The sequence below is a fragment of the Haloferax marinisediminis genome, assembly GCF_009674585.1.
GTDB lineage: Archaea > Halobacteriota > Halobacteria > Halobacteriales > Haloferacaceae > Haloferax > Haloferax marinisediminis.
In genome coordinates, this window is record NZ_WKJP01000001.1 from 782237 (window position 1) to 1005960 (window position 223724).

At 62.4% G+C, this 223724-nt stretch carries 229 protein-coding genes, 6 tRNA genes and 1 other RNA gene (2 of these 236 running past the window's edge); 106 read left to right on the forward strand and 130 right to left on the reverse strand.

Translation table 11 applies throughout. The features are described 5' to 3' along the window. Together GJR98_RS04035 and GJR98_RS04040 are read left to right on the forward strand one after the other, a co-directional pair. Window positions 1-301, forward strand: partial view of an FAD-binding oxidoreductase gene (locus GJR98_RS04035; RefSeq protein ID WP_151135699.1) — the end only. 1118 nt of this gene lie to the left of the window's left edge; 301 of the gene's 1419 nt are visible here — the last part of the coding sequence; its start codon lies off the left edge, out of view; the stop codon is at window positions 299-301. A 195-nt stretch (window positions 302-496) separates the two neighbouring features. Beyond that, window positions 497-1480, forward strand: a complete 984-nt coding sequence (locus GJR98_RS04040) for an alpha/beta fold hydrolase (RefSeq protein ID WP_191965413.1) — start codon at window positions 497-499, stop codon at window positions 1478-1480. A gap of 53 nt (window positions 1481-1533) precedes the next feature. Here GJR98_RS04040 and GJR98_RS04045 read toward each other — a convergent pair whose 3' ends face one another. The 14 genes from GJR98_RS04045 to gnd all read right to left on the reverse strand — a co-directional run bounded on the left by GJR98_RS04045 (window position 1534) and on the right by gnd (window position 14478). Next, entirely contained in the window at window positions 1534-2172 is a 639-nt protein-coding gene (locus GJR98_RS04045) for a molybdenum cofactor guanylyltransferase (protein WP_151135703.1), read from the reverse strand. Beyond that, complete coding sequence (locus GJR98_RS04050; RefSeq protein WP_151135705.1) at window positions 2169-2654, reverse strand: molybdopterin-dependent oxidoreductase; 486 nt, start codon at window positions 2652-2654, stop codon at window positions 2169-2171. Before GJR98_RS04050 ends, GJR98_RS04045 begins: the two co-directional genes overlap by 4 nt. A gap of 202 nt (window positions 2655-2856) precedes the next feature. Beyond that, window positions 2857-3897, reverse strand: coding sequence for an Mrp/NBP35 family ATP-binding protein (locus GJR98_RS04055; RefSeq protein ID WP_151135707.1), 1041 nt, complete (start codon window positions 3895-3897; stop codon window positions 2857-2859). Continuing rightward, the gene (locus GJR98_RS04060) at window positions 3894-4262 is read right to left on the reverse strand and encodes a hypothetical protein (protein WP_195759374.1); all 369 of its coding nucleotides are present in this window, start codon (window positions 4260-4262) and stop codon (window positions 3894-3896) included. Before GJR98_RS04060 ends, GJR98_RS04055 begins: the two co-directional genes overlap by 4 nt. A gap of 55 nt (window positions 4263-4317) precedes the next feature. Beyond that, a complete protein-coding gene (locus GJR98_RS04065; protein ID WP_151135711.1) occupies window positions 4318-4902 on the reverse strand; it encodes a TorD/DmsD family molecular chaperone in 585 nt (194 codons plus the stop codon). Then, the gene (gene nrfD, locus GJR98_RS04070; protein ID WP_151135713.1) at window positions 4899-6206 is read right to left on the reverse strand and encodes an NrfD/PsrC family molybdoenzyme membrane anchor subunit; all 1308 of its coding nucleotides are present in this window, start codon (window positions 6204-6206) and stop codon (window positions 4899-4901) included. Before nrfD ends, GJR98_RS04065 begins: the two co-directional genes overlap by 4 nt. After that, on the reverse strand, window positions 6206-7051 hold the full coding sequence (gene dsrO / locus GJR98_RS04075; protein WP_151135715.1) for a sulfate reduction electron transfer complex DsrMKJOP subunit DsrO: 846 nt from the start codon (window positions 7049-7051) through the stop codon (window positions 6206-6208). Before dsrO ends, nrfD begins: the two co-directional genes overlap by 1 nt. 2 nt (window positions 7052-7053) lie before the next feature. Beyond that, window positions 7054-9543, reverse strand: a complete 2490-nt coding sequence (locus GJR98_RS04080; protein WP_151135717.1) for a molybdopterin-dependent oxidoreductase — start codon at window positions 9541-9543, stop codon at window positions 7054-7056. Beyond that, the gene (locus GJR98_RS04085) at window positions 9536-9778 is read right to left on the reverse strand and encodes a 4Fe-4S ferredoxin N-terminal domain-containing protein (RefSeq protein WP_151135719.1); all 243 of its coding nucleotides are present in this window, start codon (window positions 9776-9778) and stop codon (window positions 9536-9538) included. The genes GJR98_RS04080 and GJR98_RS04085 overlap by 8 nt, the downstream gene beginning before the upstream one ends. A gap of 293 nt (window positions 9779-10071) precedes the next feature. Next, entirely contained in the window at window positions 10072-10713 is a 642-nt protein-coding gene (locus GJR98_RS04090; RefSeq protein ID WP_151135721.1) for a helix-turn-helix domain-containing protein, read from the reverse strand. Between the two features lie 232 nt (window positions 10714-10945). Continuing rightward, a tRNA-Arg gene (locus GJR98_RS04095) sits at window positions 10946-11018 on the reverse strand. 66 nt (window positions 11019-11084) lie between these two features. Next, a complete protein-coding gene (locus GJR98_RS04100) occupies window positions 11085-12551 on the reverse strand; it encodes an MATE family efflux transporter (RefSeq protein WP_305037622.1) in 1467 nt (488 codons plus the stop codon). 238 nt (window positions 12552-12789) lie between these two features. Further along, complete coding sequence (locus tag GJR98_RS04105; protein ID WP_151135725.1) at window positions 12790-13377, reverse strand: 2Fe-2S iron-sulfur cluster-binding protein; 588 nt, start codon at window positions 13375-13377, stop codon at window positions 12790-12792. Window positions 13378-13524: 147 nt separating this feature from the next. After that, a complete protein-coding gene (gene gnd / locus GJR98_RS04110) occupies window positions 13525-14478 on the reverse strand; it encodes a phosphogluconate dehydrogenase (NAD(+)-dependent, decarboxylating) (RefSeq protein WP_323849380.1) in 954 nt (317 codons plus the stop codon). A 140-nt stretch (window positions 14479-14618) separates the two neighbouring features. On the opposite strand from gnd, the gene GJR98_RS04115 reads away from it, so the two are divergent. After that, the gene (locus GJR98_RS04115) at window positions 14619-15713 is read left to right on the forward strand and encodes an aminopeptidase (protein WP_151135729.1); all 1095 of its coding nucleotides are present in this window, start codon (window positions 14619-14621) and stop codon (window positions 15711-15713) included. Between the two features lie 221 nt (window positions 15714-15934). Further along, window positions 15935-16765: a hypothetical protein gene (locus GJR98_RS18045; protein ID WP_394349864.1), complete on the forward strand. Its 831-nt coding sequence runs from the start codon at window positions 15935-15937 to the stop codon at window positions 16763-16765. 9 nt (window positions 16766-16774) lie between these two features. Here the strand turns inward: GJR98_RS18045 and GJR98_RS04125 are convergent, their stop codons facing one another. Further along, window positions 16775-17029: a rubrerythrin-like domain-containing protein gene (locus GJR98_RS04125; protein ID WP_151135731.1), complete on the reverse strand. Its 255-nt coding sequence runs from the start codon at window positions 17027-17029 to the stop codon at window positions 16775-16777. 153 nt (window positions 17030-17182) lie between these two features. Between GJR98_RS04125 and GJR98_RS04130 the strand changes: the two genes are divergently transcribed. The 3 genes from GJR98_RS04130 to GJR98_RS04140 all read left to right on the forward strand — a co-directional run bounded on the left by GJR98_RS04130 (window position 17183) and on the right by GJR98_RS04140 (window position 18621). Then, entirely contained in the window at window positions 17183-17584 is a 402-nt protein-coding gene (locus GJR98_RS04130) for a 30S ribosomal protein S6e (RefSeq protein WP_151135733.1), read from the forward strand. Between the two features lie 23 nt (window positions 17585-17607). Next, complete coding sequence (locus GJR98_RS04135) at window positions 17608-18045, forward strand: DUF7112 family protein (RefSeq protein WP_151135735.1); 438 nt, start codon at window positions 17608-17610, stop codon at window positions 18043-18045. Between the two features lie 147 nt (window positions 18046-18192). Further along, entirely contained in the window at window positions 18193-18621 is a 429-nt protein-coding gene (locus GJR98_RS04140; protein WP_151135737.1) for a DUF5807 family protein, read from the forward strand. Window positions 18622-18660: 39 nt separating this feature from the next. Here the strand turns inward: GJR98_RS04140 and GJR98_RS04145 are convergent, their stop codons facing one another. Together GJR98_RS04145 and GJR98_RS04150 are read right to left on the reverse strand one after the other, a co-directional pair. Further along, window positions 18661-19881 carry a DHH family phosphoesterase gene (locus tag GJR98_RS04145; protein WP_151135739.1) on the reverse strand — a complete coding sequence of 407 codons (1221 nt, stop codon included), beginning with the start codon at window positions 19879-19881 and terminating at the stop codon, window positions 18661-18663. Between the two features lie 130 nt (window positions 19882-20011). Next, window positions 20012-20473: a universal stress protein gene (locus GJR98_RS04150; protein ID WP_151135741.1), complete on the reverse strand. Its 462-nt coding sequence runs from the start codon at window positions 20471-20473 to the stop codon at window positions 20012-20014. Between the two features lie 100 nt (window positions 20474-20573). Here GJR98_RS04150 and GJR98_RS04155 point away from each other — a divergent pair, with 100 nt between their 5' ends. After that, entirely contained in the window at window positions 20574-21029 is a 456-nt protein-coding gene (locus tag GJR98_RS04155) for a universal stress protein (RefSeq protein ID WP_151135743.1), read from the forward strand. A 9-nt stretch (window positions 21030-21038) separates the two neighbouring features. Here the strand turns inward: GJR98_RS04155 and GJR98_RS04160 are convergent, their stop codons facing one another. Together GJR98_RS04160 and GJR98_RS04165 are read right to left on the reverse strand one after the other, a co-directional pair. Next, complete coding sequence (locus tag GJR98_RS04160) at window positions 21039-21581, reverse strand: GNAT family N-acetyltransferase (protein WP_151135745.1); 543 nt, start codon at window positions 21579-21581, stop codon at window positions 21039-21041. Continuing rightward, window positions 21578-21946, reverse strand: a complete 369-nt coding sequence (locus GJR98_RS04165) for a universal stress protein (protein ID WP_151135747.1) — start codon at window positions 21944-21946, stop codon at window positions 21578-21580. The genes GJR98_RS04160 and GJR98_RS04165 overlap by 4 nt, the downstream gene beginning before the upstream one ends. Window positions 21947-22067: 121 nt before the next feature. Between GJR98_RS04165 and GJR98_RS04170 the strand changes: the two genes are divergently transcribed. Continuing rightward, window positions 22068-22889, forward strand: coding sequence for a DUF5806 family protein (locus GJR98_RS04170; protein WP_151135749.1), 822 nt, complete (start codon window positions 22068-22070; stop codon window positions 22887-22889). A gap of 20 nt (window positions 22890-22909) precedes the next feature. Here GJR98_RS04170 and GJR98_RS04175 read toward each other — a convergent pair whose 3' ends face one another. The 3 genes from GJR98_RS04175 to GJR98_RS04185 form a co-directional block, all read right to left on the reverse strand. After that, the gene (locus GJR98_RS04175) at window positions 22910-23431 is read right to left on the reverse strand and encodes a DUF7529 family protein (RefSeq protein ID WP_151135751.1); all 522 of its coding nucleotides are present in this window, start codon (window positions 23429-23431) and stop codon (window positions 22910-22912) included. A 120-nt stretch (window positions 23432-23551) separates the two neighbouring features. Then, window positions 23552-24841: a dihydroorotase gene (locus GJR98_RS04180; protein WP_151135753.1), complete on the reverse strand. Its 1290-nt coding sequence runs from the start codon at window positions 24839-24841 to the stop codon at window positions 23552-23554. 60 nt (window positions 24842-24901) lie between these two features. After that, on the reverse strand, window positions 24902-25591 hold the full coding sequence (locus GJR98_RS04185) for a lipoate--protein ligase family protein (RefSeq protein ID WP_151135755.1): 690 nt from the start codon (window positions 25589-25591) through the stop codon (window positions 24902-24904). A 54-nt stretch (window positions 25592-25645) separates the two neighbouring features. Between GJR98_RS04185 and GJR98_RS04190 the strand changes: the two genes are divergently transcribed. Further along, the gene (locus GJR98_RS04190; protein WP_151135757.1) at window positions 25646-26554 is read left to right on the forward strand and encodes a hypothetical protein; all 909 of its coding nucleotides are present in this window, start codon (window positions 25646-25648) and stop codon (window positions 26552-26554) included. Between the two features lie 220 nt (window positions 26555-26774). Beyond that, the gene (locus tag GJR98_RS04195; protein WP_151135759.1) at window positions 26775-27464 is read left to right on the forward strand and encodes a helix-turn-helix domain-containing protein; all 690 of its coding nucleotides are present in this window, start codon (window positions 26775-26777) and stop codon (window positions 27462-27464) included. Window positions 27465-27757: 293 nt separating this feature from the next. On the opposite strand, the gene GJR98_RS04200 is transcribed toward GJR98_RS04195, so the two are convergent. Both GJR98_RS04200 and GJR98_RS04205 read right to left on the reverse strand, forming a co-directional pair. Then, a complete protein-coding gene (locus tag GJR98_RS04200; protein WP_151135761.1) occupies window positions 27758-28882 on the reverse strand; it encodes a hypothetical protein in 1125 nt (374 codons plus the stop codon). 60 nt (window positions 28883-28942) lie between these two features. Continuing rightward, window positions 28943-31543, reverse strand: coding sequence for a PAS domain S-box protein (locus GJR98_RS04205; protein ID WP_151135763.1), 2601 nt, complete (start codon window positions 31541-31543; stop codon window positions 28943-28945). Between the two features lie 113 nt (window positions 31544-31656). Here GJR98_RS04205 and GJR98_RS04210 point away from each other — a divergent pair, with 113 nt between their 5' ends. Next, window positions 31657-32142: a PaaI family thioesterase gene (locus GJR98_RS04210; RefSeq protein ID WP_151135765.1), complete on the forward strand. Its 486-nt coding sequence runs from the start codon at window positions 31657-31659 to the stop codon at window positions 32140-32142. 18 nt (window positions 32143-32160) lie between these two features. On the opposite strand, the gene GJR98_RS04215 is transcribed toward GJR98_RS04210, so the two are convergent. Then, window positions 32161-32733 (reverse strand): cysteine hydrolase family protein, encoded by a 573-nt coding sequence (locus GJR98_RS04215; protein WP_151135767.1) that lies wholly within the window; start codon window positions 32731-32733, stop codon window positions 32161-32163. A 151-nt stretch (window positions 32734-32884) separates the two neighbouring features. Here GJR98_RS04215 and GJR98_RS04220 point away from each other — a divergent pair, with 151 nt between their 5' ends. From GJR98_RS04220 to GJR98_RS04230, 3 genes are all read left to right on the forward strand, one after another. After that, window positions 32885-34345 carry an Hvo_1808 family surface protein gene (locus GJR98_RS04220; protein WP_151135769.1) on the forward strand — a complete coding sequence of 487 codons (1461 nt, stop codon included), beginning with the start codon at window positions 32885-32887 and terminating at the stop codon, window positions 34343-34345. Between the two features lie 73 nt (window positions 34346-34418). After that, window positions 34419-35849 carry an Hvo_1808 family surface protein gene (locus tag GJR98_RS04225; protein ID WP_151135770.1) on the forward strand — a complete coding sequence of 477 codons (1431 nt, stop codon included), beginning with the start codon at window positions 34419-34421 and terminating at the stop codon, window positions 35847-35849. Between the two features lie 75 nt (window positions 35850-35924). Further along, a complete protein-coding gene (locus tag GJR98_RS04230) occupies window positions 35925-37076 on the forward strand; it encodes a nicotinate phosphoribosyltransferase (RefSeq protein ID WP_151135772.1) in 1152 nt (383 codons plus the stop codon). A 129-nt stretch (window positions 37077-37205) separates the two neighbouring features. On the opposite strand, the gene GJR98_RS04235 is transcribed toward GJR98_RS04230, so the two are convergent. After that, window positions 37206-37808 (reverse strand): TIGR00296 family protein, encoded by a 603-nt coding sequence (locus tag GJR98_RS04235; protein ID WP_151135774.1) that lies wholly within the window; start codon window positions 37806-37808, stop codon window positions 37206-37208. Between the two features lie 149 nt (window positions 37809-37957). Between GJR98_RS04235 and rnpB the strand changes: the two genes are divergently transcribed. The 4 genes from rnpB to GJR98_RS04255 all read left to right on the forward strand — a co-directional run bounded on the left by rnpB (window position 37958) and on the right by GJR98_RS04255 (window position 41478). Next, window positions 37958-38372: RNase P RNA component (gene rnpB / locus GJR98_RS04240), an RNA gene on the forward strand. A 77-nt stretch (window positions 38373-38449) separates the two neighbouring features. Further along, on the forward strand, window positions 38450-39604 hold the full coding sequence (locus tag GJR98_RS04245) for a matrixin (protein WP_151135776.1): 1155 nt from the start codon (window positions 38450-38452) through the stop codon (window positions 39602-39604). Between the two features lie 122 nt (window positions 39605-39726). Further along, window positions 39727-40038: a hypothetical protein gene (locus GJR98_RS04250; RefSeq protein WP_151135778.1), complete on the forward strand. Its 312-nt coding sequence runs from the start codon at window positions 39727-39729 to the stop codon at window positions 40036-40038. 207 nt (window positions 40039-40245) lie between these two features. Next, the gene (locus GJR98_RS04255) at window positions 40246-41478 is read left to right on the forward strand and encodes a digeranylgeranylglycerophospholipid reductase (RefSeq protein ID WP_151135780.1); all 1233 of its coding nucleotides are present in this window, start codon (window positions 40246-40248) and stop codon (window positions 41476-41478) included. Between the two features lie 54 nt (window positions 41479-41532). Here GJR98_RS04255 and GJR98_RS04260 read toward each other — a convergent pair whose 3' ends face one another. Further along, a complete protein-coding gene (locus GJR98_RS04260) occupies window positions 41533-41829 on the reverse strand; it encodes a hypothetical protein (protein WP_151135782.1) in 297 nt (98 codons plus the stop codon). A gap of 96 nt (window positions 41830-41925) precedes the next feature. Between GJR98_RS04260 and GJR98_RS04265 the strand changes: the two genes are divergently transcribed. Both GJR98_RS04265 and GJR98_RS04270 read left to right on the forward strand, forming a co-directional pair. Beyond that, window positions 41926-43158 carry an MBL fold metallo-hydrolase gene (locus tag GJR98_RS04265; protein ID WP_151135784.1) on the forward strand — a complete coding sequence of 411 codons (1233 nt, stop codon included), beginning with the start codon at window positions 41926-41928 and terminating at the stop codon, window positions 43156-43158. Between the two features lie 576 nt (window positions 43159-43734). Next, complete coding sequence (locus GJR98_RS04270; RefSeq protein ID WP_151135786.1) at window positions 43735-45066, forward strand: hypothetical protein; 1332 nt, start codon at window positions 43735-43737, stop codon at window positions 45064-45066. Between the two features lie 43 nt (window positions 45067-45109). On the opposite strand, the gene GJR98_RS04275 is transcribed toward GJR98_RS04270, so the two are convergent. After that, complete coding sequence (locus GJR98_RS04275; RefSeq protein ID WP_151135788.1) at window positions 45110-45499, reverse strand: SHOCT domain-containing protein; 390 nt, start codon at window positions 45497-45499, stop codon at window positions 45110-45112. A 244-nt stretch (window positions 45500-45743) separates the two neighbouring features. Between GJR98_RS04275 and GJR98_RS04280 the strand changes: the two genes are divergently transcribed. Beyond that, window positions 45744-47852, forward strand: coding sequence for a sensor histidine kinase (locus GJR98_RS04280; protein WP_151135790.1), 2109 nt, complete (start codon window positions 45744-45746; stop codon window positions 47850-47852). A 15-nt stretch (window positions 47853-47867) separates the two neighbouring features. Here the strand turns inward: GJR98_RS04280 and GJR98_RS04285 are convergent, their stop codons facing one another. Continuing rightward, window positions 47868-48143: a hypothetical protein gene (locus tag GJR98_RS04285; protein WP_151135792.1), complete on the reverse strand. Its 276-nt coding sequence runs from the start codon at window positions 48141-48143 to the stop codon at window positions 47868-47870. A 48-nt stretch (window positions 48144-48191) separates the two neighbouring features. Beyond that, window positions 48192-48680, reverse strand: a complete 489-nt coding sequence (locus tag GJR98_RS04290) for an Lrp/AsnC family transcriptional regulator (protein ID WP_151135794.1) — start codon at window positions 48678-48680, stop codon at window positions 48192-48194. A 204-nt stretch (window positions 48681-48884) separates the two neighbouring features. Between GJR98_RS04290 and GJR98_RS04295 the strand changes: the two genes are divergently transcribed. Continuing rightward, window positions 48885-49823 carry a DMT family transporter gene (locus GJR98_RS04295; protein WP_151135796.1) on the forward strand — a complete coding sequence of 313 codons (939 nt, stop codon included), beginning with the start codon at window positions 48885-48887 and terminating at the stop codon, window positions 49821-49823. A 15-nt stretch (window positions 49824-49838) separates the two neighbouring features. Here the strand turns inward: GJR98_RS04295 and GJR98_RS04300 are convergent, their stop codons facing one another. Beyond that, on the reverse strand, window positions 49839-50759 hold the full coding sequence (locus GJR98_RS04300; protein WP_151139382.1) for a DMT family transporter: 921 nt from the start codon (window positions 50757-50759) through the stop codon (window positions 49839-49841). A gap of 315 nt (window positions 50760-51074) precedes the next feature. Further along, complete coding sequence (locus tag GJR98_RS04305; RefSeq protein WP_151135798.1) at window positions 51075-51359, reverse strand: DUF6360 family protein; 285 nt, start codon at window positions 51357-51359, stop codon at window positions 51075-51077. 124 nt (window positions 51360-51483) lie between these two features. Here GJR98_RS04305 and GJR98_RS04310 point away from each other — a divergent pair, with 124 nt between their 5' ends. Beyond that, window positions 51484-51876 (forward strand): MaoC/PaaZ C-terminal domain-containing protein, encoded by a 393-nt coding sequence (locus GJR98_RS04310; RefSeq protein WP_151135800.1) that lies wholly within the window; start codon window positions 51484-51486, stop codon window positions 51874-51876. 10 nt (window positions 51877-51886) lie between these two features. Here GJR98_RS04310 and GJR98_RS04315 read toward each other — a convergent pair whose 3' ends face one another. Beyond that, complete coding sequence (locus tag GJR98_RS04315) at window positions 51887-53665, reverse strand: nitrite/sulfite reductase (RefSeq protein WP_151139383.1); 1779 nt, start codon at window positions 53663-53665, stop codon at window positions 51887-51889. Window positions 53666-53755: 90 nt separating this feature from the next. Further along, complete coding sequence (locus GJR98_RS04320; protein WP_151135802.1) at window positions 53756-54076, reverse strand: hypothetical protein; 321 nt, start codon at window positions 54074-54076, stop codon at window positions 53756-53758. Between the two features lie 302 nt (window positions 54077-54378). Here GJR98_RS04320 and GJR98_RS17425 point away from each other — a divergent pair, with 302 nt between their 5' ends. Both GJR98_RS17425 and GJR98_RS04325 read left to right on the forward strand, forming a co-directional pair. After that, complete coding sequence (locus GJR98_RS17425) at window positions 54379-54525, forward strand: hypothetical protein (RefSeq protein ID WP_191965415.1); 147 nt, start codon at window positions 54379-54381, stop codon at window positions 54523-54525. A gap of 67 nt (window positions 54526-54592) precedes the next feature. Further along, a complete protein-coding gene (locus tag GJR98_RS04325) occupies window positions 54593-55264 on the forward strand; it encodes a DUF7119 family protein (protein ID WP_151135804.1) in 672 nt (223 codons plus the stop codon). Here GJR98_RS04325 and GJR98_RS04330 read toward each other — a convergent pair. Then, window positions 55252-56496 (reverse strand): M20/M25/M40 family metallo-hydrolase, encoded by a 1245-nt coding sequence (locus GJR98_RS04330; RefSeq protein WP_151135806.1) that lies wholly within the window; start codon window positions 56494-56496, stop codon window positions 55252-55254. The genes GJR98_RS04325 and GJR98_RS04330 overlap by 13 nt on opposite strands. A gap of 84 nt (window positions 56497-56580) precedes the next feature. Between GJR98_RS04330 and GJR98_RS04335 the strand changes: the two genes are divergently transcribed. Together GJR98_RS04335 and GJR98_RS04340 are read left to right on the forward strand one after the other, a co-directional pair. Then, window positions 56581-56654: transfer RNA gene (locus GJR98_RS04335), tRNA-Lys, on the forward strand. 121 nt (window positions 56655-56775) lie between these two features. Further along, window positions 56776-56863, forward strand: a tRNA-Gln gene (locus tag GJR98_RS04340). Window positions 56864-57155: 292 nt separating this feature from the next. Here GJR98_RS04340 and GJR98_RS04345 read toward each other — a convergent pair. From GJR98_RS04345 to GJR98_RS04365, 5 genes are all read right to left on the reverse strand, one after another. Further along, the gene (locus GJR98_RS04345) at window positions 57156-57296 is read right to left on the reverse strand and encodes a hypothetical protein (RefSeq protein ID WP_154269698.1); all 141 of its coding nucleotides are present in this window, start codon (window positions 57294-57296) and stop codon (window positions 57156-57158) included. A 145-nt stretch (window positions 57297-57441) separates the two neighbouring features. After that, window positions 57442-57753 carry a ferredoxin family protein gene (locus tag GJR98_RS04350; RefSeq protein WP_151135808.1) on the reverse strand — a complete coding sequence of 104 codons (312 nt, stop codon included), beginning with the start codon at window positions 57751-57753 and terminating at the stop codon, window positions 57442-57444. Next, window positions 57750-59123 carry an FAD-dependent oxidoreductase gene (locus GJR98_RS04355; protein WP_151135810.1) on the reverse strand — a complete coding sequence of 458 codons (1374 nt, stop codon included), beginning with the start codon at window positions 59121-59123 and terminating at the stop codon, window positions 57750-57752. Before GJR98_RS04355 ends, GJR98_RS04350 begins: the two co-directional genes overlap by 4 nt. Next, window positions 59120-60133 carry an electron transfer flavoprotein subunit alpha/FixB family protein gene (locus tag GJR98_RS04360; RefSeq protein WP_151135812.1) on the reverse strand — a complete coding sequence of 338 codons (1014 nt, stop codon included), beginning with the start codon at window positions 60131-60133 and terminating at the stop codon, window positions 59120-59122. Before GJR98_RS04360 ends, GJR98_RS04355 begins: the two co-directional genes overlap by 4 nt. Beyond that, window positions 60134-60913 (reverse strand): electron transfer flavoprotein subunit beta/FixA family protein, encoded by a 780-nt coding sequence (locus GJR98_RS04365; RefSeq protein WP_151135814.1) that lies wholly within the window; start codon window positions 60911-60913, stop codon window positions 60134-60136. It abuts the gene before it with no gap. Between the two features lie 143 nt (window positions 60914-61056). Between GJR98_RS04365 and GJR98_RS04370 the strand changes: the two genes are divergently transcribed. After that, on the forward strand, window positions 61057-61668 hold the full coding sequence (locus GJR98_RS04370) for a universal stress protein (RefSeq protein ID WP_151135816.1): 612 nt from the start codon (window positions 61057-61059) through the stop codon (window positions 61666-61668). A gap of 13 nt (window positions 61669-61681) precedes the next feature. On the opposite strand, the gene pepF is transcribed toward GJR98_RS04370, so the two are convergent. Next, window positions 61682-63481: an oligoendopeptidase F gene (gene pepF, locus GJR98_RS04375; protein ID WP_151135818.1), complete on the reverse strand. Its 1800-nt coding sequence runs from the start codon at window positions 63479-63481 to the stop codon at window positions 61682-61684. Between the two features lie 82 nt (window positions 63482-63563). Next, window positions 63564-63719 (reverse strand): DUF7563 family protein, encoded by a 156-nt coding sequence (locus tag GJR98_RS18125; protein WP_449271629.1) that lies wholly within the window; start codon window positions 63717-63719, stop codon window positions 63564-63566. Between the two features lie 111 nt (window positions 63720-63830). On the opposite strand from GJR98_RS18125, the gene GJR98_RS04380 reads away from it, so the two are divergent. Then, on the forward strand, window positions 63831-65168 hold the full coding sequence (locus GJR98_RS04380; protein WP_151135820.1) for a M28 family metallopeptidase: 1338 nt from the start codon (window positions 63831-63833) through the stop codon (window positions 65166-65168). 22 nt (window positions 65169-65190) lie between these two features. Here the strand turns inward: GJR98_RS04380 and truA are convergent, their stop codons facing one another. From truA to GJR98_RS04420, 8 genes are all read right to left on the reverse strand, one after another. Next, window positions 65191-66000, reverse strand: coding sequence for a tRNA pseudouridine(38-40) synthase TruA (gene truA / locus GJR98_RS04385; protein ID WP_151135822.1), 810 nt, complete (start codon window positions 65998-66000; stop codon window positions 65191-65193). Between the two features lie 79 nt (window positions 66001-66079). Next, window positions 66080-66526 (reverse strand): universal stress protein, encoded by a 447-nt coding sequence (locus GJR98_RS04390; protein ID WP_151135824.1) that lies wholly within the window; start codon window positions 66524-66526, stop codon window positions 66080-66082. A gap of 120 nt (window positions 66527-66646) precedes the next feature. Further along, window positions 66647-67942: a histidine--tRNA ligase gene (gene hisS, locus GJR98_RS04395; protein WP_151135826.1), complete on the reverse strand. Its 1296-nt coding sequence runs from the start codon at window positions 67940-67942 to the stop codon at window positions 66647-66649. Between the two features lie 77 nt (window positions 67943-68019). Further along, the gene (locus GJR98_RS04400; protein WP_151135828.1) at window positions 68020-68922 is read right to left on the reverse strand and encodes an EamA family transporter; all 903 of its coding nucleotides are present in this window, start codon (window positions 68920-68922) and stop codon (window positions 68020-68022) included. A gap of 79 nt (window positions 68923-69001) precedes the next feature. Further along, window positions 69002-69592: a DUF7411 family protein gene (locus GJR98_RS04405; protein ID WP_151135830.1), complete on the reverse strand. Its 591-nt coding sequence runs from the start codon at window positions 69590-69592 to the stop codon at window positions 69002-69004. 4 nt (window positions 69593-69596) lie between these two features. Continuing rightward, window positions 69597-69959, reverse strand: coding sequence for a DNA-binding protein (locus GJR98_RS04410; protein WP_151135832.1), 363 nt, complete (start codon window positions 69957-69959; stop codon window positions 69597-69599). A gap of 106 nt (window positions 69960-70065) precedes the next feature. Next, window positions 70066-70521 carry a 30S ribosomal protein S19e gene (locus GJR98_RS04415; RefSeq protein ID WP_151135834.1) on the reverse strand — a complete coding sequence of 152 codons (456 nt, stop codon included), beginning with the start codon at window positions 70519-70521 and terminating at the stop codon, window positions 70066-70068. Window positions 70522-70637: 116 nt separating this feature from the next. After that, window positions 70638-71666 carry a lysylphosphatidylglycerol synthase transmembrane domain-containing protein gene (locus GJR98_RS04420; protein WP_151135837.1) on the reverse strand — a complete coding sequence of 343 codons (1029 nt, stop codon included), beginning with the start codon at window positions 71664-71666 and terminating at the stop codon, window positions 70638-70640. Window positions 71667-71801: 135 nt separating this feature from the next. Between GJR98_RS04420 and thiL the strand changes: the two genes are divergently transcribed. Beyond that, window positions 71802-72683 carry a thiamine-phosphate kinase gene (thiL, locus tag GJR98_RS04425; protein ID WP_151135839.1) on the forward strand — a complete coding sequence of 294 codons (882 nt, stop codon included), beginning with the start codon at window positions 71802-71804 and terminating at the stop codon, window positions 72681-72683. An 81-nt stretch (window positions 72684-72764) separates the two neighbouring features. Further along, window positions 72765-73610 (forward strand): type II CAAX prenyl endopeptidase Rce1 family protein, encoded by an 846-nt coding sequence (locus tag GJR98_RS04430; protein WP_151135841.1) that lies wholly within the window; start codon window positions 72765-72767, stop codon window positions 73608-73610. Between the two features lie 59 nt (window positions 73611-73669). Here the strand turns inward: GJR98_RS04430 and GJR98_RS04435 are convergent, their stop codons facing one another. From GJR98_RS04435 to GJR98_RS04450, 4 genes are all read right to left on the reverse strand, one after another. Continuing rightward, window positions 73670-74809: a site-2 protease family protein gene (locus tag GJR98_RS04435; protein WP_151135843.1), complete on the reverse strand. Its 1140-nt coding sequence runs from the start codon at window positions 74807-74809 to the stop codon at window positions 73670-73672. A 348-nt stretch (window positions 74810-75157) separates the two neighbouring features. Further along, a complete protein-coding gene (locus GJR98_RS04440) occupies window positions 75158-75403 on the reverse strand; it encodes a DUF7123 family protein (protein ID WP_151135845.1) in 246 nt (81 codons plus the stop codon). Between the two features lie 306 nt (window positions 75404-75709). Then, window positions 75710-76495, reverse strand: coding sequence for a molybdopterin synthase (locus tag GJR98_RS04445; RefSeq protein WP_151135847.1), 786 nt, complete (start codon window positions 76493-76495; stop codon window positions 75710-75712). 25 nt (window positions 76496-76520) lie between these two features. Beyond that, complete coding sequence (locus tag GJR98_RS04450) at window positions 76521-76850, reverse strand: hypothetical protein (protein WP_151135849.1); 330 nt, start codon at window positions 76848-76850, stop codon at window positions 76521-76523. Between the two features lie 93 nt (window positions 76851-76943). On the opposite strand from GJR98_RS04450, the gene pyrH reads away from it, so the two are divergent. Then, entirely contained in the window at window positions 76944-77657 is a 714-nt protein-coding gene (pyrH, locus tag GJR98_RS04455) for a UMP kinase (protein WP_151135851.1), read from the forward strand. Window position 77658: 1 nt separating this feature from the next. Then, complete coding sequence (lysS, locus tag GJR98_RS04460; protein WP_151135853.1) at window positions 77659-79317, forward strand: lysine--tRNA ligase; 1659 nt, start codon at window positions 77659-77661, stop codon at window positions 79315-79317. Window positions 79318-79384: 67 nt separating this feature from the next. Here lysS and GJR98_RS04465 read toward each other — a convergent pair whose 3' ends face one another. Next, window positions 79385-79924, reverse strand: a complete 540-nt coding sequence (locus tag GJR98_RS04465; RefSeq protein ID WP_151135855.1) for a hypothetical protein — start codon at window positions 79922-79924, stop codon at window positions 79385-79387. A gap of 126 nt (window positions 79925-80050) precedes the next feature. Here GJR98_RS04465 and GJR98_RS04470 point away from each other — a divergent pair, with 126 nt between their 5' ends. The 3 genes from GJR98_RS04470 (at window position 80051) to GJR98_RS04480 (ending at window position 83929) form a co-directional block, all read left to right on the forward strand. Next, entirely contained in the window at window positions 80051-80446 is a 396-nt protein-coding gene (locus GJR98_RS04470; protein ID WP_151135857.1) for a hypothetical protein, read from the forward strand. A 93-nt stretch (window positions 80447-80539) separates the two neighbouring features. Next, complete coding sequence (locus tag GJR98_RS04475; RefSeq protein ID WP_151135859.1) at window positions 80540-82333, forward strand: site-2 protease family protein; 1794 nt, start codon at window positions 80540-80542, stop codon at window positions 82331-82333. Window positions 82334-82429: 96 nt separating this feature from the next. Beyond that, entirely contained in the window at window positions 82430-83929 is a 1500-nt protein-coding gene (locus tag GJR98_RS04480) for a heme-binding protein (RefSeq protein WP_151135861.1), read from the forward strand. Between the two features lie 187 nt (window positions 83930-84116). Here GJR98_RS04480 and GJR98_RS04485 read toward each other — a convergent pair whose 3' ends face one another. From GJR98_RS04485 to GJR98_RS04490, 3 genes are all read right to left on the reverse strand, one after another. Beyond that, on the reverse strand, window positions 84117-84365 hold the full coding sequence (locus GJR98_RS04485) for a hypothetical protein (RefSeq protein WP_151135863.1): 249 nt from the start codon (window positions 84363-84365) through the stop codon (window positions 84117-84119). Window positions 84366-84464: 99 nt separating this feature from the next. Then, complete coding sequence (locus tag GJR98_RS17430; protein WP_191965416.1) at window positions 84465-84635, reverse strand: hypothetical protein; 171 nt, start codon at window positions 84633-84635, stop codon at window positions 84465-84467. Next, window positions 84636-85709, reverse strand: coding sequence for an aldo/keto reductase (locus tag GJR98_RS04490; protein WP_151135865.1), 1074 nt, complete (start codon window positions 85707-85709; stop codon window positions 84636-84638). Window positions 85710-85856: 147 nt separating this feature from the next. On the opposite strand from GJR98_RS04490, the gene GJR98_RS04495 reads away from it, so the two are divergent. Further along, a complete protein-coding gene (locus GJR98_RS04495; protein WP_151135867.1) occupies window positions 85857-88046 on the forward strand; it encodes a GH32 C-terminal domain-containing protein in 2190 nt (729 codons plus the stop codon). Between the two features lie 58 nt (window positions 88047-88104). Here GJR98_RS04495 and GJR98_RS04500 read toward each other — a convergent pair whose 3' ends face one another. After that, the gene (locus tag GJR98_RS04500) at window positions 88105-89397 is read right to left on the reverse strand and encodes a glycoside hydrolase family 68 protein (RefSeq protein WP_151135869.1); all 1293 of its coding nucleotides are present in this window, start codon (window positions 89395-89397) and stop codon (window positions 88105-88107) included. 184 nt (window positions 89398-89581) lie between these two features. Here GJR98_RS04500 and GJR98_RS04505 point away from each other — a divergent pair, with 184 nt between their 5' ends. The 3 genes from GJR98_RS04505 (at window position 89582) to GJR98_RS04515 (ending at window position 91161) form a co-directional block, all read left to right on the forward strand. After that, window positions 89582-90499, forward strand: a complete 918-nt coding sequence (locus tag GJR98_RS04505; RefSeq protein WP_151135872.1) for an acyltransferase — start codon at window positions 89582-89584, stop codon at window positions 90497-90499. Window positions 90500-90633: 134 nt separating this feature from the next. Then, window positions 90634-90930, forward strand: a complete 297-nt coding sequence (locus GJR98_RS04510) for a DUF7577 domain-containing protein (protein ID WP_151135874.1) — start codon at window positions 90634-90636, stop codon at window positions 90928-90930. 51 nt (window positions 90931-90981) lie between these two features. Continuing rightward, window positions 90982-91161 (forward strand): hypothetical protein, encoded by a 180-nt coding sequence (locus GJR98_RS04515; RefSeq protein WP_151135876.1) that lies wholly within the window; start codon window positions 90982-90984, stop codon window positions 91159-91161. A gap of 207 nt (window positions 91162-91368) precedes the next feature. Here GJR98_RS04515 and GJR98_RS04520 read toward each other — a convergent pair. Continuing rightward, window positions 91369-91439 (reverse strand) — tRNA-Gly (locus GJR98_RS04520). Between the two features lie 201 nt (window positions 91440-91640). On the opposite strand from GJR98_RS04520, the gene GJR98_RS04525 reads away from it, so the two are divergent. After that, window positions 91641-92471 (forward strand): NAD+ synthase, encoded by an 831-nt coding sequence (locus tag GJR98_RS04525; RefSeq protein WP_151135878.1) that lies wholly within the window; start codon window positions 91641-91643, stop codon window positions 92469-92471. A gap of 45 nt (window positions 92472-92516) precedes the next feature. Here GJR98_RS04525 and GJR98_RS04530 read toward each other — a convergent pair whose 3' ends face one another. Next, window positions 92517-93212: an enoyl-CoA hydratase/isomerase family protein gene (locus tag GJR98_RS04530; RefSeq protein WP_151135880.1), complete on the reverse strand. Its 696-nt coding sequence runs from the start codon at window positions 93210-93212 to the stop codon at window positions 92517-92519. A 60-nt stretch (window positions 93213-93272) separates the two neighbouring features. Between GJR98_RS04530 and GJR98_RS04535 the strand changes: the two genes are divergently transcribed. The 4 genes from GJR98_RS04535 to GJR98_RS04550 all read left to right on the forward strand — a co-directional run bounded on the left by GJR98_RS04535 (window position 93273) and on the right by GJR98_RS04550 (window position 95690). Further along, window positions 93273-93950 (forward strand): DUF7114 family protein, encoded by a 678-nt coding sequence (locus GJR98_RS04535; RefSeq protein ID WP_151135882.1) that lies wholly within the window; start codon window positions 93273-93275, stop codon window positions 93948-93950. A gap of 78 nt (window positions 93951-94028) precedes the next feature. Continuing rightward, window positions 94029-94100 (forward strand) — tRNA-Thr (locus tag GJR98_RS04540). A 215-nt stretch (window positions 94101-94315) separates the two neighbouring features. Then, window positions 94316-94954 carry a cysteine hydrolase gene (locus GJR98_RS04545; protein ID WP_151135884.1) on the forward strand — a complete coding sequence of 213 codons (639 nt, stop codon included), beginning with the start codon at window positions 94316-94318 and terminating at the stop codon, window positions 94952-94954. A gap of 166 nt (window positions 94955-95120) precedes the next feature. Further along, window positions 95121-95690, forward strand: coding sequence for a hypothetical protein (locus GJR98_RS04550; protein ID WP_151135886.1), 570 nt, complete (start codon window positions 95121-95123; stop codon window positions 95688-95690). Between the two features lie 18 nt (window positions 95691-95708). Here GJR98_RS04550 and GJR98_RS04555 read toward each other — a convergent pair whose 3' ends face one another. Next, a complete protein-coding gene (locus GJR98_RS04555) occupies window positions 95709-96749 on the reverse strand; it encodes an NAD(P)-dependent alcohol dehydrogenase (RefSeq protein WP_151135888.1) in 1041 nt (346 codons plus the stop codon). Window positions 96750-97099: 350 nt separating this feature from the next. On the opposite strand from GJR98_RS04555, the gene GJR98_RS04560 reads away from it, so the two are divergent. Further along, a complete protein-coding gene (locus GJR98_RS04560; protein WP_151135891.1) occupies window positions 97100-98425 on the forward strand; it encodes an MFS transporter in 1326 nt (441 codons plus the stop codon). Between the two features lie 30 nt (window positions 98426-98455). On the opposite strand, the gene GJR98_RS04565 is transcribed toward GJR98_RS04560, so the two are convergent. Together GJR98_RS04565 and GJR98_RS04570 are read right to left on the reverse strand one after the other, a co-directional pair. Then, window positions 98456-101578 (reverse strand): Eco57I restriction-modification methylase domain-containing protein, encoded by a 3123-nt coding sequence (locus GJR98_RS04565; protein WP_151135893.1) that lies wholly within the window; start codon window positions 101576-101578, stop codon window positions 98456-98458. A gap of 357 nt (window positions 101579-101935) precedes the next feature. Next, window positions 101936-102547, reverse strand: a complete 612-nt coding sequence (locus tag GJR98_RS04570) for a metal-dependent hydrolase (protein WP_191965417.1) — start codon at window positions 102545-102547, stop codon at window positions 101936-101938. A 99-nt stretch (window positions 102548-102646) separates the two neighbouring features. On the opposite strand from GJR98_RS04570, the gene GJR98_RS04575 reads away from it, so the two are divergent. Together GJR98_RS04575 and GJR98_RS04580 are read left to right on the forward strand one after the other, a co-directional pair. Further along, the gene (locus GJR98_RS04575; RefSeq protein WP_151135895.1) at window positions 102647-103264 is read left to right on the forward strand and encodes a hypothetical protein; all 618 of its coding nucleotides are present in this window, start codon (window positions 102647-102649) and stop codon (window positions 103262-103264) included. 41 nt (window positions 103265-103305) lie between these two features. After that, window positions 103306-103959 carry a potassium channel family protein gene (locus GJR98_RS04580; protein WP_151135897.1) on the forward strand — a complete coding sequence of 218 codons (654 nt, stop codon included), beginning with the start codon at window positions 103306-103308 and terminating at the stop codon, window positions 103957-103959. Between the two features lie 346 nt (window positions 103960-104305). On the opposite strand, the gene GJR98_RS04585 is transcribed toward GJR98_RS04580, so the two are convergent. Genes GJR98_RS04585 through GJR98_RS04595 form a run of 3 tightly spaced genes read right to left on the reverse strand, consistent with a single transcriptional unit; the run spans window position 104306 to window position 106869 of the window. After that, a complete protein-coding gene (locus GJR98_RS04585) occupies window positions 104306-105133 on the reverse strand; it encodes an ABC transporter ATP-binding protein (RefSeq protein ID WP_151135899.1) in 828 nt (275 codons plus the stop codon). Next, on the reverse strand, window positions 105130-105822 hold the full coding sequence (locus GJR98_RS04590) for an ABC transporter permease (protein WP_151135901.1): 693 nt from the start codon (window positions 105820-105822) through the stop codon (window positions 105130-105132). Before GJR98_RS04590 ends, GJR98_RS04585 begins: the two co-directional genes overlap by 4 nt. A 24-nt stretch (window positions 105823-105846) precedes the next feature. After that, window positions 105847-106869: a substrate-binding domain-containing protein gene (locus GJR98_RS04595; protein ID WP_151135903.1), complete on the reverse strand. Its 1023-nt coding sequence runs from the start codon at window positions 106867-106869 to the stop codon at window positions 105847-105849. Window positions 106870-107127: 258 nt separating this feature from the next. On the opposite strand from GJR98_RS04595, the gene GJR98_RS04600 reads away from it, so the two are divergent. Beyond that, entirely contained in the window at window positions 107128-107604 is a 477-nt protein-coding gene (locus GJR98_RS04600; RefSeq protein ID WP_151135905.1) for a PIN domain-containing protein, read from the forward strand. A 12-nt stretch (window positions 107605-107616) separates the two neighbouring features. Here the strand turns inward: GJR98_RS04600 and GJR98_RS17435 are convergent, their stop codons facing one another. Then, on the reverse strand, window positions 107617-107793 hold the full coding sequence (locus GJR98_RS17435; protein WP_191965418.1) for a hypothetical protein: 177 nt from the start codon (window positions 107791-107793) through the stop codon (window positions 107617-107619). Window positions 107794-107872: 79 nt separating this feature from the next. After that, window positions 107873-108256: an ACT domain-containing protein gene (locus GJR98_RS04605; protein WP_151135907.1), complete on the reverse strand. Its 384-nt coding sequence runs from the start codon at window positions 108254-108256 to the stop codon at window positions 107873-107875. Window positions 108257-108543: 287 nt separating this feature from the next. Here GJR98_RS04605 and GJR98_RS04610 point away from each other — a divergent pair, with 287 nt between their 5' ends. Continuing rightward, the gene (locus tag GJR98_RS04610) at window positions 108544-109359 is read left to right on the forward strand and encodes a CPBP family intramembrane glutamic endopeptidase (RefSeq protein WP_191965419.1); all 816 of its coding nucleotides are present in this window, start codon (window positions 108544-108546) and stop codon (window positions 109357-109359) included. Between the two features lie 97 nt (window positions 109360-109456). Here GJR98_RS04610 and GJR98_RS04615 read toward each other — a convergent pair whose 3' ends face one another. From GJR98_RS04615 to GJR98_RS04660, 10 genes are all read right to left on the reverse strand, one after another. Continuing rightward, window positions 109457-110089, reverse strand: coding sequence for a non-canonical purine NTP pyrophosphatase (locus tag GJR98_RS04615; RefSeq protein ID WP_151135911.1), 633 nt, complete (start codon window positions 110087-110089; stop codon window positions 109457-109459). A gap of 51 nt (window positions 110090-110140) precedes the next feature. Beyond that, on the reverse strand, window positions 110141-110419 hold the full coding sequence (locus GJR98_RS04620; protein WP_151135913.1) for a DUF5808 domain-containing protein: 279 nt from the start codon (window positions 110417-110419) through the stop codon (window positions 110141-110143). A gap of 89 nt (window positions 110420-110508) precedes the next feature. Beyond that, on the reverse strand, window positions 110509-112167 hold the full coding sequence (locus GJR98_RS04625; RefSeq protein WP_151135915.1) for a bifunctional N(6)-L-threonylcarbamoyladenine synthase/serine/threonine protein kinase: 1659 nt from the start codon (window positions 112165-112167) through the stop codon (window positions 110509-110511). Window positions 112168-112203: 36 nt separating this feature from the next. Then, window positions 112204-112509, reverse strand: coding sequence for a 30S ribosomal protein S24e (locus GJR98_RS04630; protein WP_151135917.1), 306 nt, complete (start codon window positions 112507-112509; stop codon window positions 112204-112206). A gap of 67 nt (window positions 112510-112576) precedes the next feature. After that, window positions 112577-113116, reverse strand: coding sequence for a GTP-dependent dephospho-CoA kinase family protein (locus GJR98_RS04635; protein WP_151135920.1), 540 nt, complete (start codon window positions 113114-113116; stop codon window positions 112577-112579). Between the two features lie 2 nt (window positions 113117-113118). After that, complete coding sequence (spt4, locus tag GJR98_RS04640) at window positions 113119-113316, reverse strand: transcription elongation factor subunit Spt4 (RefSeq protein ID WP_151112059.1); 198 nt, start codon at window positions 113314-113316, stop codon at window positions 113119-113121. Continuing rightward, window positions 113316-113888 (reverse strand): DNA-directed RNA polymerase, encoded by a 573-nt coding sequence (locus GJR98_RS04645; RefSeq protein ID WP_151135922.1) that lies wholly within the window; start codon window positions 113886-113888, stop codon window positions 113316-113318. Before GJR98_RS04645 ends, spt4 begins: the two co-directional genes overlap by 1 nt. Before the next feature lie 7 nt (window positions 113889-113895). Then, window positions 113896-114264, reverse strand: coding sequence for a DUF188 domain-containing protein (locus GJR98_RS04650; protein ID WP_151135924.1), 369 nt, complete (start codon window positions 114262-114264; stop codon window positions 113896-113898). A gap of 22 nt (window positions 114265-114286) precedes the next feature. Next, window positions 114287-115519 carry a translation initiation factor IF-2 subunit gamma gene (locus GJR98_RS04655; RefSeq protein ID WP_151135926.1) on the reverse strand — a complete coding sequence of 411 codons (1233 nt, stop codon included), beginning with the start codon at window positions 115517-115519 and terminating at the stop codon, window positions 114287-114289. Between the two features lie 192 nt (window positions 115520-115711). After that, entirely contained in the window at window positions 115712-116521 is an 810-nt protein-coding gene (locus tag GJR98_RS04660; protein WP_151135928.1) for a DUF6517 family protein, read from the reverse strand. Between the two features lie 116 nt (window positions 116522-116637). Between GJR98_RS04660 and GJR98_RS04665 the strand changes: the two genes are divergently transcribed. Continuing rightward, entirely contained in the window at window positions 116638-117621 is a 984-nt protein-coding gene (locus GJR98_RS04665) for a DUF5787 family protein (RefSeq protein ID WP_151135930.1), read from the forward strand. A 12-nt stretch (window positions 117622-117633) separates the two neighbouring features. Here the strand turns inward: GJR98_RS04665 and GJR98_RS04670 are convergent, their stop codons facing one another. From GJR98_RS04670 to GJR98_RS04680, 3 genes are all read right to left on the reverse strand, one after another. Beyond that, window positions 117634-117846, reverse strand: coding sequence for a hypothetical protein (locus tag GJR98_RS04670; RefSeq protein ID WP_151135933.1), 213 nt, complete (start codon window positions 117844-117846; stop codon window positions 117634-117636). 183 nt (window positions 117847-118029) lie between these two features. Beyond that, window positions 118030-118854 (reverse strand): MBL fold metallo-hydrolase, encoded by an 825-nt coding sequence (locus GJR98_RS04675; RefSeq protein ID WP_151135935.1) that lies wholly within the window; start codon window positions 118852-118854, stop codon window positions 118030-118032. Between the two features lie 152 nt (window positions 118855-119006). Next, window positions 119007-120425, reverse strand: coding sequence for an ATP-binding protein (locus GJR98_RS04680; RefSeq protein ID WP_151135937.1), 1419 nt, complete (start codon window positions 120423-120425; stop codon window positions 119007-119009). Between the two features lie 188 nt (window positions 120426-120613). Between GJR98_RS04680 and nasA the strand changes: the two genes are divergently transcribed. Then, on the forward strand, window positions 120614-122680 hold the full coding sequence (nasA, locus tag GJR98_RS04685; protein WP_255518395.1) for an assimilatory nitrate reductase NasA: 2067 nt from the start codon (window positions 120614-120616) through the stop codon (window positions 122678-122680). A gap of 86 nt (window positions 122681-122766) precedes the next feature. Further along, complete coding sequence (locus tag GJR98_RS04690; RefSeq protein ID WP_151135941.1) at window positions 122767-123900, forward strand: thiolase family protein; 1134 nt, start codon at window positions 122767-122769, stop codon at window positions 123898-123900. 349 nt (window positions 123901-124249) lie between these two features. Here GJR98_RS04690 and GJR98_RS04695 read toward each other — a convergent pair whose 3' ends face one another. Together GJR98_RS04695 and GJR98_RS04700 are read right to left on the reverse strand one after the other, a co-directional pair. Next, window positions 124250-124909, reverse strand: coding sequence for a hypothetical protein (locus GJR98_RS04695; RefSeq protein ID WP_151135943.1), 660 nt, complete (start codon window positions 124907-124909; stop codon window positions 124250-124252). A 60-nt stretch (window positions 124910-124969) separates the two neighbouring features. Continuing rightward, on the reverse strand, window positions 124970-126664 hold the full coding sequence (locus GJR98_RS04700; RefSeq protein WP_151135945.1) for an aldehyde ferredoxin oxidoreductase family protein: 1695 nt from the start codon (window positions 126662-126664) through the stop codon (window positions 124970-124972). A gap of 162 nt (window positions 126665-126826) precedes the next feature. Here GJR98_RS04700 and GJR98_RS17915 point away from each other — a divergent pair, with 162 nt between their 5' ends. Then, on the forward strand, window positions 126827-127006 hold the full coding sequence (locus tag GJR98_RS17915) for a hypothetical protein (protein ID WP_151135947.1): 180 nt from the start codon (window positions 126827-126829) through the stop codon (window positions 127004-127006). Window positions 127007-127027: 21 nt separating this feature from the next. Here GJR98_RS17915 and GJR98_RS04705 read toward each other — a convergent pair whose 3' ends face one another. The 3 genes from GJR98_RS04705 to GJR98_RS04715 form a co-directional block, all read right to left on the reverse strand. Then, window positions 127028-128935: a cation:proton antiporter domain-containing protein gene (locus tag GJR98_RS04705; protein WP_151135949.1), complete on the reverse strand. Its 1908-nt coding sequence runs from the start codon at window positions 128933-128935 to the stop codon at window positions 127028-127030. Between the two features lie 129 nt (window positions 128936-129064). Beyond that, window positions 129065-131068, reverse strand: a complete 2004-nt coding sequence (locus tag GJR98_RS04710; protein ID WP_151135951.1) for an AMP-dependent synthetase/ligase — start codon at window positions 131066-131068, stop codon at window positions 129065-129067. A gap of 94 nt (window positions 131069-131162) precedes the next feature. Further along, window positions 131163-132071, reverse strand: a complete 909-nt coding sequence (locus GJR98_RS04715) for an MBL fold metallo-hydrolase (RefSeq protein ID WP_151135953.1) — start codon at window positions 132069-132071, stop codon at window positions 131163-131165. A gap of 112 nt (window positions 132072-132183) precedes the next feature. Between GJR98_RS04715 and serS the strand changes: the two genes are divergently transcribed. Beyond that, window positions 132184-133569: a serine--tRNA ligase gene (serS, locus tag GJR98_RS04720; RefSeq protein WP_151135955.1), complete on the forward strand. Its 1386-nt coding sequence runs from the start codon at window positions 132184-132186 to the stop codon at window positions 133567-133569. A gap of 93 nt (window positions 133570-133662) precedes the next feature. On the opposite strand, the gene GJR98_RS04725 is transcribed toward serS, so the two are convergent. Then, window positions 133663-134010, reverse strand: a complete 348-nt coding sequence (locus GJR98_RS04725) for a nuclear transport factor 2 family protein (protein WP_151135957.1) — start codon at window positions 134008-134010, stop codon at window positions 133663-133665. Window positions 134011-134118: 108 nt separating this feature from the next. Between GJR98_RS04725 and GJR98_RS04730 the strand changes: the two genes are divergently transcribed. Next, window positions 134119-134616, forward strand: coding sequence for a DUF367 family protein (locus GJR98_RS04730; protein WP_151135959.1), 498 nt, complete (start codon window positions 134119-134121; stop codon window positions 134614-134616). Window positions 134617-134643: 27 nt separating this feature from the next. Here GJR98_RS04730 and GJR98_RS04735 read toward each other — a convergent pair whose 3' ends face one another. Next, window positions 134644-135006 (reverse strand): DUF5518 domain-containing protein, encoded by a 363-nt coding sequence (locus GJR98_RS04735; RefSeq protein WP_151135961.1) that lies wholly within the window; start codon window positions 135004-135006, stop codon window positions 134644-134646. 144 nt (window positions 135007-135150) lie between these two features. Here GJR98_RS04735 and GJR98_RS04740 point away from each other — a divergent pair, with 144 nt between their 5' ends. Continuing rightward, window positions 135151-136176 carry an NOG1 family protein gene (locus GJR98_RS04740; protein WP_151135963.1) on the forward strand — a complete coding sequence of 342 codons (1026 nt, stop codon included), beginning with the start codon at window positions 135151-135153 and terminating at the stop codon, window positions 136174-136176. A 174-nt stretch (window positions 136177-136350) separates the two neighbouring features. Then, a complete protein-coding gene (locus tag GJR98_RS04745) occupies window positions 136351-138114 on the forward strand; it encodes a PAS domain S-box protein (protein WP_151135965.1) in 1764 nt (587 codons plus the stop codon). Window positions 138115-138138: 24 nt separating this feature from the next. Here the strand turns inward: GJR98_RS04745 and GJR98_RS04750 are convergent, their stop codons facing one another. The 3 genes from GJR98_RS04750 to GJR98_RS04760 form a co-directional block, all read right to left on the reverse strand. Continuing rightward, window positions 138139-138876: an SIMPL domain-containing protein gene (locus GJR98_RS04750; RefSeq protein WP_151135967.1), complete on the reverse strand. Its 738-nt coding sequence runs from the start codon at window positions 138874-138876 to the stop codon at window positions 138139-138141. A gap of 109 nt (window positions 138877-138985) precedes the next feature. After that, window positions 138986-140290, reverse strand: coding sequence for a TIGR00341 family protein (locus GJR98_RS04755; RefSeq protein WP_151135969.1), 1305 nt, complete (start codon window positions 140288-140290; stop codon window positions 138986-138988). 87 nt (window positions 140291-140377) lie between these two features. Continuing rightward, window positions 140378-141091, reverse strand: a complete 714-nt coding sequence (locus GJR98_RS04760; protein WP_151135971.1) for a 5-formyltetrahydrofolate cyclo-ligase — start codon at window positions 141089-141091, stop codon at window positions 140378-140380. 138 nt (window positions 141092-141229) lie between these two features. Between GJR98_RS04760 and GJR98_RS04765 the strand changes: the two genes are divergently transcribed. After that, the gene (locus tag GJR98_RS04765; RefSeq protein WP_151135973.1) at window positions 141230-141715 is read left to right on the forward strand and encodes a GNAT family N-acetyltransferase; all 486 of its coding nucleotides are present in this window, start codon (window positions 141230-141232) and stop codon (window positions 141713-141715) included. Window positions 141716-141731: 16 nt separating this feature from the next. On the opposite strand, the gene GJR98_RS04770 is transcribed toward GJR98_RS04765, so the two are convergent. Then, a complete protein-coding gene (locus tag GJR98_RS04770) occupies window positions 141732-142394 on the reverse strand; it encodes a helix-turn-helix domain-containing protein (RefSeq protein WP_151135975.1) in 663 nt (220 codons plus the stop codon). 357 nt (window positions 142395-142751) lie between these two features. Between GJR98_RS04770 and GJR98_RS04775 the strand changes: the two genes are divergently transcribed. Both GJR98_RS04775 and engB read left to right on the forward strand, forming a co-directional pair. Beyond that, window positions 142752-143081 carry a DUF7344 domain-containing protein gene (locus GJR98_RS04775; protein WP_151135977.1) on the forward strand — a complete coding sequence of 110 codons (330 nt, stop codon included), beginning with the start codon at window positions 142752-142754 and terminating at the stop codon, window positions 143079-143081. 208 nt (window positions 143082-143289) lie between these two features. Then, window positions 143290-143907, forward strand: a complete 618-nt coding sequence (gene engB, locus GJR98_RS04780; RefSeq protein ID WP_151135979.1) for a GTP-binding protein EngB — start codon at window positions 143290-143292, stop codon at window positions 143905-143907. 103 nt (window positions 143908-144010) lie between these two features. Here the strand turns inward: engB and ddh are convergent, their stop codons facing one another. From ddh to GJR98_RS04815, 7 genes are all read right to left on the reverse strand, one after another. Continuing rightward, entirely contained in the window at window positions 144011-144937 is a 927-nt protein-coding gene (gene ddh / locus GJR98_RS04785; protein ID WP_151135981.1) for a D-2-hydroxyacid dehydrogenase, read from the reverse strand. Window positions 144938-145029: 92 nt separating this feature from the next. Next, entirely contained in the window at window positions 145030-145800 is a 771-nt protein-coding gene (locus GJR98_RS04790; RefSeq protein WP_151135983.1) for a DUF3179 domain-containing (seleno)protein, read from the reverse strand. Beyond that, the gene (locus tag GJR98_RS04795; RefSeq protein ID WP_154269699.1) at window positions 145797-145943 is read right to left on the reverse strand and encodes a hypothetical protein; all 147 of its coding nucleotides are present in this window, start codon (window positions 145941-145943) and stop codon (window positions 145797-145799) included. The genes GJR98_RS04790 and GJR98_RS04795 overlap by 4 nt, the downstream gene beginning before the upstream one ends. A gap of 387 nt (window positions 145944-146330) precedes the next feature. Then, on the reverse strand, window positions 146331-147071 hold the full coding sequence (locus GJR98_RS04800) for a cupredoxin domain-containing protein (RefSeq protein ID WP_151135985.1): 741 nt from the start codon (window positions 147069-147071) through the stop codon (window positions 146331-146333). Between the two features lie 96 nt (window positions 147072-147167). Further along, a complete protein-coding gene (locus GJR98_RS04805) occupies window positions 147168-147530 on the reverse strand; it encodes a hypothetical protein (RefSeq protein ID WP_151135987.1) in 363 nt (120 codons plus the stop codon). A gap of 171 nt (window positions 147531-147701) precedes the next feature. After that, window positions 147702-148292: a helix-turn-helix transcriptional regulator gene (locus GJR98_RS04810; protein WP_151135989.1), complete on the reverse strand. Its 591-nt coding sequence runs from the start codon at window positions 148290-148292 to the stop codon at window positions 147702-147704. Between the two features lie 118 nt (window positions 148293-148410). Further along, on the reverse strand, window positions 148411-149652 hold the full coding sequence (locus tag GJR98_RS04815; RefSeq protein WP_151135991.1) for an NUDIX domain-containing protein: 1242 nt from the start codon (window positions 149650-149652) through the stop codon (window positions 148411-148413). Window positions 149653-149712: 60 nt separating this feature from the next. Here GJR98_RS04815 and GJR98_RS04820 point away from each other — a divergent pair, with 60 nt between their 5' ends. From GJR98_RS04820 to GJR98_RS04830, 3 genes are all read left to right on the forward strand, one after another. Further along, the gene (locus GJR98_RS04820; protein WP_151135993.1) at window positions 149713-150210 is read left to right on the forward strand and encodes a metallophosphoesterase family protein; all 498 of its coding nucleotides are present in this window, start codon (window positions 149713-149715) and stop codon (window positions 150208-150210) included. A 195-nt stretch (window positions 150211-150405) separates the two neighbouring features. Further along, window positions 150406-151161 (forward strand): coenzyme F420-0:L-glutamate ligase, encoded by a 756-nt coding sequence (locus GJR98_RS04825; protein WP_151135995.1) that lies wholly within the window; start codon window positions 150406-150408, stop codon window positions 151159-151161. A 30-nt stretch (window positions 151162-151191) separates the two neighbouring features. Next, on the forward strand, window positions 151192-152172 hold the full coding sequence (locus GJR98_RS04830; RefSeq protein ID WP_151135997.1) for a 5,10-methylenetetrahydromethanopterin reductase: 981 nt from the start codon (window positions 151192-151194) through the stop codon (window positions 152170-152172). On the opposite strand, the gene GJR98_RS04835 is transcribed toward GJR98_RS04830, so the two are convergent. Further along, entirely contained in the window at window positions 152132-152368 is a 237-nt protein-coding gene (locus GJR98_RS04835) for a hypothetical protein (RefSeq protein ID WP_151135999.1), read from the reverse strand. The two genes, GJR98_RS04830 and GJR98_RS04835, sit on opposite strands and share 41 nt — an antisense overlap. A 93-nt stretch (window positions 152369-152461) precedes the next feature. On the opposite strand from GJR98_RS04835, the gene GJR98_RS04840 reads away from it, so the two are divergent. Further along, on the forward strand, window positions 152462-152722 hold the full coding sequence (locus GJR98_RS04840; RefSeq protein ID WP_151136001.1) for a DUF7573 domain-containing protein: 261 nt from the start codon (window positions 152462-152464) through the stop codon (window positions 152720-152722). A 46-nt stretch (window positions 152723-152768) separates the two neighbouring features. Further along, the gene (locus GJR98_RS04845; protein ID WP_151136003.1) at window positions 152769-153011 is read left to right on the forward strand and encodes a zinc-ribbon domain-containing protein; all 243 of its coding nucleotides are present in this window, start codon (window positions 152769-152771) and stop codon (window positions 153009-153011) included. A 17-nt stretch (window positions 153012-153028) separates the two neighbouring features. Here the strand turns inward: GJR98_RS04845 and mutL are convergent, their stop codons facing one another. After that, the gene (mutL, locus tag GJR98_RS04850) at window positions 153029-154681 is read right to left on the reverse strand and encodes a DNA mismatch repair endonuclease MutL (protein ID WP_151136005.1); all 1653 of its coding nucleotides are present in this window, start codon (window positions 154679-154681) and stop codon (window positions 153029-153031) included. Next, complete coding sequence (gene mutS, locus GJR98_RS04855; protein WP_151136007.1) at window positions 154678-157422, reverse strand: DNA mismatch repair protein MutS; 2745 nt, start codon at window positions 157420-157422, stop codon at window positions 154678-154680. The genes mutL and mutS overlap by 4 nt, the downstream gene beginning before the upstream one ends. A gap of 213 nt (window positions 157423-157635) precedes the next feature. Here mutS and GJR98_RS04860 point away from each other — a divergent pair, with 213 nt between their 5' ends. The 6 genes from GJR98_RS04860 to yciH all read left to right on the forward strand — a co-directional run bounded on the left by GJR98_RS04860 (window position 157636) and on the right by yciH (window position 164656). Continuing rightward, window positions 157636-158592: an AAA family ATPase gene (locus tag GJR98_RS04860; RefSeq protein ID WP_151136009.1), complete on the forward strand. Its 957-nt coding sequence runs from the start codon at window positions 157636-157638 to the stop codon at window positions 158590-158592. Continuing rightward, window positions 158589-159698, forward strand: a complete 1110-nt coding sequence (locus tag GJR98_RS04865) for a DUF58 domain-containing protein (protein ID WP_151136011.1) — start codon at window positions 158589-158591, stop codon at window positions 159696-159698. The genes GJR98_RS04860 and GJR98_RS04865 overlap by 4 nt, the downstream gene beginning before the upstream one ends. Beyond that, on the forward strand, window positions 159695-161950 hold the full coding sequence (locus GJR98_RS04870) for a transglutaminase TgpA family protein (protein ID WP_151136013.1): 2256 nt from the start codon (window positions 159695-159697) through the stop codon (window positions 161948-161950). The genes GJR98_RS04865 and GJR98_RS04870 overlap by 4 nt, the downstream gene beginning before the upstream one ends. Before the next feature lie 40 nt (window positions 161951-161990). Next, the gene (locus tag GJR98_RS04875) at window positions 161991-163208 is read left to right on the forward strand and encodes a helix-turn-helix transcriptional regulator (protein WP_151136015.1); all 1218 of its coding nucleotides are present in this window, start codon (window positions 161991-161993) and stop codon (window positions 163206-163208) included. A gap of 147 nt (window positions 163209-163355) precedes the next feature. Beyond that, window positions 163356-164231: a hypothetical protein gene (locus GJR98_RS04880; RefSeq protein WP_225316364.1), complete on the forward strand. Its 876-nt coding sequence runs from the start codon at window positions 163356-163358 to the stop codon at window positions 164229-164231. 131 nt (window positions 164232-164362) lie between these two features. Continuing rightward, the gene (gene yciH / locus GJR98_RS04885) at window positions 164363-164656 is read left to right on the forward strand and encodes a stress response translation initiation inhibitor YciH (RefSeq protein ID WP_151136017.1); all 294 of its coding nucleotides are present in this window, start codon (window positions 164363-164365) and stop codon (window positions 164654-164656) included. Window positions 164657-164728: 72 nt separating this feature from the next. On the opposite strand, the gene GJR98_RS04890 is transcribed toward yciH, so the two are convergent. The 8 genes from GJR98_RS04890 to GJR98_RS04925 all read right to left on the reverse strand — a co-directional run bounded on the left by GJR98_RS04890 (window position 164729) and on the right by GJR98_RS04925 (window position 173217). Then, window positions 164729-165055 (reverse strand): rhodanese-like domain-containing protein, encoded by a 327-nt coding sequence (locus tag GJR98_RS04890; RefSeq protein ID WP_151136019.1) that lies wholly within the window; start codon window positions 165053-165055, stop codon window positions 164729-164731. 3 nt (window positions 165056-165058) lie between these two features. Further along, window positions 165059-165622 (reverse strand): NUDIX hydrolase, encoded by a 564-nt coding sequence (locus GJR98_RS04895; protein WP_151136021.1) that lies wholly within the window; start codon window positions 165620-165622, stop codon window positions 165059-165061. Then, window positions 165622-166170 (reverse strand): DUF5809 family protein, encoded by a 549-nt coding sequence (locus GJR98_RS04900; RefSeq protein ID WP_151136023.1) that lies wholly within the window; start codon window positions 166168-166170, stop codon window positions 165622-165624. Before GJR98_RS04900 ends, GJR98_RS04895 begins: the two co-directional genes overlap by 1 nt. 24 nt (window positions 166171-166194) lie before the next feature. Further along, entirely contained in the window at window positions 166195-166632 is a 438-nt protein-coding gene (locus tag GJR98_RS04905) for a DUF5810 domain-containing protein (protein ID WP_151136025.1), read from the reverse strand. A 186-nt stretch (window positions 166633-166818) separates the two neighbouring features. Beyond that, window positions 166819-167169, reverse strand: coding sequence for a HalOD1 output domain-containing protein (locus GJR98_RS04910; RefSeq protein ID WP_151136027.1), 351 nt, complete (start codon window positions 167167-167169; stop codon window positions 166819-166821). A 147-nt stretch (window positions 167170-167316) separates the two neighbouring features. Further along, window positions 167317-170529, reverse strand: coding sequence for a bacterio-opsin activator domain-containing protein (locus GJR98_RS04915; RefSeq protein ID WP_151136029.1), 3213 nt, complete (start codon window positions 170527-170529; stop codon window positions 167317-167319). A 106-nt stretch (window positions 170530-170635) separates the two neighbouring features. Continuing rightward, complete coding sequence (gene rimI, locus GJR98_RS04920; protein WP_151136031.1) at window positions 170636-171130, reverse strand: ribosomal protein S18-alanine N-acetyltransferase; 495 nt, start codon at window positions 171128-171130, stop codon at window positions 170636-170638. 119 nt (window positions 171131-171249) lie between these two features. Next, a complete protein-coding gene (locus GJR98_RS04925) occupies window positions 171250-173217 on the reverse strand; it encodes an aconitate hydratase (protein WP_151136033.1) in 1968 nt (655 codons plus the stop codon). A gap of 202 nt (window positions 173218-173419) precedes the next feature. Between GJR98_RS04925 and GJR98_RS04930 the strand changes: the two genes are divergently transcribed. The 6 genes from GJR98_RS04930 (at window position 173420) to GJR98_RS17440 (ending at window position 177917) form a co-directional block, all read left to right on the forward strand. Next, on the forward strand, window positions 173420-173893 hold the full coding sequence (locus GJR98_RS04930; RefSeq protein ID WP_151136035.1) for a deoxyuridine 5'-triphosphate nucleotidohydrolase: 474 nt from the start codon (window positions 173420-173422) through the stop codon (window positions 173891-173893). 433 nt (window positions 173894-174326) lie between these two features. Beyond that, complete coding sequence (gene pan2, locus GJR98_RS04935) at window positions 174327-175565, forward strand: proteasome-activating nucleotidase Pan2 (RefSeq protein WP_151136037.1); 1239 nt, start codon at window positions 174327-174329, stop codon at window positions 175563-175565. Between the two features lie 105 nt (window positions 175566-175670). Then, entirely contained in the window at window positions 175671-176144 is a 474-nt protein-coding gene (locus GJR98_RS04940; RefSeq protein WP_151136039.1) for a pyruvoyl-dependent arginine decarboxylase, read from the forward strand. A gap of 144 nt (window positions 176145-176288) precedes the next feature. Further along, a complete protein-coding gene (locus GJR98_RS04945) occupies window positions 176289-177137 on the forward strand; it encodes a sensor histidine kinase (protein WP_151139385.1) in 849 nt (282 codons plus the stop codon). An 88-nt stretch (window positions 177138-177225) separates the two neighbouring features. Then, window positions 177226-177609 (forward strand): DUF5811 family protein, encoded by a 384-nt coding sequence (locus tag GJR98_RS04950; RefSeq protein WP_151136041.1) that lies wholly within the window; start codon window positions 177226-177228, stop codon window positions 177607-177609. Between the two features lie 137 nt (window positions 177610-177746). Next, the gene (locus GJR98_RS17440) at window positions 177747-177917 is read left to right on the forward strand and encodes a hypothetical protein (RefSeq protein WP_191965420.1); all 171 of its coding nucleotides are present in this window, start codon (window positions 177747-177749) and stop codon (window positions 177915-177917) included. Between the two features lie 16 nt (window positions 177918-177933). On the opposite strand, the gene GJR98_RS04955 is transcribed toward GJR98_RS17440, so the two are convergent. The 3 genes from GJR98_RS04955 to GJR98_RS04965 all read right to left on the reverse strand — a co-directional run bounded on the left by GJR98_RS04955 (window position 177934) and on the right by GJR98_RS04965 (window position 182280). Then, window positions 177934-178278 (reverse strand): hypothetical protein, encoded by a 345-nt coding sequence (locus GJR98_RS04955; RefSeq protein WP_191965421.1) that lies wholly within the window; start codon window positions 178276-178278, stop codon window positions 177934-177936. Between the two features lie 91 nt (window positions 178279-178369). After that, a complete protein-coding gene (gene infB / locus GJR98_RS04960; protein WP_151136043.1) occupies window positions 178370-180172 on the reverse strand; it encodes a translation initiation factor IF-2 in 1803 nt (600 codons plus the stop codon). 191 nt (window positions 180173-180363) lie between these two features. Further along, entirely contained in the window at window positions 180364-182280 is a 1917-nt protein-coding gene (locus GJR98_RS04965) for a multicopper oxidase family protein (RefSeq protein WP_151136045.1), read from the reverse strand. 489 nt (window positions 182281-182769) lie between these two features. Here GJR98_RS04965 and GJR98_RS04970 point away from each other — a divergent pair, with 489 nt between their 5' ends. Further along, window positions 182770-183015, forward strand: coding sequence for a PRC-barrel domain-containing protein (locus tag GJR98_RS04970; protein WP_151136047.1), 246 nt, complete (start codon window positions 182770-182772; stop codon window positions 183013-183015). Window positions 183016-183022: 7 nt separating this feature from the next. Beyond that, window positions 183023-183481 (forward strand): NOB1 family endonuclease, encoded by a 459-nt coding sequence (locus GJR98_RS04975; RefSeq protein WP_151136049.1) that lies wholly within the window; start codon window positions 183023-183025, stop codon window positions 183479-183481. Between the two features lie 17 nt (window positions 183482-183498). Here the strand turns inward: GJR98_RS04975 and GJR98_RS04980 are convergent, their stop codons facing one another. After that, window positions 183499-184236, reverse strand: coding sequence for a CPBP family intramembrane glutamic endopeptidase (locus GJR98_RS04980; protein ID WP_151136051.1), 738 nt, complete (start codon window positions 184234-184236; stop codon window positions 183499-183501). A gap of 144 nt (window positions 184237-184380) precedes the next feature. On the opposite strand from GJR98_RS04980, the gene GJR98_RS04985 reads away from it, so the two are divergent. Both GJR98_RS04985 and GJR98_RS04990 read left to right on the forward strand, forming a co-directional pair. Then, window positions 184381-185400 (forward strand): DHH family phosphoesterase, encoded by a 1020-nt coding sequence (locus GJR98_RS04985; RefSeq protein ID WP_151136053.1) that lies wholly within the window; start codon window positions 184381-184383, stop codon window positions 185398-185400. A gap of 123 nt (window positions 185401-185523) precedes the next feature. Further along, window positions 185524-186864: a TIGR00341 family protein gene (locus GJR98_RS04990; protein ID WP_151136055.1), complete on the forward strand. Its 1341-nt coding sequence runs from the start codon at window positions 185524-185526 to the stop codon at window positions 186862-186864. Here GJR98_RS04990 and GJR98_RS04995 read toward each other — a convergent pair whose 3' ends face one another. Next, window positions 186865-188157 carry a glucose-6-phosphate isomerase gene (locus tag GJR98_RS04995; protein WP_151136057.1) on the reverse strand — a complete coding sequence of 431 codons (1293 nt, stop codon included), beginning with the start codon at window positions 188155-188157 and terminating at the stop codon, window positions 186865-186867. Between the two features lie 73 nt (window positions 188158-188230). On the opposite strand from GJR98_RS04995, the gene GJR98_RS05000 reads away from it, so the two are divergent. Both GJR98_RS05000 and GJR98_RS05005 read left to right on the forward strand, forming a co-directional pair. Then, window positions 188231-188764: a hypothetical protein gene (locus GJR98_RS05000; RefSeq protein WP_151136059.1), complete on the forward strand. Its 534-nt coding sequence runs from the start codon at window positions 188231-188233 to the stop codon at window positions 188762-188764. Window positions 188765-188925: 161 nt separating this feature from the next. Continuing rightward, window positions 188926-189399: a DUF5812 family protein gene (locus GJR98_RS05005; protein WP_151136061.1), complete on the forward strand. Its 474-nt coding sequence runs from the start codon at window positions 188926-188928 to the stop codon at window positions 189397-189399. Between the two features lie 18 nt (window positions 189400-189417). On the opposite strand, the gene GJR98_RS05010 is transcribed toward GJR98_RS05005, so the two are convergent. Then, window positions 189418-189786, reverse strand: coding sequence for a hypothetical protein (locus GJR98_RS05010; RefSeq protein WP_151136063.1), 369 nt, complete (start codon window positions 189784-189786; stop codon window positions 189418-189420). A gap of 131 nt (window positions 189787-189917) precedes the next feature. Here GJR98_RS05010 and secF point away from each other — a divergent pair, with 131 nt between their 5' ends. From secF to GJR98_RS05025, 3 genes are all read left to right on the forward strand, one after another. Further along, entirely contained in the window at window positions 189918-190781 is an 864-nt protein-coding gene (gene secF, locus GJR98_RS05015) for a protein translocase subunit SecF (protein ID WP_151136065.1), read from the forward strand. Continuing rightward, entirely contained in the window at window positions 190778-192343 is a 1566-nt protein-coding gene (secD, locus tag GJR98_RS05020; RefSeq protein ID WP_151136067.1) for a preprotein translocase subunit SecD, read from the forward strand. The genes secF and secD overlap by 4 nt, the downstream gene beginning before the upstream one ends. 237 nt (window positions 192344-192580) lie before the next feature. Beyond that, window positions 192581-192820, forward strand: coding sequence for a DUF7511 domain-containing protein (locus GJR98_RS05025; RefSeq protein WP_151139386.1), 240 nt, complete (start codon window positions 192581-192583; stop codon window positions 192818-192820). A 59-nt stretch (window positions 192821-192879) separates the two neighbouring features. Here the strand turns inward: GJR98_RS05025 and rnhB are convergent, their stop codons facing one another. From rnhB to GJR98_RS05040, 3 genes are all read right to left on the reverse strand, one after another. Further along, window positions 192880-193527 (reverse strand): ribonuclease HII, encoded by a 648-nt coding sequence (rnhB, locus tag GJR98_RS05030; RefSeq protein ID WP_151136069.1) that lies wholly within the window; start codon window positions 193525-193527, stop codon window positions 192880-192882. A gap of 71 nt (window positions 193528-193598) precedes the next feature. Further along, a complete protein-coding gene (locus tag GJR98_RS05035) occupies window positions 193599-194618 on the reverse strand; it encodes an alpha/beta fold hydrolase (protein ID WP_151136071.1) in 1020 nt (339 codons plus the stop codon). A gap of 104 nt (window positions 194619-194722) precedes the next feature. Continuing rightward, window positions 194723-196006 carry a tRNA pseudouridine(54/55) synthase Pus10 gene (locus GJR98_RS05040; protein ID WP_151136073.1) on the reverse strand — a complete coding sequence of 428 codons (1284 nt, stop codon included), beginning with the start codon at window positions 196004-196006 and terminating at the stop codon, window positions 194723-194725. Between the two features lie 180 nt (window positions 196007-196186). Here GJR98_RS05040 and GJR98_RS05045 point away from each other — a divergent pair, with 180 nt between their 5' ends. Next, window positions 196187-197182, forward strand: a complete 996-nt coding sequence (locus tag GJR98_RS05045; protein WP_151136075.1) for a DMT family transporter — start codon at window positions 196187-196189, stop codon at window positions 197180-197182. Between the two features lie 246 nt (window positions 197183-197428). Here the strand turns inward: GJR98_RS05045 and GJR98_RS05050 are convergent, their stop codons facing one another. The 4 genes from GJR98_RS05050 to GJR98_RS17920 all read right to left on the reverse strand — a co-directional run bounded on the left by GJR98_RS05050 (window position 197429) and on the right by GJR98_RS17920 (window position 200849). Then, complete coding sequence (locus GJR98_RS05050) at window positions 197429-197971, reverse strand: DUF4112 domain-containing protein (RefSeq protein ID WP_191965422.1); 543 nt, start codon at window positions 197969-197971, stop codon at window positions 197429-197431. 234 nt (window positions 197972-198205) lie between these two features. Further along, window positions 198206-199507, reverse strand: a complete 1302-nt coding sequence (gene aceB, locus GJR98_RS05055; protein WP_151136079.1) for a malate synthase AceB — start codon at window positions 199505-199507, stop codon at window positions 198206-198208. 62 nt (window positions 199508-199569) lie between these two features. Then, a complete protein-coding gene (gene aceA, locus GJR98_RS05060; RefSeq protein WP_151136081.1) occupies window positions 199570-200604 on the reverse strand; it encodes an isocitrate lyase in 1035 nt (344 codons plus the stop codon). Further along, window positions 200601-200849: a hypothetical protein gene (locus tag GJR98_RS17920; protein ID WP_151136083.1), complete on the reverse strand. Its 249-nt coding sequence runs from the start codon at window positions 200847-200849 to the stop codon at window positions 200601-200603. The genes aceA and GJR98_RS17920 overlap by 4 nt, the downstream gene beginning before the upstream one ends. A gap of 317 nt (window positions 200850-201166) precedes the next feature. Here GJR98_RS17920 and GJR98_RS05070 point away from each other — a divergent pair, with 317 nt between their 5' ends. From GJR98_RS05070 to GJR98_RS05100, 7 genes are all read left to right on the forward strand, one after another. Then, a complete protein-coding gene (locus tag GJR98_RS05070) occupies window positions 201167-202120 on the forward strand; it encodes an ABC transporter ATP-binding protein (RefSeq protein ID WP_151136085.1) in 954 nt (317 codons plus the stop codon). Further along, window positions 202117-202884, forward strand: a complete 768-nt coding sequence (locus GJR98_RS05075) for an ABC transporter permease (protein WP_151136087.1) — start codon at window positions 202117-202119, stop codon at window positions 202882-202884. Before GJR98_RS05070 ends, GJR98_RS05075 begins: the two co-directional genes overlap by 4 nt. 326 nt (window positions 202885-203210) lie before the next feature. After that, on the forward strand, window positions 203211-203918 hold the full coding sequence (locus GJR98_RS05080; RefSeq protein ID WP_151136089.1) for a universal stress protein: 708 nt from the start codon (window positions 203211-203213) through the stop codon (window positions 203916-203918). 31 nt (window positions 203919-203949) lie between these two features. Continuing rightward, window positions 203950-206133, forward strand: a complete 2184-nt coding sequence (locus GJR98_RS05085) for an amino acid permease (RefSeq protein WP_228717154.1) — start codon at window positions 203950-203952, stop codon at window positions 206131-206133. Between the two features lie 589 nt (window positions 206134-206722). Continuing rightward, entirely contained in the window at window positions 206723-206899 is a 177-nt protein-coding gene (locus tag GJR98_RS05090; RefSeq protein WP_154269703.1) for a hypothetical protein, read from the forward strand. A gap of 146 nt (window positions 206900-207045) precedes the next feature. Beyond that, the gene (gene ggt / locus GJR98_RS05095) at window positions 207046-208674 is read left to right on the forward strand and encodes a gamma-glutamyltransferase (RefSeq protein WP_151136093.1); all 1629 of its coding nucleotides are present in this window, start codon (window positions 207046-207048) and stop codon (window positions 208672-208674) included. 76 nt (window positions 208675-208750) lie between these two features. Next, the gene (locus GJR98_RS05100; protein WP_151136095.1) at window positions 208751-210100 is read left to right on the forward strand and encodes a hypothetical protein; all 1350 of its coding nucleotides are present in this window, start codon (window positions 208751-208753) and stop codon (window positions 210098-210100) included. A gap of 21 nt (window positions 210101-210121) precedes the next feature. Here the strand turns inward: GJR98_RS05100 and GJR98_RS05105 are convergent, their stop codons facing one another. Continuing rightward, entirely contained in the window at window positions 210122-212005 is a 1884-nt protein-coding gene (locus GJR98_RS05105; RefSeq protein ID WP_151139387.1) for an ABC transporter ATP-binding protein, read from the reverse strand. A 170-nt stretch (window positions 212006-212175) separates the two neighbouring features. Here GJR98_RS05105 and GJR98_RS05110 point away from each other — a divergent pair, with 170 nt between their 5' ends. The 5 genes from GJR98_RS05110 to GJR98_RS05130 all read left to right on the forward strand — a co-directional run bounded on the left by GJR98_RS05110 (window position 212176) and on the right by GJR98_RS05130 (window position 216530). Then, the gene (locus tag GJR98_RS05110; RefSeq protein WP_151136097.1) at window positions 212176-212628 is read left to right on the forward strand and encodes an SRPBCC family protein; all 453 of its coding nucleotides are present in this window, start codon (window positions 212176-212178) and stop codon (window positions 212626-212628) included. A gap of 101 nt (window positions 212629-212729) precedes the next feature. Then, on the forward strand, window positions 212730-213326 hold the full coding sequence (gene trmY / locus GJR98_RS05115) for a tRNA (pseudouridine(54)-N(1))-methyltransferase TrmY (RefSeq protein WP_151136099.1): 597 nt from the start codon (window positions 212730-212732) through the stop codon (window positions 213324-213326). Window positions 213327-213410: 84 nt separating this feature from the next. Further along, a tRNA-Pro gene (locus GJR98_RS05120) sits at window positions 213411-213483 on the forward strand. Window positions 213484-213673: 190 nt separating this feature from the next. Continuing rightward, complete coding sequence (locus tag GJR98_RS05125; protein WP_151136101.1) at window positions 213674-214228, forward strand: DUF1643 domain-containing protein; 555 nt, start codon at window positions 213674-213676, stop codon at window positions 214226-214228. A gap of 151 nt (window positions 214229-214379) precedes the next feature. Continuing rightward, window positions 214380-216530 (forward strand): hypothetical protein, encoded by a 2151-nt coding sequence (locus tag GJR98_RS05130; protein WP_151136103.1) that lies wholly within the window; start codon window positions 214380-214382, stop codon window positions 216528-216530. A gap of 83 nt (window positions 216531-216613) precedes the next feature. On the opposite strand, the gene GJR98_RS05135 is transcribed toward GJR98_RS05130, so the two are convergent. Continuing rightward, window positions 216614-216808, reverse strand: coding sequence for a cold-shock protein (locus tag GJR98_RS05135; RefSeq protein WP_004041873.1), 195 nt, complete (start codon window positions 216806-216808; stop codon window positions 216614-216616). Between the two features lie 254 nt (window positions 216809-217062). Between GJR98_RS05135 and GJR98_RS05140 the strand changes: the two genes are divergently transcribed. Then, complete coding sequence (locus GJR98_RS05140) at window positions 217063-217683, forward strand: class I SAM-dependent methyltransferase (protein ID WP_151136105.1); 621 nt, start codon at window positions 217063-217065, stop codon at window positions 217681-217683. A 6-nt stretch (window positions 217684-217689) separates the two neighbouring features. On the opposite strand, the gene GJR98_RS05145 is transcribed toward GJR98_RS05140, so the two are convergent. After that, window positions 217690-218247: an SRPBCC domain-containing protein gene (locus tag GJR98_RS05145; protein ID WP_151136107.1), complete on the reverse strand. Its 558-nt coding sequence runs from the start codon at window positions 218245-218247 to the stop codon at window positions 217690-217692. Here GJR98_RS05145 and GJR98_RS05150 point away from each other — a divergent pair. Beyond that, entirely contained in the window at window positions 218246-218965 is a 720-nt protein-coding gene (locus GJR98_RS05150; protein WP_151136109.1) for a hypothetical protein, read from the forward strand. The genes GJR98_RS05145 and GJR98_RS05150 overlap by 2 nt on opposite strands. 16 nt (window positions 218966-218981) lie before the next feature. Here GJR98_RS05150 and GJR98_RS05155 read toward each other — a convergent pair whose 3' ends face one another. Next, window positions 218982-220205, reverse strand: coding sequence for an RNA-guided endonuclease InsQ/TnpB family protein (locus tag GJR98_RS05155; RefSeq protein WP_151136111.1), 1224 nt, complete (start codon window positions 220203-220205; stop codon window positions 218982-218984). Continuing rightward, window positions 220206-220328: a hypothetical protein gene (locus tag GJR98_RS17800; protein ID WP_255471267.1), complete on the reverse strand. Its 123-nt coding sequence runs from the start codon at window positions 220326-220328 to the stop codon at window positions 220206-220208. 232 nt (window positions 220329-220560) lie between these two features. Here GJR98_RS17800 and GJR98_RS05160 point away from each other — a divergent pair, with 232 nt between their 5' ends. From GJR98_RS05160 to GJR98_RS05170, 3 genes are all read left to right on the forward strand, one after another. Beyond that, window positions 220561-221844, forward strand: coding sequence for an arylsulfotransferase family protein (locus GJR98_RS05160; RefSeq protein ID WP_151136113.1), 1284 nt, complete (start codon window positions 220561-220563; stop codon window positions 221842-221844). A 55-nt stretch (window positions 221845-221899) separates the two neighbouring features. Continuing rightward, window positions 221900-222448: an NUDIX hydrolase gene (locus GJR98_RS05165; protein WP_151136115.1), complete on the forward strand. Its 549-nt coding sequence runs from the start codon at window positions 221900-221902 to the stop codon at window positions 222446-222448. A 103-nt stretch (window positions 222449-222551) separates the two neighbouring features. Next, the gene (locus GJR98_RS05170) at window positions 222552-223325 is read left to right on the forward strand and encodes a CPBP family intramembrane glutamic endopeptidase (RefSeq protein WP_151136117.1); all 774 of its coding nucleotides are present in this window, start codon (window positions 222552-222554) and stop codon (window positions 223323-223325) included. Between the two features lie 39 nt (window positions 223326-223364). Here the strand turns inward: GJR98_RS05170 and GJR98_RS05175 are convergent, their stop codons facing one another. Next, window positions 223365-223724, reverse strand: partial view of a cupin domain-containing protein gene (locus tag GJR98_RS05175; protein ID WP_151136119.1) — the 3' portion only. It continues 99 nt past the right edge of the window; only the last 360 of its 459 coding nucleotides appear in the window; its start codon lies beyond the right edge, outside the window; it ends in the stop codon at window positions 223365-223367.

Below are 223724 nucleotides of genomic sequence, written 5' to 3' on the forward strand. Positions count from 1 at the left end.
TTCGGACGCGACTGCATACCCACACCGTGATGCGGAGTACATGATTACGGTGGAGGCGAACTGGGACGAAGGCGACGACGACGCCAACATCGAGTGGACTCGTGCGGGTGACGACCTGTTCCGAACCCTCGGTGGGTACGGTGCGTACGGCGGCTTCACGGGTGTCAGTGAGCGAGATGGAGAAGACGCCGCTGAACGCGTGTACGGCGAGAACTTCGAGCGACTCGCCGAAATCAAAGCACGGTACGACGAGTCGAACGACCTCGACAAGAACGTGAACGTCGCTCCGGCCGACGACTAACCGGCGGTACCGTCGTTCACGCGTACTCTCCTGTCGGACCACCCCACGCGGCCGAGGTTTCAGGAGGATGAGGAACTGTACGGTTTCTCTTCGAGGTGGCTAGTCGACCCTATGTTGGCTTCGTTTCGTTCGCACAGAACGGATAATCTTCACGAAAGAAGATTACAATATGGTTCCCGCCCTACTCTCAGTAGAATGGCTGAAACGAAATCGTCGGGTGGGGAGCTTGCGGAGACTCATCTCGAAGGAGAGGTCGCTCAGACCGAAGCCGCATATCGTCGGGCAGAACTGCAGTTCTGGAACCAGTACGGAATCGACCCCGAAGAACACTTCGTCGAACTCGACACCGTGGGTACCACCATCCGAGTTCAAGCGGTCGGGAGCGGTGACCCCGTCCTTCTTCTCCACGGGTCACCGACCAGCGGCACAATCTTCGCGCCGCTGGTGGCCTCCCTCGACGGATTCAGATGTTTGATACCGGACCTGCCTCCCGGTGGGCTCTCGGCACCGTTCGAGATTACGAAGGACAACGTCACCACCTGGCTTGAGCATCTGGTGACGGACACTCTCGATGCGATGGGAGTCGAGCGTGCCCACCTCGTCGCATCGTCTTCAGGGAGTGCGCTGGCGATGAAAGCAGCGCTGCGTGCACCTGAGCGAGTGCAGGGAATCGTCCATCTCGGTGCACCGTGGTTAGTCGAGGATATTCCCGTTCCCTTCGGTGAGAAGCTGATGCTCGTGCCAGGTGTGAGTCGGGTGTTGACGGCGATGACACCGGGACGGAGGATGCAAGTCTCGATGCTGAAGTCGATTGGCCATGGCAAGAGCATCGAAGCCGGCCGGATTCCAGACGCGTACTGGGCCTGGTCCGACGCACTGTTCGCCGAGACCGGAACGTATGCAGACCAGATGCGCACCCTCCCAGCCTTCAGGGGCAGCGGGCTGGACTACGACCCAGCGTTGAAGCTCAGAGACGATGCTCTCTCTCGACAGGGTCCCACTCTCGTAATCTGGGGGACGGACGAGGGGTTGGCGTCGAAAGACGACGCCCAGTCGCTGGTGGACCGCATCCCGGGAGCACGGCTGGAACTGGTAGCCGACGCCGGCCATCTTCCATGGCTCGACTTCCCTGAAGAGGTGGCAGCGTCTGTGCGGCGGTTCCTGAGCGACGTCGAGTGACAGAACCCGAGGCTTTGGCTGTCCTGCTGACTACAGTTCTCTGGATTCAGTAGCTACTCTACGTCTGCTGCGACTCGTTCGAGCTCCGCGACCGTGTTCACGTTCGTCACCGATGCCTGTCCGACCTGTGGAAGCTCGTCGATATCGACGTAGTCGACGTCGCCGAGTTCGGTGAGCAACGCACCGAACCCGTCATCTACTGACAGTCTGTCCCGACAGTCGATGACTGACTCACGTCGGTACACTGCGTGAAGTGGTTCGTACTGGCCGCGAGAGACCGGAACAACTGCGCAAGGGTGGCACGCAGCGGTTCGCGTGGCTCGTTCGAACGTTCCTGTGACTGTGCTGGCATCGACCAGTGGCATGTCACACCCGACTGTGAACAGCCACCGCGTCGACGCGGTTTCACACGCGGACAGCAATCCTGCGAGTGGTCCCGTAAGTTCGTCGTCGTCCATCACGAACCGCACGTCCCACGCTGACGGGAGGGTTCTGGAGAAGCGGTCCCGTTGCGCCTCGGTTCGAACTGCGACGAGAGGGGGCTGTTTTGTCGCGGACGAAAGCGCTCTGACGACGCGTTCGACGAGCGTCTCGCCGTCGAGCGTGGCGAGTGCTTTATTGCCGTCTTCGAACCGGCTGCTGCTCCCACCGGCGAGAACCACACCAGTCACGTCGGCTGCGGACTCACTCATGCGGAGTACTCTTCGGTTCCAGCCATCGTTTCGAGCGTGTGCGGGTCGGTTCCCGGAGTGAGGTGCCGTGCGTCGAGGACAGCGACGGCTTTCACGGTTCGGGCGCCGTCGATATCTGGTGCGATGAATCGTGTCTCGTACGGCTCGTGGGCTGCAATCGGCGTTCCGTCACGGAAGAACGCGAGGAGCCCGTCGAGTGCTGTATAGATGTCGACGCAGATCTGATATCCGTCTGCACTCTCGACGAGCAGGTGGGTCGTCTCGTCCGAGACGTTGGCTTCCGAGAGCAACGCTGTCACCGGAACTCCACGCCACGTGGCCGTGTGTCGAACTCCCGACGCACAGGCAACGGTGACCGTTCGCTCCTCGGTCGGGAGTGCCGCGAGTCGTTCGCGGTCCAGCGACACACGCTCGTCTCCAAGAACTGCAATCGGGTCGGTGAGGGAAATTCTCCCTTCTGTGGTGTCTGCTGACAGCTCCATTGGCGTTCACTATCGGCTGGTTTGTCGGCGACGACGCTCTCTGTACCTTCGAATAATTAAGCTGTTTAACTATGCGCGAGGAGTGACGGTTCGCGCTCGCCCAGCAGTCGAACACCCGCCTGAAGACCGAGTGAATCGAGGGACACCCACACACTCACACACTCACTCATTCACTCATTCACTCACTCACTCACTCACTCACTCACTCACCAGCCTGTGTTCGTCGGTGGACGAGACTGACGTTGTCCATGACGGCTCCGGCGAGCGCGTGGAATGCACGGCTCGTCTCCGTCGTGTCGTCTAGTGCGACCGGTCGTCCGTCGTCTCCTCGCGTTCGTATCTCGGAGGTCAGCGGAATCGACCCGAGGAACGGCAGTTCGAATCGTTCAGCCAACGCTCGGCCACCGCCGCTGTTGAAAATGTCGTGTTCGGACCCACAGTCGGGGCAAACGAACCCGCTCATGTTTTCGACGATGCCGAGGACGGTCGTGTCGTACTCGGTGAACATCCGCATCCCTCTGTCTGCGTCGTCTACGGCGACCGCTTGTGGCGTCGTGACGACGACCGCACCTGCCACAGGGACGCGTTGCAGGAGCGTCAGCTGCGTGTCACCGGTCCCTGGCGGCAAGTCGACGACGAGGTAATCGAGGTCACCCCACGCGACGTCGTCGAGCAGTTGTGTGAGGACTTTATCGACCATCGGGCCGCGCCAGATGACCGGTCCGCCCCCTTCTGTGAGGAACTCCATGCTCATGACGGACATCCCGTGTCGGTCGACCGGGACGAGCTGCTCGTCGTCAGTCACTGCTGGTCGCTCCCGCGCGTTCATCATTCGTGGGATGTTCGGGCCGTACACGTCTGCGTCGAGAATCCCAACGCGTGCACCGCGCCGGGACATGCTGGCGGCCAAGTTCACCGCGACGGTGCTTTTTCCGACTCCCCCCTTGCCCGAAGCGACGGCGATGACGTTCTCGACACCCGGTAGCGGCTGCCCGCTCACTCCATCGGCGTCGTCGTGCTGTGTCGAGAACCGAACGTCGATGCCGTGTTCTTCGAAGGCACCTTCGATGCGACTGCGGAGTTCTGCTACGACTGGTGCGTGCGGCGCGCCGTGCGCGAGCGACACCTCGGCGGTGTCGTCTTCCACAGTGACGTCCGAAACCACCCCGAGTGAGACGACGTCCGTCCCGAGCTCGGGGTCCTCGACCGTTCGCAAGATCTCGTCGACGTCGACGTCGGTCATTCGTCACCCCAGCAGCCGTCGGCAGTCAGTTGTGTCCCGTCGTTTGCAGGCGAGTGCAGCGAGATCGTCGTCGGTTCCCAGAGATGTGTCGTGAGGTGCTCGGTCATGGGCTGTAGCTGTTCGAGGCAGTCTCGATACGCGTCGGACTCGACGAACGCCGTCCACTGAGCGAACGTTTCGAATGTGAGACGGAGTCGGACTTCCGGACTCTCGCCCAGTACGTTTTGCTCGCTCTCGAAGCCGTCGAGCTTCGCGGTGGTAATCCACTGTTCTGTCGTTTTTGGGAGCCACGTCTCGTGCGCTTCGCTGAACTGGTCGGCGACGCTGTACGTGACCTCGTACACGTATTGTTCGTGAGAGTTCATGGGAAATTGTACCATGGTCGCCTCCGTTGGTCCCGACGAACCACCCGGAGACGGGCTACTTGTGGAGCACCTCCCGAGTCACCGTCGCGAGCGACGTGTAGAACTCGTCGCGTGCCTCGTTCTCGACCTGAGACAGGAACTCGTCCGTCCAGACTGTGAGGTGTTCGTCGAGGAACTGGTCGAGTCGCTCGTCGAGTCCCTCCTCCGCAAGGTAGGCGACGAACTCTAGTTCAGTCGCGATGTGGTCCGGCAGGTCCGGGTGGTCTGGCGCTGGTTGGACTCCGAACTCCTGGTACCACCGTACGACTGCTGTCGTCGCCGGCCCGTTGACTGGGCCGAGTTCGTCTGGGTCGTCGCCGTCGCGGTAGACGCTCTCGTACGGTGGACACGGCGGTCCCGCTGGGCCGACGAACAGTCTGGTGTATTCGGTGCGGAGGTCGTGGAAGTCAACCGACTCGAGTTCCCCGAGCACCGTCCGCAACGCACCAGTCTCGACGGCGTCGACTAACTGCTCGGACGGTTCCCGCCAACACTCGGCCAACACTGCGTAGGTCGCCGCAGCGGCTGACTGGAGTGTGTCGTTCTCGACGTCGAGCTTGGATGAGTCGCTCGCTGGGTCGAGTTCTCTCTGGTCGGTCATCGTTCCTCCCCGTTGCCGCCGTCAGTCACGTACGCACGCTGTCCGTCGATTCGCTGGATTGGCACGTATTTCAGGCCGAGCGTGACGATGAGTGCGCCGAATGCGACGATACCGAGCGTAATCGCAATCTCGACGAGGGTTGGGGTGTACGCCCCTGCCGTCGCCCAGATGTCGGTCGTGATACCTGAGTACGCACCACCGAGCGAGATGCCCGGTCCAGCGTCGATGTTGGCGACTTCGTAGCCGGTGAACACCAGACGGATGCCCTCGAACATCGTCCCGAAGACTGCCAGCAGACTCGCGGTGAAGATGACCGGGACACGCTCACGTAGCGACGGAATCATCAGCAGGCCGAGCGGGATGGCACCGCCGACGATGGTCCAGAGCCAGAAGTACGGCGTCTCACCGATGAGGAAACTGCTGGTGATTGCCCAGAACCCGAAGTGGTCGGCCCACGCGTGCGGAAGCCGCTCTGCTGCGAGCAGGTAGACCACGTGGAACGCGAGGAAGATTCCGAGAATCTTCCCGAGACTCGTGAGTTCCTCCCGGTCGACTTCGTAGTTGGTAAAGCGGTCTGCGAGCACGCCCACGACGAGGAGTAACCCGAGCCCAGAGACGAGCGCCTTCGCGATGAAGACCGGTGCGACAAGCGGGCTGAACCAGCTGCCACGACCGATTTGCGTCGCGAAAATCCATCCCGTCACCGAGTGGAGTGCGACTGCCGTGGGCAGCGCAAACGCCGCCGTCCAGAACATGAGCGTGCGGTCACGCTCACGACCCTCCTTGGAGTCTTCGACACCGAACGCCAGTGCCGAACCGCGGGCGGCCAAGTCGCGGCGGGTCAGGAGCCAGAGGTACCAGACGTTCAGCATGCCGTACAGGAGGACGATACCGAAGTCCCACACCATCGGCGACCGGAAGTCCGGCGAGGTGAAGAACTGGTAGAGTCGCTCCGGGCGACCGATGTCTGGCAGGATGAGGAGTCCTGCGACGGTGATACACGCGAGACTCACGAGGACACCCAGTCTGGCGAACCCCTCGTAGCGGTGTGAGTGGAAGAACTTCGGCGCACTCGAGATGATGAGTCCGCCCGCCGACAACCCGACGAACAGGACGAACATCATGATGTACAGCCCCCACGAGAACACGTTGCGCATTCCCGTCGCGATGAGGCCCGTACTGAGCTGGTACCCCCACGCGGCCACGCCGATGACCATGAGGACACCGAGGAAGCCGAGCCACGCCTTCCCCTTCGTGTTGAACGACGGAATCGCGATTCGTGCAGTCCGGTCTTTGACCGTCATCAGTCGTCACCTCCTGCGTCCACGGCGGGGACGTGTGGAACCGCATCACCGACTGCGTCGTCGTCGACCGAGTGGATACCGCCGGTCGACGACCCGGCACTGCCCCCACTACCCGAGTCGGCAGGTACGTCGTCGGTGCCATCAGACCATACCTGAACGTCGTCGAGTTCGCTCTCGAGTTTGTCCGACGTCTGCGGCCGGCCGGGGCTCATCTCGCCACTGATGTAGTACGTCTTCGGCTTCGTGCCCCGGTCTTCGAGCAGTTGGTGCGTCTCGTACTGGTTGATGTACTTCGAGACGGTGCTGGCCTCGTCGTCGAGGTCACCGAAGATACGGGCGTCTGCCGGACAGTTCACGACACAGGCCGGGTCGAGTCCCTCGTCGACGCGGTGGCTACAGAACGTACACTTCTCGACGACACCCTGCGGACGGGCAGGCACGTCGCCAGTCCCTTCTTCGGGCATGTGTTCGGGTTCGTCCCAGTTGAACACCCGCGCGTTGTACGGGCATGCCGCCATACAGTAGCGACATCCGATACACTTCTCGTAGTCGATTTCGACGATGCCGTCGTCGCGGGTGTACGTCGCGTTGACCGGACAGACTTTCACACAGGGTGCGTTCTCACAGTGCTGACACGCCGTCGGCTGGTACTGCATGTCCAGCGACCCGTTGCCGCCGTCGGTCGGGTAGCCCCCAGATGGCGTGTCCATCTTGTCGCCGCCCTCCGTCAGGACGCGGTTCCAGAACTGTCCCATCGGGACGTTGTTCTCTTGCTTACAGGAGATGGCGCAGGCGTGGCAGCCAATACACCGCTCCTGGTCGATTACTAATCCGTAGTTCGTCATTATCAGTCACCTCCTGCGTGCGGAGCCTCAGCACTGGCACCGCGTGGGTTGTTTCCTTCGTACATCTCGGTATCCACGTCCGGGGCGGGTTCGACCTCGACGCGGACGTCGTAGAACGCCATCGTCTGGCCGACTTCGCTGACCTCGTTGTGGGTGAGGTCGTTGTGGTGCCCCTCGAGGTAGTCACGAGACCACCATCCCTGGTCGGTGTTGACCAGCCCAGGCTGGAACGCCTCGTTGTACTTCGCCTTGACGACCATCTCACCGCGTTCGTTGTACACGCGGACGTAGTCGCCGTCCTCGATACCGCGGGCTTTCGCGTCCCGCGGGTGGATGTCCAACTGCGGTTCGGGGTTGACCTCCCGCACCCAGTTGACCATCTCGTACTGGGAGTGGATGCGGAACCTGCTGTGTTTCTGCATGAACATCAGCGGGTACTGGTCTGCCTTCTCGTAGTCGTCGGCCGTCCGGTCTTCGACCGGACGCGGAAGGTCGAACGAGACGCCCTTTTCGCTCGGTGGGTCCTCGTTGTACAACTCGATACGGCCAGTCTCCGTCGGGAACGCGTCGGTGTACTTGATCACCGGGACGCTCTGTTTCCGCTGGGTTCCCTGTTCGAAGAGCGTCTCGAAGTCGATGTCGTCGTCTCTGCTGACGAGTTCGCGAAGCATCTCGCGCTTCGTCTCGGGGAATCGGTCTCCGTATCCGAGGCGCTCTGCGAGTCCGCGAATCGCGTAGTAGTCGTCTCTGGACTCCCAGAGCGGTTCTTGGACCTTGTGTCGGTAGCCGAGGTGCGGGTGTGAACCCCACCCTGAGGCGATGTCCTCCTGTTCGAACCAGTGTGGCACGGGGAGGATGATGTCGGCGTGTTGGACCGTATCCGTGTGGTGCATGTCCGCGACCACGTACATCTCGAGGCTCTCGATGGCCTTCTTGAACTTCTGGCGGTCGGGGAACTGGTTCCCCATCATGTTCGACTCGATGGAGTAGACGGCTCTGACCTTGTGTGGGTCGCCGTCTAACATCGAGGCGGGGTAGTCGGGGAAGTACATCTTCGGCCCGGGGTTCGAGCCTTCGGGTGCAGACCAGTCGCCGGCGCTGAGCACCGTCCCACCGGAGTGGTGGGCGTGGATGTTCCCGCTGCGACCGTAGTCGCCCGTCAGTGCCATCAAGATGGCGTACGCCTGCCCGAAGATGTGGCCGTGGGTGTACCGACCGAGTGCGTAACTCGGCGCGATGCCACCGGGGCCACGGGTCGCGAGCCAGCGTGCCGCAGTCCGGATGTTGTCGGCATCGACACCGGTCTTCTCGGCAATCTTCTCGGGTGCGTACTCCGCTGCGTGTTCTTTGAGCGTCGTCAGCGCAGTCACGTACTCGACACCGTCGATGGTGTACTCGCCGAAGAGGGCGTACGGACCACCAGTTTCGGGTTCGAGTGCGACCGGTTCTTCCGTCCCCTGTTCGATGGCGACGACCTGGTCTTCGCTTCCGTCTTCGAAGACTTCGTTCGCGCGGAGCAGTTCACCAGAGTCCTTGTGAATCAGTGCGGGCGCAGTCGTCCGGCTCCGGATGAAGTCTTCGTCGTAGGTCTCCTCTTCGAAGACCGTGTGCATCATCGCGAGCGCGAGATACACGTCTTTCCCGGGCTTGACGGGAAGCCACAGGTCGGCTTTCGCCGCCGTCGTCGTGTACACCGGGTCGACGACGACGAGTTTCGCCCCGTTTTCGACTGCGTCGAGAATCTTCGAGGCGTCCATCTGGAACTGACTCGAGAAGATATCAGACCCCCAGACGATGATGGTGTTCGCGTTCTCCCAGTCTTCGGCCTCGTTGGTCGGAGGGAGGAAGAATCCGACGCCGGTGACGCGGTTGAACCCGCGTCCGACGTTTGCGTCGATTCCCCACCCCGACTGGGTCGCACCGAACAGCGAGGCCAGTCGGTTGAACGACTTGCCCGTCTGTCCGTAGTTCCCCGACCCTTCGTGGAAGAGAACGCTCTCTGCACCGTGCTCCGATTTCAGCGACTCCATCTTCTGTGCGACGAGGTCGAGTGCCTCGTCCCACTCGATGCGCTCGAACTCGGCGTCCGGCCCCCGTCCGGCCCCGTTGGGGTCGTCCGGCGACCAGTCTGCGCGCTTCATCGGGTACTTCAGTCGCGTCGGGTCGTAGACGCGCTGCGTGTGCGACAACCCGAGTACACACGCACGCTTGTACCGTTCGTCCTCGGGCGGGTGTGGTTCGATTTTCTTTACCTGCCCGTCGCGGACGTGAACGTCGATGGGACACTTCCCACGACAGTTGGGCGAACAGACGGTCTGGACGACTTTGTTCTGCCCGACGAAGCTGGCGATGCCCGGCTCTTCCTTCGACGCCTGACCGTCCTCGCTTTCGACCAGTGTCTGGAAGAATCCACCCCCACCGAGACCGAGGGCGGCAGCCGCTCCGCCGGCTTTCAGTACGTCACGTCGATGAACTCCGTCGTCGTCAGTCATCGTCGAACCCCTCTGGTTTGGTCGGCCGCTCGTCTTTGCCGAACTCCTCCATCACCTGCTCGTGATACTTCTCGTGGAATTCGGCGTCAGTCAGTTCGCCGTTTGAGACACGAATTGCGTCGCGAGCCATTCGTACTCCCAAATCGGTGTCGTATTCGACACCGTCCAGCATCGCTTCTGCTTCTTCTTCCCACTCGGGAAGCGGCGTCAACCGTGGTTGCTGTGGGTTGCTCATGGCTACAACCACAAGATTAGACCCAGTCTCGGTGGGTTGAACGCTGAATAATGAAGCAGTTTATTACCCCTCCCGAGACCGGTAAACTCGGTTACAGGAGCTCGACTCCGACTTCGGTGTGCCTGTTCGCCTCAGTCCTCACCAACCCCAGACCGAATTATCGCCGAACGGGACGACAGAGAAACCGAGTGGGGCCCCGCGCGTGGTGTGGTCTACCTGTCGATGACGCGTTTTGCTGAGAAGGGCGTTCAACGAAGTTTCCGATGACCCCCGATGACGATGCCAGTGACTGATTACGGGTCGAATACTGCTGTTGCCAACTTGGATTCGACGGCACTCAATCGTTGTGAGAGTGCTGACTTCGAGATGTCGAGCGACGCTGCAAGATCCTCCAGACTGACCTGTCGAGGGGTCTGATAGTAGCCTCTGCTCACCGCCATCGTCGCTGCTTCCCGCTGTTTCGCAGTGAGATGAGAGAGGTCGACCGACGTCGGACTCGACTCGGTGGCACCTTCTTTTCTCCTCGTCAACCGTCGCAGATTCACGCGCTCGGCCACGGATTTCAATTCTTCGACTAACTCACTGATGACGGCCCGGTCTGAGACGTAGGTCTCGATGAGCATGACGCCGTCGTCTACTCGCTTGATTCGTGGGACACACTCGACGTTGCTGAACGCGAGGCAGAGACACGAGCCTTCGATTCGGTTCGTCGTATGGAGGACCTGCCCGGTATCACAGTCGCGGTTCGTGACTGTTACTTCCGCGTAGCATACTCCGTCGTCGATTTGGTTGTGAACGTTCTCCACTTGCGAACACGGATTCGAAAGCGGACACGGACAGTTGTCAGAAAGTTCGACTTCGAATACTACCTGAAGAGTTCGTTCTGTTGAAACGTCCGGTAGTGGACTAGTTCGTCCGCCCTCGGAGTGAGCCATACCAGGTGAAGACAGTGCCTATCGGTGTAAAAACTAAATCGACCGTTCCAACAGAGTGGTAATGACCGAAGTTGCTAGCAGAGATTCGTTGTCAGTCGAGGAGAACGGGCCCGACGGGATTCCCACGAGCAGCGTGAGACGGCACTGCCGTCTCACTGGCCATGCGGGCGACTTGTGGGTCGCCCGCAGACGACAGCGAGTGGGAAGTCGTCGGGGGAGTGAGCGAAGCGAACGGACCCAACGGGATTTGAACCCGCGACATCTTGGTCCGGAACCAAGCACTCTGTCCACTGAGCTATGGGCCCTCTCAGCGAACAGAGGTACACGACACCGACGTAAAACCGTTGTGGAACCCCCAAGCCGGCAGTCGATTATCCGGTCGTTGCGTCCGTGTCGATGACGCTTTCTTTCCAGGTGCCACGGGTGAACCACGCCGTCGCTGCAATCGCCCCGAGAATCTGCCCGACTGCCATTCCAAGCCAGATTCCCGTCTCGCCGAACCCGAACTGGAACGCCAACAGGTAGACGGTGGGAACCCGGCCCAACCAGAGTGCGAGCAGTGAGAAACTGAGTGCAGTCTTCGTGTTTCCGGCACCACGGTATGCACCGAGGACGACCTGCAAGACGCCGATGAAGCCGAATTCGAAGGCACGAACACGGATGTACTGGACCCCGAGGTCGATGGTCTGTGCCGCCGACTCGGTCCCCGTCGAGATGAAGAACCCGACGATTGGTTCGGCGAAGATGTAGGCGATGACGCCGATGACGACCATGACGCTCGCGCCGACTTTCGCTGCCAACCAGACGGCGCTCTCGGCGCGGTCGGGTTTCTGTGCACCGAGGTTCTGGCCGACGATGGTGTTCGTCGCACGGCCGAGACCGAGAGCGGGGAGAAACACGAGCGACGTGAGGCGGTTTCCGAGGCCGAACGCGGCGACGACTTCCGGTGCGAAGGTGACGACCATCGCGGTGAGCGTGATGAAGCCGAGTGCGGTCGCCGACTGTTCGATGGCGCTCGGAACGCCGATGTCGACAATCTTCTTGATGTACTCGAACTGTGGGCGGAAGTCAGCCAGTTGGACGTCGGGGCCGGCCGACGTTCCGAAGATGACGTAGATACCGATGACGGTTGCGACCCCTCGTGAGAGGACCGTCGCGTACGCCGCACCAGCCACTTCGAGTCCCTCGAAGCCAGTTGCAGCGAAGAGGGCGGCTTCGAGTCCCTGCAGACCCACCATCTCGAACAGCGGATTCGACTCGAAGCCGAAGATGAAGATAGGGTCGATGAGGACGTTGATGACGACGCTGATGAACATCACGACCATCGGGGCGCGTGTGTTCCCGTACCCGCGCATGAGCGCGGAGAAGACGAAGAAGCCGAAGAGGAACGGCAAGCCGAGGAAGAACACCCGCATGTAGTCACCGGCGAGTGGGACGACCTGTCCGGCAGTCGCCGGTGAACTGGGGAGAACGCCGAGCATCGCGTCGGTAGCGAAGAAGCCGATGATACCAACGGTGATGGCGATGATGGTGATGAACGTGAGCGTCTGTCCGGCGACGGTCCCTGCGGAGCCTTCACTCTTCGCGCCGGTGTACTGGGCGACGAGTGTGCTCCCCGCGACGGTGAACCCGCCGCCGACGGAGATGAGGAGGAAGATGAGAGGAAACGCGAGGCTGATAGCGGCGACGGCGTCGGTCGAGAGGCGGCCAAGCCACACCGTGTCGGCGAGGTTGTACGCCACCTGGAGGAGTTCGGTGACGATAATCGGCCACGCCAGTTCGAACATTGGACGTTTGAGGTCTCCTTCGGTGAGTGAGCCTCCTTCGGGGACAGACACTGAACCTGTGAGACACGCGGTGGGCGTTTCAAAGCGTCGATAAGCGTCGTAGAATACCGTACTCCGCACGTGAGTCACGTCTCGTCAGCGACTCACTGCTCGTCCGTGAGTCACGACTCGGGGGCGAGATGCAGCGTCGATTTAGAGGGCAGAAGAGGTCGGTGAGAGAGCGTGTCGAGTGACGAGTGTGACACTCGGGTAGCGAGAGTGAGAAAACTGAATGGTGGGTTCCGAGTCGTTACGGTGCTTCGCCAGTCTCGATGGAGAAGTCGGCCTTCGGGTAGGCGACACACGTGAGCGTGTACCCGTTGTCCATCTCGCCTTCGGAGAGGGTCTCTTGTTTGAAGTGAGTCACGTACTCTTCGGCGGGACCGTCGGTAATCTTCGCGGCACAGGAGACACACGACCCCTGGCGACACGCGTACGGAAGGTCCATCCCAGCGTCTTCACCTTGGTCGAGGATGGTCTCGTTGCTCGCCAGTTCGATGGTCTCGCCCTGTTTGACGAACTCGACTTCGAAGTATTCGACTTCGTCTTCGGGCATGTCGGCGGGACTCTGTTCTTCCTCTTCGGCGGCTGCTTCGCCTTCGAGTTCGGCACCTTCTTCGCCACCGGCGATTGCACCAGCGACCGCGCCACCGCCGATGGAACGGTTCATTGGTTCGGGGAAGTCCGTCTCCGGGACGGTCGCCGCACGGCGCTCGAGGACCTCTTGCGTGATGTCGGCGGTTGGTTCCCAACCGGTGCCCTTCGAGAAGTGCAGGGCGACGGCGACGAGTACCAGGACTAATCCGGCCCCGACACCCACCAGACTGATGACTGCCATGAGGGCGGATATGGAGGGAGGGGTTAAGGAAATTGTGATTGTGCCGCCGTCTCCTGACTGTCATATTCGCCACGCAGACAGTGCTGTCGGGTATATTCCCCCAATATTGCGGGTGGGCGTGGCGTGTTCGGGTTCGCGGTGGACTGCTTACTCGTCTTTCCGCGCGACTTCGTGGCGGCCGAAGCCGTACCGAAGTCGGTTGGCGAGACGGCGCGAGAAGCGGTCGTCGGCGCGCGACCCGAAGCGCTCTGCGAGTGACTGGTAGATGAGTGGCACGGGAACTTCCTGTTCGAGGGCTTCCTGAACCGTCCACGTCCCCGTCGAGCCACCGGAGATGTGGTCGTCGACGTCGCCGAGGTCCGTTCCTTCCTCGCGGAACGCCTCTTCACAGAGTTCGAGGAGCCACGAGCGGATGACAGCGCCGTTGTTCCACGTGCGTGCGACCGCTTCGAGGTCGAGGTCGTAGCGCCCCTCGGCGAGCAGTTCGAAGCCCTCACCGTACGCCTGCATCAGTGCGTACTCGACGCCGTTGTGGACCATCTTCACGTAGTGGCCCGACCCAGACGGCCCCATCCGGTCGTGACCGGCCGGTCCGGTCGCGACGGCGTCGAAGACAGGTGTCATCTCGTCGTACGCCCACTGTGGGCCGCCAATCATGAGCGAGAAGCCGAGTTCGGCACCGGCAGGGCCGCCGGAGGTCCCACAGTCGAGATACGCCGCGGAACATGCTTCGGCGCGGCGAACCGACGCTTCGAAGTGCGAGTTACCGCCGTCGACGACGACGTCGTTCTCGTCGAGGTGCGGGTCGAGGTCGTTCAGCGTCGCGTCCACCGCGTCGCCCGCGGGAACCATGAGCCAGATACGCTTGTCGTCTCCGAGTCGGTCGGCGAGGTCAGCGACGCTCTCGGCGGGTTCGGCACCCGCGTCGGCGGCTGCTGCGACTGCCTCTTCGGAGAGGTCGAAGGCAACGACCTCGTGCCCGGCATCGAGCACTCGGTCGACTACGATGCGCCCCATCCGGCCGAGGCCGATGACGCCTAGTTGCATACGACGGAGTCGTCTGCGGGGGGAGGTAGTGGTTGTGGTTTGGCTTCTGGCGATTCCTGCTGGCTCGTCCCCGGTGAACGCGTGTCAGTTCTTCGCGAGTACTTGCTCGGTGAGTCTGGCCATCACCGAGCGATAAGCGTTCTGTCACTATCGCCAGACGCGGACGTTTTTACTGCGCCACGCGAGGGGCGCGTATGGACGAACGCATCTACGAGCACGCCGAGGTGCTCGTCGACTGGAGCGCACGAATCGAGGCCGGTGACGACGTCGTTGTCTCCGTGGGCGAGGGTGCTCACGACCTCGCAGTCGCAGTCGCCGGCGCACTCGGTGAACGCGGCGCCAACGTCGTCACGACCTACGCCTCCGAAGAGGTTCAGCGGGCGTATCTCCGTGCCCACGACGGTGAGTTCGAACTCCCTGAACACGAACTCGCACTCTACGAGGCCGCCGACTCGGTCCTCTTCCTCGGCGGGACGCGAAACACGGCCGCGACAGCCGACGTGCCCACTGAGACGCGGCAGGCCTACGGCCGCGCGACGGAAGCAGTCCGTGAGGCCCGCATGAACACTGACTGGGTCTCGACGGTCCACCCGACGCGCGCGATGGCCCAACAGGCCGGTATGTCGTACGAGGAGTACGCCGACTTCGTCTACGACGCAATCCTCCGCGACTGGGAGGAACTCGCCGACGAGATGGCGAACATGAAGGAGGTTCTCGACGAGGGGTCGGAGGTCCGACTCGTCAAGGAAGACACCGACCTCACGATGTCCATCGAGGGCCGGACGGCGGTCAACTCCGGCGCATCGGTCGTCTACGACTCACACAACCTCCCGTCGGGTGAGGTGTTCACTGCACCTGTCGAAGACGCCGTTGAGGGCGAGGTGTTCTTCGACGTGCCGATGACGCTCGAAGGCCAGCGCGTCGAAAACGTTCACCTCACCTTCGAAGGCGGCGAAGTCGTCGACTTCAGCGCAGAACAGGGTGAAGACGCACTCGCCGGCATCCTCGACACCGACGAGGGCGCACGGCGTCTCGGTGAACTCGGCATCGGCATGAACCGCGGCATCGACCGCTTTACCAACAGTATCCTCTTCGACGAGAAGATGGGCGATACGGTCCACCTCGCAGTCGGGCGTGCGTACGATGCATGTCTCCCGGAAGGAGTCGAAGGGAACCAGTCTGCGGTCCACGTGGACATGATTACCGATATGAGCGAAGATTCTGTCATCGAAGTCGACGGTGAGGTAATCCAGCGTAACGGAACGTTCCGGTGGGAGGACGGGTTCTAACGAAAGGAACAGAGACGTTCAGTTTCTCGCGTTTGTTTCGCGCGAGTAGGACACGTAAAGGGCGCAGAAAATGGGGCACTGAGGCGTGATGGTGTGACAGTAGTGCGGAGCGAGCGTGCTCGATAGCGGCCCATGTCTTGACAATATAATATAACGATATCTCTGCTTGTGGTGTGGTAACGTAGCTCCTACTAAAACCTGTTGCAAGGGTAGATGCAGGTATGGCACAATCTAGCCGGACAAGGAGACGGTTCCTTCAACTGGCGGGGAGTGGCACGGTTCTGAGTCTCGCTGGCTGTCTTGGTGGCGGGGGGACCCAAGAGACAGAGACGACCACTGCTGAGACGACCACCACCGAGGAGATGGAAGAAGAACACGAAGAGGAACTTCCAGAAGGTGTCACTGAAGAGGTGTTCGAGCGGGGGCCAGTCCCCGAAGAGTACCAGACTGCACTCTCACAAGCGAACGAAGAGAGAGACCCATCCCGGTTAGTTTCTAAGGAAGATGTCCAGTTCCAAGAGGCAGACGACGCCTTCGACGCAGGACTCGCCATCGAAGGGACGAACTGTGGGAACTGCGCGGAGTACATCCCGGACAAGAATGGCGACGGTTTCGGGGCCTGCGCGAAGGTCGAAGGGTACATCGACCCCGAAGACTGGTGTGTCCTCTGGGAATCCATCGAAGAGGCAGAAGCAGAACAAACCGCGACGGAGGAACACGAAGAGGAACTTCCGGAAGGTGTCACCGAAGAGGTGTTCGAACGAGGGCCCGTTCCGGAAGAGTACCAGACTGCACTCTCACAAGCGAACGAAGAGAGAGACCCAAACCAGTTACTCACTAAGGAGGACGTTCAGTTCCAAGAGGCAGACGACGCTTTCGACGCGGGGCTCGCCGTCGAAGGGACGAACTGTGGGAACTGCGCGGAGTACATCCCGGACAAGAACGGTGACGGCTTCGGCGCCTGCGCGAAGGTCGAAGGGTACATCGACCCCGAAGACTGGTGTGTCCTCTGGGAGTCTATCGAAGAAGCAGAGGCAGAACAGGGGAGCTAACCCGTCGTCTCACTCTTGTGCGACGCCGATGTTCTTTAGCATTCCACCGCAGCGTGGGCAGAGCTGTTCGTGAATGCCGAGTCCAGAGCGATAGCCGCACGACGTGCATTCGTACCACGAGCGAGTGACGAGTACCGCTGTGGGGCGCTTTACGAGTTCTTCTGGTCGGCGCTCGGCCAGTTCGGTCGGTTCCGGCTCGACGAGTTCTCTCGATTCCGCTTCGACGAGGTCTGTCGGCTCACGTTTGATGATATCGTCAGTCATGGAGACCAGTACGCCATGCTAGGAGTTAACTGTTGACACACGTGTTTTCCACCGAAATAGTCCGGAATTCGGGCATCTCGACCCGATTCGACGCGAGTCGTCCCGAGACACGCTTTCGACGTACTTTTTATCCGCGACCGTTTTCATCCGCGCATGGCAGAATTCATGGTCGTCGTCGCCGACCCCGACTCCGGCGAGACCTACCAGTTCGACGTCGAAGGACAGGATGCAAACCGATTCCTTGGCCGCGACCTCGGTGACGAGGTCGACGGCGGTGCTGTCGGCCTCGACGGCTTCACGCTCGAGCTGACGGGTGGCTCGGACAAGGCCGGTCGTCCGATGCACCCCGAAGTCCCCGGCGCAAACCTCAAAGAAATCCTCACCGAGGGTGGCATCGGCTACGCTCCCTCCCGTGAAGGCGAGCGCAAGCGCGTCACCGTCCGCGGTCGCCAGGTCTCCGAAGAGACCGTCCAGATCAACGTGAAGGTCGTCGAAGGCGGTTCCGTCGCTGACGCACTCAGCGAAGACGACGACGAAGAAGAAGCAGACGAATAACACCTTCTCGCTTCTCTCTCCCCGTGCCAGAGCAACTGCCGTCCGACCATCCGTCGGTCCAGACGTTCCGCGCGAAAATCGCCCGCAGCGGTGGCACTCGTCGTCCCTGCCTGCGTGTCCCAGACGACGTCCCCGCCGCCGAAGGCGACTTCATTCGCCTCCACCTCGACGGGACGGCCTATCACGCTCGTCTCGCTGGCGACGCTTCGGGACTCGTGGTTCGTGGCGCGTACGACAACAAGCGCCTCGCGCGCACACCCGGAGAGGGTGAGAATCGACTCGTCGAGTGGTGCCGCGAACACGACCGCGGCCCGGACGACGCCGTCGAACTCGACGAACTCGACGGTGGCTACCAGTTCGGTCTCCGGGTCCCCGGTGTCCGAACCGTCTACCGCGTCACCGAGCGCCCGAACGACTCGCTTTCGAGTATCGCCGAGAAGTTCGGATTGTCCGACGAGTAGGTCGCTCGCCCGGTCCGAAACAACCGGACGAGTAAATCTCTCACCCGGTCCATTTCTCTCGACGAGTAAGTCGCTCGCCCGCCCGACGAACGTCGCTCCCGACACAGATACACGCCGCTTTTAGGGCGTGATGCCTCTAGACGGGATATGAGCAAGGTAGCGGAGTACCTCTCGGGCGAGCGTCTCGACGACGTGGCGCTCTATCTCACGCACGAGTATCTCGACAGCCAAGGCAAACTCCCCAACATGGGCGAAGAAGTCGAAAACGGCTACATCCTCATCGTACCCGGTGACGATGGCCGCCGTGCGTTCGCTGCCGGAACGGGAATGGACGCGATGGAGTTCGCCCAGACCGCGATGGGCAACGACGGCGACATCGACCGTGACCTGAGCGGCGGTGTCTGCCCCGACGCAACGTCCGACGAGAACCACGAAGCGAAGTTCATCTTCTCGTTCGCCGAAGCACAGAACGAGGAAGTCGGCGGCATCTACGAGGAGGGCGACGTCATCCACGCCTACGCGAAGTGTACCTGCGGAACGACGTACTCCGACCGCTGGGTCGTCGACGACGAGTAACGCGAGTCTCACGCGTTTCTGTCGTGTTCAGTACGTTCGTTACCGTTCGGTCTCGAGGTCTTCGTCTTCTTCCGGCATCTCGGCCACCCGCTCGAACGCGTTGAGGATGACGCGCTTCGTGGTCGCCCCCTGCGTCGTCCAGTGGTGGGCGTAGTCGAGCATGTCGTCGTAGATGTCTGGTTTACACCCTGCGGCTTTGGGGTGGCCACCGCCGTTGACGAGACCTGCAACCTCGTGACAGCGCTCGAAGTCGTCCGACCCGCGGATGCTCGCGCTCCCAGCGGGCTTGACGACGACTGCGGCGTCGGCACCCTTCTCACGGAGCGCGTCTGCAACTTCGTTCTGCGAGCAGCGACCGTAGGTGATGCCGACGGTCCAGTCGCCGACTGTCTTCATGTCCGCGCGGTCGACGGCGGCCTCGATGAGGTTCTCCTTCTCGATGCGGCGGTGGGCGATGTACTCCTCGACGACCGGTGGGAGGTCTGCGCCGTAGGCACCGACGATTGCCACGTACTCCTCTTTCGAGGTCCAGTAGGCGTAGTCGGCGAGGTCCTGACTTCGCTCGTCTTCGTTCAGCCAGAGGTCGTGGTCGCGGGTGACTGCGGCGAGTTCGACGAACCGCTCGTCGAAGTCGTAGTCGAGTTCGCGGAGCGCCACGTCGGTCGAACACTCCTCGTCGGATTCGCCGACGACGAGGTCGACGCCCGCCTCGCGGACCTTCGATTCGACCTCGGGTTTCCACTGGTGGTGGTCGTACCAGTGAATCTCGCCTGCGACCTCGGTGAGCGCTTCGAGTTCTTCTTCGACGTACTCGTACTTGTCCGGACAGAGGTCACAGACGTACACGTCGATACCTTCGGGTGCATATTCAGCGACGCGAAGGAGGTCGTCTTCCAGCGAGTACGGACTCGACCCGACGAGTGCGACCGACGACTTGGGTCGCTCTTCTTCTTCGTCGGCGTCCACAGCCGCTTCGTCTTCTTCCTCGTCTTCGTCGTCACTCAGTCGTTCTTTGATGCGCTCTTCGAAGTCGTCGACGTCGAGGGCGGCGTCGTACATCTCGCGGATGAGCGCGACACACCCGAGACCGTCGGCGTCGGTGTCGGTGACGACTGCCACCGAGGCGTCTTCGAGTTTCTCTTTTGCGCGTTCTTCGGCGCGAGATTCGTCGAGCGAGTCGGGATAGAAAAATCCTGCTCCCGGGAGGACAGACTTGCGGGGGAGCGAGAGTCGAGAACTGTCGATGAGCTCGTCTTCCATACAACCGCGTCGGACGCGACGGGGAAAACTCCTGCCGATTGCATCGACTCGTGTTCGTCCGGGTCGGCTTCGGGGCGGGTTCCAGTCGTACTCGGGTCGTTCGCGTGTCTGTTCGCAGACCGTCGTCTCTTCAGGCCGCTTCTTCGCCGAGGAGTGTGTCGACTGACCCCTCTTCGAGTTGCCGAACCGTCAACACCGGCACCGGACAGGTTCGGACGACGCGTTCGGCGACGCTCCCGATGAGGAAGCGGTTCTCACCGTGGCGGCCGCGAGTTCCCATCGCGACCAAGTCTGCGTCCGCTTCGCGGGCGTAGTTCGAAATTTCGGCTGCCGGCCGCCCCTCACGGACCGCGAACGTCACGTCTCGCTCCGTCTCCGCCTGCACGTCGGCCAACGCTTCCTCGCCGCGCTCGCGGAGCGCCTCGCGCATCTCTTCACGGAGTCGCTCTGGCGCCGTCTCCACGTCGCCGGCGTCGACGACGTACAGCGCGTGAACGTCGGCATCGAAGCGCTCAGCGAGGTCGACGGCGACACGGATCCCGCGTCTTACGCTCGCCGACCCGTCGGTGGCGATGACGATGGTGTCGAACATGTCCTCGGATTCAGCGTGCGACGTGATAAAACCCGTCCGGTCAGCGAGCCGCCGGCGACGGTGGGTGAGTTTTTTGTCGTCCCCCAACGGAGGTGGGGACATGTCATCGCGCCCGCTCTCTATCGACCTCGTCCTCGTGCCGGTCGACCAAAGCGAGGAGGCGACGCGTGCGGCCCGCTACGCCGTCGAAATCGCGGCCAAGTACGACGCCGCGGTCCACGCTGTCCACGTCCTCGGCGAGGACGTCGTCCGTGCAATCGAGCAGGGCGTCGTCGACCAGGACGCCGTTGCCGAAGACAGTAAGGCAGTGACGGATACGGTCTCCAAGATTGCTCACGACGCAGGTGTCCCAATCACCACGTCTGTCGCGTACGGGTTCTCACCGACGAGCAAACTCCGTCACCCCGGTAGTGTCGTCCTCGACACCGCAGAAGAACTGGAGGTTGATTTCGTCGTCGTCCCGCGCGAACCCGTCTCGGGCGACCCGGGCGAGGTGCTCGCGAAGGCCGCCGAGTACGTCCTGTTGTACGCCAGCCAACCCGTTCTCTCGGCGTGACGACGCGGGTTACTCCGACGGTTCGGTGAGGCGAATGGTCATCTCTAACTCGAAACTCTCGGCGTCGCTCGTCTCGAACCCGACATTCTGGTAGAGGCCGACTGCGGCGCGGTTCCATCGCTCGACGGTGAGCCACACCTTTTCGACGCCGGACACGCGCCCGTGTCCGAGGAGCGCTTTGATGAGTCGCGTCCCGATACCGGCGCGCTGGTACGTCTGGTGGACGAAGATTGCGAGTTCGTAGGCGTCGCCGTCGGGGACGAGCGTCGCGTGTCCGGCAACCTCGTCGCCGTCCCACGCGATGACGTTCAGACAGTCGCCGTCGAGGATGTTGTCCAGCCAATCACGGATACGGTCTTCTCGCCCCGGTGGGATACCTTGTGCCCGGTCTGAGGGGTCGAACGAATCGTACATCTCGACGAGGGCTTCGAGTTCCTCGTCGGTGCCGTCGTAGGTACGAACCTCGATAGTCCGGTCGTCTTTGTCGCTGAACGACAGCGGTGGCGGGTCGTACGGGTCTGCGACGACGTCGGAGTACGTTCGAGTGCTCATCGTACTAGGGTCACGGTTACGTGGGAGTTGAGGAGGACGAACTCCGCGATGCTCCCAATCTGAATCTTCCCCATCGGACTCGTCTCTCCGCCGCCCAACACGAGTTGGTCGAACCCTTCGTTCTCGGCGAAGTCGACGAGCGCGCTCCCGGGGTCACCCTCGAGGTGGCGGACCGTCGCCTCGATTCCGAGGTCGGAGACAACTTCTGAGACCTTCGATTCGATATCGTCGCGCGAACGCTCCACAGACGGGTTATCGACGATTGCGATGGTGAGGTCGTCGTCGACGTGCGCTGTTCGTTCGACCGTCTTTTCGAGCGCTCGGATGGAATCGTCACTGCCACCGATTCCGAGCAGTACCTTCATGATTCCCACTCTCGCGGGGATGATAGAAAACCCTTGCCCGGACTTGGGGTTCGAGTCGGTCCACAGCGTCACCCCCTGTCGTCGCGGAACCCTTTTCGGCCATGGCACGGTACCCCGCGGTATGACAGACGAGTTTGGCGAGTCCGACGAGGACTTGGCCGGTTCCGAGACGGAGCCAGACCCGACCGAATCGGTCGAAGACGCACCCGAAACGACGGAATCTCGGGAGTCCGAGTCAGCAGGGGCGACCGTCGAAACCGGAACCGGTGTCGATGCGGACGCCGATGCAGCGTCCGAGTCTGCCACTGAGTCGGTTGACGAGGAAGCCGATGCCGGCGCTGACGAGGAATCGGGTTCTGACGGCGACACCGACGTCGAATCCGCTGACGCCGACGCTGACGCCGGAGACGACGCCGACACCGATGCCGACGCTGAACCCGACGTTCCGAAAGACGTGCAAAAGTACGCCCGCTTCAAGAAGGTCGACGGCGCGCAGTACGACCGCGTCAACGACTTCCTCCGCGACCGGACCTACGTGACGGCGCGCGAGTGGGCCATCGCACGTCTCTGTGCGGACTTCCGAACCGAGACGGGTGTCGAGATGACGAAGATTGGCGAGAACCTCCCCGAACTCGTCCCGTTCATGACCGACACGTACTCGCCGCAGGCGGTCAATCAGGCACGCTCTGCGTTCCGTGACAAGGTTCGAAAGTCGGGTGCGACGTTCCTCTACGGTGCGATGTCGGGGTTCTTCACGGCCGAAGAACTCGACGAGATGATGTACGAAGTGACCGAGATTGCGAAGTTCCTCCTCGAAGTCGAGGGTGTCGACCTCTCGGTCGAAGAAGAACTCGAAGCCGAAGAGCGCATCTCGAGCGTCATGCGCGAGGTCCGTGAGGCGAGTACGGAACTCCGGAACGAAGAACTCTCGAACGACGACTGAAGAGAACGCTCGAACGAGCGTTACGGAAACAGTGGGTCCGGGTCGGACTGGAGGAGTTCGACACGCTGGTCGGCTTCGACCGGCCTGACGTAGAGCCGTAATTCGCCCTGCTCGCGGGCTTTCTTCGCCATTACGTCCACCTTGTCCAGCGCGTAGTAGAGCGGAACGACGACTGCTTTCTCCGCCGCCGGTGCTTGCACGACGGAGACGGCGAACACCGTCCCACTCTCGCGGGCACGGTAGACGTCGTATCTGTCGAACGCTGCGTGGTCGACCCACTCCGAGAGCGTCTCGAACTCACGGCCCGGCACGAGGATGTCGAATCCGACGCGCTCGGTCGCGTCGGGGAGATTCGCCGGGGGAAGCACCGTCACGTCACCGGGGTGGAGGACGAGCGTCTCCCAGCCTTCTGCCTCGTACTCTTCGGCAGTCGCTTCGGCGTCTTCGACGACAGTCTCCCAGAACGACAACACTCCTTCGAGTGGATGGGGGTCTCCTGCGTTCGGTCCACGAGTCCGCGGCGGCGTCTGCTCTTCGGTCATGTGTGTCGTTGTCTCGGTGAGTCCGACGGGAAAAGGATTCGCTTGCCGAATCAGAACGTGGCGGCGAAACAAGCAGTCATCTCGTCGAAAGTCACGGCGCGGTACTGGGTGGCGTGTCGGTTACGCCCGAACGTTCTCGCCCGACACGTCGCCGAACGACTCGCCGTCCCAGACCAACTCGCCACGGAGCATCGTCCACTCGGGGAAGACGCCGGTGAATCCCTCGAACGGCGTCCAGCCACACTTCGAGTGGAGGTCGTCACCGCGAATCTCGCGGGCTGCGTCGAGGTCGTAGAGGGCGATATCGGCATCGGCGCCTTCCTCGATGCGACCTTTCTGCGGCAGGTCGAAGATGTCTGCTGGGTTCGTCGCGACCACGTCGCGGACGGTTTCGAGCGACAGGTCGCCGTCGACGGCCGCACCGAGGAGGAGCGGAACCATCGTCTCGACGCCGGGAACACCACTCGGCGCGTCGAGGAGTGACTGGTCTTTCTCGTCGACCGTGTGCGGCGCGTGGTCGGTCGCGACCACGTCGATACGGCCGTCTGCGAGGCGCTCGAACATGGCTTCGCGGCGTTCTTCGGAGCGGAGTGGCGGGTTCATCCGACCGTAGGTTCCGAGGTCGGCGAGGTCGTCGCGCGAGAGGAACAGGTGGTGGGGCGTCACCTCACAGGTCGCACCGCCGTCGCGGGCGGCGTCGACGCCCTCCGGCGTGCTCGTGTGGGCGATGTGAATCTGCGCGCCCGTCTCGCCACCGACGCGAACGGCGCGTTCGACGGCGACCGCTTCGGCCTCAGCGCTGCGGTAGGCACTCCACGCGTCGGCGTCGGCGTCGCGGCCGATGCCACCGAGGTCACCCTCGATAGCCGACTCGTCGAACAGGTCGGCGTCTTCGGCGTGGACGGTCACCGGGACGCCGGCCTCACCGGCGCGCTCGGCGGCCGCCGAAAACAAGTCGGCGTCGATGCCCATGTCACCGGTCGAGTCGGCGAGGAACACTTCGCCGAGGGCGAACAGCGGTCGGTCGAACAGGCTCTCGGGGTCCCAGTCGGGTGTCACGCCGCCGTTGATACCGTAGTCGATACACGAGTTCGCGGCCCGGTCGGCCTTGGCGTCGAATCCAGCACCCGTGGTCGTCGTGGGGTCGGTGTTCGGTTGGTCGGCGACCGTCGTCACGCCGCCCGCGGCGGCGCTCTGCGACCCGGTCTCCCACGTCTCTTTGTGTTCGAATCCCGGTTCGCGGAAGTGGACGTGGACGTCGATTGCGCCCGGTAGAAGGAGGTTCTCGTCGGCGTCGATGGTCTCTTCGTCGGCGACTGGGTCGAGGTCACCGACGGCGGCGATGCGTCCGTCTTCGACGCGGACGTCAACCACGCGCCCGTCGGCCAGCGTCGCGTTCGCAATTCGCATAGGTGGGGGTGCCACGCGCCGCGTCCTAAGTCCGGCGGTTCGGGTGACGGACCTTTACACTCACAACTCGACGTCGCTCGCGGCTTCGATTCGAGTCACCGCGTCGCCGACGAACACGTCTTCGAGCGCCTGGCAGACCGCGTCTGGGTCACCCGGTCCGCCTGCGGTGTCGACGCTCCCGACCGACTCGGGGTCGAACGGCACGTCGATTGCCTCGTAGATAGGGACGAGTACGTCGGCGATTTCGTCGCGGTCGGTGACGATGACGACGCCGGAGACGAGCGCAGACGACTTTCGCACTCGCTGGGCGATGCCGCAGAGTTTCCCACCGGCCTGAACTGAGTGGTCGCCCGGACAGTACGAGTTCGGCGGTTCGCCCCGTCGAGCGGGCACACCGAGGGTTCGAAGTGCACGGATGACGGCCGTGGCTCCCGCCTCGTACCGTTCGTCGAGACCGGCGCGGGCGTCGTCGAGCGGAATCGCGTGGGCGAACGCGACGGTCGTGCCGGTGTAGGCGACCGCCCGTCCGCCGACTGAGCGTTCGAGTGCGGGGAATCCGCTGGACTCGGCGGCAGCAACGGCGTCGTCGTATCGACTCGCTCGCGTGTCGCGCCGGCCGAACGCAATCTGTCGGTGCGGTGTCCACGCACGGAACGCGGGTTCGCCAGTCTCGCCAGTCTCGCTGAGCATGGCCGCGGTGACCGCCCGGTCGGCCTTCCTGTCGGATTTTCGGCCGCGGATGACGCGCATATCTGTTCGAAGCACCCCGACGTACCTAAGAACATCCGTCCCGTCCCCACGACCATGCTGCGTCTGCCGCGGTCGGTCCTCACTCACTTCGAGCGGTTTTCGCTCTATAACTCACCGTATCCCGCGCACGATAGTGGATGCGCAATCGACCTCTACGTCGACGCCGACGACACACGCGCTCGCTCGCCCGTCGCGGGCGTCGTCCGCGAGACGAGAACCGTCCGTGCGCCCGATAAGCCGTACGCCCACGACGACGAATACCTCATCTTGGTCGACGTGGACGCCGACGCGACCGGGTTGTCGTGGACCGGTCGTCCCGCTGACGACCCACGTGAGGGTCTCGTGGCTCGAATGCTCCACGTCGACCCCGACGTGACTGCCGGTGACGAAGTCGCCGTCGGCGACTCACTTGGCCGACTCGTCCGGTCTGGGTTCTTCGCGCCGTGGGTCACGAATCACGTCCACCTCGGCTTTCGACCCGAGTCCGCGAATCACCACCGCGCTCGGGGGTCGCTCCCGCTCAGTGTCGACGTGACCGTCTCGCCACTCGACTGGGACGGGCGAGGAACCGTCGTCGAGGTGGGGGAGACGTACGTCGTCCTCGACCGACCGACGCGTGCCGGACAGGCAGAACCGGGGGCGTTCGTCGGCCTCGCAAGTGACGAGGGCGTCGTCTTAGACGGGGGACTCGCGCACTACGCGTTCGGAGGAACACTCTCCCCGGTCGACGACGACCGGTCACTCTCGCTCCTCGGCGCAGAACTCGGCCGAACGACCGGACGCGACGTTCCGTGGACTGACTTCGACGTGTTCGCGAACGGTGAGCGAGCGACTGGATTGTCACTGTTTGCATCGCGGGGCGACTTCGGGACGAAAGTCGTCTACCCAGACCACGACTTCGCCGTCGGCGACGAAGTGAACGTGAGTATTCGTCCGAGTACGGACCCGATTCGACTCGGCTGACGGCGCCCTCAGCAGTCGACGTGTGTGGACTCTCTGTGTAATCCATCTCTCTGACAGGTGGCGCGATTGCAGTATTGCCTATAAAAGCATTTACTATGAAAGGTAGGAAGTCCGGAAATAATATGTCGATATTTCCCTTACGCTTGTGCGCTCGTGAGACACAGTGTACTTCCCTCCGGAGAGTCGTGGAGATTCTCCGAAATCCTCCATCACCAACATGATGCGTGACGACGACATCATCGCTGGATACGAAGTCGAACTCGGGTACCCCCTCGGTGATTCCTACCTCGGCTCTGCGCTCAAAAACTCGGACCTCGAAATCGTATTCGTCCCGGGCGTTCCCGTCTCGAGTGGCCCGGTTCCCTACTTCACTGTCCATGGCTCAGATGCCGACGTCGTCGAGGACGTTCTGCAGTCACACAGCGACGTCGAGGAGTTCGAACTCGTCTCCAGCGGGTCGGATGGCCGACTGTACCGTTGCCAGTGGAAACTCCAAGACGGAGGCATCGTCTCGACGATTCAGGCGCACGACGGTATCGTCCGAGAGATGGTCGGAACGAACGAAGGCTGGGTCGTCTCGGTGTTCTTCCCGACGAACGAACACGCCGCCAAGTTCCACGATGCGTGCCTCGACCGACGTCTCGAAATCGACATTCGCCGTGTCGAACCATCCCGTATCGACGGTCATCCACCAGTCAACGACGGACTCTCGGAGAAGCAACTGACGGCACTCGAACTCGCATTCTCGCGGGGGTACTTCGAGACGCCAAAAGAGGCGTCGTTGACCGAAATTGCGGACGACCTCGGTATCTCTGAACAGGCACTGTCGCAGCGACTCCGTCGCGCACTCAATCGGCTCGTTGCATCGTCAGTCGACGATGCGGTACGAGGCCGTTCGCGTTCCAAGTAGACTCGTCGAAACCGCAGTGCCCGAGGCGCAGTCGGACACCGACGGTGGCGTGTGTCAGTTATCGTACTGCCACCGATGACGGTTTACAGTCCGACATTCGCTGGCATCACGAGTGTCTGTGGGTGCCACTGACACATTCTCGTTCTCATATCGAATGGATATGCGTATCCCTTTCTCAGACAAGGGGTTTTTAAACATTGCCGGTGGTTTTAGCCGGTTTTACCGCTGTGTCAACCGACAATCTGTCGGTGGGTAGAAGAGAAGAGAAGAGAATAGCACAGAACAGAACGCGATTACGCGTCGAAGTAGTCGAGGTACTCGTCGACGAATGCGCAGGTCTGTTCGTAGGTCGGGGGTGTTCCGTTGCGGACGAAGTGGCCAGCGACGGCGTTTCCGACGACGAGCGATTCTGCGCGGCCGAGACCGAGCACGTGAGCGAGTGCGAGACCGGCGTTGAAGTGGTCGCCAGAACTCGTCGTGAGGACTGGGTTCTCGGTTCGTGGGACACCGACGCTCGTAGTTCCCTCGTCGTCGACGAGGTGTGCAGCGTCGATTCCGTGTCCGACGAACCGCGTGACGCCGAGGTGGTCGAACGCGGCGCGCGACTCCGTTTCGAAGTCACCTTCGTCGACCCCACCGAGTTGTGCGATGTACCGTGTTTCGTACCGGTTCGCCGAGACGAGTACGTCTACCACCTCGTCCAGTGCGGAGACCTCGGAGACGCCTTCGGCGACGACGTCGGGTTCGCGCTTTCGGAGGTCACCGGGGTCCAAGAGAAGCGTCTTCGGTGGGTTCGAGAGCGTCGGCCACAAGTCTTCGCGAATCCCTCGCGCAACGTCGGGCAGTTCGGGCATCTCTGACCAGTAGCCCATGCCGAACAGTTCGGCCCCGTCGACGAGTTCGGCCAGTCGGTCCAGTCCGACACGCGATACGATGGTTTCCCAGTCGAGCGTCATCAGTGCACCAATCTCGGTGAGCATCAGTTTCCCGTCGCCAAACTCGACTGCGTCGGTGTATCCCGGCGACCCGAGCGTTTCGAGCGGGAAGTCACCGAACTCCTCGACGAACGGCGCTTCCAGGGGGTCGCCGAGGCACCCAACGATTGCGGGGTCGAACCCCATCTCGCCGAAGGCACGGGCGAGGTGGCTCACGTGTCCACCGGTACGGACGCCGTCTTGTATCCACTCGAATGAGAGCGAACTCTCGGCCTCCACGGAGGCGTTCACGCGGTCTGAGAACGCGGCCAACGTCGACACGCGCTCGTACTCCTCAGCAGACTGCCGCTCGGAGACGACCTCGCGGACTCGGTCGATGTAGCCGTCGAACCCGAACACGACGCGTCCCCCGTCGACTGCCGGTGGCACGGCGTCACGACAAGAATCGACCGCCTGTGCCGTTGCTTCGTCTGGTCGGTCCATACCCCCGACTTCGAAAGGGCCTGAATTAGGTGTTTACGCTGACGGCGACCTTCGCGGTCGTCAGGATTCCTCTTCGGTCGTGATTTCGAACCGCGCGCCTCCGTCTCGGCTCTCGGAGAACCAGATGCTCCACCCGTGGGCGTTGACGACGCTCTGGACGACGTTGAGCCCGAACCCGGTTCCGCTCGAACTCGTCGTGAACCCCGCTTCGAAGATACGGGGGCGGTCAGACATCGCGATTCCGGGCCCATCGTCTTCGACGTAGAAGCCAGAGCGGTCTTGCAGTGGCCCGATTCGGACGGTCACGTCGTCACCACCGTGTCGAATCGCGTTCGAGATGAGGTTCTCAAGGAGTTGCCGAAGACGGCCCCGATGCGCGAGGACGTCTCTGTCTCGTTCGAGTTCAAGTGTCGCATTCGGGGCGTCCGACGCGGCGATGTCCCACGCCTCTGTCGCGACTGCTTCGAGCGACAACAGTTCGACTTCGTCGATCGTCTGGCCGTTTCGGGCGAGTGCGAGAACGTCCTTGATGATTGCACCCATCCGGTCGTGGGCGTTTGCGACGCGTTCGAGTTCCTCAGAATCGTGTTTCTCGCGGGCGAGTTCGAGATAGCCTGTCGCGACGTTGAGGGGGTTCTGTAAGTCGTGTGAGACGGCCGACGCGAACGACTCCAGTTGTTCGTTCTGCCGCGCGAGTTCCTCCTCACGCTGTCGGAGGAGTTGCTCGCGTTCGACCCGATCGAGTGCTGCACGAGTGTTCGACGCCAGCACTTTCGCCAGTGTGATGCGCTGGTCGGCCAACTCCCCTGCATCGTGGGACCCCACCAGGAACACGCCGTGGTCGGTTATCGGCACGATCAACTCCTCTGTGATGTCGGTGTCCGGGTTGTACCGCCGCGGATTCGACTCGACGTCGCTGTAGAGGCGGGGTTCGTTGGACTCGAAGACTTCCCACGAGAGACTCGCTCCCCGCGGAAACGGTGGTATCTCTCCAAACTCCTGTTTGGCCCGTTCCGAGAGCGCCGTCGGGACGAGGGCGTCGATTGATTCGTCGTACAGAAAGACGCCGCTGAGGTCGTAGTCGAGCACTTCGACGGCAGCGTCACAGACGACGTCCGCAACCGCTTCTTTGCTGGTTGCCGCGCTCAGGCGCCGTGTCGAGACGTGGAGTGCGTTGAGTCGCTCCTGGTAGCGTTTTCGCCCGGTGATGTCGGCCGAGAGGCCCACTGCACCTGAAACCTCGCCTTCGTCGTCGACGATTGGCGTGATAGTGAACTCAATGACGAACTCGTCGTTGCCAATCGACAGTTCCACTTCGAACCGCTCGCCGGTACTCTCGCCGACGAGGACGTCTTCGAGTACAGTCTCGATTTGGTCGTACTGTTGCTCGTCGAGCAGGCCGAGTTCGTGTGCGACCGAGATGTGTTGGCCAACGAGGGACTCGCGTGGAATCGAGATGCGCTCTGCTGCCGCCTCGTTGATGTACTGAAGAACGCCGTCGGCGTCGGCGACGTAGGCTCCCTGATGGATACTCTCGACGATGGTCTCGTACCGCTGGAGTTGGTTCTCGTAGGTTCGTTGCTCGGTCACGTCGCGCGAGGTCACGACGAAGCCATCGACTGTCGTGTCGATGTGGTTCGCCCCGACGGATTCGAGCCATCGCCACGACCCGTCTGCAGTCCGGTGACGATACCGAACCGGTTCGTCGGTTCCGTCGCCCGTCTCGAATGATTCCTCGTACGCGGACATGACCGTCTCCCTGTCGTCGGGGTGGACGAGGTCTTTGATGTGCGTCCCGACCAATTCGCCTTGGTCGTATCCGAGGACAGATTCGATAGACGGGCTCTGGTAGCGGATGTGGCCGTCGGCCCCGACGAGCGTCACGACGTCGCGTGCGAGTTCGATGAGGCTTCGGAACTGCGCTTCGGTCGCGCGCTGTTCTGTCACGTCGCGCATCGTGACGAGGACGCCGTACTCCCCGTGGTACCCGATGTCCTGCACGTTCACCGAGCACTCGCGGACGTCACCGTCAGTGTCGACGATACAGATGTCGTAACTCTCCGGTGCCGCTTCACCACGTCGTCTGCGTTTGGATATCTCGGCGACCTTTTCTCTGTCGTCGGGGTGGACGATGTCCAAGACGGCGGTCCCAGCGAGTTCGTCATCGTCGAGGCCGGTCAGTTCTGTGAGTCGGCGATTCCAGAACTGGAAGGTCGTGTCCTGTGCGATGAAGATGGCGTCGTTGCTCTGTTCGACGATGAGTCGATACAACGAGTCGCCGTCTCGGGACGTTGTCGCCCACTGGGAGAACTCGATTGCGCGCTCGATACGGGCGGCGAGTGCGTCTGTGTCCTCGACTGCTGTCGACCGCTCGATACCGATTCCGCCACCGAGGACGACAGTGGCAGAGACCTGTGTGGGGTCGTCTATGAGGACGTAGACGGGGACCGGTCCGACTGTCTCACGGACCCGTGAGACGAACTCGGCGTCAGTGTCGGTGTCGGAGGAGCCGTCCAGGACGACGCCGTCGACCGTCTCGTCGAGTGTGTCGAAGACGTCCTGTCGCCCGTCGACTGTCTCGACAGCGAACCCGCGCCGTTCGATACCCTCTGCGAGGATAGCGGCATCCTCACCAACGAGGAAGACACGGGAGTCGTTCATACATCTACGATTTTCGGGGGCGATAAATATCCTCTGCCCATCTATCCTGACATTTCTCTGACAGTGGGGCGCGGACCGTCGGTTACATGCGCTCTCACATACTCGGTCGTGACATGACCGACGAGTTCCCTGCCGAGGCCGCGGCCATCGTCCAGCGGCACATCGAGGAGGAACACGGCTACCTCTCGTGGCTCAACACCCAGGTCGATGCCATCGACCGTGGTCGTATCGTGATGACCATCCCGTACGACGAGAAACTCACGAACACGGTCTCGCCACCCACCATCCACGGTGGTATCGCAGCGACGCTCATCGATACTGCGGGTGGCATCGCCCTTCGGACGATGCTCGACGACCCACTCTCCGGTGGTGTCGCCACGATCAACCTCAACGTGAACTACCTCCGCCGCGCGTCCGGCGACTTGACCGCCGTCGCCGAAGTCGTTCGGGCGGGCGGAAGCGTTGGCGTCAGCACCATCACCGTCGTCAGTACCGATCCGAAAGAAGACGAAGACGTCGCGCGACGGCAGTCGCCGTCGGCCGACTGGGACGACGCCGTGGCCACTGGGCAGGGCGCCTACCGACTCTTCAGAGAGTAAGCCTTCGCTGCCGGCGACTCACTCGAATTCGACGTCGTCGAGCGTCGTCGTCTCGCCGAACAACCAGTCGGCGTGTTCGACGGCGTACTCCTTGTGTGCGTCTTCGATGTAGCCGAGAGCGTCCGTGACGAGGATTGGACGATAGTCGCGGAGGCCGGCGCTCCCAGCGGTGTGGAGCACACAGACGTTCGCGAGCGTCCCGCAGATGAGCAGGTCGTCGACGCCGTGGGCGTCGAGCCATCCGTCTAACTGTGTCTGGTAGAAGGCGTCGTAGGTGTGTTTCTCCACCACGAGGTCGTCGTCTCGAACGTCGAGGTCGCCGAGTAACTCGGCGTCCCACGTGCCCTCGACGACGTGTTCGCCCCATCGCTCGAACTCGTCGTAGTAGTGGGCGTCGTCGAACTGCTCCGGTGGGTGTACGTCTCGCGTGTAAACCACCCGTGCGCCTTCCTCGCGGGCCAGCGAGACGAGAGTTGTGACGGCCTCGACGGCCGCATCGCTCGCCGGCGAAAAGAGACTCCCGTCCGGGTGACAGAACCCGTTTTGCATGTCGACGACGACCACTGCGGTCCGTGTCGGGTCGAGTGCCATAGGGAGTGGTTGTCTCGGGACGACCAAAACAGTACGCGCCGTGAGGGGCCGTCCCTCCAGCGACGCTCGCTTGCCACGGTTGCGACGGATTCTGTCGGTTTCGGCGAACGTATCAGAAAAGGTACTTCCCTGCGGAGGCTAACTGTATGGTATGCGATTGACTGGCTTACGTGCCCTCTTCGTCGCTGCTCTCTTGGTTCTCGCTGGGTGCGCTGCCCCCACCGCGACACCCGGTGCAGCAAGTGGCGACACGTCTCCCCCCGCGACGCCGGACCCCGACAGAGAAGGATTCTCCGACCCAGAAACCGACGTTCTCGGGTGGGAGAACGGTTACTGGTACGACGAACCGATTGCAGTCGACCAGTCTGATGGTCTCAACGAGTCCGAACTCGACGCGTACGTCAGTCGCGGCATGGCACGGGTCGAACACATACGGGAACTCGAATTCCAGCAGACGGTCCCCGTGAACGTCATCTCTCGGGACGAGTACCGAACGCAGAACGCCAACCGGTCTGGGTCGCCAGACTCCGAGTTCAACCGCTGGAACGACCAGGTGTGGGAAGCACTCTTCATCACCGGTGAGTCCCAAGGCAGTGCAGACGCCATCTCGGAGACGACCGGAAGTGCCGTCCTCGGATTCTACTCGCCGACCGACGACGAAATCAAAATCGTCACCGACTCGACGGGCGCGCCGACCATCGACAACGCCACGCTGATTCACGAACTCCAGCACGCCCTCCAAGACCAGAACTTCGACCTGACCGACTCGCGCTTCCGTGGTGAGACGCAGGACGGTGACCTCGCAATCGACGGCGTCGTCGAAGGCGACGCGAAACTCGTCGAACTCATGTACACCGAAAAGTGCAACTCGGGTGCGTGGGACTGTGTGGAGACGCCCGCTGCGAACAGTTCTGGTGGGTCGTCCGATGGAGGAAGCGGACCGAATCTCGGAATCCTCCTCACGATCTTCCAACCGTACTCTGACGGTCCCGTCTACCTGAACACGCTCTACCAAGACGGTGGCTGGGAAGCCGTCAACGACGCGCTTCGCTCTCCACCCGTCTCGTCCGAGCAGGTCATCCACGTCACCAACGACACACCGACGCCCATCACGTTCGAAGACGAGGCCACGAACGGATGGACGACGTTCTCTGAGCAGGGCGTCGATGGGTCCGATACCGTCGGTGAGGCGTCTATCTACGCCATGTTCTGGTATCAGGCGCGCACGACCGGTGCCGAGACCATCCGCCTGCAGACCATCGTCGAGACGGACGCCCAGTACGACACGTACAACTACGACGCTGCACCCTCGGAGGGATGGGGGAACGACCGCGTGTTCCCGTACCAAAACGAGGCCGGCGCTGAGACCGAATACGGCTACGTCTGGGTGACGCAGTGGGACTCCGACGGTGACGCCCGCGAGTTCGAGGATGCGTATCTCAACATCCTCGAAGCCAACGGCGCGACCCAACAGGCTGACGGTATCTACGTCATCGAGCAAGGGGCGTTCAACGATGCTTTCCGTGTCGTCAGAACTGGTGACCGGGTCGTCATCGTCAACGGTCCGACGCCAGCAGACGTGAACGAGATTCGGCCGAGCCTCGCGTCCTGAGCGCGAACGGGCATCCATTCGCACGGCACCACCGCCGGGACGCTTTTTTTCGTCGGGGACCCAGTGGTCTTGCATGAACCGGCGTCGACTCGCTGCGATTCTCTCGGCACTCCTCCTCGTCGTCTCAGGGTGTGCTGCACCCGTGATGAACCCCAACGCGGCGAGTGACGACGACGTCGACACCACAACCGAGTGGTCGTGGCCGGACGACCCACCGACGGACCGACTCGGATGGGAAAACGGCTACTGGTACAACGAGACGATAGAGGTGAACCAGTCCGACGGCCTCAACGCCACAGAACGTGAGGCGTTCGTCGCCCGGACGATGGCCCGCGTCGAGGTCATCCGCGAACTCGAATTTACTGAACCGGTCCCTGTGGAAGTCATCTCGCGTGCCGAGTACCGCAACGAGTCTGCCATCGGTACTGCCCCCGAAAACGAGTCTGAAGCACTCCACGCCGACTGGAACGACCAGGTGTGGGAATCGCTCCTGTTGGTCGGCGAAGACCGGACGATCGACGAGGTGTTCGGCGAACTCTACGGCGGTGCCGTCCTCGGCTACTACTCCCCGTCGGACGACGAAATCGTCCTCATCAGTTCCGATGGCGACCCGGTCATCGACCGACGAACGCTCGCCCACGAACTCCACCACGCCCTGCAGGACCAGCACTTCGGTCTCGACCAATCGCCATCGACCCAAGACGAGCAACTCGCCGAGAACGGCCTCGTCGAAGGCGACGCTCGATACGTCGACCGACTGTACGAAGAGCGCTGTGCAGCGGAGTGGGAGTGCGTTGCTCGTCCATCCGGAAGTGGCTCGTCCGGCGGCCCGTTCGACTACCCCGTCTTCTTGACCATCTACGCCCCGTACAGCGAGGGTCCTGAGTTCGTCTCCGCCCTCCACGAACGCGGCGGATGGGCGGCCGTCGACGCCGCCTACGCGAACCGACCAGTCTCCACAGAACAGATTTTCGACCCCTCGGCGTACCCCGACGAGCGACCAGTCGACGTGCGTATCGAAGACCGGTCGTCGGACGCGTGGACTCGATACGACCACGACCCAGTCGGTGACACCGTCGGTGAGGCGTCCATCTTCGCGATGTTCTGGAAACACGGCGCTATCGACCGAGACAACCTCCAGCGAAACACCGGTGCGTACTCGGCGTACAACTACTCTGCCGGTCCCTCTTCGGGGTGGGCCGGTGACCTCGTCGTGCCGTACCGCCCCACGTCGGACGAGACAGCGTCGGCAAACCCACACCAGCGGGCCTACGTCTGGAGGACGGTCTGGGACACCGAAGAAGACGCACGGCAGTTCGAGACGACGTACGTGAAGACGACGCTTCAACTCCGTCTGGGTGCGAAACGAGTCGCTCCGAACACCTACGTCGTAGAGGATGGTCCGTTCGCTGACGCCTACCGAGTGACGCGAACCGGCGACACCGTCACCATCGTCAACGCGCCGACCGCCGCGGAGTTGGATGCGGTGCATCGGCCGGCGTGAATTGAAGAAAATTCCTCTTCGACCGCTCGCACCGATTATGTACCTTTTTCATCGGGCGCGCGGAATCGACGACCAATGACTGAGTTCGACATCGTCGGTCCCGAGGCCATCCGCGAAGGCGTCGCGACTGACGCCTACTTCGAGCGGACTGAGGCCACTCTCCGACACGCGGGAAAGAACCCCCGCGTCGTCGCCGAGGTGACGGCGGACCAGTTCCCCGACGGGGAGTTCGAGGTGTTCGCCGGTGTGAAAGACGCCGCGGCACTCCTCGAAGGCCACGACGTCGACGTCGACGCCATGCACGAGGGCCAACTGTTCGACGGCGGCCCAGTGATGCGAATCGAGGGAGACTATCTCGAATTCGCTCGCCTCGAAACCTCTCTTCTCGGATTCCTCTCGCACGCGTCGGGGTGCGCGACGGCCGCACTCGACGCGCGAGTCGCCGCCCCCGACTCCACCGTGCTCTCGTTCGGTGCCCGCCACGTCCATCCGTCTATCGCCGCGATGGTCGAGCGAAGCGCGCTCGTCGCCGGACTCGACGGCTTCTCACACGTCGCCGCCGGCGACATTCTCGGCCGCGAAGCGAGCGGCACCATGCCGCACGCGTTGATAATCGCCTTCGGCCGCGACAAGCAGGAAGACGCCTTCCGGGCCTTCGACGAAGCAGTGCCCGAAGGTGTCCCACGAGTCGCACTCTGTGACACCTACGGCGACGAAGTCGGCGAAGTCCTCTCCGCAGTCGATGCGCTCGGGGACCACCTCGACAGCGTTCGCCTCGACACCACGTCGTCGCGCCGCGGGAACTTCCGCCACATCGTCCGCGAGGTTCGCTGGGAACTCGACGCACGTGGCCACGAAGACGTCGGTATCTTCGTCAGCGGCGGTCTCGGACCCACAGAACTGCGCGAACTGCGAGACGTCGTCGCCGGATTCGGCGTCGGAGGCTACATCTCCAACGCGAACCCGGTGGACTTCGCGCTCGATATCGTCGAAGTCGAAGGCGAACTCGCGGCCAAGCGCGGCAAGCTCTCGGGCGTCAAGGAGGTCTATCGCACGGCGGACGGCGGCCACCACGTTGGCCTGCGTGGCCGACCCGGCCCGACGGACAGCGAGTCGCTCCTCAAACCACTCATTCGCGACGGCGAACTCGTCCGCGAGTTCGACCTCGACGCGGCGACGCGGCGAACCCGTGAAGACGCGCAGAAGGTCGGATTCGGCGAGGAGTAGCGGAGACACGTCTCTCGACACGTCGGGTACACCCTATCTGCAAGAGAGAACGCTGCGTCGACAGCGGCACTGTGGCCGTCGTCGGTGTGCGAACTGTACCGCCCGTATTTCGTCTGTTGTCGGCCGGACTTACAGCGCTTCGACGCTGCCGCCGTCTTCGCGCTCACGGAAGACCTGCCCTTCGAAGAGCGTAATCATCGTGTCGTCGTCCTGCCACGCGAGTGGGGAGAGACCGGATTTTCGGCACGCGTTCGTGAGGAACTCTTCTTTGGACCATCCAAGCTCGAGTGGGAGCGTCGGATACATCCATCCGTGGGTGCCGCCGGCGTCGATGGCGATGCCGTGTTTCCCGAGTTCGATGTCTGCAACAGGGTCGTTAGTCAGTGTGTAACTGTTAACGATGCAGACGGAGATGTTGAGGTTTGGTAGCTCTGGTGCTTCGATTTCCGTCTGACACGAGTCGCCGGACGCTGCCTTGATGGCGGCGTCGACGATGGCGTGCCCAAGTTGGTCTTTTCCACGATAGGCACCTGCACAGCCTCGAAGTCGTCCTCGCCCACGGGTCGACTTGATGCGCACGAACGCCCCAGTTCGTGCGTAAAAGGCATCTCGCATACTGCCCGGTTGTTCTCGTTGCCCGTGAAGAACGTACGATTCGACCGATTCCCGCGCCAGTTCGACCGCCCGCGCCCCATCCTCGTAGGTGAGGTGTACGGTCTGCGCCTCGGACATACTACTATTCAAGGCCTGTATTGACTTCAACGCTTCCCTCGACTGTTAACCAGTTGTTAGGTTGATTAATGCCCACATAAGTTGGCTAAATGGGTCGTCCAACCGTCCCAATCGAACCGCTTATCCGAGGGACGAGACTACAGTACGTCGGCAGAGAGAGCCCAGTTCCCGTGCCCGAAACGGGCATGAGGAAAGTCCCCCCACCGTCTGGACAGGTGACCGGGCGCAAGCCCGGAGTCGGAGACGGCTGGCTCTGGAACAGAAACGACACCCCTCGACCCGACCGATGACGCGCGGTCGTGGCCGCATGGCCGCTACCGACGTACCGGGATTCCTCTCGTGTACGTGCGAACCGACCCGTAAGGGAAGGGAGATAACCCGCAGAGGGAAGACGGTCGAGAATGGATGGAACGGTGAATCCTCACCGGTGCAAGTCCGCGCCGTGAAGGTAGTCCGGACGGCGCGTCGGGTTCGCCCGGCGTGCCCCTGGGTTTCGACCCGGGAAGGACGCGGACGCTTAGCCGAATGCTGGGACGAACAGAAGGGGGCTTACTCCTCTCAGCCGATTTCGAACTCGTGAGCGACTGCTCTCGCAAGCTGGAGGACAAACCTTCTTGCCGATTCGCCACCCCTGTTCGTGTATGCGAGGTCTCCCGATTCTGCTCGCCTTCCTCATCACGCTCGCAGGGTGTACGGCACCTGTTTCGCTCGATGACGAGGGGCCAACAGTCGAGACCTCGACCGAGATTGCGGCGCCGCCGACCACGACGCCACCCACGGAGTCGACGGCGACCACGAGCACGCCCTCGACCGGTGTGACCGAAACGGCGACGCCACCACCGGAGACAGCGTCGACAGCAGCCCAGACGACGACGGAGCAGGCGACGGAAACGACGACGTACCCGCCTGCGTCGGGATACGGGCCGTGGGGTGCAGACCCAGTTCTCGTCGACGTGGAGGCGCCGAACGACGGGCGAGACTACGAGTCACTGGTTCGTGAGGCGACGGTGTTCTGGGAGCGGAACGACGCGCGATATCTCGGCTACGAAATCGAGTACGCGGTGACCACCGACGCGCGGAACCCCGACATCGTCGTTCGGTTCTCGGAGACGATTCCAGAGTGCAGTGGGCAGGTCGACGCCGTCGGGTGCGCGCCGTACATCACCGACGCCCGCCAAATCGACCGTCCCGAGACGGTGTACGTTATGACTGGGTTCGGAGACGACTCCACCGTCGAAATCATCGAACACGAGTTAGGGCACACGCTCGGACTCACCCACGGTGACGAACCGGCCGAGTTGATGAACGCGACGGGTATCCTCTACACGCTCCCGCGCACGAACGCCACCGACAGAGTGTTCCCGTGGGACGACCCCGACTTCACGGTGTACGTCGACGACTCCGGTGCGGCGGACTCCGATGGCGCGCGCGACCAGATTCGACACGCCTTCGACTACTACGCTGCGGGTGCGCCGGGGATGCCCGACAACCTCACGTTCACCTACGTCAACGACCCCGGAGACGCGGATATCCACATCTCGTTTTCAGACACGTCGCCGTGTGGGACCGGGAGTGCCTCGTGTGCCGCCGTCACTGGATACGACCCCGACGGCGACAGAGCACTGGAGACGTACGACAGTTTCCGTGTCGTCCTCGTCGACCTCGACACCGACGCTGTCGGGTGGCACGTCGGCTACTGGACGGCGCACTATCTGGGCGCAGAAGACGACGCCGACAAACCCGAACCCTTCCAGAACGCCACGTACACTGAACGACGAAGTGAGTGGTGGGAGTGACTCAAGTCGCCGGCCGACCTCGTCAGTGAGTCTTTCGTCGAGTTCGTCGGTGACCAGCCACCGGCCTGAGTGGCGACTCATCTGGCCGAGCCATTCTTTGTCACAGAACGCATAGGTTGGGTGTGATTCCCACCGATAGGCACGACAACCAACGCTCCTCGTTCGACGAGGAGACGTTCCGCGAGGCACTCGTCGAGTTCGGCGGTACCGAGGCGGAACGCCGGGTCGTCGCACGACAGGCCCGTGACCTCGCCGACTCGGGACAGGCCGAAGCAGACCGTGGCGCAGTGCTCACGGCCGACGAAATCATTCGTAACCTTCGGGATGCACCCGACGGTGGACCAGCAACACGCTGGAACTGGTGGCTTGGGGCGCTCGAAGCGGCCTACGGAAGCTATCGAGAGTTCCAAGTTCGACGCATTCCGGAAGTCTGACCGACGCTGCTGCCAGCAACGATTTTTCGACAATCTTCGTTCGTACCCTGAACACGTGCCCACTCGTCAATTCTGTCGGCGAACAGGCGACGATACACCAACCTATTCATAACAGCGCGAGCGTTCAAAACCAAAGCAGATTACACGCTCGTTTCAGAATGAGTGTGTAGCGCGTACGAACAACTTACCGGTGATGCCTACTCTACAATGACAGACAACTATGATGTGATTATCGCAGGTGCTGGCCCTGCGGGTGGACAGGCGGCACGAGACCTCGCGTCCCGCGGGTACGACGTGTGCGTCCTCGAGACCGAGTCCAGAGACGAATTCCCCTCGCGGAGTAACAAGTCGACTGCCGGGACGTTCCCCTCTACGATGTCCTCGTTCAACATTCCGGACGAGGTTGTGATGAACTTCACCGACGACGTCGTCTTGGAGTCTCCAAACTACCACTACCGACGACACCAACCCGGTGCAGTCCTCGAGTTCGCCGATTTCAAGAACTGGCTCGTCGAGGAGTCCGAGGCCGACGGTGCAGAGTACCGATTCGACGCTCGCGTCTCGAAACCAGTGATGGAAGACGGGAAAATCGTGGGTGTGCGGTACAACGGCGACCAGGAGGTGTACGGTGACATCGTCATCGACGCGACCGGCCCGAGCGCGCCACTGGCGAAGGCGCTCGACGTCTGCAACCTGCGACGCGAGAAACAAGCGATCGGAATCGAATACGAGTTCGAGGGGATGAACCTCGACCCCGACGGCTACGCCGACCTCACGGACACGATGATGCTTCGACTCGACCACGACATGGCTCCGGGTGGCTACTCGTGGATTTTCCATACTGGTGAAGACGAGGCGAAAGTCGGCGTCTGTTACATCCAAAACGAAGGGCACCGACACAACGCCAAGTCTGGATACACGATCGACGACTACCTCCAGCACTGGGTCGACACCGACCCCCGCTTCGAGAACGCCGAGCGTATCGCGGGCAAACAGCACCGCGGGTCCGCACACATCCAGCTCCCCGACCGGATGAGCACGGACAACTTCATGGCGATCGGCGACACCGTCCCGACCGTAGACCCACTCTGGGGTGAGGGCATCGACAAGTGCATGCGTTCTGGCCGTGCCGCCGCCGTGACTGCCGACCGCGCACTCACCCACACCGACCAAGACACGTCTGCGTCGGAACTCGCGATCTACGACCAACTGTGGCACGAGCGCGTCGCACCCAAGGTGAAAAACCGGCTGTTCATGACCGAGATGCTCTACCGCGCCTCCAACGAACGCTACGACGCACTCCTGAAGGACATCCACCGCTTCTCCGAAGACCAGTTAGACGACGCGAACGGTGGCAACCCCCTCGCGATGCTCCGAATGATGAGATTCGAAGACCTCTCGATTCTCGCCTCGACGGCGAAAGAGTGGTTCTCGAACTGAGCTGACTGATTCACACACCCGCGTCTGCAGCGTTTACGTCCTCTTCGACTTCTCTCACGCCCGCTCGTCGAGCACTGCGAGTGCATCGTCGAGAGCGGCACGTGCCACGTCGACGTGTTCGTCAGCCTCGTCGTCTTCTGTGTCCTCGACGTTCGAGAGGAGGTGTTCGACGTGACCGAGGCGGGTCCGAACCACGTCGTCTGGCGGGAGTGGTCCAGCGGCGAGGTCGGCGGTGACGGCCTCTGCTTCACCCAGCCATCTACTGGCGTCTTCGCGGACTGGCCGTGTCGCCGTCGCAGCGAGGTTGTCGTGGAGGGCCGACACCAGTGAGTCGAGGGAACTGTCGGACATGGTCTACGAGAGGCCGCCTACAGACAAAAACGTCCAGCGTCCACGCTGCCGCCCGGACCGACGGGCAAAAGCCCCTCCAGTCGGTACGGACCACCAATGCAACTCCAGTTCCTCGGCGGGGCCGGGGAAGTCGGGCGCAGTGCGATTCTCGTCAACGAGTCGCTGCTCCTCGACTACGGGATGATGACCGGGAACCCTCCACAGTTCCCCGTCGGGTCGGTCGACCCCGACGCCGTCGTCGTCTCGCACGGCCACCTCGACCACGTCGGGACGGTCCCCTCGCTCCTCTCGGGTTCCGACTGGCCGGCAGTCCATTGGACACCGCCGACCTACGAACTCGCGCTCACACTCGCACGAGACACGCTCAAACTCCACGGCGGCACCTACGACTGCCCGTTCACCGAGACACACATCCGCCGGATGACTCAGCAGTCCGAACCGCACGACTACGGCGAGACATTCGAGGCTGCTGGCCACGAGGTCACGTTCTACAACGCCGGACACATACCCGGGAGCGCACACGTCCTCGTCGACGACGGCGAGACGCGCCTCCTCTACACCGCCGACTTCCACACGGACGACCAGCGGTTGGTCGCCGGAACCACCAACCGCCCAGACGCGGACGTCGTCATCTGCGAGTCCACGTACTCTGACGTCGAACACGAAGACCGGGCGACAGTCGAAGAGCGGTTCGTCGAGTCCGTTCGGACGACCATCTGGCAAGGCGGTACCGTCGTCGTCCCCGCGTTCGCCATCGGTCGCACACAGGAGATTCTCATGGTCCTCGATGCCCACGACATCGACTGCTACGTCGACGGGATGGGAACGCAGGTGCTCGAGATGCTCCGTAACTACCCCGGGTACGTCCGCGACCCGACGGCGCTCAAACGGGCCAAGTCGAACGCACGACTCGTCTCGGGACGCGACGGCCAGCGTCGCCGTATCGCGCGACAGAACTCCGTCATCGTCACGACGAGTGGGATGCTCTCGGGGGGCCCGGCGATGACGTACATCCCCGAGATTCGCCAAGACCCGACGAACAAAATCTGTCTCACTGGGTATCAGGTCGAAGGAACACCGGGTCGTGAACTCGTCGAACGAGGGCGATGTGAACTCAACGGCGGCGTCGTTCCCGTCGCCGCACGCGCCGAGATGTACGACTTCTCCGCCCACGCGGACAAACACGGGCTACGGGAGTTCCTCGCCGACTATCGTGAGACGCCGGTCTTCGTCAACCACGGCGACCGCTGTGAAGCGTTTGCCGAGGAGCTCAGGACTGACGGCTTCGAGGCGACGGCCCCCGAAGTCGGCGCTGTCGTCGATATCTGACTCGGGCCACACGCCGAAAAGGGAGTCTTGATTACGCTGTCTCGTCGTCCGACGACGCTTTCAGTGACCGGCTTGCCGCGACGCACGCCGAGACACGGAGGCGCGTTCGTTGTGGACGGAAGCGTTTGAGCACCTCGAGTGGACCACCTGTAGACGAGTCCGAAGCCATAGTTTTAGGCCGGCCTAAAGAAACAAAGCCGTTACGAAAAAATCGATATGTACCCCGCTTCGTTCAGTGCGGGGAGACTGTTACCGGCGGTATCGTCGCAGACTCTCTCGGTCGTGCCTTCCTCGGGTCACCGACTGGCCGCGTCGAACGGCTGGTGTGGCTGGCTTCGACCCTTCCGTCTCGGCTGTGAGTGAACCCATCGAAACCGACTGTTTTCCATCGGAACGTGGACTAATTAACACAACTAATCGAAGCGTTCCTCGTCGACTAGGCTATGTCTAATCTTGTCATGCGTTCTATAACTATGGCTGTCACACGCGTCTATTCTGCCGACTGTCCGAGAGCTGCTGAGAGACCTGTGTTGCCCACGACCGACTGCTCCGACTGCCCCGCTGCCCGCTTACCTGATGGTACCGATACGCCTCATCGTCGTCATTTCGCTCCTCGTCGTTCCAGTGACGGCCAGTGCCGCAGTCTCCTTTTCACCCGCTGATGTTGTCACCTCGTTCGACGCCGATACCGACCGACCCTCCAGTGTGACTGACGTCCCCGCTGACACAGATGTGGTCCCCATCGACGCGAGCGACGATGTCGATTCGTATTCGATGACACCGACTGAGGACTCGTCGTTCGTCGGGACACCGACCGCGGTGTCAGAACCATCGTGGATAGATTCGGACGCTGATGGTCTCGACGACCGGTTGGAGGCGTCGCTCGGAACCGACCCGACTGTCGCCGACACAGACGACGACGGCCTCGACGATTGGGCCGAGGTACTCCGACACGAGACCGATCCGCTCGACCCCGATTCGGACGGTGACTCTTTCTTCGACGGAACCGAGTTCCGACTCGGTCTGGACCCGACTGTCCCAGAGGGTGACGCTTCGCTCGACACCGACGGTGACGGCCTCACCGACGAGGTCGAACAGCGAATCGGGACTCGCATCGACCTCGCGGACACCGATGGTGACGGGCTCGCCGACGGGGTCGAAGTGTACGGCGCACCCCGGCAGTTCCCCGGCGCTGACCCACGCCACAAAGACCTCTACTTCGAGGTCGACGCCTATCACACAGTCACGGTAAACCAAACTGCACTGGACCGCACTGCTCGTTTCTTCGCTTCTGCCCCGGTTGAAAACCCTGATGGAACGACCGGCTTTGCAGTCCACTTCATCATCGACGACACGAACCTCACAGCGCTCCCTGCGGCGAACGTGAGCGACAACAGCGCAGTCACCACGAACTTCGACCGGGCGGGGAGCGGCTACCTGTACATCTACCTCGCGGAGACGGTCTCCATCGATGACCGGCGCGTCCGCGCGTCTGCCAACTATGGCCGAGTCGCGATGGCCGGCGACGACCAAACAGACCGACTGTACGTCCACGAGATTGGGCACCTACTCGGTGTCCACGGAAGTGACGGCCCGGGCGTAGACTCCTACGAAGCCTCGGTCGACGAGTACCCCAGCATCATGTCCTACGAGTACCTCAACTCGAACCGAGAACTCCGGATGGCAGTCGGCGATGAGTCACCGAAGTCGAACGACGATTGGGACGATATCAGACGACGGTTCACCCGATGGGTCGATACGAGTGCCATCGACGGAACTGCGACTGAACCGCAGCAGGCGACTCCGAGAGAGAACAGGGCACCAGTGGAGAATCAGTCGGCGGCGGACACCCAGCACTCAGCGGCCACCGACCGCGCAACTCGCGAGAAACACGCCCGTCTTCGATAATTCTCGCAGGGGGTCCACCCGTTTCACCCGACTGCGAGAGACGTCAGTTTTGGCTCCCGCTCTGTTCGAGGCGTGCCCGCCGACGGTCGAACTCGTCGTCGTCGATGTCGCCGCGAGCGTACGCACGGCGGAGTTCGTCGAGGGCGTCGTCACCACGGTTCCCAGTCAGTGTGCGGAACAGTATGACCCCACCTCCGACTAACACCGTGAGGACGAGCAGTTGCCCAAAGAGGCCCATTCCCCACATCCACCACGGAACAGACCCACTGGTTCCGCCGTGCATCCACGTGTCGTGCATCCATCCACCACCCCAGCCCATTGGGCCGGTTCCGAAGAGGCCGGACATCCCGACGAGTGCGGGGAAGATGAACAGTGCCGCGAGCGCGAGCAGTACGATGCCGATGAGCCGTGTCGAAGAACGTGTTGTCGTCATGCGTTGTCACCTGGACAGTCACTGCTGTCCCTACACCAACATACGTGCTCCTGGTTTACGTCGCTTCTTGCTCTGTTTTCGCATTTACCACTGCCTTTCGACTTTCGAATCCAAGAGAGTCGAGTGCCGTTACTTTAGAAAGAGGCTGAACCGGTATCCTCCCATACCACCTTATACCATGCGGTCGCTCTCGACCCGTTGTCCTGTCCGGTTCATACTTGACCTTGTATTGCATCCTCTCGGTATGCCCGGTAGAGTGAACGTTCTCGTCGTCGTCGAGAACGAAACAGTCCGTGACCGTCTCTCCGGGTCTCTTCCCGGTGTCGTCGGTGACGCGGCGACGACTGTCCAGGTCGAAACTGCTGTCAGCGCCGAAACTGCGCAGGCGGTACTCGAACGGTCGCGTGTGGACTGTCTCGTCGTCTCGACGGAACTGACGAACGGCGAGGGAGAACTCCTCGTCTCGGAGCTACGCACTACGAACGTTCCCCTCGTCTCGTTCGAGTGTGCTGAGCTGTCTGACTTGGATATCGAGAGCCTCGGTCACGTCGTCTACGATGCGGCCCGAAACACGGTCGGTTCACTGGACCACCGCGCACTCTTCGAGGCGGTGAACGTCGGCCTCGCGGTTCGGGACGTCGACACGCTCGAACTGGTCGATATCAATCAGCACTACCTCGATATCCTCGGAACGAACCGTGAGGACGTCATCTCGACAGAGCCCGTCGAACTCACTGCTGACTTTCCCGGGTTCACAGAAGCGCGTGCTCGGGACGAGGTAAAACACGCCATCGAGACTGGCAGTAACGTGTTCTTCTGGCCGCTCGAACGAACGGACGGAGAACTCGTTTGGATTCAGGTGAGCCTCTCGATTGCACACTTTTCGGACCGTGACTACCTCATCTCGACCGTCGAAGACGTGACTGCAGACCGCGAGCGTGAGCGCGAACTCGAAGCGTTCAAGAGTGCGGTCGATGCTGTCGATGCCGGTATCGCACTGACTGAAGACGGGAGACACACCTACATCAACGAGACTGGCGCACACATCTGCGGCTACCCGGATGCCGCATCGATGGAGGGTACCTCGTGGACCGAACTCCACGACGAAGCGGAAGTCGAGCGACTGCACCGAGAACTCCGCCCCGCGCTCGACGCGACGGGCAGGTGGCAAGGTGAGGCGACGATTCGACGACCTGACGGCGTGTCTGTCCCCGTCCGTCTCTCGATTACGTCGCTTCCCGAGAACCGAAATGTCGTCGTGTTTCAGGACCTCTCCGAACAGAAGTCCCGGGAGCGCGAACTCGAACGGAGCCGTGACTTTCTCGAACGAACGCAGCGTATCTCGAAGGTCGGTGGGTGGGAGCTCAACCTCGTCGACGAGACGCTGGAGTGGACAGACCAGACGAAACGAATCCACGACGTTCCGCTGGACTACGAACCGTCGCTCGACGACGCCATCGACTTCTACGCCGCCGACGAACGTGAGTGGGTCCACGAACTTGTCGACCGCTGCCGCAACGAGGGTATCTCGTGGGAGGACGACTTCCGCATCGTGACGGCCAACGGGGCAGAGCGCTGGGTTCGAACCCGAGGAGAACCGGTCATCCGAGACGGTCGTGTGACCGCACTCCGCGGGACGATTCAAGACGTCACGACGCGTCGTTCCCGCGAACGGGAGTTAGAACGGACGAACGCCGAGTTGGAGGCACTCAACCGAATCATCCGCCACGACATCAGAAACGACATGGCGGTCATCGTGGGGTGGTCGGAGTTGCTCGAAGACCACGTCGACGACGCGGGTCGCGACATCCTCTCACGAGTGCTCTCGACCGGTCGACACACCATCGAGATAACCGAGGTCGCTCGTGACCTCATCGAGACGATGAGTGGCGGCGCAGTCGATACGCGTCCACTCTCACTGTCGGACACGCTCGACCGCGAACTCACGGTCCGTCGAGAAGCGTTCCCGACTGCCAACATCGTCGTCGACAGTGAGATACCGGACGTGGCCGTTCGTGCGAACCCACTGCTCACCTCGGTCTTCGGGAACGTCCTCAACAACGCGATTCAGCACAACGGCGACGGCACGACCGTCACGGTATCGTCGTCCATCGACGAGGAGAGAGAGCAGGCTATCGTTCGAATCAGTGACGACGGGGTCGGGATTCCAGACAACAGGAAACCAGTCGTGTTCGGGAAAGGTGAAAAAGGACTGGAGAGCACCGGAACCGGACTGGGGCTCTACCTCGTCAACAAACTCGTCGAGTCGTTCGGGGGGTCGGTCCACATAGAAGACAACGAGCCAACGGGGACGATCGTCGTCATCGAACTGCCACTCGCGTCGCCGTCGTAGTTGCTGCTGTGCAGTTCACACCACGTCGGTCGGGTCGTGTTCTTCGGCCATCTTCGTCGCGGAGGCAGCGTACGCTGCCTGTGTCTCTTCGTCGGTGACGCGGCCTAACTCGTCTTCGGAAATTTCGAGTGCGGCGTAGGTGTCGCGGATGTCGGATTCGAAACTCGTCAGCGACCGCTCCTTCCTGTGATACCGTGTCCCGTCCGTGGTCGCGTACACGAGGATGATGATGTTCTGTTCGTCGTCCGAGTACGTCCGCTCGACGAGCCACGTGGTGACCGGTTCCGACATACCTGACAGTACGCGGCGAACCTGTGTAAGTAGTGAGGTGTTCGAGGTTCAGTCGTCGATTCCTAACTCGTCTAAGAGCGTCTCCAGGGTGTAACTCTGGAGGGCACGGTGACTGTCCCGCATCGTCGAGATGACGAACGTCGAGTTCGTCCGTTCGACTTCGGGGATGGCCTCGAAGTTGCTGATGAGCCGTTCCACGCGGTCGGAGTCGGCGAGGTGGGCGACGACGATGAAGTCCGTCTCGCCCATGGTGAAGTACAGTTGCGTGACGCCTTCGATCTCCAGCAGCTGGTTGCCCACCTCTTCGTACGGACCGCTGTAGTCGGCCAACACCTCGACGACGACGGTGACGCCGAGACCGAACGACTCGAGGTCGATGTCGTAGAGGTCGTTCTCGATGACGCCGTCGTCTTTCAGGTTGTTCAGTCGGTAGTGGATGGTCGACACTGGGATGCCGGTCGCTTCGTGTAACTTCTCGGGGCTACCCGTTCCGAGGTCCGCGATGGCCTTCAACAGGCGCACGTCGCGTTCGTCCATACGTACACTGGGCAGGTGATGGGACGTAAGTCCTTATGCTATCAGCCACAGTCGACCGCGCCCTCTCTCTAACAGACATTCACGATTTATTCAAAATTTAGAACAGCCAAAGTCGGATTACTCAATGAAAAATACAACTATTGAGAAATCTATTGTAGAAGGATTTAACAACGGGCATCCCTGACGGTTGAAGCAGATTCGACCATGACGCACACTGCTTGGAGAAACCTCCCGACGACCCCGCTGATGTTCGTCGTCCTCGCACTGATGTGGGGGACGTCGTTCGTCGCCATCGAGGTCGGACTGGAGTTCTTCCCGACCCTGACGTTCGCGGCGATACGCTACGAGGCCGCTGGCCTCCTGATGCTCGCGTACGCCGTCTACTCGACCGACCGCTGGCGCCCCCAGACCAGAGACGAACTACTCGCGACGGCTATCGGCGCGGTGTTCATCATCGCTGCCTATCACGGACTCCTCTACCTCGGGCAGAACTACGTCCCCGGTGCCATCGCCTCGATTATCATCAGCCTCTCGCCCATCCTGACGGCTGTCTTCGCGGGCGTCATCCTCTCGGAAGATTCGCTCGGGAAAGTGGGTGTACTCGGCTTGCTCGCCGGATTCGCCGGTGTCGTCCTCGTGGCCGACCCCGGTGCGGGTATCCTCGGGTCGGCACAGGGACTCGGCATCGTCCTCATCTTCCTCGGCGCCGTCTCGTTCGCCCTCGGGTCGGTCCTCACCCGTCCGCTCCGAACAGCGTTACCGGTCCAGTCGATGCAGGCGTGGACCATGTTCGGTGGCGGCGTCATCCTCCACGTCTGGGGATTGGTTCGCGGTGAGTCGCTGGCTGCCATCGAGTGGGCACCCGTCGGTATCGCGTCGTTCCTCTACCTGACGCTCGTCTCGGGTGCCGTGGCGTTCTTGCTCTACTTCGAACTCCTCGACCGCCTCGGCCCGACAGAACTCAACCTCATCGGCTACGTCGAACCCGTCGTGGCGGCGGTGATGAGTTTCGTGCTCCTCGGGCACGCAATCGAGACGACGGCGTTCGTCGGCTTCGGCGCCATCTTCGTCGGGTTCGCGGCGATGAAAAAAGACACAGTCGTCGACGCGGTCATCGCGGTCCGGCGACGCGTCACGGTCTAAGCGCGGATTTCCGTTCTACTCTGTTTCTGCGGGTCGTTTGATCGACGTTCCGACGATTCTGGCCACGCTCTCGCGCTGGACCAACAGGAATCCGGAGACGATGACGCCGAACCCGAGAACCGTCCCCGAGGAGATGGACTCACCGAGGAACGCCCATCCCGAGAGCGTCGCGACGATTGGCATCGCGTAGGCGACGAGGTTCCCGCGGACTGGACCGGCCTCTGCGAGCAGGGCGAAGTACACCGGGTAGGCGGCCGCCGTCGCCGGCATCCCGACGTAGAGGATGGCCGCAACGACAGTCGGTGACCAGACGACCTGCGTTGGGGATTCACCGATTCCGAGACTCACGGCGTGGATTCCGACGGCAGCCACCGCCATCGCCCACGCAGTCATCGGAATCGTGCCCATCGTCGCACCGACGCGCTTGAGCAAGACCGACCCGAACGCGACCGAGAGCGCAGCGCCAACGACGAGCGCTTGTCCGACGCTCCCGCCGCCGAGGACACTCTCGGGGCCGACGATGACGACGACGCCCGCGAGTCCGAAGAGGATACCCACGGCGTCGACGGCCGAGATGCGCTCGTCGTCCAGAAGGAAGAACGCGAACATCGGTGAGGCGATGGGCAGGATGCTGTACATGACTGCCGCAGCGCCGGAAGTTGCGTTCTGCTGGCCGAGGAACAACAGGACGTTGTTCGCACCGAGGACGAACGCAGCGCTCGCGAGGACACCGAGGACGTCGGCACGAGAGCGAGGGCGCCAGTAGCCACCGCGGACGGCGACGAGCGTCAGCAGGACGACAGCGGCGACGTCGACACGGAAGGCCGCGAAGAGAACCGGTGGGACCGAGCCGATGGCGGCTTTGATACCGACGAACGAGGTACCGAACAGCACCGCGGCCGCGACGAAGAGGACGAGGGTCCGGTGACGACTCACGCCACCACCCCCCGTGCTGTGGCCGGCGTTCGATTCGCCGGGTAGGCACGGGAGGTAGTGGGCGGTCGACGAGCAATGCGTGGACAGCGTGAGGGCCTCGTCTGTAGCACAAGCCATCATTCTCGTCGCCTCACCATATGTCTAACGATGGGTCATATGGGTGGATGAATCATTAACAAGGTGCGATTCTTTCGGTGGAATTTGAACCAAATCGAGAGAAAACTACCCATGGTGGATGTTGTCACTGTTCGCGCCACGTGTCGAGACTGCGCACTACGCGGCCGTCGAATCAAGAGAAAAAATCGAGAACTGCGGTCAGTCGTCGGTCGCTGCCTCGACGCGGTCGGCGTGTTTTTCGAGGTCGGCCGCCAGCGTTCGCGCTTCGTCGGGCGAGAGCGTCACCCGGTCTGCGTGCGGTGAGAGCGTTTCGAGTTGCGTCCCGTCGAGTTCGAGTTCGAGCGTGATGGCGTCGGGATTCTTTCGGGGCGAGGTGACGTTGAGCACCGCGAACGCCGACTCTTCGAAGTCGTGACCAGTCGCCGTTCCGTCGACGAGGTCCAACGTCGTGTAGGCGTTTACTTTCAGGATTCGGTCTGGCATGGGTGGTAGTGGTGTTGGAGTGGTATCAGTGGTTGGTGTCTCGGTGGGCATCGCCGTGGTCGACAGTCGGGTGCTGAGCGAACACGGGTGAAGAACTACCTCGTCGCCGGCCGTCGGACGGGATGTGTCCGCGAACGACGTCCCGACGGAGGGTGAAACCCTCGTCAGAGAGCGAACGTTCACGACGGCGGAGGTCGAGGCATTTGCGGCCCTCTCCGGCGACGAGCAACCGATTCACACCACCCCCGACGACGATGGTCGACTCGTCGTCCACGGGTTGTTGACTGCCACACTGCCGACGGAGATTGGTGGTGAACTGGAAGTCCTCGCCCGGTCGATGGAGTTCGAATTCCTCGCCCCGGTGTACACCGGTGAGACGATTCGGTGCGAGGTGACGACGACCGCTGTCGACCCCCGCGAGGACCGCTACGACATCGTAACCGACATCGTCTGTCGGAGGGTGACCGACGGGTCGGTCGTCCTCAGGGGTGGGTTCGACGGCCTCATCTGGAAGTGAGACGAGGGGCTCAGTCGTCGCTCGGTATCTGCGTCCCGTCGGCGCGATTCGGCGCAGGACTCGCGTCGAGGCTGTCGTCTTCGGCGTACGGGTACCACGTGCGCTTCGTGTTGTGCATCATCGGGTCCTCGTAGCTGGTCTCTTCGGGTTCGACGAGGTCGGCGAGGTCTTCTCCGTCCGTCCGTTCGACGAACTCTCGGAACGTCTCGTCGCCGTCACGTCGCTCCTCGAAGTTCGCGAGCAGGTTCTTGATTGCGCCGGGAACTTCGTCCACTGGAATGCGCTGGGCGACCCACTCGGCGAAGTTCGGGTTCTCGCCGAGACCGCCGCCGAGACCGATGTCGAGCGCTTCGACGGGTTCGCCGTCTTTGCGGGTCTTCATTCCTCGGAGGCTCACGTCGGCAATCTGGGGCTGGGCACAGGAAGCCGTACACCCCGAGAGGTGGATGTGGAAGTCTTCGACGCCGTCGGGCAGGTCGACGTTCTCCTTCAGCCAGCGTGCGTAGCGAACCTGTCGGTTCTTCGTCTCCACGATGGAGAGCGAACAGAACTCGGTGCCCGTACAGGCGACAGACCCACGCATGAACGGGTGTGGGTCGGGCGAGTAGTGTTCGAGGAGGTCCTCGTCCTGCAGCGCGTCGAGTTTCTCTTCGGGTACGTCGGTGATGATGACGTTCTGGCGCTGGGTGACGCGAACTTCGCCTGACCCGTACTCGTCGGCGACGCGGGCGAGTTCCTTCGTGTCGTCGACACCCATGCGGCCGACGAGCACGTCGAGACCGACGTAGTAGTTGCCGTCGGCCTGTTCGTGGATGCCGACGTGGTCGGCGTGACCGCCGTTGGCGTAGCCGGCGTTGTAGGAGTACTCCGAACGGAGGTCTTCGCCGGCGGTCTCCAGTTCGAAGTCGACGTACTCTTCCTGCAAGACGCTGCGGAACTTCTCTGGCCCCCACTCGTCGAGCAGGAACTTGATGCGGGCGTTGTAGCGGTTCTCGCGGTCACCGTTGTCGCGGAAGAGCGCGGAGATAGCACCCGAGACCTCTGCGGCCTGTTCGGGCGTCACGAAGACGTCGATGTCGCGGGCGAATCGAGGCTCGTTACGGGAGAGGCCGCCGCCGACACGGATGTTGAAGCCCTTCGTCTCTTCGCCGTCGAGTTCCTTGGTCGCGGGTTCGAGCGCGAGGTCGTTGATGTCGCCTTGGCCACAGCCTTCGCGGCAGCCAGTGATAGAGACCTTCCACTTCCGAGGGAGGTTCGAGTGGTCGTCGTTGCCCTTGAACGTCTCGTTGAGTTCCATCGCGACGGGCAGTGCGTCCACGTGTTCGTGTTTGTCCTTCCCGGCGACGGGACAGCCGACGATGTTCCGCCACGAGTCACCACAGGCCTGTTGGGTGGAGAGGCCGACCGACTCGAGTCTGTCGAAGATGTCGGGGATGTCCTCCAGTTTTATCCAGTGCAGTTGGATGGACTGGCGGGTCGTCCAGTCGACGTAGCCGTTTCCAAAAATCGGATTCTCGGCCGGCCCGCGGGCGTACTCGTCGGCGATTTCGGCGACGACTTCGGTCTGGCCGGGCGTCAGCACGCCGTTCGGCGTCCCGATGCGCATCATGAAATACGACTCCTGCCCGTTCCGCTGGTGGTACAGCCCCCACCATTTGAAGCGCTCGAACCACGCGTCTCGTTCGTCTTCGGGGATGGACTCCCATCCATCTTCGGCGAATTGGAACAGATGCTCTCGTATCTCGTTACCGTAGACCTCTGATTTCCAGCGTTCGACGTCCGTGGGCATTCGTACGAATCCCATGTATTTGCCCACGTAAGGCCCCGAGCGTACCGTCAACCCTTCCCGGTGCTGCCGAAAATAAGCAGAAGTTGCCGGTTAGTTACTGTCGTCGGTGTGAACCGGGAGTACAGCGTGTTCTCGGTCGATATCGACGAACTCACCGTCGGAGAGCCGACCCACAGGAACCCACCCGGGGACGCCAGTCTCACCACAGGCGATACACTGGCCGTACACTTTCGCGGCGACAGTTCGGCCGTCAGCACCGACCGAGAGGACGTTTTCGACGACGAAGTCTGGCAGGTCACACCCACAGAATGACGGGTCGTCGAGGCGCCAGAGCTCACTGACGCTCACTTCTCTCGCATCGTTCACGGAGACCCACGCCCCGTCGTCGAGGACGCGCAGCGAGACACTCATACTCCCTACTCAGACCCCCGCGTACCTATGCAAGACGGCGGCCGCAATCTCCGCAGGGGTGCGCGACGTCCCAGTGTCCGTCAATCGCACCCGAGTCTGTCGATTTCGAGTACATCTCCCCGTCTGAGATAGTGGCAACCTGTTCCGATACCCGGGAGTACGGGTACACGTTACAGGTGCGGATTCCCTTATGGGAGTGGCCTTTCTACGGAGGGAGTGATGAGTGACCGCCCCACCGTTACCCGAGAACACGCCTCGGCTGATGCCGCACCCGAACTGTTCGAACTGACGGAGGACGACGAATGACGACCGAAGTCGAACTCGAACCCGAACAGGAGCGCTCCGACGAGGACGACGAAGTCGACCCCACCGCCCACCTCGACGACCTCGAAGACGGTGCCGGATGTACCGAAATCTGGTCGCATCTCTCGGAATCCCGCGACGAGTGAACGCTCGCGCGCGAACCTCGCCACTCAGGGAGATGTTTTTAAGTGAGAACGCGGAATCGGGTTGTAGATGACGAACGACGAACGCCGACGCACCCGTCGGGTACCAGCCGACCGCCGAGAACCGGTCGGTCAGCCTGTCGTCCGTGGCGACCCCGCCGTCACTGGTGACCGTGCCCGCGAGGCAGTTGGGTTCGACCCCGACGACCCCGCCAGTGTCGAGGAGGCTGCCCGTACAGTTCGGTCGTTCGCCGAGTCCTCGGCGGGCGACGACCACGTCTTCATGCTCCGCGGCGCTGCCGCATGTGCTGCCCTCGTCCGTGGGGTCGGGTCGTACAAACAGGCCGCAGAGATGGCCGGTGGCGACGTCTCTGTCTCGTTTATCCGCAAGTGGGCCCGCGTCCACGACCTGCCGCAGTCGGTCCGCCGGCACGTCGCTCGCGGAAATATCGCTCCGACAGCGGCCAAACACATCGCTCGCGTCTCTGGAGACGCACGACTCCACCTCGCGTGGGCGACACTGGACGGCGACCTCACGGTTCGAGAGGTTCGTCGCCTCGCGAGCGAGGTCAACAACGGAACGCCAGTGACCGAGGCGCTCGACGACCACGGTGTCGCAGTCGGAACGTTAGACGTGTCGCTGCCGCCCGAACTCTACCTCGAACTTCGTCGGCGCGCGTCGCTGAACGACACCGAACCGGGAACCGTCGTGGCCGAGGCGCTGGACACCTACTTCGACTGAAGGAACTGCGCTGTAGTCTCCCGAATCACGTCACGGGCCGTCTCGACTTCTGCCCACTCGATGGTCTCGTCCGGGAAGTGTGCCTGGTCGATGTTCCCCGGTCCAAAGACGACCGTCGGGATCCCCGCTTCCACGTAGAGGCGTGAGTCCGCACCGTAGGTCGCACCGACCGGTTCGTCGTCGAGCGAGTGCGCTCGGAGCGTCGTTCGAAGTGCCTCGACAACCGGTTCGTCCACGTCTATCTCGGCGGGTTCGAACTGGATGGAGAATCGCTCGAACGTTGGCGGGTGCTCCGAAAGCCACTCGTCGTCGTCGACCACGGCCGCCAGTCGGTCTTCGAACGCCTGTTCGACCTCGGCGACGGTCTCGCCGGGAGCGACGCCCAGTCGCCACTCTGCAGTGAGTGTCCCGGCGACGCTCGACGCCCACGACCCCGCTTCCACTTTGCCGACGCAGATGGGCCACGGAATCGGATAGTCGTACAGTGGGTGCGAGACGTGTTCGGAACGCTCGGTTTCGAGGTCGAAGAACGCCTGTCTGATGGTCTCGAACTTCGGAAGCACATCGACACCGCGCCACCGTGATGCTGCGTGTGCGGTCCGGCCAGTCAGGTGGAGTCGTTTCATCACCGTCCCTTCGGTGGCGACCACCGGCTTGAGTCGCGTCGGTTCGGCCACCAGCGCGGCGTCTCGCTCGAAGGGGTACGGATTGTCCAGCGCGGCGGCGGCCGCGCCGATGCCACCTTCTTCTTCGCCGACGACGCACTCGACGACGACTCGCCCATCGATGTCGAGGTCACCGGATTCGACCGCCGCTTTCAGGTCGAGTGCTGCGAAGACACAGGCAGCGAGACCCGACTTCATGTCGGCCGCGCCGCGGGCGGTGACCGTTCCGGCCTCGTCGTCCCACTGGGGGAGGAACGGTTGATTCGACCACAGCTCTGCATCGGCGGGAACCACGTCTACGTGGCCGTTGAGGACGATAGTCCGCCCCGCATCGGGGTCCCCGAACTCGAAGACTCCGGCGACGTTCGGCCGGTTGATGGTCTCGATGTCGTCTGGGTCGTCCGGAAACGACGGATGGTCGGCGAGTCGGCGGGGGTTCGCGCTCCACTCGTACGTCTCGAAGCCGAAGTCGTGCAGACGGTTCTTGAACCACGTCTGCGCAGGTGCTTCGGCACGGCCGACGCTCTCGAATCGGAGGAACGTGTCGACGAAGTCGCGTAGGTCCATACATGGTAGACGGGAACGGGGTACAAAGCAAGTTGGGGAACGAAAATAAACGCTTATCAGTATCCCCACTTAAAGAAAGTTCGAGGGCTGGTAGCTCAGTTAGGCAGAGCGTCTGGCTTTTAACCAGACGGTCGGGGGTTCAAGTCCCTCCCAGCCCGTTTCTACATCCGTGAGCGACAGCGAGCGGTGCTGGGGAGATAACGTGTTCTTACCCGATGATAGCCACTGTATACTCAATACGGTAGCAGCGAATGTGTGTATCAGCGGTCGACTCCACACGAAAGGGTCGCTCAGCCTGGTAGAGCATCCACCCCTGCGGTGGGTGGCCTGAAAAATGGCCTCGATGGTTCGAATCCATCCCCTTTCGCTCACACTGTTTTTCTGTCCAGTCTACGTTCGCTGCACGGCGACGAATCATCTCTCGTTGGAAAGTGACGAGTCTATCGAGACCACGCCGTTCCACGGTCGCGGGGCAATGTAGCGGCGTGGTCAGTCCTGACTACCCGAATATCGGAGAGTCGCTACTATTCAGTCTGGATTGGTTGTTTCAGAACGCTGTCTCACTGTGTTCGTGACCTGCTGGCGTGGTCGTGTGTGCCGAAAGAGGAAATTCGAGTACCACCATACTCAGCACCCTAACCCGGCACACTGTGGCACCATCACCGTTCTCGGAGTATCGCTTCGACTGGAGGTGAGACCGAGACGAGTTCGTGGAACTCACCGTTCAACCGGAAGCCGAGGACGACTTCTTCGACATCGGTTGGTTCGTCCAACAACAACTTGAAGTGGTCTTCAGTCACGGCTGTCTCCCCTCGTAACTTGTTAATCATCCAACCATATGTGGTTTGCGGCTACTTCCGTCCTCTCTACATGCCTGTCGTCGTCTCACTCGACCCTCGCAGCCTGAAAAAAGTCGTTTAGGGCGCGACTGCCCCGGGTGTTACGTCACCCCTGTTTGAACACGACCCCACCACCGGTTTTCGGGTACTCCCACTCGACGTTGTCGTAGGGGCAGCCGAACCGGCATGTCCCGCATTCGAGGCAGTTCTCGTAGGCGATGGATGGAACGCCGTCACTGTCTTCTTCGACCGTCCAGACGGCGGCCGGACAGACTTGCATGCACTCGTTGGTCGTGCAGTCGACGCAGACGTCTGGGTTCTTGACGCCGAGGTGTGACTCGCCGGCGTCGCGGTACTTGACCGTGTAGAGACGGTCTTCGATGCTCACGTCTGGGACGTGTGGTTGTGCTGTGCTCATGATAACATCCTCCGGAAGCGCCACGCACGCTTCGCCGCGCCAAACCACCCACCGGCGGCGTCGAGGAGGCGGTCACGTGCTGCGTCAGTGTGTTCGTCTTTCGAAGAGCGGTCCATCTTGAAGTACTCAGTCTCGGCGTCGGCCAGCGCTCGCGGGAGGTCCTCGAAGAGGAACTGCCGGTCGTCTGCGATGGTTCGCTGGAACCAGTCGTAGTGCCGCAGGTTCTGGACGACGAACGAGTCTTCCAAGTCGCGCGGATAGGCGGCGAGTGCTGCCTCGTCACTGCGGTCGTCTGCGAGTGCGGCCACAATCGCCTTGCCGGCGTGGTAGCCACTCTCGACGGCCATGTTGGTCCCTTCGAGGTGGACACCGTTGTTCAACACCAACCCGGCGGCGTCGCCGACGACGACGGCCCCATCGTGGACGAGGTCCGGCATCGCCTTGGCTCCCCCTTCGGGGATGACGTGCGCGGAGTACTCGATGCGACGCCCGCCACGGATGAGCGGGGCAACCGCCGGGTGTGACTCGAAGGCGTTGAGCGTCGCTTCGGGCGTCTGCCCATGAGCGGCGTCTTCGATGCGATAGGCGACACCGACGCTGACAGAGCGTTTGTTCGTGTAGACGAACCCACCGCCGACTGCCTCGCCGACGGCCCCGTCACCGAAGTAGTGGTAGGCCGCACCGGCGTCACCGTCGAGGTGGAACCGGTCGTCGATGGTCTCGCGGTCGAGTTTGAACACCTCTTTGACCGAGACGGCGACCTCTTCGCGCTCTGGGCGGTCTTTGAGGTCCGCCCCTTCGCTCACGAGAGAGTTCGCACCCTCGGCGAGGACGACGACCGGTGCACGAATCTCGCCGTCCGGGCGGTCGGTTTCGACCCCGACGATTTTGTGGCCGTCGCGGATGAGCCCCGTCACCGTCGTCTCGGTGATGAGCGTCGCACCGGCTTCGACGGCCTGTTTCGCGAACCACTCGTCGAACCGCCGTCTGAGGACGGTGTACGAGTCGTTGTGGGGTTCGTCGCGCCACGCGCCGGGTCGCATCGAGACGGCCGTCTCGTCGCCGTTCGACGTGAGCATCGAGAAGCGCTTCTCGGCGATGTAGCGCTCCATCGGTGCGCTGTCGATGTCGACCAACTCGCGGATGGTCGGCGTGTAGAGCACCCCACCGAAGACGTTCTTCGTCCCCGGTGCGGGGCCACGTTCGAGCATCAGCACGTCGAGTCCCTCGCGGGCCATCGTCAACGCTGCGGCAGTCCCTGCGAGGCCGGCACCCACGATGATCGCGTCGTAGGTGTCGTTGTAGTTCGGCGTCTCAGACTGCAGCTTCGGGAGTTGCAGGGCGCCGCTCTCTGTTCCGTTGGCGCTCATGCGACGACCTCCTGTTTTTCGCGAATCATGGCAGTGAGCTTCGGCAGCACCTCGTGGAGGTCACCGACGATGCCGTAGTCGGCGTGTTCGAAGATTGCCGCGTTCGGGTCGGAGTTGACGGCGACGACGTACTCGCTGTCGTTCATCCCTTCGAGGTGCTGGACGGCACCCGAGATGCCGGCGGCGATGTACAGGTGCGGGCGAACGGTTTTCCCCGTCTGGCCGACCTGTCGGGCGGGTTCGACCCACCCTTCGTCGACGGCGGCGCGACTGGCGGCGACCTCGCCACCGAGTGCGTCGGCGAGGTCGACGATGGGTTGGAAGTTGCCTTCACATCCTGCGCCACCGGCGACGACCACGTCGGCGTCGGTGATGTCCACCACGTCGCTGACGACGCGTTCGATGACTGTCGAGAGCGTGTCTGCTTCGGTGACGACGACGTCGACCTCTTCGACTGCTGTTGTCGTGTCTACGTCCTCGTCGAGCGGTTCACTGGCGTCGAAGACGCCGGCGCGGACGGTGGCCATCTGTGGCCGGTGTGACGGACACTTGATGGTCGCCATGGCGTCACCGCCGAAGGTCGGCCGACTCGCGAGGAGGAGGCCTTCGTCGTCGACGGCGAGTTCGGTACAGTCGGCGGTGAGGCCGGCGTGTGCCGGGACGGCGACACGGCCAGCGAAGTCGCGGCCGGTGTGGGTCCCGCCGATGAGGACGATACTTGGTTTGCGTTCCTCGACGAGAGCGCGGAACTGTTCACCGTAGGGGTCAGCCCGGTAGGGTTCGAACACCGGGTCGTCGGCGAGGAGTGCGTGGTCCGCCCCTCGCGCAACTGCCTCTTCGGCGAGGTGAGACACGCCGTCGCCCATGACGAGTGCGACGAGTGGTTCGTCCGTCTCGTCGGCGAGTTCGCGTCCTTTCGAGAGCAGTTCCCACGAGACGGGTACCGCTTCACCCTCGTGTTGTTCGACGAACACCCAGACGCCTCGATACTCGCTGATGTCGACTGTCATTCAGAGCACCTCCATGATGTGGTCGTACAGTTCGTCGACGTCGTCGACACGTACGCGTTCGCGCTCGACTGGTGTCGCCGTGTCCATGCCACCGACTTTCGTCGGCGAGTTTGCGAGGCCGACTCGGTCTACGATACCGAGGTCGGCAGCAGTCCACTCGACCGGTTCGAACTCCGTCTCGGCGAATATTTTTCGGTGGAGTCCTGCGGGTCGCGGTCTGTTCGCGCCGAACTCCATCGCCACGACGACGGGGAGTTTTGCTGCGACGCGCTCGTAGCCTCCCTCCACGTCTCGCTTTCCGACGAGGACACCCTCGTCGGGTCGCGGTTCGAGTGATTCGACGTAGGTGAGTTGTGACCACCCGTTGTGGGCGGCGATGCCGGGAGGCACCTGCCCAGTCGAGGAGTCTGTACTCTCTTCACCGCAGATGACGACGTCCGCGTCGAGTTCTTCGGCTGCCCGCGCGAGTGCGAGGCTGGTCGGCCACGTGTCGCTGCCACCGAAGGCTCGGTCGGTCAGCAAGACGCCACCGTCGGCACCGGCTCCGACTGCTGTCTGGAGGACGGCCTTCGCCGGGGGTGGTCCCATCGTAATCGCGGTTACTGTCCCGCCGACCTCCTCGCGGAGTGCGAGCGCCGACTCGACGGCGTTCTGGTCGGGCCTGTTCAGGACCGCGGGCGCGTCGGATCGGTTCAACGTCCCTGTATCGGGGTCAATCGTGACGTCGTCCGCGTCGGGTACTTGTTTGACGCAGACGACGATGTTCCATCCGTCATTCATGATTGGACGGCGCCGTCGTATGCGGCGCTCAGCCCGAACTACGCGCGTTGGGACTACATAGCGGGAACATCATTCTCGAAAATTAGGAACGGAATGTGTGCTATTACACCTCCTCCGACGTACACAGTTTCAGGAGGGTTACAATGTACACTCACATCCTCGTTCCCGTCGATGGCAGTCCAGAAGCCGAGAATGCGGTGGGTCACGCGGTCCATCTCGCCGACGCAGTCGACGCCGCGATTCACGCGCTGTACGTCGCGGGGGCACCATCTGGCGACGAATCGAAAGACCGAGCAGTCGCCGAGCGCGGGCGGCGCGCACTCGAAGACGTCCGTGAGCGTGCCGAAGAACACGGCCTCACCGTCGATACGACCGTCGCCGACGGAGAACCGGCCGCGACCATCGCCGAGTACGCCGACACGACCAACGCGGACCTCATCGTGATGGGGACCCACGGCCGCGATGGCGTCGACCGACTGCTCAACGGCAGTGTTGCAGAACGCGTCGGCCGCCACGTCTCGATTCCCGTGATGACGATTCGACTGGGCGACGGCGAACAGTCGGTGAAGTCGCCACTCCAGGCGCAGCGAATCGCTCGCGAGAAACTCGAACTCGCCGGTCACGACGACGCCGTCATCGAGTCGCCGTCACACCAGCGGACCGCGTGGGTCGTCCACGCGACGGACGAACGAGGCGAGTACAACGTCCACATCAACAGCGCCTCTGGACGGGCGAAAATCGTCCAACTCGGGTGACGAGACCCGAGTTTTATTCTAAGTCGAGGAGCGTCGCCGCTTCGTCGAGGAACGACTCGTACACCGACATCGCGTCCTCGATTGGGTCGGGTTCGGTCATGTCCACGCCGGCCGTCTTCAGCACGTCGAGTGGGTACTCACTGCCGCCGAGTGCGAGCGCCTCGCGGTAGTCTGCGGCCGCAGAATCGCCTTCTTCGCGGATACGTTCGACGATGGCGGCGGCCGCCGAGATGCCCGTCGCGTACTGGTAGACGTAGTAGTTGTAGTAGAAGTGGGGAATCCGCATCCACTCGCGGGCGATGTGGTCGTCCGTCTCGGCGGGTGCGTAGTACTCGGCTTTCAGGTCGCCGTAGAGTTGGTCGAAGCGGTCCGGGGTGAGTGCGCCGTCTTCTTCGACGATTTCGTGAATCTGGAGTTCGAAGTCCGCGAACATCGTCTGGCGGAACAGCGTCGAGCGGAACCGTTCGAGGTACTCGTCGAGGACGTGCATCCGGAGTTCGTCGTCGTCGACGTTCTCTAAGAGGTACTCGGTGAGGAGCGTCTCGTTGACCGTCGAGGCGACTTCGGCCGTGAAGATGTCGTAACTCGCGTCGTGCCACGGTTGCTCGTCGTTGGCGAGTTCGGAGTGCATCGAGTGGCCCAGCTCGTGGGCGAGCGTGAACATACTCGCGGCGTCGTCCTGATAGTTCATCATGATGAACGGCTGGGTGTCGTAGGTCCCGGACGAGAACGCTCCGGCGCGCTTTCCGCGGTTTTCGTACACGTCCACCCATCGGTTTTCGAGGCCCTCGGCCATGCGCTCTTGGTACTCCTCGCCGAGGGGAGCGACGGCTTCGATGATGTACTCTTTCGCTTGCTCGTACGGAATCTCCGGCCCGTGGCCACCCGTCAGTGAGACGTAGAGGTCCCACATCTGCAACTCGTCTGCACCGATGGCCTCTCGCTTCAGTTCGGCGTGGCGGTGGAGGTGTTCGAGGTTGTCGCGGACGGATTCCAGCAGGTTGTCGTACACTTCGACGGGCACGTTCGGGCCGTCGAGTGCGGCTTCCCGGGCAGTCTCGTAGTTACGAATACGGGCCTTTTTCACGTCGGCTTTGACGCTGTTTTTCAGCGACGACCCGACGGTGTTTCGCACGTCTGCCCAGCGGTCGTAGAACTCCTCGTGGACTGCTCGGCGGAACGCGCGGTCGGGGTGCTTCTGCAGTTTGGTGAAGTTCCCTTGCGTAATCTCGACAGACGTTCCGTCGGGCTTTTCGACCGTCGGGAACTCGAGGTCTGCGTTCGCGAGCATGGAGTAGATGTCGCTCGGCGACCCGGTCACGTCCGAGAGGTCAGCGAGGACCGCTTCGACTTCGGTCGAGCGCGTGTGTTCTTTCGTCCGAAGGACGTCGTCGAAGTAGTGTTCGTACGCTTCGAGCGCCGGTTCCTCGTCGATGAACGCCTGCATCTCGTCGCGGTCGAGTTCCTGCAGTTCGGGGTCGAGGTAGCTGACCGCGCTCCGTGCCTTCGACGCCAGTGCTTCGGCACGGCCGGCCTGTGCTTGGTACTCCTGGTTTCGCGTATCCTCGCTGCTCCGAAGGTTGGCGTACGAGACGACCATCGACACCTCGCGAAGCACCGACTCCATCGTCTCGAGGAGTTCGAGAAGCGTTTCGGGGTCGTCCGTCGCTCGCCCCTCGTACGCTTCGAGTTCGGGGATTCGTTCGGCAACCTCCTCGTACGCGCTCTCCCACTCCTCGTCGGTGGTGTAGATGCTGTCGAGGTCCCATTTGTACTCCTCGTCGATGTCGCTCCGCTCGGGAACCGAACTCATGACTCACCCGTCGCACGCGCGAATGGTAAGCCTTGTCAATCGACTGCCGGCGAAGAGAAGAGTGGACGAACTGGTGTCGAGATTAGTGCCGCGTCGCTCTCGCTTGGCGGACCTGCGCACCGTCACGAACCATGTCTTCACAGTGAGGACAAACTCGTGGCTCCTCCATGCCTTCTGGGGCGAACACCCTGACGTAACCTTCCGTAACGAAAGAACCGCAGTTCTGACATTGTGGCATGGTAATCGTCGCTACCACGTCAAATTAGTTAGAAGTTGGGGATAAATTTTTTATCCGAGTTGTCAGCACCCACGACGGAAGCCACTTGGAGTGGCGGTGAGTGGTGAGGCCATGGACGATCTGCCACCTGCGGCCCGTGAGGCGTTTGCCCGAACGTGGACCGATGGCCGGCCGTGGAACTTTCTCACCCGATTGACTGCACTCGGTGACCGGATGGCCGGTGGGCCGGGTGACGCCCGTGCAGGTGACCTCGTCGCCGACGCCTTCGCAGACGCCGGTGTCGAACGCGTCGAATTTGACCCCTTCGAGATGGCTCACTGGACGCGTGGCGAGACGACGCTCGAACTCACCGCCCCTGACGAACGTTCGTTCGAAGCCATCGCGCTCCCGTACGCTCCCGCCGCTGACGTGTCGGGTCCACTCGTGGACGTTGGCTACGGGACGCCCGCCGAAATCGATGACCACGACGTCGAGGGAGCCATCGTCGTCGCCAGTACGACGACCCCCGCGGGTGGCCGATTCGTCCACCGGATGGAGAAGTTCAACTACGCTATCGACTCGGGAGCGGCGGGGTTCGTCTTCGTCAACCACGACCCCGGACAACTGCCACCGACGGGTGCGCTCCGCTACGACGAAGAAGCAATCGCCCCCGCGGCCGGAGTGAGCAAAGAGACCGGGGCGTGGTTGACCGACTACGCGAAGCGAGGGGGACGCGCCCACCTCACGGTCGATGCCGCCACGGAACCCGGCGAGAGCAGAAACGTCGTCGGTCACCTCGGCCCGGAGACGGACCGAGAACTCGTCTTCTGTGCGCACTACGACGCGCACGACACTGCCGAAGGCGCACTCGACAATGGGTGTGGCATCGCAACTGTCGTCACCGCGGCCAGAATCCTCGCTGAGATGGACCTCGACGTCGGCGTCCGTGTCGTCGGCGTCGGTGCCGAAGAACTCGGTCTGACCGGCGCAGAACACCTCGTCGAGACGCTCGACCTCGACCGGGTCGCCGCCGTGGTGAACGTCGATGGCGCGGGGCGGTTCCGTGACCTCGTGGCGATGACGCACGCCTCGGAACAGATGGGCGATGTCGCGTCCCGCGTCGCCGACGACGCTCGGCACCCGATTCGCGTCGAATCCGAACCACATCCGTTCAGCGACCAGTGGCCGTTCGTTCGTTCTGGTGTTCCGGCCGTCCAACTCCACAGTGACAGCGGCGAACGCGGCCGCGGATGGGGCCACACCCACGCGGACACGCGAGACAAAGTAGACGACAGAAACATCCGCGAACACGGGATGTTGGCGGCGCTTCTCGTCCGCGAACTCGCGACAGAAGTGGCGGACGGAGAACTCCCGCGACTCGACGACGACGAACTCGCCGCGGAGTTCAGACGGGCGAACTTCGAGACGGGCATGAAAGCAGCGAGTATCTGGCCGACAGACTGGGAGTAGCCCGGTTCGAGTCTCGCGCGGACTACTCGTCGACTCCGTCGCGGATGCGTGACCCAACGCGCCACCCAATTCGGTCTTCGAGTGCTTGTTCGTCGAAGGCGCGGATGGTACTCTCGGCCGCATCGGGGTCGAGACGGAACTCGACGTCGGGATAGTCGACCCCAGTGAGGACCAGGGGTGTCGGCGGTGCGGGAGGGACGCCAGCAGGTCCCTTCAGATGTTCCGGTCCGAGTACGTCGTCTACTTTCGACATCGGGGCTGCTTCCGTCGCGACGGAACGAACCAGCGAGACGAGACGGCGGACGAGTTCGCGAGCGAACCCGCCTGCTTCGACGCGACAGACGAGGAAGTCACCATCTCTGGTCAGGTCGCCGTCGATGGTTCGAACAGTGCCCCAGTCGTCGGGCGTGAGGTTGTGGAAGTCGTGTTCGCCGCGAAGGGCGTCGAAAACGGCACGAGCGCGTTCGTCGTCGAACGTCCCTGTCGGCGCGTAGAGTTCGTAGACGTACTCTCGCCGAGTCGGGAGGTGTCTCGCGTGAAAGTCGTCGGGAACGTCGGCGGCGGCCCACGCTCTGACCGTCCCCGGCAGTTCGGAGTTCAACGCTCGCGGCGTACACCAGCCGGGACACTCGAACGCGACGGTCTGTGCGAGCGCCGAGACGCCGGCGTCTGTCCGCCCCGCGGCGGCGTATCCTTCCGGGACCGCTTCCGACTCACAGACACCGAGGTCACGACAGGCATCGAGAATCGCGTCTTCGACGGTGGGGACGTCCGGTTGTCGCTGGAATCCGTAGTACGGACGGCCATCGTACGCGATACGGAAGGCGCGCATGCCACGGAGTTTACCGTGACCGTACTTAATCGACCCCACTCTGACGGCGGCGAAAAAAACAGGTCCTACGCGAAACTACTTACTCGTCTTCCATCGGCGACTCTTCGCCACGGATGGTGAGAATCGGCACGTCCGTTATCCGAAGGACGCGCTCTGTGACGCTTCCAATGAGGTAGCGTTCCAGTCCACGGCGGCCGTGGGTTCCCATCACGATGAGGTCGACGTCGTGTTCGTCGGCGTACCGAAGGATTGTGCGGTGCGGCGACCCGTTTTCGACGGCCGTCACGACCTCGACACCTGCTTCGTCACCAGCCTCGACGGCCTTCGAGACGATTCGCTCGCCCTCTTTTTCGTAGGCACGAACGAGACCACCGGCATCGAGTTGTGTCGCGTGGAGGACGCGTTCGTCGACGACGTAGAGCGCGTGAACCGTCGCGTCCATGGCCTTTGCGAGGCCCATCGCCTCGTCGAGTGCCGAGTCGCTGGGGCCGCTTCCGTCGAGAGGGACGAGAATCGTGTTGTACATGTCAGTCAACGATACGGCGGGAAGAGAGAAAAGGACGTTCGCCACTACCACTCGGCGAGAATCGCGGGTGTGAGGCGAGTTCAGTGCCGCAGAGCGTGACTCCGCGGCGACGTACGAAGATTACTCGTAGTCTTCGTAGGTGGGTTCGTCTCGGTCACCCGGGAAGTCGTCGACGGGTGCGGTCGTCTGGTCGCCAGACGCCATGTCCTTGATGGTCACTTCGCCGTTTTCGAGGTCGCGCTCACCGACGATGACGACGCTGCTGGCGTTTATCGAGTCGGCGTAGGACATCTGTGCGCCGAAACTCCGGTCGGACACGTCGACTTCGACGACGTTGCCTGCTGCACGGAGTTCTCGGGCGATGCGAGACGCCACGTCACGGGTGTCGCCGACGGTGAGGAGGTAGTAATCCGTCGAGAGTTCTTCGTCGGGCCAGACGCCGGCGCGCTGGCAGAGCAGTTGTAGCGGTGCGGCACCGATGCCGACACCGACCGCAGGGGTGGGTTGGCCACCGAAGGATTCGATGAGGTCGTCGTATCGACCGCCACCGAACGCGGCACGGGAGACCTCACCCGTCGAGTCGAAGCACTCGAAGACGACGCCGGTGTAGTAGTCGAGGCCGCGAGCAGTCGTCAGCGACACGTGACAGACGTCTCCGGCACCGAAGTCTTCGACTGCAGCGAGGACGTTCTGGAGGTTTTCGACCGCCGCTTCGACGTTCTCGCCACCGAATTCGGCGATTTCGTCGAGGTCGCCGCGTTCGATGAGGGAGGCGAACTCGTCGGCCTGATCGTACGAGAGGCCCGCATCGGAGAGCAGTCCGAGGTACTCCTCGCGTTCGACTTTCTCGGACTTGTCGACGGCTCGGATGGCGTCTCGAACGTCGACGTCAGCGTCGAACGACCGGAGCAGGCCACCGAGAATGTCGCGGTGGGAGACACGGAACTCGAAATCGTCGGCCGTGAGGCCGAGGTCGAAGAGGGCGTCGGCACAGAACGCCAGAATCTCGGCGTCGGCCTCCGGTTCAGACGACCCGAAGATGTCGGCGTTCGTCTGGTAGAACTCGCGGAAGCGAGCCTGTTGGACCTGTTCGTAGCGCCAGAACGGGCGGGTCGAGACCCACTTGATGGGCTTCGACAGTTCCTGCTGTTTCGCGACGACCATGCGGGCGACGGTCGGCGTCAGTTCCGGTGCGAGAGAGATGTTACGGCCACCTTTGTCCTCGAAGGCGTACAACTCGTCGACGATTTCCTCGCCGGACTTGTCGACGTACATCTGCGTCCGCTCGAGGTACGGCGTCCCGATCTCACGGAACCCGTACTGAGCGGCAGCGGTCTCGACAGTGTCGATGACCGCTCGCCGTGCCGACATCTCGCCGGGATAGAAATCACGAAATCCCTTGAGTCGCTCGTACATGGGCAGTGGTTGGCGAAGGCCGCGCTTGAAACCTGTTGTTCGGGCGCGCGGCCGACCACTCGTCCGTCAGATGAGTATCAGACGACCGAGACGAGTGTTCCCACGTCGCCGACGGCGATGAGCGCGACGCCGGCGACGGCGAGCAACGCCGCGACGAGGCGGGTTCCGAACTGAGACTCGCGGAGGATGACGCCACCGAGAATAACCGCGACGATTGCCTGCGTGTTGATGATGGGCGACCCGATACTCGCCGGGACGAGTGAGAACGCGACTGAGGTGACGTGCTCGCTTCCCGCCACGAGGAGGCCCGCAGCCGCGAACCTCGGCAGGTGGCCTCGAACCGGTCGCCAGTCGCGAACGGCGAGCGGAAGCAGAACGAGTGTGCCACCGACGAAGAGAATCGGTACCCACAGTGACGTCGGGATGGCGAGTTCCTGCAGGGCGACGCGCTTTCCCACGTCGCTGACGGCGTAACAGGCGGCACTGGCGAGGGCCAACTGTGCCGGACGGGAGTTCGCGGCCCGGCGAAGTGGTTCGAACAGGCTTCCGCCCTGGTAGTTGGCGACGTAGACGGCGAGCGTGGCGACGCCCACACCCGCGACTTGGAGCGGCGAGAGATGGGCCGACAGCAGGACGATTTCGATGGGGAGGACGAACACGGGGACGAGTTTGTTTATCGGTGTGACGTACGACACGTCGCCGTCGTCGAGGGCTTCGACGAAGAGGACGAAGCCGAGGCCGATGAACACAATCGTCGTGAGGACGACACCGACGCCGAGGGCGCCGAGTTCGGCGAGCGTGGGAACTGACGCCGAGTCGAGTCTCGTCGCCGTCACTGGTGCGTACCACGTGATGGAAAAGAGGTTGATGACGACTGCAATCTGCGCCGCGGCGTACCCCTCGAAGAACCGCTTGAGGGCGAAAATGTAGACACCCCACCCGAGTGCGGCGAGGATAGCAAAGAGGATACCGGGGTCCATGATTCACTTCCCTCTCGGTGCGGTGAAAAGCGACGCGATACGCTCGGCGGGTGAGCCCAAACACCCACTGCAGCGACGATTACCGGCGGCCGTGGACGTAGCTCTGGACGTGGTCGGGGAACACTTCGTCTACGGCTTCGGGGCCGTGTTCTGCCGCGATGAGGTTTCTGAGTTCGCCTTCGTAGTCCGCCTTGGGAATCTCTTCGGACGGTCCCGTCTCCACTTCGAGGTGTGATTCGACGAGGCGGTCGACTGCACCGCGCCCAAAGCCAGAGAGTGGAGAGAGGTAGTCGACACCGTGTCGGTCTTCGAGGCTCTGTGCCTGTGCTCGGGAGATAGACGGAACCCGGTCGTCACGACGCGTGCCGTCGGCGACGGCGTCGAATCCCATCTCGCACACCGATTCGAGGGCGTGTTCGTGGACCTGCTGGATGCCGTTTCGCGGGTAGCCGTCGTTGACCATCCGGGCGGCGGCGGCTTCGGCGACGTCGCGGTCCAGTTCGAGCGTCTCGAACTGGTAGTCGAGTTCGAGCGCCGCGTCTTTGGCGTACTTCCAGTCGTCGGTGACTCCGAAGTGCGCGGTTACGAGCGTCACGTCGTAAAACGTATCGAGAAGCAGTGCGGCGAGCGAAGAGTCTTTGCCGCCGCTGTAGAGGAGCGCGAGTTCCACGTGCTTACCGGCGGCGGATGTTGAAGCTCTTCGACTCCGGTTGGAGTTCTTTCAGGAGCGCCTTCATCTTCGCGTCGTCGATGCGGCCCTGGATACGACCGCTCTGTGCGAGCGCGACGATTTGGCGCTCGACCTGCTCGGCGAAGTCGGGCTTGGACATCTGCACCGCGTTGAGACGCTGGCGTGCTTCGTCGGTCAGGAACTGCTTGAGGAGTGCCTGCTTCTGCTGTTCGGCGCGCTGCTGAGCTGCCTCTTCGGCCTGCTGCTGCTCTGCGGAGCCCTGCTGTCCAGCCTGCTGTTCTTGGAGCTCTTGCATCTTCTTCCGTCGAAGCTCCTCCAGTCGCTCATCGTCTGGGCTGCCACTCATACGCTAGGGCACGGTCTGATGTCTGAAAACCATTACGGACCCGCGTACTGACCGCTCTCGGGGATTCACGGTCGAAGAAGAACTCTCGGGGTGGTGTCGGCGTCAGTTACGCGTAGCGCTCGAGTTCCGGACGGTCGAGGTCCGTGAGAACGTCGGAGGCAGCGTTGTCGAGGAAGCTGGTACCCTCGGCCGTGATGCGGCGGCCTTCGCCCTTCGCGGTCTCGATGAGACCTTCGTCTTCGAGCTGCTGGAGGAGCTTGCGGATGATCTTCTTGCTTCCAGTGTCGCTGTGTGCGCCGCCGACACTGTATCGGTTCGAGCCACGCTTGAGGCCGCCGTACTCGGTCGAGAGTCGGTCGACACCGACCGGGCCGTTCATGGCGACTTTCCGGAGCAGGCTGGCGCCGCGGATGAACCAGAAGTTGTCCTGCTGTGGGGGCAGTTCACGGGTCTGGCCGGTCTTAGCGAAGGCCATCCAGTCGGGTTGCTCGATACGGTCCTCGAGTCGTCCGGCGACCTCTTCGATGAGGGCGTCCGCCGGGACGTCATAGATGGTTACCATGGCTATTCGTTCATAATCGCGGCGTTTAAAGGCATCGTATTCGCCTGATACGGGCAGTTGGAGGCTCCTGCGCCCCGACCGGCGTGTGCCGGCGACTCACCCTGAGACGCGGGGATTTAGCTTCGCCACCCACGGGCGCTCTCGAGCCCCATCACGATACCCCCGAGGAGTGTGGGAACCCAGTAGACGAACCCTCGGAAGAGGACGACGCCGGCAGTCGCCACGTCGAATCCGACGGCCGGACTGGCCGCGGCGACGAGGATGGCGAGTGTCCACTCGATACCGCCTGCACCGCCCGGAAGTGGTGTCACGCCGGCGATCGCTCCGATGGGGACGACGAACAACGCGATGGAGAACGCGATGGGCGCCCCAATCGCGTGGAACGCCGTCCAGAGACCGACCATCTGGCAGAGCCACCCGAACCCGGACAGGCCCAGTGCAATCGCCAACCCGCGTGGATTCCGCCCGACGCGTTCGATCGAGCGGAAGAAGCCGTTGATTCGGCGTTGGACGCCATCTGTCGAGGGGACAGAGACACGTGGGATGTACTGGGCGACGGTCTGGATGACCGGCGTCAACGCTCGAATGAGTTTTCGTTCGAGTTCGTAGCGGCGTTCCCAGACGATGTAGACGGCGGTCGGGACGCCGATTGCGAGTCCGACGACGGCGACGAGCGCGATTTCGAGATTCCGGCCGAGGGTGACTTCGGTGGCGTAGTAGCCCACACCGATGAGCGCGATCGTGATGGACGGAACGAAGTTGATCGTGTCCACGCTGGCGATTGCAGCGAGTCCCGTCTCGTACTCGGTGTCGGCGCTCCGCGAGATGAGAAGTGCCGTCACAGGCTCGCCGCCGGCCTGTCCGAACGGGGTGATGTTGTTCGAGAACATCGCACCCGTGAAGACGAGGAACGACCGCAGGACGGAGATATCGACGCCGAGGACACCGAGCACTGTCTTCAGGGACGTCCCCCAGGCGACGAGCCAGACGAGCGTGATGGCGAAGAGGGCCGCCAGAAGGGCAGGGCTCGCCATCGTCAATCGGTCGACGAGTTCGTCGACGCCCGCGAAGTAGAAGAGGACAGCAAAGACGACGAACGCGGCGGCGAATCCGAGAAGCGTCGCACGAATATTCTCGCGGGCCATCTGCCAAAAGTGGGTCCACAAAGGGCATTAAGCCACCGGATTCGGTGGACTGAACATCGGTCACGTCCCGCACTGTGGTCTGTTCGCTTGCACCGGATAGATGGAAATTTCCGCTCCGGGCAACACGACGGATGTATGGACGAGCGCACCGCCCTCCGACTGCTCGCCGCGGACCTCCCCGGCGCGGGTGACGACGCTGCAATCGTAGATGGTCTCGTCGTCACGACAGACATGCTTCACGAGACCACTGACTTCCCCCCCGGGACGACGCGATACACTGCGGGGTGGCGGTCGGTTGGCGCGTCGCTCTCGGACGTGGCTGCGATGGGGGCGACAGCAACCTGTGCGGTCGCCGTCTACGCCGCCGCTGAACTCGACGAGACGGAACTCGGTGACTTCGTGCAGGGTGCCCGTGACGTGTGTGAGGCAGTCTCGGCGGAGTACGTCGGTGGCGACCTCGACACGCATCGTGAGTTCACGGCGGTCAGTACGGCGATTGGCCGCACAGACGACCCGGTTCTTCGCTCCGGCGCACGGCCGGGTGACTGTCTCTGTGTAACTGGCGAACTGGGGCGGTCGGCCGCTGCCGTGCGATTGTTCGAGGCGGGCGAGACTGACCGCGCCAACGACCTGTTCCGATTCACGCCGCGTGTCGCTGCGGGTGTCAGACTTCGAGAGTCGGCGACTGCGATGATGGACTCCAGTGACGGGTTGGCCCGCTCGGTCCACCAACTCGCCGAAGCGAGCGACTGCGGGTTCGAACTCGACTGGGACGCCCTTCCAGTTCACGAGGCGGTCGAGGACGTCGCTACCGACGACACCGAGAGACGAGAACTCGCTGCGTACTTCGGAGAGGATTTCGAACTCGTGTTCACCATCCCAGAAACCGAACTCGATGCTGTCCGCGACGACGTCGACGTTCCGCTCACCGTGGTGGGACAGGTGACGGCCGAGTCCGACATCGTCGCCGACGGGGAACCGCTCCCGGACCGTGGATACACCCACGGCGGCGACTGATACCTGTGCCGAATTTTGACAAGTTCTCACTGGTGTAGAACCAGTGTCGTGTGCTATCACGCCAGAATACAATCATCTAGTATGGCTTCCGAATCGACACTCCAGCGGCAAGTATCGCGGTTCGCGACGGGAACTGCGTGGACACCACGAGACACCCTGTTCGTCGCGTTGGGTGTCTATGTGCTCTGGGTCGTCGCGACGTTCGTCTTCGAAGGGCGAATCCAGACGCTCCTCCGACCAGACGCGACGCTCGACAGGTTGGTGTACGCCGTCGTGGCGAACCTCGTCGTCGGCACAGTCCTCGCGCTGTGGGTTGTTCGGCGAATCGTCGGAGCAGGCGTCGTCGACCCAACACGGGCAGGGTTCCGGTCAGTCCTGCGAACTGCCAGCGCTGTCGTCCTCACCGGTATCCTCGGCGGGGTACTGTACGTCGTGGGGAACCCACCGTCGACGGACCCGATGGTCGTCGCGAACGTCTTTGCTCAGGTGTTCCCGACCTCTATCGCGGAGGTCGTCGTCTGTTGGGTGCTCGTTGGAGCAACCGTCGAAGCACTTCTCCGCGCTCGTGGGTCGAACAAGTACGTGGCAATCGCGGCCGCGCTCGTGACCGCGAGTGTCCTCTTCGGCGTCTACCACGTCGCGCACAGTCCACCGTTCAATACGCTCCCACAGGTTGCGTTACTCACCGTCGTCGGCGTCGTCACGAGTCTCGTGTACTTCGCCGTCCGAGACGTGTACGCGACAATCGTCTTCCACACACTGTTAGCCCTGGCCGGTGTCACGCAATCGCTCGCTGACGCTGGTCGCCTCGGGACGTTCACCGAACCAATCGTTCCGCTGTTCGCCGTAGCGCTCGTGGCACTCGCGGTGCTCGTCGCTTCCGACAGTGGTCTGGTCCGACGTGCGTCGGTCGAACCGCAGGTGTGACACACTGTCCATTGCAGACGTGCCATCCCTGTACCGGGTGCCGACACGACTCTCGCTTCTTACCCCGGAATCACTTGAATCGGAACGAGCAGGAAGCACGCCGCACCGAGGGCGAACGTAAACAACCCGACAGCGATTCGTCCCGTCCCGAGTGGTGTCTCGTCGACCGGGTCTGCAGGGCCGTTGTAGGCGATGAACGTCGAGAGGAGACCCCAGAAGAACCAGAGGCCGACTGACTCGTTGATACCGAGGCCGCGGACGTAGTGGAGGTAGCCGGCGATACCGAACAAGACGAGGGGGACGGCCGCAGCGAGTGACTCCTGACGCTCACCGAGCATCGCGCGGACCATGTGTCCACCGTCGAGTTGGCCGACTGGGAGCAAGTTGAGGACGGTGAAGAACATCCCCACCCATCCACCGATGACGACGGGGTGGACGACAGTTCGTGGGTCGGGGTACTCCGTCGGGCGACCGAGTATCGTCGCGATAGCGTCCAACAGCGGTGGGTTGTTGAAGATGATGACGTCGCTCGAACTGGAGAACGCCCACGCTGGAACCGTCATCGGTTCGAGCGAGAGGCCGATGACGGTGACGACGATGGTCGCCGCGAGTCCGGCGAGAGGCCCCGCGACGCCGATGTCGAACAGGGCCTTCCGGTCTGGCATCTGCCCGCGCATGCGAATGATAGCACCCAGCGTCCCGAACGGGAAGATGAACGGGATGAGGTAGGGAAGCGAGACGTTGACGCCGTGGTACTTCCCCATCAGATAGTGGCCGAGTTCGTGAACCGAGAGGACACCGAGGACCGCAGCCGTGAAGGGCCACGCCTGGAGCGCGAGAAGCGGGTTGGCGGTGAGGTCTGACAGCGGAACGTAGTACCATCCCACCGCACCGACGAACAGCGTCGAGACGATCGTCGCGACGAAGAGGGCGACGTTCTTCCACGGAATGCCGTCGACACCGGTCGAGATGGGTTCGGCGACGACGACGTCTGTCCCGCCGAACCCAGTCGTCTGTGCTTGGACTTCGTATCCGGCCTGACGGAACGCCGGCCACACCTCACGGACTAACATCTGTTCCGGAACGAGCGACTCACCGTAGTAGACCAGTCGCTCACCGTCGGTCCGTGTCTCGTGGACGTCGAAGACAGCACGGAGGGCCTCGACCGGCGGTCCGTCCGCCGATTCGAACTGTTCCATTACCCGACGATAGGTGTGCAACGTGCATAAATCCCGTGACCCTCAGAACGGACTGATACGCCGCTCTCGGCGGAGTATACACGGTGGTCGGGAAAACAGAAATCCACGGGGGAGACGTTTGGAGGGCGTGTCGCAGGCGGGGTGCCACAGGCGGGGGTGTGTTACAGGTGAGAGTGTGCTGTGGGTGAGGGGGAACGTTGGTGATGTACGTTCGGGTGGTGGTCGGTTCGTGTGGTGGTGGTCAGCGGTGCGGTGGTGGTGTGTGGTGGTCTCTGGCCCGAGGTGGTGTCTACCAGGGCCGTGTGGGGGCTATTCGGGGGCTTTCAGGGTTGTCTCCACGGGACGACGTCAGGCAGACTCGACACGCCACGTGGTCGCACTCGTGTACGACCACTTCTCGATGGTCAGCTCGGTGGCGGAGTCACGGAGTTTGACCATCAGCGCGCCGATCTCTTTGGGGGACAGACCGACGTCGTCGGCGATGAATTTGCTCTTGAAGTACATCTCTCCGTCTTTTGCACGGTCGATCAGATACTGCTTGAGACGGTCTTCCTTCGAGCTACCATCGGTGGAGGGGGATACTGTAACGCTCATCTGGTACACCTCACCCACTTCTTACCCCCAGAAGGTGTTATAAAGGAAGGACCGTTGAGATTAGTTCGACCGCTTTCAGCCTGAATCCACGAAAAGGGTTCGTTTTACAATTCTTCTAGAAACGCTTAGATATTTTATAACGCGTTCTAAGAGATTTATTCGTCACTTGTATTCTAAACATAATGTGGTGGAAATATACCCCAAATACACGCTGAGATGCGTCATTTTGCGGTAATATATTCCTCAATTTCGGCCAAATGGGCCAAGTATTCCGTCGAACGCCCCGATTTGGTGTCGCGTGGCGGCTCAGCGGTCGTGCACCCAGAACTCCTCGTCGACGGTCGTCTCCTTCTTGAATATCGGCACTTCGTCTTTCAATCGGTTGATGCCGTCTTCGACGGTTCTGAACGCTTCTGTCCTGTGTCCTGCGAGCACGACGACGAACACGATATCTTCGCCGTCTCCGATGACGCCGACTCGGTGGTACATGAGGACCCGGTAGACGCCCTCTCGGTCTTCGAGTTCTTCGGAGATGGTCGCCATCTTGGCTTCGGCGACGCCGTCGTACTTCTCGAATTCGAGGCTCGTCGTCGGTGAATCGTCTTCGGAATCCTTCGCGCGGACGCGTCCAGTGAACGTCGCAATCGCACCGGAGTACTCCGCTTGTGGGTCGGATTTCACTTGCTCGACGAGCGAGCCGAGTGTTATGTGGGGCTCGAAGGAGTCGATGTCGACCGCGAGTTTGTCGAGGTCGACCTCGTTCGTGGCTTCTGCCTCCACGACGACGTTCGCTGCTTCAACGTCACCGAGAGAGAGTGTCGGGACGTGCGCGTCGGGGAATCCAGAGAGAAGCGCGTAGTCGTAGCGAGACGACAGTTCGTCGAGCAGGCTGTCGAGGTCACGGTTCTCACCTGCACCGACCCAGTTTCCTTCGGGTGCGAGTCCGTACGCACCGTCGACTGAGTCGGGTGCGTCTGACTCTGCCGCGTTGCGCGGGAGCGATTCGACGGTCGCGACGCGCCCATCCAGATGGGGGGCGAGTCGTTCACAGAGGACGGTCGCGCCCGGACCGACCACGCCAAGTACGTGCATACAGAGTCTCTCGCCCCGCGACGGATTAAGATTGCTCCGAGGGAGGTGTGTCGTCGGCCGTGTCGTCGCCCCTGTTGGGCCGCGTCCGATAGAGGTAGAACGTGATGGCAAACCCGAGGAGACCGAACAGTGTGGAAATCCACGGTGCGACCGTCCCGACGACGGTTTCGGCGGTCTCGGGGAGTGTGTTGTACTGTCTGAGTGCCCACCCGATAGAAAAGCACGCCACAACCGCCCAGTAGAGGCCGGTTCGGCGGCCGAACTCACCTCGGTAGTAGCGGACGTAGAGTGCACCGAGGGCGAGCACCCATCCGACGACGATGAACGATATCGTCTCCACGGTGACCAGTCGCATACCCGTACTCGCCGCGAGACTGGTTTAAACCCCCCGACACGGGTGTCTCGCACTTGATAACCCTTAAGATGCGCTCACGGATACCCGTGTGCAATGAGAGTCGTCATCTCCATCGGCGGAAGCGTACTCGCGCCGGACCTCGACCCACAGCGTGTAGAAGCCCACGCGTCTGTCGTTGAGTCTCTTGCACGAGAGGGGTGTGAAATCGGTGCAGTCGTCGGCGGCGGCGGTGTCGCGCGTGACTACATCGGTGCGGCCCGTGAACTCGGTGCGAACGAGGTTCAACTCGACCAAATCGGCATCGACGTGACCCGAATCAACGCCCGTCTGCTCATCGCAGCGCTCGGGTCGCAGGTCGACCCGAAGGTCGCCCACGACTACGAAGACGCGGGCGACGCCATCCGCCGCGGCGACATCTCCGTGATGGGCGGCGTCATGCCCGGCCAGACGACGGACGCTGTCGCGGCCGCCTTCGCAGAGTACGTCGACGCCGACTTGCTCATCTACGCAACCAGCGTCGACGGCGTGTTCAGCGCCGACCCGAAGAGCGACCCCGACGCGACGAAGTTCGAGGAGATGACTGCGGGAGAACTCGTCGACGTCATCGGTGACATCGAGATGAACGCCGGGTCGTCCGCGCCGGTCGACCTCCTCGCCGCGAAACTCATCGAACGGGCGAAGATGCGCACCATCGTCCTCGACGGAACCGACCCGTCTCGCGTCGAACCTGCAGTCCTTCGTGGCGAGCACTCTGGGACGGACATCATCCCCGAAGGCGGCGACGAACCGACGTACTGGGCCCAGTGAGATGACGGCAGACGAAGCTCCTTCCACCGACGCCTTCGACAGCGCGGGCGAGTCGAGTGACGGCCACCGCGACTTCTGGGCGGACGACGTCGCAGACGAAATCGAAGCACGAGACCCCGAGGAACCAATCGTCATCAAAGGCGGCGTCTCGCCGTCTGGTGTCGCCCACCTCGGCAACTTCAACGAGATTATCCGTGGCTACTTCGTCGCCGAAGTGCTCCGCGAACGCGGCCACGAAGTTCGGCAGGTCTTCACGAGTGACGACAAAGACCCACTCCGCAAACTCCCCCGAAAACTCGCCGACGAAGACGGCAACATCGTCGGTCTCGGTGAGGTCGACGCCGGCGCTCTCGGGCGAAATCTCGGCAAGCCGTACACGTCGATTCCGGACCCGTTCGGTGAAGAGGAGTCGTACGCGGCCCACTTCGCCGCCCTGCTGAAGGCCGACGCCGACCGCCTCGACATCCCCGTCGAGATGATTTCGAACACCGAGATGTACGCCGACGGCGACTTCGACCCTGTCGTCGAACACGTCCTCGACAACATCGACACCGCGCGCGAGGTCCTCTCGAAGTACCAGTCGAAGGTCGACGAGGACTACGTCCCGTTCAACCCGGTCTGTGAGGAGTGCGGGAAGATTACCGAGACCATCTCCTCGGTCGACGTGGACGCCGGTACCGTCGACTACGTCTGTACCGACATGACCGTCGGCGACAACACCATCGACGGGTGTGGCCACGAGGGAACCGCGACGTTCCGCGAGGGCAAGCTCCCGTGGCGCTTCGAGTGGCCCGGTCAGTGGCAGGTCCTCGGTGTCGACTTCGAGCCGTTCGGCAAGGACCACGCCGAAGGGTCGTGGCCCTCTGGTGACGACATCGCACGCAACGTCCTCGGAATCGAACCGCCGGTTCCGATGGTCTACGAGTGGTTCACGCTCAACGGGAAGGCACTGTCGTCCTCGGCAGGAAACATCGTCACCGTCTCGGAGATGCTCGAACTGCTCGAACCCGAGGTCCTGCGGTACTTCTTCGCGCTCAACCCGCGGAAGGCCCGCGACCTCGACCTCACCCGTCTCGACCAGTTGGTCGACGACTTCGACCGCTTCGAACGCGCGTACTTCGGCGAGGTCGACGACGAGAACCTGACGCGGTTCGCCAAGCGAGCGTACCCGTTCGTCGTCGACGAAGTGCGCGAAGACTGCATCCGTCTTCCCTACACGTTCGCGGCCGTCCTCGGGATGACCGACGACGAGGAACTCCGCGAGCAGATGGCCAAAAACGAGGGCTTCTTCGACGACGACACGCCGGAAGACGTGGTCGAAGAGGCGCTCGCGCGGGTCGAACGCGCCCGCAACTGGGCGGAGAAGATGGACAACCAGTACAACTACCGTCTGCAGGTCGACCTCCCCGAGTTCGACTTCGACCCCGCAGTCGAGGCGGCACTCGACGAACTGGCCGACTTCGTCGAGGAGAACCACGACGGCGAGGCGATTCAGGGCGAAATCTACGAGACCGCCCGCCGCAACGACATCGAGATGGGCGACTTCTTCGCCGCTGGCTACCGCCTGTTCTTCGACGCGACGCAAGGCCCGCGTCTCGGCGAGTTCCTCGGCGAGCTCGAACAGGACTTCGTCGTCACGCGCCTCCGCCGCGAGGCGTGACGAGATAACTCCTGTCTGAAACTCTCCTCTCAGTTCTCCCGTCCGTCTCTCCTCTCTATCTCTCCTCTCAGTTCTCTTCTATCGCGTCGATGACGACTGCGCCGACGACGAGCAGTCGCGGGTCTATCTCGTCGGTATCTGCTTCAATCGTGTATTTGTCTCGGAGTGCGAACTGTTCGGAGATTTCGCCGACAGACTCACCGCCAGCGTTCTCGACGCGGTACGAGAACGGAATGAGGGTAGTGATGAACCGCCGGGCGACGGCCATCGGCACGTTGTCTTCGACGATTCGGCCGACGACTGACCCGTTCGGTCCGAGCAGTTGGTAAGTGTGTTTTGCGAACGAGAACGCGCCACGCTTGACCGCACCAACCCGAGTGTCGGTCTGGCTATCGACGATATCGTAGGCCGCCGAGACGTCGAGGACGCTGTCGGCTTTCACGCGGAAGCGCTCTTTGCCCGTCTCGTAATCGTTCAGGCGGAAGTCTTCTTTCAGTTTGAACTTCTTCTTCTTCGCCGAGAGGATGGGTTCGTCGTTGCCGTAGACGACGTATTTGGTTCCGATGGACACCTTCTGTCTGACTTCGTAGCGGGAACTATCGAACATGGGTTCGGATGCTTCCGCCATCGGATAAAGACCTTCTGGGGGACGACTTATGTCCTCGTCGTGCGTACTCGAAAACAGGTTCGTTCACACGAACGACCCGCCGCGGCCGTGCCGCAGTGATTTCACATGTCCCTCATCGACTTTATCCGAAGCATCGAAGAATCGCAAGACGAGTTCGATATCGAATTAGAAGAGTTCGACGCCGACTCCGAACAGGCAGACGTCGGTGACGACTCGTCCGGCGGACGGTCACTCGGGCGACTGTTCCTCCTCGTCGTCCTCCTCGCCGGCGTCGCCTACGTCGTCTACCGACTCCGCTCGTCGCGCAGCGAGTCGTACACCGACATCGACCTCGACGACGAGACCGAGTCGGTGGCAGACGACACTGCCACTGTCTCCGTCGAACACGATCCCGACGAAGAGATGGCCGAAGAGGAATCGACTACTGAATCTGCGGACGAAGACGCCGTGGAAGTCGAAATCGAGTCGCCCGGTGACGAGTCCGACGAAGACGAAGAGTAATCCGGTTCGTTTAGCGTGGTACTGCAATCCGGTTCGTCCAGCGTGGTACCGTAACCCGAACGCCTTTTGGCGCGCGCCGCTTCTTTCCGGGCGATGAATACGCTGCTGTGGATCCTCGCCGGATTCATCGCCTACTCTCTCCTCGCGGCGCTGTTGCGTACCCGTGGGATTCTCCCCGAGTACGTCCGCGTCCAGGGCCCACTCACGACGGTTCACACCCGTCGAGGACGTGAGTTACTCGACACACTCGCCGAACCCAAACGGTTCTGGCGTGCGTGGAGTAACATCGGCCTCGGTATCGCCCTCGTGATAATGGTCGGGACGTTCGTCCTTCTGGTCTATCAGGCCGTCCTCATCGTCCAGAACCCCCCCGCGCCCTCACAAGTCAACCAACCACAGAACTTCCTCGTCATCCCCGGCGTCAACGACTTCCTCCCGCTGTCTGTCGCGCCGGAGATTCTCTTCGGCCTCCTCATCGGACTCGTCGTCCACGAGGGTGGCCACGGTATCCTCAGTCGCGTCGAAGGCATCGACGTGGAGTCGATGGGCATCGTCCTCCTGACGATTCTCCCCGTCGGCGCGTTCGTCGAACCGTCCGAAGAGAGTCAACGCCGCGCCGACCGAGGTGGAAAATCTCGCATGTTCGCCGCTGGCGTGACCAACAACTTCGCGGTCACCTTCGTCGCGTTCGCGTTGCTGTTCGGTCCGGTCATCGGGTCGATTTCTGTCGCACCGGGAATCGCAGTTGCCGGCGCGTACGCAGGCTCACCCGCCGACGCCGCAGGCATCAGCGGTGGCGACAGAGTGACCGCAATCGACGGCACATCGGTCAACACGACACAGGAACTCGATGCGGCCCTGCTCGCTGCCGACGACCGAACTGTGACGGTGGAACTCGACGGTGAACGAACCACGTCGGTCCAACGTGGACTCATCGTCGCCGGGTCTGTCGCCGGCAACCCGGCCAATCTCACCGTCGAGTCGGGAAGCGACCCGATTCGTGTGACTGCAGTCAACGGGACGCCCGTCTACACGCGTGCTGGCTTCGAGGAAGCCGTCGGTGACTCGCGGTTCGCCCGTCTCGAAACGTCGGCCGGCGAGCGGACCATCCCCATCGGCGCGTACATCACGAACATCGCCGAAGACCAACCCCTCTACAACGCGACGGGGGCGGCGGCACCAGTCATCATCACGAGTTTCGACGGAAAGCGAATCACGTCGTCGACCGAGTTACAGGTCGCACTCGATGCGACTACCCCCGGACAGACCGTCTCCGTCGAAGTGTACCAGGACGGTGCGTTCCAGACGGTCGACGTGACGCTCGGTGAGAACCCACAGGACGGAAACGGGTTCCTCGGTGTCAACATCTTCGACGGGACGAGTGGGCTTCTCCTGACGGACTTCGGGACCCAAGCGTACCCCGCCGGGACGTATCTCTCGCTCCTCGGCGGTGACGGCGGCGACGGTGCCGGTGGCCTCGGCAACGCCTTCGGTGGGTCACCCCTCCAACTCGTCTACGTCTCGCTTCTGTTACCGCTCGCGTCCGTCGTCCTCGGGATTCCGAACTTCCCCGGGTTCACAGGCGACGTCATCAACTTCTACCAAGTGGGCGGTCCCTTCGGGTTCCTCGGCGGCGGTGTCTTCATCCTCGCCAACGTCCTGTTCTGGACGGCGTGGATTAACCTCCAACTGGGTCTGTTCAACTGTATCCCGGGCTACCCACTCGACGGTGGACGCATCCTCCGGACCGGGGCGGAAGCCATCGTCTCGCGGCTCCCGGTGGACGACCGGCACACGCTGGTCCGAACCATCACCACGTCCATCGGGTTGACGATGCTCGCGTCGCTCTTGCTCATGATATTCGGCCCGACGCTTCTCGGCGGATAACTCCGCTTCTGTCGGGGATACGTCCGTTCTCTCGTCTGTTCTCGCGCGCCGAAAAGACTCGCAACTTCAATACCGGATGAATCCTAAACCCCGGGTATGGTAGAGGCCCCACAGACCGACGAGGGCTGGTTCGCGCTGCACGACTTCCGAACCGTCGATTGGGACGCGTGGCGGGATGCGCCCGAGCACGAGCGCCAACGAGCACTCGAAGACGGCGTCGCCTATCTCGAATCCCACGAAGCGGTCGAAGACGACGAGGAAGGCACCTCGGCTATCTTCTCTGTCCTCGGCCACAAGGCCGACTTCGTGGTCGTTCACTTCCGGCCGACGCTGGACTCCCTCTCTCGCGCCGAACGGAAGTTCGAACAGACCGCCTTCGCCGCGTTCACGGAGCAACCGACTTCGTACGTCTCCGTTACCGAAGTGTCCGGGTACGTCTCGGACGACTACTTCGAGGGCAACAAAGAGGACATCGACACCGGACTCCTCCGCTACATCGAGGGCAAACTCAAGCCCGACATCCCGGAGGACACCTACATGTCGTTCTACCCGATGTCGAAGCGTCGCGGTGAGAAACACAACTGGTACGACCTGCCGTTCGACGAGCGCCGCGAACTCATGTCCACCCACGGGGACACGGGTCGCAAGTACGCCGGCAAAATCAAGCAGGTCATCGCGTCGTCGGTCGGATTCGACGACTGGGAGTGGGGTGTCACGCTGTTCGGCGACGACCCGACAGACATCAAGGATATCGTCTACGAGATGCGCTTCGACGAAGTGTCGAGTCTGTACGGCGAGTTCGACCAGTTCTACGTCGGCCGACGCTTCCCGCCGTCGGACCTCGGCGCGTTCCTCGCAGGTGACGCGGTCCCGACGAGCGAGTTCGGCGACGAATCGCACCATCACGCCCACGCACACGGTGAGGGTGACCACCACCACGGCGAAGGTGGACACCACGGTGAGGGCGGCCACCACGGCCACGGTGACGACGACTCCGACGAAGAGCGCGCAGACGAAGACATTCGCGGAGAACTCGAAGACCTGAACATCTACGCCGGAAAGCCGCACGGCGAAGACGTGTACGCGACGGTGCTGTACTCGGAAGCCGATTCAGACGACCTGTTCGACGAAGTCGACGGCCTCCGCGGGAACTTCGACCACTACCCGACGCACGTCAAGACGGCCGTCTACGAGGCCAACGAGCGTGGCCGAACCGCTGTCGTCTCCATCTGGGAGACCGCATCGGCCGCCGAGACTGCCGCAGGGTTCCTCTCGGAACTCCCCGGCATCGTCGAGCGCGCCGGCGAAGAATCCGGCTTCGGGACGATGGGGATGTTCTACACCGTCAAGCCCGACTCCCGCGAAGACTTCGTCGAGAAGTTCGGCGTCGTCGGTGGGCTCCTCGACGACATGGAGGGGCACTTCGACACGGACCTGATGGTCAACGTCGAAGACGAGAACGACATGTTCATCGCCAGTCAGTGGCGCTCGCAGGAAGACGCCATGGGATTCTTCCGGTCTGACGCCTTCCGCGACACGGTCCAGTGGGGCCGTGACGTGCTGGCAGACCGGCCGCGACACGTCTTCTTGGCGTAAGGCCGCGACTGAAGGGAGCGGGGTGAGGACCCCCCGAACGGGGGTGACGAACCTTTTGGTCCAGATTTTGCCAGCGAGCTAAGCGAGCGCAGCAAAAGGTGGCGTGTGCGTGCTGGCAGACCGGCCGCGTCACGTCTTCTTGGCGTAAAGGCTGGGTTAGGAGAAACCGCGTTTTACTTTTTCAGCCCTATGCGAGAGCGGCGCGAACCTCTCGCAGCTTCGGGTGGAACTTGTCGGTCCCGAGGAGGTACGCGAAGTAGAGCACTGCGGCACCCATGACGAGTGCCCACGCGCCGAATCCGAGGTCGCCGTGTTGGACGGTCAGCAGTGCGAATCGCTCGATGTACGCACCGGCGACGGAGAGGCCGGCGCTTCCGATGCCGAAGACGAGGAGTTCGAGAAGGTCGGGCAGTAGGTCGACGAATGACTGGCGCATTACTGCCGCTCACAGCGTGCGGTGTTGTGTCTCTTTTGGTCTGGCGACGCGCGTTCAGTGTCGAGGGCGACGAAGAGAGTGTTCGGGTCGGGTGGCGAGTTACCGTCCGTTCTGAACGTAGTCGGCGACACCGAACACGCCCGTCAGGAGCGTCTTCACGACCCAGCGACCGGCGTCGTCACCACGTTTTCTCGCGTCGAGGCTGACCAACCACGCGAGCAGGACGTGGGCGACGGCGGTGATGCCGAGGATGGTCCGCAGGCGAACCATCTATGCTTCGTTGCGGGCGCCTTCGGCGACGCGCTTGTCGAGGCCGGCGTCGCGGATGTCGTCACCGCCGACCGACGAGCGGAGTGCGTCCATGCCGTCGAAGCGGTCGATGCCGAAGTTGTCTGCGTAGAGGTCTGCGACGCGCTGCATCTCTTCGTCGGAGAGTTTCGGCACGTCGGAGGCGGCAGCCCACTCGGTGATGTCGTCTTTCGTGCGGAACGTCGGGGTGACTGCTGCCGTGGCGTCGAAGCCGAGGAGCCACGCGATGGAAGCCTGCGCCATGGAGCGCTCGCCGTCGCGTTCGAGGAAGCGGAGGGTCTCGAGCTTCTCCCAACCAGTCTCGTACCACTCGTCGGGGCGGAAGCCACGGTGGTCGCCCGCACCGAGTTCCGTCTCGGGGCGAACCTGCTCGTTCAGGAGGCCCGAAGAGTGTGGGACGCGAGCGATGAGGCTCGTCTCCGACCCGGTCTCGTCGATGGTGTCGAGGAAGTGGTTCCCGACCTCCTGTTCGAACATGTTCCAGACGATTTGGAGCGCGTCGAACTCTTCGGTGATGGCCATGTCGCCTTCGGCGAGCCACCCGATGGAGGGGCCGAGCGCCCAGCCAGTGGCCTTGATGAGGCCTTCTTCTTTCAGTTCGTCCAGCGTTTCGAGGACGTCTGGCGTGACCTCCTCGACGTTCGCGTTGTGGAGTTGGAGCAGGTCGACGTACTCCATATCGAGCCGTTCGAGGCTCTTTTCGGTCGCTTCGCGGACCCACTCACCGGTAATCACCTTGGGGAGTTCACCGTGGCCGGCCTGTGGGTTGTTGTAGAAGTCGTAGCCGACTTTCGTGGCGACAGTGACTTCGTCGCGGTAGTCTGCGAGCGCCTCGCCGACGACCTCTTCGGAGTGGCCAAGACCGTACACGTCTCCGGTGTCGAAGAACGTGATTCCCTGGTCGATGGCGTGGTGAATCATCTCGATGGAGTCTTCGTCGGAGCGGTCGCCCCACCAGTCGGTCCCGACGACCCACGCACCGAAGCCAACCTCGCTGACTTCGATACCGGAGGTCCCGAGTTCACGGTAGTGCATACGCAGGGCTTAGCAGTCCGGTGACTTATTGGGTGTGTTTCGTTCCCGCAGGGCAGGAGCCCCTCACACCGCTCGATATTGACCGTGTGTGCAGTTCCTCGCACGAATCCGCAGATTCATGAACGGTGCCGCCAAAGGCCAGTGACAATGGATGAACTTTCCGTCCGCGTCGGGTTCGTTTTCGTCTCCGAACTCACGGACGAACAGCGAGTGGCACGAGACTGGGTTACGGCGATTGCGGACGTCGAACCCGTCTCACTCGAAGCCATCGCTGACGGGGCTATCGACCTCGCTTCTTTCGACGTCGTCTGGTGGCACTCTGACCGGCACCTCGACACTGCACAACGCGAACTCGTTGCCGACTGCGCCGACACGTTCGACGACTACCTGAGTGGCGGCGGCGGTGTCCTCCTGACACTCAACGCCCTCACTGCAGTCGACGAACTGGGAATCGACCCTGTCGCACCTGACGCCGTCGGCACCGAAACCTCACCGCACCCCACGGGACTGTTGGCCAAATCTCTCTACGCCGACCACCCGTTGTTCGAGGGATTCGACACGCTCGCCGTCCACATGCAACCGCCCGAATCTCCTCGCCCGTTCGCCCGCTACGAACACATCCTCCCCGAGAAGGGCCGGATACTGGGGAGCATCGTCCACGGCGACGACTACCTCGTCCCGCTCAAATCGGTCGTCGAGTGGCAGCACGGTGCGGGTACCGTCTACGGAGTCGGCGCCGAAGTGTCGTTCCTCTCGCACCACGGCCACGACTTCGAGACGATGGGGTCGAACGAGCACTTCCTCCGAAACGCGCTCGCACTCCTCGGCGGCCCCGCACACCGCCGCCCGACGTTTTCGGACCGTCCGACCGACCCATCGGGCTTTGCCGAACTGCGTGACCGCCTCGGCGACGACCACCACCGGCCTCGCTATCACGTCGCAGGCCCAGCGCACTGGGTGAACGACCCGAACGGCGTCATCCAGTACGAGGGTACGTACCACATGTTCTACCAGTACAACCCCGGCGGCCCGTTTCACGGGTCGATTCACTGGGGCCACGCCACGAGCGAGGATTTAGTTCACTGGGAAGACCAGCCCGTCGCACTCACACCCGACCCAGATGGCCCGGACCGAGACGGATGCTGGTCGGGGTGTGCCGTCGTCGACGACGACGGAACGCCGACGATTCTCTACACGGGTGGGCGTGAGCATCATCAACTGCCGTGTCTGGCGACGACGACCGACCCGATGCTTCGGTCGTGGGACAAAACCAGCGACAACCCAATCATCGAGGCTGCCCCCGACGACATCGATATCCTCGGCACTGACGACTGGGCCGCGGAGTTCCGCGACCACGCCGTCTGGAAGGTTGGCGACGACTGGTACCAACTCATCGGGTCCGCAATCGCCCACGTTGGCGGGGTTGCCCTCCTCTACCGGTCGTCTGACCTCCGCGAGTGGGAGTACGTTGGGCCACTCCACAGCGGGACCGAGGGCCACGGCACTGTCTGGGAGTGTCCCGAACTGCTCGAATTCGACGACTACGACCTCTTCCACGTCTCGAACTACGACGACGTTCGGTACTTCGTCGGAGAGGCAGACCTCGACACCCCGGAATTCGACGTAGACAACGAGGGGCTCCTCGACTACGGCGACTTCTACGCACCGCAGTCCACCGTGGACGACGACGGCCGGACGCTCTCGTGGGGATGGGTCAAAGAGGGCCGCGGCGTCGAGGCGCAGTGGCACGCTGGATGGTCGGGGATGCTCTCGCTCCCGCGCGAACTCTCGGTCGACGAAGACGGGACACTTCGCCAGCAACCGGCAGCAGAACTGGAGACACTTCGCGGAAAACACGTCTCGCTCGACGACCTCTCATTCGACGGGTCGTTCGACGCCGGCGACCGAACGTCGCTTCCGCTCTCTGGTAACGCGTACGAACTCGCGCTCGACGTAACTGTCGAGGACGGCGGCGTCTTCGAACTCACGCTGTTCGAGTCGCCGACTGGCTTGGAACGAACTATCGTGCGCTACGACGGCGAGCACGTCACGGTCGACAGAGAGCACAGCACTCGTCACCACGACGTGGACCGCGAACCCCGGTCGATGCCGGTCGAGGGCGATTCGCTGTCTCTCCGTGTCTTCGTCGACGGGTCGCTCCTCGAACTGTTCGCAAACGAGCAGCAGTGTCTCACGACTCGCGTCTATCCGACCCGGGCGGACGCAGACGGCGTCTCACTCGCCGCAGCCAAACACTCCCACGATGGGGCTGTCGAACTACAGACGCTCGACGCGTGGGAACTCGACGCGGCGTTCGACGCCCGGAAACGAGACTGAAAACGGAGCGAGACCGCCGACAGAAACGCGCCCGACAATCGGGCACGGAATTCTAGTTCTAGTAGTAGCCTTCGCCTTCGCCCTCGCGGTCTGCCTGTTCCCACCACGAGGTGGGGAGCGATTCGCGTGGAAGTGGCAGGTGGCCGTGGTCGAGGGTGTCGACGATGTTCGTCTGGTCGCCGTCGAGGCCGAGACAAACTGTGGGGGCGAGCGTGCCGCCGAAGCGTCGCATCTGCTCTTCGGGGGGCAGAAGCGACACGTCGTCCAGACTCGCCCGGTTGTAGTCGTAGTAGTTGAAGAACGACGTGACGAGCAGGTCGTCCCCGTGGTCGTAGACCAGCCACGAGTACGCCTGGAAGGGCGCGTTCGATGGGTTGGTGAGAACCATCCCGTGACCGTTCAGCGGTTCGTACTCGCCGCGGAGATCGTCTGCGACGAAACCATAGAGTGCGTCGTAGCCCTCCAGACCCGGCGCGAACGTGTGAACGTGGCTGGAGATGAAGAGGTAGTAGGTACCGTCTCGGACGACGAAGTGCGGTCGTTCGAGTTCCTGATTCACACAGACGGCGTCGAGAAGCGGTGGCCGAAGCTCGAATTCGGTCGGGTCACCGGTCGGCGAGTGGGCGATGCCGATGCTCCCGTTGAACTCCTCCCAGACTGGGTCGTCGCACTTGCCTGCGCCTTCGGGAACGGGCGTGTTGGCTTCGAAGAGGAGGTAGGTCTCGCCCGACTGCGGGTCCTCGAAGAACCACGGGTCGCGGAAGGTGTATATCATCCCACGAGATTGGTCTTCGCGCTCGTACCAGTCACCGTCAGGCGTGAGGAGGATTTGGTGGTCCCACGGGCCGTCGATGCGGAGTCCCGACTCGTCGGTGTGGACGGTTCCGCCCGTCGCAAGCGCGAGGCGCTGCGTGTAGGTCAGTTCCTCGGCGTCGTCTTCGCCGGCAGCAGTGTAGTAGAAGTACACCTCGCCCTCGTCGCCGTCGGGGTCGTACATCGCAGACCCGGCCCACTGGCGTTGCCCGAGTGCGCCGTCGTCGAAGATGCGGCCACCGGTCGTCCAGTTCTCGCCATCGGTCGAGTAGAAATAGCGGATGGTCGCCACGTCGTGGCGCTTCCCGGGGAGGAGGTCCGAGGGTGACGTGAGCGCAAAGATGATGCGACGGCCGTCGATTTCGGCGATAGAACCGTCTCGGTTACGGAGCAACCACGTGTCCCAGATGTGGAGGTCTTCGTCTACTCGTTCGTCCGGTGGGTAGATTATCGGCGCGACGTTCGAGTCGTCGCGGCGGAGTCCAGCAGCGTGCTCCCGCGTCCACGCCGGCGTGTCTCCTGCGAACTCTTCACTCATAGATGGATGAACTTTGTCGGGTGGGATATGTCTCACCATTCTAGTTCGTCACCACTGACGGTCGCCACTCGCGCTCGCCGCCGAATAATTGCGACCAGAATCCAGCGAATTTTGCCCTTTCGTGGGCTGTCGCGGCCGATGCACAACCGAACCCCTTTGAACGTTGACGGCAAACGAGATGGTAATGACGAAGGTCGAGGTTTCGCTTCCGGAAGACGCCGAAGATGGGTTGCAGGCCTTCATCGACGACGTAGACGAACGTCTCTCGTCGGAGGAAGACACGTGTACAGTCGTTCAAGAGACCCTCATCGACCTCTTCGGCGACCGGGAAGCGTGGGAGCGATGGCAGAGCGGGAAACCCGTGTCACCGGCGACACGAGTTCGGCTACAGGGGTACGACCCCTGCAACGCGACTCTCGAAGCCGAGTACTACGCCGAGAAAGACGACGAGAAGTTCAAACGATCGAAACACCTCCAGTGGCTCTGGCGGCAGTTCGACGCAACGCCGATGGCCGACAACGTCGATTTCGCCCTCCGGTTCCGTCAGATGCTCGCCAACCATCTGTTCGAAGAGGCGGGTGACAACCTCCGCATCTTCAAGGGTGTCACCTTCTCCTACGGCCACAACATCACCGTCGGCGACAACACTGTCATCCACGACGACGTCCACCTCGACGACCGCGGCAAACTCACCATCGGCGACCGCGTCTCCATCTCCGACAGCGTCCACATCTACAGTCACGCACACGACGTCGTCGACCAGACCGAAGTCCGAAACTACCACACGAAAATCGGCGACGACGCTCGGCTCACCTACGATGCGATGGTGAACGCCGGAAACCACGTCGGTGAGAACGCAATCGTCGGCGCCCGTGCCATCGTCCAGGGAGACGTCCCAGCCCACCACATCGTCGTCGGCGCACCTGCCAAGAGCGTGAAGATAAAGCCTGGATTCGAAGACGTGGCCGAACCGCTCGACGCAGGAGGCGAACACTTGGCCGACGACCGAGAGATTCCCTACGACCTCCCGGACGACATCGACGCGTTCGACGAGTTCGGCCGTGACCTCGGTGGCCCGGTCAAACCACACCGCACTGAGTAGACCGACCTCTCTCTGCCGTCTTGTTTTTTGACAGCCGCATTCCGCCCCACAGGTCCCCGTTCGTTCCGCCAGCCATTGCAATCTGACATCCGACCGAAGAACCGATATAGCATGCTAACGTAGGTCAATGTGTGATGGACGTCTGGGGGTGGATCGTCATTTACGCGCTCGGATTGACCCTGCTCCAGCTACTGGTCTATCGATATCTCGTCAACGGAGGGGAACCGACGATTGGCGATGGCTCCGGTCGAGACGCCGACCGTGTCGACCGATACGTCCACCCCGAAATCGCGGCGACCTTCGACGACCGCTCTCGCATGCGCGTGCAGACGACGCAAACTGGAGAGCGTATCTGCCCCGACTGCGGCGCGACGAACGAAGCCGACACGACGTTCGACCTCTGTTGGAACTGTACTCGACGCCTTCGATGACCGGCGTCGGGCCGGACCCGTTTTACAGTCCCCCGTCAATCTTCCAGTAGCATGGCCGAAAACCAAGACTTCCACGACGAACTCGATACGCTTGCATCCGACATCGAGCGGGCGATTCGCGAATTCGACGCCGCTCTCGAACGTCACGCGATGGTTCGACAGCGTGCACGAGACCCCGTGTTCCGTTCGGAGTCGGCCGAATTCGACGACGTACAGGAACTGTTCTTCTGAGGCTGACTCTCCTGCGGTCGCGTTCTGGGCGTCTCGTTTCCTCCCACTGGACTCGGAGCCATCGGCTCCTCGTCTGGTTCCGTTCAGAAGATGCGCCGACTGGGAGTTCACTGAGCGACGCGAAGTGAACGTTAACGAGATGGAACCTCGTCAGGACTGAGCAAACTGAAGGTTTGCGAAGGTCGGTCGGCAAACGACCGGAGGGAGTGCGCCGACCGGGAATTGAACCCGGGCTTCGAGCTTGGGAAGCTCGTGTCCTACCACTGGACCATCGGCGCTCATTACATTCGCTTCGTGCATCACACCGCTTCGCGCTGTGATACATCGGCGCTCACTGCGTTCTGAAGCAAAAATCCGTAGACTGCGGGGACACTTGAACGTAGCGCTTCACCAGAACCTACCCCAGACGGAACTGGACGCCCGTCCACTCTTTCTCGCCGACGAGTGACTATTTGCCCTCCCAGTCCTAATCGGATTCAATGACAGATATCGACGTCCTCTCTGACAGTGCGCCTATCGACCTTCGCCTCTCGGAGGCAGAACTCGAAGCCCACCGCGAGCACATCACGACGTTCATCCGCGACACCGTCGACGCCGCGGGTGCCGACGGTGCGGTTCTCGGCCTCTCCGGTGGTATCGACTCGACGCTCACTGCGTTCCTCGCCGTCGAAGCACTCGGGGAAGACGGTCTCCACGGCCTCGTCATGCCGAGTGTTGCGAACGCCGAAGACATGATGAGTGACGCCGAGGGTGTCGCCGAGATGCTCGGAATCGAGTACGACGTCGTCGAGATTCAGCCCATCGCAGAGACGTTCTTCAACACGTTCCCGGAGGCAGCGAACGACCGGATGGCCGCAGGCAACGTCTACGTCCGTACCCGTGGCGTCCTCAACTACTTCGTCGCGAACCACGAGAACCGAATCGTTCTCGGCACCGGAAATCGCGCAGAGGCGATGACTGGATACTTCACGAAGTACGGCGACCAAGCGGTCGACTGCAACCCGATCGGGAACCTCTACAAGCAACAGGTCCGCCAACTGGCCGCCCACGTGGGCGTTCCCGAGGACCTCGTTCTGCAGACACCCTCTGCGGAGATGTGGAGCGGTCAGACCGACGAGTCCGAACTGGGACTCACCTACGACGTGCTCGACGCCATCCTCGCACTCCACGTGGATGGTCCCCTCTCGAAGTCCGCTACCGTCCGGAATTTCGACGTGACTGAAGAACAAATCGACCGCGTCGTCGAACTCTACGAACGGAGCGCCCACAAGCGTTCGATGCCGCCCGCACCGACCGAACTCGACCTGTAACGTTGGTCCTGTAACGTTGGGGTGCGCGGGTGCGCGCTGTGTCAGTTACTCTTCTCGCGACGATGCGATGTCGTCGACGTTCGCTCGGTGGAGCGCCGCGAACCCCTCGGCCTCCGCGGCAAGTCGCTCGTCGTCTCCACGCTGGTCGCGCAACCGTTCTTTGATGATTCGAAGCGACTGGTGGTCGTTTTCGGCCATCGAGGTGGCAACCTCACGGGGGTCGTCGACGATACGTGAGACGAGGCCCATCTGGAGGGCTTCGTCGGCGTCGACGACACGGCCGGACAGTGAGAACTCCAGTGCGTGCCCTTCGCCGACGATGCGCGGGAGTCGGACCGTGCCGCCCCACGCGCCGAAGAGGCCGATTTTGACGCCCGGTTCGCCAAGCGTCGCCCGCGGCGTAGCGACTCGAACGTCGCAGGCGAGCGCGAGTTCGACACCACCGCCACGGGCCGCACCGTCGATACCAGCGACGACGACAGCCGACGACTGCTCGATGGTGTTCGCGACGCGCTGTCCGTGTCGGGCGAACGCCTCCGGGTCAGCGAGGTCGGCCACACTGTCGAGGTCAGCACCGGCGCAGAACGCCGGCCCGTTCCCGCGCAGGAGGACGACTGGGGCGTCCGTGTCTTCGATTGCTGCCTCTAACGCGTCGAGGTCTATCGGTCTGAGGGCATTTCGACGGTCTGGTCGGTCGATAGTCACGACCCGGAGGGAGCCATCGTCTTCGGTCCGTATCATACCCCCGTTGTGCCGTGGTTTTCCAAAGGTCTTTGGCCTCCCAACCGTAAGTCTCGGCCGATGGACGACGCCGTGCGAGCCCGTGAGGCTGCGCGTGAGGCCTTGTCGGATATCGAGCCCGAGGCCCTACGCGCAGCGCTGGACGAACGCCTCGACGCCGCCTCGATGACACCGGCGGTGCTCACGTTCGTGAGCGCGCGGGCTGTCGAACCCAACGTCGACCTGAACGGCATGGCAACGCGTGCCGCCGGAGTACAACTCATCTACGAGGGGCTTCGACTCACTCGGCTGCTTGCTCGCGACGAACCGTGGACTCACCTCGACTCGTCTGAGGACGACACCGAGGCCGACTTGGATATTCTCGCTGCGGACGTACTCGTCTCGCGCGGATTCTATCTGCTCGCACGGACGGAAGCGGCCGACCACGCCGTCGAGACGGTTCGTGCCTTCGGACGCGACCAGACCCAACTGCGTACTGCCTCCGACGCAGACCGCCCGGCCCTCGACGGGAACCTCGAAGTGAACATCTGTACCCTCGCAGTCGTCGCCGGAACGACTGCAGTCGGGCCACTGCCACCGGCCGCACTCGTCGAATACGCGGCCGGACTGGCGAACACACGAGATGGGAGCTTCCCACCTGCTGCCGAGACGGTCTCCGAATCGACTGTCGAGCGTATTGCGGCGCTGTACCGAGGCGGGTCTGGAGACGACCCAGTCACCTCGACTGCTGACCGCTAATCGACATACGCTACCATGGTTCCGGGTCGTTTCGAATCGAAACCCCTAAAGAGTAACCCGGACAACGAAGGAATGCGTGCCTGGGTAGCTTAGCGGTAAAGCGCGTCCTTGGTAAGGACGAGAGCCCGGGTTCAAATCCCGGCCTAGGCTTTTTACGAAACCCACCTCTCCGAGCGGTGCATCTCATCGGGGTGTGGTCTGACACCTATCGAACCCACGAGTGAACAGACGACGGACTCCGAGTCGAGGGCACTGAGACGGCAATAGTTTAAAAAATAAAACAAGCCACAAAATATCCGGACAGTATACTCTATACGTCACGTTCTATTTCGTCTCACACTACGTACGTATCACTGGTGGTGGAAATGGCAGTATCAATCACACCGGGGCGTACAGCACTTCTCATAACCGACCCGCAGGTCGACTTCCTGAAACCGGAGAGCGTCGTCTGGGACCACGTCGGTGAAACCGTAGAAGAGAACAACGTCGTCGACAACCTCGTCAAACTCCGTGATGCTGCCCGTGAGGGTGGTATCAGAGTGTTCTACTCGCCGCACTACTACGAGAGCGACGAGTACGAGAACTGGACGCACCTGAACAGTATCGACCAGATAATGTTCGACACTCGGATGTTCGACCGTGCAGGCTCGGGCAGCGCGTTCATCCCGGAACTCGAACCGGACGAGAACACCTTCGTCTGCGCACCGCACAAGCAACTGAGTGGCTTCTGGAGCAACGACATCAACACCCAACTCCGGCAGCGCGGTGTCGATAGCATCGTGCTGGCTGGGATGAGCGCGAACCTGTGCGTCGAATCACACCTTCGTGACGCTGTCGAGGCCGGGTTCGAGGTACTGGTGGTCACCGATGCAACCGCTGCTGCTGGGAGGGAGGCACTCAAAGCCGCCTACACCAACTACGGCTTCATCGCCCACGAGACTGCGACGACCGACGAGGTCACGCCACGTCTCGCCCAGAAGGAAGTCGCCTCGGCTGACGACTAACCGGACCGAACCAGCCCCTCACCGCTTTTCTGCCGAGACAGTGAGAAACACGACTCTCGAACTTGCCTCCCGAACTGGGACACTCACGGCCCAGAGCGGCTGAACGGAGTTCACACGTCGCCAAAACGAATTACTCTGTTGGCTGAGATACCTGATTGAACAGACCATGAAACTGAACCGAAGAACCTGGTTACGGGTGGTGGGGTCGCTCGGCGTTGCGGTCGGTGTCGCAGGATGTTCGTCAGGGGCGCTGGACGGCGACGGTGACACGCAGGAGACTGATTCGCGGGAGACGGCCACGACCACGACAGAATCCCAACCCGAGACCCAAACGACGACGGAAACGACGGAGACGACGACCGAGGAGGCGACTGCGCCCGCCGACTTCGGCGAGTCTGTTGGGTCACAGGAGAAGGGACCGAACCCCGCCGCGACCGACGAAACAGGAACCGTCGCGACAGACAAACTGACGAGTGGGCTCACGTTCACCGACCACTATCACTACTCGATGAACGGCGTCGAGGGCGTCGCTGGGACGGTCGAAAACGAGAGCGAAACGACGTTCGAGACGGTCACCATTCACGTGACGGTCGACCCCGGTGGTGCTGGACCCTACACGAAAACGCTGAAATCGTCGCTTCCGGCGGGCGAAACACAGCGATTCCAGTTCAGGTTCGGTGACGATGCGCCCGAAGAAGTCGACTCGTACACCATCTGGGCGACCGGGGAGCAGTAGGTGTGCTTCGGTCCCTCGTTACGGCGTAATCACCGCCCGTCCTTCGATTTCACCGTGTTCGAGTCGTTCGGCGACGGTGTTCACCTCGTCGAGGCCGTACCGAGTCGTTCGGAGTTCGACGTCGCCGCGCTCGACGAGCGCCACGAGTTCTTGTAACTCCGTGTACTGGCCGACGAGCGTCCCACGGAACGAGAACTCGCCGTTGACGAGTGCCTGCGACGGTTCGTGGACGTGTCCACCGTAGCCGATGATATGGTGGTCACCGCCGGCGGCGACGATGTCAGGCGCGTATCCCGTCGTCTCGTCCGCGCCGACGAAGTCGAGCACCTGTGCCGCCCCGGTGCCGTCGGTGAGCGCCTCGATTTCGGAAACCACGTCCGCCGTCGTCGGGTTAATCGTGTGGGTCGCACCGAGGTCTGTGGCGAGGTCCAGCGCCTCGTCCTTCACGTCGACGGCGACGATATCTGGTGCACTCATCGCGTCCACGCACTGGAGTCCGATGTGTCCGAGGCCACCGATTCCGATGACGACGGCGGTGTCACCCGGGTTCAGTTCGTGAACCGCCTTCTTCGCAGCGTGATAGGCGGTGATGCCGGCGTCAGCGTGAGGCGCGATATCGACGGGGTCGACACCGTCTGGAAGCGGAATGACGGCACGCTCGTTCGTGTGCAGGTATTCGGCGAACCCGCCGTCTGTCGTGAGACCGTTGAACATACTGTTCTCACAGTACATGTCTTCACCCTGCCGGCACGGCCGACAGATGCCACACGTCTGGACGGGGTGACAGATGACTGGGTCGCCTTCGTCGACGAGTTGGACTTCGTCGCCCGTCTCGACGACAGTCCCGGCGTTCTCGTGGCCGAGTGTCATCGGCAGCGGTTGGTCGACGTACTCTGCCCACATCCCCTCGATGATGTGGTTATCAGTCTGGCACCACCCCGCGCCTTCGACTTCGACGATGACCCCGTTCGACGCCGTAATCGACGGCCGCTCGACCTCGTCGATCTGCAATGCCGTGCTCATCTCGTCAGTGTACTCGTGGAGCCTCGCTGCTTGCATGGTAACATATGTCAAATCATCGTAGAGACACAAAAATCCTCGTTGCTGTCAGATTCAGTGAGAGTCGGTGTCTCGACTCAGGTCGTCAACGAACGATTCCGACTCACGAACCTGTCGCGTTCACGCCGCACCACGTGTCGGTCTGGCCCTCTCCCTAGCATCCGGATACAGTACGCCGACGACAACCCATTCTTCCGAGTCATGCGTTCCTTGGCCGCTTCGCCACCGGGTCGGCTTGGTGACCCGATGACCCGGTCGAAAATTGGATGACCCCTCGACACACGTGGGTCTCCTCGCTCACCCCTCGGTCCCACGATAGACATTTACACGCGCACTTTGACACCTGTGTCATGGCACGGTTCTCGATTCGGGCACATCCGACGCGCTGGCGGTGGGTACTGTGGGCACTCCTCGCAGTCGGATTCCTCCTCGTCAGTTTCCACCGGGTGACGACGGCCGTCCTCGCAGACGACCTCTCGCGGGCGTTCGACACCACCGGTGCAGAACTCGGCTTGCTGCACGCCTCGTTCTTCTACATCTATGCAGGGTTGCAGTTGCCTGCGGGTATCCTCGTCGACAGAGCGGGGTCGCGGCGAGTCGCTGCTGCTGGCCTCGCGGTGATGTCACTCGGTGTGTTCGGGTTCGCGCTGGCACCGACCTACGGCATCGCGTTCGCCTCACGCGCACTGTTAGGACTCGGCGGGAGCGTCCTCTACACGGCGACGCTTCGGTTCCTCGCGAACTGGTATCGTCCGGACGAGTTCGCCACGATGACGGGGTGGACCGTCGCTGCGGCGGGGATGGGCGGTGTCCTCGCAACCACACCGCTGGCGATTGCTATCGACAGTGCAGACTGGCGAGCGGTGTTGCTCGCCATCGGTGTCGGGGGACTCGGCCTCGCAGCAGTGACGTTCTTCGTGATTCGTGACCGCCCGCGAGACGCTGGTTTCGAACCAGTAGACGGCGTTCATCCCCCGACGTCGAGAATCGAGTTTTCGACCGTCGTCGAGAACACGAAACGGGTGCTGAAAGAGGGTGAGACGTGGTTGATGGGGACGATGCTGTTTCTCGTCTTGGGGACGAACTTCACCGTCCTCGGGCTCTGGGGCGTCCCCTACATCGCGGACCTCTACGACGTGTCGGTCCGGACGGCGTCGATGTTCGTCTTCGTCGGCAACGTCGGGTTCCTCCTCGGGTCACCCATCATGGGAACGCTCTCGGACCGACTGGGCCACCGAACCGAACTCATCCTCGGGTCCTGTGTAGTGTTCACGCTCGCGTACGGTCTCATCTTCTTCTTCGTCACCCCGCCGTTACTCGTCGCCGGCGGGTTGCTCTTCGCTGCACTGTTCGTCATGGGTGGGTCCGTCATCGCCTTCACCGTCGCCAAAGAACGGCACGTTGCGTCTGCGAGTGCGACTGCCACGGGCGCGATAAACAGCATGGGCTACTTCGGTGCTGCCGTTTTCCCCGCAGTCATGGGGTACGCCCTCGACACCTACTGGACCGGCGAGACTCTCGCCGGTGCCCGGGTCTACACCCCTGCTGGTTATCGTGTCGCGTTCGGCATCGCCACCGCCGCGGGCGTCGTCGCCGTCGTGTGTGCCTATCTGCTCCACCGGCGTGTGTCCCGTGTCGAGTCGGCTCCGACCAGTCACCCCGAACCGACCGACTAAGCGACGAGCGTCAGAACTGGTACCGGTGGCTTACCGCCTGTCGCCGACTGCCCGCAACCGGTCCAGTTTTTCGAGCGTCTCTTCGATTACCATCTCACGGATGTCGAGTACGTCTAACACCGTTCTCGCCTCGTCTCGCGTCAGTCCGTAGCGGTCGAAGACGGTCGCATCGAGTTCCATCTGTGCATCTCTCATTGCAGTCTCTATCGCCACGATATCGGTCCGTGTCGACGCTCGTGTGTCGACGTTCTCTGTGCTGTCGTCCACCTCGCGTTCGACCGCACGAATCACGTCCACCGCCGGGTCGACCGTCGATTCGCCGGCAGTGGGGACGATGGTTTTGTTCAGGACGTGTTCGAGCGTGTCGACGTTCGTCCGCGAGTCGAACAGGTTCGCCAGCGACAGATAGCCCATCTGGAGCAGTTCGCGGTTCCGAAACTCCACTCGGAGCAGTTCTTCTTCGACGGTCGAATCGAGGCCGTACACGACGACAGACGGTGTTTCGGTGTCGCCGACGACAGTGAACGCCTCGTACGCAGTTTCGAGTTCGGCAGCATCGCCACCAGGGTCGACCGAAGACGCCACAGTCCACGTTTCTGTGTCCCCGTTCCGAATCGCCGCTTTGTCCGTCCGGAGAGTCTGTCCGAGACTTCGACCTTCGGTGTCCAGTGTCTCGACTCGGCGGTTCCACGCACGGCGGAAACAGTGCTGCCGTTCCGAGAGCGCTTCGAGTTCTTCGACGAGCGGGGTCAACTGTGTCGTCCCGTCGATAGCGAGTCCTCGAAGTTGCGTCAGCGACACCCGTGGGAACAGGCCTTGACTCATCTTCTCGCCAGTGACGAGTGACTGCAGATACAGCAGTCTGCTGTTCAGTAACCCGAGTAGGTGTTCGTAGTCGTACTCGTCGTCGGTCAACACGACCGAAATCACCGACTTTGGGAAGAGTCGCTTCGTCTCAGAGCGGGTGGCTATCAACCCCGTCTCTCGCTTCGACGGCACCTCTCGCACCAGGAGCTTTTCACCGTCGAGGAACCTGTCCGGTGGGATTCGGAAGAACTCCGCAGTCGTGTCCACGTATCGGGTCGCAGAGCGGTCGAGGTGATATCGGGTGAGCGCGCTCGACCGGGTGTCGGGGACGTACCCGGCGTGTTCCTTCTGCGCCGAGTGGAACACCTCGTCCGTGATTTGTCCTGCGGTGTGGATGCTCTTGTGATAGAGTTGGTAGCCGACGGTCAGGTCGGCGATTTCACGCAACGTCGTCGCGCCCGCCGCCATCTTCGCGCTAATCGCGTACTCGTCAGTTCCGACGTAAGGATTGACGTGGTACGCCGGTGGCTCGATACTCGATGCTGGGACGGTTCGCTGCTGCCGGAAGGCACCGTCGGTCCCGAGCGTCCCGACGCGAATCTCGGGATGGTCGTCTCCACTCGACTCTCCGAGCGTGGATGGACCGCGCGTGTCGACGACGACCGCGATGCTGTTCTGGCCAACACCGACGAACGCCGAATCCGGAACGAATGCAATCTTCGAGAGTCGTGCAGTGTCTAACAGGACGCGTCGGAGGTCCCGTGCACCCGGAATCGACAACCACGTGTTCGGCGTCACCATCCCCAATCGCCCCGCCGTCACCGCGAGTGATTTTTCGAGGAAGTATCGATAGAGGTCTGGTTGCCCCGCCTGATACGCGTACGTCTCGGCGAGGAACTCCTTGGTGTGTGGGTTTCCTTCTATCACCCACGGCGGGTTCCCGACGACACAGTCGAATCCGTCTGCATCGCGGTACACGTGCCAGAACTGAAGCGGCCAGTAGAACGGCGTGGTCTCGTCCAGAAGCGCATCTGACGACTGTGTCTCTTCGACACACTCCTCGAACATCGAATCGAGGTCCGTCCGTATCTGGGTCAGAACCTTCGCTGCCCGCCCGAGGACATCTCGGTTGCTCAGGTCTTCGACGGCGGTATCGCGCGCGTGGAGAACCTGTTCCAGCTCCGCGTCGTACTGTTCGTGCAATGTCGTTCGCACACGCTCGTCGGGAAGGCCGACGAGTGAGTCGCCGCACCCGAAGTTCAGTTCTAACTCGGGTGAGAGGGTTCTGCCACCCACAGAAGCGTCGCTGCGGCGGTCGTCAGGGTCGCTGCAGTAGCTGGCAGGGGCACGCTCGACGGCTTCGAGCCAGATGTTTAGCTTCGCGATGTCCAGCGCGTGTCGGTCGAGGTCGACCGCGTGGAGGTGTCGGAGAACGAGTTTCGAGACCAGCCTTCGTTCTCGGAGAATGGTCTCTCCTCGCTCGTCTTCGATGCACCCGAGTCGCCGCTGAAGCGTGTCGATACGTTCGATTCCATCGTCGACTGCTGTATCTGGGCGTGTTCCTTCGTCTGAATCGCGCCGACGTGACTGGCGCTGGTCGTCGAGAAATGCGAACAGTCGGTCGTACTCGTCTCGGATGACGTCGAACGCCGCGACGAGGAACGACCCCGTCCCGCACGCAGGGTCGAGAACCCTGAATTCGGTGAACTCCGTCGCGGCGGCCATCGCATCGTCCCACGACTCCGTTACGACCGCGTTCTCGAATCGAGTTGCGATGTCGTCCAGCTGGACGCCGACCGTGTCGGCGACGAGCGACCGCGAGACGTACCGTGGCGTGTAGTAGATACCTCGGCCGTCCCGCCCTTCTGCGAGGTACTGCTCGTAGATGTGGCCGAACACGTCCTCGTCTATCGTAGAGAAGTCCTCACTCGTGAGTGCCGTCGTATCCGCACAGTCCTGCGTCGCGTCAAGTCCAAGCACTGCCACGACGGTCTGCGAGAGCAGTTCGACGTTCGCGTCCGATTGTTCGACTTCGGCGTAGACGTCTCGTGTGAAGTGTTTGACGTCGCAGTACGCTCGGACCTCTGCAGTTACCGCTTCGAAGAAGCCGCTGAGAACTGCCTGTCTGTCTTCGTGGCCTCTCTCTCGTTCGTGTCTCTCCCACGTCTCTCGAAGCCATTCGGCGTCGATGACACCGACGTCGGACAGCGTCTGGACGAACACGAGTTGCGTGAGGAGTGTGACCACGTTCTCCGTGTGTTCGTCGTCGCTCGGGTCACCGACGAACTCGACAGTGTCGAACGCCGCAACCCACCGGTCGAAGCGCTGGAAGAATGGGTCGGTCACTGCGCGCTGTCCTCGCGTAGACGGACCGGCTCGGTCTTACAGCACAGTCTCGGGTCGGCCAGCAGGACGTCTCTTCGAGACAGGTCGTGGTCCGACGGCGAGAACATGACAAACACCTCTGCCGGACGAGTGATTAATCACCCGGTCAGCGACCCCTCACGACGGTCCGTCTCGGAACTGTCGTCAGTTCTCGCCATACCTGTCTCGAACCGCGCGACGTTGGTCTGTCATCGGTGGAACGGCGTTACGTGTGTCCGCAACTGGCGTGAATAAATGTCTTCTCCCGGATAGTGGGGGTTGGGCAGGCACAGAGCCGTAACTCTCGAGTCGAGAAAACAGTGAGAAGGTCGGGTTCGTCTACCGAAGGTCCCGAACGAACCGCTCGGGCACGTGGTCGATGAGGTGGTCGGGAATCGCTGCGACGGTGCGTTCGGCGATTGCGACCATCGGCTTTCGGAGGAGCACGTAGACGCCCGAGATGGCGACTGCGCCGATGACGAGCGTCTGGGCGAGACCGTCGAAGACGACGACTGGTGGCACGGCGAAGGCCAGCGTCAGTGCGAGGTCTTCCGGAGAACCATCGTACCGGACGTAGCGTTTCGGGGCGAGCCATCGGCCGTTCCAGTGGTCGTACACGGCGCGTTCGGACGTTCCGAGCCACGGCTTGAGTTCGAGGCCGCCGCCGAGCACGTCAGACGCGGAGTGCAGCGCTGCTGCGGCGAGGAACAACGCGACAGCGAGCGTCGTCGTCGTCGGGTTCAACGCGGCGATTGCTACTGCCGGAACCGCGAGCGCGCTGAAGTACACTGGGAAGTGAAGCGTCTTGCGGTGGCCGGCGTACAGGTCAAAGTCAGGAAACAGGCCGCCGAGTGCGGCCGCAAGGACCGGGAGCATCCCGGCCTCGGGGACCAACGCCCAAACGGCGGTGCCGAGCACGACACCCGCAAGGGCGTGAGTGGTGGCCATCATCGAAGGTGCGTATGTAACCCGAGGGAAAAACAATGTCGGTGGTCGTGCTAGCTAGTGCCACGGCGCAATTTAGCAGTCATACGACGTACTCGTACGTACATGCACTCACGGCATATCGAGCGGATTGCAAGCCGATTTATCCAGCTCGTCATCGTGCTCATCTTCGTCGCCGGAGTGTACACGCGAAACCTCAGTGTCGTCGTCAACGCGCTCGTCGCCCTCGGTGCGACGTTTCTTCCGGCGATACTTCGCCGCGACTGGCAGATACGACTCCATCCGTTCTTGGGGATGTGGTTGACGACCGCTGTCTTGTTGCACGCGATTGGAATGCTCGGCCCGTACCACTCCATCAGCTGGTGGGACCACGTCACGCACACGCTCTCTGCGAGTGTCGTCGCCGCTGTCGGATACACGGCGGCGCGAGCAGTCGAAGCGCACAGTGACGCCGTCCACCTTCCCCAGCGGTTCATGTTCGTCTACATCCTGTTGTTTACGCTCGCCGCTGGCGTCCTCTGGGAAGTTCTGGAGTTCGGTGCGCGCCTCACGGCCGAAGCGGCGGGCAGCGAGGCCATTCTCGTGCAGTACGGCCTCGACGACACCATCGTAGACCTCCTCTTCGACTCCATCGGTGCGGTTCTCGTCGCCCTCTTCGGGACGGCAACCCTCTCTGACACGATCGATTCACTCACTGAGCACTTCGAGCGAATGCGACCCTGACGAGGGCCATCTTTTAGCTGACCGGTGTGTATTGTAGTACCATGATAATCGTTATCGTTGGATACGGTCGCGTGGGCTCTCGAACCGCTCGCGTGCTCCGAGAAGAGGGCCACGACGTGACCGTCGTCGACAACGACGAGAAGAAAGTCGACCGCGCCCTCGACGAAGGCTTCGAGGCAATCTTCGGCGATGGCGGGACCGAAAGCGTCCTGAAGTCAGCGGATATCGAGGCCGCAGACGCCGTCGGTGGACTCACTGGGGACCCGAACATCAACTTCGCAGCGTGTATGCTCGGAAAGGAGTTCGGGTGCCGCTCGGTCATGCGAATCAGCGAGGACTACCGACAGGAGATTTACGAGCGCTACGCCGACGACGTGGACGAAATCGTCTACCCAGAGCGGCTCGGCGCGGCCGGTGCGAAGACGGCACTCCTCGGCGGTGACTTCAACGCCCTCGGTGACCTGACCGACCAACTTCGCCTCACCACGGTGTCCATCCCCGAAGGCGCACCCATCGTCGGTGAGCACGTCGCCAGTATCGACCTCGGTGCCGACGGACGCGTCTACGCCCACGGCCGAGAGCGAGAACCGATGACGATTCCACTCCCCGGAACCGTCGTCGAACCGGGTGACCAACTCGCACTCCTCACCGAACGTGACGCGCTGGACCGGGTTCGGGCGCAACTGCTCGGCTGACGCGTCGCACCTGTTGAACAGCGCGTATTCTCACGGCTATCGGGTGGTTACAAATGACGGCGCCCTGGTGGTGACGCCGTCCGGAATGACAGCGCCCTGGTGGTGACGCCGTCCGGAATGGCGGCGCTTTGGTGGTGACGCCGCCGTCGTGCCGGGGGAGGCCGGAACGGTTTTTTGGTGGTGTGCCGGGCGCGCGGGTGGGAGGATGGGAACTGAGGCCGAGAGTGCGCGCCCAACCGACGGATATGTAGCACGGACCATAAACCTGCGTCAGACGGCAGTCACACATCGGTTCGAAATGCCACGTTTCGTGCGTCTCACTGGCCGTACCCGTCATATGACGGTCTCAGTAGACGAGCTTTCCGTCGATGAATCGCCGGACTCGGTCGTCGGCCGGCCGTTCGAACACGCGCTCGGTCGGTCCGGATTCGATACACGTCCCGTCGAGAAGCACCGCCGTTCGGTCCGACACACGTCGTGCTTGCTGCATATCGTGTGTGGCCAACGCGACGGCGATGCCGCGGTTTCGTGCCTCTCGCATCGCCGATTCGATCGCGGCGGTGTTTCGCGGGTCGAGGTTCGACGTCGGTTCGTCCAAGAGCAACACGTCCGGGTCGGGTGCGAGCGCGCGGGCGATTGCGACACGTTGGGCTTCGCCGGCGGACAGCGACCGCGCGTCACGGTGGAGCTTGTCTCCCATCCCGACGGTCTCCAGTGCACGTTCGATAGTCGGCGCGGGGTCGTTCCGACCGAGTGCAGCTTCGATGGCGGTCCGTACTCGCGTCCCCCACGACTGCCGAACGCGAAGTCCGTAGGCGACGTTGTCGGCGACGGTCGCAGAGAACAGACTCCGGGTCTGGAACCCCATCCCGATACGGCGCCTGACGGCGAGTCGCTGGTCGTCCGACATCTCCCAGACGTCTTCGCCATCGACTTCGACTGTGCCGCCGTCTGGCGGCTCGAACATCGCGAGTAGTCGGAAGAGCGTGGTCTTTCCCGTCCCCGACGGCCCAACGACGGCGAGTATCTCACCCGGTTCGACAGCGAGCGAGATATCTTCGAGAACGGTACCGTCACCGAACCCGTGGCCGAGGTTGCGTGCGGCCAGACGCGTCAACGTCCTCGATGCATCGTCGGTCGACGGGTGTTCTCCCAACGGGTTTGCGTCACTCATCGGCGCTCACCCGCTGGAGTTTGGTCTCTGAAGCGTGCGCCGAGCGCGTTCACGGTGAGCACCAGCGCGAGGAGGATGGCACCGAGGGCGATACCGGTCTCGATGTTCCCCTTCCGCGCTTCGACGGTGATTGCCGTCGTGAGCGTCCGAGTGAACGAGGTGCTATCCGAGAAGACGATGTTGCCACCGACGATGAGGACAGAGCCAACTTCACTGATTGCGCGGCCGTAGGCGGCCAAGAGCGCGGTTACGATTCCGTAGCGCGCTTCACGAATGACGAGCAGTCCAACGTCGGCAGACGTTGCACCGGTCGCGAAGGCGGCGTCTCTGAGGTCCTGTGGGACCGACTGAATCGCGGAGAGCGCGACACTCACGAGGACGGGAAGCGCGAGAATCGTCTGTGAGAGAATCATTGCTTCGGGCGTGAACAGCAGTTCGAACTCCCCGAGTGGACCGGACCGAGAGAGTGCGAGGAGGACGACGAGGCCGACGACGACGCTCGGAAAGCCCATCCCTGTCGAGATGATGGAGGTGACGATGGACTTTCCGCGGAAATCGCGGAATCCGACGGTGAGCGCGACTGGTAAGCCAATCGCGGCGCTGAGGAAGACAGCAACCGTACTCACGTACAGTGAGACGAACGTGATGCTGACGAGATAGGTCAGGTTCAGGTCGCCGAGGCCGAACACGAACGAAGGTGGGGTCGGACTGGACTAAAAGTCCTCGGGGACGTTCTCGGCGACCCACTGGTCGAACTGTGCGTCCGAGACAGACGCCGAGGCGTTGCCACCGTCGTACTCTTCGGGCACGTATTGGCCGAACTGTGGTGATTCAGACAGCGCGTTCGGGAAGAACAACTGCGACCCGTCGACGGTGTAGTTGCTGATAATCTCTTGTCCCTCGGGACTCGTCAGGAACCCGGCGTACGCCATCGCGAGCGAGTAGTTCACGTCGGGGTACTTCGCTGGGTTGACCGGAATGACGCCGTAGGGGTTCTTCAGAATCGCCGGCCCACCCTCGAGGGGCCCTTGCACCTGAATCTGCAGGTCGACGTTGTCTTTCGTCGCGAGATACGTCCCGCGGTCCGAGAGCGTGTACGCCTCCGACTGGTCGGCCTGCACGAGCGTGTCGCCCATGCCTTTGCCAATCTCGCGATACCACTTCCCCGACGGAGAGACGCCTGCAGCGTCCCAGATAAGCAGTTCCTTCTTGTTCGTTCCAGAGTCGTCGCCGCGGGAGACGAACGTCGCCTCCGACTCGGCGATAGTCGCGAAGGCGTCTGCCGCACTCGACGCACCCTCGATACCTGCTGGGTCGTCTGCCGGTCCGACGATGACGAAGTCGTTGAACATCACGTCGCGGCGGTTGACGCCGTAGCCTTCTTCGAGGAACTCGTCTTCTGCCCCGCGGGCGTGGACGAGGATGACGTCCGCGTCGCCGTTTCTCGCCGTCTCGATGGCTGCACCGGTTCCCTGTGGGATGGTCTTGATTCGCGCGTTGAACTTCTCTTCGAACACCGGATTGAGTGCGTCGAGGAGGCCCGTGTCGTACGTACTCGTCGTGGTTGCGAGCGTCAGTTCCTGCTTCGCACCACTCGAGTCACCTTCTTGATTTCCGCCCGACGCGGTTGTTTCGCCGTTCTCCTGCGACGGCGCCGACTCGCCTGTACATCCACTGAGTCCGAGAATAGCACCGACACCTGCTGCCTGCAAGAAACGTCGTCGCTGTATCGCCATGGTAGTGTCCTTTGCCGAGTGCCAATTAACTGTTTCCCACCTTATGTAATTGATACTAGTTGCGTGGTAACCAAAACTGATGGAATTGAGTCTGGAAATGGTTTCCTGCCTCACCGTCCGAACGGGAGTGCGTCGGATTCTTTTCGCACGGTAACGTCGTCTCCACCATGACATGGGAGTCGCTGTTCGCCCGCGCTGCCGAGTACGAGACGACCGACGCCGACATCTCCGAGGCGCTCCGCGCTCGCCGAGGTGGCGATGACTGACACCGACCCCGCACCGACGCGCGTCGTCGCCGACGCAGACGTCCTCGCGTCTGACCTCCTCGTCGGCGGTGCATCCCGCGACGCTCTCGACCATCTCCGCCGCCACTCGTGGACGACGCTCGTCGCCAGTGAGCAACTCCTCGACGATGCAGAAGCCACCATCGCGACGCTCGCAGACGAGTCACTCGCCGCCGACTGGCGTGACAAAGTCGAAGCGTGGGTCGAACTCGTGGAACATCCCGAGGGCGACCAACCCGCGCTCGCGTCCGCGTATCGCGGTGGGGCGATGCACCTCCTCACGTTCGACGACCGACTAACCTCTGCGAAGGCCGGTGCAGCACTCGGCGGCCGATTCCCGGTCAGTATCCGCCACCCACAGGCGTTTGCGACGCTGTTCGCTCCAGAGAGTCTGTACGCAGAAGTTGCAGACGACGAGTATCCCGGCCCGGACCGCGACCCGCGGGCGTGACGACCCGCGAAACTACGCCGCCAGCACCAACTGTGTCACGGCGTAAATCGCGATGACCGTCACCAGACCGAATCCGACTGCAACGCCGATGCTCTCCGAGGCCCCCTGAAAGAACACCGCGATGGCGGCGAAGACGGCGATTCCATACCCACCTGCGGCACCGGCGGCGACGACCGTCGTTCGGTTCATGAGTCCCTCTACGGGCCGAACAGTCGTGGTTCCGACCCCTCGCAATGATGGTCGTTGACGGGTACTGCTGGTTCGTCCGTTATCGCTCGACGGCACAGCCCAACGCTTCGAGCTTCTTCGTGGCTACTGGGACATCTTCCTCTTTGACGAGAACGTGGTCGGTCGAATACGCAGAGATGGCGAATATCGAGATATCTTCGTCGGCGAGCGCGGTTGCCACCGCCGCGAGAAACCCGACGAGTTCGAACGGGAGGACCATCTCGAATGTGAGGCGCTTCCACCCGGGTTCCGATTCGATGACGTTCTCGCCGCTGACGGTTCCCGCTTCGGCAACCACCGTCGTCTCGTTCTCGTCCTGAATCGTCGCAAACGCGGCCGACTCCGGATGTTCGGTCTTGTAGACGGTGTACGTCTCGTCGGAGACGGTGACTGTGCCGCCGTCGAGGAACTCGGTGGGATTCATACAGAGAGTGTCGCACCTGTCTGTGTAAACGATACGTTCGGTGCCTGCTTCTGCTCCTGTGTGGCGGTACTCGTGAACCACATTGGTCACCAAATGAAACCCCCGGTCACCATACGAATCCCTCTGTCAGCAAGCGCACAAATGGACGAACGTCGACAGCGGGCTGGTTTGGCACGCTCCAATTGAAAGAAATTGGTCGACACCGTCGTCCAATGTTGAATGTCCTCGAATATTGTGCGAATCATTATGCGTTCAGAAAGCAATCTTTCGATAGGGGTGAACAAATGATGAGTTCCATCTCAGAACGTTCCAATCAGTACATGTTGAAGTGGCCGCTCCTGTTCGCGGTCGCGATTATCGTCGGCAAGACGGTCATCGAAACGGCTGGCGTCATCGCCGGTGGGGCGGTCGGTCTGCCCGAACCGGCACTCCCTGTCATCGCGCTCCTGCTCGCGTCGGCCATCGCCCTCGGCCTCGTCTGGTGGTCCGGGTGGTGGCGTGACTCCGGCTTCGTCACGACCGTGCGAAATCTCCCTGCTCTGACGGTGCCGTTCCTTCTCCTGTTCCCCATCGTGATTTACTTCGGGGTGGTCGAGATTGACGGCCCAGTCTTCGGGTTCCTCCTCCTGCTGTTCTTCCTCACCGGATTCTCCGAAGAGGTGTTCTACCGTGGATTCCTCCTCCGATTGTTCCTGCCGCGCGGCCGGGTCTACGCGGTGGTCGTCACGGCGGTCCTGTTCGGGCTGAGCCACCTGCCGCAGTTGCTTCAGGGGTTGACACTCACCGACAACGCCATCCAAATCGCTCAGGCCATCATCTTCGGCCTGCTCTACGGGGCTGTCCGCCTCCGAATCGACAGCATCTGGCCGCTCGTGTTCATGCACATGCTATTCGACGTGACCGCTGCGATAGGTGGGGTGTTCGGGCCCACCGCGGTCCGGACCATCTCCGACATCCCGCTCGCCCTCTGGCTGGTCATTCTCGTCCCGAGTCTCATCGCGGCGGGCTACTACCTCTGGAAGCCGAGTACGGCGACAATCGACGGCCATCCAATCTCCGAACAGCCCGAACCGATAGTCGGTGATGTAGCGCGACCGGGATAATCGCTCGACGGACGCTTCGCGCCCGACGAGGCATACCTCGCTCACTCTGTTCGCTCGCTATACTTCTGGAAATCGTAGATTTCCAACGTTTGCTTCGCTACCGCTCAGCAAACCACGTCGCAAACTTCGCTAGCGCCCGCCCGCGGTGCGAGATACTGTTCTTCTCTTCGGTGCTCATCTCGGCCATCGTCTTGCCGTCGTGTTCGAAGATCGGGTCGTAGCCGAACCCTCCCTCGCCACGCGGTGGGACGATACGGCCGTTGATGACGCCTTCGAACAGTTTCACGGGGAGCGCTTCGGTCTCTTCTGCACTCTGTTCGGCACCGCGGGCGGCCGCGACGGTCCGGTCGTCTTTGTCCACGGGGTCGGGACTCGCTTCGAACGGTTCGCCGTCACAGTACGCGAGGACGCACCGGAAGGACGCGCGACGGGGTTCGTCGAGTTCGGCGGCGGCGAGTCGATAGACTGCCTCGACGCCGAGTGTGTCTTCGACGTAGGCGGAGTACGGCCCGGGGAAGCCCTCGAAGCCGTCGATAAAGAGACCGGCGTCGTCGACCAGTACGGGTTCGCCGGCGTAGCGGTAGGCTTCACGGGCGCCGTGGGCCGCGATGGGGCCGAGTTCGGAAGCCTGCACCTCGGTGTAGTCGAAGTCGAGTTGCGTGACGTCGTCGTCGAGATAGTCGAGGGCCTCGCGGACCTTGCCCTCGTTCGTGGTGACGTACCGGAGCATACCCGCCCATCTGCGGGCGGGCGTCGAAAAGTCGTCGGTGTGTCGTGCGCGTTAGTCGACGATGACTTCCACGGGGCCATCGTCGGCTTCTGCTGCTTCTTCTTTCTTCTCGCGGCTCTGGCGCTCGTTCCAGAGGAGGCCGCCGGCGACGAGGAGGACGAGCCACGAGCGCCAGCTCGCGAGGTTCAGCGTGTAGCCGATGCCGAACGGCTTCTCGACGAGCATGCCTTTACCCGGTTGCCAGTACGACGACAGGAGTCGCCCCGCGCTCGGGCGCTCGAAGTTGTAGGGGATGCCGAAGAGCGTTCCACTTTGAGGTTTGTCTGCCATACGAGACAGGTACGCCCGCTGACGATAAATCATTTTGGCCTTCCGACCAGTTTCGGTGGAGTGCCCCACCGACTCGCTTTCTCGGACGATTACCGGTACCGCCCGCGCGACTCGACTTGCCGGAGGCGAGCGATGACTTCTGGTGACCCGACAGATTCGTAGCCTGCTTCGAGCGCGTCGACCAGCGGCGCGGCGTCGTCCGCGGTGCCTTCGACGCTCTGGGCGAACACGTGGAGGTCCATCGCGTGGTCTTCGACGTGACCAGTGTGGTATCCGAGTCCGAAGTCGATGAGGTGGACTTGCGTCTCTCCGTCGGGCCCGGTCCCGACGCGGACGTTCCGAGTCGTCGGGTCGCCGTGGACCATGCCCGCCTCGTGGATTCGCGCGAGGTACTCGCCGACGATGCGAACCGCCTCTGGTTCGAGTCGTTCTGCGAGGTCTGCGTCGCCGACTTTCTGGAAGGTGATGACACCTTCGACGGGGTCGATGTCGTGGATGATGGGCGTCCGAACGCCGGCGCGGCGGGCGTCACTCACCAACCGTGCTTCGGCCTTCGTCCGCTCTCTGCGGAGTTTGTCGTCGAGTTCCGGGTGTCGGTACGTCTTCGGGACACGGCGCTTCACGACGTCGTCGGCGCCGATGTCGACTGTCGCTTCAGCCCCACGAATCTCACCGTCGTCTGTGTAGGCACGAGCGACGGATTCGTCGGTGCCGCGCCACGTCACGTCGACCTGGTCGGGGCGGAAGTTCGGGTCGACGGCGGAGTCTTCGACTGGGAGCGTGTCGCCCGCGGCGAACATCCGCGCGCCGCAGAGGGCAATCATCCCGGCGTTGTCACCGAGGAACCGCGGTTCGGGTGCGTGGAATTTCGCGCCGCGCTGGTCGCACATCTCGGCGAGCATCTCGCGAAGGCGAGCGTTGTTCCCGACGCCGCCGCCGAGAACGAGTTCGTCCGTCCCCGTGAGCGAGAGCGCGCGTTCGGCGACTTCCGTGAGCATGCCGAAGATGGTCTCTTGCAACCCGGCGGAGATGTCTTCGACGGGTGTGCCGGCGTCCGCTTCGTCCTTCGCGGCGCTCATGATGCCCGAGAACGAGAAGTCCATCCCCTTGACGACGTACGGTAAATCGACGTACTCGCCGTCTTTGGCAGCCGCTTCGACTTTCGGGCCGCCGGGGTGTTTCCACCCGACGTGGCGGGTGAACTTGTCGATAGCGTTGCCCACGCCGGTGTCCATCGTCTCGCCGAGGACGCGGTACCGGCCGTTGTGGTAGCCGAGCAGGTGCGCGTTCGCGCCCGAGGCGTTCAGACAGACGGGTGACTCGAACCCAGACTGGTAGCGCCCGATTTCGAGGTGAGCGACCATGTGGTTGACGCCGACGAGTGGGACGTCGAGCGTCTGGGCCACAGACCGGGCCGCAGTGCCGACGATACGGAGACACGGACCGAGCCCCGGCCCGCGAGAGAACGCTACAGCGTCGACGACAGGGCCGTCACCGTCGTGTCGCTCGGCGGCGTGGCCGAGCGCGACTTCGACCACTTCGGGGATGGCACTGCCCATGTGTTCGGCCGCCTCGCGCGGGTGGATGCCGCCGCTGTCCGGCTGGTAGGGGTTCGATTCGATGAAGATGTGGTCTGCAGAGGGGTCCGGTGTTCGGTCGGTCCCCACGCGGAGGGCGTCGGGGTCGTCCGTCTCGAAAACCGCTGCGCTCGCGGCCCAAGCAGTACCTTCGATTCCGAGAATGCGCATCGAGAGTCGGTTGAAAACGGCGATTCGAAGCCGAGTTTAGGCCTCTTCGGCCTCGACTTCGGCGTCGGTAATCTTGTTGCGTTCGAGCATGTGTTCCTGTTCGACGTCGCGGGCGAACTCGGGGCTCTCGTAGACCTTCGCGTAGCCAGCGGTCTTGCGCATGCCGAACTTCGTGTCGAGTTCGTGGACGACGACTTCGTCAGAGTCCTTGTTCAGCTTGGCCGCGAGAGAGTCGCGAACCGACAGACGGGAGGGCGTCGCTTCCTCGTGGACGATCTCGAAGCGAACGTCCGAGCGGTGCAACATGGGGTTCTCCTCCTCGGAGATGATTTCGATTTCCATGGTTAGTTACCCGTAATTGCCCGCGAAGCAAGTAAAAGGATTTCGAAGGGAGAGGAGAGTCCGCTAGTCAGGCCTCGATAGGGGCAAGAACCGTCTCGGTATCGCCGTCGAATTGGAAGAGCAGGTCGCGCATCTCCGTCTTGGCCGCCTCGTCGACGGTGATGCGGACCATTCCCTCGTCTGGTTGGCCGTACACGACAGTCGACCCGAGTGGTGCGGCGAGAACCGCAGGAAGCGTCGCGAGGTCCTCTTCGCCGTCGACGAGGAGGGTCGTCGGTCCGTCTGCGGCGAGTGCGTCGACGAGTGCCGCGACGAGGTCACGCGAAATCGTGCCCGGTTCGTTGGTGACCTCGACGAGGCGACCCGTCTCGACCGCGCGACGAATCTCGTCGCTGACGGCCTCTCGCTTGGTCTTGCCGTCGACGACTGCGACGTCCGGCGGTCGCTCGGCGCGACGGAGGTAGAAGGTGACGACGTCGCCGACGGCGACGAGTGGTGCGTTCGTCTCCTCGCTCGATGCGTCTGCGAGGAGTGCCTCGGCGTCCGTGTAGACGGGGCCGAACGGCTCTTTGAACGCTGCGCGGAGCGCCGTCGGCAGGGTGAGCATTCTCAGCGGACCTTGAGGGCGTAACCGCCGGGTTCGGTGACTTTCATCTCCGTGGCGATTTCGCTCTGTTCGGGGTGGGTGATGACGACGTAGCCCGCCCAGTCTTCGGTGAGACTGCTCGACCCGCAGTTCTCACACGTCTGTTTGTCGGGTTCGTTGACGAAGTGACACTCTCGGCAGGCGAGGCGCTTCTTCGCCATCAGTTACCCTCCGCCGAGGCCTCGCTCTGCTGGCGCTTCTTCTCGAGCCAGCCGTGCTTGCCGAGCCCCGGCTGTTTCGCGGTGAGGCCAATCTTCGAGTCGCGCGGGTTGCGCTCGTCGATACTCTTCGTGACGATGCGGGCGCGGACCTCGTCGTCCACGGCGAGCGTCTGGTTGGACTCGGTCGACGCGAGCTGCTGGTTCTCGCCGTCGTAGGCGAGGTATTCGTCGGAAATCTGCGAGACGTGGAGCAGTCCGTCGACCGGTCCGATGCCGACGAAGGCACCGAACTCGACGACTTCGACCACGATCCCGTCGACGACCTCCTGCATGTCTGGGTCGTAGGTGATCGCGTCGAACTCGGCTTCGTAGTAGACGCCGGGGCGGTTGGGCAACACGGTGCCCTCACCGATGTCGTGGACGTTCACGACGCTCACGACGCTTCCAACGTCTTCGTCCATCCGTCCTTCCAGTTTGTCCTGCAACAGTCGCTTGACCCGCTCGGGCGTCACATCGCCCAGGTGGCGTGGCGGGACTTCGACTGTGTCTTTGAGTCGTACCCGTTTGTACATAGTTTCGTTAAGGTTCCGTGACCGCCAGTGTGGCGTGCCCCCGGATGCCGATGACGGGAATCCCGCATTCGAGCACCCTGTCACGGAGGGGCTTGTCGTTCGTGACGACGTAGTCCGTCTCGCCCGATTCGGCGAGTTCGACGATTGCGTCGTCGGCGTACGATTCCTCGGTTTCGACCGCACGGCACCGAGTCGCTAGGTCCACACCCACGCTCGCGGCGATGGCCTCGGTCCCGCCGCCCGTCGAGAGCTTCTCCAGCTCGTCGAGGACGGCCGTGGGGACGACGAGGTCCGCGTCGGCCGCGAGTAACCGGTCGAGTTCGTCGAACACGCGAACGTCGAGTTCGACCGGCATCATGAGTGCGTTCGTGTCCATAACGACTACGGTGGCGGTCACGTCACTTGAGCGTCCCGATACCGATGAGGCGCCAGCGAGCGCCAACACGACGGTTGATTGCTATCTTCGCACCCTCTGCCGCACAGACTGGGCGCTTGAGCTTAACTTCTGCCTCGCCGCTGCGCGCACTCGTCACCGCACCGACGGTGGTCGCGGTGCCGACGGTGAGCATCAGCGGTTCGCCAGTCGAAATCTCGTCGACGCTGTCGTCTTCGCTGCCGACGACGCGGTCGAGCAGGTCCACGTCCATCGTGAACTCCTCGCGCGTCGGTGGGAGCGTGCCGGGCTTGCCGGCGACCTGTCCTGCGAGCGCGTCACCTTTCGTGACACTCGGGTCGAGGCCGGTTCCGACACCACAGAGACCACCGGGCTGGACTTCGTCGACCATGTTGCCGCCCGCTTGCAGCGACCGAATCTCGGTCGTGATGGAGCGCCACTCGGTCTGGCCTTCTTCGTCGACTTCGCGGCCGGGACGGAGTTCGAGTTCGTCGCCCTCTTCGAGTTTCCCGGCGACGACGCTGCCGCCGATGACGCCGCCCATGAGACCCTCCCAGGTCGTCCCCGGGCGGTTGATGTCGAAGCTGCGTGCGACGAACATTCGGCTGTCTTCGGTCTCGTCGCGGTCCGGGGTCGGGATGTTCTCCTCGATTGCCTCGATGAGAACGTCGAGGTTGACCTCTTGCTGGGCGCTGATGGGGACGATCGGTGCGTCTTCGGCGACCGTTCCCTTCACGAACTCCTTGATCTGTTCGTAGTTGTCGACCGCCCGTTCGCGGTCGACGAGGTCGACCTTGTTCTGCGCGATGACGATGTTCTCGATACCGATGATATCGAGCGCCATCAGGTGCTCTGCCGTCTGCGCCTGGGGGACATCTTCGGTGGCGCTGACGAGAAGAACGGCGCCGTCCATGATGGCCGCTCCAGAGAGCATCGTCGCCATGAGCGTCTCGTGACCGGGCGCGTCGACGAACGAGACGGTACGCAGGACCTCAGTTTCGTCGCCGTCTTCGGTCTCTTCTTCGACTGTGTAGCACTCCGGTGCATCGGCACCGGGAATCTTTCGGAACGTCGCGTCGGCGTAGCCGAGGCGGATGGAGATACCGCGCTTCATCTCCTCGGAGTGTTGGTCCGTCCACGACCCAGACAACGCCTGGACGAGCGTCGTCTTTCCGTGGTCGACGTGACCGACGAGTCCGATGTTCACCTCCGGTTGCTGTGGATTTTTCGTCACCATTGACCTCCTGAGAGTAATCTTGGGTAAACTTGGCCCCGAACGACTGATAAAGGTGCTGTTCTCGGAGCACTGGCGCTGTGGCTACGTCGGGCGGTCACACACAGCGTGGACCGATTCAGCGGCCAGTCCACCGTCGTGGGACTCGGAGTGCCCACACCGTCTGTCACTTCTGGTCGTGCTCCGACAGGAGCCTCACTCGACTGCCGTGACGAGCGACCGAAGCTCCTCGCGGTAGGCGTCTGGGGTGAGTCCGAGGTCGATATCGACCGACACCTCGATGGCCGAGGTGGGCTCTTTGGTCACGCCCAAATCGAGGTTCTCGCCGGGGTGTGCACCACCTGCGATGAGAATCGAGCCGTCGTGTTCCCACACGGCCAGGAGGCCGCTCACGCCGAGTTTCTTCCCGTCGATTTCTAGCTGTTTCTCCTCGGTCAGTGGGAACGTGATGCCTTCGAACGGGAACGCGGCGCTGTAGTTGGTCACTCGCGCAGTTTCGCCCGTCTCGACGGTCAGCGACCCCGACGACGCCTGTTCGATGTCTGTGAGGCCGGCAGACTCCAACTGCGATTCGAACTGTTCGCGCGCTTGTGTTTCGACCTGTTCGACCACTGGTCCCCGTGCTGCGTCAGGGAGCGTCGCCAGACTCGGGTCGAGCGTCACGCGCGTGGCGAAGAACATCGAGAACTGGCCTTCGGCCTGTCCGAGCGTCTTCTCTTTCAACTCGGTCGCCAGTTCGATGTCTTCGAAGACGAGCGTCCGAAACGCCGCCGAGACGCTCACTGGCCCGAACGACTGCTCGAACGCTGGGTCACGAGTCTGTTCGTCGACCTGTTCCCACCCGCCCTCGTCGAGTTTCGACTCTGGTACCTTCGGTGGGCCGCGCGCTGCGGTGGCCGTACTCCCAGAACTGCACCCTGCGAGACCCGCGAGTCCTGCACTCGCTGCCACGCCGAGGTAGGTCCGTCGCCCTAACCGCCTGTCTGCGTCGTCCTGCCCGGACATTACTCGGAATTGATTCGTCTTCGTTCAAATAGGTACGGGTGGACTGAATCTCTGATTCCAACGACTGTTCCGCCCCGAGAGCGAGATTTTTCACCGTCGCACTCTCAGTTCGTATCGTGCCCGCACCGGTCTCGTCGCCGTCGGAGTTCGCCTTCGAACTGGCACTCTGTGCCCACCTCGAACAGACGACAGACTGGCTTCCCGCCCGCCAACTCGGCGCGTCCGTCGCCTCGCCGGGGAGTCGAATCATCGATATCTGTGCCGTCGTCCCCGGCCCCGAATTCGACGACCGAACGCGCATCTCTGCACGCGACATCCCCGCGACGGCCATCGAGAGCGATGTCGGCGTCGGCCGTGCAGTCTTCTGGCGCGACGCGTTCGACTGTCACCCTGCCCGTGCCCGACGCGCGACAGACCGTGCCGTCGAGGCTGGCTTCCTCGAATCAGAACGTCGCCGCGGCCGAGAGTACGTCCGCCGTGCGACCCGCTACCCAGACGAGTGGTTCTCTCGCCTCGTCGGCATCGAGAACAAACCGGACCTCGGCGAACCCGGCGACCTCTTGCGGCAACTCCGTCTCGACGTGAGTCTCTCGCTCTTCGACGAAGTCGTCCTCGCCACGGAGAGTTACGTCACGGGCGCGCACCTGAACCGTATCCCAGAGGAGGTTGGCGTCTGGCGCTTCGACCCCGAGACGGGCGAGCGAGAAGTCGTCCGCGAGGCCGACACACTCGCCGCCGACGCAATCGGTGTCGAACCCGTCGAGTACGAATCGCTCCACACTGACGTCGCACTCGTCTCTCCTGCCGACAAACGAACCGCTCGCCTCCGACTCGCAGAACGCGCCTACGGAAAGGGCTGGCGGCGATACGACCTTCCGGGGTGCGCCCACGCCAGCGTCGATTCCGATGGCCGACCAGTCTGCGAACACTTCGGCCGCGTCGTCGACCCGGGGTCTGAGTGCGGAAGCACGTGCGGCGGATTCACGCCGGCAGATGCGCCAGCATTCGACCGAGAAGGACTCCGAGCGTCTCGAACTGGGTGGGTCGCAGACCCGCACGGCGTCGCTCGAAGACAGTCGGGTCTCGACCGCTTTTCGTAGACTATCGGGGACTCACTCTGCGTCGGCACGTTGCTCGACGGAACCCCAGTAAGTGACGAGCAATGCACCGACGATTGCGACGAGGACGACGAACCCGACGAACCCGACGATGTCTGTTTTCCCCGTCTCGACGTAGCCGATGACGAGGTTGAGCAGGCCGACGAGGATGCCCGCCACCATGAGATATCTGAACGCCGTGTCGCCAGCAATCGTTCGGAGGCTCATGTGCTGTCCCTCGTCGGTGCCGTGAGAAGCCAGAGACGGACTGTACCGAGCGATGTCGAGGGGAAGAACATGCCCTCTCTCGTCGCGCTGAGCGCAAAAATCTACTCACGAGAGACTGACTCTCTCGGTGTTCGGACCGTCTCTGGTTCTCCCTCGTTCGCCGCACTGCACCCAACACGTGACCTACAACTCGTACACTTCACCGTCAGTCGCCAACGGCTCTTCGAACGCCTCGTCCGGCGGGTAGTAGTGGGCGACGTGGACGAGGCGGGTCACGTCGGCGTTCAGGTCTTCGCCGAGCGAAATCGCTCCTTCTCTGGTCATGTGCTTCGTGCCGAACGTTCGCGGGACGCCGTTCTCGTCGAAGTCGTCGCCGCCGGCAGGGTGATACTCACACAGCGACGCGGGGACGATTGCCTCCGCGAGGAGAAGGTCGGGGTCGGCGAGGACCGCCCGCGACTCCTCGGGAATCGCATAGGTCGAATCGCCGGAGATAGAGAGTTTTGCACCCGTTTCGGGGTCTTCGATGGCGACGCCGTAGCACAGAAGCGGCGGGTGGACGACGGGGACGAACGTCACGTCGAACCCGCAAGTGCGGAACGATTCGAGGGGCGTCTGGTCGTGAACGTCGATACGGTCTAAGTAGTCGAACTTCGAGCGAATCGTGTCCGCGACGCTCTCGTCGGTCAGCGGGTCGACTTCGTCTGTCGCGTGCACGTCGAGGTGGTCGAGCAGGCGGTAGACGTTGCCGAGGCCGTCTAAATGGTCGAAATGGATGTGGGTAACCAGGGCCGCGTCGGGAAGCGGCGTCTCCTGTGTGAGAAACTGGTGGCGGAAGTCGGGACTGAAGTCCACGAGGAGCGATTCGTCTGTTCGCTCGTTGTAGACGTGGACCGAGAAACGCGTCCGCTCGATGCCGCGCTCGCGGGCCTCGCGACAGGTGTCGCAGTCGCACCCGACAGTCGGCGTGCCGGTCGTATCGCCCGTCCCGAGGAGGGTCACACGCATTGGTGAGAAGTCAGAGACGGCGGGGCTTAAGGGTGGGTGGACCGCGGTGGCGAGTTACTCGTCTTCTGTCTCCCGGTCAACTACCTGGAGCGCGTCGGCTGAATCGGTCCGACTGACTGCCAACGACGGGGGTAGAAAGTAGGTGGTCGAGATTACTGCGCTGCGCCGGCGTCCTTCTGCGTCTCGCCTTCGTGTTCGTCGGCGTGGTCGTGGTCGTGGTCGTGATCGTCGTGACTGTGGTCGTGTCCATCGCCTGACCCGGCGACGAGTTCCGACGAGTCCGACATCATGTCGAGGTTCTTCAGGTTGTCACGCTCTTCGAAGTCGGCGACTGCTTCGAGCAGGTCGTCCTGTGTGAGTTCCATCCGCTCTTCGGTGAGGGCTTCGAGGACGGCCTCACGAAGCACGAGTCGGAGGTCAGAACCGGTGAGCCCTTCCGTCACGTCGGCGATGGCCTCGGGGTCGAACTCGTCGATTTTCATCCGGTTCGTGATGACGCGCAGGATGTCCGCGCGCATGCCACGGTCCGGTTTGGGGAAGTTGACGATTTCGTCGAAGCGCCGCCACGCAGCGGAGTCGAGCTGGTCGGGGTGGTTCGTCGCCCCGATGAGGATGACCTCGTCGCGAATCAGCGAGATGTCGTCGATGCTCTTCAAGAGTGTGTTGACGGCGCGCTTGAGCGCGGCGTGTTCGTCCGACCGCCGGGTCTTGGCGACCGAGTCGAACTCGTCGATGAAGAGGATACACGGCGAGAGTCGCTTGGCGACTTCGAACGTCTTCTCGACGTTCTTGGCCGTCTCACCGAGGTACTGACTCGTAATCATCGAGAGTTTGACCTCGACGAAGGGGAGTCCGAGTTCGTGTGCGAGGGCACGGGTGACGGTCGTCTTCCCGGTTCCCGGCGGACCGACGAAGAGAATCTTCCCAATCTCACGGAGGCCAATCTGCGCGAGGTACTCGCGGTGTTCGATGGCCTTCATGAGCTTGTGAATCTCGCCTTCCTGGTCGGTCGTGAGCACGAGGTCTTCGAGCGTCATCTCGATTTCCTCGGGTGCGCGGACCTGCACGAGGTCGAGCATCTCTGCGTCTTCCTCGTCGTCGAAGTACTCGTCGAGGAGGCTGTCTATCCACACGCGGTCGGCGTGGATCGGTCGCGTGTGGTCTCGTGCCTCAGCGTGTGTCACGTCCACGTCGTCGCGGTCTTCGACCGACTTCGCAATCGTCGGGTTCGTCACCAACTGGTCGTGGTCGGCACGTTTGACGAACCACTCCAGCGCCATCTCGGGTTGCGTCAGCGAGAGGCGGCCAGAGAAGTCCTCACGTTGGGTGAACATGAGGTCCGAAATCGCGTCCCAAGGGTGTTCGACTCCTGTCGCCTTCCGCGCAATCGTGTCGGTTACCACGAGCGGTCGCTCGATGCCGCCCGTCGACGAATCGTCGTCATCGGCGGCGTCTGCCCAGAAGACACGCCGATACCGCGGGGGAAGGTCGTTCTCGTCAAGCGTTCGGTCGTCGGTGTAAAGGTGGGCCGTCAGCAGAAATTCGACAACCTCGAGCGCCCGTTCACTCATCCGCGAAGGATTGCCGGGCGAGACGCATAAGAGCGTCGGACTGCGCGTCACCGCGTGTTGGGGGTTACCAGCACTCTCTATCCACGATTGCGCTGGGAAGCTGACGAAACGACGGGGTCGAGTCGGCGTTCGCGCCTCGACACTCGGTGTTTTTACCGCTGGTTTCCCACAGACTCACAGGTGATGAGGTGTCGAAACAGGTGAGAAACCCCGTCTCGTCTACGTGTATGCGCTGTGCGGTCGGCTGTGGTCTCGTCGAAACCGCTCACGAGCACGGCCACGGTCTCGAAGCGGCCCGTGGTGACCCAGCGAACCCAGTGACTCACGGGGCGGCGTGTCGCCGTGGCATCCGAGAGACTGTGCATCCGACTGGTGAGCGACTCACCCAGCCACTCGTCAGAGACGGTGGCGAACTCGTCCCAACTTCGTGGCCGGATGCGCTGTCGCGGGTCGGCGAGGCCATCACCTCCGCGATGGCGACTACCCCAGACGACGTCGCGATACTCGGCAGCGGGCAACAGACGAACGAAGCGGCGTACCTCCTCGGAAAGCTCGCCCGCGCCGGAATCGGGACTCGTCACTACGACGCGAACACGACGCTGTGTATGGCGAGTGCCGTCACCGCGTACTACCGGGCGTTCGGGAGCGACGCACCGCCACCAACCTACGAAGACATCCCCGAAGCCGAGACGCACCTCGTCTGGGGGGCGAATCCCGCGGTCGCACACCCCGTGTTGTTCCGGTGGATTCGCCAGTCTGCTGCCGACGGCCGACTCATCGTGGTCGACCCCGTCGAGACGAAGACGGCCGCCGCCGGGGACGAACACGTCTCAGTCGAACCGGGTGCTGATTTCGAACTCGCGCGCGCCATCCTCGCGCACCTCGTCACGACCGACCGAATCGACGAGTCGTTCGTCGACGCCCACACGACCGGATTCGACGCAGTAGTCGAGACGCTCCCAACGGTCGACGACGCCGCGGCCGACGCAGGCGTCTCGCTCGAAACTGTCGAGTTACTCGCCGATGCACTGACCGACTCGACGCTCGTCTACTGGGGCATGGGCGTCAACCAGAGCGTCCGCGGCACGGCGACGGCAGGCGCACTCATCGACCTCTGTCTCGCGTCCGGAAATCTCGGGCCGGGGACAGGCCCGTTCTCTCTCACCGGGCAGGCGAACTCGATGGGCACGCGCGTCTGTTCGTCGAAGGGAACGTGGCCGGGCCATCGCCCCTTCGACCATCCCGACCACCGACAGGTGGTGGCAGACGCGTGGGACATTCCCGTCTCCGCACTCCCGGACGACTCGGGACCCGGACCCGTCGGCATCCTCGACTCCTCGCCGTCGGTCGTCTGGACAGTGGCGACGAATCCAGTCGCTGGGATGCCAGCGGCCGACCACGTCCGCGAACGTCTGGACGACGCGTTCCTCGTCGTGCAGGACGCGTTCCGGACCGACACCGTCGAACTCGCGGACGTTGTACTCCCGGCCGCGACGTGGGGCGAGACTGACGGGACGACGATGAACATGGAACGGACGGTTTCGCGTGTCCGTGCAGCCACCGACCCACCCGCTGACGCCCGGTGCGACCTCGACATCGTCGCCGACGTCGCCGCACGAGTCGCGCCCGGACTGCTCCCCGAATCGCCGGTCGACGCGGCGGCAGTGTTCGACGAGTTCGCCGCGCTCACGGAGGGGACGAACGCAGACTGCTCGGGTCTCTCGTACGCCCGACTGGACGACGAACACGCCGTCCGGTGGCCCGCACCCGACCCAGACACTGCTGGAGTCTACCGATATTACGATGCCAACACCGGGTCGTGGTCCTTCCCGACGCCGTCTGGAACGGCGCAGTTCAGCACGCTCGATGGTGGTCCCCTCCCCGAACCGACAGACGCCAACTACCCGTTGACTCTTACGACGGCACGTGGCCCGGACGACTACAACACCGCCGTTCGCTCCCGTGGGGACGACACTCGCTCTGACCTCGTCGCTCGCGTTGCTCCCGAGACGCTCGAAACCTACTGCGACGCTGTCGTGGACGGCTCAGAGGGAGCGAGAGCCATACTCGAATCTCGTCGGGCATCCGTCACCGTGACGCTCGCCCCCGACGATGCAGTCCCGCGTGGACTCGTCTGGCTCCCTATCCACCACCCGGCGATGAACAGACTGACGACTCCGGCGGTAGACCCCGAATCGAACGAACCGAACTTCAAGCAGTGTGCAGTCCGGTTTCGTCGTCTCGAACGGTCGTAACTCGTCTCTCGCTCCCTCGAAAAAACTCTTGACGACGAGTTGTGGGTTCTAAACTATTTATGGTGTTCGAACTCTGATGTTGTGGCATGTCAGAGCCAGTCATTGTCGCCGCGTACCGTACCCCCTTCGGGAAAGCAGGCGGCGTCTTCGCAGACGTTCGAAGCGAAGACCTGTCTGTCGCCCTCATCGACCACATCCTCGACGAACACGACGTCGACGCCGACGAGGTAGAGGACCTGATGTGGGGCGTCGCACAACAACGCACCGAACAGGACAACAACGTCGCTCGCGTCATCGCCCTTCTCTCTGAACTCGGCGAGGGCGTCCCCGCGACGACCATCAACCGCTGGTGTGCCTCCTCGATGCAGTCTATCATCTCCGCATCGGACGCCATCGCCGCCGGCAACCGCGAGTGCATCATCGCGGGCGGGGTCGAGAGCATGTCCCGGATTCCGATGGACGGCGACTCCTACCAGCACCTCCACCCTGAACTGAGCGAGCGCTACAACCTCTTCCAACTCCAGATGGGGATGACTGCCGAGAAGGTCGCAGAAGAGTACGAGGTCTCCCGCGAGGCCCAAGACGAGTTCGCCCTTCGGAGTCACCAGCGTGCCGCCGAGGCGACCGACTCCGGCCGCTTCGACGACGAAATCGTCCCCATCGAGACCGAGGATGGCGTCGTCACCGAAGACGAAGGCATCCGCCGCGACACCTCGCTGGAAGTCCTCGGCGGCCTCGACCCGGCGTTCTCCGGCAGTGGCTCGGTCACCGCAGGCAACTCCTCGCAGATTACCGACGGCGCGGCCGCCGTCCTCGTAACCTCCCGCGAGTTCGCCGACGAACACGGCCTCGACGTCCTCGCCTCCGTCGGCACGAACAACGTCGCCGGTGTGGACCCAACGGTCATGGGCATCGGCCCGGTCCCGGCATCACGTGGACTCCTCGAACGCGCCGGCAGCAGTATCGAGGACTACGACCTCGTGGAGATCAACGAGGCGTTCGCGAGTCAGTGTGAGTACTCCCGCCGCGAACTCGGCATCGACGAAGACAAACTCAACGTCAACGGCGGCGCAATCGCCCTCGGCCACCCACTCGGTGCGTCGGGTGCCCGCCTGCCCGTGACGCTCATCCACGAGATGGTCAAGCGCGACGTTGACCGTGGTCTCGCCACGCTCTGTGTCGGGTTCGGACAGGGTGCGGCAATCGAGTTCAGTCGGTAAGGACCGACGCAACTGAGTTTTTGGTCCAGATTTTTCGGGCTGTGCGGTAGCGGTTTCACAAAAAAGCGGCTGGTTGCTGCAGCCTTCGAATCCAGTCGGTCGGACCCGATTCCCCCGTTTCGGGTCCTGAACTCAACTGCTGGGTGACAGGCCGTCCCACAAACCTGTTCTGGCGCCAGCGGGGGAGCCAATCGCACCCAACCAATTCGTCACCACCGGGTCGGGCACCCCGGTCAGATGACTTGCCGGTGTTTTCTGTCAGAGGCACTCCGGCCTCGAAGGGTATGGTTACACCGCTGTTCAACTCGTCGCCTAATATGTTCGGTATGCGAATCGCCCTCCTCCGACTTTACGAGTGCTGAAGGACGACGTGTCGTGCGTATACCGGCACGTCCAGTTGCGTCTCTCGCTCGCCGAACACGTACGTCGCGTGTACTGTCCTCGGCGTCGCCGCGACGAGCGTCTCGAACGCGACGCCAGTCTCGTGGACGAGGTTCCCGTCCCAGTCGTAGGTTTCGACCGATTCGACGACTGCGGCCGACCGTTCGCCCTCTACTCTGCTGGAGACCCCGCCGCTAATCGAGCGAGGGTCTGCCACATCCAGTTCCGTCCGGACGTGGTCGGCAGCGGCACGTGCGGCCGCGAAGGTACACCGACGCGCTGCCCATTCCGTGAACGGAAGCGTGTCGTAGACTGCCTCACGCTCAGGTTTCTCTCCTGCTTCGACTGCCTCGTGGTTCGTGTGCCGCCACGCGGAGACGTAGCGGATGGTGTCGTTTTCCGGGATGTACGCGATGTTTTCGCGGTCTTCGACCTCTCGTACGGTGACTTCGGCGTCGCTCTCGCCACGAACTGGTCCCTTGCCGTCCGGGAGGGAAGCTGTGTTTCCGCCCGACCCACCGCCGGCTTCGGCACGTTGGACGGCGTTCGAACCGTCGGCTAAACAGCCACCAATGAGGGGGATAGGAAGTGCTGTCCCGGCCGCGACGAGGACCCCGCGACGTTTCATGTAAGTGAGTTTGAAAATTCGAAGTATATGTTTTCTGGAGGCGAGAAGAGCGGACTGTTTTCAGTCGTCCGCTGGCGCCGCTCCACTCACGCCGTCGACTGCCGATTCCGGCACGACACCGTCCTCACTCCACCCGCGAATCTCGTAGTACTTCGAGAGCGCGTGCGGGAAGCCGGGGATGTCGAACGGAAGCACGTCGTCGCTCCGGTCGAACCCGCGCTGGTTGTTGAAGTGGCGTTCGAGGGTGACGATGCGTTCGCCGATGTCCTGGAGGTGGTCGTAGGTCGTGTCGAACAGGAGACCAAGCAGTTCCTCGTCGATGAAGTCGCGGGAGAACTTGCAGACGACGCCGCTGTCGAGGACGGCGTTGTGGTTCTCTTTCTCCACGAGACGCTGTGGTTTCCCGTCGAATCCGTTCGGCGGCATCGCCTTCGACTTGTGCACGTAGGGGTACTCGATGGCGTAGAACGAGGCGTACATGTGGTCGGCCCCGCGGTTCGAAGTCGCAAAGGAGAGGCCCTGTCCGTGGAGATGGCGGCCGTCGTGTGCCGGGAACTCCATGCCCTTGACCGTCCAGTCGGTGACGCCGAGTTCGTCGGCGACACGGTGGGTTCCCTCTGCGAGCAGGTCGCCGACGCCCTCGCGGTAGCCGATTTGTTCGACCAGTTCGTGGATGAGGTCGACGTTGCCGAACTCGTCTTCGGCCATCAGGTAGGCCGCGATGGTGTCGCCGGCGGAGATGGTGTCGAGGCCGAGGCGGTCACACAACTCGTTGGACTTCATCACGGCGACGACGTCGTCGACGTCACAGTTCGACCCGAAGGCCATCGACGTCTCGTACTCGGGGCCTTCTGTCTCGATGCCCGACTCCTCGTCGCGCGTCGGGAGTTTGCACGCGAAGGCACACTGCGAACAGGTTCCCTTCTTGTACTTCTTCGACTCCACGGCGTCGCCGTTGATTCCCTCGATCCCGTCGAACTGACGTTCGGTGAAGTAGCGCGTCGGGAGGGCCTCGACGGAGTTCGCGTAGTCGGCGCCGGCGTTCGTGCCCTGTCGCTTCATCGTGTGGTCCGAGGTCGCAGCGTTGCGGTGGACGTCCATCGTCTCGCTGGGGAACTCGAGTTCCACGCCGGGGGCGGCGTCGCCCGCGAAGGTGACCACTTTGAGGTTCTTCGCGCCCATGACCGCGCCGAGGCCGCCGCGGCCGAACGCGCGCGATTCGGTCGTCATCACGCACGCGAACCGGACGAGATTCTCACCAGCCGGTCCGATGCAGATGAGTTGCTCGGCGTCGAGACCCCACTCTTCCTCGGCGTACTCGGTGACTGCAGGAACTTCCGCGCCGTCGAGTTCGGGTACTGGCTCGAATTCGACACCGTCTGGTCGGACGTGAACTGCGAGCAGTTCGTCCGCCTCGCCGGTGAACTCGATGGCGCTGTAACCTGTTCCGACGAGGTGTCGTGAGAGGAACCCGCCGGCGTTCGACGAGACGATGCCGTTCGTCAGCGGTGAGACGCCCGTCAGGTTCACCCGGCCGGTGAAACTCATCCGAGACTGTTGCATCGGTCCTGCAGCGAGAACGAGTCGGTTCTCCGGTCCGAGCGGGTCGGCGTCGAACGGAACGCTGTCGTGGACGAGTTTCGTGGCGACGCCCCGTCCGCCGAGGTACGATTCGAGAATGTGGTCGATATCGCTCGTGTCGGCCGTCCGTGCCCCGAGGTCGACCGAACACAGCGGGCCCTCCGTGTGTCGCATGGTCGTCCTTAGACGACCTAGTGAATAATCGTTAGTGTCGGTGCCATTCACGCGATTCGTGTTCGGCGTGCGTCACGAGCCCTGTATAGTTCGGCCAACTATAATGAACGTACATGCATCTTTCGTCACGTTCATACTGGAGAGGTGAAGACTAGTCTGACGATGAATCTCTCGACGACTGTACTGACAGGGGTGGTTATGGTTCTCGCTGCGGCCGGTGCCGCGTCGGTGGGAGTCGTTCCGAGACCCGACCTCGGAGCACCTGTCTGGTACGTACTCGTCGCGCTTACGGTGGGATACTGGGCCGTCTTTCTGCGGTGGGCCCGACGTTCTGCGAACTAAAACGGTCGGCGAGGACGGTGACTATTCGGGGTGGACGAGTCTCTCTGCGGTGCGGACGGCGTCGCGCCCACCGATGATAGTGATACGGTCACCCTCCTGCAGGGTGAAGTCGGCGTCGGGGACGTTCGTGTCGCCGTTTCGGGAGACGAGCGCGACGAGACAGCCACTCGGGAGTTCGGGGCCGACTTCGCGGATGGTCCGCCCGATGAGGCTCTCGGCGGTGACTTCGACTTCTTGCACGTCGCCCGAGCGGCCGATTTCGCCCATCCAGTTGGACATCGTCGGGCGCTCGATGTAGTTGTCCATCGCCTGTGCGGTTGCGATGGTCGACGAGATGGTCCGGACGCCGAGTTCTTCGAACGCATCCACGTTGTCCGGGTTGTTCGCCCGTGCGAGCACGTTCTCCGGTTCGAACTTCGAGTTCGCGAGTTGCGAGACGAGCAAGTTCACGTCGTCGTCACCGGTGGCGGCGACGACGACTTTGGCGTTGCCGGCGCCCGCCGACCGGAGGACGTCCGTGTCGGTGCCGTCACCGTGATGCACGGTGAACCCTAGATTTCGGGCGGTCTGGACTACTTCCTGGTTCTCTTCGATGAGAACCACGTTCTCTCCACGGTCTTCGAGGCGTTCGGCGAGCGCACGGCCCACCTTCCCGCCTCCGATTACAAGTACACGCATTGGTATGACGTCGAGGTATTCTGCTATTTGGCGAGCGAGTCCGGCCTCGAAGAGGACAGTCATGAGGATGACTAAGAAGACTGTCCCGACGAGAACCGAGGCACTCTCGTTCAGGACGGCGGCCTGTTGGGTCATCCCTTCGGCGGCGAGTCGCGTCGCTTCCTCACGGAAGGCGATGGCGAACAGGGTCGCAACCGACGCTGGGATAATCCCGCGCGGGCCGACGAAGCTCATGAAGAGCTTCTCTCCTCTGGTGAAGCGGTCACCCGCCGTCGAGACGAAGACGAGAAGCGGGCGGATGACGAGTGCGACGGCGGCGACGACGGCGAGACCGCCGACGCCGAGTGCGAGGAGGTTCTCGAAGTCGAGCAACGCCGCGAGGGCGATGAAGACGAACGAGAGGACGAGCAAGGTGATGTCACCTTTGAACGCCGAAATCTCCTTTTCGTACGGCACGTCGGCGTTTCCGAGGAGGATACCGGCAGTCGCGACGGCGGCGATGCCAGCCTCGGTGGCGACGAAGTCGGCCGCGCCGTAGGACACGAGTGCGCCCGCGAGGACGAGCAACCGGGCGTTCTGCGGGGCGTTTCCGGGCGAGAGGTCGACGTACTGAAGCGCGTAGTACAGTGCTCCCGCGACGATTGCACCGACGATGACGCCGACACCGAGTCGCTCGGCGAACAGCGTCACGAGCGCGTTGGGACTGCTGACCCCTTCGAGAATCGCCTCGAAGATGACGACAGCGACGATAGCGGCCGTCACGTCGTTGACGATTCCCTCGGTGTCGAGTGCCGCGCCGACGCGGTCACGAACCGGGACGACTTCGAGAATCGGTGCGATGACCGTCGGACCGGTTGCGACGAGCAGCGCACCGACGAGGAACGACACCGCCCACGGCGCACCGAGCGCGTAGTGGACGACGAGTCCCGTCCCGATGAAGGAGATAACCGCTCCTACCGTGACGAGACGGAACGTCGCCGAGGGTGCCTCGCGGAGTTTGTCGATTCGAAGGTGGAACGCTCCTTCGAACACGATAATCGCGACTGAGAGCCCGACGATTGCTTGCAGTGCATTCCCGAACGAGTCGGGAGAGATGATGCCGAGGACCTCGGGGCCGAGTAAGATTCCTGCCGCGATGAGAAACACGACACTCGGAATCCTAAACCGGTCCGAAAGCACCTGCGAGATGACGCCGATGCCGATGATTGCGGCGACGAGCGGGATGAGATTCGCTCCTCCTGCTGCGGCCACCTATATCGCCTCCATTGATTCGGTCCATGTGTCGACGGAAGATAAAACCATACATCTCCGATGGCATTTCCGCGTTCTTGCCGGAACGTTCGTGCAGATATATGGGGAAAAAGTTTAATCTGTCAGATTTTACTGTGTCGCGGCCTGGTCGCTCCCGGTTCGCTCTTCGGTTCGGTGGTCTGACTCCTCGTAGATGAGCGACACCTCGTCGGCATAACGGTCGAGGATGTTGCGCCGTTTCTTCTTCATCGTCGGCGTCATCAGGTCGTTGTCTTCGGAGAACTCCTCGGGGACGATGCGGAACTGCTTGATCTGTTCGTAGGACTCGAAGTTCTCGTTCGCCTCGTCGACTTCCTGTTCGATTCGTGCTTGGACTCGGTCGTCGCGGCAGATTTCCTTCGGGTCGTCGGGGAGGTCGATTCCTTCGGCGTCGGCCCACTTCTGGAGCCCATCGAAACTCGGGACGATGAGCGCAGAGATGAACCTGTGACCGTCTCCAAGAACCATACACTGCTCGACGATTGGTGACGAGGCGAAGGCATCTTCGATGGGGCCGGGTGCGACGTTCTTGCCCGTCGAGAGGACGAGAATCTGCTTGGCACGCTCCCGGAAGGTGATGTAGCCGTCGGGCCGGAGTTCGACCACGTCGCCGGTGCGGAACCAGCGGTTCCCGTCGTCGTCTTCGACGAACGCCGCCTCGGTCTCTTCGGGGAGGTTCCAGTAGCCACTCGTGACGTTCGGCCCGCGAACGAGTAGTTCGCCGACTTCGCCGCCCGCAGCACCCAGTTGGTCACCGACGACCGTCTTGTCGAGTTTGAGTTCGACGTCCCGGAGCGGGTAGCCGATGGTGCCGATTTTGGGTTCTTCTGGTGGGTTGACCGTGATGACGGGCGACGTTTCGGTGAGGCCGTAGCCTTCGTAGATTGGCAGCCCCATCGCGTGGTAGAGCGCACAGAGTTCCGCCGAGAGACTGCCACCGCCACTGATGAAGAAGTCGAGGTTGCTACCGAGTGCGTCTCGGACCTGCTGGAAGACGAGTCGGTCGGCGAGACGATGCTTCAGTGTGAGACCGATGCCCGGCGACTCCGTCGTGTGGTACGTTTGGCCGACGTCGACGGCCCACTCGAAGATGCGCTGTTTGACGGGTGATTCGCTCGCCTGTGTTCGAATGGCGTCGTAGAGTTTTTCGTACACTCGGGGGACGCTCGTCGCGCTCGTCGGCCGAACGAGTTGGAAGTCCTCGCGGAGCGTGTCGGGACTCTCTGCGTAGGCGACGGACCCGCCCGCCGCGAACACCAGGAAGTGGCCGGCCATCCGCTCGAAGACGTGTGCAAGCGGGAGGAACGAGAGGCCAACCGTGTTGGTTCCGAACACCGGCAGGCCGTCCTTGTCTGGGCGGGGACCGAACCGTCGATACGCCTCGTTGACGTTCGACCGGAAGTTCCAGTGGGTGAGTTGGACGCCCTTCGGTTGGCCGGTGGTTCCGGAGGTGTAGATGAGACTCGCGAGGTCGTCTACGTCGCGCTCGTTCAGCCACGACTCGTACTCCGCCTCGTCGAAGACCTCCTTCCCCCGGTGATACAGTTCACCGAACGTCAGGATGTCGTCGCGGTCGTCGTACCCCTCGTACTCGTCGATGACGACGATGAATCTGAGGTCGAGGTCGTCTTCGACAGCGACCACGCGGTCTAAGAGTTCCTGATTTTCGACGACGACCGCGTTCGCGCCGGGGTCGGACAGGAGGTACTGCACCTGCCGTTCCGACGACGACGTGTAGACCGTGGTGACGACGCCGCCGGCAGCGAGAATCGCGAAGTCAGACTGTGCCCACTCCATCCGCGTGTGGGCGAAGATTCCGACACGGTCGTCCGTCTCCAAGCCGAGGTCGCGGAAGCCGGCGGCGAGGTTTCTGACGACGTCTCGCATCGACTCGTAGGTTAGCTCGCCGTAGTCGCCGCTGGGTGCCGCCGGCACGACGCCAGATTCGACGAGGGACCTGTCGTAGACCCCGCCTTTGTAGCGTTGTGCGACTCGCGAGGCGTTGCGGGCCGCGCTCTCTTCGAACATCTGTGGGAGAGTCGTCCGTGCGATGACAGGGTCATCGAACGCCGCCTCTGCGTCGCGCCAATCCATATCCTGTTACTAATGATTCAACATTTAAAACTATGCACGTTGAGTCGGTTGAAACCCCACAGTATCGAGGAAGGGAGTCGAAGGCGGCCGTTTTCTATTCTTCGTCGCCGATGTAGTCGAGGTAGCCGAGGACGCCGCGTGTGTTCAGTCGCTCTTCGTCGTGGGCTTTCCGGACGCCCCAGACCTCGTCCATCCGCGAGTGTTCGACGAAGTGCGAGATGACTGCCTCGTCGTCGTCCAGTTCCTCGCGTTTCTGTCGGATTGCTTCGACCCACTCGACGAGGACGCGTTTGTACTCCTCGGCGAACTCCTCCGAGTACGGGTGTGGCCCGAAGTGACCGAAACAGAGCGTCTCGGGGGCGATGTCTTCGACGGTTCGCACGTCGTCGAGCGCCTTCTCGAGGTGGAACTGCGCCGGCGGCGAGGTCTGTCGCAGCGTCTCCGTCTTCGGTTCCCAGATGCCCATCGCGTCGCCGACGAAGAGGACGTCGTCTCCGTCGTCGTGGAACATGACCTGATGCGGGGCGTGTCCCGGTGCGTGGTAGACGGTGAGCGTCCGGTCGCCGAGGTCGATTTCGTCACCATCGGTGAGCGGTTCCACGCGGTCTTCGTCGATTGGAAGCGGTTCGTCGTAGAAGCGCCACTGGTCTTCCACGGCCGCTTTCGTGCCTTCGACGAGTCGCGTCGGGTCGACGAGGTGAGGCGCACCGATTTCGTGTGTCATCACCGTGGCGTCCGGATACCGTTCGGCGAGATAGCCTGCGCCGCCGGCGTGGTCGAGGTGGACGTGTGTCGGGAGGATGTATTCCAGGTCGTCGACGCCGACTTCGTCGAGCAGTCCGAAGACTGCCTCACGGTCGGCGGCGATTCCAGTGTCGATGAGCGCCGGTCGCTCGGCGTCGATGAGGAACACCGACCCGTACTGTTCGACCTCGTACATTCCCGTATCCACGTAGTACACGTCCGTGCTGTTCGGCACGGGTTCGACGTCGCCAATGGCCATAGTTGACGGCCGTCGTGGGGGAGTAAAAGCGTTCGGTCGGTCGTGAGACACCGGTCGACCGGGACCCGCCGATGCGATACGATTTTGCCGACGGCCCGGGAACCACGAATCAATGATTGACAGGCAACTGCTCCGTGACGAACCGGAGCGAGTCCGTGATGCACTCACGGCACGCGGCATGGAGGACGTGGACCTCGACCACATCCTCGACGTGTACGACGAGTGGCGCTCGCTGAAAGCCGAAGGCGACAACCTTCGACACGAGCGCAACGAGGTCAGCCAGAAGATTGGCAAACTGAAACAGGAAGGCAAAGACGAGGAAGCCCAGCAGGCTATCGACCGCTCGGGCGAACTCAAAGAAGAACTGCAGGAACTCGAAGCACGGACGACCGACCTCGAATCGGAACTCGACCAGTCGCTCCTCGAACTCCCGAACCTCCCGCACGAGTCGGTCCCGCTCGGGACGGACGAATCGGACAACGAGGAGGTCAAGCGCGTCGGCTTCGACGACCTGCGTGAACTCCCTGACGAGGTGACGCCCCACTACGAACTCGGTGAGAACCTCGACATCATCGACGAGGCACGCGCCGCGAAGACGACGGGGTCGGGCTTCTACTTCCTCAAGGGCGAGGGCGCGATGCTCGAACACGCGCTCATCCAGTTCATGCTGGACGTGCACCGCGAACAGGACTACGTGGACCTGTTCCCGCCGATTCCGGTCAAGACCACCTCGATGCAGGGCACCGGCCAACTCCCGAAGTTCGCCGAAGACGCCTACCGCATCGGCGGGTCGGAGACCGAAGACTACGAGGACGACGACCTGTGGCTCTGTCCGACTGCAGAGGTCCCGGTTACGAACATGTACGCCGAGGAAATCCTCCTGAAGGACGACCTACCGCTGAAGCATCAGGCGTACACGCCGAACTTCCGTCAAGAGGCGGGCGAACACGGCACCGAGACGCGCGGCATCGTCCGTGTCCACCAGTTCAACAAGGTCGAACTCGTCAACTTCGTCGAACCCGAGGAGTCGTACGACCGTCTCGAAGCCCTCGTCGACGAGGCTGCCGAAGTACTCGACCGTCTCGGCCTCCCGTACCGCGTCCTCTCGCTCTGTACGGGTGACCTCACCTTCGCGTCGGCGAAGACGTACGACCTCGAAGTGTGGGCACCCGGCACCGAATCGGACGACAGCCCAGAGGGACTAGGTGGCCGTTGGCTCGAAGTCTCGTCGGCTTCGAACTTCGAGGACTTCCAGGCGCGCCGTGCAGGTCTGCGCTACCGCCCCGAGCGCCACGAGTCGGCCGAATACCTCCACACGCTCAACGCGTCGGGGACCGCTGTGGGCCGCGTGATGGTCGCACTCCTCGAATACTACCAGAACGAAGACGGCACCGTGGACGTGCCGGAGGCGCTCCAACCCTACATGGGTGGCCGCGAAGTCATCGAAGGCCACGAACCCGTCGGTGAGTCGGCCGTCGGCGCTGGCAAGAAAGACTGAGACTCCCGTCTCCGATTTTCCGTTACGTCCGTCGAACCTGCTGAATCTCTCCAGCGACGAGTGGCACCGAGTACAACACGTGGTCGACGCCGCTCAGTTCGGTGCGCGGGTGAACGTCCGTAACTCAGAAATTTTCCCGTCACGGGCACGAAACCGGTCGAGAAAGACGAACATCTCGTCTCCGGTACTGTCTTCGAGGTGACCATGGACGACGATTTCGTCGTCAGATTTCGACTGGACGTACCGGTCGATGACGTGTGTCGTGTCTTTCTGCGGTCGGTCGTCGCGCATGAACGAGACGAACTCCTCGCGTCCGTCGAGTGTCATGTCTCCCCGGTGTTGAACGAAGTTCGGGTCGAGGAGGTCCCGAAGCGACTCGTATCCGTGTTCGTCTATCGCCGTGTAGTACTGCCGTGCGAGATACGTTGCATCGGGATGCATACCAGTATATTGTCTTCTACCTAGAAGAATCCGCCGGCAAAATCGACTGTCACGTCGTGTGCTGCCTTCCTTCGGGACCCTTTTCTCTCGCACCTCCGTAGGCCGGGTGTGGACCTGCACGTTCGATACGAGGGTGACGACGACCCGAAAAAGTGCACGGCGAAGAAACTCGAACGGTTCGACATGGCGGCCCTCCACGGGTCGGACCGGGCGACACCGTACGGTGTCGTGCTCAATCCGCACGCGGAGAAGGCGCTCTCACCCGCCGACAAAGACACGGGCGCACTCGTCGCGCTCGACTGCTCGTGGGAGTCTGCTGGTGAGGCGATGTTCTCGCTCCCCGGTGAGCACCGTGCGCTCCCGTATCTCGTCGCTGCGAACCCGGTCAACTTCGGGCGGCCGATGCAGCTGACGACCGTCGAAGCACTCGCGGCAGCGCTCGTCATCTTCGGCGAGAAACCGCAGGCCGAAGAGATTCTCTCGAAGTTCCGCTGGGGGCACACGTTCCTCGAACTCAACGAAGAACCGCTGCGGCGCTACTCTGAGTGCGAGGATTCGACCGAAGTCGTCGAGATTCAGCGCGAGTACCTCGAACGCGGGGAGTGACACGCGAATCTCCCGGCAGCGCTCGTTTTACCCTTTCACCCACGCACCGACTGCCCCAGCGAGTGCGCTGTCGATGGCGAAGATGAGCGTCAGGATGATTCCGAGGACGAACACGCTGAGCCCACCGAAGAGACTCCCCAGTGGCCCGCCGGCGAGTCCGATGAGGCCGCCGAGAAACGCTGCAACGAGACTCACGACGATTCCGGAGATGGACCCCGCGACGAGGCCGTTCCACGCGCCGTTGCCGAGCGAGCCACCGGCGAGATAGCCTGTCGCGAACCCCCCGATGAGGCCGGCACCGATTTGCCCGACAATCGGGATCGCGAGGCCACCGGCACCGACGACGAGCATGACGACGAACCCGACGCCGACCGCTTTCCAATCAGTCATACCGCGGGATACTGCGTCATCGTGTAAGAACTTCGTGGCGGGGGACGCCACATCGTGTGGGCCTCTCGCACGCCTAATTCACCTCACGAGCGGCCGAGACCCAAACGAACGCCCTTTTACGCCTCGGCCGTGTAGCCGTGTCCAATGATTTTCGAGTCTCTCCCGACCACGCCCCGGTCGGACGAACTCATCGACAAGGCCTTTTCGCGGGCTGCACGCTCGGGGCGAGCGAAGCAGAACAAGTTGGAGGCTCAGCAGTCGATGCTTCAGACGGCGTCGAACATCCTCTCGGACAACCTCGAAAACGTCGTCGTCGAGTGGCCGGACTTCGAACTCGTCGACCCGTTCTACGGCGAACTCGCTGACGCGGTCGTCGCGCAGGCGGTGCAGGGCTACGAGACGGACACCGGCGAGACCATCGACGGCGTCGACGCCATCCGGAAGAGCCTCTCTGAGATTATGTGGGCATCGCGGCAAATCGACAACATCTCCCGCGAGTACCAGCCGAAACTCCGCAAGACGGACGCGGACCTCGCACGAAAACACCGCAAACAAGCGTTCGCTCGCATGGCGAGCGTCGTCGAGGAAGTCGAAGACGACCTGCTGTTCGTCGGTGCCGCCCGCGACGCACTGAAGAACCTCCCGGACATCCGCCCCGACGAACCGGCAATCGTCGTCGCAGGTTACCCGAACGTCGGGAAGTCGTCGTTCGTCAACACTGTCACCCGCGCGTCGAACGAGATTGCGCGCTACCCATTTACGACGAAGGGCGTCCAGATTGGCCACTTCGACCGCAACCGCATCCGCTACCAGATTATCGATACGCCAGGCCTCCTCGACCGGCCGGAAGACGAGCGAAACGACATCGAGCGACAGGCCGTCAGCGCCCTCGAACACCTCGGTGACGCCGTCATCTTCGTCGCCGACGCCAGCGAGGAGTGTGGCTACCCCATCGAATCGCAACTCGAACTCCGCGACGCCGTGCAGGCGCGATTCGAAGAGCGCAACATCCCTGTTCTCACCGTCTGCAACAAGAGCGACCGCTCGACCGACATGGAGGCCGACCTCTACATGAGCGTCGAGACGGGAGAAAACGTGGATGCAGTCCTCGACGCTGCCGCGGACGCCGTCGGGTTCGACCCCGACATCCCGCCGTCGCGTAACGAGTAACCACAGCTCGGCGGCGGCGTGCCATCCGAGTAGTCTCGGTGGAGCCGCACTCTTGATGAGGGACGTGTTCGAGGCCTTGTTACATCAAGGCCCTCGGCAGCGAAAGTTTCAGCAGTGAGAACTAGAGGCGTGCCCTTATCTGCTGTCTCTACACAGAAACGGCACCAAGCTGGTATGTACGAACCGATACACGTCCTTCACCTCGACGACAAGCCAGCGTTCGCTGAACTCACGGCGACGTTTCTCGAACGAGAAGAGGACTCTCTCACCGTCGAGACTGAACACTCGACGACCGAAGGCATCGACCGATTACGCGAGGACGACTTCGATTGTGTCGTCTCCGACTACGACATGCCCAAACAGGATGGTATCGAGTTTCTCAGAGCCGTTAGACGAGAATGTCCATCGCTTCCGTTCATCCTCTTTACGGGGAAAGGCTCCGAGGAGGTTGCGAGTGAGGCAATCTCCGCAGGGGTGACGGAGTATCTCCAGAAGGAACCCGGAACGAGTCAGTACGAAATCTTGGCCAATCGTATCACCAACTCCGTCGAGCAACGTCGGGCACAGGCTGCCGCCGCCGAGGCCGAACAGCGACTCCAGTCTCTCACAGGGAACACGAACGACATCCTCTGGATGTTCAACGGTGACTTTAGCGAACTGTTGTTCGTCAACTCACCGTACGAGGAAATCTGGGGGAGTTCTATCGAGGAACTTCGAGCGGACTCACTCTCGTTTATCGAGAACATCCACCCAGACGACCGAGAGATGGTGAGATACTATCTGGAACGGCTCTCTGCTGGCGAATCGGTAGACCATGAGTACCGAGTAAATGCCGCCGAAGGCTACAGCCGGTGGGTCTGGGTTCAAGGTGAGCCGATTTTCGACGACGATGGTGACGTCGTCCGAGTTGTTGGATTTGCTCGGGATATCACCGACCGAACCGAGCGAAAACGTGACCTCGAACGCTACGAGTCAATGGTCGAAGCCTCAGGTGACCCAATCTATACGCTCGACAGTCAGGGCCGGTTTACTACGGTAAACACCGCATTTTCTCAGTTGACTGGCTACAGTGGCGAGTCGATTGTCGGTAAACACGCTTCGGAGGTTCTCAGTGACGAGTACGTCGCAACAGGTGAGCAGCTCGTCAAATCGCTCCTGTCGTCTCCGAAGGACAACGCGACGTTCGAGTTGACGCTCCAGACAGCCACTGGAGAATCCATCACGTGTGAGAACCATCTCGCGTTGCTCCCGTTCGAGGACGAGTTCAGAGGTTCCGTCGGTGTCCTTCGAGATATCTCTGAGCGGGTCACACAGATACGACACCTCAGAAACGAACGTGACCTCCTCGACGAGTTCGCAGGCGTGGTCAGCCACGATTTACGAAGCCCGTTGACGGTGGCTTCGGGGAGACTCGCGTTGGCCCAAGAGGAGTTCGAAAGCGAGCACCTCGACGCGATCGCGAGTGCACACGACCGCATCGAGGGACTCATTCGAGACCTCCTCAACTTGGCTCGAGAGGGTGAGGAAATCGGTGAAACGGAGCCAGTCCGAGTTGCGGACATCGCCACACGTGGTTGGCACACTGTCGTGGTGAGTGGTGCTACGATTGCCATCGAAACCGACCGTTCGGTCGAGGCTGATGCCAGCCGATTCCAGCAACTGCTGGAGAACCTCTTCCGAAATGCGATTCAACACAGTGGTGGCGATGTCACGGTAACCGTTGGCGACATCGAAGGTGGGTTCTACGTGGCAGACGACGGTCCCGGGATTCCGGACGACGAGCGAGACCAAATCTTCAAAGCCGGGTACACCACCTCGACCGATGGGTCTGGCCTCGGATTGAATATCGTTCGAGAAATCGCCTACGCCCACGGGTGGGAAATCGAGCTTTCGTCCACCACAGACGGTGGCGCTCGATTCGAGTTCATCTACGAGTGAGTAGTTGGGAGGGCCGAAGGGGGATCATTCTGCCGTGTAGACCATCTGAACAGTCGCCGAGACGGTCACTGGACCGGGCGTGAGTTCAGTCGGTGCACCAGCGCTGGTGGCGCGAGCGGCGTCTTCAGCGTACGCGACGGGGTACGGTCCGGGTGAGAACCCACCGCCCACGTTGGCCGTGTGGACGCCAGTGATTCGTAGGTCGGCCGCGGCGGCGACGGTGTCGGCGTCAGCCTTCGCCGACTCGACGGCCTGCGTCAGGGCTTCACTGCGGAGTTCGGCGCGCTTCTCATCGGTGAGCGTGAAGAACACGCCGCGAATCTCGTCTGCACCGGCACCGACTGCGAGGTCGATGACTTCACCAGCACGGTCGGGTGCGACTTCGACGGTGAGGCTGTGAACGGCACGGTAGCCGATGAGTTCGCGCTCTCCGTTGTAGTTGTACTCGGGGTAGATGTTGAACCCGGTACTCTGGATGGCGTCTTCAGCGATGCCAGCGTCGGTGAGGGCTGCTCGAACGGCGGCCACATCGTCAGCGACCATTCCGCGGGCCTCGTCGGCGGAGTCCGCCGTCGCGGTTATCGCGACGTTGACGACGGCGAGGTCGGATTCGGCAGTCACCTCACCGGTTCCGGTCGTCGAGATGGTCGTCGCGTCTGTCCCATCGGTACTTCCGGGCGTCGTCTGGAGCGGTGCAGAGAGACACCCGGCGAGTAGCACGAGGCCTGCGAGGAGGAGTGGAGCGATGAGTCGTCGTTTCATACCCACTAGAGGGCAGATGAGATATTCAATCCGCGTTAGAGACAAAGAGTCACTGTACCTATCGTAGTCGGCCGGTTCAGGAGGCCGGAACCGAGCGGTTTCGGGCCGTCTAGTCGGCGACAGCGACGTAGCGAACTTCGACTGTCACCTCGTCTGCCCCCCACGGCGAGAGCGGGTCGGGTGCGACCGAATTCACCCTGTCGGTGAGTTCGGATTGGACTCGTGGTGGGTCGGACCACGGGTCGTGGCCGACGGTGACGACGACTGCCCTCGGTTCCTGCAGTGGTCCGCTGTCGTATCTGATGTCCATCGCCAACAGTCGGGCGTCCGACGCTGTGAGTACGTCTTCGGTGGCGTCCTGTGCGTCTGCTTGGAACCCGGAATTTCGGTACGTTGTGTAGGTGACTGCACCGAGGAACGACGACAGAACGAGCAGTCCCATCCCGAGGGCGGCGATACGGATGATGGTTATTCGTCGGGCCTCACTCCGCCGAAACCATCGCTCCGGGCGGTAGCCCTGTTCCCAGAGAACGGCGATTGCGACGAAGTTGACAGAGAGGATGTTGACGAGCACGAGAATCGCCGACCCGATGACCGTCTCGGGTGCACCCCACGCGATGCCGATACCGACGACGGCCGTCGGTGGAACCAACGCGGCGGCTATCATGACGCCCACGAGTGCGGTTGAGACGCCCGACGAGAGTGAGATTGCACCGGCCGCACCGGCACCTAACGCGATGACCAACGAGAGGATGTCGGGCGTGAGTCGTTCGTCGACTTCGGGAATCGACAGCACCTCTCTGACCGACAACGGGACGGCACCCGTCTCCTTGAGGAGGAAGGCGAACACGGCGGCGGCACCGACGGCCAACACCCCGCCAAGCGCCTGTAATCGGACGCCTCTGACGAACATCTCGTCGTCGTCGACGACGGTCCCGACGCTCGCGGCCATCGCCGGGCCGACGAGTGGCGCGATGACCATCGAGCCGACGACGACTGCCGGCGAGTTGAGGAGGAGACCGGCAGTGGCGACGACTGCCGAGATGACCGTCATGACGACGTACATCGGCAACGATGGCGCGAGCTCTGCGGCCTTCGCCGCCAACTCCTCGCGGGCGATACGGTCGCCGTTCTCGTCGTCTTGTTCGTACTTCTCTACCAGTTCGTCGAATCGCTTCGATGCCACCGTCTCGGCGTTCACGACGACGGTGTAGGCGTCGCGCTCGATGCCCGCATCCCGTAATCGCGTTAAGACTGGTTCGACCGCCGCCTTCGGAACTGGGAAGGTGACGACGGCGACGTAGTCACGTCCGGAGACCTCGTCGGAGACGGCGTAGTCGACGCCTTCCTCGTCGAGCGTCCGGATGACCGTCTGTCGCTTCCCTGTCGGCACCAGCACCTGTACGAGTCGCACGCTCTTACGTCACTCCCGGCGGCCAAATAAGCAGGGGGCGAGGAGGCTCGCTCGCGAACGTGCATCTCGGCTCGCCGACTGCGCAGATTACTCCGGCCGGAGTCGTTGCAAGACCGGCATCTCGTCGATTTGCTCGTCCGAGAGGACCGACCAGTCGATACCTGACGGGCGCGAGTACGGCGTCTCGGTTCGAATCGTTCGCTCGGGTGTGACGACGAGGTCCATCGGGACGTCGTGGGTGTCCGGTTCGGGGGCGTCGTTGCGCAGTTGTTTCTCGTGAACCGTCGTGACGATGGAGGTGGTGTCGTCGACGGCGCCGAGCCCCTGAAGCACCGCGAATTCGAGGTCACTGAACCCCTCGCCTTTGCCGATTCGGGCACCGGTTTCGGTGACTGCGACCGACCCCGAGACGACGAGGTCGATTGCCGGCAGGGCTTCGGGACCGACCTGCTCTGCGTAGGCTTCGACGTGGGACACTGTGGGCGCGCTGTCGAGGGCGTCGTCGTCGAGACGCGCGGGGTCCAGTTCGTAGAAACACTTCTCGTCGCGGAGGCGGGGAACAGCCATGTAGACGGTTTTCCCTTCCCGGAGCGCGCGACGCCTGACGGGGAGTTGTGGCGAATCGGGATTCGCTTTCACCGTCGTTGCGGCGGTCCACTCGTCCGTCTCGGCGAGTCGGTCGGCGGCCGTCGCTGCGTCAGCAAAGTTTGGGATGCGACCGTGAGGAGGGAACGGAAATCGGGCCACTCCCGATTCTTCGAGGTCGTCCCACACTGCTTCTCGAACGTCTGCTTTGTCCATCGGTTAGTGTCTCGTATTCACCCCGGAGAGATACGCTTGTCCCAGTTCGAGATAGATTTTTCTCCGCTTCCGAGTTATTTTCTTTCACTATCCTATCGGCGCGAAACAATTTTGCGACACCGCCACGAATAGTGTCGTATGTTCGTCCGGACTGCGAGAGAGACCGACGTATCTGACATCGCACACATCTGCACCAACGGATGGCGCGACGCGATGGGTGGCGCCACCGCAGTGGGCGAAACGGAGGCACTCGTCGAGAGACAGTTCGACGAGACGCACCTCAGTCGAGAGCTTCGACAGGCAGGCGGTGACCACGGCTGGGTCGTCGCCGTCGAAGATGACGAAGTCGTCGCGGCTGGCGGTGGCAGGCTCACGGACAGTGCGGCCGGAGAGGTGTTCTCGCTCCACACGCATCCCGAGACGCACCGAGTGGAGGCCGGGGCTGCGGTGCTCAGGACGCTCACCGCACAACAGGTTATCGGGGGAGCACGCGAGCAGTGGGCGTCGTGCCTAGACGGCGACGAGGAGATGCTCTCGTTCTATCGAGAACAGGGGTTCGAAGTCGTGTCATCGGCCAGTTCAGATGGCTCTCCTGCGTCGCTTCGGTTGGTCAGGCGCATCTAATTCGGTCGAACAGAATTCAGTCCAGGTCGGCCGCAGACCGAGATAACAGCACTTTCCGGAGAACAGTGTCCGCACCACGTCGAATTCGTTCGGACGCCGCCTGCGGACTGATTCCGAGTTGGTTCGAAATCTCTTTCAGCGTGGTTCGCCGCGGGACTTCGAAGTATCCCTCGGAAACCGCCACGACGAGTGCCTCCTGTTGTTGGGGCGTGATGTCGAACGTGTAGACGCCCGTCTCTTCCTCTACGAGGGTGTAGATGCGCTCGACGTGGAAGTCGATATTCTGCTCCTGACAGAGGTTGTGGAACTCGGTGAGCCCGGCGTGGTCGTTGAAGCGAAGTCGGAACGTCCACGGCGTGTTTCCGTGTGCTTCGAGAATCGTCGCTTCACTCTCGGTGAGAATCGTGGTCAGACTCGAGACAGTGTCTCCCCAGTAGACGTGGTAGAGCACGCGGTCTCCGACCTTGGCGACGGCCTGAAGTTCCTCGACGATACGGTTCTCACGGACTGCATGTTCGAACCGCTTGAAGTTGCTCCCTTTCGCCCAGAAGAACGGCATGACGTCACCCCCGGTCGGGACGACACGCTCCAGTTCGATGTGCATGCCACCTGCGAGAGAGGTGACCCGACCGAGGTCGAAGTCCTCAGAATTTATAGTCAACTCAGCAATTACGGCCATTCTTCCCCTATTCTTCATCCAGCCACTTCAACCCAGATGCTGATTCTTACTGGTGACCCCACTTGAACGGCAGGAGTATGAAAGCACAATGAGAATAGGATTGTGCTAGGTGAATAACGGTGGGGAAGTGAGCGTGACTACACACAGCTATCGACGACCGTACGCAATCCAGCAGTGCCGTGGGGGCACTTTTGCGTGCGTCCCGTCGAATGGAACTGTCTCGCGTGAGACTCGACAGAAGGTGGTGTCTGCGAGGAACTCCTCGCGAGACTCCGTGAACTCCGCCAGTGGGCGCTTCGTTATGGCGTCTGCCCAGCGCCCTGCGGTCCCCGTCAAAGCCCAGTGGGGACTCTGACAATGGCGGTGACTCATTCCCCTCGTCTAGATGATGCGTTCGACGCCCTCAGAAACATCCATCGGCGACGGTTGCTGATGGACCTCAGTGAGGGCCCGGTCGGACGCCTTGGACGGGCAACTCAGGTCGTTGCCGATGGTGGTGATGCCGATCACGAGAAGTTGGAGGTGGAACTGTTCCACCTTCATCTCCCGAAGCTTGATGGGTCCGGGTTCATCATGTGGGACCGCGAGAGCGGTTCTATCGCACGGGGCCCGCGGTTCGACGAAATCGAACCGATGCTCCACCTGTTGAACCAGAACTCCAGCAAGCTGCCCGACGCATGGGTGTGACGACGCTGTTCGCGTCCTAACCCGCCACACGTACCGGAAGTGACATGCCGTGGGGGCTGTCGTCTCCGGTTCCGTGTGTTTTCGAAGCATTGGTGTCCAACTGCCGTGCCGTAATGCCGGCTGCCGAGTTCTCGACCCGAGTGACGACTGCTGGTTCTGTGCGCGTCGTTTCCGTCTCCCTTATCCGTCGTGATTACGAACCACCGGTATGTTCGAAGACCGACCGAATCGCGACGAAATCGTTCTCGTCGGCCGGTCGAACGTCGGTAAGTCGACCCTGATGCGAGAGCTGACGGGTCACAGCAAGTTCACGACGGGAAAGAAGCCCGGAGTTACCCGTAAACCGAACCACTTCGACTGGACGTCGGAGAAGTTCATGTTCACCGACCTCCCCGGATTCGGATTCATGTCCGGTGTCGACGCCGACACCCGTGAGGCGATCAAGACCGACATCGTCCGCTACCTCGAAGAAAACGCCGACAACATCCTCGCAGCGGTGCTCGTCGTCGATGGCAAGAGCGTCGTCGACATCATCGACCGCCACACGACAGACGACTCCATTCCGCACGACGTAGAGATGTTCTACTTCCTCGACGAACTCGATATTCCGACCGTCGTCGCAGTGAACAAGATGGACAAAGTCGGCGACCGAGACGAACGCCTGAACGACCTCTGTGACCGTCTCGGACTGTTCCCGCCGTGGAAGCAGTGGCGGAACGTCATCGCACCGATTACCGCCAAGCGCGGCGACATCACGAACCTCGAAGAAGCGCTCCGAAAACACCTCCACGAGCAAGGTCGCGACGACCTGTTCAAGTTCGTCTGAGTGTTCGGCGACCCCACCACGCAGTTGGTGAGTCCGACACCACGGTGCCGACCAGTCCGACACGACGCGGTTGACGAGTTCTACACCACGAATTCGACGACTCTTACACCACGCGGTTGATGAGTTCTTCGCCTGCTGCGATGTGTTCGACGTTCTCCCCGACTAACTGTGCGATATCCTCGTGATACTTCCCGGTCGCGGCGCTGACGTGTGGCGTGAGCACGACTTCTTCGAAGTCCCACAGTGGTGAGTCTTCGGGCAGCGGCTCTTCGGTGAACGCGTCGATTGCGGCACCAGCAATCGTCTCGTCTTCTAGCGCCGCGATGAGGTCGTCTTCGTCGACGACGGGGCCGCGAGCGACGTTCACGAGGAACGCGTCGTCGCGCATCGTCTCCAGTTCAGGTGCCGCAATCATCCCTTCTGTCTCTTCCGTCAACGGCGTCGCGAGGACGACGAACCGGGCGTCTTCGATTGCCTCGTGGAGACGGTCGGGCGTGAAGACCTGCGAGACGTTGTCGACGGGCTCTCCAGACCGACGAACACCGACGACGTCCATGCCGAGGGCGGCGGCACGGTCCGCAACGCCGCGTCCCAGTGTTCCGAGTCCGACGACGCAGATGCGCTCGTCTTTCAGCGTGAACGGTTCGTGGTACCGTGGTCGTGTCCACTCGTGGTCGTGTTGCGCGTCACGGTACACGTGGAGTCGACGGGCGAGCACGAGGAGATACCCAATAACCGTCTCACCGACTGTCGTCCCGTGGATACCGGTGCTGTTGGTGAGGTAGGTTCCCGCTTCGTCGTAGACGCCGACGGGGAACTCGTCGTATCCAGCCCGGATACAGTGAACCCAATCTGCGTCGAGGAAACTGTCTCGGTGGCCGAACGAGACGACGGCGTCGCCGGGACCGAACTGTTCGTCTTCGTCGACGAGTTCGACCGGAACGCCGACGTCGGAGAGTGCGTCGACGAGTCGCTGTGGTGGCATCGCGAGGCCGACCGATGGGTCGAGTGCGAGGCGTTCGAGGTGCATGTTCTGGGCTCACACCGACGCACGAAGGAACTTGCGCCCCCGGTATCGGTGTCCGGGACACACTGCTCAAATACGCTTTCCGAGTGCTTCGGCTACGCCGTCTTCGACCACGGCGGCGGAAGTAAGGCATCGGTCTCGGGATACGCCGCCCGCCACTCGCCCCACGTCGCCACTGTCGACGGGAGGATGCGCAACTTCTCACCCGACTGGGTCCCACAGATTGCCTTCGCGAGCAACTGGCTCCAGTAGCTTCCTGTGGCCTCGTCGTAGAGCACGAGATTCCCCGAATTTCGAACGTCTGCGTCACCCGACGACGCCGACGCGCCGAACGTCCGACCGGCTTCGACACTCGCGAACCCATAAATAGCAGGGGGCTGCCAGAGATGTCCAGAGACCTGAAACAGCGCTTCGACACCCCCGACACGGCGCTCTGCGACCATTCCCGACTGGCAGATGGGACAGTAGGTCACGAGTACGGGGTCACCGCCGAGGGTGTCGTTGACCACCTCGTGCCACCAGAGGATAGAAAGCGGATACGCCCGGGCCACACCGTTGCGCTCGATGCCGACGACGTAGGCGTCCTCGGAGAGGCCCGGACCCACCTCGTAGCCGAAGCGATACTTCTCTGCGACGGCCAGTCCTCCCCAGTCGGGACCGACCGCCGGTTCGAGTACCGCCTCGATGCCGATGAACGGGTTCGGCGGGTCGCCACAGACGGTTCCGGGGAAGCCATGAATCACCGTCGGGTCCGGGTTTTCTGGGGCGGGAAAGCCCGCAATCGGTGGGTGAATGTTCCCCTCGGTGCACCCCGCGAGACCAGCCGTCGCTCCGGTGAGGAGTCCGAGGAATGCCCGTCGATTCATGCAGTCTGTCGGTCAGCGTGAGGGGAAACCGCGACGGGGTCGTGCGTCGATGTCGCACGCGCCGGGAGATCTTCGTGATGGGTCCCGACTATGCCGTCTTCGACAGCGGTGGCGGCGAGGCCAAGAACCACCCGACGGCCCATACGTACTAGTCGTCGTTTGAAACGAAGATGCTAGTCGGGGGTGCGTGTCATCTCACAGGCTTCGTTCGGAGAGGACGTCGGTCCCACTCTTGGACCTTCTCTCACGATACTGTCGCAGCGACTGCTCGGCTGCTGTCTGAGAGAACTGTGTCGTCCCGTCGACAATCCGGACGGTAACGGCTGCGCACTCGGTACTGATACCTCGTGTCAGTAAGTGGTGGCTCGGATGAAATCCATCATCACAAGGGGCTGAGTGGGGGTAACTTTCTTCATCGCCACCGGGTGGTCCTCAGATTTCGAGGCTGATGAATCCATCTCATTCACGCCACGGCGTGTCGGTCGGTGTCGTCCGTTCTGGTGTGGACTTCATTTCACACCGAGACGGAGTTACGTTCCCTGGCTCAGTGCCGCTTCGACCATCTGGTTGCGTTGCAGAAGCGTCTGGCGGACACGGTCAGACAACTCTTCTGGCGGGTCTGCAAGAGCGGGTTGTTCGAGGGGGTCAGGTCGGCCGACGATAACGCTCCCGATCATCCCCAGCAGTTCGTGCGGAATACAGTAGTAGTGGTAGACGCCTTCGAGGTCGAACGTCTGTTCGAACGTCTCACCGCCCTCGGTGAAGACGCCGCTGTCCCACGACGCAGCACCATCGGGGACGAGTTGTGGCCTGTCGTTCGCTGGTGAGTACGACGTCGTCGAGTGGAATCCGCTAACGTTGGTCCATCGGACCGTTCCACCTTCGTTGACCCAGACGACGTGGGGCTCGAAGTGATGCCCCCGGTCTGTCGACACCATCGACACGGATACACTGTCGACTGGGCCGTCGAGTACTTCATCGTGTTCTCCGTCGGCGTACTCGTCACTCTCGTCGTCGTGGTGTTCTGTATCGTCGTGGTGCTCAGTTTCTTCGTGATGGGTTGTTTCCTCGTGGTGGTCTGTGTCGTCGTGGTGTTCAGTTTCCTCGTGGTGCTCCGTCTCCTCCGCTGTTTCACTCGTGGTTGTCGACTCGTCACCACTACTATCCCCACCCGCGGTTGGGGGTGCTGTCGTACACCCTGCAAGTCCTGTTACCGTCGTCGCTCCCGTAAGAATGAGGAACTGGCGGCGGTGAAGTTCAGTATCGAACATCTCATTCACCGTACGTGTAAACTAGGTGTCGAACGGGCATAACGTGTGATAGTCTGAGCGTGAGAGCGAGAGAACGCCTGAAACGAGGGGTTTGTGTTAGCAGCCTCGACCACCGCCGTACATTCCGCCTCGGTCGTACATTCCACCCTGACCGTACATTCCACCGCCACCTCGTCCGGCCATCCACGGTCCACGGGCGTGGTCTTCAGCCATGTGCTGGCCCATCTCTTCGACGGTCACGCCCATGTGTGACTCCATCCACTCGACGGCACCGGGTCCCATGTGTTGCGTCATGTGGGCTTCCATCCACGCGGTCCACTCCTCGGCGGTTCCACCATACGGTGGCGTGTGGTCTGTCGGTTGACTGGGTCCGTGTGCGCTCACCACGGGGGCGGTGAACACGAGTCCGACGAGTACGAGTGCCACGAGCAGCCATTGTCTACGAGTAAATCGGGTCATTGTCGTTCTCCTCGGTTACTCATAGAACCGCCCAGTGGTTATCCCCGTGGGCGTGAACAGACGCAGGAGAACGTTCGAGAACGTTTATCGAGCATTCTCAGCGTTCTTCAGCCACAGAATCGTTCGTCGGCCCTGAATTCGAGGGGCAGGTCACAGACACCGAATGCGTGGTCACTGTGTCTGGTTCTGTTCGAGGTCGTCGCTCGGGTAGATTCGGTACGTCCGACCCTGACGCTCGCGGTACAGCAGTCCGCGCTTTTCGAGTTCACTCACCGTCTGGCTCACTTTACTCTTCGAGAAGTTCGACCGGTCGCGGAGCTCTATCTGCGTGATTCCCGGCGACGTGAACACCGGTTCGAGGACGCGACGTTCGTCTTCGGGGAGGACATCGAGCAGTCGTGGACGATTCGCCCCACCCACGGTGGTCTTCGATTCAGCCGGCTCACTACCCGTTGTATCCTCTGTCTCCTCGGATGACGTGGCTTCGGTGGGTGTGTTCTGGACCGCCTCTCCGGTCGACGTGAGCCCGCTTCGGAAGACGAGATAGAGTCCACCAATCGCGGCCGAAGCGAGGACTCCCCCGACGACGAACCACAGCGGGTTGGTGCCGTGGACTGAAGACATCGAACCGCCCATCATCGGCCCCATCATCTCACCTACCGCGCGATTTTGCTGGTCCGCCTGCCAGCCAAAGAAGACGCCGAAGACGAGGGTCGTCGTGGCGATGAGGCCAACGACGACATCAGCACGCTGCCGATTCATTTCACCCACCACCGAGAAACGTCCCAGCCAATCATACTGCTACCTTGGTCAGCCATCGTGGTACCTGTTTTGCTCAGTTTGCCTCGATTTCGTCCGAAATCTACGCGTCGCGTCGGGTTCACGAACCCCCCTCAGCGTCGTCCCACGCTGCGAGTGCGGCGTGTTCGGCCGCAACCGTCGCCACGTCGGTGGCATCGAGGACACCGCCTTCGGTGACGACACCGGCGACGAGGTCAGGAGAGATAACTTCGAAGACAGGGTTCTCTGTCGCCACCGGTTCCTCGCCGTCGTACAGTGGGCCACCGTCTTCGCCGACGAACTCGTCGTCGCCGCGTATCTTGTCGCGAGCGCAGACCGCAAACACGGGCACGTCAGCGCGGGCCGCGGCGAGTGCGACGGGAAAACTGCCGACTTTGTTGACGACTGCGCCAGACGCGAGGACAGAATCGGCACCGACGAGGACGGCGTCGATGTCGCCGGCAGCGACGAGGCCAGGAAGTGCTGCATCGGTCGTCAGCGTCACGTCGAGGCCGTCGCTCGCGAGTTCCTCGGCGACAGAGAGTCCTTCTGCACCCGGACGCGACTCAGCGACGACGACAGCCGGGCGCGCGTCTTCGAGGGCCGCCACGACAGTGCCAGAGCGAGAAACAGTTGCGACACGGTCGTACTCACGGGTTCGGAGGAGCTGTGCTGACTCTGCGGCGGCCCTCCCGTCTGCGGCGACTGCGGCGTCGATTGTCGCTTCGGCACGTCGGCGCACCGTTTCCGGAGCCTCGTCCGTGTCCGCCATCACCCGGTTCACCCGGTTGGCGACGGCGCTCATGCTTGGTCGTGCGTCGCGGAGTCGACGCCCGAACGAGACGAGCACGTCCCACGAATCCGCATCTGTAGCGGCATCGCGCAGCACTTCGAGCGCCCGGAGCGATATCCACGCCGACCCGTGTGTCTCGTCTTCGCGGACGGTTTTGACCGTCGGTGCGACACGGTGATACGTCGCCCACAACTCGGGTACCGTCTCGCGTTCGTTGATGACGGCCGGGTGAACCCACTCCACCTCGGCGAGTTCTTCGTTCGGGACTACCGCTGGGTCGCTCACGTCGAACATGAACGGGTGGACCGTCCACTCGCGGTCGTCGTCAGTGATGGTCATCGGATGGCCAACACAGGCGAGTGTCGCGTCCTCGACGCCGACTTCTTCGTGGAGTTCCCGACGGGCGTCCGCTTCGGCATCCTGCGGGTCTCCTTCGATGTATCCGGACACCCCGGCCCACCGCCCGGCGTACGTCCCGGCATCCTCGCTCCGGCGCGTGAGGAGGACTCGCCCGCCGTGGCGGAGAAACGCGGTAACGACATGAGTCATATCGTGAACTACAGGCGCAACTGACAAAACGACTATCCAGATTGGTGGCGATAGTGACCTATGCGACTCGCTATACTGAGCGATACGCACGTTCCAGGCCGTGCTGAGGCCATCCCGACGTGGATCGAAGACCAGGTTCGTGAGGCAGACATCGTGATTCACGCAGGTGACTTCGACACGCTGGAGACGCTCGAACACCTCCGTGACATCTCCAACGAGTTCGTCGGGGTCTGTGGAAACATCGACCCGCCGGAAATCAACCTCCCGTTCGTCGATATCATCGAAGTAGACGGACTCACGTTCGTCGTCACCCACGGCACGGGGACGAGAACTGGGTACTGTTCGCGCGTCGCTGACCTCGTCAGAGACGCCGCCGGAACCGACGCAGTCGGCGTCGCCGGACACATCCACGAAGTCATCGACGAGGAAACCGACGACGGCATCCGCGTGTTGAATCCCGGAACGGCGACGGCCGCCAACCCCGAAGACGAGGCGACGATGATGGTCGCAACCGTCGAAAACGGCGACTTGTCGGTCGAAGTCCTCCGGGGCAACTGAGTTCGGTTCCCCCACCTCAGCATCGGTCACCCACTGGCTCGCTCACTCGCATAGCCGCCCTCCCGCAGCACTCACCGGCCCTCCACCCGGTTTCACTGGCCCACCCGTCGGGCCCACTGCCACACTGAGCCTGCGATACCGGCCCGGTTCGCCAACACCCCGTCGTTTTTCACTGCCGTCCCCTTCCCGTCTCGTATGGAGCTGTTTCCCGTCCCCGACGTCCCCGAGATTCGCGAGGGCGACGACCTCGCAGCACTCGTCTCGGAGCGCGTCGACCTTCGCCCAGACGACGTCGTCTGTGTCGCGTCCACGGTCGTCTCGAAGGCCGAAGGGCGGTTCGCCGACCTCGACGACTTCCCCGCCGGGCCGCGGGCCCGCGAAATCGCCGCCCGCCTCTCGGAGCTGACTGGCGAGGAGAAAGACCCGCGGTTCGCACAGGCGGTCCTCGAAGAGAGCGTGGACCTCGTGATGGACGAACCGTTTCTCCTCACGGAGACGCGGTTCGGCCACGTCGGCGTCAACGCCGGTATCGACCGGTCGAACGTCCCCGACCACGACTTACTGTTGCTCCCGAAGCGCCCCAGTGAGTCGGCCGAACGCATCCGCGCCGGCATCGACGCCGACCGCGTCGTCGTCACTGACACCTGCGGGCGACCGTTCAGACACGGCCAGCGCGGCGTCGCGATTGGCTGGGCTGGGATGGCCCCGTCACGCGACTGGCGCGGTGAGGCTGACCGCGACGGCCGCGAACTCGGCGTCACCGTCGAGAGCGTCGTCGACGAACTCGCCGCCGCGGCCAACCTCGTGCAGGGAGAAGGGGCGGACGGGACGCCAGTCGTCGTCGTCCGTGACTTCGAGTGGGGCGACCACGGCGAGAGTGACGCTCACTTCCGCGACATCGACAGCGACTTCGTTCGGCAGGCGCTCCGCAAGTGGACGTACGACCCCTGAGACACCCTGAAAACCACAGACAGACCATACATGCTCGGACTCGAACTCACCCCGGAACATCCGGTCGATAGACTCGTCGAACTGGGCACGCAGGCCGAACGCGAGGGCTACGACTCGCTGTTCGTCTCGTGTCACTACAACAACCGCGACCCCTTCGCGGTCCTCGCGCGACTCGCCGCCGAGACGGAGGATATCCGCCTCGGCCCCGGTGTCGCCAACCCCTACGAGATGCACCCGGTCACGCTCGCCGGAAAGGTCGCCACCGTCGCAGAGGCCTCCGGTGGTCGCGGCCTGCTCGGCATCGGCCCCGGCGACCCGTCGACTCTGCGCAACCTCGGTCTCGACGACCAGCGTGGCCTTCGCTCGGTCTTGGAGGCGTTCAAAGTCGCACAGGACCTCTGGGACGGTGAGCGCGTCACCCACGACGGCACCTTCGAAGCGAACGATGCCGGCCTCAACTTCGACGTCCCCGGTGACGTCCCGGTGTACGTCGGTGGCGAAGGCCCCCACATGTGCCGGATGGCGGGCAAACACGCAGACGGCTTGCTGTTCAACGGGTCCCACCCCGACGACCTCGCGTGGGCGCGTGAACAGGTCGATATGGGCCGCGAGGACCGCCCCGACGAACGCGGTGACTTCACGCTCGCTGCCTACGCGAGTGTCTCCATCTCGGAAGACGCCGAGGCAGCCCGCGAGGCTGCTCGGCCGCCCGTCGCGTTCATCACGGCAGGTGCGGCCCCGCCGGTCCTTCAGCGACACGGTATCGACACCGACCTCGCGAGCGACATCGGCGAGAAAATCTCGGCGGGCGCGTTCTCCGAAGCGTTCGACCTCGTCACGCCCGAAATGATAGACGCTTTCTCGATGGCCGGAACGCCTGACGACGTGACCGAGCGGATGGCCGCGGTGCTCGAACACGCAGACGGCATCGTGGTCGGGTCACCAATCGGCCCCGACCTCGAAGAAGCGATTACTCTCGCTGCGACGGCTCACCGCGAGAGCCAGGCGTAACGCCGATACCGAGTTCCGCGGCGAGCGCGCCGAGGACGACGTAGGCGAACGCCCCGACTGCCGCGAGGATAAACAGGTTTCCGACGAGGATGATGATGGGTGAGAGTGGGTCGCTCAGCGCCACGTCGGCGAAGTTCACGACCAGTTCGACGACGCTCTGGAGGAGCGCGATGACGAAATCCGTGAGTGTTGGCATACGCGAACGTCGGGATTCAGGGGTATTGATTGTGTGGGTTTCGCACGCTTCAGTGTCGGCACCGATAAGGGCCGGCCCCACGGATGGAGAGCCATGCCGAACCGTTCGCTCGACGATTTCGCCAGCGGTCCTGCCGACGACGAGGAGTTCGAAGACGAAGGAGTGGACGCCGAGACGGCGGGCGAGACGACAGCGGAGGGGGCGAAAGAGAAGGGGCCGGAACCGGACGTGGACACGCTCGCGACCTACCGCTGGACGCCGACCGGAACGACCTGCCCGCAGTGCGGCGACACGGTCGAAAAGACGTGGCTCGATGGGGACGAGTACGTCTGTTCTGCGTGCAAAGACTGGTGACTACTCGGCCATCGCAAATTTGTGACCTCGAGCGCAATCTGTCGCTATGTCTCCGGTGAGTGTTCTCCAAGCAATCCAGACGAACTCTCTTCTCCTCGTCGTCGTCGCGGTTCCGATACTGGCGTTGCTGTGGTACACCTACCAGTTCACGTTCTATCGTAGCCTCGCGACTGATGGCGAATCCGGGCTTCACGAGTCGAAGACGAACTGTCCGAACTGTGGTGCTCGGGTCTCACAGTCTGCCGACAGGTGCGAGTACTGCGGTCATGCCGTCGTCGAACGCCCCTAGTGAGACTCTCGGTTTCGTCACCCACGCCTTCCACTCCGCCGCCCAAACCCGCGCACGAACGTCGATTCGTCGATAGCCAGCACTGTCGGCCGACCGTGTGGGCAGGTGTAGGGCGTCTCGCACGACCCGAGTCGTTCGACTAACCGAATTGCATCCTCGTCCGAAAGGTCGTCACCGGCTTTTATCGACGGGTGACACGCCAACTCTTTGAGCAACTCGTCTCTCGGGTCGCTCGCGTGGCCGGCGGCGACGTCTGCAACCACGTCGGCCAGCGCGTCAGGGGCGAACGGTCGGCCGAGTGGCGCGGGAACGGCTTCGACGCGATAGGTGTCGCCGCCGAACTCGGCGACACGGAATCCCAGCGACTCGATAACCTCGCGGTTCGCCTCCAGCAACGCCGCGTCGGTCGCAGTGAGCGACACGCTCTCCGGTGGGTCGATGGCGACGGAGTCGATGCCCGCCGATTCGACTGCCGCGCTGAGTCGCTCGTAGTTCACGCGTTCGTGGGCAGCGTGCTGGTCTACGACGAGTAACTCGTCGCCGGCCTCACAGAGCAGGTACAGACCACGGAACCGGCCGATAACGCGCACGTCGTCGAAGACCGAACTCGCTTCGACGGGTTCGAGCGACGTGTCGAGGTCCATCGCCAACTCGCCACTCCGCCGGAGGTCGGCCGTCGAGAGCGCGTCACGGACACTCGATTCGACTGCGTCGGCTACCGCGTCGGCGTCTCTGAACTCGACGGCGTCTTTCGCGGGGTGGACGTTGTGGTCGACCCATTCGGGTGGGACCGAGACACGGACGACCGCCACGGGTTCGCGGCCGTCGGGAAGAAGCGTCCCGTAGCCATCGACCACGGCCCGTCTGATTCGTGCGTCTGTCAGTGCCCGGCCATTCACCGAGACGTGAATATGGTCCCGCCGAGACCGGGTCACGTCTGGGTGACAGAGCACGCCGTCGATATCGGCGGCGGCCGTCTCGTCTGTGAGTGCGACCGTTCGCGTGCTCTCGAACGTCGAGGCGTGACTCGCGGCGTCGCGGCCGTACACCGCGAGCATCGCATCGCTGAACCTGTCGGTTCCGGGTGTCGTGAGCGTCTGATGGCCGTCGTGGCGGAGGACGAACCGCACGTCTGGCCGGGTGAGTGCGTAGCGAGTCACGACCGACGAGATGCGCGCGAACTCGGCTTTCGGGGAGGCGAGGGACTTCTTTCGAGCGGGGCGGTCGGCGAACAGGCCAGTAACCTCGACGGTCGTCCCCTGCCCACGACCCGCGGGGTGGACGGTCTTCTCGCCGTCGTCGACGACGACGCGCGTCCCTCGTGGTGTCCCGTCGTTGGTCGTCAGTTCGAGGCGGGCGACGGTGGCGATGCTCGGCAGCGCCTCACCGCGGAAGCCGAGCGTCTCGACGGTTTCGAGGTCGGTTGCGTCCCGTAGTTTGCTCGTCGTGTGCCGTTCTACGGCGAGGACAGCGTTCGATTCGGACATCCCGTGGCCGTCGTCCACGACACGAATTCGGTCGGTTCCGTCGCCGTCGACGTCGATTTCGACCGTCTGCGCACCGGCGTCGATCGCGTTCTCGACGAGTTCGACGACGACGCTCGCTGGCCGGGTGACGACCTCTCCGGCAGCGATTTTCGAGCGCGTCTCCCGGTCGAGATGGTGAATCATTCGAGTCTCCGCTTGAGGTCCGACAGGAGGTTCAGCGCCTCCAGTGGGGTCGTGTCCACGAGGTCTGCTTCACGGAGTTCGTCGGCAACGTCACGGGCGACGCGGTCTGCATCCGACTCAGGGGATACTGCGTCACCGTCCGTGTGGTGTCCGTTTTCGAGTCCGTCGACGTAGGCAGCGAGCGTCTCGTCTTGCGGGGACTGGGCGTGGTTTGTGGGTTGAGTCTGTTCTGTGGGTTTGGTGTGGTCCCTGTGTTGCCCCGGTTTCGTACTTGAACCTTCGTCTGCGACGGCGTCTGCTGCGTCGGCCTCGACGAGACGCCGGGCGCGTTCGACCACGGTCGCCGGGACGCCTGCAAGGTGTGCGACTTCGACGCCGTACGACGACGACGACGGTCCTTCGGCGACGCTGTGGAGGAACGTCACGTCGCCGTCAGTCTGCGTGGCGGTGAAGTGCAAGTTGAACACACCCTCGCGTTCGTCGGCCGTGTCGGTCAGGTCGTGGTAGTGAGTTGCGAAGAGCGTCATCGCGCCGACTTCGTCGTGGACGAATTCGGTGGCCGCGCGGGCGATAGCGAGGCCGTCGGTGGTGGAGGTTCCGCGCCCCACCTCGTCGAGGAGGACGAGCGAATCTTCGGTGGCGTTGTGGAGGATTTCGGTCAACTCGCTCATCTCGCGCATGAACGTCGATTGCCCACCGGCGATGTCGTCAGAGGCACCGACGCGGGTGAACACTCGGTCGACGACTGGCAGTCTGGCGGTGTCTGCGGGGACGAAACTCCCCATCTGCGCGAGGATACAGACGAGCGCGACCTGTCGCATGTACGTCGATTTCCCGGACATGTTCGGGCCGGTGATGAGCGCCACGCCACCCTGTGGAAGTGAGGTCGGATTCGGGACGAACTCGTCTTGTGCGCGTTCGACCACGGGGTGTCGGCCGGCGTCGATTTCGATGCCAGCATCGCCCGATGCGCCCGACACGGTGCCGTCGTGGAACTGCGGTCGGGCGTAGTCGTTGGCGACAGCGACGTCTGCGAGCGTCCGAAGCACGTCGAGGTCAGAGAGCGCGTCCGCGACTGCCTGAATGCGCTCCGATTCGGTCGCAACGTCGGCGCGAACCTCGCAAAACAGGTCGTATTCGAGGCTGTCCGCCCGGTCGGCCGCACGGAGAATCTCGTCTTCGCGTTCTTTCAACTCGGGCGTGTAGAAGCGTTCTGAGTTCTTCAGCGTCTGCCGGCGGACGTAGTCGTCGGGCACCCGGTCGAGGTTCGGGTTCGTCACTTCGATGTAGTAGCCGTGGACCTGATTGTAGCCGACTTCGAGTGAGTCGATGCCGGTTCGCTCCTGTTCGCGTGCTTCGAGATTCGACACCCACTCGCGGCCGTCTTCGGCGGTGCCGCGAACGTCGTCGAGTTCGTCGTCGTACCCCGGTGCGATGACGCCGCCTTCGGTAATCTCCTGTGGCGGGTCGTCGACGATGGCACGGTCGATGTGGTCGCGGACGTCTTCGAGTTCGTCCAGCGAATCACGGAGGTCGGAAAGGAGACCGGATTCGACACCGTCGAGTGTCGCACGAATCTCGGGCACGCGGTCGAGCGTCGTTTTCAACGAGCGCAGGTCGCGGGCGCTGGCGCGTTCACGAGCGATGCGAGCGACGAGTCGTTCGAGGTCGTAGACGGACGAGAGGTGGTCACGGAGGTCTGCCCGCGAGAGCGCGTCGTCGGCGAGCGTCTCGACCGCATCCAGTCGCGCTTCGATGGCGTTCTGGTCCACGAGTGGCCGTCGAAGCCACGATTCGAGTCGTCGTCGACCCAGCGCACACGCCGTCTCGTCGAGGACCGAAAAGAGCGTGCTCCCGGCGCGGGCGCTCCGCGAGTCGAACAGTTCGAGGCTTCGAATCGCCGTCGCGTCGAGTTGGAGGAACTCACGGGGGTCGAATCGGGTGACTCGAGTGACGTACTCCAGTTTCGAGTCGCCCTGTGCGTACTCGGCGTACGCGAGGAGCGCACCGACTGCCCGGAGTTCGACGGTGGATTCGACGACTGCCGCTGGACGAGGTGCGTAAGTCGACAGCGTCTCACGGGCCGTCTCAGTGTCGAATGCGTCTGGGTCGAACGGTGTCTCCATCGGGTCGAACGAGAGCGACGGGAGGTCACAGTCGGGGCCGACGACGAGTTCGGCCGGGGCGAGACGTTCGAGTTCTTCGAGTGCGAGCGCACGGTCTGCGCCGGTGACGAGACACTCGCCGGTGGAGACGTCGACGACGGCGAGTCCGTAGTCGTCGCCGTCGCGGGCGACGGCACCGAGGTAGGTCGCCCGCCCCGCTTCGAGGAGTTCTTCGTCGACGACGGTTCCGGGAGTAATGAGTTGCGTGACGGCACGGTCCACGAGTCCCGAGGCTTCGGAGGCATCTTCGACCTGGTCGGCGAGCGCGACGCGATAGCCGGCGTCGAGCAAGCGTTCGAGGTACCCCGCGGCGTTGTCGATGGGAATCCCTGCCATCGGCCACGTGCCGGTCGAATCTTCGCGTTTCGTGAGCGTCACCTCGCAGGTCCGCGCGACAGCTTCTGCGGCACCACAGAACGCCTCGTAGAAGTCGCCGACCTGAAACAACACGAGGGCGTCGTCGTGCGTCTCACAGAGGTCGGCGTACTGCGAGAGCATCGGCGTCAAGTCGTCTCGTACCGCCAGCATCTCTGGCGGTGCACCGTAGACCGCCTCACGCTGGGCGTCCGCGTTCATATCCGGTACGGGGTCGCCGAGCGACAAAAACGCCCGGGAACGTTCGTGCTGACGTGTCGATACTGTGGACGTCTGGTGGCACCAGTCGGTACCGTCGTCGCTGTGATTGTGGTGTGCACACACCCAGCAACGTTAGGTAGATTGAGACTATATTACAGGACAGAGACCCGTTCGGCCGCCGCGAGACGGTCGGCGGGAAATCCCGGGAAATCAATGACTGATGTACATGCAGACACCGACATCGACCGCGCGCACTCGGTCGAAGCGGTATCGGACCTCGCTACACGAATCTCTGAAAACGTCGAACAGGTCATCGTCGGCCACCACGACGCGATAGAGGACATCATCGTGACGCTGTTCGCCCGTGGCCACCTCCTCTTAGAAGACGTTCCTGGCGTCGGGAAGACGATGCTCGCACGGGCAATCGCCACCTCGATAGAGGGGTCGTTCGAGCGGATTCAGTTCACGCCCGACCTCCTCCCGTCGGACGTGACGGGGGTGAACGTGTTCAATCAACAGACCTCCGAGTTCGAGTTTCGGAAGGGGCCGGTGTTCGGGAACGTCGTCTTGGGTGACGAAATCAACCGCGCACCGCCGAAGACGCAGGCCGCCCTCCTCGAAGTCATGGAAGAACTGCAGGTGACCTCCGACGGGATTACACGACCGGTTCCCGACCCCTTCACTGTCATCGCGACGCAGAACGACGTGGAACCGGACCGAACCTACGACCTCCCACTGGCCGAACTCGACCGCTTCATGAAGAAGATTCATCTGGGCTATCCGAACGAATCCGAAGAGACGGAACTCCTCGGCCGAGTCTCCGGACACCACCCAATCGAGTCACTCGAACCGGTCGCCACGTCTGCCGACGTTCGTGACGCTCGTGAGACGATTCTCAGTGTGACGGTGAGCGAACCGGTTCGACGGTACGTCTCACGACTCGCTGCCGACACCAGAGAACGGGCACACCTCGGCGTGAGTCCCCGTGGGTCGATTGCCCTCATCCGTGCTGCACAGGCCCGCGCCGCACTCGATTCCCGCGACTACGTCGTTCCCGACGACGTGCAACGCGAGATTCGGAGCGTCTGGGCACACCGTATCCGTACGACGAGCGGCGAAAGCGGACTCGACGTGGTCGAACGGGCCCTCGAGTACGTTCCGGTCGAATGAAACTCACTGTTCGGGGATGGGTTGCGGTCGCTGCTGTCGTCGTCGGTGTCGCCAACGCAGTCGCATTCGGGCCACGGGCGCTCAACGCCGTCGTCGTCCCCATCGCGGTGGCCCTCGTCGTCGGTGCCGTCCAAGTCTGGCGCGTCTCACCTCCACGAGTCGTTCGCGACCCGCCAGAGGACGGATTCCCGGGTGAGACAGCTACTGTCTCGCTCACCATCGACAGCGAGCGAACCTTCCCTGCAACCACGACAGACACACTCTCAGATGGGCTCGGCGGCGACTCGTCGGTCGAGTCCGTCGTCGGCGACGGTACCATCTCCTACGACGTGAGGTATCGTGCTCGCGGTCCGGCGAGAGTTGGCCCGGCGACCATCGTCGCACACGACTTACTCGGGCTCTTTTCGCGGACGTTCACTGCTGGAGGGGTCTCCGAGGTGCTCGTCTTCCCGCGAACCGGGTCGCTCACCACGTCGGCACGGCGTGACCTGTCGGCCCTCTCGGACCGCCAGACGATGACCCACCGTGGAGAGTTCGACCGGTTGCGCGAGTACGAATCGGGTGACCCACTTCGAGATATCCACTGGAAGTCGAGTGCGAAGTCAGGTGACCTCGTGGTGAAGACGTACATCAACCGCACCAACCCTGACGCAGTATCCGTCTCGGCCGGGGGCGTCGAGGGGCGCGAAGACGACGTGGCCGAGGCCGCAGCGACGATTGCGTGTTCCCTCCTCGACGCCGGTGTTCCGGTCCATCTCACGTCACCACTCGGTGTCACCGATGCAGTTCCGGGAGAACGACGCCACATCCTCGCGCACCTCTCGCGACTCGAATCCGGGTCGGTCCCCGACTCGGACGCCGAAGTGGTCGTTCGCGGTGACGCTGGCCAGACGTACGTAACCTTCGGCGGACGCGAGACGACGTTCGACCAACTTCGTGCGCGCTCGGGTGGAGAAACAGACGGCCTCTTGGACGGGAACCAAGCGGTCGACGGACAGGACACCGCTGGCAGGTTCGCCACCGGAACTATCCTCGGCAGACAGCGAACTGATGGTCAGCGCTCTGATGGCCAGCGCACTGATGGCCAGCGCGGGGTGGGTCGATGAGTACCGAATCCACGAAGCGCCGGTCAACCGCGACGACGGCCGAGACGACCGAATACACTGTCGCCGGCGTTCCAGCGAACCTGCTCGCGATGGTCGCGACGCTCGTGGTCGTGGGGTCGTTCCTCCTCGTCATCTACGACGTGACCAACGTGGTTGGTCGACGCGACCAGTTCTTGCTCGTCGCTGGCAGCGCACTCGCACTCGCGACGGTCGTTGGGGTGACGCTCCGACCACGCGTCGCACTCGTACTCACCATCGTCCTCCTCGGCGGCGGATTCGCGGCCTACTTCCTCTCGCTCCCGACGAGTCAACTCGCGTTACTCTCGCCCGAGCGGCTCCTCGCCGACTCGATTGCACTGCTCAGCGGGCTTTCCGCCCTTCGACTGCTCTCGGCAGACGTGTGGGCGCTCGCCGTGACGCCCGCACCGACGTTCCTCGCGTGGTATCTCGCGGTTCGAGGCCGAATCGCGCCCGCCGTCGCAATCGCCGGTGCCGGCCTCGGCCTGTTCGTCCTGACGGGTGACGCCGACGGACCACTCACACTCGTCGCTGTCGGCGCGGGGATGGCCGCAGTTGGCTTCGACAGCATCGACCGGTTCGGCCGTGATGGCGGCCAACTGGACGTACTCACCGTCATCCTCGCTGCGATGATCGTTCTCTCGGCGACTGTCACGGTGCTCCCCGGAGCGGGTGGGTCACCCGTCATCCCGAGCAGTGGTGTGGCCGAGCAACCGACCGTCGAGGCCAGTCTCGTGAGCGCGACCGACAGCATCTCCGTCGTCGGGAGTATCAGTCTCTCACCCGAGGTCCGCTTCGAAATCGAGAGTACGTCACCGTCGTACTGGCAGACTGCGTCGTTCGACAGATACACTGGGTCCGGATGGGTTCGAACCGGCGACTCCAGACTGTACGCTGGTGGTCGATTAGCCGACCCAGAAGGACCGTCACGTCTCGTCCGCCAGACGGTGACCCCAGCGACGCCACTCGACGCCATGCCCAGTGCGTGGCGTCCTGTCGCCATCAGCGGTAACATCTCGTCCGAGACGTTCGTCACCCAACAGGGGAACATCCGTCCCGCGCGAACCATCGGCACCGACGAGAACTTCACCGTGACGAGTGCCGTCCCGCAGTACACGCCAGCATCGCTCCGGCGGACAGGCACCGACTACCCCGACGACGTGCGGGAACGCTACCTCGCGCTCCCCGACAGCACCTCCGACCGCGTTCGTGAGCGGGCGGCCGAGATTACGGCCGGTGCAGAGACGCCGTACGACAAGGCCGTCGCCATCGAGGAGTGGCTGGAAGCCAACAAGGAGTACTCGTTGCAGGTGTCGCGTCCGGAGGGTGACATCGCCGAATCGTTCCTGTTCGACATGGAAGCAGGCTACTGTACCTACTACGCGTCGACGATGGTCGTCCTCCTCCGGTCCGAAGGCGTCCCGGCACGCTTCGTCACTGGCTACACGACGGGTGAGCGCGTCGGCGACGACCGATACGTCGTTCGCGGCCTCGACTCCCACGCGTGGGTCGAAGTGTACTTCGAGGACACTGGCTGGATTCGGTTCGACCCGACGCCTACGGGTCCCCGGCAGGAAGCAGAGTCCGCCTCCCTGAACGATGCTCGCGAAGGTGGTCTCGAAGGTGTCGACACCAACGAGACGGCGGCCGCAGTGAACGGCTCCGAAGAAGTGACGCCCACCCCGACCGAGACGGCGAATCAGACGGAGACGGCGACGAACACGACGCCAGACAGTGGCACCGCGCCGAGCATCGAAGAGCGAATCGGCGGCACGCCGGCTGCAGGAAACGAGTCTGTCGCTGTTGACGATGGCGACGGAGTGATACCGACGTTACCGCCGCGTGAGACACTCTTCGTCGGTCTCGCGGCACTCGTCGGCATCGTCGCGGGGGTCCGCCGGACACAGATACCGACACAAATCCGGTGGGCGACAGTCGCGCTCTACCAGCGCCGGACCGACTCTCCGACGGCCGACGTGTTCCGCGCGTACGACCGCCTCGAACTCGTCCTCGAACGCGAGTATCGGCCACGCAGGCCGGGAGAGACGGTGCGCCACTACCTCGACGCGCTGTCTCGCGTTGGCGTCGACGAACGAACCCGAGCGGTCGCCGACATCTACGAGCGCGCCCGGTACGGTCACGGTGTCACTCGGGCCGACGCCGACGAGGCGATTGCGGTGGCCGACCGTGCGGTCAGGTCGCGTCTGCCGGTCGTCAGACGCTGGGCAGACTGAATCGCGTTACTTTTTCACTGTGCGCTCACAGGGGTGAGCAATGGCGACGAGAGACGCCGTCCCCGCACTACTGTGCACCCTGCTGTGTGTGCTCGCCGTGGTGACACCTGTCACGGCGGCACCCGATGGGTCTGCCGCCGGTCCCGGCATCGACCCACTCGTTCAGCAAGGTGTCGAACCGGATAGCACGCGTATTGTCGTCGACGTCGAGTCCGACGGGTCTGCCCAGTGGGAGATTCAGTACTGGACTCGCTTAGACGACCAGAACACCACCGAGGCCTTCCAATCACTCCAAGACGACGTCGAGGCCAACCCGGACGACTACACGTCTTCGTTCGGAAACAGAATCGACGACACCGTCTCTGCGGCCGAAAACTCGACCGGCCGCGAGATGACGGCGACGAACGTCTCGGTCTCCGCCGAGACGCGGTCACTCCCCGACAGTTTCGGCGTCGTCACCTACTCGTTTGAGTGGTCGAACTTTGCCGCTGTCGACGGTGACCAACTCGTCATCGGCGACGCCATCGAGGGATTCTTCCTCGACTCGAACTCGCGACTCATCCTGTCGTGGCCGGCCGAGTACGGGCCGGTGACGGTCGCACCCAACGCAGACGAGACGCGCGAGAACACCGTCATCTGGCGCGGGTCGGAGACGGAGTTCGTCTCGGGCGAACCTCGAGTGGTCGTCGAACCGGGTGCCGGGTCCGCTGGAACAGGCACCAACACTCCGACTGACGAAGCAGCGGGTCCCGCAGTCGACGACCCGTTCCCCACGACGACTGCCCTCGGGGCACTCGCTGTCGTTGGAGTGCTCGTGGTCGGTGGTGCGTTCTTCCTCCGGTCGCGCGGTGTGCTCGGTGCGGAAGACGACAGTTCGAACAGCTCCGTCGACTCGGCCGTCGCCGCCAGCGACGAGACGGGACAGGCCGACACTGCAACCGAAGCGGCGACCGCTGCCGAGGCTAGCACGGACGAGACTCCAGAACCTGCCGACACGGACGAAGACGCTGCTGACGATACGGCCGAAGACGTGCCACCCGAACTCCTCAGTAACGAAGAACGCGTCCTCCGCCTCATCGAGTCGCGCGGTGGTCGAATCAAGCAACAAGAGGTCGCTGGCGCACTCGACTGGACCGACGCGAAGACGAGTAAGGTCGTTCGTGGCATGCGCGACGAGGGGACGATAGAAGGCTTCCGTCTCGGTCGTGAAAACGTCCTTCGTCTCCCAGAAGACGACGAGGAGCCAGAAGGGGTATAAATACCTTACGACCGTTTATCCGGTTCAATGACTCATAATCGACAGACTGCGGCGCCTTCTTCTGAAGTTGCGAACTCCGGTTGAACCGAGTTAATTGACGCGGACGACCGCCCGTTTATATCCGGAACAAGGTCCTACAGAGACGTAATGAGCCGACGAATCGCCGTGCTCGCCGTCGCCGCCACCGTCCTCCTGGCGACGCTTGGTGCACCGCTCGCTCTCGCCTCTCCAGCTAGTCCGGTCGCACCGGCGTTCGCCAGCGACAGTGGGGCGGAGTCAGCAGACGGGAGCAACGCTGCGAACCAGAGTACAGCAGCCAACGAAACACCGCCCGGCCAGAAACTCGCTGGCGTCATCGGTGTTCAGGCCTCCGAGACTGATGGTGAACTCGAACGCCGAACGTTCGAGACGCGACTCGCCAAGGCCAACTCGAACGCCTCGAAGGCGGCAGTCGTCGCCGGACAGGTCGAGACCATCAGTGAGCGCCTGACCGACCTCGAACAGCGCAAGGACCGACTCGACGCCGCCTACGAAAACGGCACGCTCTCTGAGAACCAGTACCGCGTCCAGATGACGCGCGTGGTCGCCGACATCGAGCGGACGAAATCCATGCTGAACCGGACGGCAGACGCCGCGACCACCCTCCCCGCTCCAGCCCTCGAAGCGCGCGGTGTCGACACCGCCCAACTCGATTCGCTCCGCCAGTCTGCGGCCGACCTCACGGGTCCGGAAGTGGCTGCACTCGCTCGTGACGTCGCAGGCGAGAACCCCGGGAAAGGGCTCGAAAAGGCCAAAGAAGAACGAAACAAGGACGACGACAAGTCTGACGACAACCGGAAGGGCGGCGACTCCGACACGTCCGCAGGGACCGCCTCGGGAAACAGTAGTGAGAAGCGTTCTGATAACGCCGGGTCATCCAGTGACCGGGGCAACCCTGACACGCCCACTGCTGACGAGCGAGGGAACGGCGGGACCGACGAGACGTCCCAAGTGATGATAGGCCGCTGGTCGATCGTCGGCTAATTCGCCCGACTCGTGACGTGACGACGACCGACGAGACATTTTCTGATACCGCACAGTCGCTCGATTAGGGGGGTCCATGCTATGGGCTCCCGATACTGTTTAATATCCCCATCTTGTACGTCCACACTGTAATGTCGGAAGTCTGCTCGACGTGCGGGCTGCCTCAGGAGCTTTGCGTCTGCGAGGACGTTGCAAAGGAGTCTCAGGAGATAGTCATCCGCATCGACGAGCGCCGCTACGGAAAAGAGGTTACAGTCATCGAGGGATTCGACCCGAAGGACGTCGACATGGACAGCCTGTCGTCGGACCTAAAGTCGAAATTCGCCTGTGGTGGGACCGTGGAACAAGATTCCATCGAACTCCAGGGCAACCACCGCGGCCGCGTGGAGGACTTCCTCCGCGACAAGGGGTTCAACGTCGCGTGACCGCCCTCTGACGTAGCCCGGCGTCGAGTACTTTTGGAGAACGTCGTTCTGTGAGCCGCGGCACTCGGTGTCTTACTCGTCGGGACCGTGTTCGAGCGTCCCCGTCCACGCTTCGAGGCCACCGGCCATGCTCTCGATTCGTGCATCTTTCGTTCCTTCGTACGCCGAGAGCAGTCGCACCGCCTGAATACTCGCTTCGCCGTGTGGGCAGACGGTGACGATGTGTGTCGCACCAGTGATGCGCCCGAGGTGTGAGACGAGGTCGTCTAACGGGACGTTGATGCTGCCGGGGATGTGCCCGTCGGTGAAGTCTGCCGGCGTGCTCACGTCTACGACGAGCGGTGGGTCGTCGTCTTCGAGGAGTGATTCGACCTCGCTGGGTTCGATTTCACTGACCATCGACTACAACACTCCTTCCTTGCGAGCGAGGAGGAGCCCCTCGACCGTGGCGTCGTTCGTCGGCGGTTCGACGGCCCGGTCGATGGCTTCCTCGACCGGAACTGCGTGCACCGAGAGGAACTCGTTGTCGTCCAAGTCGCGTTCGACCGGGGTGAGGTCCTCGGCGAAGACGAACCCACGGCGGTGTCGAAGTACGCCCGTCGAACACCAGACGTCGCCGATGAGTGACGCAGACCCCGCGGCGAAGCCAGTCTCTTCTCGGAGTTCCCGCACGGCGGCGTCGGTGAGCGACTCACCTTTCTCGACGACACCAGCGGGGAGTTCGAGTTGCGTCTGGCGGATGTTCGGGCGGTACTGTTCGACGAACACGACGTGGTCGTCTGCGACGGCGACGATGACGACTGCCGTCGCCAGTTCGGCCCAGTAGTAGCGCTTCGTGGTGCCGTTGGGTTGCTCGACGAGGTCGTACCCGCCGGTGAACCATCCGGTGTCGTACTCGGTCTTCGATTCGAGGACTGGCCACTCGGGGTCCGGAAGTCGCTCGTGTCGGCGCCCGTCGTCAGTCATCAGTTCGTCTCCTCGGATTCGCTGTCCGTGTCGGCGCCATCTGCTTCACTGTCTGTGTCGGCGCCGTCTGCTTCACTGTCGGTGTCGGCGCCATCTGTGTCGCTTCCGCGCGTGACGTCTCCATCGTCGTTCAGAATCGTGTCGCGGTAGACGCGGCCGAAGGCGTTGCGACGGAGTGTGCTGATTGCGGCGTCCCGTTCGTTCTGGAAGGTCGTGGCGATGACCGTCTCGGCGAACGGAATCGGGTGCCACGCGACGCGCTCGACGTCGGGGTTGCCCAGTTCGACGACCTCGAACTCGTCGTGGTCGGCACACCACTCGTCGAACTCGGCGCGAGAGCCGACGGTCACTGTCAACGATTCGGCGAACAGCGCGTTTCGGACCGTCTCGACGACGTCACCCGTCACGCGTTCGCGGTACTCTTCGCGGTCGAACTCCATCGCCTTGGCTGTCTCCCTGACGACGACTTGCGCCGTCGGCCCGACCCGGTCGAAGGCGTCTGCGGCCGCCTCGCGCGTCTCAGGAGAAATCGTCCCGTGGGTTTCCATCGCCCATCGATTTGGCCCCCGGACTTACGACTCTTTCTCGTCGGTGTCGTCGTCGGCCGACTGTTCGCCCTCGTCGTCCCGGGTGTCGTCCTCGTCGTCGGCCTGTTCGTCGGCTGTTTCGTACATCTCGCGCGTCAGGTCTTTGGCCTCTTCGAGAATACGTGCCGCGTCACCCGACAGCGACTGGCCCGCCCCGTGACCGCCGAACTGCTGTTGGTCGTGGTCGTGGTGGTGGGTGCGGTCGACCGTGTCTTCGAACACCTCGTCGAACTCGTGTTCGTCAGCGAGGTCGGCGACGACTGGCCCGAGTCTCTCGGCGTTCATCGACGCCCACTCGGGTGCGTGTTCGTCCAGCCACGTCTCGTGGTCGTCACTGTGGACGATTGCTTGGAGTGCCAGATGGTTCGCGAGATGTGTCTCGTCTCGTTGTGGCGCGTCGCAGACCGGACAGGCGTATCCCATACCCTCCGGTAGCGTGTGAGTGTACCAAAATGCGTCGCAGTTCGACGAAGGGGAATGAAGTGGCCGAGGGTTCGCGTGATGGTGGTGGGGGGAGGCGAACTGCCGACAGACGGCCACTATCCACTTCTGGTGGTGGTGGTGGTGGTTGTGGTGATGGTGTTGTGGTGATACCGATCGTCGATGCTGTTAGGCAGACTTGACGATGACCGTTCCGTCGGCCCAAACGGTCACGTCGCAGGCAGCGTAACGGAACCTGACGTGCGCGCGTGCTGGGCTCATCGTCCCACGCTCGACAGCCCCGCTCGTCGCCGGTGCCCGAACCGGCTGAGCGAATACTCTATCGAGCGCATCTGGGTTGATGATGTCCGACAGTGGTGGAAGTTCGACAGCGTCCACGTCTTTCAACTGAGCGGCAGCGGTGACTATTGTCACGGCGAGAGTGTCTCGTCCGTCCCAGTCGTGTCGAGCGACGACCTCTTCGGTCGTGCCAGTGTTCCATCCAACATCGTTGCCCTGTAACACGCGAGTTTCGTCCATGGTTCTGTTCGCGTCGGCGTCTTGCCGACAGTGGGTCCAAAGACGGTAGATGATATATCCCTCGTTGCTATCTGACTAGTAGTATCACCTGTGACCACTCTAGGTGACTAGAGTACTGACTGAGAATCAGCTGGTATGGCGGGTCTCTCACTCGAAGACGTTCTGGACGAGCTTCCGTTCCGCCGCCCGAAGGTGGTACTGGAACGTCGGCGCGCTGATATCGAACGTCTCGGCGAGCGTCTCTGCGGTACTGCGGCGAGGCCACTCGTAGAATCCAGCGAGGTGGGCCGCTCGAACCGACTCGTACTGTCGGTCGGTCCACTCGTCGCGGATCTTCCACTGGAACGTCTCCGGCGACTCCTCGCTTTCTGTAACCGTCCGCCGTGACAGGAGGCTCGTCCCCGGGTAGTCCGCGTCGAGCATGTCGATGAACGACCGTACCCGAATCCGCTCGGGGACTTCGACAGTGAGCGTGGTCTGTCGACCGGTCGAATGGAGTTCTCGAAGCGTCGCCTCGGAGGCGTACAGGGTCTCGAAGAGCGACTCGCGCGGGAGTCGTATCTCGAAGAGGTTCCCCGAGTCGTCTTCCGAGAGCAGTCGCACGCGCGTCGCAACGTCGCTTCCGGCGTCGATAACCTCCTCCGGGTCGGCGTCTGTGACGATGAACGCGATGACCGACCCATCCGATTGCGGGAGAACGCCCGTGAGCGCGACGCTGTGGTCGACGTGTCGTGCGAGACGCGCAATCGACAGCCGGTCGCCACCGAGTTGCGCCTGCACGTGGGTTCGGCGTTCTGTCAGCATCGCGCCGGCGCGTTTCGTCGTCGCGAGCGCGTAGCCGATGGTCTCTCCCAACTCGGAGAGCAGCCCGTCTTCGTTCGACAGGACGTGTGGTTCGGTCGCATGGAGGACGAACAGCGCTTCGACTCGGTCGTCTGCAACCGCGGGGATGACTGCGAGTGACCGGAACCCGTAGGTGAGCGCGTCACCACGGTGGTCGGCCCACGTCGGGTCGTTGAGCACGTCGCCGACCGTCTGCATCGTGTGGGTCTGGATAGCGGTGTCGAGCAGTGCCGACAGTGGCCCGGACGCCGCCACTTCACCGAGTCGGTCGGCGTAGGCAGCGTCTGCGCCGTGAATCTCCTCGGGCTCAGGGTGGATTGTGTCGTCGATTCCGTCGGAGTCGACGTGCCACACGACGGCGTAGGGTTCGGTCCCGACGAGGTGCTGGCCGACGGCCGAGAGGGCGTCACTGCGCGTCGGCGCGCGGATGAGCGACTGGTTGATGTTTCTGATGGTCGTGTTGACCTGGTCGAGTCGTCTGAGTGCCTCGTTTTGCTCTGCGAGGCGGCGGTCTCGCTCGTGTAACTCGGACTCGGCGTCGAGGCGTTCCAGCAACTCTTCGACGGTGGCGACGAGCAAGTTCACGAGTTCGACGTCGACGTCACTGGGCGCGACAGTGCCCGGATGACCGGTCACGAGGACACCGTGGCGACCAACCGGCGCAGCGATGACTCGCTCGACGCCTTCGACGATACCGCCATCCGGGGCGATTTCGACGACTGAGACCTCGCCAGTGACGAAGGCGTCCCAGACGCCTCCTTCGGTCAGTCCAGCACCAATCGGCTTGTCGCCGAGTCCCGTTCCCGCCTCGCCAACACGTGCGAGTGCCGTGGTTGCTTCGTCGAAGACGAACAGTTCTGTCCGCGCATCGCCGAGGACCTCGTCACAGGCGTCGACGGCATCGTTGAGAATCGTCTCGCGGTCCGTCGCCCGCATCATCTCGCGCGTTCGCTCGTGGAGCGTCGCCAGCAACTGCTCGTAGCGGTGTCGCTCTGTCACGTCGCGGAGGACGCCAACCGACCCGAGTTCTTTCCCGTCGATGACGAGTGGAGTCCGTCGGTTTTCCACCTGTACGGTGTCCCCGTTTTCTTGCTCTAGTTCGAACTCCACGATTCGGTTCGAGGCCGTGAAGAACACCTCGTCGCTGTCGTCGATCGTCTCGTCGAAGAGGTAACTCGCGGAGACGCCCAACACTTCGACGCGCGTCAGGCCGGTCAGGCGCTCGAACGCCGGGTTGACGGACGTGAACCTGCCGTTTCGGTCCAGCGCGTACACCGCGTCGGCGACGGCGTCGAGCATCCGGCCGTACTGCTGGACTTCTGTCTCGCGTTCGTGTTGCTCGGTGATGTCGGTGAAGTAGACAGAGAGCCCGGTCTCAGAAGGGTAGGCCTTGATGTTGTACCACGTATCCGAGTTTTCGGAGTACGCCTCGAACCCTCTGGTCTGTTGGGTTCGCATCGCCGCTTTGAACTCGTGACGGAATCTGCCAGATTCCGGTGTGAGGTCCTCCATATGTCGATCGAAGAGGTCTGCGGCCGGTTCCCGAAAGAGCACCTCAGCAGTTTCGTTGACGTAGGTGAGCCGCCAGTCGGTGTCGAAAGCGACGACTGCTTCGTCGATTCGGCCCAGAACCTCCGAGAGCGCGTTTCTGAGTTCGTGACGCTCGGCAGCGGCCCCGATGACGGCCGCGATATTTTCGAGGAACAGCACGTCTTTGTCGGTGAAGTGCCCTGGTTCGAACGCTTGGGCGCCGATGACTCCCCACCGGTGGGCATCGCTCCCAATCGAGGCACAGATTCCGCTTCGGAACCCAGACGACGTGAACTCGTCTGAGTGGGTGAACCGGTCGTCCTCCTCGAAGTCGTCGACGACGGTCGAGTGGCCGTGTTGATACGTCGACATCGCCTGTGTTTCTTCGTTGGCACTGACGGGTTGTTGGATGAACTTCTCTGCCCATCCGGTCCCGGCAGCAACGCGGAACATCTCCGGTTCGTCGAGTCGTTCGAGGACCGAGACGGAGTCCGCGCCGAGTACGTCGCCCACACGATGGACGGCGAGTTGGAGGACTTCGTCGAGGCCGACCGTCGTCAGCGCACGTGTTCCCACCTCTGAGACGACCCGTTGTTGCTCGAGACGTGCGCGGTTCGAGCACTGGACGCGGTGGTCTTCGATGACCTTCTGGACGCGGAACGCCAGCCACGAGAGCGGGTCAGCATCGCTTTCCTGGATGAAATAGTCCGTTGCACCCGCCTCCACGGCATCCTGAACGAACGCTTGTTCGTTGGCCGTGACGATGATTGGGAGCGTCGGGTCGCTTTCGCGTACGTCGCGGATGAACGCGAGACCGTCGCTGTCGGTGAGGGGAGCAGTGAGAACGACACACTGGATGTCGCCTGCTGCAGCGAGAAGCTCTGCACGGGCCGAACCTGCGTCTCGAACGCGGCGGATTGCGAGTTCCGCTGAGGCGGCCCCGAGTGACGCTTGCAGACCATCCGCGAATGGTACGTCGTCACTCACGCAGAGAACCGTAGTGGACGGTGACACAGACGCACTACGATAGCTATTGTGATAAGTACTCCCACGGCTTACACGCCGCTCGTGTCACTCAGTTTTGACATGGATTTTATGTTTTCTGAGAATGCCAGTTGTGGAGGTCGAGAACCATGATGACGGCATCTTCGCCATCTCCGTAGTAGCGAGGAACCCGACGAGCAGGATTGAATCCGACGCTCTCGTAGAGCTGTCGCGCCGGTTCGTTCGAGACACGGACTTCGAGTTTGACGACCGCAGCACCGGCAATCGTCATCGCAGTCAGCGCGTGGAGCAGCAGTCGTCTCCCGAGTCCGTTTCCGCGTGCTTCCGGGCGGACTGCGAGGTCTTTGACGTGACCAATGTCGTTTCCGTGGTTCGGCATGACGTCGGCGACGACGTAGCCGAGGACGTCTGTGCCGCGGGCAGCGACGAGGAACGCCGGTTCGTCGACGAAGAGTTCGAACGCAGAGTAAGGCCACGGCTCTGTAAAGCACGTCCGCTCGATTCTGAGGACGTCGAGTAAGTCGGCACGCTCGGCCCGCCGGACGACTACGTCGTCGGCGAGGGCGTCGTCGAACTCCGTCACGCTCGCCGCTAAGCGATGGGGATGCAAAAACGCGACGGGCGACGAGCGCAGGCTGTCACAGTGACGCTCACGGTGCCGCCGCTCGCCGACCGAAAAATGTGAGAATGGGGTGTGTGCGCTTAGTCGTCCGCGGGAGCAGCGCCGCCCTCTGCCTGCTGCTTCGTGAGGGGGAGCTTGCCACCGGCGGTGAGAATACGGCGTTCACGCTCGGAGGCGTTGAGGGTTGCCGTCGCGTCCCACTCGTCGTTCACGCGGATGGTGAACTCTTGCTGACCGGATTCGACGCCTGCGGCCACGTCGTCGACGATTTCGATGTCGTCGCCCTGCTCGAGCTTCTCGTACGTCTCCTCGTCGATGGCGAGGGGGACGATACCGAAGTTGAACAGGTTCGCCTTGTGGATGCGAGCGAACGACTGTGCGAACACAGCTTCGATGCCGAGGTACATCGGGCACATCGCGGCGTGTTCACGGGAGGAACCCTGCCCGTAGTTCTCGCCAGCGACGAGGACGCCGTTACCGGCATCTTTGGCGCGCTGGGCGAACGTCTCGTCGACACGCGAGAGCGTGAAGTCAGAGAGGCGCTCGATGTTCGAGCGGAACTTGAGGATGTCGGACGTCGCCGGGATGATGTGGTCCGTCGTGATGTTGTCCTCCATCTTCAGGAGTGCTTCGCCGCCGACTTCGGCGCCGAGGGGGTCCTGCAGAGGAACTTCGCCGATGTTCGGGCCCTTGATGAGCTCGTCGTCGATGGCATCTTCCGCGTAGATGAGGTCCGTCTTGGCTCCGTCGTACTTCTCGGGGAGTTCGACGCCGGGTGCCTCGAGGTCACCGAGTTCGTCGGCGAGGTCACGTGGGTCGATAATTTCGCCTTTGAGTGCCGCAGCGGCCGCGACTTCGGGCGAGCAGAGGTAGACGTTGTCGTCCTCGATACCGGAGCGCCCCTCGAAGTTGCGGTTGAAGGTACGCAGGGAGATGGAGTCGGAGGCGGGCACGTGGCCGATACCGATACACGGTCCACAGGTTGCCTCGGAGACGTTGACACCAGCGGCCATCATCTCTGCCGTCCAGCCCTGACGGGCGAGAATCTCGCCGGCCTGCTTCGAACCGGGTGCGACGATCATCTCGAGGTGCTTTGCGACTTCGCGGCCCTTGAACATCTTCGCGGCCGGGAGGATGTCCTCGTAGCCACCGTTCGTACAGGAACCGATGAGGACCTGTTCGACCTTGTTGCCGGCGACTTCACGGACAGGAACGACCTTGTCCGGCATCGACGGGCAGGCGATGAGCGGTTCGAGGTCGTCGAGGTCGATGACGATTTCGTCGGCGTATTCGGCGTCTTCGTCGGCCTTCAGTTCGGTGTAGACCTCGCCGCGACCCTGGCGTTCGAGGTAGTCTTTCGTCTTCTCGTCCGTCTCGAAGATGGACGAGGTCGCGCCGAGTTCCGTACCCATGTTGGTGATGGTCGTGCGCTCGGGGACGGAGAGCGACTCTGCACCGGGGCCGGTGTACTCGAACACCTTGCCGACGCCACCCTTGACGGTCTCGCGGCGGAGCATCTCGAGGATGATGTCCTTCGCGGAGGACCATTCGGGGAGTTCGCCTTCGAGGCGGACGTTGACGACTTCGGGCATCTCGACGTAGTAGGCGCCACCGCCCATGGCGACGGCGATGTCGAGGCCACCGGCACCGATGGCGAGCTGGCCGAGGCCACCGGGGGTCGGCGTGTGCGAGTCAGAGCCGAGGAGGGTCTTGCCGGGTGCGGCGAAGTTCTCCTTGTGGACGTTGTGGCAAATACCGTTGCCCGGTCGGGAGAAGTGAGCGCCATATGTGCCCGCTGCAGAGCGGAGGAAGCGGTGGTCGTCCGTGTTCTTGAAGTCGAACTGGTAGGTCTGGTGGTCACAGTACTGGGCGGCGAGTTCCGTCTGTGCCTCGTCGAGGTCGAGCGCCTCGAACTGGAGCCACACCATCGTGCCCGTCGTGTCCTGCATCAGGACCTGGTCGATTTCGATTCCGATTTCCTCACCGGGGGTGAGTTCACCCTCGACGAGATGATCCGAGAGAATCTTTTCCGTGAGCGTCTGTCCCATAACACCCGAACGTCGATGGTCCTCGGATATAAATCCCGCGTACTTCCCTATCTTCGAACGTGAAGAATAGCGCCGTCTCTGGGTTTCTATCGTCTAAGGACCATTAAACTCCTTGTTGGTTCTTCCATGGGACACTCCCACAAATGCCACCGTCGCGCCCCAACTCCGGCACCATTTTGCACTCGCTCGACTCTGTGCAGATATGTACCGGTCCGGTTCCTTCGTTGCACAGCACATCTCGCCAGTCACCGACGAGCAGATTCAGCCAAACGGCGTCGACCTGACGCTCGAATCCGTCCTCGAACAGGTCGAACCCGGGCGCCTCGGACGTGAGGGAAAGACCATCGGTGAACGGCGTGCGCTCGATTTCGCCGACCCAGACACCGAGACGTACCGCCTCGAACCCGGCGGCTACGTTCTCCAGTACGCCGAGACGGTCCACATCCCCGAAGAGCACGTCGGCTTCATCTACCCACGGTCGTCGCTGATGCGGAACTCCTGTATGCTCAACACGGCCGTCTGGGACGCCGGATACGAAGGGAAAGGCGAAGGGCTGTTACAGGTCCACCACCCAATCGAACTCGAACGCGGCGCTCGCGTCGCCCAAATCGTCCTCACAGAGGCGTCCCACGATGGGACCTACGACGGGAGCTATCAGGGCGAACGAACCGAGTAGTCGGCACCCGAGTCGAACGGGTACTGCACCCTGTTTCTCTCACCGTTTGGACCGACACGAACCGACGACTGTCGTAGAAGATACCAGATTAATACCTACCTGTCTATTTCGGTGACGTTCTCGGCGACGACGAATTTGTTTCAAGTGTTTGGCCGACCTACTATTCCTCTGCGGAGGCGAAATAAACGGGACGAACGAGGGGCGAACCCGTGATTACCTACCTCCGCAACTTCCTTCCGACCCAATTTTTTGTGAGTGGAGACGCCGGCCCGAGTGACCTGTGTGTACTCTCACGTGGGGTGCGTGTACTCTCACGCAGACATATCGTGTGGTGGGGCGTTTCTGTATCGTTTAAAGAGTCTTCGAGTGAGGCACTCGTGTTCTCTGACCCAAAGGCACATTTACGCACGTACCTAAATGCGTCTAATTACTGATGTCACGGAGTCCATCTCTCCCAGAACGCCCTCATCTCGATCTGGACCCCGACATGTCGGATGCAGAGCGTCTCTCTGCGCTCCGTCAGCACGTCGAGCGTATGATCGAGGTCAACAGGCAACTCGACCAGCGTCTCCAGTCTGCGGACGACCGGCACGCTGAGTTGGTCGAGGAAGTCGAACAGATGAAAGCACGCAACGAGGCGCTGAAGACGGCCTCGTACTACATCGCCACCGTCGAAGAACTGACCGACGACGGCGTCATCATCAAACAACACGGCAACAATCAGGAGGTGTTGACTGACTTCGCACCCAACGTCGACCACTCCGAGATTCAACCTGGTGACCGTGTCGCCATCAACGACTCCTTTGCCGTCCAGACGCTTCTCGACGACGAGACCGACGCGCGGGCGCAGGCGATGGAAGTCGTGGAGTCGCCAACCGTCACCTACGACGACATCGGCGGCATCGACGAACAGGTCCGTGAGGTCCGCGAGGCGGTCGAACAACCACTCGAAAACCCCGAGATGTTCGAGAAGGTCGGCATCGACCCACCGTCTGGCGTGCTCCTCTACGGCCCGCCGGGCACCGGGAAGACGATGCTGGCGAAGGCCGTCGCCAACGAGACGAACGCCTCGTTCATCAAGATGGCCGGGTCTGAACTCGTCCAGAAGTTCATCGGCGAGGGTGCACGCCTCGTCCGCGACCTGTTCAAACTCGCGGCCGAACGCGAACCCGTCGTCATCTTCATCGACGAAATCGACGCCGTCGCGTCCAAGCGCACTGACTCGAAGACCTCCGGCGACGCCGAGGTCCAGCGGACGATGATGCAACTGCTCTCGGAGATGGACGGCTTCGACGACCGCGGCGAGATTCGCATCATCGCGGCGACCAACCGCTTCGACATGCTCGACGAGGCCATCCTCCGTCCCGGCCGATTCGACCGCCTCATCGAGGTGCCCAAACCGGCAGTCGAGGGTCGTCGCCGTATCCTCGACATCCACACCCGCGACATGAACGTCGCCGACGACGTGGACCTCGACTCACTCGCGGAGGAACTCGACGACTACTCCGGTGCCGACATCGCCTCGCTCACGACGGAAGCGGGGATGTTCGCCATCCGTGACGAACGGACCGAGGTCACCGGCGCTGACTTCGAAGCGGCCCACGAGAAGCTCTCGAACGTCGAGGAGTCCGGAACCGGCCCCATCTCCGGATTCACCGACTACCAGTACTGACCGACTGCCCGTTACTGACCGGCAGTCTGTGCGGCGAACGGGCTCACGCCCGTTCCATCCGCGGCCTTTCGTAACCCCCTTTGTAGCCCACGCTCTCGTTCAGTCATGAGCACGATTCGCGTCGTCCGCGGGGTCGGCACCGCCCCGACGGAGATGGCGTCGTACGACGCCGCCCTCGCTGCCGCTAATATTCACAACTACAATCTCGTCGCCGTCTCGTCGGTCGTCCCTGCGGACGCGACGGTCGAAACAGTCGACGTGGCTCCTGACCTCGGACCCGCTGGTAACCGGTTGACAGTCGTGCAAGCCCGTGAGACGACGTCGACGCCGGGTGAACACATCGTCGCCGGTCTCGGATGGAGCACCGGTCCCGGTGCGGGGCTGTTCTACGAGGCGTCCGGAACCGACGATGACGACGTTCGTCGGGCAATCCTCGCAGGACTCGACGCCGGTCGAGACCTCCGCGACTGGGAGTTCGACGACGAACAGGTCGCACTCACCGCAGCGGAACACGAAGGCGAGGGGTACACCACCGTCATCACCGTTGCCGCGTACGGCCAGAGCGAATCTATCTTCTGAGTAGATACCAACGGCGTACTGACTACGTATCTGTTCCACACCAACTGCGTACCGTCTGCGAACTTTGTTGACCGACGCACTCATCACCCGGTGTGGTAATGTCCCACTATGGGGGTACCACTGTTCGACCTGTCTGCACGGCGCATCGCGATTATCTATGCCGTCTTCGGGGTCCTGTGGTTCACCGCAAGTGACCTCGTGGTCGAACGACTCCCGAACCATCTTCTCTACCAGACGGCGACGGGATGGGTGTTCGTCTTCGTGTCTGCGGGACTCGTCTACACCCTCGTCGAGCAGAGTCACGTCGAACTCACCCGTGCGTCGTCACGACTCGAATCGACCAACGCGCACGCGAGCGTCCTCCATCGCATCCTCAGACACGACATCAGGAACGCCTGTACGGCGATATTGGGATATGCCGAACTCGTCGAACCACGTTCGGGCACGCACTGTGGCACCGACCCAGTCGTGGCGATTCGAAAGCGAGCGAATCGACTGGTCGAAGTGAGTGAGGAAGTGTCCTTGCTTCGGTCTGTCGAGCAGGCCGAAGGGAGTACCGTCGAAGTCAACCTCTCCTGTGCTGTTTCCGACGCCGTCGACGACATTCGACTGGAGTATCCGTCGGTGTCCATCTCGGTTTCGGCGCCACCAGAACTCTCTGTAACGGTCCACCCCGCGTTACCACGAAGCATCACAGAACTGCTCGACAATGCAGTCGTCCACGCAGACTGCGAGTCGCCAACCGTCGGAGTGACGGTGCGCCAAGTCGGGGATGTGGCCAGCGTGGCCGTCACAGACGACGGCCCGGGGATTCCGGAAATCGACCGCAAAGCACTGGTCTCGGGCGCAGAAACCCCGCTCAGACATACGACTGGCGTCGGACTCTGGTTGGTTCGTTCCATCGTCGAAGCGTCCGGTGGGTCGGTCGACATCCAGCGTCTGTCGTCGAAGGGAACGTCAGTCGTCCTGTACGTCCCCGTAACTGGTACGTAGCTTCAGTCCCCCTCGAATTTCGACACACCGGTGACAATCACGACTGACGACGCCTTTTTACACGTCCTCCCCGTATCTCAGGCGACTGATGAACGGGAACAACCCATATGCGGGCGCTCCCGGCGTAACTGGTGCCGGTCAACCATCGCAGGGCCACGAACTGACGGTCGAACAGATGGACTCGCTCCGGCGAGTCGTCGCCGGCATCGTTTCTCAAACAGAATCGTACCTTCCCGAGGGCTTCGCCGTCGGGTCGGAACTCTCGACCGGACCGAACGGTCCGCTGGCGACTGTCGCGGTTCACCCGCCTGTCGGCCACCCCGTCAGCGCTGGCTTTTCGCCAGACGCCGACGAACTCGACGCGGGCCTCACCGACGAGGACCGTGACGAAGTCGCTCGTGGCCTCGCCGCCAGCGCGGCGTTTCAGGTGATGAGCGCCGTCGGTGACGACATCACACCCGCCGCCCGCTAACACACGCGTCGAACGCGTCGTCATATTCCATTTTTCACGGCTGCACCCCGAGCGAACGCCCACGTCGTCCCTGCGTTCGACCCTCGCCGTGTCAAAATCGCAACAATGCACTTCACCGACCAGTGCGTACTGAGGGTATGGTCTCTCTCACCGACTATGCAGACGAGGTTGGCCCAACGACGATTATCATCGTCGGCTTCCTGTTGTTCATCTTCCCCGAACCTGCGACGTCAGCCATCGGTGCGGGGTTGATGTTGTTCGGAGTCGCCTACTGGTTCTGGGAGTGGAACCGGCCGAATACGAACTGACCGGTCGGCACCGAAATTAGATGCCACGGCGACGGCGACGCTGGTCGCTGTCGTCACGTGGGGTGTCGAGAGCGCCGAACGAGGCGTCACCTGCGTTGAACGGGGCGTCGACCGCGGCGACAGAAACCTCGGTGGCCGTGGATTCTGTGTTGGCGGGGCTCGTCGGCGATACGACGAAGAGCCCGTACGCGAGGACCGAGACAGAGACGAGGCCACCGATTGCGACGACGGATGAAACCGGGAGCTCTGTGAGCGTCCCGACGGCGAGGCCGAGGAACAACGGAAGTGGGAGCGTCGCCAGAATGAAGTCGTATCGAGAGGCGTCCGAGACGATGCTGTCGCTGAATGTTCGTGTGCGCATTATACCACCAATTCGTGAATAACTCGGTTAGAATACTAATTCGTTGCGGTAATCACGTCAATTACCCAACGATAAACCAGAAGACGGGAGCTTACTTGCCCCAGAAGGGGTCCCGACGGCGGTGCTTGTCGAGATAGCCGGAGAGCGCTTCGAGTTCGTCGACAGGAATGTCGTCACGGAGTTCCTGTTCGAGAATCTTCGCGTGCTTCTCGGGAAGTTCTATCCAGAGTTCGTCGCCTTCGTCGATTTGGCGGCCGACGGTGGGCCCGTCGATGGCGATGCTGACGCGTGACCCGGCCCGGGCGCTCGACACGTCTTCACCGTTCTCCTGAATCCCCGAGAGTTGGCCGACGCGCTTCGGCTCGTTGCCTTCCCACTTCACGACGTTCATGTTGTTCTTGATGGTCCCGGACATGATTTCGACGCCGACGACAGCAGGGTTGGACTGCCGGAACGTGTGGTCCTGAAGAATCTGGAAGCGACACGGGCGGACGATTTTGTCGAGAATCGTCTCCTGCTGGGCGCGCTTCATCTCGTCGACGAACTCCTCGTACTCGTCGATGAGTTGGTAGATGACGTCGTCTTCGAACAGTTTGACGTCGTTCTTGTCGAGTTCGTCTTCGGCGTTCGAGAGCACGTCCACGTTGAAGCCGAGGATGACCTTGTGTTCGGGTTCGCGGGCCGTCGAGGCGACGGCGACGTCACGCGGGGCGATATCGCCGACTTCGGCGCGGAGGATAGGGACTTCGGCCTCTTGCAGTGCGTTCGCCATGGCTTCGAGACTGCCGAGGGTGTCGGCTTTGACGACGACGCCCTCTTCTTCGGTGGTGACTTCGATATCCGCGAGTTCGGCTTCGACTTCGCGGATGACCTCGTCTACGTCGCGGTCACCGACGACACGAACTGGTGCGCCGGCCATCGCGCCTTCGAGGTCCGGCGCGGCGATTTTGACACCGGCCGCGGCGCGGACTTCGTCGACCTTGTCGAACCGCTTTTCGGTGCGAATCTCGGCGTTCGGGCGGGGTTGGAGGAGTGCGCGGACCTCGGTCACGATGGGTTCGTTCGCACCGCCGACGACGATGGTGTCGCCCGCGTGAATCGTCCCGTCGTAGAGGACCACGTCGAGGGTGGCACCGAAGCCACGTTCCTCTTTGACTTCGAGGACGGTCCCGTAGCCGGGGCCGGCCACGTCGATGGCCATCTCGTCTTTCATGTACCGCTGCGAGAGGCCCATGAGGACGCCGAGCAGGTCCGGAATCCCCTCGCCAGTCAGTGCGGAGACGGGGACGACACCGATGTTCTTCTGGAAGTTCTGGACGCGCCAGTAGAAGTCCGACGAGAAGCCCTTGTCGGAGAGTTCACCGATGAGTTGGTAGAGGCTCTCGTCGAGTTTGGACTTCGCGCGCTTGGACTGCTTCTCCAGCGACTTCTGGATTGGTTCACCCTGTTGTGGGTTCCATCCCGGTGTCGTGTCCACCTTGTTGGCGGCCACGATGAACGGCGTTCCCGTTCGTTTGAGGATGTCGATGGCTTCCTCGGTCTGTGGCTGGAAGCCGTCGTTTACGTCGACCACGAGGATTGCGATGTCGGCGAGCGCACCACCGCGAGAGCGGAGGGTACTGAACGAGTGGTGGCCCGGCGTGTCGATGAAGAGCAGTCCCGGCAGGTCGAAGTCGTCTGGGTTGACGAGGGCACCGGCCATCTGCGAGACGGTCTCTAAGGGGACCGCGGTTGCGCCGATGTGCTGGGTGATGGCACCTGCCTCACCGTCGCTGACAGCGGACCCGCGAACCTTGTCGAGAAGACTAGTCTTCCCGTGGTCGACGTGGCCGAGAACGGCCACGATGGGTGTGCGAAGCGTATCGGATTGTGATGTCGAATCAGTGTCGGACATGGAGAATCGCCCCGGAGAAGGTTACTTACCCGATTCGAGTCGGTGACTCCAGTTAAGTCCATCGTCACGTGTGCATGCACTGGATTACGTGACCGTCGCTTCGTGTCGACCGCAGAGACGACACCTCCAGCAAAAATGGAGTCTTTGGGTGTGTGGCGATGCAGAACTCGTCGAGGGAGTGAGCGGGCGACCTACTCGACGACTTCGAACGGCAGCATCATCTCTTGGTCCTCGTGTTCGAGGATGTGACAGTGCCAGGCGAACCTGCCCGCGAATCCGGTGAAGTCGACCTTGACGCGTAACATCTCGTTCGGGTTGACGAGAACGGTGTCTTTTTTCACCGTATTGTTCGGCGTGGGTGGAGTCACAGCATCCGGCGTGATGTAGCTTTTCACGTCGGGCTTTTCGGGCTTCATGCCACCGTTTTCGAGATACTCGGCGTACGCGTTGATGTAGTCCTGTGCGTGTTGAGCGTAGGTATCTCCGGTTCCATCGTTCCACGTGAACGACTCTCGCTCCAGCACCTCCATATCCACGAGGTGGAGGTGAATCGGGTGGGAGTCACCGGTCGTGTTGACGAACTCCCACGTCTCGGACGTGTTGAGTTCTGGGTCGACCACGGCGTCTTCGTCACTCCACAGCGACAGGTCGAGGAAGTGTGAGTCGTATTCGACTCCCTCTTCGACCTCTAGCGTCGCGCTGTCGAGCGAGAACGTCCGGGTTATGTCGGTGTCGGTGACCTCCGGCGTGAAGTCGTAGCGGTCGATTTTCTTTCCGATGACTTTCAGGAACTGGTCGGAGGGGATGCTGTTGTCGGGCTCCGAGAGCGGCTTCGTGACCTTGATTTTCAGCATCTCACGCATGTCGACGTCGATACTGTCGTCGCCGCGTGGGACGAAGTCTTCGCCGGCGTACGGGATTCCCGTGCCGTTGTCGAGGATGAACTCCTCGCCTTCGAAGTCGCTGAAGTCGACGACGACGTCGGCCCGCTCTGCCCCCGAGAGGAGTAGCGACGGAACCATCCCGCCGGGGCCAACGGTGACCACGTCGTCGAGGAAGCCAAGGTCCACGCCGATCTGTTCCATCACTGGGGCGTCGTCGTAGGACTCGCTGTCTTCGTTGTAGAACTTCAGGTTGAACGTCCGGCCGTTCGACCCGTTGAGGAACCGGAAGCGGTACTTCCGGGGCTCGACCTCGAGGCACGGGTAGGCCTTGCCGTTGACGACGGGCACGTCGCCCCAGAACTCTGCTTCGAACGAGTCGTCGGTTCCGTCTGGGTACTGCAGTTCTCCCCCGCTCGTGAAGGAGCGGTCCTGCAGGAGGATTGGTATCTCGTACTCGTCGCTCGGGAGGCTGTTTTCGACCGGGTCGCGGAGAAGGTAGAATCCGGCCAGTCCGGCATAGACGTTCAGGCGGGTGATGCCGAGGGCGTGGTCGTGGTACCACAGCGTCCCCGGTTCTTGTCTGTTCGGGTACTCTTTGGTCTGTTTGTAGGCGACGGGGCTGTCGGGAATCGCGGCGAAGTCGTCGGTGGTCTTTCCCTCGGGAGTCACCCACGCTTCGGAGTAGCCGTCGTCCTGTTCGGCCGCGACGCCACCGTGCAGGTGAACGACGGTTCGAATCTCTGGCGCACCGTGGTCGGCCCCGTGCACTCGCTTGTCGACGCTCAGCAGGTGCTCCCCGCCGCGGGAGTTTCCTTGCCAGTCAGTTCCGAGTTCGTTCATCCACTTGACCGAGACAGGCCGGTCGGGACGCGCTTCGATCGTCGCAGCCGGGTAGGTCCCACCGTAGCCCCAGAGCGTGGTCGGCTTGTCTCCCATCGTGCTGGGGAGCACCTGCTGCTGGAACTCGGTCATCGATATCTCGTAGTGGTCGACACCACCCTTCCTGCTGTCGGGCGTCATCACGCCGGGCCGCGGGAGTGGGTCCTGCCACTTGTGACCGGTGAAGTCCAGCGGTGTTTGGGTCGCCTGAGCACGAGCACGTCTGACACTCCACGGTAGGGTACTGAATAGACCCACCGCGGCTGCACCCTTCAGTACAGTCCGTCGGGAAAGGCCGGTCTTCCCGGCCGAGTCTTTCTGTTTCTGTGTAGTTTTGTTGTCCATGAGTTCATCCGGGCGTAGTCATGTTGCCACCAACTCGTCGTCGCGTATCAGCAGAATCTACCAACACTACGTCCAGATTGAATAGACGTGATTCATGATTTTCAGTATACATTTCCTATAGACAGGTAATGTCAACGTTCCCCGTCTGTTTGCCAGTTCAGCAAGTCTAGTGTTCTGATGAAAACAAACTGGCATTTACTATACACACAGATTGAATTTATAATCTGATTATCTGGGCGTATAACTGGCCTTCTAGGTCCTGTCTAACGAAGCTCCAAGGACACCTTGTGGGTGCGACCACAGCACTTCGACACTGGTGGTGCCCAGTGGGGACAAGGTGACCATTCTATGTAGCGCTGGACTTTCAGGACCCGCTGAAGACTGACTTCGTTGGTTACGTACCGTCCAACTGTGGCGACGATGAGGGCCGTCGGCCACCCGTCAGACGTGCCCGTGGCGTTTATGTGAACCCACGAGGAACGGTTGAGCATGGCCGACATACTCGCCGAGAACCTCTCCGGAAAGGCCGTCATGGGGTCGGATGGGACGGAACTCGGAATGCTGTACAACATCACGATGAGCCTGAAGTCGGGTGAACTCCACGACTTGCTCGTCCAACCCAACGAGGAACTCGCACCCGGGCGTATCTCGTTCGACCGTGACGAACGTGGTCGCTTCCGAATTCCGGTCAACCGCGTCCAGGCCGTCAAAGACTACATCGTCGTCCAACGATAGAGTTCTAATGCGGATTCTCGACTCTTCTGCGTTCATCCACGAGTACCACACTGACGACGAGACGGCGTCGATTCCGCTCGTCAAAGAAGAACTCACTGGCGAGCACGCGTTCCGATTCGACGCGCAGGAAGGTGCCGGCATGTACGTCCACATCCCCGGACAGGGCACCGTGGACAAAGTGCTTCGGGCCGCCAAAGAGACGGGCGACGCGGACGTCCTCTCGGAGACTGACGCCCGCCTCATCGCCGCCGCGTTCGAACTCGATGCGGTTCTCGTCACCGACGACTACGCGATGCAGAACGTCGCCGAACGACTCAACGTCACCGTCGAAGTCATCGCACAGGACGGCATCGCAGAGCAGCGGAACTGGAAGTTCCAGTGTCAAGGCTGTGGCCGTGAGTTCGACGAGAACAAAGAGCGGTGTCCCATCTGCGGGATGGGTCTCTCGCGAAAGAACCCGGCGTAATCCAAGACGCTCGATTTTTAGAGCAATCCGGTCGACTGCGCGTAACTCGCGAGGAACTGGACCGCGTTGAACAAGCCGTGAGCGACGGCAGCGACGGCGAGGTTCCCGCTCTGTTCGTAGATAATCGCGAGGACGCTCCCGAGGACGAACACCATCCCGAGCGAGATGAACATCCCCTCACCCGAAAACGACCAGAGGTGAATCGAGGCGAACACCGCACTCGACAGGACGACGGCCGGCGCAGGCCCCCAGAGACGGCGGAGTTCACCGTAGGCGATACCGCGGAAGATGAGTTCTTCGGTCGGTCCGACGAGGAAGATGGTGACGACGGTGAGATACAGGAAGTACACCGGATTCTCGCGGCCCTGTTGTGCCAAGACGCTCTCACCGCTCTGGATGTCGAGGAGATTCATCAGTGCCGTCGCGCCGAGATAGACGACGAGAAGGGCGACGAGACCACCGCCAATCCACAGCATATCGCGTTTCGTGGGGGCCTCGAGACGGATGATGTCCCAGTCGTCTCGTGCCGCGAGGTACGCAAGCCCGACGACGCCGAACCCGATGAACTGGCCAGCGCTGGCGATGGCGTCGACGAGTGGGTCCGATGGAGCGAGGAATCCTCTCCCGATTCCACTCGCAACGGCGCCGAACGTTGCACCGACGATGAGCGCGAGGGCGACGACGATGATGATGCCCCCGTACGCCTGGAGATGGTCGGCGGGACTCGCCGACGAGCGGACGGAGTCGTGTGCCATTGCCCTCCACTTCGGAATCAGGCCGCATAACGGATTCGGGTCGGTGTCGTCCTCTCCGACCCTGTCTGTTCACGTCCGAGAGACATTCTGCTCATTGTTATCGTACCACACACTGCTAACCTGTTAGAGGCCCTATACTATGCGATGAGTACACCTCAGCAACTCCACGAGTTGCTTTCTGGGGGGAGCGAACTCAACATCGTCTGCCACAACAACCCCGACCCAGACTGTCTCGCGAGTGCCCTCGCGTTGGGCCGTATCGCAGAGGCCGCCGGCGTCGAGGAGTCGCACATCCTCTACGATGGTGACATCTCGCACCAGCAGAACCGTGCGTTCGTGAATCTCCTCGGTATCGAACTCGAGCAGTTCGACCCGGCCACGGTTACGGACCGGCCGCCGGGGTCGTTGCTCGCATTCGTCGACCACTCGGTTCCCGGGGCGAACAACAAGGTTCCGAAGGGGACGCCGATAGACATCGTCATCGACCACCACCCTTCGAACGGCGTCGATGCCCGGTTCGTCGACCACCGCGACCACGTCGGCGCTGCTGCGACCATCCTCACCGAGTACATCCAAGACCTCGATATCGAACTCGACGAAGCGCTTGCGACGGCACTCTTGTTTGCGATTCGTCGTGAGACACTCAACTTCCTCCGGGGTGTGACCAGCGACGAGTACGAAGCGGCAGCGTACCTCCAGAAGTCGGTCGACAACGAGTTACTCCACCAACTGTCAGCACCATCGTTCACAGGGGAGACACTCGACGCGATTGCGACCGCGATTGGCAATCGGCGAGTGAAACAGTCTGTACTCATCTCTCACGTCGGCCGGACGACCGAACGGGACTCACTTCCACAGGCCGCGGACTACCTCGCGACCTTAGAGGGTGTCGAGACGGCCATCATCTTCGGAATCATCCACGACGCCATCCACCTCAGTGCCCGGTCACCAGACCCTCGCATTCACGCGGGGAACGTCCTCAGAAAGGCGTTCGGAGATGTCGGGAGCGCCGGAGGGCATCACGACGTTGCAGGTGGTGAAATCCCACTTGGTATCTTCGCCGACTACAAGAGTGACGACGAGCAGTTGCTCAGAATCCTCGAAGAAGTCATCACTACCCGTCTCTACGCCGAACTCAACATAAACAACGACTCGAAGAAGTGAAAACACCCGTCCGAACTCCCGACAGTACCACACGCGAAACAGTCTCGTGAGAGTGAATTTCGACTAAAAACGAATGTTCGTGCCCCTAATTTATTCTCTTACATCTTGTATATTTGTCGTTATATGCGCCTCGTTCACGTTCTCATCCCGATTGGAAGACTGGAAGACGTTCTCGACGAGTTGGACGACGAAGGAATCGACTACGCGGTGAGCGAAGAGATTGGCAGAGGCGAGTACGAAGCACAGGTTTCGTTTCCGCTTCCGACCAGCGCAGTCGAACCGGTGTTGAACCGACTGCGAAGCGTCGGACTCGAAGAAGACGGCTACACCATCGTCGTCTCCGCCGAAACAGTCGTCTCGAAGCGATTCAATGAGACCAAATCCAAGTACACTGACCTGACGCTCTCGCGTGCAGAACTCGTCTCGCGGGCTGAAGATATGGCACCGCCGCTCTCGACGTTCGTCATCATGACCATCGTCAGTGCGGTCGTCGCGACGACGGGCTTGCTCTCGAACTCGGCGGCGGTCATCATTGGGGCGATGATTATCGCACCGGTGATGGGGCCCGCAATCTCGGCCTCCGTCGGGAGCGTGCTGTACGAACCGAAACTGTTCCGCCGAGGGGTTGGGTTGCAGGTGTTCGGCGTGTTACTCGCCATCGCGAGTGGCCTCGTCTTCTCACTTCTCGTCAAAGAGACCCTGTTGGTTCCCCCCGGATTCAACCCGATAGAGGTCCCGCAGGTCCAAGAACGTCTGACACCGAACATCCTCTCGTTGGTCCTCGCGGTGGGCGCCGGCGTCGCCGCCGTGTTCAGTCTCACTCGCGGGGTCTCGTCTGTGCTCGTCGGCGCGATGATTGCCGTCGCGCTGGTTCCGCCCGCTGCCACCGTCGGCATCGGCATCGCGTGGAACGCGCCGCTCGCGATTTTGGAGGCGGGCACGCTCTTGCTCGTGAACATCCTCGCGGTGAACCTCGTCGCGCTCAGTCTCCTGTGGTTGAGTGGGTACCGCCCCGTCTCCGAAGACCGAGAGGGATACGCTCGTAAACGGACGATTCAACTGCTCGGAATCATCACGTTCGCACTCCTCGTCTTAGGAATCGTCCTCGTAGGTGTCACGCTCCTCTCGGTGGCCGATGCCCAGTTCAAGGAGAATCTAAACGACGAAATCGCCGGCGTTCTCACCCAAAACGAGTACCGGAACGTCCGACTCGTCGAGGTGCACATCGACGTCTCACCCGTTCAGGGAATCCTGTTCAGTGAAGAACCCGAAGTGACGATTCTGGTCGACTCGCCCGGTGGCATCCCACCCAGTGGGTTGGCCGAAGAGATTCGGACCACGATCAAAGAAGAACAGGGGTACGACGTCATCGTCGTCATCGAGGCAGTCGATGTGTCACTCCCTGCTGACGACGAGGCGACGATGACAGAGCGGGTTGCCGCACCGCTCCTGCCGGCAGCCTAACTACTCGACGACGAGTCGCTCTTTCTCCGCAACTGCGTCTGCTTCCTCGAAGTCGCCGCCACCAAGGAGGCCGCGCGCAGCGCGTTTGCCCCACTCGACGGCCGGTTGGACGAAGGTGTCGACGCTGGCGAGTTCGCCGTAGAGGACACACGCTGCTTCCATCGCGTAGAGGAGTTCGCCGAGCCCGTACTCGTCGACGCGTTCGATTTCGATGCGGACGTTCGGGCGTCCGGCGGCGACGAGACTCGCTTCTGTGGCCTCGAACTCGGCGTCGAGGAGTTCGCCGAGCGACGACCCGCCGAGGTAGGCGAGGCCGTCGAGGTCGGTTTCGGGGATGTCAACGTCGTCGCGTTCGGTGGCGCGGACGAGTGTGACGAGTTTGTCGCGCGGGCCAGCGCGGTACAGTTGGAGTTGGGAGTGCTGGTCGGTGGCGCCGAGGGCGCGCAGTGGCGTCTGGCCGAGACCGTCTTTGCCGAGTGATTCGGCCCACAACTGCGCGAACCACTCGGAGAACGTTTCGAGCGACTCGGCGTAGGGCATCATCGCGTTCTGGAGCATGCCGCGCTCGGCGAGGGCGAACGAGACGGCACCGTAGGCGTACGCGGGCGAGTCGAACAGCGAGTCAGAGAGACGCGCTTCCTGTGCGGCCGCACCCTCCAGAATCGCGTCGATGTCGTGGCCACAGAGTGCCGCGGCGGCGAGACCGACCGTCGAGAGCACCGAGAACCGACCGGGAACGCCGTCCGGAACGGGGAGGAGCGGCAGGTCGTGTTTGTCAGCGAGGTCACGCAGATTGCCTTCCTCGCCGGTCGTGACGAAGGTCTGTTCCGCCCAGTCGACGCCGGCGTCGTCCATCGCCTCGCGGACGACGAGGAAGTTCGCCAGCGTCTCGGCAGTCGTTCCGGAGCGAGAGACGACGTTGACGACGGTCTGCGAGAGGTCCAGCGAGTCGAGGAGGCGTTCGACCGCTTCGGGGTCGACGTTGTCGAGGTAGTACGCGTCCACGTCGCTTTCGAGGGCGTCGGTCAGCGTGGCCGCGCCGAGGGCACTGCCGCCGATGCCGACGGTGATGACCGCGTCGGGGTCGTCGAACCGACTCACCGCATCGCGAATCTCGTCGGGGTCGGTACTGCTCGGAAGGTTCAGCGCTTCGTAGCCGTGTTCGTTGGCCTCGCGTCCCTGTTCGATGCGTTCGTGGGCGGCTGCAACCCGCCCGTCCAGTCGTTCGAGTGTCTCGCGTGAGACACCGTGGGCCGGTGCCGTATCGAGGACGTTTCCGAGGTCTACCTGCATGGTAACTCGCGCGTCCGCCGGCGTGAAAACGACACCGGTCGGTTTAATCGCGGCCACTCCTAATCGACGGCTAATGGCAGACGACTACGGCGGCGTCTTCGGGGCGTTCCCGTACGCGTTCCGGCACAGCGAGTCGTGGCTGTTCAAACTCTACGTCCTCGTCGGTGCCCTCGCGTCCGGTATCGTCTCGTTGTTCGTCATCTTCGGACTCGTGGTCCTCATCGGCGCGACCGCGGCCGTTCCCGGCGGGTCGCTCACCCTCTCGCGGTCGTTCTACGTCCTCGTGGGGCTGTTCATCGTCGCACCGCTCGTCGCACCCATCCTGTTCGTCGCACGACGACATCGGCGAACCGGGTCGGACCGCCGATACGACCTGAGTCTCGCGCTGATGGGATTCTTGTTCATGCTCTCGGTGTACGTCGGCCTCGTCATCTCGGTGCCGGCGAACCTGCAGACGCCGGCCGAACCGTTCACGCTCGGTCCCGTCACCGTCTCGGCGCTCGTCCCCGTCGTGCAACTCCTCTACGACCTCCCGCCGCTGTACGGTCTCGTCCCGCCGGTGGTGTGTGCGGCGGCGATTTACGGCGTGCACCGACTCCTTCGGTAATCTCGAACGGCCGCACCGACACGAAGTGTTGTGGCCCCGTCACCGTATTTGAACCCTCGCGTTGGTCTCCACGAAGGCAGCGACGGAGCTATGCGAACCATCGCCACCCGACGTCGAACGCGCCCGAAACGGGGAAAAGGCGCGACGGCATACACCGGGTGATGACCGAGTCCGAACGAACGGGAACGTTCCTCGTGACGGCCGCCGACGAACAGTCGGCAGTCCTTCGAGACGTCGAATCCGGGCAGGTACACACGCTCTCTTCGAACCCCGGCGTCTCCGAAGAAGAGGCCGTCCGTGGCACTGTCGCTCCCGACCCGCCGATGAACGTCTCGTGGCAACTCGTCGAAGTCGAGTCACGCTGGACCGTCTCGATAGAACGCTCGTCTGAGTCGCCGACGACGAACTCCCGAACCATCGCCAGCGAGAATCCCGAGGGACAACTCGTCACACAAGAGCGAGCAGGAATCGGCGAGATTCACATCCTGTCGGTGCCCGAAGACCTGACGGAACAGGCTGTCGAAGACATCCTCGACGACCGCGAAGGACTACTCTCGCGGGCGGCACGACTCGAAGTCAACCGCGTCGAGATTCGGTCCGGACCGGGCGTCGTCGCGGTTCGATACATGCCCTAATACAGGGTTCGTACCCGACTACGACTGTTTTCCCGTCGTCGAGGCGGGGCCATCCGCACTCTGAACACACCAGCCGCCGTGGACGCTCCCTTCTCGCTCCACGAACTCGATGTCCGTCTCGGCCGAGAGAGTCGTCGCATCCGCCGGTTCGACTGTTTCGACGCGGAGCGTCAGCGTGAGTGAGTCACCGCAACAGCCGACGTCGAGGAACTCGTCCCACTCGTCGTCGAGGGCGACCTCGTCGTGGACTCGCCGGATGTAGTTCACGAACCGGTCGGCCATCAACTGGTCGCGGCCCCACGCGCTCAGTTCGTCCGGGAAGGAGACGACGACGTTCGTTGCCACCGAGTCGGTCGCTGGTTCGGCTGGTGTCGATTCACTCGTCATACGTCACGATTGTCGGTCGACGCGTATGGGTTTATCGCGGGTTCGTCGCCACCGCGTCAAACCGTGCCCCTCGATACCGTAACCTACCACACATAAGAAGCCTTATTCCGAATCGCTCGGGACCGAAACCCATGGTCGAGTTTACGGTACCGGAGGTAGACTACACCCGGTACACGAATCGCCAACTCGCGGCCGTCCCCCTCGCGGTTCTCGCGGTGGCCTTGTTGGTCATCGGAGGGTGGTACGTCGCGACTGGTGCACCGGTAGACCCGGGCGTCGATTTCACCGGTGGCACCGAACTCCGTATCGCAACGGATGCCCCGCAAAGCGAAGTCAGCGCGGCCTTCGATACCTCTCCTGAGTCGATTCGCGCCGTCGCCGCAGACGGGACGTACGTGTTGACGTTCCAGTCCGGTAGCGCGACGACGACGGAACTCGAACAACAAGCCGAGGCCGCGGGCTACGAAGTCCGCTCTATCGACGCCGTGTCCGCGAACTTCGGCGCCGACACGCAACTGCTCGCCCTCGGTGGCGTCGCCGTCGCATTCGTCGGCATGAGTGTCCTCGTGTTCGCGATGTTCCGGACGTTCGTCCCCTCCATCGCCGTCGTCATCTCGGCGTTCTCCGACATCGTCATCCCGGTGGCGCTGATGAACATCCTCGGCATCGAACTGTCGCTCGGAACCGTCGCAGCACTGCTGATGCTCATCGGGTACTCCGTCGACTCGGACATCCTCCTGAACAACCACGTCCTCCGGCGCTCCGGTGACTTCTACGAGTCGACCTACCGCGCCATGCGCACTGGTGTGACCATGACGCTCACGTCCATCGCGGCGATGATCGTCATGACCATCACGGCGACGCTGTTCGGCATTCAACTGCTCGCAGCGATTGGGACCGTCCTCGTGTTCGGTCTCACCGCCGACCTGATGAACACCTACCTGCTCAACGTGTCGCTCCTTCGCTGGTGGAAGTACGAGGGGGTGGCCCGATGAGCACGCTCCGTGACAACTGGCGAGTTATCCTGCTCGTCATCGCCATCCTCGTCTCGACGTTCGCCCTGTTCTCACCGACTGTGGGGTCCCAACCCGCCATCGGTGAAGACGACAGTATGACCAACCTCAAGTTCGGCCTCCAACTCGACGGCGGGACGCGCATCCGCGCACCACTCGTCGGTGTCACGGCCGAAGACGTCGAGTTCAACGGTGACTCCGAGCGCGTGGTCGAACAACAGGTCGCCGCGCAGTTGCCCACCGCAGACGCCGCGGACATCATTGCCCGGCAGGGTGCCGAGGGCAACACGGTCGAAGCGACCATCGAAAACGTCACGACCGACGACTTGAGCACCGCGCTCGACGCCGCTGGGTACGCCCACGGAGAGGTGAGAGACGGCGTCACCGAGACGACCCGGACCGAGACGGTTCGCGTCCTCGAGTCGAAGATTAACGAGGCCGGTCTCTCCGGCGGGACGGTCCAGCAAGTGACGACGGCGACGGGTGAACACTTCATCCTCGTCGAGGTGCCGAACCGCGACCGACAGGACGTCATCGACCTCGTCGGGGAACGCGGAACCGTCCAAATCGACATCTACTACCCGACGACGCAGAACGGAACGCGAGTGTACGAGACGCAGGAAGCAGTCCTCTCGCAGGCCGACTTCACGTCTATCGGGACGGCACAGGAACCACAGACGGGCGGCGGTGCGTTCGTCCCCGTCTCGGTTCGTGACCAGCCCGCACAAGACTTCCAGGAAGCGGTCGTCGACACCGGCCTCGCCCAGCAGGGTGGGACGCGGTGTACCTACATGGACGACCCCAACACGACCGATGGCTGTCTACTCCTCGTCGTCAACGGTGAAGTCGTCAACTCCTTCGGAATGAGCCCTGGCCTCGCCGACGGCATGCGCTCCGGTGAGTGGGCCAACGCACCGAGCTTCCAACTGCAGACGCGCAACACGTCCGAAGCACAGGAGATTGCCATCAACCTCCGTGCCGGTGCGCTCCCTGCGAAACTCGACCTCTCGGGACAGGACGGCGGCACCTCGTCGTACATCTCCCCAAGTCAGGGTGAGAGCTTCAAGACGGACTCCCTCTTTACGGGTATCATCGCCGTCCTCGCCGTCGCTGGCGTCGTCTTCCTCCGCTACGGCAAACCGGAAGTCGCGCTGCCGATGATCGTGACGGGGCTCTCCGAGGTGTACGTCCTCCTCGGCTTCGCCGCGGCAATCGGCTACCCGCTCGACCTCTCGGTCATCGCCGGGTTCATCGCCGTCATCGGGACCGGTGTGGACGACCTCATCATCATCGCCGACGAGGTGATGGCCGAAGGCTCGGTCAAGTCGCGAAAGGTCTTCCAGTCGCGCTTCCGCCGTGCCTTCTGGATTATCGGCGCTGCCGCCGCGACGACCATCATCGCGATGAGCCCGCTCGCCATCCTCTCGCTCGGCGACCTGCAGGGCTTCGCCATCTTCACCATCCTCGGTGTCATCGTCGGTGTCCTCGTCACCCGCCCGGCCTACGGTGACATCCTCCGACTCCTCCTGACTGAGGACCGCTGACGCCGCGGTCACACCACCTACGTTTCGACTCGTTTCCACCGTCGTTCGCCCAGCGAGCGACGCACGCGGTCCCGTTCGAATCGGTTTGTCCCGGTTCTGGATGGGTAGCTGCTTCCGGTTATTTCCAACTCAGTATAACTTCCAGTAGAATAATATAGTTAGTTTCTAAACTATTGATTGAAGCGTTTTCTGAGAAGCCGTCGCCCGTCGGCAATTACGGTGCAACACACTCCACTCATGGAAGATACTCCACTTCGACACGACGACACGGACGCTGTACCGACGACGACGACGGAGGTCGAGGGACGACGGACATCCCAGACGACCGACCTGGAGTATATGGCAATCGTCGCGCCGTACGACGACGCACCGGACGAGTGCACCATCTTCCCCGCTGGCCTCTCCGAAGACGAACTGCTGACGACGTGGATTTCCGCACAAGAAGGCTCGTACGTCTCGCTCGACGAGATGGCGTAGACGACCACAGCCGCTCACTCCCACGCGGACGACGACTCCACGAACTGATTTTTCGCGTCTCAGAAGTCCCCGAGCGACGCCTGTTCGTGCGCGGCCAAGAGGTCGGCGCACGTCGACCACGACTTTCGGGCACAGTCCGGGAGAATCCCGTGTTCGCGGACGAACTCGCGTAAGAAGTCGCGGGTCGTCTGGTCGCTCGGATAGCCACTGCCGACTTCGCCGTACTCCTCGGCAATGTCGTCGACGCGCCGGTCACGTTCGACTTTTGCGACGATACTCGCCGCCCCGACGATTGCGTGTTCGTCGTCGGCACGGTGCTGCGCGTGAACCTCGACCGATACTCCGGCATCGGCGACTCCGTCGCGGACGCGTCGCCCGAATCGAGACTCGCTCACGTCGCCCGCGTCACAGACGAGTTCGTCGCCGTCGGTGGCGACTTCGGCGGCGGCTTCGACCTGCGCCCGGACCGTGAGCAGATTCATGTCTGTCTCGGGGTCGTCGATGGTCGAGGGTTCGATAAACGCGACGCCGACCGAGATGTCGTCTCGGTCTCGCAGTTCCGCAGCGAGTTCCTCACGGCGAGTGGGGGAGAGTCGTTTCGAGTCGGCGATTCCATCGGGCAGCGTCTCCGGGTCTGCCCGGACCGCTGCGGCGACCATCGGACCCAAGACGGGTCCCTTTCCGGCCTCGTCGACGCCGATTCGCATACGTGGTCGGGTCTTCGAGAGACGGATTCAAGATTGCGGTCTGCGATGGCCGCACAGCGAAGACTCCCTTCTTAGGATGTCATCGGTTCGCCCGACGCAGTGACCAATTCGGTGAACGCCTGAACCGCCTCACGGGCCCGCTCGTGACCGGAGCCAATCCAGACGAGGTGGTCGGCATCCAGACCGACGAGTTCGACGTTTGGCAACGCATCCACGACGAACTCCGCGTGGTCGAACGGGACAGACTCGTCGAACTTACCGTGGAGAACGAGAGTCGGGCACTCGATGGTCCCGTATGCGACGTTCGGTAACGCACGGAACAACCGTTCGTCGTTGAGTGTTCCGTCGATGCGTGCACTCACCGGGAGCATGGTCGGGACGAAGTCGAGGGACTGCTCCAGATACCGTGGGTTCGTTACGATGGATTCGACGTACGCGGCGAGTGCTGCTCCCTCCAGTGCCGAAACTTCGTCGTGGAGCATCGCGACGAGAGTATCGGGTGCAAACCGACCGAGTGCGACGAACAGACCGGAGCGAACGTCGAGTACCGGCGTGGAGGTGAGAAGTGGGTCGACGAATGGATTGTCGATGTCGAACAGTCGCTCGTCGAGGTCGTTGGTGACGGCCGACACGAGAACGACTCCTGACACTCGGTCGGGATAGTCGGCTGCGAGTTGGAGTGCGGTCGGCCCCCCACCCGAGAGACCCACGACGAGTGCCTGCTCTACGTCGAGTTCGTCGAGCAACGCCACGAGCAGTGCCGCCTGGTCCTCGAACGACTCATTACCGTCGAGTGGTGTCCGCAGATACCCCGGGCGCGAGGGTGCGATGAGTTCGACGTCGCTCCCGAAGAGTTCGGACCCGAGGTGTAGGCCTTGGTCGTACCCGCCCGGGTCGCCGTGGAGGACGAGCACCGGATAGCCCGACCCCCGTCGCGCGACTTCGACGACACCTCGGTCGGTCGTGAGGAGGTCGCTGCCCGCCGCGAGGTCCGCGAGTCGCTTCCGCTTCCAGCGCGCGAGTGCGATGCCCGCTGCACCGAGGAGGAGGCCCACACCCGCAGCGGCCATTCGCGTCACGGTTCGATTCATGGCAATCTAGAGAGACGTTGCGTCCCGACCTAACCCTACTTCTCGGTGACAAGATAGTCCGAGAAGTCGACTCGAAACGCCGCGGTCGGAGCCGTGGGTGGCGCTCAGTCTTTGAAGAATTCGTCGTCCTCGAACGGTTCGTCTTCGCCTTCGACCGCAATCACGTCGAGCGCAGTGACGACTGCGCCGGTGTCGAGGAGTCCAGCGAGACTCGGGTTCGTCCGGCCTTCGTCACCGGAGACGAGTTCTTTGATGTAGAGTCCGCCTTCGCCGTGAATCTCGACAGTCCCATGGCGGGCGTCTTCGAGTTCGCCGGTGGCGTCGTAGACGTGTCGCGTCCGCGTGAGACTCGCCCGGCGGTGGTCGACGCGGTGCGGCGTGTACTGCTCGATGGTCGCACCGGTGAGTTCTTCCAGTGCGGCCTGCAAGTCCTCGCCCGCCACGTCGTCGTCGAACTCGACGGCCGCGCGGTACTGCTTGCTCGCGTCGAGTTTCTTCACGCGCTCGACCATGTCGTAGGTAGCGAGACGAAGTCCCTCGACTTCGATTGCGCCCTCGGCCATCGCGTTCACGTCGCCTTCGAGTTGTTCCACGTCGACGTTTCGGCGACGGGGTTCCATGATTTCGACCACGAACGGCCGGCCCGTCCCGAGCATCAGGGCGTCGACGTCTTCGCGGCCTGCACCGTGGAACTTCGCCTCGACGCCGTCCATCACGTCCATCACGATGGGTGCGACGAAGCCTTCGACGCTGTGTTCGTAGAGATAGCCAGACCCACCACAGTAGTCACAGGGCTCTTTGCCTTTGTATCCGGAGCCGTCGCAGTCGCGGCAGGGCCACTCGGTCTGCGGGATGTCGCGTTCGAGTTTGCGGTAGCGACCGTAGACGAACGCCGAGTTGAGTTGTGTCTCGACGATGTCTCGCTCGATGTCGAGGAGGAACTGCACGTCCGGGCGCGTGAAGTCGACCTCGGTGCCGGTGAGGCGGCCGACGCGCTTGCCGACTTCGCGGTTGAACTCGGATTTGAACAGTTCGCCGGCGTCTTCGGGCAGGCCAGCGCCTTCGCGGAGCAGTATCTCGTTCTCTTCGACGAGTGGTGGCGCGCGAGTTCCGACCTGATACGTCTCGACTTCGACGTCGTCGATGGATGCGGCACAGCGCTCGGCCCACTCGTCGAAGCGTGCACACTCCCCTTCGCAAACCCAGCAGGCCTCGGTCTCGACGGGTTCGTACGGTTCGTCTTCGTCGAGTGCGGCGGCGATTCGGAGCGACTTGCCTCGTTCGGCGTTCGTCAACCCGAAACTCCGTTCGGCGAAGGCCCGGCCGAGACAGGCGTCGCAGACAGGCCCGCTCTCGGCGAGTGCGCGGGCGTCTTCGAGGATACTCATACTCGGGTTCTCTCGGGGCGCGCGTAACTACCTTACTTTGTTCGAACGCCCACGACGATACATCCGCTTGTTGAGGTGTTCGTCAACACATGTCGAGGGACGTGCTACCCTGCATCCGAGAAATTTGATGTACGGGGGCGTGGTAGCCGGTTCAACACCTGGGCCCAAGGTCGATATCACGTGTCTATCGGAACGCAAACACATCGAAACCTCGCACTGTTCGCTACCCTCGCAGTTCTCTGGGGAACCTCGTTCATGGCTATCGAAGTCGGACTGGAGGTGCTTCCGCCGGCACTCTTCGCTGCACTTCGGTACGACGTGGCCGGCGCTGTCCTCTTCATCTACGGTCTGCTCGCCGCCGAAGACTGGCGTCCACGCGGCCGCGACGAATGGGTCGTCGTCGGCATCGGCGGCACGCTCCTCATCGGGGCACACTTCGCGCTGCTCTTTTCGGGCCAGCGGTACGTCACGAGCGGCGTCGCGGCCATCGTTCTCAGCACCTCTCCGATTCTCACGCCCCTGTTCGCGTGGTCGATGCTTCCCGACGAGCGACTCGATGCCGGCGGATTCGTCGGCGTCTTCTTAGGTCTCGTCGGGACCGTCGTCATCGCCCTCTCGTCGGGGTCGGTCGGCGGTCAGCTCGCCGGTGTCGTCTTACTCTTTCTCGCGGCCGTGAGTTGGGCCTTCGGTACCGTTCTCGTCAAACGGCTCCCCGGAAACCCACCTGTTGTCCCGATGCAGTCGTGGATGATGCTCCTCGGGGCGGGACTGCTCCACGTCGTCAGTCCCGTCCTCGGCGAACCGGGACTGACGACCGTCGCGTGGTCGCCACTCGTCGTCGCCGCGTTGCTCTTCCTCGCCGTCCTCTGCAGCGCCGCCGGGTTCATCATCTACTTCGTCCTCCTGGACCGCATCGGTGCCATCGAAATCAACCTCGTGAGCTACGCCGTGCCCATCGTCGCCGCGCTCAGTGGATGGGCGTTCCTCGGTGAGCAGATTGGGTCTGCGACGGTCGCTGGCTTCGTCTTCATCCTCTCCGGCTTCGCGCTGATGAAGCGGCGGGCGCTCGCACCGTTCGTGTACGGGCTCTGTGTCCGTACCGGCGTCGTCGCGCTCCGACTGGTCGGTGACCACGACCCCGCTTCGACTCACGACTCCGCGCCTGCGGACGACTGAACGCTCTCTTTCGTTCGTCGCCGGCCGCGGACTGCACCGAACTGGCCGCGGCTTCGTATAAAATAGTTCGCCGACGATGCTGTTCGGTTACTCGGTGGTCGTCGTAGCTGTCTCGTTAGCGGGCGTCGTCGTCGTCTCCTCCGCAGGAACCTCGTTGGTGGCGAGAACCGATTCGGTACCAGCGCGCCCGACGCAGATACGTTTGATAGCTCCTGAAAACACAGTCTCGAACGTGGTCGTTGCCCCTTAGAAGAGGCCAAACTGACTGAGTAGCCACAGCGCACCGAGCGTGACGGCGATACCGAGTCCGACCAAGAGGACCGTGATGATGGCGACAGCGGCGAGGACGAGACGCCGGTCTGCCTCGACACCTTCGTTCGACAACTCGCCGAAGCGGTCTTCGAGGAGCCGGACGTTCCGTGCGTTCGCCTTCCACGCGACGTCGAACACGTCGCCGACGACGGGGAGCGACCCGAAGACGGTGTCGACGATGACGTTGCCAAACATTCTCGCGAGTGTCGCACGGGGGGCGCCGAGCATCGCCGCTTCGACGAGGATGTACGCCGACAGTGCCGACGCAGTCGTATCTCCGACGCCCGGGATGAGACCGAGAATCGGGTCGAGGCCGATGCGGTAGTTCGTCCCCGGAATCTCGATGGCGTTGTCGAGGTAGTGACTCACGGTGCGGAGTCGCTCCAGCGTCTCTTCGGGGATACGGTCGTCGAAGTCGACCACTGCATCGGGCTCGTACGAGCGCTTCCCCGAGTACTGTAGCGTCGAATCGTTCACACCCGACGTATCGCGTCGCGCAGACTTGAGCGTGGCGTCGAAGCACGCCACACGTCGGGAATACGGAGTATCGGGTCGACAATACGCCGTATCGTAGTCGAAAGTACGGAAAAAACGAACGGCACATCGCCCCCACGGTATCAGGCGAGTGTGCCGAATAGAACGACAATCAGGACTGTGCCGCCGTCAGTGATAGTCGACCAACTGCGGCGGCCTCGGGTGCCGACCCCGTGCTTAGAGACCGACCTCCATCGCGCGTTCGACGACGCCTGCGCCGTAGCGTTCGTTCAGTTCGTCGTGCTGGTCCGGACGGTTCTCGTAGACGTCTTGGAACAGGCTGATGGGCGTCATCGCGGCCTGATAGGTCGCTTCGTCCCACATCCGGTCGGTGGAGATGTCGAATTCGGTTCCGCCGATGCGGAGTGTCGCAGACCGCTCCATAGCGATGGCTCCACGTCCGGCCTCCTTGGCAGCCTCGAACTCCTCCATGGAGTCGACGATGTCGTCCATGCTCGGGACGTACGAAGTCAGTTTGAGGAGTTCTTCGTGCAGTTCGTCCTCGTCGAGCGTTCGGGTGTCGTTACCGACGCGGAGTTCGTATCCACCATCGGTTTCTTCGAGCGACACACGGTCACCGTCGTACACTTCCACGCCGTCTTCGGAGTCGAGCTCGACCTGTTCACCGTCGACGTCGAGGAGCCAACTGCCGGTCTTCGGCGGGAGCGGCGACTGGTTCGCTTCGACGACCTGTCCGGGCGTCAGCGACCAGATGCCGAGCATCCCCTTCGCCTGATTTTCCGTCATCCGCTCGTGGTAGCCTTCCACGTCGCGGATGTCGTCGTACGGACCGTCGATTGCGATACACCCGTTCGCGCTGGCACCGCGGGAGGTGTTGTGGCGCAGTTCGGGCCACGAGGGAAGCTCACCGGTCGGCGTCATCGCGCGCATGTCCTTCGTGTAGTCCACTTCTCCGTCGACGAAGAGGAACAACCGTTCGAGGTTGTTCGTGGCTTTGCCCATCTCGTCGCGGAGTTTCCCCATCGCGAGTTCGGACTCCCCGCTCTCGATGATGACGGACATGGCGAGACTCCCCTCTTCGAGACCGCACTCGTTCTCGATAATCGTGAAGAACTCGTCGGCCTTCTTCCAGTCGTCGATGTCGCCGACTTCGGGGATGACGAACCCGTCGATGTGTTCGATTGCGCCGGTGTCCGAACTCGCAATCTCTAGCATGTGCTGGAAGCCCTGATACCGCGTCGCGGGGCTGTCACGGTGCCAGACCATCCGCGGGTGAATCTCGCCGGGGAACTCCGCACCGTGTTCGGAGACGACTTCGATGATGTTCTCGACACCTTCGTCGCGCATCGAGGGGGCCGTCGCGTCTTCGTTGTCCGGGACCCACACGTCAGGGGCCTGCATCCCCCGAAGTTGGGCCGCTCGTCGAATCATCTTCGCGGAGTCTTCTTCGCCTTCGATGGCCGTCGGCGAGGTGAAGAACGTTCGGACGAACTCTCTTTCGTGTCTTCGTTCAGTCATATATGGGTATTACAATGATTATGTGTTAACAATTGCTCTGGCAGAAATACTGAGGGGAACCTCTAGTCGTCGTTCGAGGTGATGGGGTCAGCCTGGTCTTCGCTGAACCCAGCGGACTCCTCGATGCGACGGCGGGCCTCGGGGTCGAACTGCGTCTCGATATCTTGGAAGCGCGAGACGAACGAGAGCTCGTGGTGGCTCTCGGTCGGGTGGCCGAGGTAGCGCTGTTCGAGGTCGAACTGTCCCTCTTCGTCCTGTTCGGCGAGTTTCTTGAAGTCCTCGTAGACGGCGTGTGCGCCCGAGTGGAGGCCGAACAGCGTGATGAAGATGTACTTGTAGCCGAGGTCACCCAGCTCCTGGAACGTGAGTGGGTCTTCTTCTTGGGACCACGCGAACGACGACGAGTAGTTGAAGGCGAGCTTCAGGTCGGGATGGGTCTCGTGAATCGTCTCGGCGTAGTTGACAGCGTCCTCTCGGCTCGGGTTGGGCATCTCCGGCCAGACGAGGTCGACACCTGCGTCGGCGTAGATGCGGCCGCGTTCGAGGTGTTCGTCCCAGTCGCCGTTGGACGAGCCGTAGGCGTCGGTACGGGCGATGATGACCGTATCCTCCGACTGCTTTGCGTCGACGGCAGCCTCGAAGCGTGACCGGGCTTTCTCGCGGGAGACGATTTGCTTGCCGGCGATGTGGCCACACCGCTTCGGCGAGGTCTGGTCTTCGATGTGAACCGCGGCGACACCGGCCTTCTCGTACTCGCGGACGGCACGGCGCACGTTGTGGATACCACCGTATCCCGTGTCACAGTCGGCGATGATTGGGAGGTTCGTCGCCTCGACCATTCGCTTGGCGTTTTCGACCATTTCGGTCATCGTCACCATCTCGAGATCCGGGAAGCCGAACTGGCCGAGAACCGTCGAGTAGCCGGACATGTACGCGGCGTCGTGGCCGGTCATCTCGGCGAGACGGGCGTCCAGTGCGTGGTACATGCCGGGGGCGAACACGAAGTCTTGCGTGTTCAGCATCTCCCGGAGTTCGCGGGCTTTCGGGTTGTCGATATCGCGGGTAAAGACGTCGCTGTCGAGTTCGGTCGGGTTCATTGGGTGTCGGTAGGAGTCGTGGTCTGCATCGTTCGCTCGATGCGGTTCAGTTGGCTGCGGAGCGCGGCGAGTTCACGCCGGATGTTCGTCATGTCGTCTTCCTCGCCGGGCTGCTGGATGAAGGGGACGAGCGGCGCGTCCATGTTCTCCTCGTTGTTTGGGTAGCGCCGCGTTGGCCGGGGAGGGCGAGTAGTCGTCGAGCGGGTCGTCGTGGTAGTGCGAGTCGTGTTGGTTCGGTTTGTCATTGGTTACGTTGGGGGTGTGGGTGGTCGATAGCGGTCGAAGCGGGCGATGGTCGATTTGTGATGTACTGCGACGGATACTGCGGATACTGCCATTGTGCGTTACCTCACTCGGTTCGACTCGAGAGCGATATTAAAAGTTAATCATTTATAATGATAATATTCGTTAATGACTTATTTCGGTACACACAGATACTAGGTCCTTATTTGCCATGCCAAACCATACCAAACACACAGCAGGTCAGCCGTGTCACGTGGTTTCACGGCCTTCCGCGTACGGCACGCTTAATCGCGTCCACGCCCGACGACGCACCAAGTGAATGGCATCTGCGATTGAGATACGAGACTTGACGAAGTCGTACGGTGACGTGAAGGCACTCGACGGTGTCGACCTCGACGTACCGGAAGGCTCGTTTTTCGGACTATTGGGCCCCAACGGTGCTGGAAAAACGACGTTTATCAACATCCTCGTCGGCCTCGTCCGCAAATCCGGCGGGACGGCGAACGTCTTCGGCTACGACGTCGAAGACGACTACCGCGAGGCCCGCGACCTGATTGGGTTGGCCCCGCAGGAGTTCAACGTCGACAAATTCTTTCCTATCATCGAAATTTTACAGACGAAAGCCGGCTATCACGGCGTTCCACGGGACGAAGCGCGAGAACGTGCCGAAGAGGTGCTCAAGCGCGTCGGCATCTACGACAAACGCGACACTCGCTTCGATTGGCTCTCAGGCGGGATGAAGCGCCGATTCATGCTCGCACGGGCGCTCATCACCGACCCCGACCTCCTCATCCTCGACGAACCGACCGCCGGTGTCGACGTGCAACTCCGTCACGAACTGTGGGAGACCATCATCGACCTCAACGACAAGGGAACGACGATTCTCCTCACTACCCACTACATCGAGGAAGCAGAACGTCTCTGTGACGAGGTGGCGATTCTCGACTCCGGTCGCATCATCGAAGTCGCCAGTCCCGAGGAACTGATGGACCGCGGCACCGACGACATCGTCGTCCAACTGCGCGACGCGCCGGCTGCTGTCCCCGACTTCGCGGCGACAGACGACCGAGTCGAATCCGTCGAACTCGACGGCACTCGTCTCGTCATCACTGCCCAACAGGGCGGCCTCGTCGCCCCCGACGTGGTGCAAGCCCTCGACGAGGCGGGTCACGAACTCGTCGACCTCGAAATCTCGCGCACGTCGCTCGAAGAGGTGTTCGTCGAGATGACCAGACAGGGCGAAGGCCGTGCGACGATGGAGGTCGACCAATGAACTACAATCTGACGGGGTTTTACGCCCTGCTGCGGCGTGAAGTCCTCCGCTTCGTCCGTCGTCCTCGGAACACGTTCGCACCGCCGTTCATCACGAACGTGCTGTACTTCTCGGTGTTCGGTGTCATCCTCGGCGAGCGTATCGACCAGATTGCGGGCGTCCCCTACATCCTCTTCATCCTCCCGGGACTCATCGTTCTCGGCGCCGTCTCGAACGCCTTCGAGAACGCTTCCTTTACTATCTTCCACGGGCGCTGGAACCGCTACATCGAAGAGGCGCTCACGTCGCCGCTGTCGTACTCGTCGATGGTCGGCGCGTACATCTTCGCCAGCGCGACGCGTGGGCTCGTCGTCGGTGTCCTCATCGCTCTCATCGGGTTGTTCTTTACTGCCGTCGGCGTCGCCAGACCGTTCTACCTCGTCGCGTTCATGCTCGTCATCACGCTGTTGTTCGCTGCCATCGGCGTGGTCGGCGGCCTCTGGGCAGAAGACTGGGACGACCTGACGATGATGAACCAGTTCATCCTCCGACCGCTCGTCTTCTTCGGCGGTGTCTTCTACTCACTGAACGAGATTCCCGAACTGTTCCGGCAGGCCTCGCTCCTCAACCCGATGATATACATGGTCAACGGCGTCCGCTACGGGTTCCTCGGCGTCACGGAAGTCGACCCGAACCTCTCGCTCGGTATCCTCTCGGCGCTCACGCTCGTCATCGTCGGCGTCGACGTCGCACTCTTCCGGCGTGGGTACGGTCTGACCCACTGACAGACTGACCGACTGACCGACTGACCGGCTGATTTCGGCGCGTTTCGGCCCTCTCTGTCTTCATCTATTCTGTTGGCTCTGTTGGACCGCTCGGTGCCTGATACGAGCGGCGTGCAAGATACAGAGGGTGTAGACAGCACCCCAACTGAGTTCGTTTCAGTGATGAGAGACCGGGATGTACGGGGACAGCCCCTCGACGATGACCTAGGTCTACCGTTCGACGATTCGGACCGTCACTCGCCGGAACGTGGTTGACTCCGGTGTTCGGAGACACCTGCAAACCCCGCGAAGGATTGAAACGGCCCGGGAGGAATGGTTGAGACATCATGACACACATCGGCGAGTTGAGGATTCTCGTCCCGGTCGATGTCTCGGGGATGGAGTCGCCACCCCTCGACGTCCTCGACCATCTCGGCGCTGTCGAGGTGGTTTTACTTGGGTACTTCCCAGTGCCAGACCAGGCCGAACCGGCACTGCTCAGGGACCAGTACGGTCCCAAGGCCACCGACCGCCTGGACGCAGTCGCCGACGAGCACGGTGACCCCGACGAGGTGCTCGTCTTCACGCACGACCGCGAGGCCACCATCGACCGCATCGCAGACGAGTACGACTGCGACGCGGTGCTGACGGCTGGTCGTTCGACGGTCGTCGACCGCGTCCTCGTCCCTCTCCGCGGAGACGTGAACCTCGACCGGATTCTCGCGGTCGTCGCCGACCTGCTGCTCGCGGGCAACGAGACCGCCACCCTGTTCCACTCGGTCGCAGAGGACGCCGACCCAACCCAGGGAGAATTACTCCTCATGGGTGCCGTCGACCGCCTCGTCGAGTACGGGGTCGACCGCGACAGGGTCGACTGGCGGCTTTCGGAGGGCGGTGACCCACAGACTGACATCGTCGAACTTGGAGCGGAGTACGACCTCGTCGTCCTTGGCGAGACCGAGCCATCGCTCCGCGAGCGCATCATCGGGGACGTCCTCTCAGCAATCGTCGACGCACTCGAGGTCCCGGCGCTCATCGTGAGGGATGTCGAGTGAACCGACACGCCACGAGACGGAGAAGGGACAGATGAGCGCCGAAGGGAGCGAACTCGAGCGGACGCTCGGATTCGTCGAGGCGATGACGCTCGGTGGGGGGACGATGATCGGTGCGGGAATATTCATCCTTCCGGGCATCGCTGCTGAAACCGCTGGCCCCGCGAGTTCGGTCTCCTACGCTATCGCTGGCTTCGTCGCGCTACTCGCGGCGCTTTCACTTTCCGAGCTGGCGACTGGAATGCCCATCGCAGGCGGGAGCTATCACTACGTCAACCGAGCGCTCGGCGGACTCTTCGGAGCCATCGTCGGGTGGGGGATGTGGACGGGGCTGATGTTCGCGAGCGCGTTCTACATGATCGGCTTTGGCCAGTACCTCGTCGAACCGATTCCGTTCCTCGACGGACGGGTCTTCATCGTCGGCCTCGGGCTCGTCGGGCTCGTCCTCCTTCTCGGGGTCAACTACTACGGAACCGAGGAATCGAGCGCCTTCCAGAACGTCACCATCGGGGTCGAAACGGCCATCATCCTCGTCTTCGTCGCGGTCGGCGTGTTCTTCATCGACCCCGGGAACCTGGAGCCCTTCGCCCCGTTCGGTCCAGGTGGTGTCGTCGCCACGACCGGTATCGTCTTCATCTCGTTCCTCGGCTTCGAAATCATCGCCACCGTCGCGGGTGAGATCAAGAATCCCGGTCGAATCATCCCGCTGTCGATGATTCTCTCGGTGGTGCTGGTGACCATCCTCTACGTCCTCGTCATGCTCGTCAGCACTGGCGTGATTCCCTTCGAGTCGCTCGGAGACTCGCCTATCCCGGTTTCGGACGTGGCCGTCACCTACCTCGGTCCGGCGGGTGTCGTCGCAATCGTCTTCGCCGCCATCATCGCGGCGATATCGAGTTCGAACTCTTCGATACTCGCAGCCTCACGGGTCATCTACGCCATGGGCAGAGACGGGGTCGTGACCGACTGGTTCAACGTGAGCCACCCTCGGTTCTACACGCCCCATCGAGCCATCGCGGCCACTGGCGGCCTGACGGCGGTGTTGATTCTCGTCGGCCTCGAAGTGGAGACGATCATCGCGCTGCTCGCAGAGGCAGCGAGTTTCAGCTTCCTCGTCGCGTACTCGCTCGTCCACGTCTCGCTCGTCGTCTTCCGGCGAGCCGACCCGGACGGCTACGACCCCTCCTTTGCGCTCCCGCGACCCCTCTACCCGGCCGTCCCGATACTGGGGGTGGTGCTGTCGCTCCTCGTCGTCTCGCAGATGGCGACTGTCGTCGTCGTCATCGGGTCGGGCATCGTCGCCTTCGGGGTCGTCTGGTACGCGACTTACACACGGGGGCGCGTTGTGAGCGAAGGGCTCCTCAGCGAAGCGATTCGGGGGAGGCCAGCCGAACCGTTCCGCGTGGTCGTGCCGGTGTCGAACCCGGCGACACAGCGTGGGCTCCTCCGTCTGGCAGCGGCCAGCGCGCATGCCAACGAAGACCGGGGGACGCCCGAACTCGTCGCGGTCAACGTCACGCCGGTCGCACACCCCTCACCGCTTCAGAACGTCGAGGCCGACCGCTTCGAGCATCAGCGCGACCTTCTCAACAACGCTCACGACATCGCAGCCGAGATGGACGTCACCCTCCGGACCAGGACAGTTGTCGCCGCTGACGTTGGAGAGGCGATACTCGACGTGCTCGAAGAGGAGGCCGCCGACGAGGTCATCCTCGGCTGGGACGGGACGCTCGGCCGTGACGGCCATGTCTTCGGTGCAACGGTCGACCCGGTGGTTCGGAGCGCTCGCTGTGATGTCTCACTCGTCAACCTCAGAAACGAGACCGTCGGAACGCCGGTGGCGCTCGTCGCCCCTGGACACAACGCGCCGGTCGTTGCACACCAAGCAGCCGAATTTGCGACCGTCGACGGGACCGTCCCGACCCTGCTGAACGTTCAGTCTCCCCGAGGGAGGAACGACTCGAACGCCAAGGAACGGGGGCGGTCCGTCGTCGTCGACGCCGCCGAGGCAGCGGGACTCGCCCCTGACGAGTACGACATCGAGGTCGTCGTCGCCGACGATATCGGTCGGGCCATCGTCGAAGCGACCAGTCAGTACGACACCGTCTGCGTGGGTCTCTCGGGGCGGACCGAGGGGTCCCGAATACCCTTCGGAACAGTCACCGAACGAGTCGTGCACGACGTCCCGAGTAACGTCGCCCTGATACGCGGCTCGTGAGCGGCCCCGACGGTCCTCTACCCGCTCTCACCGGTCGCTCGTTGAAGAAGGGTGTGGCCGCGCTCCCAATCGGGTGAAGACTCTGCCGAACGTCTCAATAGATGACAAGGTCGGCGTGCAATAGACAGAGGATTTAGTCAGCATGGCCTCGAAGAACTGGTTATCAATTGGGGTCAATTGAGTTGCCACCCCAGATTTCTCACGGTTCCATCTCCTACAGGGTACGGTGAACTCGAAAGTCCGACTGTCCTAATACAACTGTCCACCATTTGGGTACTTGTCTAAAAGGTGTGGAAATTCCCCACCACCATGGAGAATTTCCTACCTCACGTCCAAAACCGAGCGGGCATCTCGGTTAGACAAGACGCCGGTGTTTATTGTCAGAGGCACCCCGGCGTCTACAAACCAACGACGTACTGGGGTATAAGCAGGTGTGTTCACTACGGGCGTGACAACAGGACGTGTTTGCCCCTCACCGAAATAGGTCCTGAGAGTATCGGGATTCGCTTCTTCGCGTGAGCGAGGACCCTCTGAGGATGTTCACTCACACCGAGAGCGAGATTTATACCCAATATTCCACATTCGGGACGTGGACGTTATTGTTGAAACCGTCCACGGTCGCCAGCGTGAAATCGAAGACGCGGTGTCTGTCGAAGAATCAGGCATCCGTGATGATGTGACCGAAGAACAGGTAATTCGAGTTACTCTTGAAGACGGGTTAATTCGCGATTTTGAGCAAGGGGGAATTGTAAGTGCAAAGCTCTGAGTACGCGCCCTGCATTTAGCACGACCCCAATAAACTATCAGTGTACTAAGAATCCAACAGCGCTGTTTTCTCTGTATCCTCCTGTCGCCACCGTCACCAGTTCCGAGAGGCGAAAGGCTATGCGATGTGTTTGCGAAGCACACTCCATGCCCGAACCCGCTCCCGACCTCGATCGATTTACCTCCCGACGGTCGACCGTCTACGCCCCGAACGGCGTCGTCGCAACGAGTCAACCACTGGCCGCACAGGCGGGCGTGGAGATTCTCTCCACTGGCGGCAACGCCTTCGATGCGGCCGTCGCAGCGGCGGCCGCGCTGAACGTCGTCGAACCGACGTCGACAGGCCTCGGTGGCGACGTCTTCGCCTGCTACAGGACGGCCGACGGCGAGGTGGGTGCAATGCGCAGTTGTGGCGGCGCTCCCGCCGAGGCGACGCGAGACACGGTTCGCAAAGCAGTTGCTGCGGAGGAGAACGTCGCGGCAGACGACGTGACGATGCCGGAGACGGGTGCCCACACCGTCACCGTTCCCGGAACAGCCCGTGGGTGGGAAGCGACGCTCGACCGCTTTGGCGCGAAATCGCTGGCTGACGTGCTCCAACCGGCGATTCACTACGCGACGGCGGGCTATCCCGTCACGGAAGTCGTCGCGGCGCAGTGGCAACACGGCGAAGACCTATTCGAATCTGACCACGCCCGCGACGCCTACTTGTTCGACGGTGCTGCACCGACCGTCGGCCAGACGGTCACGCTCCCGAAACTCGGTCGAACCCTCGAACGAGTTGCCGACGAGGGTGCGGACGTCATCTACGAGGGAGACATCGCTGCGGCCATCGCCGACGAAGTTCAGGCGAACGGTGGGTTTCTCACGACCGACGACCTCGCGGCCTTCGAACCCGAGTTCGTGGACCCAGTCTCGACCACCTACAAGGGCGTCGAAGTGTACGAACTCCCGCCGAACAATCAAGGACTCATCGCACTCGAAGCGCTGAACGTCGCGGACGAAGTCGATGCGGGCGACCACCCGTTTGGGTCGGCTGAGTCTGTCCACCGCTTCGCCGAGGCGATGAAAGTCGCGTTCCACGACGGACACCGCTACATCACCGACCCCGACTACGAGGAGATTCCGCCGCTCGCCTCCCGTGAGTGGGCGGCGAAACGAGCCGCCGAAATCGGGACCGAAGCGAACCACGACGTGACGTTCGGCGTTCCCGACGCCCACGCGGAAGACGCCGACACCGTCCTCTGCTGTGTCGCCGACGCCGCCGGCAACGTCGTCTCGTTCATCAACTCTCGGTTCGCCGGATTCGGGTCAGGGCTGGTCGCAGGCGACACGGGAATTGCCCTACAGAATCGCGGTGCATCCTTCTCGCTGGACGCTGACCACCCGAACCGATTGGAACCCGGAAAACGCCCGTTCCACACGCTCATCCCGGGACTCCTCGAATTCGGTTCGGACGACTGGGCGGCCTTCGGAGTGATGGGCGGCTACATGCAACCGCAGGGCCACGTGCAGGTTGTCTCGAACATCGTCGACTACGACCTCCCAGCACAGGCCGCGCTCGATGCCCCTCGGTGGCGCTACCGCGAAGATGGGACGCTCGCGGTCGAAGACCGACTCGCCGGGTCGATTGGCGCGAAACTGGCCCAGAAAGGCCACGACGTTCGAGTGCTCCCGGCGGCGATGTTCGGTGGCGCCCAATTCGCCCGCTGGGACGACGGAACACTCTCGGGGGCGACCGAACCGCGAAAAGACGGGCAGGTGGCAGGCTATTGAGGTCCACCCACTGAAGTTTGCACTGTGGCAACACGTGTCGTAACAGTAAAGCAGGCCCACTCGCCACTCAGAGGCGATGGCTCCACTCGGGCGACGAAGATTTCTCAAATACGCAGGTGTCGGTGCCACAGGCATCTACGGCCTCTCACGCACGACTCGTGCGGCCGACGACGACGCCGCGTTCGACCCGACGAGACACGGGTTTGGGTTCGCAAACTGGTCTTCGTCAGATACGTTCTACCCGGAGCACGAACACGTCGAGGTCGACCCCACGTCGGTCGAACGGCGAATTCAGCGCGAGTGGAAAGGCGTCTTTGCTGACCTGTTCGGTCTGTCCCTGTCGAATACTCCCGATGCCCTGCTGAACGTCCTCGCCCGCCAACTCTCGGTTTCAGTCAACCAACTCGCGGCATCGAACGGTCACTGTTACGGGATGACGTTCGCAGCACAGCGGTATTTCGAAGTGTCGAGTGACCTTCCGGCGGGCGTGGCTGTCGCTGCCGACGTCTCAGACCCCGAGATTCCACTCGGGTCTGACGAGGGGCCGATTGGTGACCTCATCGACCGCTATCAGGCGACCCAGCTCCTCAGTTTGTACGCATGGCTTGGCCGCCGCCGTATGCTTCGCCCGCAAACTATCGACTACGAGACCGAAGTCGCTGCGTTGGTCGCCGTCCTCGACGAGTTCGGAACGGCCGGAATCACACTCGTCAACTCCGAAACGCGGTCTTCTCACCAGGTTCTCGTCACCGGATACCGAGAGACGCCCACTGGTGTCGAGTTGACGCTCTACGACCCAAACTTCCCCGCACAGAAGTATGCGACTACGACGCGACGCCTCTCTATCGACCTGCAGAAGGACACTCCAGTTACGGGGTCGGCGGAGTACGACGCATTCGTGTTCAACCGGTGGGACCGTGCCATCCGCGCGGGTGTCGAAGTAGCGAAACCGACTCGAAGCGACGCCCGAGCGACGTTCGACCATCTTCTGTCACGGGTGTTCCGCGTCGCCACCGACACCGATGCCGTCTCGCTCGCAGTCGTCGACCCCGCGGGAACCCCAGTCGGGCGCAATACCGGGGCGTTCATGGACCGCGAAGGGTCTGACGTGTGGGCGACGCGCTATTGCTACGACGCCCCGACAGGAACGTATCGGCTCGCCCTCGTCGGCGCGGTGGATACCGAGTACGACCTCTCTGTGCAGGTCGCTGGACTCGAAACTGAGACGCTAGACACTGTCGTTTCGAAGTCGTTGTCGTCTGGTGAGGTCCACGAGTACGTGGTCGACGTTCCAGAGAACGAGACGCCGTCGATAGCCCGAGTCGACGAGTCGTCGTCTTCGGTCGTCTCTCGGTTGGACCCGACGAGCGTCGCCATCGGTCTGGCAGGTGGCGCAGCGCTCACGTACCTCGCCCACTCGCGGTGAGTCGCCCGCAGTGCCGACGGGTCAGTCTTCACCGCCGTCGGTCGTCGCTCCCTGTTCGATAACGTCTCCTTCCCTAATGCGGTCGACCAGCCGGTCGAGCGCGTCGGCCGAGACGCCCCCAACGTCGCCCGTCTGGACACCCCAGAGTGTCGCGTACAATCCACCCTGTGCGACGAGTTCGTCGTGCGTACCGGATTCGACGACGCGTCCCTCGTCGAGGACGACGATGGTGTCTGCGTGTCGAATCGTCGAGAGTCGGTGTGCGATGACGAGCGTGGTTCGGCCCGTCGTCAGGCGACTGAGGGCACGCTGGATGAGCAGTTCCGTCTCGGTATCGACGGCACTCGTCGCCTCGTCTAAGACGAGTATCTGTGGGTCTTGGAGCATCGCACGCGCGATGGAGAGTCGCTGGCGCTGCCCTCCCGAGAGCTTCACGCCGCGCTCACCGATTCGGGTGTCGTAGCCGTTGGGTAAGTGCGAGACGAACTCGTGTGCTTCGGCGGCCTGTGCGGCCGCGACCATCTCCGCTTCTGTGGCATCGAATGCACCGTACAACAGGTTCTCGCGGACGGTTCCGTCGAAGAGGTACACGTCCTGACTCACGTATCCCATGGCCTCTCTGAGGCTCTTGAGAGACACGTCGCGCACGTCGTGGCCGTCGACGCGGACTGCACCGTCGCTGGTGTCGTAGAGGCGCAAGAGGAGTTTCGCCGCGGTCGATTTTCCGGCACCTGTCGGGCCGACGAGTGCCACCGTCTCACCGGGGGCGGCAGCGAACGACACGTCGTGGAGGACCGGCCTGCCATTCCCGTAGGCGAACGAGACGTCGTCGAACTCGATGCGACCAGCGACCGGTCCGAGGTCGACTGTCTCTGAACTGTCTTGGACCGTCACGTCGCGGTCGGTCAGGCCGAAGATGCGCTCGCCTGAGGCACGGGCGTTCTCGTAGGCGTTGACGATACGTCCCGCGCCCGACAAGGGGTCGATAAAGCGCTGCGTCATGAACAGGAACGTGACGAACTCACCGACGAGGAGTTCTCCCGTGAAGGGCCACGGCGGGCCGAAGATGAGCCAGATACCACCGATAGCGAAGGTAGCGGCGAAGGCGACGCCGGCGAGGAGTTCCATCGTCGGTTGGTAGAGGTAGTCGAGACGGACGACGGCGAGTGCACGCTGGTAGTAGTCCATCGAGGCGTCGGCGACACGGGTGGTCTCGTAGTCTTCGGTCGTCGAGGCTTTGATGACCTCCATCCCGGCGACGTTGTTCTCGATGCGGGTGTTGAGCGCCCCGACACTCTCGCGGAGGGCGCGATACATGGGTCGGATGGTTCGCATGAACCAGACGGTGAAGACGGCGAGCAGCGGAACTGCGACGAGCGTGACGGCGGCGAGTTGCGCGTTCAGGTAGAACAGGACGCCGGCGATGCCGACGACGGAGACGACGAGTTGCAGGCCGCCCGAGAGCGTGCTGTCGAGGAAGGTCCGGAGGTTTCGCACGTCGCTGTCGAGAATCGAGAGCACCTGTCCAGTCTGTTTGTCGTCGAAGAAGGTCATATCGAGGCGCTGGAGCACGTCGTAGGTGTCGACGCGGACGGTGTGCTGGACGCGATTCGAGTAGACGGCGAGCCCGAGTCCCTGTATCCACGAGAGGCCGACACCGGCGACGAACGCCACGATGACCAGCCAAAAACTCAGCCAGAACTGGCCTGTCACCGTCGCTGGAATCCACGACTCTGGAACGAGTGGGAGGGCGTAGGCGGTGTTCTGGAAGAAGACGGCGTCGATGGCGACACCGAGGACGAGCGCCGGGACGATTCCCACGAGTCGATTGAGGACGCTCGCTAGTAGCCCAACCACGAAGAACGGGAGGTTTTTGCGACCGTATTCGGCGAACAGACGGACCATCGGGTCGCGTCCTGATTGGTGGCTCACTTACCTGAGGTAAGCGTCCAGCAGATATGACGTGTGCGGTGGGGGTCAGTTGTGTACTACTCCGCAGTTAGAACGAGTGTCTCGTGTGGTTCCGCTTCGGCCAGTTTTAGCCGTCACAACTCGTACGTTCTACCGGTGGTCTCATGGCGAAACAGGCGAGCAGCGGTGGGAAAGGCGTTAGAACCGTCGAATTCTCACAAGTAATCGACCGGCCGGTGTCGGACGTGTTCCATGTTATGGCAGAACAGCACGTGCAGAACCATCCACGCTGGGACCCGGACGTCGAACTGGAACAGGAAACGGACGGTCCAATCGGTGTTGGGACACTCATTCGGCGACGCAACACTCGCTACGATGTCCCCGTCGAGGGGACGATGGAAGTCGTGGAGTACGAACCGAACGAATCCATGGGGACGGTCATCAAGGAAGGTGGCTTCGAGATGGCCGGCCGAATCACGTTCGAGGAAATGGGTCCATCCAAAACGATGGTGACGCGGAGCGCCACCGTTCCTGATTCAATCGACCCGGAGTTACTCCGTCGAAAGATGGAACAGACCTCACACCGCATCGAGGAACTGTTCGAGTCAGAGCTGTAACTTCGAATTCGAATTTTCTCACCTCGGTACACGCATCTCTGAACGCCCAGTTCCGTCCCCGAGTGAACAGGGCTAAGGCCCTCTCCGGCCGAGTCGCTCTCATGCGCCAATTCATCGTCCTCGGTCACGACGTGCCGACGACACCCGACTTCTCGCTCGACGACATCGCCGGCGGTGCTGGTCGTCTCGACGTGCTCTGCCGCTGTGTCAACTCTGCGTTCTTCCTCTCGCACGACATTCGCAAGGACGTTCGCGTCCACCTCGTCCTCGGCGACGAGTACACGGTCCGCTTCGAAGGCTCCGAACTCCGCCGTCTCAACCCCGACGAGCGTTCGACGGCCGCACTCGTTCGCAAAGCGCTAGAGAAACGCGACGAGGCCATCGGCCACATGCCCGCCGAGTCCTCACCGGGCGTCTCTATCCGGCGAATGGGATTCAAGGCGACCCTCGAAGAGGTGGCTCGCGATTCGACTGTCGTCGAACTCCACGAAGACGGCGACCCAGTCGTCGACGTCGAGCCTCCGGAGAACCCGCTGTTCGTCCTCTCGGACCACAACGACTTCACCGACGAGGAAGCCGAGTTGCTGGCCGAGGTCTCTGACGAGCGAGTTCGACTCGGGCCGGAAATCCTCCACGCCGATCACTCGATTACAGTGGCTCACAACTACCTCGATACTGAAGGCTATTCGCGGTACTGAGTCGGGGACGGCGGCGTGTCAACGGGTCTGACGGTAGCCCACAATCATAACTGTTAAACGCCGCGGTGGCATGCCTGAGAATGCGGGCCGGTGGGGTAGCTTGGTATCCTTCGGCCTTCGGGTGGCCGTAACCTCAGTTCGAATCTGAGCCGGCCCATATTCTACCCCTTTCAACGTCAACGAGCACCGCGTAGCGTGTGCGAGTCCCCCCGAAATGGTTGTCTGGGCGACCGAAGATTCGAATCAGGGAGCGTTAGCGACCGTGGTTCGAATCTGTGTCTCTTCAAGGTCGACTTCAATACGGTGGCATCTATTTCGACTCACTCACCGTACCTACCTCCAATCCAATGCTCATCGACGAGTGGGCGTTCGACCCCCAAACTGTAGACGGTGTATTCGTCGAGATGGGCGACATCGATGGATACACCGAGGCAGGCGCTATCCTCAGCGATGACGAAGCCTATCGATACCTTCTGTGGCGAGTGTGGGACCCAGAAAAGCCGACGCTCACGTACATCATGTGCAACCCGAGCGACGGCCGCGGCACGAAAAACGACAGAACACTCGACAGATGTGAGTCGTTCGCCCGTGCGAACGGATGTGGGAGCTTCGTGGTGGGTAACCTGTTCGCGCGACGGACACCGAACCACGAAGAGTTGCGAGCGGACGACGACCCAATCGGCCCTGAAAACGACCGGTTCCTCGAATCCCTCTCCGTCGAAGCGGAGACAGTCGTCGCCGCCTGGGGTAGAATCGGTCAGAAGTTCGGCCGCGTCGAAGAAGTCGTCGCGATGCTGGACGTCGACCTCTACGCAATTCACGTGAATACTGATGGGTCGCCACAGCATCCGCTCTACGCGAAACACAACAACGAGTTGACTCGCTGGCATCCAGACGCCTGAGAGAACGGTTTGGTGGCCCGGCGATGGCACAAAAGCTATGTTTCGCCCTTTGGTGAACCCCGTATGGTACGCCCTCCACGCGTAGCGAGTCGCGGCCAACTCGACTCCGAACGGCCCACTCCTGCTGTGAAGACGGGTCGACGGTGATGCGATGACGAATCGTGAATTCGTGGACCGTCGAACGGTTCTCGGTGCCATCGCGACTGCAGGACTCGGGTCAGTTGCTGGCTGTTCCAGTCTGCAGAGCGACGGCGATGACTCGACATCTTCGGTCGAGGACAACGCGGCCCGCGACCTCGCGGCTCAATTCGCACCGACACTGTACTTCGACGAGTACGAGCCGTGGTTCCCGACCGACCCGCGGCTGTACACCAGCGAGCGAGACGGAGAGACGGTCGTCGACGGATTCGACGCGTTCGACGGCTATCACAAGCGGAAGAACGAGACGGGCGAACAGGCACCAGACCCGACGGTGTTCTACAACGTCGTCCAGTACGAGAACTCCCCACTCGCCGTCGTCCAGTACTGGTTCTATTCGGCGTTCGACCAGTTCACCACCAACTTCCACTGGCACGACTGGGAGGTCCTCCACGTCTTCGTCGACACGGACGGTGACGACGCTGCCGATGCCGTCCCGCAACTGTACGTCGCCAGTTCGCACTCGCAGAAAGTTCCGAACAACGAGTTCCTCGACCCTGACCCCGACCGAGTACCGCGCATTCTCTCGGAACTGGGGTCCCATTCGAGTGCGCTGTCGGTCAACGACAGTCCGGACCGATTTCAGCGGTTCCCATCCGAGGGGACGTTCGCGGATATCACCAACAGTGCTATCGAGCGCATCGAGGACATCGCAGAGATTCCAATCGCCTACGGACTCCCGCGCGACGAGGGTGCGACCCTACCGTACGTCGTCCCGGAGTTGGACGGCGTCCCGATATACGACGACGACCGACTCCCCTCGGTTGAACAGACCGACCTCATCGACGAGGTGTTGACCGTTCGGTCGTTCGACGCGCTGTCGTCACCGCCGACTGACTTCCCAGCACGAGCAACTGGACTCGTCTTCGACTTCGAAGACCGCGACACCGACGCCGACGTCGAGTACGCGCTCGTCCCGACGAGTGAGGTCGAGCACATCTCCGAGTTTACCGGACCACAACTGAGCTTCGAGTTCGCGATTCCACAGTTTGCCGAAGACGCCATCGCGGGCCACATCACGACCACGAGTACCCCGTGGAAGCAGTCCCGGTACGAGAACCCGGCAGCCGACATCTCCGAACCGAATCACCGACTTGCGCTGGCCGAGCGATACGAGGTCATCAGCGAACCATCGACGGTCAACACCATCGTCGTACAGGTGACCGAGGCGATTACGTCCGACGACGCGCCGGACGGTGAAGGGCTGACCACGCGAGAGTCGACCGTCGAGTGTGTGTTGTTGCTGGAGAGCGACCCCAAAGCAGTGCCGACGTTCGGCGGAGTCGGTGTCGTTCAGGACGTTCCAGCGGGCGACCACCAGCTCACCATCAACGGCGCAGGTCTTGCACCACACAGTGAACAGGTTTCTGTGGGCGAGGCGGCCGGAGAGTCGACCGAGGGCGGTGTCGAGAACGCGATCGTCTCCGCGGGTGTGAATGGAGAGATTCCGCTCGTCGCCCGTGAGTCAGCAACCAAACTGGAAGTCGACGCGGACGGTGCGGACAGCGAACTCTCGGCTCTCGGGGTCGACGACGACTTCGCCGGCCGGTTGTACGACGCGCCGTTGTTGGGACCGGATGCGGTCTACGTCCACAGCGGTGGTGCGTACACGGTCGAAGTCCGCGATACCGACGACGAGGTTGGTGCGTTCCGGGTCAACCCTGACCCAAACACCGCATCCGACTCCGATTCGAGTGTCCGCATCGACCGACCTACCACCGGAAAGGCATCGCTGGCGACGTTCCTCGCCGACATTGCCGAGGAGACTGAGGCACAGGTCGCTGCCGTCGCCGACCGCACGTCGGACACCGACCGAGACGAGCAAGACGACGGCGACGCCTCATCAAGCGCCGTTCGGGGTCTGGCACAGGCACTCGGTGCCGTCGCCGAGGCCGCCCGTCGAGCGGCCGAGCGTGCAGAGACCGGGGAGCGAGGACAGGCCAACATGAGCCTCGAAACTGTCGAGTCGCGACTCGGCCAGGTCACCGAACGGTTGGCAGAGGCCCAGCCAGCCCTTCCAGACAGCCTCTCGCGGGCGACGGAGCGACGGCTCAACCAGGCGCGCCGACGCTCCGAGCAAGCACGGAACGCGAACAAACTCTGAGTTGCAGCCGCACCGCTCTCCAGTCGAACTGCGCTAAAAGTGAAAGTTGTCGTTCTGCCGCGTGAGCGGCGTACTAAAGTAATTTAAAGGCGCGTGAGGTTCGTCGCGCGTGGGCCCTTGGGGGCCTGCTCGATGTCGAACTCAACATCCGTGCCTTCTTCGAGGTCCGGGCCGCCGATGTCTTCCATGTGGAAGAACACGTCGTCGTCAGCATCGTCCGTCGAAATGAAACCGTAGCCGCCAGTGTCGTTGAAGAAATCAACGTTTCCTTTCGCCATTGCTTTTGGACAAACAGGCCCTTTACGGATAAGGCTTGTGAGGGTTGTGGTACCACGGTGGGTTTTTAGTTGACATCTTATTTCTTATCCTCCGAATTTATAGACGATTGATTCTCATACAGCAGTTATTCCCCCACTCGCCCCCTAGTTCATCACCGATTCGGCAGGATTCTGTGGTTCCAGAACTTCTGGGGTCCGAACACCACACATTGGAACGCTGGGGGGTTTACCCGTGTGCAGACCGTCTCGTGCCTGTGGATGCAAACGACGTTCGGCGCACGTGGGCAGACCGGAGCGGAGAATTTTCGCCGGAGTACTACGCCTACTACGGGCCGAATGAAACGAGCGAGTCACTCGTCCGTCTGTTCGAGCGCGTTCTCGACCCGACGGCACGAATCCTCGAACTCGGCTGTGGACCCGGTCGTCACCTGTCGCACCTACGGGACCACGGCTTCGAGAACTTGCACGGCATCGATATCAACGAGGAGTCGTTCGAGGTGATGGCAGAGGCGTATCCCGACCTCGCTGACGAGGGGACGTTTTACGCCGACGCCATCGAACATACGGTCACCGAGTTCGAAGACGGCTACTTCGACGTACTCTACTCCATCGAGACGCTCCAACACATCCACCCCGACGACGAGTGGGTCTTCGAGGAACTCGCGAGAGTCACGAGCGAGTACGTCGTCACTGTGGAGAACGAGGGTGATGACAGTCAGCCACCGAGTGAGCGCGGCGTGAACGAATCGGAGTACGACTTTCCACTCTATTACCGCGATTGGCGTGCAGTTTTCACGTCGTTCGGGTTCACCGAAGTCGAATCGAAATCCGAAGACCGAGATACGCTGCGCGTCTTCAGGCGGACAGAACAGTAACAGTCGTCACGAGACCGACGCCCGTGCCGTCTGTTCGACGCGCTCTTTGAGTGCCCGATTCATCGCTTCGTAGTCGCGTTCGGGTTCGGCAGTCGTCACAAATCGGGCGAAGACCCCGGTGATTCTCTCGCGGTTGATGAGTCGTGTCTTCTCCTCACCCACCGGTTCGAGAACCATCGTGTGTCTCCCTTCGAAGACCCGTGGAGAGAGCAGTTTCCCGACCCACTCGAACCGTTTTCCGGGGTCCAGTGCAGTGACGGTCACCGTCATCGACCGGTCTTTCACACCTGCACGGCGGACGAGAATGTCGAGCGATTCGCCGACCTCGAGGGTGCCGCTCGCGTCTGGGATGTGTGGATTCCACTCGGAGTACGACGAGAGGTCGGTGAGTTCCGTCCAGACCGTCGCTGGAGGCGCATCGATTTCTATCTCGGTCCGAATCTCTTGCATCCCCTCAGTACGCGCTACGCGAGCAAAAAAGAGACTCCGAAGAACCACTGAAACCGGACGACGTGTTCCGCGGACGGACGTGCTTATCATCCCCCGACGAGACTCTCCACTCATGACCGAGGCCCTCCCGTTCGACGTCACGAGCGTCGACGACGTCGCCGCCAACCGTGACGAAGTCGTCTCAGCGGTCCAGTCCCACGCCGGGACAATCGCCCGCGAACTCGCTATCTTGCAGGGTGGCGACTACGGGCAGGAGACGTTCAAGACGCGCCGTGGGAAGTGGACACTCAAGTACGAAGCCGGCGCGCTGCAATATCTCCGATTCAAGGGGAAATCGGGTGGTGAGACGTACGTCGTCTCGACCAAGCAACCACCCGAACCGAAACCACTGGCGACGGCGATGCAAGATTACCCCGCATTCGTCGAGGCGTACAACGAACACGTCGAGTCACTCGACGGCGTCCTCGACGACGTCCCGACCGAATTCCCGGACGTCACCACGACCGAGACCATCGTCGCGGACCGTGACCGACTCGTCGAGACCATCCGAGAGGTCGCAAACACGATCGCGGGCGAATTGAACCGCTTCGACGGCGAGTACGGGATGTTCACGCAACGAGTCGGTGGGAAACGATGGGAACTGAAGTGGGACGGCCCACAGGTGTCGTACCTACGTGTCGGTGGCGAAGGTGGCATCTACCTCCTCTCGCAGTACGAACCGCCGTCTGCCCCCGACGTGCGCGAACTCGTCGACGAGTTCGTGGAGTTCGTCGAGGCGTACAACGACTACGTCGAAGAGCTAGAAGTAGACCTCCAGCAAATCACCCTGTGATGTGAACTACCCCACCCTACCGCTCGCCTGACGGCTCGCGCTTGAGGGTGGGGCTTCCTGTTTCCACGACGCACTTTGCAGACACCAAAGTGTCCACCGGGAGCGCAGTCTCCACAGGCGTTGATTCGGAGCGTCCCGCTCCTAACCGCCTCTTGATACCGCGAGAAAGAATGTTCCACGCCGCGTTCGCATCTCTATCCGATTCAAACCCACACGCCGGACACGAATGCTCGCGCACCCACAACGGCTTGTCGGTCGAAACGCCGCAGGACGCGCACTCCTTGGTCGTACCGTGCGGATTCACGGCGACGAAGTGTGCTCCCTCGCGCTCGCACTTGTATTCGAGCATCCGCAGGAACGTCCCCCAGGCCGCACCTGCGCGGTTCCGTGAGTTGCCCGGAAGTTCGACCAATCCTTTCGCGTCCAAGTCCTCGACAGCCACGAGGTCGTACTCTCTCGCGTAGTAGTTTGAGAGTTTGTGAAGGAAGTCCCGACGCTTCCGCTTGAGGCCGGCGTGGCGTTCGGCCACGACGCGGCGCTGTTTCTCCCAATTCGCGGAACCGTGCTGTTTCCGTGAGAGGTCGCGCTGTGCTCGTTCCAAGCGCTCGCGCTCGTCCGAGAGGTCAGGTGATTCGACGGCGGTTCCGTCCGTGTCGTGAGTGTACTTGAGAATGCCCACGTCAATACCGACGCACTGCTCGGGGTTCTTGGGCTTCGCGGGCGGGTCGTCGGGGTTTTCGACACCGAGGATAGCGTACCACTTCCCGGTTGGCTCGCGCTTGACGGTGACGGTCTTGATTTTGGCGGCGTCGGGGAGGTCGCGGTGGAAGGTGAGCGGTATCTCACCGAGTTTCGAGAGCCATAGTTTTGTCCGACCACTCGTGTTCTTGAGCTTGAAGCCGGATTGACTGTAGGTGAAACTGCGGTACTCGCCCGGTGCTTTCCACTTGAGTGTCCCGACGCGGTAGCCGTTCTCTTTACGTCCGCGAAGCGTTGATAGGTTGTCGTACAACCGCTGAACGACCTTTTGAAGAACTTTCGAGTGAACTTGTTTCAGGTCATTCCACCACTTCTTGAGACTCGGCAGGAGCTTCTGTTCGCTGTATGCCGACGTGTCGTCGGTGCGGTTGAGACGGTGAAGGAAGTGGTTGTAGACCTGTCTACAGGTATCGACAGTCCACGCTAACTGTTCTTCGAGAGCGTCAGACGGCCGGAGCCGATACCTGTAGTTGTAGTTCATCTACGAGCGTTCTTCGATGAGTTCGTCAAGTTTCTCTTGGACGAACGAGGAGAGATTCAAGTGGTTCTCCTGAATCCACTCGGCTTGGTCGTCGCGGATAGAGATGTTCTTGCGCGTTGCCATACCACATAATACACAAAATACACATATACGAATTGCGATTGCGTGGGCCGAGTGTCGGACGTGTGTGAGAACTGTGCGGCGCTGTATCCCCTCCCTACTCGCTCGCTGAGGAAGGGGCCTTAGCGCCTCAATTCAGGTAATAATTATGTCAATGAATGTCTAATTCAAGCGAAATTACCCGACTGAGATAGGTTCCGAACGTTTATTCTTGCTGTCTCTCCATTTACATACAATGGGTAGTGAGTCGAGAGGGCGCACTGGCGCACTCTTTGTTCTCTTCGGTGCTGGTATCGTCGTTGTGACGCTTCTCGTTGGTGCAGCGCTCGCTCCCGATATCGGTGTCTCAGCGGCAAGTGCAGGCAGTGATGGCGACGAGACGTTGACGCTCGTCGGCTCACAAGGAGGTGGAGCAGGCCTCCACAAATACGGGAACGTCTACCTCCTCTCGAACGAGAACGTCTCGTGGCGACTGTCGGATGCAGATAGCTACTTCGACGCGACACAACTGGAGGACGGCCGCATCATCGCGGCGTTCGTCGATGGAGGATACACCGACTGTGGGCCGTACGCGTCTCCGTGTTCGCGAACCGGCTATCGCATCATCGACCCGACCGCCGAGGGCGGCCCGGCCGTCGTCGAAGAGTGGAGTTTCCCCGTCCGAACGATGCGGAACTCCGAGGTCCACGACGTCGAACTCCTCGATTCGGGTGAAGTCCTCGTCGCCGACATGGAACACGAACGGGTTCTGACGGTGAAAGACGGAGAAATCACGTGGCAGTGGAACGCGTCGTCGTACTACGACGCACCCGACGACCCCACGCAGGTCGACTGGCTCCACATCAACGACGTTGACGTCATCGGCGAAGACCGCTATCTCGTCTCCGTCCGCAACGCGAACCAACTGCTCGTCATCGAGCGTGGTTCTGGCGTCGTCGACGTCATCAACGAGGACACCGACGGCGACGGCAAGGGTGACCCCGACCTCCTCTTGCGCCAGCACAACCCGCAGTGGCTGGCCGAGGGGGCAATCCTCGTCGCAGACAGCGAGAACAATCGCATCGTCGAACTACAAGAGAACGCCGACGGTGACTGGGAGGTCGTCTGGGAGGTCAGCAGGGCAGAGAACGTCTCGTTCTACTGGCCGCGTGACGCCGACCGCTTGCCGAACGGAAACACGCTCATCACCGACTCTGGCAACCAGCGCATCCTCGAAGTGAACCAGACGGGGGCCGTCGTGTGGAGCGTCAAGACGCCGCTCATTCCGTACGAGGCAGACCGACTTCCAGTGGGTGAAACGGTCGGTGGTCCGGTGTACGATGCAGAGCCGAAGGTCGACGACGGGAATGACGAGGTTCCAGTCCTTTCGCCGCTCCTCACCGGTCTCCGGGCGAGTTATCCGCTGCCGTACTGGCTTGGTGAGAGCCACCTCGTGAGCATCTTGTTCGGACTCGGGGCGTCGGTCTTCGGCGTCGGCATCGTCGTTCGCGACCTGCTCGGTCGCATTCGCTGGCGCTGACGCTCGGAGTCGCCCGACCGCGACGTTTTTTGCGCCACCGCCGTCACGTCTCCTCATGACCGACGACGATCTCGCGTGGGAGACGACCGACACACGAATCGACTACTCGTGCCCGGGATTCGACATCCGCATGGACGACGTGCGCCTCCCCGACGGGACTGAGACGGACTTCCACTACGTGGACGAACCTCCGGCAGTCGTGATTCTCCCGTTTACCCCGGACGGCGACGTGGTCGTCATCGACGAGTGGCGACAGGCAGTCGGACGGACGAACCGTGGGTTGCCTGCGGGCGGAACCGAAGACGGTGACACCGACTTCGCGGCGGCCGCCAGACGCGAACTCACCGAAGAGACGGGATACGAAGCCGACTCGGTCGACCCACTCGTGACCGTCGAACCGGCAAACGGCATCGCCAACTCGGTCCACCACTACTTCGTCGCCCACGGCTGCGAGCCGAGCGCCGACCAGAACCTCGATTTCAACGAGAGTATCCGTCCGACGACAGTCGGATACGACGAGTTGCGGCAGGCTGTCCTCGCGGGCGAGGTCTGCGACGCCCGCACGGTACTCGGGCTCCTCTACTACGAACTCTCCACCGAGTAACTCGCCTTCGTCTGTTTTGGGTGGGGACGACCGCGAGTGAGGTGGTCGAACTCCCCGCCAGAGGCGGGAAGGGTTTTGACACCGGCGTCCCTACATTTCCCTCGTGGCTACTACGACGCGACTCTTCGACTCGGCACGGTCCCTCGTCGCCGCCCTCGTCCTCGGTGGGGGTGGCCTCGTCGTCGGAACGATACTCGTCGTCATCACTCAACTGGCGGCCGTGAGCGTTGGCTTCGAACTGACGCCGCTGTCGCTCATCGTCACCTCGCTCATCCTCCTCCAGGGAATTGCCTTCGGTGGCGTCGCCCTCGGGTACGTGAGTTTCCGCGGCCTCAACCGCGAGTACTTCGGTGTCTCCGTGCCGTCGCTTCGCGACCTCGCGGTGGTCGTCCTCGGCTACGTGATGGCACTCGGCGCGGCGTTCGTCGGCGCACTCCTCGTCCAGACGATCGGTGTCGAAGCCGGGTCGAATCAAGTGACCGAAATCGCAGCACAGGACCCAGAAGTGCTCTTGCTCCTCGTTCCGGCGTCGTTCCTCCTCATCGGTCCCGGCGAGGAGCTTTTGTTCCGCGGCGTCGTTCAGAATCGCATTCGGGAATCCTTCGGCCCAGTCGCTGGAATCGCCCTCGCGAGTGCTATCTTCGCCGCCATCCACTTTGTCGCCCTCACTGGCGGCGCGGGTGCCCGACTCGTCACTATCGGTATCCTGTTCTTCCCGAGTGTCGTGTTCGGAACGGCCTACGAACTCACCGACAACCTCGTCGTTCCCTCACTCATCCACGGGGCGTACAACGCGACGCTGTTTACCATCGCCTACATCGCGTTCAAGTTCGCGGAGGCGAATCCCGGCGGCGTCCCGACTGGCGTGCTGTTCTGAGAACAGGGCCGTCTCTGTCGGTCTCGTTTTCGACCCGTCTCATGCATCGCCGAAGTCGAAGAACTCCGAAATCATTCGTTCGTCGTTGCTCCCCGGTGGGGCGCCGACGAACACGCCGATTTTGTCGATGTCGGGGTGAATCGTCACATCCGGTTCGCGCATCGTCGAGAGCGCGAGATACCGAAGCGTCGAGTCGGAGTCGTTGACGACACAGTGTGCGCCAGCGTCGTCTGCGAGACACGGAATGTAATCGCCCTCGCGAACGGTGTACGTCTCGCCGCCGAGGCGGAGCGTGCCGGTTCCTGAGAGGATGTACAGCGCTTCTTCGTTCGCTGCGTGATAGTGGTACGACCACGGCTGGCTCCCTGGTGGAAGCTCGTAGAGGCTACACCCGAGCTG

Coding starts and splice junctions, on each gene's coding strand:
- GJR98_RS04040 (WP_191965413.1), top strand. CDS start 497: ATGGCTGAAACGAAATCGTCGGGTGGGGAGCTTGCGGAGACTCATCTC.
- GJR98_RS04045 (WP_151135703.1), bottom strand. CDS start 2,172: ATGAGTGAGTCCGCAGCCGACGTGACTGGTGTGGTTCTCGCCGGTGGG.
- GJR98_RS04050 (WP_151135705.1), bottom strand. CDS start 2,654: ATGGAGCTGTCAGCAGACACCACAGAAGGGAGAATTTCCCTCACCGAC.
- GJR98_RS04055 (WP_151135707.1), bottom strand. CDS start 3,897: ATGACCGACGTCGACGTCGACGAGATCTTGCGAACGGTCGAGGACCCC.
- GJR98_RS04060 (WP_195759374.1), bottom strand. CDS start 4,262: ATGAACTCTCACGAACAATACGTGTACGAGGTCACGTACAGCGTCGCC.
- GJR98_RS04065 (WP_151135711.1), bottom strand. CDS start 4,902: ATGACCGACCAGAGAGAACTCGACCCAGCGAGCGACTCATCCAAGCTC.
- nrfD (WP_151135713.1), bottom strand. CDS start 6,206: ATGACGGTCAAAGACCGGACTGCACGAATCGCGATTCCGTCGTTCAAC.
- dsrO (WP_151135715.1), bottom strand. CDS start 7,051: ATGACGAACTACGGATTAGTAATCGACCAGGAGCGGTGTATTGGCTGC.
- GJR98_RS04080 (WP_151135717.1), bottom strand. CDS start 9,543: ATGACTGACGACGACGGAGTTCATCGACGTGACGTACTGAAAGCCGGC.
- GJR98_RS04085 (WP_151135719.1), bottom strand. CDS start 9,778: ATGAGCAACCCACAGCAACCACGGTTGACGCCGCTTCCCGAGTGGGAA.
- GJR98_RS04090 (WP_151135721.1), bottom strand. CDS start 10,713: ATGGCTCACTCCGAGGGCGGACGAACTAGTCCACTACCGGACGTTTCA.
- GJR98_RS04105 (WP_151135725.1), bottom strand. CDS start 13,377: ATGGCAGTCATCAGTCTGGTGGGTGTCGGGGCCGGATTAGTCCTGGTA.
- GJR98_RS04115 (WP_151135729.1), top strand. CDS start 14,619: ATGGACGAACGCATCTACGAGCACGCCGAGGTGCTCGTCGACTGGAGC.
- GJR98_RS18045 (WP_394349864.1), top strand. CDS start 15,935: ATGGCACAATCTAGCCGGACAAGGAGACGGTTCCTTCAACTGGCGGGG.
- GJR98_RS04125 (WP_151135731.1), bottom strand. CDS start 17,029: ATGACTGACGATATCATCAAACGTGAGCCGACAGACCTCGTCGAAGCG.
- GJR98_RS04130 (WP_151135733.1), top strand. CDS start 17,183: ATGGCAGAATTCATGGTCGTCGTCGCCGACCCCGACTCCGGCGAGACC.
- GJR98_RS04140 (WP_151135737.1), top strand. CDS start 18,193: ATGAGCAAGGTAGCGGAGTACCTCTCGGGCGAGCGTCTCGACGACGTG.
- GJR98_RS04145 (WP_151135739.1), bottom strand. CDS start 19,881: ATGGAAGACGAGCTCATCGACAGTTCTCGACTCTCGCTCCCCCGCAAG.
- GJR98_RS04150 (WP_151135741.1), bottom strand. CDS start 20,473: ATGTTCGACACCATCGTCATCGCCACCGACGGGTCGGCGAGCGTAAGA.
- GJR98_RS04155 (WP_151135743.1), top strand. CDS start 20,574: ATGTCATCGCGCCCGCTCTCTATCGACCTCGTCCTCGTGCCGGTCGAC.
- GJR98_RS04160 (WP_151135745.1), bottom strand. CDS start 21,581: ATGAGCACTCGAACGTACTCCGACGTCGTCGCAGACCCGTACGACCCG.
- GJR98_RS04165 (WP_151135747.1), bottom strand. CDS start 21,946: ATGAAGGTACTGCTCGGAATCGGTGGCAGTGACGATTCCATCCGAGCG.
- GJR98_RS04170 (WP_151135749.1), top strand. CDS start 22,068: ATGACAGACGAGTTTGGCGAGTCCGACGAGGACTTGGCCGGTTCCGAG.
- GJR98_RS04175 (WP_151135751.1), bottom strand. CDS start 23,431: ATGACCGAAGAGCAGACGCCGCCGCGGACTCGTGGACCGAACGCAGGA.
- GJR98_RS04180 (WP_151135753.1), bottom strand. CDS start 24,841: ATGCGAATTGCGAACGCGACGCTGGCCGACGGGCGCGTGGTTGACGTC.
- GJR98_RS04185 (WP_151135755.1), bottom strand. CDS start 25,591: ATGCGCGTCATCCGCGGCCGAAAATCCGACAGGAAGGCCGACCGGGCG.
- GJR98_RS04190 (WP_151135757.1), top strand. CDS start 25,646: ATGCTGCGTCTGCCGCGGTCGGTCCTCACTCACTTCGAGCGGTTTTCG.
- GJR98_RS04195 (WP_151135759.1), top strand. CDS start 26,775: ATGCGTGACGACGACATCATCGCTGGATACGAAGTCGAACTCGGGTAC.
- GJR98_RS04200 (WP_151135761.1), bottom strand. CDS start 28,882: ATGGACCGACCAGACGAAGCAACGGCACAGGCGGTCGATTCTTGTCGT.
- GJR98_RS04205 (WP_151135763.1), bottom strand. CDS start 31,543: ATGAACGACTCCCGTGTCTTCCTCGTTGGTGAGGATGCCGCTATCCTC.
- GJR98_RS04210 (WP_151135765.1), top strand. CDS start 31,657: ATGACCGACGAGTTCCCTGCCGAGGCCGCGGCCATCGTCCAGCGGCAC.
- GJR98_RS04215 (WP_151135767.1), bottom strand. CDS start 32,733: ATGGCACTCGACCCGACACGGACCGCAGTGGTCGTCGTCGACATGCAA.
- GJR98_RS04220 (WP_151135769.1), top strand. CDS start 32,885: ATGCGATTGACTGGCTTACGTGCCCTCTTCGTCGCTGCTCTCTTGGTT.
- GJR98_RS04225 (WP_151135770.1), top strand. CDS start 34,419: ATGAACCGGCGTCGACTCGCTGCGATTCTCTCGGCACTCCTCCTCGTC.
- GJR98_RS04230 (WP_151135772.1), top strand. CDS start 35,925: ATGACTGAGTTCGACATCGTCGGTCCCGAGGCCATCCGCGAAGGCGTC.
- GJR98_RS04235 (WP_151135774.1), bottom strand. CDS start 37,808: ATGTCCGAGGCGCAGACCGTACACCTCACCTACGAGGATGGGGCGCGG.
- GJR98_RS04245 (WP_151135776.1), top strand. CDS start 38,450: ATGCGAGGTCTCCCGATTCTGCTCGCCTTCCTCATCACGCTCGCAGGG.
- GJR98_RS04255 (WP_151135780.1), top strand. CDS start 40,246: ATGACAGACAACTATGATGTGATTATCGCAGGTGCTGGCCCTGCGGGT.
- GJR98_RS04260 (WP_151135782.1), bottom strand. CDS start 41,829: ATGTCCGACAGTTCCCTCGACTCACTGGTGTCGGCCCTCCACGACAAC.
- GJR98_RS04265 (WP_151135784.1), top strand. CDS start 41,926: ATGCAACTCCAGTTCCTCGGCGGGGCCGGGGAAGTCGGGCGCAGTGCG.
- GJR98_RS04270 (WP_151135786.1), top strand. CDS start 43,735: ATGGTACCGATACGCCTCATCGTCGTCATTTCGCTCCTCGTCGTTCCA.
- GJR98_RS04275 (WP_151135788.1), bottom strand. CDS start 45,499: ATGACGACAACACGTTCTTCGACACGGCTCATCGGCATCGTACTGCTC.
- GJR98_RS04280 (WP_151135790.1), top strand. CDS start 45,744: ATGCCCGGTAGAGTGAACGTTCTCGTCGTCGTCGAGAACGAAACAGTC.
- GJR98_RS04285 (WP_151135792.1), bottom strand. CDS start 48,143: ATGTCGGAACCGGTCACCACGTGGCTCGTCGAGCGGACGTACTCGGAC.
- GJR98_RS04290 (WP_151135794.1), bottom strand. CDS start 48,680: ATGGACGAACGCGACGTGCGCCTGTTGAAGGCCATCGCGGACCTCGGA.
- GJR98_RS04295 (WP_151135796.1), top strand. CDS start 48,885: ATGACGCACACTGCTTGGAGAAACCTCCCGACGACCCCGCTGATGTTC.
- GJR98_RS04305 (WP_151135798.1), bottom strand. CDS start 51,359: ATGCCAGACCGAATCCTGAAAGTAAACGCCTACACGACGTTGGACCTC.
- GJR98_RS04315 (WP_151139383.1), bottom strand. CDS start 53,665: ATGCCCACGGACGTCGAACGCTGGAAATCAGAGGTCTACGGTAACGAG.
- GJR98_RS04320 (WP_151135802.1), bottom strand. CDS start 54,076: ATGAGTGTCTCGCTGCGCGTCCTCGACGACGGGGCGTGGGTCTCCGTG.
- GJR98_RS17425 (WP_191965415.1), top strand. CDS start 54,379: ATGACGACCGAAGTCGAACTCGAACCCGAACAGGAGCGCTCCGACGAG.
- GJR98_RS04325 (WP_151135804.1), top strand. CDS start 54,593: ATGACGAACGACGAACGCCGACGCACCCGTCGGGTACCAGCCGACCGC.
- GJR98_RS04330 (WP_151135806.1), bottom strand. CDS start 56,496: ATGGACCTACGCGACTTCGTCGACACGTTCCTCCGATTCGAGAGCGTC.
- GJR98_RS04350 (WP_151135808.1), bottom strand. CDS start 57,753: ATGAGCACAGCACAACCACACGTCCCAGACGTGAGCATCGAAGACCGT.
- GJR98_RS04355 (WP_151135810.1), bottom strand. CDS start 59,123: ATGAGCGCCAACGGAACAGAGAGCGGCGCCCTGCAACTCCCGAAGCTG.
- GJR98_RS04360 (WP_151135812.1), bottom strand. CDS start 60,133: ATGACAGTCGACATCAGCGAGTATCGAGGCGTCTGGGTGTTCGTCGAA.
- GJR98_RS04365 (WP_151135814.1), bottom strand. CDS start 60,913: ATGAATGACGGATGGAACATCGTCGTCTGCGTCAAACAAGTACCCGAC.
- GJR98_RS04370 (WP_151135816.1), top strand. CDS start 61,057: ATGTACACTCACATCCTCGTTCCCGTCGATGGCAGTCCAGAAGCCGAG.
- pepF (WP_151135818.1), bottom strand. CDS start 63,481: ATGAGTTCGGTTCCCGAGCGGAGCGACATCGACGAGGAGTACAAATGG.
- GJR98_RS18125 (WP_449271629.1), bottom strand. CDS start 63,719: ATGCCACAATGTCAGAACTGCGGTTCTTTCGTTACGGAAGGTTACGTC.
- GJR98_RS04380 (WP_151135820.1), top strand. CDS start 63,831: ATGGACGATCTGCCACCTGCGGCCCGTGAGGCGTTTGCCCGAACGTGG.
- truA (WP_151135822.1), bottom strand. CDS start 66,000: ATGCGCGCCTTCCGTATCGCGTACGATGGCCGTCCGTACTACGGATTC.
- GJR98_RS04390 (WP_151135824.1), bottom strand. CDS start 66,526: ATGTACAACACGATTCTCGTCCCTCTCGACGGAAGCGGCCCCAGCGAC.
- hisS (WP_151135826.1), bottom strand. CDS start 67,942: ATGTACGAGCGACTCAAGGGATTTCGTGATTTCTATCCCGGCGAGATG.
- GJR98_RS04400 (WP_151135828.1), bottom strand. CDS start 68,922: ATGGACCCCGGTATCCTCTTTGCTATCCTCGCCGCACTCGGGTGGGGT.
- GJR98_RS04410 (WP_151135832.1), bottom strand. CDS start 69,959: ATGAGTGGCAGCCCAGACGATGAGCGACTGGAGGAGCTTCGACGGAAG.
- GJR98_RS04415 (WP_151135834.1), bottom strand. CDS start 70,521: ATGGTAACCATCTATGACGTCCCGGCGGACGCCCTCATCGAAGAGGTC.
- GJR98_RS04420 (WP_151135837.1), bottom strand. CDS start 71,666: ATGGCCCGCGAGAATATTCGTGCGACGCTTCTCGGATTCGCCGCCGCG.
- thiL (WP_151135839.1), top strand. CDS start 71,802: ATGGACGAGCGCACCGCCCTCCGACTGCTCGCCGCGGACCTCCCCGGC.
- GJR98_RS04430 (WP_151135841.1), top strand. CDS start 72,765: ATGGCTTCCGAATCGACACTCCAGCGGCAAGTATCGCGGTTCGCGACG.
- GJR98_RS04435 (WP_151135843.1), bottom strand. CDS start 74,809: ATGGAACAGTTCGAATCGGCGGACGGACCGCCGGTCGAGGCCCTCCGT.
- GJR98_RS04440 (WP_151135845.1), bottom strand. CDS start 75,403: ATGAGCGTTACAGTATCCCCCTCCACCGATGGTAGCTCGAAGGAAGAC.
- GJR98_RS04445 (WP_151135847.1), bottom strand. CDS start 76,495: ATGCACGTACTTGGCGTGGTCGGTCCGGGCGCGACCGTCCTCTGTGAA.
- GJR98_RS04450 (WP_151135849.1), bottom strand. CDS start 76,850: ATGCGACTGGTCACCGTGGAGACGATATCGTTCATCGTCGTCGGATGG.
- pyrH (WP_151135851.1), top strand. CDS start 76,944: ATGAGAGTCGTCATCTCCATCGGCGGAAGCGTACTCGCGCCGGACCTC.
- lysS (WP_151135853.1), top strand. CDS start 77,659: ATGACGGCAGACGAAGCTCCTTCCACCGACGCCTTCGACAGCGCGGGC.
- GJR98_RS04465 (WP_151135855.1), bottom strand. CDS start 79,924: ATGTTCGATAGTTCCCGCTACGAAGTCAGACAGAAGGTGTCCATCGGA.
- GJR98_RS04470 (WP_151135857.1), top strand. CDS start 80,051: ATGTCCCTCATCGACTTTATCCGAAGCATCGAAGAATCGCAAGACGAG.
- GJR98_RS04475 (WP_151135859.1), top strand. CDS start 80,540: ATGAATACGCTGCTGTGGATCCTCGCCGGATTCATCGCCTACTCTCTC.
- GJR98_RS04480 (WP_151135861.1), top strand. CDS start 82,430: ATGGTAGAGGCCCCACAGACCGACGAGGGCTGGTTCGCGCTGCACGAC.
- GJR98_RS04485 (WP_151135863.1), bottom strand. CDS start 84,365: ATGCGCCAGTCATTCGTCGACCTACTGCCCGACCTTCTCGAACTCCTC.
- GJR98_RS17430 (WP_191965416.1), bottom strand. CDS start 84,635: ATGGTTCGCCTGCGGACCATCCTCGGCATCACCGCCGTCGCCCACGTC.
- GJR98_RS04490 (WP_151135865.1), bottom strand. CDS start 85,709: ATGCACTACCGTGAACTCGGGACCTCCGGTATCGAAGTCAGCGAGGTT.
- GJR98_RS04495 (WP_151135867.1), top strand. CDS start 85,857: ATGGATGAACTTTCCGTCCGCGTCGGGTTCGTTTTCGTCTCCGAACTC.
- GJR98_RS04500 (WP_151135869.1), bottom strand. CDS start 89,397: ATGAGTGAAGAGTTCGCAGGAGACACGCCGGCGTGGACGCGGGAGCAC.
- GJR98_RS04505 (WP_151135872.1), top strand. CDS start 89,582: ATGACGAAGGTCGAGGTTTCGCTTCCGGAAGACGCCGAAGATGGGTTG.
- GJR98_RS04510 (WP_151135874.1), top strand. CDS start 90,634: ATGGACGTCTGGGGGTGGATCGTCATTTACGCGCTCGGATTGACCCTG.
- GJR98_RS04515 (WP_151135876.1), top strand. CDS start 90,982: ATGGCCGAAAACCAAGACTTCCACGACGAACTCGATACGCTTGCATCC.
- GJR98_RS04525 (WP_151135878.1), top strand. CDS start 91,641: ATGACAGATATCGACGTCCTCTCTGACAGTGCGCCTATCGACCTTCGC.
- GJR98_RS04530 (WP_151135880.1), bottom strand. CDS start 93,212: ATGATACGGACCGAAGACGATGGCTCCCTCCGGGTCGTGACTATCGAC.
- GJR98_RS04535 (WP_151135882.1), top strand. CDS start 93,273: ATGGACGACGCCGTGCGAGCCCGTGAGGCTGCGCGTGAGGCCTTGTCG.
- GJR98_RS04545 (WP_151135884.1), top strand. CDS start 94,316: ATGGCAGTATCAATCACACCGGGGCGTACAGCACTTCTCATAACCGAC.
- GJR98_RS04550 (WP_151135886.1), top strand. CDS start 95,121: ATGAAACTGAACCGAAGAACCTGGTTACGGGTGGTGGGGTCGCTCGGC.
- GJR98_RS04555 (WP_151135888.1), bottom strand. CDS start 96,749: ATGCAAGCAGCGAGGCTCCACGAGTACACTGACGAGATGAGCACGGCA.
- GJR98_RS04560 (WP_151135891.1), top strand. CDS start 97,100: ATGGCACGGTTCTCGATTCGGGCACATCCGACGCGCTGGCGGTGGGTA.
- GJR98_RS04570 (WP_191965417.1), bottom strand. CDS start 102,547: ATGATGGCCACCACTCACGCCCTTGCGGGTGTCGTGCTCGGCACCGCC.
- GJR98_RS04575 (WP_151135895.1), top strand. CDS start 102,647: ATGCACTCACGGCATATCGAGCGGATTGCAAGCCGATTTATCCAGCTC.
- GJR98_RS04580 (WP_151135897.1), top strand. CDS start 103,306: ATGATAATCGTTATCGTTGGATACGGTCGCGTGGGCTCTCGAACCGCT.
- GJR98_RS04585 (WP_151135899.1), bottom strand. CDS start 105,133: ATGAGTGACGCAAACCCGTTGGGAGAACACCCGTCGACCGACGATGCA.
- GJR98_RS04595 (WP_151135903.1), bottom strand. CDS start 106,869: ATGGCGATACAGCGACGACGTTTCTTGCAGGCAGCAGGTGTCGGTGCT.
- GJR98_RS04600 (WP_151135905.1), top strand. CDS start 107,128: ATGACTGACACCGACCCCGCACCGACGCGCGTCGTCGCCGACGCAGAC.
- GJR98_RS17435 (WP_191965418.1), bottom strand. CDS start 107,793: ATGAACCGAACGACGGTCGTCGCCGCCGGTGCCGCAGGTGGGTATGGA.
- GJR98_RS04605 (WP_151135907.1), bottom strand. CDS start 108,256: ATGAATCCCACCGAGTTCCTCGACGGCGGCACAGTCACCGTCTCCGAC.
- GJR98_RS04610 (WP_191965419.1), top strand. CDS start 108,544: ATGAGTTCCATCTCAGAACGTTCCAATCAGTACATGTTGAAGTGGCCG.
- GJR98_RS04615 (WP_151135911.1), bottom strand. CDS start 110,089: ATGCTCCGGTACGTCACCACGAACGAGGGCAAGGTCCGCGAGGCCCTC.
- GJR98_RS04620 (WP_151135913.1), bottom strand. CDS start 110,419: ATGGCAGACAAACCTCAAAGTGGAACGCTCTTCGGCATCCCCTACAAC.
- GJR98_RS04625 (WP_151135915.1), bottom strand. CDS start 112,167: ATGCGCATTCTCGGAATCGAAGGTACTGCTTGGGCCGCGAGCGCAGCG.
- GJR98_RS04630 (WP_151135917.1), bottom strand. CDS start 112,509: ATGGAAATCGAAATCATCTCCGAGGAGGAGAACCCCATGTTGCACCGC.
- GJR98_RS04635 (WP_151135920.1), bottom strand. CDS start 113,116: ATGCTCACCCTGCCGACGGCGCTCCGCGCAGCGTTCAAAGAGCCGTTC.
- spt4 (WP_151112059.1), bottom strand. CDS start 113,316: ATGGCGAAGAAGCGCCTCGCCTGCCGAGAGTGTCACTTCGTCAACGAA.
- GJR98_RS04645 (WP_151135922.1), bottom strand. CDS start 113,888: ATGTACAAACGGGTACGACTCAAAGACACAGTCGAAGTCCCGCCACGC.
- GJR98_RS04650 (WP_151135924.1), bottom strand. CDS start 114,264: ATGGACACGAACGCACTCATGATGCCGGTCGAACTCGACGTTCGCGTG.
- GJR98_RS04655 (WP_151135926.1), bottom strand. CDS start 115,519: ATGGTGACGAAAAATCCACAGCAACCGGAGGTGAACATCGGACTCGTC.
- GJR98_RS04660 (WP_151135928.1), bottom strand. CDS start 116,521: ATGTCCGGGCAGGACGACGCAGACAGGCGGTTAGGGCGACGGACCTAC.
- GJR98_RS04670 (WP_151135933.1), bottom strand. CDS start 117,846: ATGAGCCTCCGAACGATTGCTGGCGACACGGCGTTCAGATATCTCATG.
- GJR98_RS04675 (WP_151135935.1), bottom strand. CDS start 118,854: ATGCGTGTGACCCTCCTCGGGACGGGCGATACGACCGGCACGCCGACT.
- GJR98_RS04680 (WP_151135937.1), bottom strand. CDS start 120,425: ATGAGTGAACGGGCGCTCGAGGTTGTCGAATTTCTGCTGACGGCCCAC.
- GJR98_RS04690 (WP_151135941.1), top strand. CDS start 122,767: ATGTCAGAGCCAGTCATTGTCGCCGCGTACCGTACCCCCTTCGGGAAA.
- GJR98_RS04695 (WP_151135943.1), bottom strand. CDS start 124,909: ATGAAACGTCGCGGGGTCCTCGTCGCGGCCGGGACAGCACTTCCTATC.
- GJR98_RS04700 (WP_151135945.1), bottom strand. CDS start 126,664: ATGCGACACACGGAGGGCCCGCTGTGTTCGGTCGACCTCGGGGCACGG.
- GJR98_RS17915 (WP_151135947.1), top strand. CDS start 126,827: ATGAATCTCTCGACGACTGTACTGACAGGGGTGGTTATGGTTCTCGCT.
- GJR98_RS04710 (WP_151135951.1), bottom strand. CDS start 131,068: ATGGATTGGCGCGACGCAGAGGCGGCGTTCGATGACCCTGTCATCGCA.
- GJR98_RS04715 (WP_151135953.1), bottom strand. CDS start 132,071: ATGGCCATTGGCGACGTCGAACCCGTGCCGAACAGCACGGACGTGTAC.
- serS (WP_151135955.1), top strand. CDS start 132,184: ATGATTGACAGGCAACTGCTCCGTGACGAACCGGAGCGAGTCCGTGAT.
- GJR98_RS04725 (WP_151135957.1), bottom strand. CDS start 134,010: ATGCATCCCGATGCAACGTATCTCGCACGGCAGTACTACACGGCGATA.
- GJR98_RS04735 (WP_151135961.1), bottom strand. CDS start 135,006: ATGACTGATTGGAAAGCGGTCGGCGTCGGGTTCGTCGTCATGCTCGTC.
- GJR98_RS04740 (WP_151135963.1), top strand. CDS start 135,151: ATGATTTTCGAGTCTCTCCCGACCACGCCCCGGTCGGACGAACTCATC.
- GJR98_RS04745 (WP_151135965.1), top strand. CDS start 136,351: ATGTACGAACCGATACACGTCCTTCACCTCGACGACAAGCCAGCGTTC.
- GJR98_RS04750 (WP_151135967.1), bottom strand. CDS start 138,876: ATGAAACGACGACTCATCGCTCCACTCCTCCTCGCAGGCCTCGTGCTA.
- GJR98_RS04760 (WP_151135971.1), bottom strand. CDS start 141,091: ATGGACAAAGCAGACGTTCGAGAAGCAGTGTGGGACGACCTCGAAGAA.
- GJR98_RS04765 (WP_151135973.1), top strand. CDS start 141,230: ATGTTCGTCCGGACTGCGAGAGAGACCGACGTATCTGACATCGCACAC.
- GJR98_RS04770 (WP_151135975.1), bottom strand. CDS start 142,394: ATGGCCGTAATTGCTGAGTTGACTATAAATTCTGAGGACTTCGACCTC.
- GJR98_RS04775 (WP_151135977.1), top strand. CDS start 142,752: ATGGCGGTGACTCATTCCCCTCGTCTAGATGATGCGTTCGACGCCCTC.
- engB (WP_151135979.1), top strand. CDS start 143,290: ATGTTCGAAGACCGACCGAATCGCGACGAAATCGTTCTCGTCGGCCGG.
- ddh (WP_151135981.1), bottom strand. CDS start 144,937: ATGCACCTCGAACGCCTCGCACTCGACCCATCGGTCGGCCTCGCGATG.
- GJR98_RS04790 (WP_151135983.1), bottom strand. CDS start 145,800: ATGAATCGACGGGCATTCCTCGGACTCCTCACCGGAGCGACGGCTGGT.
- GJR98_RS04795 (WP_154269699.1), bottom strand. CDS start 145,943: ATGGGCCGTCGGGTGGTTCTTGGCCTCGCCGCCACCGCTGTCGAAGAC.
- GJR98_RS04800 (WP_151135985.1), bottom strand. CDS start 147,071: ATGTTCGATACTGAACTTCACCGCCGCCAGTTCCTCATTCTTACGGGA.
- GJR98_RS04805 (WP_151135987.1), bottom strand. CDS start 147,530: ATGACCCGATTTACTCGTAGACAATGGCTGCTCGTGGCACTCGTACTC.
- GJR98_RS04810 (WP_151135989.1), bottom strand. CDS start 148,292: ATGAATCGGCAGCGTGCTGATGTCGTCGTTGGCCTCATCGCCACGACG.
- GJR98_RS04815 (WP_151135991.1), bottom strand. CDS start 149,652: ATGACTCATGTCGTTACCGCGTTTCTCCGCCACGGCGGGCGAGTCCTC.
- GJR98_RS04820 (WP_151135993.1), top strand. CDS start 149,713: ATGCGACTCGCTATACTGAGCGATACGCACGTTCCAGGCCGTGCTGAG.
- GJR98_RS04825 (WP_151135995.1), top strand. CDS start 150,406: ATGGAGCTGTTTCCCGTCCCCGACGTCCCCGAGATTCGCGAGGGCGAC.
- GJR98_RS04830 (WP_151135997.1), top strand. CDS start 151,192: ATGCTCGGACTCGAACTCACCCCGGAACATCCGGTCGATAGACTCGTC.
- GJR98_RS04835 (WP_151135999.1), bottom strand. CDS start 152,368: ATGCCAACACTCACGGATTTCGTCATCGCGCTCCTCCAGAGCGTCGTC.
- GJR98_RS04840 (WP_151136001.1), top strand. CDS start 152,462: ATGCCGAACCGTTCGCTCGACGATTTCGCCAGCGGTCCTGCCGACGAC.
- GJR98_RS04845 (WP_151136003.1), top strand. CDS start 152,769: ATGTCTCCGGTGAGTGTTCTCCAAGCAATCCAGACGAACTCTCTTCTC.
- mutL (WP_151136005.1), bottom strand. CDS start 154,681: ATGATTCACCATCTCGACCGGGAGACGCGCTCGAAAATCGCTGCCGGA.
- mutS (WP_151136007.1), bottom strand. CDS start 157,422: ATGAACGCGGACGCCCAGCGTGAGGCGGTCTACGGTGCACCGCCAGAG.
- GJR98_RS04860 (WP_151136009.1), top strand. CDS start 157,636: ATGACTGATGTACATGCAGACACCGACATCGACCGCGCGCACTCGGTC.
- GJR98_RS04865 (WP_151136011.1), top strand. CDS start 158,589: ATGAAACTCACTGTTCGGGGATGGGTTGCGGTCGCTGCTGTCGTCGTC.
- GJR98_RS04870 (WP_151136013.1), top strand. CDS start 159,695: ATGAGTACCGAATCCACGAAGCGCCGGTCAACCGCGACGACGGCCGAG.
- GJR98_RS04875 (WP_151136015.1), top strand. CDS start 161,991: ATGGCGACGAGAGACGCCGTCCCCGCACTACTGTGCACCCTGCTGTGT.
- GJR98_RS04880 (WP_225316364.1), top strand. CDS start 163,356: ATGAGCCGACGAATCGCCGTGCTCGCCGTCGCCGCCACCGTCCTCCTG.
- yciH (WP_151136017.1), top strand. CDS start 164,363: ATGTCGGAAGTCTGCTCGACGTGCGGGCTGCCTCAGGAGCTTTGCGTC.
- GJR98_RS04890 (WP_151136019.1), bottom strand. CDS start 165,055: ATGGTCAGTGAAATCGAACCCAGCGAGGTCGAATCACTCCTCGAAGAC.
- GJR98_RS04895 (WP_151136021.1), bottom strand. CDS start 165,622: ATGACTGACGACGGGCGCCGACACGAGCGACTTCCGGACCCCGAGTGG.
- GJR98_RS04900 (WP_151136023.1), bottom strand. CDS start 166,170: ATGGAAACCCACGGGACGATTTCTCCTGAGACGCGCGAGGCGGCCGCA.
- GJR98_RS04905 (WP_151136025.1), bottom strand. CDS start 166,632: ATGGGATACGCCTGTCCGGTCTGCGACGCGCCACAACGAGACGAGACA.
- GJR98_RS04910 (WP_151136027.1), bottom strand. CDS start 167,169: ATGGACGAAACTCGCGTGTTACAGGGCAACGATGTTGGATGGAACACT.
- GJR98_RS04925 (WP_151136033.1), bottom strand. CDS start 173,217: ATGGGACAGACGCTCACGGAAAAGATTCTCTCGGATCATCTCGTCGAG.
- GJR98_RS04930 (WP_151136035.1), top strand. CDS start 173,420: ATGTACCGGTCCGGTTCCTTCGTTGCACAGCACATCTCGCCAGTCACC.
- pan2 (WP_151136037.1), top strand. CDS start 174,327: ATGTCACGGAGTCCATCTCTCCCAGAACGCCCTCATCTCGATCTGGAC.
- GJR98_RS04940 (WP_151136039.1), top strand. CDS start 175,671: ATGAGCACGATTCGCGTCGTCCGCGGGGTCGGCACCGCCCCGACGGAG.
- GJR98_RS04950 (WP_151136041.1), top strand. CDS start 177,226: ATGAACGGGAACAACCCATATGCGGGCGCTCCCGGCGTAACTGGTGCC.
- GJR98_RS17440 (WP_191965420.1), top strand. CDS start 177,747: ATGGTCTCTCTCACCGACTATGCAGACGAGGTTGGCCCAACGACGATT.
- GJR98_RS04955 (WP_191965421.1), bottom strand. CDS start 178,278: ATGCGCACACGAACATTCAGCGACAGCATCGTCTCGGACGCCTCTCGA.
- infB (WP_151136043.1), bottom strand. CDS start 180,172: ATGTCCGACACTGATTCGACATCACAATCCGATACGCTTCGCACACCC.
- GJR98_RS04965 (WP_151136045.1), bottom strand. CDS start 182,280: ATGGACAACAAAACTACACAGAAACAGAAAGACTCGGCCGGGAAGACC.
- GJR98_RS04970 (WP_151136047.1), top strand. CDS start 182,770: ATGGCCGACATACTCGCCGAGAACCTCTCCGGAAAGGCCGTCATGGGG.
- GJR98_RS04975 (WP_151136049.1), top strand. CDS start 183,023: ATGCGGATTCTCGACTCTTCTGCGTTCATCCACGAGTACCACACTGAC.
- GJR98_RS04980 (WP_151136051.1), bottom strand. CDS start 184,236: ATGGCACACGACTCCGTCCGCTCGTCGGCGAGTCCCGCCGACCATCTC.
- GJR98_RS04985 (WP_151136053.1), top strand. CDS start 184,381: ATGAGTACACCTCAGCAACTCCACGAGTTGCTTTCTGGGGGGAGCGAA.
- GJR98_RS04990 (WP_151136055.1), top strand. CDS start 185,524: ATGCGCCTCGTTCACGTTCTCATCCCGATTGGAAGACTGGAAGACGTT.
- GJR98_RS04995 (WP_151136057.1), bottom strand. CDS start 188,157: ATGCAGGTAGACCTCGGAAACGTCCTCGATACGGCACCGGCCCACGGT.
- GJR98_RS05000 (WP_151136059.1), top strand. CDS start 188,231: ATGGCAGACGACTACGGCGGCGTCTTCGGGGCGTTCCCGTACGCGTTC.
- GJR98_RS05005 (WP_151136061.1), top strand. CDS start 188,926: ATGACCGAGTCCGAACGAACGGGAACGTTCCTCGTGACGGCCGCCGAC.
- GJR98_RS05010 (WP_151136063.1), bottom strand. CDS start 189,786: ATGACGAGTGAATCGACACCAGCCGAACCAGCGACCGACTCGGTGGCA.
- secF (WP_151136065.1), top strand. CDS start 189,918: ATGGTCGAGTTTACGGTACCGGAGGTAGACTACACCCGGTACACGAAT.
- secD (WP_151136067.1), top strand. CDS start 190,778: ATGAGCACGCTCCGTGACAACTGGCGAGTTATCCTGCTCGTCATCGCC.
- GJR98_RS05025 (WP_151139386.1), top strand. CDS start 192,581: ATGGAAGATACTCCACTTCGACACGACGACACGGACGCTGTACCGACG.
- rnhB (WP_151136069.1), bottom strand. CDS start 193,527: ATGCGAATCGGCGTCGACGAGGCCGGAAAGGGACCCGTCTTGGGTCCG.
- GJR98_RS05035 (WP_151136071.1), bottom strand. CDS start 194,618: ATGAATCGAACCGTGACGCGAATGGCCGCTGCGGGTGTGGGCCTCCTC.
- GJR98_RS05040 (WP_151136073.1), bottom strand. CDS start 196,006: ATGAGTATCCTCGAAGACGCCCGCGCACTCGCCGAGAGCGGGCCTGTC.
- aceB (WP_151136079.1), bottom strand. CDS start 199,507: ATGACTGAACGAAGACACGAAAGAGAGTTCGTCCGAACGTTCTTCACC.
- aceA (WP_151136081.1), bottom strand. CDS start 200,604: ATGAACCCGACCGAACTCGACAGCGACGTCTTTACCCGCGATATCGAC.
- GJR98_RS17920 (WP_151136083.1), bottom strand. CDS start 200,849: ATGACAAACCGAACCAACACGACTCGCACTACCACGACGACCCGCTCG.
- GJR98_RS05070 (WP_151136085.1), top strand. CDS start 201,167: ATGGCATCTGCGATTGAGATACGAGACTTGACGAAGTCGTACGGTGAC.
- GJR98_RS05075 (WP_151136087.1), top strand. CDS start 202,117: ATGAACTACAATCTGACGGGGTTTTACGCCCTGCTGCGGCGTGAAGTC.
- GJR98_RS05080 (WP_151136089.1), top strand. CDS start 203,211: ATGACACACATCGGCGAGTTGAGGATTCTCGTCCCGGTCGATGTCTCG.
- GJR98_RS05085 (WP_228717154.1), top strand. CDS start 203,950: ATGAGCGCCGAAGGGAGCGAACTCGAGCGGACGCTCGGATTCGTCGAG.
- ggt (WP_151136093.1), top strand. CDS start 207,046: ATGCCCGAACCCGCTCCCGACCTCGATCGATTTACCTCCCGACGGTCG.
- GJR98_RS05100 (WP_151136095.1), top strand. CDS start 208,751: ATGGCTCCACTCGGGCGACGAAGATTTCTCAAATACGCAGGTGTCGGT.
- GJR98_RS05105 (WP_151139387.1), bottom strand. CDS start 212,005: ATGGTCCGTCTGTTCGCCGAATACGGTCGCAAAAACCTCCCGTTCTTC.
- GJR98_RS05110 (WP_151136097.1), top strand. CDS start 212,176: ATGGCGAAACAGGCGAGCAGCGGTGGGAAAGGCGTTAGAACCGTCGAA.
- trmY (WP_151136099.1), top strand. CDS start 212,730: ATGCGCCAATTCATCGTCCTCGGTCACGACGTGCCGACGACACCCGAC.
- GJR98_RS05125 (WP_151136101.1), top strand. CDS start 213,674: ATGCTCATCGACGAGTGGGCGTTCGACCCCCAAACTGTAGACGGTGTA.
- GJR98_RS05130 (WP_151136103.1), top strand. CDS start 214,380: ATGACGAATCGTGAATTCGTGGACCGTCGAACGGTTCTCGGTGCCATC.
- GJR98_RS05135 (WP_004041873.1), bottom strand. CDS start 216,808: ATGGCGAAAGGAAACGTTGATTTCTTCAACGACACTGGCGGCTACGGT.
- GJR98_RS05150 (WP_151136109.1), top strand. CDS start 218,246: ATGACCGAGGCCCTCCCGTTCGACGTCACGAGCGTCGACGACGTCGCC.
- GJR98_RS05145 (WP_151136107.1), bottom strand. CDS start 218,247: ATGAGTGGAGAGTCTCGTCGGGGGATGATAAGCACGTCCGTCCGCGGA.
- GJR98_RS05155 (WP_151136111.1), bottom strand. CDS start 220,205: ATGAACTACAACTACAGGTATCGGCTCCGGCCGTCTGACGCTCTCGAA.
- GJR98_RS17800 (WP_255471267.1), bottom strand. CDS start 220,328: ATGGCAACGCGCAAGAACATCTCTATCCGCGACGACCAAGCCGAGTGG.
- GJR98_RS05160 (WP_151136113.1), top strand. CDS start 220,561: ATGGGTAGTGAGTCGAGAGGGCGCACTGGCGCACTCTTTGTTCTCTTC.
- GJR98_RS05165 (WP_151136115.1), top strand. CDS start 221,900: ATGACCGACGACGATCTCGCGTGGGAGACGACCGACACACGAATCGAC.